This window comes from Paenibacillus sp. 7516 (genome assembly GCF_002272715.1).
Taxonomy (GTDB): Bacteria; Bacillota; Bacilli; order Paenibacillales; family Paenibacillaceae; genus Paenibacillus; species Paenibacillus illinoisensis_A.
This window is the reverse complement of record NZ_NPBI01000012.1, coordinates 57,672-288,357: the sequence shown is the minus strand read 5'-3', so window position 1 is coordinate 288,357 and position 230,686 is coordinate 57,672. Positions and strand designations below refer to the sequence as shown.

Annotated in this window: 194 protein-coding genes, 1 pseudogene and 1 riboswitch (2 of these 196 only partly in view); of the genes and pseudogenes, 68 read left to right on the top strand and 127 right to left on the bottom strand. The window is 48.0% G+C overall.

From position 1 onward, the window contains the following. A protein-coding gene (locus tag CHI14_RS12500; protein ID WP_095288766.1) for a response regulator crosses the window boundary here: on the bottom strand, positions 1 to 831 show its beginning. 894 nt of this gene lie to the left of the window's left edge; 831 of the gene's 1,725 nt are visible here — the first part of the coding sequence; its start codon is at positions 829 to 831; its stop codon lies off the left edge, out of view. Between the two features lie 219 nt (positions 832 to 1,050). Between CHI14_RS12500 and CHI14_RS12495 the strand changes: the two genes are divergently transcribed. Beyond that, positions 1,051 to 1,563 (top strand): hypothetical protein, encoded by a 513-nt coding sequence (locus CHI14_RS12495; RefSeq protein ID WP_095288765.1) that lies wholly within the window; start codon positions 1,051 to 1,053, stop codon positions 1,561 to 1,563. Between the two features lie 145 nt (positions 1,564 to 1,708). Here the strand turns inward: CHI14_RS12495 and CHI14_RS12490 are convergent, their stop codons facing one another. After that, positions 1,709 to 2,578, bottom strand: coding sequence for a tyrosine-type recombinase/integrase (locus tag CHI14_RS12490; protein ID WP_095288764.1), 870 nt, complete (start codon positions 2,576 to 2,578; stop codon positions 1,709 to 1,711). A 169-nt stretch (positions 2,579 to 2,747) separates the two neighbouring features. Between CHI14_RS12490 and CHI14_RS12485 the strand changes: the two genes are divergently transcribed. Next, the gene (locus CHI14_RS12485) at positions 2,748 to 2,948 is read left to right on the top strand and encodes a cold-shock protein (protein WP_095288763.1); all 201 of its coding nucleotides are present in this window, start codon (positions 2,748 to 2,750) and stop codon (positions 2,946 to 2,948) included. Positions 2,949 to 3,286: 338 nt separating this feature from the next. Here CHI14_RS12485 and CHI14_RS12480 read toward each other — a convergent pair whose 3' ends face one another. The 7 genes from CHI14_RS12480 to CHI14_RS12450 form a co-directional block, all read right to left on the bottom strand. Beyond that, positions 3,287 to 4,087 (bottom strand): ABC transporter ATP-binding protein, encoded by an 801-nt coding sequence (locus CHI14_RS12480; protein ID WP_095288762.1) that lies wholly within the window; start codon positions 4,085 to 4,087, stop codon positions 3,287 to 3,289. Between the two features lie 22 nt (positions 4,088 to 4,109). Further along, positions 4,110 to 5,126, bottom strand: a complete 1,017-nt coding sequence (locus tag CHI14_RS12475) for an ABC transporter ATP-binding protein (RefSeq protein ID WP_095288761.1) — start codon at positions 5,124 to 5,126, stop codon at positions 4,110 to 4,112. A gap of 4 nt (positions 5,127 to 5,130) precedes the next feature. Then, positions 5,131 to 5,967: an ABC transporter permease gene (locus tag CHI14_RS12470; RefSeq protein WP_095288760.1), complete on the bottom strand. Its 837-nt coding sequence runs from the start codon at positions 5,965 to 5,967 to the stop codon at positions 5,131 to 5,133. A gap of 1 nt (position 5,968) precedes the next feature. Continuing rightward, on the bottom strand, positions 5,969 to 6,979 hold the full coding sequence (locus CHI14_RS12465; protein ID WP_095288759.1) for an ABC transporter permease: 1,011 nt from the start codon (positions 6,977 to 6,979) through the stop codon (positions 5,969 to 5,971). Between the two features lie 71 nt (positions 6,980 to 7,050). After that, positions 7,051 to 8,862, bottom strand: a complete 1,812-nt coding sequence (locus CHI14_RS12460; RefSeq protein ID WP_095288758.1) for an ABC transporter substrate-binding protein — start codon at positions 8,860 to 8,862, stop codon at positions 7,051 to 7,053. A gap of 214 nt (positions 8,863 to 9,076) precedes the next feature. Beyond that, positions 9,077 to 9,721: a Vat family streptogramin A O-acetyltransferase gene (locus tag CHI14_RS12455; protein WP_095288757.1), complete on the bottom strand. Its 645-nt coding sequence runs from the start codon at positions 9,719 to 9,721 to the stop codon at positions 9,077 to 9,079. A gap of 35 nt (positions 9,722 to 9,756) precedes the next feature. Beyond that, complete coding sequence (locus CHI14_RS12450; protein ID WP_249281084.1) at positions 9,757 to 11,436, bottom strand: methyl-accepting chemotaxis protein; 1,680 nt, start codon at positions 11,434 to 11,436, stop codon at positions 9,757 to 9,759. Positions 11,437 to 11,787: 351 nt separating this feature from the next. On the opposite strand from CHI14_RS12450, the gene CHI14_RS12445 reads away from it, so the two are divergent. Together CHI14_RS12445 and CHI14_RS12440 are read left to right on the top strand one after the other, a co-directional pair. Further along, positions 11,788 to 12,282, top strand: a complete 495-nt coding sequence (locus CHI14_RS12445) for a MarR family winged helix-turn-helix transcriptional regulator (protein ID WP_095288755.1) — start codon at positions 11,788 to 11,790, stop codon at positions 12,280 to 12,282. A gap of 29 nt (positions 12,283 to 12,311) precedes the next feature. Beyond that, complete coding sequence (locus CHI14_RS12440) at positions 12,312 to 13,253, top strand: NADP-dependent oxidoreductase (RefSeq protein ID WP_095288754.1); 942 nt, start codon at positions 12,312 to 12,314, stop codon at positions 13,251 to 13,253. Between the two features lie 147 nt (positions 13,254 to 13,400). On the opposite strand, the gene CHI14_RS12435 is transcribed toward CHI14_RS12440, so the two are convergent. Then, entirely contained in the window at positions 13,401 to 15,410 is a 2,010-nt protein-coding gene (locus CHI14_RS12435) for a CotH kinase family protein (RefSeq protein ID WP_095288753.1), read from the bottom strand. Between the two features lie 123 nt (positions 15,411 to 15,533). Next, a complete protein-coding gene (locus CHI14_RS12430) occupies positions 15,534 to 17,642 on the bottom strand; it encodes an RICIN domain-containing protein (RefSeq protein WP_095288752.1) in 2,109 nt (702 codons plus the stop codon). Between the two features lie 484 nt (positions 17,643 to 18,126). On the opposite strand from CHI14_RS12430, the gene CHI14_RS12425 reads away from it, so the two are divergent. Then, the gene (locus CHI14_RS12425) at positions 18,127 to 18,678 is read left to right on the top strand and encodes a hypothetical protein (RefSeq protein WP_095288751.1); all 552 of its coding nucleotides are present in this window, start codon (positions 18,127 to 18,129) and stop codon (positions 18,676 to 18,678) included. 56 nt (positions 18,679 to 18,734) lie between these two features. Here CHI14_RS12425 and CHI14_RS12420 read toward each other — a convergent pair whose 3' ends face one another. From CHI14_RS12420 to CHI14_RS12410, 3 genes are all read right to left on the bottom strand, one after another. Continuing rightward, entirely contained in the window at positions 18,735 to 19,490 is a 756-nt protein-coding gene (locus CHI14_RS12420; protein WP_095288750.1) for an amino acid ABC transporter ATP-binding protein, read from the bottom strand. Positions 19,491 to 19,523: 33 nt separating this feature from the next. Then, positions 19,524 to 20,183, bottom strand: coding sequence for an amino acid ABC transporter permease (locus CHI14_RS12415; protein ID WP_095288749.1), 660 nt, complete (start codon positions 20,181 to 20,183; stop codon positions 19,524 to 19,526). A 108-nt stretch (positions 20,184 to 20,291) separates the two neighbouring features. Next, a complete protein-coding gene (locus CHI14_RS12410) occupies positions 20,292 to 21,062 on the bottom strand; it encodes an amino acid ABC transporter substrate-binding protein (protein ID WP_095288748.1) in 771 nt (256 codons plus the stop codon). A gap of 125 nt (positions 21,063 to 21,187) precedes the next feature. Between CHI14_RS12410 and CHI14_RS29995 the strand changes: the two genes are divergently transcribed. Beyond that, positions 21,188 to 21,850: a hypothetical protein gene (locus CHI14_RS29995; protein ID WP_095288747.1), complete on the top strand. Its 663-nt coding sequence runs from the start codon at positions 21,188 to 21,190 to the stop codon at positions 21,848 to 21,850. A gap of 143 nt (positions 21,851 to 21,993) precedes the next feature. Here CHI14_RS29995 and melA read toward each other — a convergent pair whose 3' ends face one another. Further along, positions 21,994 to 23,499: an alpha-glucosidase/alpha-galactosidase gene (melA, locus tag CHI14_RS12400; RefSeq protein WP_095288746.1), complete on the bottom strand. Its 1,506-nt coding sequence runs from the start codon at positions 23,497 to 23,499 to the stop codon at positions 21,994 to 21,996. Between the two features lie 189 nt (positions 23,500 to 23,688). Then, a complete protein-coding gene (locus tag CHI14_RS12395) occupies positions 23,689 to 24,699 on the bottom strand; it encodes an AraC family transcriptional regulator (RefSeq protein ID WP_095288745.1) in 1,011 nt (336 codons plus the stop codon). A 179-nt stretch (positions 24,700 to 24,878) separates the two neighbouring features. Here CHI14_RS12395 and CHI14_RS12390 point away from each other — a divergent pair, with 179 nt between their 5' ends. Continuing rightward, entirely contained in the window at positions 24,879 to 25,487 is a 609-nt protein-coding gene (locus tag CHI14_RS12390) for a histidine phosphatase family protein (protein ID WP_095288744.1), read from the top strand. 177 nt (positions 25,488 to 25,664) lie between these two features. On the opposite strand, the gene CHI14_RS12385 is transcribed toward CHI14_RS12390, so the two are convergent. Continuing rightward, complete coding sequence (locus CHI14_RS12385; RefSeq protein ID WP_095289098.1) at positions 25,665 to 28,007, bottom strand: rhamnogalacturonan lyase; 2,343 nt, start codon at positions 28,005 to 28,007, stop codon at positions 25,665 to 25,667. A gap of 580 nt (positions 28,008 to 28,587) precedes the next feature. On the opposite strand from CHI14_RS12385, the gene CHI14_RS12380 reads away from it, so the two are divergent. Beyond that, positions 28,588 to 29,064 (top strand): RNA polymerase sigma factor, encoded by a 477-nt coding sequence (locus CHI14_RS12380; protein ID WP_170948113.1) that lies wholly within the window; start codon positions 28,588 to 28,590, stop codon positions 29,062 to 29,064. Positions 29,065 to 29,287: 223 nt separating this feature from the next. Then, positions 29,288 to 32,074: a chitinase N-terminal domain-containing protein gene (locus CHI14_RS12375; protein WP_095289096.1), complete on the top strand. Its 2,787-nt coding sequence runs from the start codon at positions 29,288 to 29,290 to the stop codon at positions 32,072 to 32,074. A gap of 101 nt (positions 32,075 to 32,175) precedes the next feature. Here the strand turns inward: CHI14_RS12375 and phnE (CHI14_RS12370) are convergent, their stop codons facing one another. The 4 genes from phnE (CHI14_RS12370) to CHI14_RS12355 all read right to left on the bottom strand — a co-directional run bounded on the left by phnE (CHI14_RS12370) (position 32,176) and on the right by CHI14_RS12355 (position 35,791). Then, complete coding sequence (gene phnE / locus CHI14_RS12370) at positions 32,176 to 32,982, bottom strand: phosphonate ABC transporter, permease protein PhnE (protein WP_095288742.1); 807 nt, start codon at positions 32,980 to 32,982, stop codon at positions 32,176 to 32,178. Continuing rightward, entirely contained in the window at positions 32,979 to 33,833 is an 855-nt protein-coding gene (phnE, locus tag CHI14_RS12365; protein WP_249281083.1) for a phosphonate ABC transporter, permease protein PhnE, read from the bottom strand. Before phnE (CHI14_RS12365) ends, phnE (CHI14_RS12370) begins: the two co-directional genes overlap by 4 nt. Continuing rightward, positions 33,830 to 34,627, bottom strand: coding sequence for a phosphonate ABC transporter ATP-binding protein (phnC, locus tag CHI14_RS12360; protein WP_095288741.1), 798 nt, complete (start codon positions 34,625 to 34,627; stop codon positions 33,830 to 33,832). Before phnC ends, phnE (CHI14_RS12365) begins: the two co-directional genes overlap by 4 nt. A gap of 177 nt (positions 34,628 to 34,804) precedes the next feature. Then, positions 34,805 to 35,791: a phosphate/phosphite/phosphonate ABC transporter substrate-binding protein gene (locus tag CHI14_RS12355; protein ID WP_095288740.1), complete on the bottom strand. Its 987-nt coding sequence runs from the start codon at positions 35,789 to 35,791 to the stop codon at positions 34,805 to 34,807. 252 nt (positions 35,792 to 36,043) lie between these two features. Here CHI14_RS12355 and CHI14_RS12350 point away from each other — a divergent pair, with 252 nt between their 5' ends. Further along, positions 36,044 to 37,648, top strand: coding sequence for a bifunctional metallophosphatase/5'-nucleotidase (locus tag CHI14_RS12350; RefSeq protein WP_095288739.1), 1,605 nt, complete (start codon positions 36,044 to 36,046; stop codon positions 37,646 to 37,648). A 52-nt stretch (positions 37,649 to 37,700) separates the two neighbouring features. Here the strand turns inward: CHI14_RS12350 and CHI14_RS12345 are convergent, their stop codons facing one another. From CHI14_RS12345 to CHI14_RS12330, 4 genes are all read right to left on the bottom strand, one after another. Continuing rightward, positions 37,701 to 38,009: a hypothetical protein gene (locus CHI14_RS12345; protein ID WP_095288738.1), complete on the bottom strand. Its 309-nt coding sequence runs from the start codon at positions 38,007 to 38,009 to the stop codon at positions 37,701 to 37,703. An 89-nt stretch (positions 38,010 to 38,098) separates the two neighbouring features. After that, positions 38,099 to 39,142, bottom strand: coding sequence for a Gfo/Idh/MocA family protein (locus tag CHI14_RS12340; RefSeq protein WP_095288737.1), 1,044 nt, complete (start codon positions 39,140 to 39,142; stop codon positions 38,099 to 38,101). Between the two features lie 56 nt (positions 39,143 to 39,198). Next, positions 39,199 to 40,047 (bottom strand): sugar phosphate isomerase/epimerase family protein, encoded by an 849-nt coding sequence (locus CHI14_RS12335; RefSeq protein ID WP_095288736.1) that lies wholly within the window; start codon positions 40,045 to 40,047, stop codon positions 39,199 to 39,201. Between the two features lie 53 nt (positions 40,048 to 40,100). Next, positions 40,101 to 40,745, bottom strand: a complete 645-nt coding sequence (locus CHI14_RS12330) for a carbohydrate-binding family 9-like protein (RefSeq protein ID WP_249281082.1) — start codon at positions 40,743 to 40,745, stop codon at positions 40,101 to 40,103. 186 nt (positions 40,746 to 40,931) lie between these two features. Here CHI14_RS12330 and CHI14_RS12325 point away from each other — a divergent pair, with 186 nt between their 5' ends. Further along, positions 40,932 to 41,837, top strand: coding sequence for a helix-turn-helix domain-containing protein (locus tag CHI14_RS12325; protein ID WP_095288735.1), 906 nt, complete (start codon positions 40,932 to 40,934; stop codon positions 41,835 to 41,837). Positions 41,838 to 41,947: 110 nt separating this feature from the next. On the opposite strand, the gene CHI14_RS12320 is transcribed toward CHI14_RS12325, so the two are convergent. From CHI14_RS12320 to CHI14_RS12300, 5 genes are all read right to left on the bottom strand, one after another. Then, complete coding sequence (locus CHI14_RS12320; RefSeq protein ID WP_249281081.1) at positions 41,948 to 42,988, bottom strand: LacI family DNA-binding transcriptional regulator; 1,041 nt, start codon at positions 42,986 to 42,988, stop codon at positions 41,948 to 41,950. 283 nt (positions 42,989 to 43,271) lie between these two features. After that, positions 43,272 to 44,615, bottom strand: a complete 1,344-nt coding sequence (locus tag CHI14_RS12315) for an ABC transporter substrate-binding protein (RefSeq protein ID WP_095288734.1) — start codon at positions 44,613 to 44,615, stop codon at positions 43,272 to 43,274. A gap of 71 nt (positions 44,616 to 44,686) precedes the next feature. Beyond that, a complete protein-coding gene (locus tag CHI14_RS12310; protein ID WP_095288733.1) occupies positions 44,687 to 45,520 on the bottom strand; it encodes a carbohydrate ABC transporter permease in 834 nt (277 codons plus the stop codon). A gap of 12 nt (positions 45,521 to 45,532) precedes the next feature. Continuing rightward, positions 45,533 to 46,423 (bottom strand): carbohydrate ABC transporter permease, encoded by an 891-nt coding sequence (locus CHI14_RS12305; RefSeq protein WP_095288732.1) that lies wholly within the window; start codon positions 46,421 to 46,423, stop codon positions 45,533 to 45,535. An 11-nt stretch (positions 46,424 to 46,434) separates the two neighbouring features. Continuing rightward, the gene (locus tag CHI14_RS12300; protein ID WP_095288731.1) at positions 46,435 to 47,535 is read right to left on the bottom strand and encodes a Gfo/Idh/MocA family protein; all 1,101 of its coding nucleotides are present in this window, start codon (positions 47,533 to 47,535) and stop codon (positions 46,435 to 46,437) included. Positions 47,536 to 48,194: 659 nt separating this feature from the next. Between CHI14_RS12300 and CHI14_RS12295 the strand changes: the two genes are divergently transcribed. Continuing rightward, positions 48,195 to 50,186: a DUF4832 domain-containing protein gene (locus tag CHI14_RS12295; protein ID WP_095288730.1), complete on the top strand. Its 1,992-nt coding sequence runs from the start codon at positions 48,195 to 48,197 to the stop codon at positions 50,184 to 50,186. 133 nt (positions 50,187 to 50,319) lie between these two features. On the opposite strand, the gene CHI14_RS12290 is transcribed toward CHI14_RS12295, so the two are convergent. From CHI14_RS12290 to CHI14_RS12255, 8 genes are all read right to left on the bottom strand, one after another. Continuing rightward, positions 50,320 to 52,161, bottom strand: a complete 1,842-nt coding sequence (locus CHI14_RS12290; RefSeq protein ID WP_095288729.1) for an ABC transporter ATP-binding protein — start codon at positions 52,159 to 52,161, stop codon at positions 50,320 to 50,322. Next, positions 52,142 to 53,914: an ABC transporter ATP-binding protein gene (locus CHI14_RS12285; protein WP_095288728.1), complete on the bottom strand. Its 1,773-nt coding sequence runs from the start codon at positions 53,912 to 53,914 to the stop codon at positions 52,142 to 52,144. The genes CHI14_RS12290 and CHI14_RS12285 overlap by 20 nt, the downstream gene beginning before the upstream one ends. A 262-nt stretch (positions 53,915 to 54,176) precedes the next feature. After that, positions 54,177 to 55,832: an extracellular solute-binding protein gene (locus tag CHI14_RS12280; protein WP_170948112.1), complete on the bottom strand. Its 1,656-nt coding sequence runs from the start codon at positions 55,830 to 55,832 to the stop codon at positions 54,177 to 54,179. Between the two features lie 68 nt (positions 55,833 to 55,900). After that, positions 55,901 to 56,770 (bottom strand): carbohydrate ABC transporter permease, encoded by an 870-nt coding sequence (locus CHI14_RS12275; protein ID WP_095288726.1) that lies wholly within the window; start codon positions 56,768 to 56,770, stop codon positions 55,901 to 55,903. 14 nt (positions 56,771 to 56,784) lie between these two features. Next, positions 56,785 to 57,759 carry an ABC transporter permease gene (locus CHI14_RS12270; RefSeq protein ID WP_095288725.1) on the bottom strand — a complete coding sequence of 325 codons (975 nt, stop codon included), beginning with the start codon at positions 57,757 to 57,759 and terminating at the stop codon, positions 56,785 to 56,787. Between the two features lie 200 nt (positions 57,760 to 57,959). After that, positions 57,960 to 59,036, bottom strand: a complete 1,077-nt coding sequence (locus CHI14_RS12265) for a response regulator transcription factor (protein WP_095288724.1) — start codon at positions 59,034 to 59,036, stop codon at positions 57,960 to 57,962. Then, the gene (locus tag CHI14_RS12260) at positions 59,033 to 60,808 is read right to left on the bottom strand and encodes a cache domain-containing sensor histidine kinase (protein WP_141236667.1); all 1,776 of its coding nucleotides are present in this window, start codon (positions 60,806 to 60,808) and stop codon (positions 59,033 to 59,035) included. Before CHI14_RS12260 ends, CHI14_RS12265 begins: the two co-directional genes overlap by 4 nt. 195 nt (positions 60,809 to 61,003) lie before the next feature. Next, positions 61,004 to 62,056: a CotH kinase family protein gene (locus CHI14_RS12255; protein WP_249281080.1), complete on the bottom strand. Its 1,053-nt coding sequence runs from the start codon at positions 62,054 to 62,056 to the stop codon at positions 61,004 to 61,006. Positions 62,057 to 62,402: 346 nt separating this feature from the next. On the opposite strand from CHI14_RS12255, the gene CHI14_RS12250 reads away from it, so the two are divergent. From CHI14_RS12250 to CHI14_RS12240, 4 genes are read left to right on the top strand one after another with little or no spacing between them, the layout of a single operon-like run. After that, positions 62,403 to 63,092 (top strand): hypothetical protein, encoded by a 690-nt coding sequence (locus CHI14_RS12250; RefSeq protein ID WP_095288721.1) that lies wholly within the window; start codon positions 62,403 to 62,405, stop codon positions 63,090 to 63,092. Between the two features lie 47 nt (positions 63,093 to 63,139). After that, positions 63,140 to 63,277, top strand: a complete 138-nt coding sequence (locus CHI14_RS29990) for a hypothetical protein (RefSeq protein WP_170948111.1) — start codon at positions 63,140 to 63,142, stop codon at positions 63,275 to 63,277. Further along, positions 63,278 to 64,645: an arsenic transporter gene (locus tag CHI14_RS12245; RefSeq protein ID WP_095288720.1), complete on the top strand. Its 1,368-nt coding sequence runs from the start codon at positions 63,278 to 63,280 to the stop codon at positions 64,643 to 64,645. A 13-nt stretch (positions 64,646 to 64,658) separates the two neighbouring features. Next, positions 64,659 to 65,327, top strand: a complete 669-nt coding sequence (locus CHI14_RS12240; RefSeq protein ID WP_249281079.1) for a DUF2642 domain-containing protein — start codon at positions 64,659 to 64,661, stop codon at positions 65,325 to 65,327. Positions 65,328 to 65,430: 103 nt separating this feature from the next. On the opposite strand, the gene CHI14_RS12235 is transcribed toward CHI14_RS12240, so the two are convergent. From CHI14_RS12235 to CHI14_RS12195, 9 genes are all read right to left on the bottom strand, one after another. Then, positions 65,431 to 66,273: a hypothetical protein gene (locus tag CHI14_RS12235; RefSeq protein ID WP_095288719.1), complete on the bottom strand. Its 843-nt coding sequence runs from the start codon at positions 66,271 to 66,273 to the stop codon at positions 65,431 to 65,433. 275 nt (positions 66,274 to 66,548) lie between these two features. Further along, positions 66,549 to 67,292: a nuclease-related domain-containing protein gene (locus CHI14_RS12230; RefSeq protein ID WP_095288718.1), complete on the bottom strand. Its 744-nt coding sequence runs from the start codon at positions 67,290 to 67,292 to the stop codon at positions 66,549 to 66,551. Between the two features lie 297 nt (positions 67,293 to 67,589). Continuing rightward, positions 67,590 to 68,483, bottom strand: coding sequence for an NAD(P)-dependent oxidoreductase (locus CHI14_RS12225; protein WP_095288717.1), 894 nt, complete (start codon positions 68,481 to 68,483; stop codon positions 67,590 to 67,592). Between the two features lie 108 nt (positions 68,484 to 68,591). Next, positions 68,592 to 70,925, bottom strand: a complete 2,334-nt coding sequence (locus CHI14_RS12220; RefSeq protein ID WP_095288716.1) for a helix-turn-helix domain-containing protein — start codon at positions 70,923 to 70,925, stop codon at positions 68,592 to 68,594. Positions 70,926 to 70,982: 57 nt separating this feature from the next. Then, a complete protein-coding gene (locus tag CHI14_RS12215; RefSeq protein ID WP_095288715.1) occupies positions 70,983 to 73,064 on the bottom strand; it encodes an alpha-amylase family protein in 2,082 nt (693 codons plus the stop codon). An 18-nt stretch (positions 73,065 to 73,082) separates the two neighbouring features. Further along, entirely contained in the window at positions 73,083 to 74,615 is a 1,533-nt protein-coding gene (locus CHI14_RS12210) for an extracellular solute-binding protein (RefSeq protein WP_095288714.1), read from the bottom strand. A 78-nt stretch (positions 74,616 to 74,693) separates the two neighbouring features. Next, positions 74,694 to 75,575, bottom strand: coding sequence for a carbohydrate ABC transporter permease (locus tag CHI14_RS12205; protein WP_095288713.1), 882 nt, complete (start codon positions 75,573 to 75,575; stop codon positions 74,694 to 74,696). Positions 75,576 to 75,615: 40 nt separating this feature from the next. Continuing rightward, a complete protein-coding gene (locus CHI14_RS12200) occupies positions 75,616 to 76,569 on the bottom strand; it encodes an ABC transporter permease (RefSeq protein WP_095288712.1) in 954 nt (317 codons plus the stop codon). Then, positions 76,566 to 78,590, bottom strand: coding sequence for a family 10 glycosylhydrolase (locus tag CHI14_RS12195; RefSeq protein ID WP_170948110.1), 2,025 nt, complete (start codon positions 78,588 to 78,590; stop codon positions 76,566 to 76,568). Before CHI14_RS12195 ends, CHI14_RS12200 begins: the two co-directional genes overlap by 4 nt. Positions 78,591 to 78,867: 277 nt before the next feature. Between CHI14_RS12195 and CHI14_RS12185 the strand changes: the two genes are divergently transcribed. The 3 genes from CHI14_RS12185 to CHI14_RS12175 are packed head-to-tail and all read left to right on the top strand — an operon-like array spanning position 78,868 to position 82,623. After that, positions 78,868 to 79,986, top strand: a complete 1,119-nt coding sequence (locus tag CHI14_RS12185; protein WP_095288709.1) for an endospore germination permease — start codon at positions 78,868 to 78,870, stop codon at positions 79,984 to 79,986. Next, positions 79,961 to 81,463 (top strand): spore germination protein, encoded by a 1,503-nt coding sequence (locus tag CHI14_RS12180; protein ID WP_095288708.1) that lies wholly within the window; start codon positions 79,961 to 79,963, stop codon positions 81,461 to 81,463. The genes CHI14_RS12185 and CHI14_RS12180 overlap by 26 nt, the downstream gene beginning before the upstream one ends. After that, entirely contained in the window at positions 81,460 to 82,623 is a 1,164-nt protein-coding gene (locus tag CHI14_RS12175) for a Ger(x)C family spore germination protein (RefSeq protein WP_095288707.1), read from the top strand. The genes CHI14_RS12180 and CHI14_RS12175 overlap by 4 nt, the downstream gene beginning before the upstream one ends. Before the next feature lie 106 nt (positions 82,624 to 82,729). Here CHI14_RS12175 and CHI14_RS12170 read toward each other — a convergent pair whose 3' ends face one another. From CHI14_RS12170 to CHI14_RS12160, 3 genes are read right to left on the bottom strand one after another with little or no spacing between them, the layout of a single operon-like run. Continuing rightward, entirely contained in the window at positions 82,730 to 83,230 is a 501-nt protein-coding gene (locus CHI14_RS12170; protein ID WP_095288706.1) for a hypothetical protein, read from the bottom strand. Between the two features lie 10 nt (positions 83,231 to 83,240). Continuing rightward, a complete protein-coding gene (locus CHI14_RS12165; RefSeq protein WP_095288705.1) occupies positions 83,241 to 83,816 on the bottom strand; it encodes a hypothetical protein in 576 nt (191 codons plus the stop codon). A gap of 44 nt (positions 83,817 to 83,860) precedes the next feature. Further along, entirely contained in the window at positions 83,861 to 84,223 is a 363-nt protein-coding gene (locus tag CHI14_RS12160) for a hypothetical protein (protein ID WP_095288704.1), read from the bottom strand. Between the two features lie 151 nt (positions 84,224 to 84,374). On the opposite strand from CHI14_RS12160, the gene CHI14_RS12155 reads away from it, so the two are divergent. The 3 genes from CHI14_RS12155 (at position 84,375) to CHI14_RS12145 (ending at position 86,094) form a co-directional block, all read left to right on the top strand. Further along, on the top strand, positions 84,375 to 84,653 hold the full coding sequence (locus tag CHI14_RS12155) for a hypothetical protein (protein ID WP_249281078.1): 279 nt from the start codon (positions 84,375 to 84,377) through the stop codon (positions 84,651 to 84,653). Between the two features lie 345 nt (positions 84,654 to 84,998). Then, positions 84,999 to 85,541 carry a hypothetical protein gene (locus CHI14_RS12150; protein WP_095288702.1) on the top strand — a complete coding sequence of 181 codons (543 nt, stop codon included), beginning with the start codon at positions 84,999 to 85,001 and terminating at the stop codon, positions 85,539 to 85,541. A 301-nt stretch (positions 85,542 to 85,842) separates the two neighbouring features. Continuing rightward, complete coding sequence (locus CHI14_RS12145) at positions 85,843 to 86,094, top strand: hypothetical protein (RefSeq protein ID WP_141236666.1); 252 nt, start codon at positions 85,843 to 85,845, stop codon at positions 86,092 to 86,094. Between the two features lie 54 nt (positions 86,095 to 86,148). Here CHI14_RS12145 and CHI14_RS12140 read toward each other — a convergent pair whose 3' ends face one another. From CHI14_RS12140 to CHI14_RS12125, 4 genes are all read right to left on the bottom strand, one after another. Then, positions 86,149 to 86,370, bottom strand: a complete 222-nt coding sequence (locus CHI14_RS12140) for a hypothetical protein (protein WP_095288700.1) — start codon at positions 86,368 to 86,370, stop codon at positions 86,149 to 86,151. Between the two features lie 45 nt (positions 86,371 to 86,415). Further along, positions 86,416 to 86,700, bottom strand: coding sequence for a hypothetical protein (locus CHI14_RS12135; protein ID WP_095288699.1), 285 nt, complete (start codon positions 86,698 to 86,700; stop codon positions 86,416 to 86,418). A gap of 281 nt (positions 86,701 to 86,981) precedes the next feature. Beyond that, positions 86,982 to 88,271, bottom strand: coding sequence for a galactokinase (locus tag CHI14_RS12130; RefSeq protein WP_095288698.1), 1,290 nt, complete (start codon positions 88,269 to 88,271; stop codon positions 86,982 to 86,984). A gap of 178 nt (positions 88,272 to 88,449) precedes the next feature. Then, on the bottom strand, positions 88,450 to 89,223 hold the full coding sequence (locus tag CHI14_RS12125; RefSeq protein ID WP_095288697.1) for a hypothetical protein: 774 nt from the start codon (positions 89,221 to 89,223) through the stop codon (positions 88,450 to 88,452). Positions 89,224 to 89,474: 251 nt separating this feature from the next. On the opposite strand from CHI14_RS12125, the gene CHI14_RS12120 reads away from it, so the two are divergent. Both CHI14_RS12120 and CHI14_RS12115 read left to right on the top strand, forming a co-directional pair. Next, on the top strand, positions 89,475 to 90,401 hold the full coding sequence (locus CHI14_RS12120) for a DUF2268 domain-containing putative Zn-dependent protease (RefSeq protein ID WP_095288696.1): 927 nt from the start codon (positions 89,475 to 89,477) through the stop codon (positions 90,399 to 90,401). Beyond that, entirely contained in the window at positions 90,376 to 91,143 is a 768-nt protein-coding gene (locus CHI14_RS12115; protein ID WP_095288695.1) for a MerR family transcriptional regulator, read from the top strand. Before CHI14_RS12120 ends, CHI14_RS12115 begins: the two co-directional genes overlap by 26 nt. A gap of 179 nt (positions 91,144 to 91,322) precedes the next feature. Here CHI14_RS12115 and CHI14_RS12110 read toward each other — a convergent pair whose 3' ends face one another. Both CHI14_RS12110 and CHI14_RS12105 read right to left on the bottom strand, forming a co-directional pair. After that, positions 91,323 to 91,595, bottom strand: coding sequence for a hypothetical protein (locus CHI14_RS12110; protein ID WP_095288694.1), 273 nt, complete (start codon positions 91,593 to 91,595; stop codon positions 91,323 to 91,325). A gap of 15 nt (positions 91,596 to 91,610) precedes the next feature. Then, on the bottom strand, positions 91,611 to 92,975 hold the full coding sequence (locus tag CHI14_RS12105; protein ID WP_095288693.1) for a Tle-like phospholipase domain-containing protein: 1,365 nt from the start codon (positions 92,973 to 92,975) through the stop codon (positions 91,611 to 91,613). A gap of 72 nt (positions 92,976 to 93,047) precedes the next feature. On the opposite strand from CHI14_RS12105, the gene CHI14_RS12100 reads away from it, so the two are divergent. Next, positions 93,048 to 93,395: a hypothetical protein gene (locus CHI14_RS12100; protein ID WP_095288692.1), complete on the top strand. Its 348-nt coding sequence runs from the start codon at positions 93,048 to 93,050 to the stop codon at positions 93,393 to 93,395. Between the two features lie 343 nt (positions 93,396 to 93,738). Here CHI14_RS12100 and CHI14_RS30305 read toward each other — a convergent pair whose 3' ends face one another. The 10 genes from CHI14_RS30305 to CHI14_RS12045 form a co-directional block, all read right to left on the bottom strand. Continuing rightward, a complete protein-coding gene (locus CHI14_RS30305) occupies positions 93,739 to 93,885 on the bottom strand; it encodes a phospholipase D-like domain-containing protein (protein ID WP_212676992.1) in 147 nt (48 codons plus the stop codon). A gap of 139 nt (positions 93,886 to 94,024) precedes the next feature. Beyond that, positions 94,025 to 94,351: a nucleoside triphosphate pyrophosphohydrolase gene (locus CHI14_RS12090; protein WP_095288691.1), complete on the bottom strand. Its 327-nt coding sequence runs from the start codon at positions 94,349 to 94,351 to the stop codon at positions 94,025 to 94,027. Between the two features lie 191 nt (positions 94,352 to 94,542). After that, positions 94,543 to 95,028 (bottom strand): hypothetical protein, encoded by a 486-nt coding sequence (locus CHI14_RS12085; RefSeq protein WP_095288690.1) that lies wholly within the window; start codon positions 95,026 to 95,028, stop codon positions 94,543 to 94,545. After that, a complete protein-coding gene (locus CHI14_RS12080; RefSeq protein ID WP_095288689.1) occupies positions 95,028 to 95,321 on the bottom strand; it encodes a hypothetical protein in 294 nt (97 codons plus the stop codon). Before CHI14_RS12080 ends, CHI14_RS12085 begins: the two co-directional genes overlap by 1 nt. 247 nt (positions 95,322 to 95,568) lie before the next feature. Next, positions 95,569 to 96,387 carry a hypothetical protein gene (locus CHI14_RS12075; RefSeq protein ID WP_095288688.1) on the bottom strand — a complete coding sequence of 273 codons (819 nt, stop codon included), beginning with the start codon at positions 96,385 to 96,387 and terminating at the stop codon, positions 95,569 to 95,571. 2 nt (positions 96,388 to 96,389) lie between these two features. Further along, the gene (locus CHI14_RS12070; RefSeq protein ID WP_095288687.1) at positions 96,390 to 97,613 is read right to left on the bottom strand and encodes a WXG100 family type VII secretion target; all 1,224 of its coding nucleotides are present in this window, start codon (positions 97,611 to 97,613) and stop codon (positions 96,390 to 96,392) included. Between the two features lie 325 nt (positions 97,614 to 97,938). Continuing rightward, a complete protein-coding gene (locus CHI14_RS12065; RefSeq protein ID WP_095288686.1) occupies positions 97,939 to 98,484 on the bottom strand; it encodes a hypothetical protein in 546 nt (181 codons plus the stop codon). 66 nt (positions 98,485 to 98,550) lie between these two features. After that, positions 98,551 to 98,754, bottom strand: a complete 204-nt coding sequence (locus CHI14_RS12060; RefSeq protein ID WP_170948109.1) for a hypothetical protein — start codon at positions 98,752 to 98,754, stop codon at positions 98,551 to 98,553. A gap of 153 nt (positions 98,755 to 98,907) precedes the next feature. Beyond that, entirely contained in the window at positions 98,908 to 99,387 is a 480-nt protein-coding gene (locus CHI14_RS12055) for a hypothetical protein (protein ID WP_095288684.1), read from the bottom strand. 374 nt (positions 99,388 to 99,761) lie between these two features. After that, positions 99,762 to 100,232, bottom strand: a complete 471-nt coding sequence (locus CHI14_RS12045) for a DinB family protein (RefSeq protein ID WP_095288682.1) — start codon at positions 100,230 to 100,232, stop codon at positions 99,762 to 99,764. A 175-nt stretch (positions 100,233 to 100,407) separates the two neighbouring features. Between CHI14_RS12045 and CHI14_RS12040 the strand changes: the two genes are divergently transcribed. Beyond that, positions 100,408 to 101,949 carry a stalk domain-containing protein gene (locus tag CHI14_RS12040; protein WP_095288681.1) on the top strand — a complete coding sequence of 514 codons (1,542 nt, stop codon included), beginning with the start codon at positions 100,408 to 100,410 and terminating at the stop codon, positions 101,947 to 101,949. A 38-nt stretch (positions 101,950 to 101,987) separates the two neighbouring features. Next, a complete protein-coding gene (locus tag CHI14_RS12035) occupies positions 101,988 to 102,437 on the top strand; it encodes a hypothetical protein (RefSeq protein ID WP_095288680.1) in 450 nt (149 codons plus the stop codon). A gap of 149 nt (positions 102,438 to 102,586) precedes the next feature. On the opposite strand, the gene CHI14_RS12030 is transcribed toward CHI14_RS12035, so the two are convergent. Further along, positions 102,587 to 106,045, bottom strand: a complete 3,459-nt coding sequence (locus tag CHI14_RS12030; RefSeq protein WP_095288679.1) for a glycoside hydrolase family 2 TIM barrel-domain containing protein — start codon at positions 106,043 to 106,045, stop codon at positions 102,587 to 102,589. A gap of 411 nt (positions 106,046 to 106,456) precedes the next feature. On the opposite strand from CHI14_RS12030, the gene CHI14_RS12025 reads away from it, so the two are divergent. Both CHI14_RS12025 and CHI14_RS12020 read left to right on the top strand, forming a co-directional pair. After that, complete coding sequence (locus CHI14_RS12025; RefSeq protein ID WP_095288678.1) at positions 106,457 to 107,035, top strand: hypothetical protein; 579 nt, start codon at positions 106,457 to 106,459, stop codon at positions 107,033 to 107,035. 245 nt (positions 107,036 to 107,280) lie between these two features. Next, positions 107,281 to 109,053, top strand: coding sequence for an alpha-glycosidase (locus CHI14_RS12020; RefSeq protein WP_095288677.1), 1,773 nt, complete (start codon positions 107,281 to 107,283; stop codon positions 109,051 to 109,053). A gap of 299 nt (positions 109,054 to 109,352) precedes the next feature. On the opposite strand, the gene CHI14_RS12015 is transcribed toward CHI14_RS12020, so the two are convergent. The 3 genes from CHI14_RS12015 to CHI14_RS12005 are packed head-to-tail and all read right to left on the bottom strand — an operon-like array spanning position 109,353 to position 113,559. After that, a complete protein-coding gene (locus tag CHI14_RS12015; protein WP_095288676.1) occupies positions 109,353 to 110,768 on the bottom strand; it encodes a class I adenylate-forming enzyme family protein in 1,416 nt (471 codons plus the stop codon). Then, complete coding sequence (locus CHI14_RS12010) at positions 110,765 to 112,180, bottom strand: cysteine peptidase family C39 domain-containing protein (RefSeq protein ID WP_095288675.1); 1,416 nt, start codon at positions 112,178 to 112,180, stop codon at positions 110,765 to 110,767. The genes CHI14_RS12015 and CHI14_RS12010 overlap by 4 nt, the downstream gene beginning before the upstream one ends. 2 nt (positions 112,181 to 112,182) lie before the next feature. Beyond that, on the bottom strand, positions 112,183 to 113,559 hold the full coding sequence (locus CHI14_RS12005) for an alpha/beta hydrolase (RefSeq protein ID WP_095288674.1): 1,377 nt from the start codon (positions 113,557 to 113,559) through the stop codon (positions 112,183 to 112,185). Between the two features lie 500 nt (positions 113,560 to 114,059). On the opposite strand from CHI14_RS12005, the gene CHI14_RS12000 reads away from it, so the two are divergent. Beyond that, positions 114,060 to 116,216 carry an alpha-amylase family glycosyl hydrolase gene (locus CHI14_RS12000; RefSeq protein WP_481856404.1) on the top strand — a complete coding sequence of 719 codons (2,157 nt, stop codon included), beginning with the start codon at positions 114,060 to 114,062 and terminating at the stop codon, positions 116,214 to 116,216. An 82-nt stretch (positions 116,217 to 116,298) separates the two neighbouring features. Here the strand turns inward: CHI14_RS12000 and CHI14_RS11995 are convergent, their stop codons facing one another. From CHI14_RS11995 to CHI14_RS29985, 5 genes are all read right to left on the bottom strand, one after another. Then, positions 116,299 to 117,588, bottom strand: coding sequence for an MFS transporter (locus CHI14_RS11995; RefSeq protein ID WP_095288673.1), 1,290 nt, complete (start codon positions 117,586 to 117,588; stop codon positions 116,299 to 116,301). Between the two features lie 150 nt (positions 117,589 to 117,738). Further along, positions 117,739 to 118,575: a sugar ABC transporter permease gene (locus CHI14_RS11990; RefSeq protein ID WP_095288672.1), complete on the bottom strand. Its 837-nt coding sequence runs from the start codon at positions 118,573 to 118,575 to the stop codon at positions 117,739 to 117,741. Continuing rightward, positions 118,572 to 119,927: a sugar ABC transporter permease gene (locus CHI14_RS11985; RefSeq protein WP_095288671.1), complete on the bottom strand. Its 1,356-nt coding sequence runs from the start codon at positions 119,925 to 119,927 to the stop codon at positions 118,572 to 118,574. The genes CHI14_RS11990 and CHI14_RS11985 overlap by 4 nt, the downstream gene beginning before the upstream one ends. 45 nt (positions 119,928 to 119,972) lie before the next feature. Next, the gene (locus tag CHI14_RS11980) at positions 119,973 to 121,262 is read right to left on the bottom strand and encodes a sugar ABC transporter substrate-binding protein (protein WP_095288670.1); all 1,290 of its coding nucleotides are present in this window, start codon (positions 121,260 to 121,262) and stop codon (positions 119,973 to 119,975) included. 183 nt (positions 121,263 to 121,445) lie between these two features. Beyond that, positions 121,446 to 121,622, bottom strand: a complete 177-nt coding sequence (locus CHI14_RS29985; RefSeq protein WP_170948108.1) for a hypothetical protein — start codon at positions 121,620 to 121,622, stop codon at positions 121,446 to 121,448. Between the two features lie 83 nt (positions 121,623 to 121,705). Between CHI14_RS29985 and CHI14_RS11975 the strand changes: the two genes are divergently transcribed. After that, complete coding sequence (locus CHI14_RS11975; protein WP_095288669.1) at positions 121,706 to 122,740, top strand: LacI family DNA-binding transcriptional regulator; 1,035 nt, start codon at positions 121,706 to 121,708, stop codon at positions 122,738 to 122,740. A gap of 150 nt (positions 122,741 to 122,890) precedes the next feature. Here CHI14_RS11975 and CHI14_RS11970 read toward each other — a convergent pair whose 3' ends face one another. Next, positions 122,891 to 123,649, bottom strand: coding sequence for an SDR family oxidoreductase (locus tag CHI14_RS11970; RefSeq protein ID WP_095288668.1), 759 nt, complete (start codon positions 123,647 to 123,649; stop codon positions 122,891 to 122,893). A gap of 192 nt (positions 123,650 to 123,841) precedes the next feature. Here CHI14_RS11970 and CHI14_RS11965 point away from each other — a divergent pair, with 192 nt between their 5' ends. Beyond that, on the top strand, positions 123,842 to 124,435 hold the full coding sequence (locus CHI14_RS11965) for a TetR/AcrR family transcriptional regulator (RefSeq protein WP_095288667.1): 594 nt from the start codon (positions 123,842 to 123,844) through the stop codon (positions 124,433 to 124,435). A 161-nt stretch (positions 124,436 to 124,596) separates the two neighbouring features. After that, positions 124,597 to 125,130 carry a hypothetical protein gene (locus CHI14_RS11960; RefSeq protein ID WP_095288666.1) on the top strand — a complete coding sequence of 178 codons (534 nt, stop codon included), beginning with the start codon at positions 124,597 to 124,599 and terminating at the stop codon, positions 125,128 to 125,130. Positions 125,131 to 125,250: 120 nt separating this feature from the next. On the opposite strand, the gene CHI14_RS11955 is transcribed toward CHI14_RS11960, so the two are convergent. The 4 genes from CHI14_RS11955 to CHI14_RS11940 all read right to left on the bottom strand — a co-directional run bounded on the left by CHI14_RS11955 (position 125,251) and on the right by CHI14_RS11940 (position 131,743). Next, on the bottom strand, positions 125,251 to 126,390 hold the full coding sequence (locus CHI14_RS11955; RefSeq protein WP_095288665.1) for a toxic anion resistance protein: 1,140 nt from the start codon (positions 126,388 to 126,390) through the stop codon (positions 125,251 to 125,253). 138 nt (positions 126,391 to 126,528) lie between these two features. Then, positions 126,529 to 128,217, bottom strand: a complete 1,689-nt coding sequence (locus CHI14_RS11950) for a vWA domain-containing protein (RefSeq protein WP_095288664.1) — start codon at positions 128,215 to 128,217, stop codon at positions 126,529 to 126,531. Between the two features lie 12 nt (positions 128,218 to 128,229). Beyond that, on the bottom strand, positions 128,230 to 128,967 hold the full coding sequence (locus tag CHI14_RS11945) for a hypothetical protein (protein WP_095288663.1): 738 nt from the start codon (positions 128,965 to 128,967) through the stop codon (positions 128,230 to 128,232). A gap of 454 nt (positions 128,968 to 129,421) precedes the next feature. After that, the gene (locus CHI14_RS11940; RefSeq protein WP_095288662.1) at positions 129,422 to 131,743 is read right to left on the bottom strand and encodes a glycoside hydrolase family 127 protein; all 2,322 of its coding nucleotides are present in this window, start codon (positions 131,741 to 131,743) and stop codon (positions 129,422 to 129,424) included. Positions 131,744 to 131,944: 201 nt separating this feature from the next. Between CHI14_RS11940 and CHI14_RS11935 the strand changes: the two genes are divergently transcribed. Both CHI14_RS11935 and CHI14_RS11930 read left to right on the top strand, forming a co-directional pair. After that, on the top strand, positions 131,945 to 132,712 hold the full coding sequence (locus CHI14_RS11935; protein ID WP_095288661.1) for a helix-turn-helix transcriptional regulator: 768 nt from the start codon (positions 131,945 to 131,947) through the stop codon (positions 132,710 to 132,712). A gap of 159 nt (positions 132,713 to 132,871) precedes the next feature. Then, entirely contained in the window at positions 132,872 to 133,384 is a 513-nt protein-coding gene (locus CHI14_RS11930; RefSeq protein ID WP_095288660.1) for a GNAT family N-acetyltransferase, read from the top strand. Between the two features lie 131 nt (positions 133,385 to 133,515). Here CHI14_RS11930 and CHI14_RS11925 read toward each other — a convergent pair whose 3' ends face one another. Then, entirely contained in the window at positions 133,516 to 134,559 is a 1,044-nt protein-coding gene (locus CHI14_RS11925; RefSeq protein ID WP_095288659.1) for a 2,3-butanediol dehydrogenase, read from the bottom strand. Between the two features lie 132 nt (positions 134,560 to 134,691). Here CHI14_RS11925 and CHI14_RS11920 point away from each other — a divergent pair, with 132 nt between their 5' ends. Continuing rightward, the gene (locus CHI14_RS11920) at positions 134,692 to 135,603 is read left to right on the top strand and encodes a LysR family transcriptional regulator (protein ID WP_095288658.1); all 912 of its coding nucleotides are present in this window, start codon (positions 134,692 to 134,694) and stop codon (positions 135,601 to 135,603) included. A gap of 129 nt (positions 135,604 to 135,732) precedes the next feature. Here CHI14_RS11920 and CHI14_RS11915 read toward each other — a convergent pair whose 3' ends face one another. The 7 genes from CHI14_RS11915 to CHI14_RS11885 all read right to left on the bottom strand — a co-directional run bounded on the left by CHI14_RS11915 (position 135,733) and on the right by CHI14_RS11885 (position 144,446). Beyond that, complete coding sequence (locus tag CHI14_RS11915) at positions 135,733 to 137,457, bottom strand: methyl-accepting chemotaxis protein (RefSeq protein WP_249281077.1); 1,725 nt, start codon at positions 137,455 to 137,457, stop codon at positions 135,733 to 135,735. A 289-nt stretch (positions 137,458 to 137,746) separates the two neighbouring features. Next, positions 137,747 to 138,496, bottom strand: a complete 750-nt coding sequence (locus CHI14_RS11910) for an endonuclease V (protein WP_170948107.1) — start codon at positions 138,494 to 138,496, stop codon at positions 137,747 to 137,749. 69 nt (positions 138,497 to 138,565) lie between these two features. Further along, entirely contained in the window at positions 138,566 to 139,429 is an 864-nt protein-coding gene (locus CHI14_RS11905) for a prohibitin family protein (RefSeq protein WP_095288655.1), read from the bottom strand. A 983-nt stretch (positions 139,430 to 140,412) separates the two neighbouring features. Next, positions 140,413 to 140,703 carry a hypothetical protein gene (locus CHI14_RS11900; RefSeq protein ID WP_095288654.1) on the bottom strand — a complete coding sequence of 97 codons (291 nt, stop codon included), beginning with the start codon at positions 140,701 to 140,703 and terminating at the stop codon, positions 140,413 to 140,415. A 13-nt stretch (positions 140,704 to 140,716) separates the two neighbouring features. After that, a complete protein-coding gene (locus tag CHI14_RS11895) occupies positions 140,717 to 142,105 on the bottom strand; it encodes a WXG100 family type VII secretion target (protein ID WP_095288653.1) in 1,389 nt (462 codons plus the stop codon). A gap of 307 nt (positions 142,106 to 142,412) precedes the next feature. Then, positions 142,413 to 143,765, bottom strand: coding sequence for an amino acid permease (locus tag CHI14_RS11890; protein ID WP_141236665.1), 1,353 nt, complete (start codon positions 143,763 to 143,765; stop codon positions 142,413 to 142,415). A gap of 213 nt (positions 143,766 to 143,978) precedes the next feature. After that, entirely contained in the window at positions 143,979 to 144,446 is a 468-nt protein-coding gene (locus tag CHI14_RS11885) for a GNAT family N-acetyltransferase (protein WP_095288652.1), read from the bottom strand. A 257-nt stretch (positions 144,447 to 144,703) separates the two neighbouring features. Between CHI14_RS11885 and CHI14_RS11880 the strand changes: the two genes are divergently transcribed. Then, entirely contained in the window at positions 144,704 to 145,276 is a 573-nt protein-coding gene (locus tag CHI14_RS11880; protein ID WP_170948106.1) for a GNAT family N-acetyltransferase, read from the top strand. A 5-nt stretch (positions 145,277 to 145,281) separates the two neighbouring features. Beyond that, positions 145,282 to 145,624: pseudogene (locus CHI14_RS11875) on the top strand (DUF1801 domain-containing protein). A gap of 298 nt (positions 145,625 to 145,922) precedes the next feature. On the opposite strand, the gene CHI14_RS11870 reads toward CHI14_RS11875, so the two are convergent. From CHI14_RS11870 to CHI14_RS11845, 6 genes are all read right to left on the bottom strand, one after another. After that, positions 145,923 to 146,321, bottom strand: coding sequence for a hypothetical protein (locus CHI14_RS11870; RefSeq protein WP_170948105.1), 399 nt, complete (start codon positions 146,319 to 146,321; stop codon positions 145,923 to 145,925). Positions 146,322 to 146,492: 171 nt separating this feature from the next. Then, positions 146,493 to 147,797, bottom strand: a complete 1,305-nt coding sequence (locus CHI14_RS11865; protein ID WP_095288650.1) for a DUF1963 domain-containing protein — start codon at positions 147,795 to 147,797, stop codon at positions 146,493 to 146,495. A gap of 173 nt (positions 147,798 to 147,970) precedes the next feature. Next, positions 147,971 to 149,149 carry an alanyl-tRNA editing protein gene (locus CHI14_RS11860; protein WP_095288649.1) on the bottom strand — a complete coding sequence of 393 codons (1,179 nt, stop codon included), beginning with the start codon at positions 149,147 to 149,149 and terminating at the stop codon, positions 147,971 to 147,973. A gap of 226 nt (positions 149,150 to 149,375) precedes the next feature. Then, the gene (locus CHI14_RS11855; protein ID WP_249281076.1) at positions 149,376 to 151,502 is read right to left on the bottom strand and encodes an alpha/beta hydrolase family protein; all 2,127 of its coding nucleotides are present in this window, start codon (positions 151,500 to 151,502) and stop codon (positions 149,376 to 149,378) included. Positions 151,503 to 151,764: 262 nt separating this feature from the next. Next, entirely contained in the window at positions 151,765 to 153,534 is a 1,770-nt protein-coding gene (dhaK, locus tag CHI14_RS11850) for a dihydroxyacetone kinase subunit DhaK (RefSeq protein WP_095288647.1), read from the bottom strand. Continuing rightward, complete coding sequence (locus CHI14_RS11845; protein WP_095288646.1) at positions 153,534 to 154,673, bottom strand: glycerol dehydrogenase; 1,140 nt, start codon at positions 154,671 to 154,673, stop codon at positions 153,534 to 153,536. The genes dhaK and CHI14_RS11845 overlap by 1 nt, the downstream gene beginning before the upstream one ends. 307 nt (positions 154,674 to 154,980) lie before the next feature. On the opposite strand from CHI14_RS11845, the gene CHI14_RS11840 reads away from it, so the two are divergent. After that, the gene (locus tag CHI14_RS11840) at positions 154,981 to 156,021 is read left to right on the top strand and encodes a PocR ligand-binding domain-containing protein (protein ID WP_095288645.1); all 1,041 of its coding nucleotides are present in this window, start codon (positions 154,981 to 154,983) and stop codon (positions 156,019 to 156,021) included. A 5-nt stretch (positions 156,022 to 156,026) separates the two neighbouring features. On the opposite strand, the gene CHI14_RS11835 is transcribed toward CHI14_RS11840, so the two are convergent. The 3 genes from CHI14_RS11835 to CHI14_RS11825 all read right to left on the bottom strand — a co-directional run bounded on the left by CHI14_RS11835 (position 156,027) and on the right by CHI14_RS11825 (position 158,249). Beyond that, entirely contained in the window at positions 156,027 to 156,500 is a 474-nt protein-coding gene (locus CHI14_RS11835) for an SMI1/KNR4 family protein (RefSeq protein WP_095288644.1), read from the bottom strand. A 66-nt stretch (positions 156,501 to 156,566) separates the two neighbouring features. Continuing rightward, positions 156,567 to 157,250 carry a hypothetical protein gene (locus CHI14_RS11830; RefSeq protein ID WP_095288643.1) on the bottom strand — a complete coding sequence of 228 codons (684 nt, stop codon included), beginning with the start codon at positions 157,248 to 157,250 and terminating at the stop codon, positions 156,567 to 156,569. Positions 157,251 to 157,334: 84 nt separating this feature from the next. Next, entirely contained in the window at positions 157,335 to 158,249 is a 915-nt protein-coding gene (locus tag CHI14_RS11825; protein WP_249281075.1) for a LysR family transcriptional regulator, read from the bottom strand. A 90-nt stretch (positions 158,250 to 158,339) separates the two neighbouring features. Between CHI14_RS11825 and CHI14_RS11820 the strand changes: the two genes are divergently transcribed. From CHI14_RS11820 to CHI14_RS11800, 5 genes are all read left to right on the top strand, one after another. Further along, a complete protein-coding gene (locus tag CHI14_RS11820) occupies positions 158,340 to 159,329 on the top strand; it encodes a quinone oxidoreductase family protein (protein WP_095288641.1) in 990 nt (329 codons plus the stop codon). Positions 159,330 to 159,364: 35 nt separating this feature from the next. Then, complete coding sequence (locus CHI14_RS11815) at positions 159,365 to 159,583, top strand: hypothetical protein (RefSeq protein ID WP_249281074.1); 219 nt, start codon at positions 159,365 to 159,367, stop codon at positions 159,581 to 159,583. Positions 159,584 to 159,612: 29 nt separating this feature from the next. Then, positions 159,613 to 160,128 carry a hypothetical protein gene (locus tag CHI14_RS11810; RefSeq protein ID WP_095288639.1) on the top strand — a complete coding sequence of 172 codons (516 nt, stop codon included), beginning with the start codon at positions 159,613 to 159,615 and terminating at the stop codon, positions 160,126 to 160,128. Next, complete coding sequence (locus CHI14_RS11805) at positions 160,125 to 160,535, top strand: hypothetical protein (RefSeq protein ID WP_095288638.1); 411 nt, start codon at positions 160,125 to 160,127, stop codon at positions 160,533 to 160,535. The genes CHI14_RS11810 and CHI14_RS11805 overlap by 4 nt, the downstream gene beginning before the upstream one ends. A 141-nt stretch (positions 160,536 to 160,676) precedes the next feature. After that, positions 160,677 to 161,465, top strand: coding sequence for a formate/nitrite transporter family protein (locus tag CHI14_RS11800; RefSeq protein WP_095288637.1), 789 nt, complete (start codon positions 160,677 to 160,679; stop codon positions 161,463 to 161,465). A gap of 55 nt (positions 161,466 to 161,520) precedes the next feature. Here the strand turns inward: CHI14_RS11800 and CHI14_RS11795 are convergent, their stop codons facing one another. From CHI14_RS11795 to nirB, 7 genes are all read right to left on the bottom strand, one after another. Beyond that, on the bottom strand, positions 161,521 to 161,955 hold the full coding sequence (locus CHI14_RS11795; RefSeq protein WP_095288636.1) for an acetyltransferase: 435 nt from the start codon (positions 161,953 to 161,955) through the stop codon (positions 161,521 to 161,523). 118 nt (positions 161,956 to 162,073) lie between these two features. Continuing rightward, complete coding sequence (locus tag CHI14_RS11790) at positions 162,074 to 163,624, bottom strand: glycoside hydrolase family 30 protein (RefSeq protein WP_249281073.1); 1,551 nt, start codon at positions 163,622 to 163,624, stop codon at positions 162,074 to 162,076. A 68-nt stretch (positions 163,625 to 163,692) separates the two neighbouring features. After that, positions 163,693 to 166,404 (bottom strand): beta-glucosidase, encoded by a 2,712-nt coding sequence (locus CHI14_RS11785; RefSeq protein ID WP_095288635.1) that lies wholly within the window; start codon positions 166,402 to 166,404, stop codon positions 163,693 to 163,695. 646 nt (positions 166,405 to 167,050) lie between these two features. Then, on the bottom strand, positions 167,051 to 172,021 hold the full coding sequence (locus CHI14_RS11780) for a DUF4132 domain-containing protein (RefSeq protein ID WP_095288634.1): 4,971 nt from the start codon (positions 172,019 to 172,021) through the stop codon (positions 167,051 to 167,053). Positions 172,022 to 172,043: 22 nt separating this feature from the next. Next, the gene (locus CHI14_RS11775) at positions 172,044 to 172,463 is read right to left on the bottom strand and encodes a hypothetical protein (protein ID WP_095288633.1); all 420 of its coding nucleotides are present in this window, start codon (positions 172,461 to 172,463) and stop codon (positions 172,044 to 172,046) included. A 282-nt stretch (positions 172,464 to 172,745) separates the two neighbouring features. Further along, complete coding sequence (gene nasC, locus CHI14_RS11770) at positions 172,746 to 174,884, bottom strand: assimilatory nitrate reductase catalytic subunit NasC (protein WP_481856411.1); 2,139 nt, start codon at positions 174,882 to 174,884, stop codon at positions 172,746 to 172,748. A gap of 26 nt (positions 174,885 to 174,910) precedes the next feature. Then, entirely contained in the window at positions 174,911 to 177,094 is a 2,184-nt protein-coding gene (nirB, locus tag CHI14_RS11765) for a nitrite reductase large subunit NirB (RefSeq protein ID WP_095288632.1), read from the bottom strand. A 430-nt stretch (positions 177,095 to 177,524) separates the two neighbouring features. Between nirB and CHI14_RS11760 the strand changes: the two genes are divergently transcribed. After that, positions 177,525 to 178,754, top strand: a complete 1,230-nt coding sequence (locus CHI14_RS11760) for a nitrate/nitrite transporter (protein WP_095289082.1) — start codon at positions 177,525 to 177,527, stop codon at positions 178,752 to 178,754. Positions 178,755 to 178,825: 71 nt separating this feature from the next. Here the strand turns inward: CHI14_RS11760 and fabF are convergent, their stop codons facing one another. Continuing rightward, a complete protein-coding gene (gene fabF, locus CHI14_RS11755; RefSeq protein WP_095288631.1) occupies positions 178,826 to 180,070 on the bottom strand; it encodes a beta-ketoacyl-ACP synthase II in 1,245 nt (414 codons plus the stop codon). Between the two features lie 140 nt (positions 180,071 to 180,210). Here fabF and CHI14_RS11750 point away from each other — a divergent pair, with 140 nt between their 5' ends. Then, positions 180,211 to 181,077, top strand: a complete 867-nt coding sequence (locus tag CHI14_RS11750) for a helix-turn-helix transcriptional regulator (protein WP_095288630.1) — start codon at positions 180,211 to 180,213, stop codon at positions 181,075 to 181,077. Between the two features lie 123 nt (positions 181,078 to 181,200). Here the strand turns inward: CHI14_RS11750 and CHI14_RS11745 are convergent, their stop codons facing one another. The 7 genes from CHI14_RS11745 to CHI14_RS11715 all read right to left on the bottom strand — a co-directional run bounded on the left by CHI14_RS11745 (position 181,201) and on the right by CHI14_RS11715 (position 188,969). Beyond that, the gene (locus CHI14_RS11745) at positions 181,201 to 182,040 is read right to left on the bottom strand and encodes a MetQ/NlpA family ABC transporter substrate-binding protein (RefSeq protein WP_095288629.1); all 840 of its coding nucleotides are present in this window, start codon (positions 182,038 to 182,040) and stop codon (positions 181,201 to 181,203) included. A gap of 74 nt (positions 182,041 to 182,114) precedes the next feature. After that, the gene (locus CHI14_RS11740) at positions 182,115 to 182,783 is read right to left on the bottom strand and encodes a methionine ABC transporter permease (RefSeq protein WP_095288628.1); all 669 of its coding nucleotides are present in this window, start codon (positions 182,781 to 182,783) and stop codon (positions 182,115 to 182,117) included. Next, on the bottom strand, positions 182,780 to 183,568 hold the full coding sequence (locus CHI14_RS11735; protein WP_095288627.1) for a methionine ABC transporter ATP-binding protein: 789 nt from the start codon (positions 183,566 to 183,568) through the stop codon (positions 182,780 to 182,782). Before CHI14_RS11735 ends, CHI14_RS11740 begins: the two co-directional genes overlap by 4 nt. Positions 183,569 to 183,698: 130 nt before the next feature. Beyond that, positions 183,699 to 185,984: an outer membrane protein assembly factor BamB family protein gene (locus CHI14_RS11730; RefSeq protein WP_095288626.1), complete on the bottom strand. Its 2,286-nt coding sequence runs from the start codon at positions 185,982 to 185,984 to the stop codon at positions 183,699 to 183,701. A 98-nt stretch (positions 185,985 to 186,082) separates the two neighbouring features. Continuing rightward, positions 186,083 to 186,877: an energy-coupling factor transporter transmembrane component T family protein gene (locus tag CHI14_RS11725; RefSeq protein ID WP_095288625.1), complete on the bottom strand. Its 795-nt coding sequence runs from the start codon at positions 186,875 to 186,877 to the stop codon at positions 186,083 to 186,085. After that, entirely contained in the window at positions 186,852 to 188,375 is a 1,524-nt protein-coding gene (locus CHI14_RS11720) for an ABC transporter ATP-binding protein (protein ID WP_095288624.1), read from the bottom strand. Before CHI14_RS11720 ends, CHI14_RS11725 begins: the two co-directional genes overlap by 26 nt. Beyond that, a complete protein-coding gene (locus tag CHI14_RS11715; protein ID WP_095288623.1) occupies positions 188,376 to 188,969 on the bottom strand; it encodes an ECF transporter S component in 594 nt (197 codons plus the stop codon). 429 nt (positions 188,970 to 189,398) lie between these two features. Between CHI14_RS11715 and CHI14_RS11710 the strand changes: the two genes are divergently transcribed. Next, positions 189,399 to 190,406: a copper amine oxidase N-terminal domain-containing protein gene (locus CHI14_RS11710; protein ID WP_095288622.1), complete on the top strand. Its 1,008-nt coding sequence runs from the start codon at positions 189,399 to 189,401 to the stop codon at positions 190,404 to 190,406. Positions 190,407 to 190,574: 168 nt separating this feature from the next. Here the strand turns inward: CHI14_RS11710 and CHI14_RS11705 are convergent, their stop codons facing one another. The 3 genes from CHI14_RS11705 to CHI14_RS11695 all read right to left on the bottom strand — a co-directional run bounded on the left by CHI14_RS11705 (position 190,575) and on the right by CHI14_RS11695 (position 195,540). After that, entirely contained in the window at positions 190,575 to 191,243 is a 669-nt protein-coding gene (locus tag CHI14_RS11705) for a pectate lyase (RefSeq protein WP_095288621.1), read from the bottom strand. A 331-nt stretch (positions 191,244 to 191,574) separates the two neighbouring features. Then, positions 191,575 to 194,397 (bottom strand): S-layer homology domain-containing protein, encoded by a 2,823-nt coding sequence (locus CHI14_RS11700; protein ID WP_095288620.1) that lies wholly within the window; start codon positions 194,395 to 194,397, stop codon positions 191,575 to 191,577. Between the two features lie 267 nt (positions 194,398 to 194,664). Continuing rightward, entirely contained in the window at positions 194,665 to 195,540 is an 876-nt protein-coding gene (locus CHI14_RS11695; RefSeq protein WP_095288619.1) for a radical SAM/SPASM domain-containing protein, read from the bottom strand. 295 nt (positions 195,541 to 195,835) lie between these two features. On the opposite strand from CHI14_RS11695, the gene CHI14_RS11690 reads away from it, so the two are divergent. From CHI14_RS11690 to CHI14_RS11635, 12 genes are all read left to right on the top strand, one after another. Further along, positions 195,836 to 196,978 carry an iron-containing alcohol dehydrogenase family protein gene (locus CHI14_RS11690; protein ID WP_095288618.1) on the top strand — a complete coding sequence of 381 codons (1,143 nt, stop codon included), beginning with the start codon at positions 195,836 to 195,838 and terminating at the stop codon, positions 196,976 to 196,978. Further along, complete coding sequence (locus tag CHI14_RS11685; RefSeq protein ID WP_095288617.1) at positions 196,975 to 198,030, top strand: ABC transporter substrate-binding protein; 1,056 nt, start codon at positions 196,975 to 196,977, stop codon at positions 198,028 to 198,030. Before CHI14_RS11690 ends, CHI14_RS11685 begins: the two co-directional genes overlap by 4 nt. A gap of 27 nt (positions 198,031 to 198,057) precedes the next feature. Next, on the top strand, positions 198,058 to 198,843 hold the full coding sequence (locus tag CHI14_RS11680) for an ABC transporter permease subunit (RefSeq protein WP_095288616.1): 786 nt from the start codon (positions 198,058 to 198,060) through the stop codon (positions 198,841 to 198,843). A 24-nt stretch (positions 198,844 to 198,867) separates the two neighbouring features. Then, the gene (locus tag CHI14_RS11675) at positions 198,868 to 199,638 is read left to right on the top strand and encodes an ATP-binding cassette domain-containing protein (RefSeq protein ID WP_095288615.1); all 771 of its coding nucleotides are present in this window, start codon (positions 198,868 to 198,870) and stop codon (positions 199,636 to 199,638) included. A gap of 18 nt (positions 199,639 to 199,656) precedes the next feature. Then, complete coding sequence (gene hisC, locus CHI14_RS11670) at positions 199,657 to 200,784, top strand: histidinol-phosphate transaminase (RefSeq protein ID WP_212676991.1); 1,128 nt, start codon at positions 199,657 to 199,659, stop codon at positions 200,782 to 200,784. A gap of 105 nt (positions 200,785 to 200,889) precedes the next feature. Further along, a riboswitch (TPP riboswitch) is annotated at positions 200,890 to 200,992 on the top strand. Between the two features lie 170 nt (positions 200,993 to 201,162). Continuing rightward, complete coding sequence (locus CHI14_RS11665) at positions 201,163 to 201,924, top strand: ABC transporter ATP-binding protein (protein ID WP_095288613.1); 762 nt, start codon at positions 201,163 to 201,165, stop codon at positions 201,922 to 201,924. Continuing rightward, positions 201,911 to 202,723: an ABC transporter permease gene (locus tag CHI14_RS11660; RefSeq protein WP_095288612.1), complete on the top strand. Its 813-nt coding sequence runs from the start codon at positions 201,911 to 201,913 to the stop codon at positions 202,721 to 202,723. The genes CHI14_RS11665 and CHI14_RS11660 overlap by 14 nt, the downstream gene beginning before the upstream one ends. 92 nt (positions 202,724 to 202,815) lie before the next feature. Beyond that, entirely contained in the window at positions 202,816 to 203,883 is a 1,068-nt protein-coding gene (locus CHI14_RS11655; RefSeq protein WP_095289080.1) for an ABC transporter substrate-binding protein, read from the top strand. A 51-nt stretch (positions 203,884 to 203,934) separates the two neighbouring features. Then, positions 203,935 to 204,747, top strand: a complete 813-nt coding sequence (thiM, locus tag CHI14_RS11650; RefSeq protein WP_095288611.1) for a hydroxyethylthiazole kinase — start codon at positions 203,935 to 203,937, stop codon at positions 204,745 to 204,747. Continuing rightward, positions 204,744 to 205,556, top strand: a complete 813-nt coding sequence (gene thiD / locus CHI14_RS11645) for a bifunctional hydroxymethylpyrimidine kinase/phosphomethylpyrimidine kinase (RefSeq protein ID WP_095288610.1) — start codon at positions 204,744 to 204,746, stop codon at positions 205,554 to 205,556. The genes thiM and thiD overlap by 4 nt, the downstream gene beginning before the upstream one ends. After that, entirely contained in the window at positions 205,556 to 206,221 is a 666-nt protein-coding gene (thiE, locus tag CHI14_RS11640; protein WP_095288609.1) for a thiamine phosphate synthase, read from the top strand. Before thiD ends, thiE begins: the two co-directional genes overlap by 1 nt. Positions 206,222 to 206,417: 196 nt before the next feature. Next, complete coding sequence (locus tag CHI14_RS11635) at positions 206,418 to 207,161, top strand: MerR family transcriptional regulator (RefSeq protein WP_095288608.1); 744 nt, start codon at positions 206,418 to 206,420, stop codon at positions 207,159 to 207,161. Between the two features lie 199 nt (positions 207,162 to 207,360). On the opposite strand, the gene CHI14_RS11630 is transcribed toward CHI14_RS11635, so the two are convergent. The 3 genes from CHI14_RS11630 to CHI14_RS11620 all read right to left on the bottom strand — a co-directional run bounded on the left by CHI14_RS11630 (position 207,361) and on the right by CHI14_RS11620 (position 209,356). After that, positions 207,361 to 207,843: a hypothetical protein gene (locus CHI14_RS11630; protein ID WP_095288607.1), complete on the bottom strand. Its 483-nt coding sequence runs from the start codon at positions 207,841 to 207,843 to the stop codon at positions 207,361 to 207,363. Positions 207,844 to 208,079: 236 nt separating this feature from the next. Then, a complete protein-coding gene (locus CHI14_RS11625; protein ID WP_095288606.1) occupies positions 208,080 to 208,736 on the bottom strand; it encodes a deoxynucleoside kinase in 657 nt (218 codons plus the stop codon). After that, positions 208,733 to 209,356 carry a deoxynucleoside kinase gene (locus tag CHI14_RS11620; protein WP_095288605.1) on the bottom strand — a complete coding sequence of 208 codons (624 nt, stop codon included), beginning with the start codon at positions 209,354 to 209,356 and terminating at the stop codon, positions 208,733 to 208,735. The genes CHI14_RS11625 and CHI14_RS11620 overlap by 4 nt, the downstream gene beginning before the upstream one ends. A 428-nt stretch (positions 209,357 to 209,784) precedes the next feature. Here CHI14_RS11620 and CHI14_RS11615 point away from each other — a divergent pair, with 428 nt between their 5' ends. Beyond that, entirely contained in the window at positions 209,785 to 211,524 is a 1,740-nt protein-coding gene (locus CHI14_RS11615; protein ID WP_095289079.1) for a methyl-accepting chemotaxis protein, read from the top strand. A gap of 85 nt (positions 211,525 to 211,609) precedes the next feature. On the opposite strand, the gene CHI14_RS11610 is transcribed toward CHI14_RS11615, so the two are convergent. After that, positions 211,610 to 211,777 carry a DUF3934 family protein gene (locus CHI14_RS11610; RefSeq protein ID WP_095288604.1) on the bottom strand — a complete coding sequence of 56 codons (168 nt, stop codon included), beginning with the start codon at positions 211,775 to 211,777 and terminating at the stop codon, positions 211,610 to 211,612. 309 nt (positions 211,778 to 212,086) lie between these two features. Between CHI14_RS11610 and licT the strand changes: the two genes are divergently transcribed. From licT to CHI14_RS11595, 3 genes are all read left to right on the top strand, one after another. Continuing rightward, on the top strand, positions 212,087 to 212,947 hold the full coding sequence (gene licT, locus CHI14_RS11605) for a BglG family transcription antiterminator LicT (protein ID WP_095288603.1): 861 nt from the start codon (positions 212,087 to 212,089) through the stop codon (positions 212,945 to 212,947). A gap of 184 nt (positions 212,948 to 213,131) precedes the next feature. Continuing rightward, positions 213,132 to 215,039: a beta-glucoside-specific PTS transporter subunit IIABC gene (locus CHI14_RS11600; RefSeq protein ID WP_095288602.1), complete on the top strand. Its 1,908-nt coding sequence runs from the start codon at positions 213,132 to 213,134 to the stop codon at positions 215,037 to 215,039. Between the two features lie 40 nt (positions 215,040 to 215,079). After that, the gene (locus CHI14_RS11595) at positions 215,080 to 216,489 is read left to right on the top strand and encodes a glycoside hydrolase family 1 protein (protein WP_095288601.1); all 1,410 of its coding nucleotides are present in this window, start codon (positions 215,080 to 215,082) and stop codon (positions 216,487 to 216,489) included. 101 nt (positions 216,490 to 216,590) lie between these two features. On the opposite strand, the gene CHI14_RS11590 is transcribed toward CHI14_RS11595, so the two are convergent. From CHI14_RS11590 to pbp4, 8 genes are all read right to left on the bottom strand, one after another. Beyond that, a complete protein-coding gene (locus tag CHI14_RS11590; protein ID WP_095288600.1) occupies positions 216,591 to 217,811 on the bottom strand; it encodes an MFS transporter in 1,221 nt (406 codons plus the stop codon). 93 nt (positions 217,812 to 217,904) lie between these two features. Continuing rightward, entirely contained in the window at positions 217,905 to 218,504 is a 600-nt protein-coding gene (locus CHI14_RS11585; protein WP_095288599.1) for a TetR/AcrR family transcriptional regulator, read from the bottom strand. A 113-nt stretch (positions 218,505 to 218,617) separates the two neighbouring features. Next, positions 218,618 to 219,766 carry a trypsin-like peptidase domain-containing protein gene (locus CHI14_RS11580; RefSeq protein WP_095288598.1) on the bottom strand — a complete coding sequence of 383 codons (1,149 nt, stop codon included), beginning with the start codon at positions 219,764 to 219,766 and terminating at the stop codon, positions 218,618 to 218,620. 14 nt (positions 219,767 to 219,780) lie between these two features. Then, on the bottom strand, positions 219,781 to 221,025 hold the full coding sequence (locus CHI14_RS11575) for an FxLYD domain-containing protein (protein ID WP_095288597.1): 1,245 nt from the start codon (positions 221,023 to 221,025) through the stop codon (positions 219,781 to 219,783). Between the two features lie 173 nt (positions 221,026 to 221,198). Then, positions 221,199 to 221,375, bottom strand: coding sequence for a hypothetical protein (locus tag CHI14_RS29980; protein ID WP_170948103.1), 177 nt, complete (start codon positions 221,373 to 221,375; stop codon positions 221,199 to 221,201). An 80-nt stretch (positions 221,376 to 221,455) separates the two neighbouring features. Further along, the gene (locus CHI14_RS29975; protein WP_164764254.1) at positions 221,456 to 221,632 is read right to left on the bottom strand and encodes a hypothetical protein; all 177 of its coding nucleotides are present in this window, start codon (positions 221,630 to 221,632) and stop codon (positions 221,456 to 221,458) included. 152 nt (positions 221,633 to 221,784) lie between these two features. Further along, the gene (locus CHI14_RS11570; RefSeq protein ID WP_095288596.1) at positions 221,785 to 222,204 is read right to left on the bottom strand and encodes a VOC family protein; all 420 of its coding nucleotides are present in this window, start codon (positions 222,202 to 222,204) and stop codon (positions 221,785 to 221,787) included. Positions 222,205 to 222,281: 77 nt separating this feature from the next. Then, positions 222,282 to 224,399, bottom strand: coding sequence for a penicillin-binding protein PBP4(5) (gene pbp4, locus CHI14_RS11565; protein WP_095288595.1), 2,118 nt, complete (start codon positions 224,397 to 224,399; stop codon positions 222,282 to 222,284). Positions 224,400 to 224,547: 148 nt separating this feature from the next. Between pbp4 and CHI14_RS11560 the strand changes: the two genes are divergently transcribed. The 5 genes from CHI14_RS11560 to CHI14_RS11540 all read left to right on the top strand — a co-directional run. After that, positions 224,548 to 224,952: a CBS domain-containing protein gene (locus tag CHI14_RS11560; RefSeq protein WP_095288594.1), complete on the top strand. Its 405-nt coding sequence runs from the start codon at positions 224,548 to 224,550 to the stop codon at positions 224,950 to 224,952. A 359-nt stretch (positions 224,953 to 225,311) separates the two neighbouring features. Further along, on the top strand, positions 225,312 to 227,588 hold the full coding sequence (locus CHI14_RS11555; protein ID WP_095288593.1) for a glycosyltransferase: 2,277 nt from the start codon (positions 225,312 to 225,314) through the stop codon (positions 227,586 to 227,588). 19 nt (positions 227,589 to 227,607) lie between these two features. Continuing rightward, complete coding sequence (locus CHI14_RS11550; protein ID WP_095288592.1) at positions 227,608 to 228,765, top strand: hypothetical protein; 1,158 nt, start codon at positions 227,608 to 227,610, stop codon at positions 228,763 to 228,765. Positions 228,766 to 228,869: 104 nt separating this feature from the next. Further along, a complete protein-coding gene (locus tag CHI14_RS11545; protein ID WP_095288591.1) occupies positions 228,870 to 230,291 on the top strand; it encodes an MBOAT family O-acyltransferase in 1,422 nt (473 codons plus the stop codon). 16 nt (positions 230,292 to 230,307) lie between these two features. After that, positions 230,308 to 230,686, top strand: the 5' portion of a protein-coding gene (locus tag CHI14_RS11540) for an alginate O-acetyltransferase AlgX-related protein (protein ID WP_095288590.1). 833 nt of this gene lie beyond the right edge of the window; only the first 379 of its 1,212 coding nucleotides appear in the window; the start codon lies at positions 230,308 to 230,310; its stop codon lies off the right edge, out of view.

The window sequence follows — 230,686 nt, the reverse complement described above, 5'->3', positions numbered from 1 at the left end:
CTCCCCTTCGCCCTGACCCCAGCGATCAATAAAAAGCAGAACAATGGCTTCCTGGTGCATAAAAGCATGTCCTGCCCCGTGTTCCTTCCATACCTCTTCGGCAATGTTAAGTGCAGCGAACTGCTTCAGTTCCGCATCCTCGGAGTGACGCAGTGATCCCCCGGAATCCCGGTTACCCTTATTCTCCGATACATTGTCTGCCCTGACCGATTCCTGAGCATTCGCTCCCACTTGATGGCCATTCTTCTTCCCGTCACCCTCCATGTGCAGCGTCAGAACGGATACCCCATACCGCTCACCGTTTAGGTCCAGACCGCACTGTTTGGCTTTGTCATGAATGTACGCCGGCGATTTCTGCCGATGCAGCAGCGTAGCCATCAGATCGGCCTGCACCAGCGGCAAGCTTGTATAATAATGATCCCGCAGCTGCTGAACGTCTTCGCGTTCTGCCACCTCAGATGCCATCTGCGCTCGCAGACGTGTAAGCAGTTCGGTCAGATGCCCGGCTGAGAACGGCTTCAACAAATATTCATCCACACTCAGCGAGACAGCCTGCCTGGCATAATCAAACTCATCATATCCTGTCAAAATGACAACCTTCACGAGCGGGTTGCGTTCCCGCAGCCTTCGCGCAAGTTCCAGTCCATCCATAAACGGCATGCTGATGTCGGTTACCACGATATCGGGCTCAACCCTCTCGGCCATCTCCAGCGCTTCACGGCCATTCTCTGCCAAACCGACGATTCGCAGGTCCAGGGCCTCCCAATCTACCTCTATGACTAATCCTTCGCGTACGTCCTCTTCATCATCCACCAGCAATACCCGGTACACGTCCGAATTCCTCCCCCAGCTCTTTGAATAATGCAAGATGCCTCATGTATATGTCGTTTCGATCCAAGGTTGCCATCATACTATACAATATTATTTCATTCGTGTAACCGCTTACTTTATGGAGGAGAAAGAATTATATTTATATCACATCCTTTTTGAATTTATGGTAAATTATAGTTAAATTATTTTGAAAAATTCGAGAAAGGAATATGATCTTAAATGAACAGATTACAAGCCGGATTGTTAACCACTGGGATCGGCGCCGTATTGCTTTGTAGCGGAGCCATTACCGAAGCCATTCGATCTGATCAGCTTCATCCCCATAGGGAAACATTAATGTGGGAAGATTATTCTCAGGACTTAAGGAATAAATTAATGCGTTCGTGGAGCGAGGGATTAGAGGCAATCCATAAGGTTATGGGTCAGGATGATGATAAGGAAAACCTAAGCAAGTGGAAGCTGTATTATGATTTGGAGCATGCCAAACACCAGATTCCCCGCAAAGAGCACTCCTCTTTCATTCACGTCTATTACGGTGAAGCCCGAAGATCCTTGCTTGAAAATGGAGATTTCATGCCTGCCCTGCTTCTGGATTCTGATCATTCGAAAGCCATTCAGTTCTGGGAAAAGCATGATGGAACGTATGCAATCATAACAATGGAGAAACGATTAGATGAGGACGGAAAGCGCAGATGGCTTGAAAGTGGTGCACAGATCATCAATAAGCCCTGACCCGCATATCAGCGGTTCAGGGCTATCATTCGTATGAAGTCTAGTAGGATCAATGCAATTTTAATTACAATTGCATAGACTCCTTTATATCTTTTTATCTAATCCAAATGGTGAGATTCCTTCTCCTGCTCTACGGGACTGGCATTTAACTCTTTACATATATCATCGATCGGTCTGGATTCGTATGTCCCATCATTTCAGCCAGACGATGGAGTGGAACACGCTCAGCCATGGCATAGCCAAACCGATGACGCAGATCATGTGAACTTAATCCTTCCAATCCGGCTACGGTCATTACTTTTTTAATCAAATGGCGAAGCGCCCTCTCGGTCAAACGATCATTAGTCTTCTCCGAAGGGAACAGGTAAGGGCTACCTGGACTCAAACCTTCCATATACTTTCTCAACATCGTAACACACACCATATTCAACGGAATTCTTCGTTGTCCGTTTCGTTTATCGGCCCGCACCGTGAGCTGCCCGCTTCGCCTGCCCAGTTCAATATCGCCTGGCTCCAGATTGCATACCTCCATCGTCCGCAGCCCCGTATGAAACATCAAGATCAAAATGGTCTGATCCCGCAGGGAATTCCCCTGTTCAATCGCAGAGAGAAAAGCTTCTTCTTCTCTGGGTGTCATGCGGCGAGGACTCACCTTGTCTTCGGGAATGAACTTTAAAGGTTTGGAAGGATCACTGCTAATGATGGACTCTGCTGCAGCCCATTTGAATAAGCGCTTCAATGTAATCAGTCTGCGGTTAATCGTAGCTGGCTTCAGCTGCAAAACGTTCTGCGAATAATCACGGTAGCTCATTAACGTGGATGTATTTATGTTTTCAATTCTGGTATCCTTTTCTCCAAATGCTGTACTTCCTTTGCACCATTCAAGAAAATGCTTCAGATCACTCGCATATTCCCTTAATGTTTTGGGAGTCAATTTAGCCTGAATGGTAAGCATATGTATGAATTCCTGAACAACCATTTCCCCATGCACCGGCATACCAGATACCTTATCCATTAGAAAAAACCTCCAAATCTTGACTTATATTAGCGGACATGGTATTATCATATTAATCGATACATTAGCGGACATCAAGTCTGTGGTTTAAATGCACCTGATAAGCAGTAATTTCTCATTAACTCTTATCAAAATGGTCGTTTAAAAACTTATTTTTTGGAGGAATCACATGCAAACAGGTACAGTGAAATGGTTCAACGCGGACAAAGGGTTCGGTTTTATCGAAATTGAAGAAGGAAATGACGTTTTCGTTCATTTCAGCGCAATCCAAAGCGACGGTTTCAAAACATTGGATGAAGGACAACGCGTTCAATTCGAAGTAACCCAAGGTAACCGGGGACCACAAGCTGAGAACGTTACAGTCATCTAATAATATCCAAGCTGCCTTTACAGGCAGCTTTTTGTTTGCATTCTCTTCCTTCGCTTATTCATTTAAGCAGCATACAACAGTACCGGAAAGAAGGTTTTTATTAAAACGAACAACAATAATTATAATGCAAATGCAACATTTTCTACGGTTGATGACATTCTTAACTATTATTCCGACAAGAAGACCAACCAGGATAACGCAAAGGATCACACCCATTCAACAGCCCCTTCGGCAGAGTCTGAACATACTCCATCATCACCCACTCGCTAACGAACAATTTCAGATTGGACAACAAAAGCCCTGCTCCGCTTATAAACGGTCCAGGGCTTGATTTATGTTTAATCCAACACCCAGGGAGAGTGTATCTTGGGGACATCATTAATCAACTGCCTTGTATAGGGATGCTCCGCTTGGTGAATGACTTCCTCAGCTTTTCCTGCCTCCACCATCCGTCCGTGTTCCATGATGCAGATCGTGTCGCTCACATAATAAGCGAGACCTACGTCATGGGTAATAAACACAATGGTCATCCGGTTCTCATCACGCAGCTTGAGCAGCATATCGAGAATCGTGGAACGCGAACAGGCATCCACCATGGAGGTGGGCTCATCGGCGATCAGCACTTTCGGGTGCAGCATGAAAATTCTCGCAATCATTAACCGCTGCATCTGTCCACCGGACAGCTCGAACGGATATTTGTTGTACAACTCCTCAAACTTCAGGTTCACGAAGGAACAAGCTTCCTTCATTTTGATGTACGCCTCATCCTGGCTGAGCTTCAAACCTTGCAATTTAATGCAATCCACGAGCAGCTTCTCTACCCGGTGAAAAACATTAAACGAAGAGAACGGATCCTGGAAAATGGCCTGGATATCCTTCCAATAGGATTTGCGTTCACGGTATCGTCCAAGCTGTCTCGGCTTCCCGTTATATTCGATGGTGCCACTCGTTTCTTTCAGCAGGCCCATAATCATCTTCGCAAGCGTGGTCTTGCCACTGCCGCTCTCTCCAACAATCGAAATAATCTCGCCTTCGTGAAAATCAAAGCTGACATCGTCTACCGCCGCCTTTTTACGGCTGCCTGTACCGTATACCTTCGTCAGATGACGGCCGCTGATCAGCACCTTGCCCATCGCCATGCGGGTTCACTCCTTCCGGGAGTCATGAATCAAGCTGCTCCTCTTTCCTGATCTGCTCCAGGATTTCCGGTGTCAGCAGGCAGCGATAGATCCGTTCTTGCACCTGGATATTCTCAATCTTGCCCTGACGACATTCATCCGTAACCAGCGTGCAGCGCTCTGCGAATCGGCAGCCTTCAGGCACATGCTTCAGATTGGGCGGAGCGCCAGGTATCGCTGCAAGCTTATGTTCCTTCATCCCTTCTTCCGGCACAATGATGGACCCCATCAGCTTACGGGTATATGGATGCAGTGGATTGAAGATCATCTGGTCCGCCGTTCCCCGTTCCACAATTTCGCCGGCATACATGACCATAATCTCATCCGTGACGTGATACAGAAGCGGCAGCTCATGGGTGATAAACACCAGCGACTTGATCACTTCGCGTTTCAGCAAATCCTTCAGTAGACGGATGACCGCCTTCTGTGAAGTCACATCCAGAGCGGATGTCGGTTCATCCGCAATGAGCACTTTGGGATTCAAAATGGTTGAGATGGCAATGACGGTTCGCTGCTTCATGCCACCGGACAATTCATTCGGATACATATCCAGCACATCCGGGGACAGATTCAGCGATTGGAAACGCTCGGCTGCCATCCTCCGCACTTCCTGACGCTTCATCTCCGGACGATGTTCCTTCATAATATCCTCGATGAAACGGATAATCCGCAGCGTTGGATTAAGTGCATTCATCGCAGCCTGCGGAATATAGGCAATTTCCTTTCCGAGAATGCGGGAGCGCAGCTGCTCCTTGTTCAGCTGCATAATGTCCGTGCCATTGATCCGGATTGAACCACTGCCATAATGCAGGGGCGGGAAATAGAAGCCCATCAGGCTGAGTGCCAGTGTTGACTTGCCGCAGCCGGACTCCCCTGCAATGCCCAGCGTCTGCCCTTCTTTCAGTCCAAACTCCACCCCGTCAACCGCATAAACATTTTCTTTGAGCCGGGTACGGTAATAGGTTTTGAGGCCGCTGACCTGAAGTATAGGTTGGTCCATGGTCTTAGCTCCTTATTTTCGGATTAAAGATTTCGTCCATGCCCGTATTCATCAGATAGAGCGAGAACGTAATGACGGCAATGGCCATGGCCGCAGGAATGAATGCCCACCATGCTCCTGCTACCGGAGCTTCAAATACCAGGGCCCAGTTCATCAGAATGCCGAGTGATATCGTGTTATACGGACCGAGCCCCAGCATCGAGATTGAGGCTTCGGACAGAATGCCCGAAGCGGTCTGGAGCACAAAGGCCATGACAACATATGACGCGATATACGGCAGAATCTCATGGATAATAATACGCGGCGTGCTGTGTCCCGAAATTTTCGCAATATGCACATGATCCCGGCTTCGCAGGGATGTTGTCTGTGCACGTACCGCCCTGGCTGTCCACGGCCAGCTCGTGATGCCAATAATGATGGCCGTTACGAGCGAACTGCGGGAATCGATACTGACCGAGATCAGAATCAAAATAATAAACGAGGGAATCACGATAAAAATATTCGTAACCGCTGTCAGGAAATTGTCCAGCATGCCTCCGATATATCCGGATACCAAGCCCATAATCAGACCTATGACCGTTGCAAAAACGCCCGCGATCAGCCCCACCCGTATGGATGTCTGGATGCCATACATCAATTCCAGAAAGATATCACGCCCAAAGTTGTCTGATCCGAGGAGCAATCCATCCCCCGGAGGCTGGAAGGCCATTGCAATCATCTCCAGCGGATCACTGCGATTTATGAGCGGATAGATGGTAACAAGCAGCAGCATGCCTACAAAAGTCACTGCACCGATCATAAACTTGGGCGACTTCAGCAAAATAGAGATCGAATGCTTCATGTCATTGTTCCTCCATTTGAGCAGCCTTAATGCGCGGATCAATGAAGCCATAGATTACATCAATCGTAAAATTGGCCAGCAGCACGGCAACAGCAATCAGCAGTGTACATCCTGAAATGAGCGGATAATCGAGCTGACGTATGGCCGTGAAGAGCCAGGTGCCAATGCCCGGATAACTGAACACAATTTCACAGATCAGTGATCCGCCAACCATGGTGCCAATGGAGAGCGCCAGTCCCGTGATCTGCGGCAGCATGGCATTGCGGAACACATAGCGGGCAATGCGGCCGTCCCGAATGCCAAGCAGTTTGCTGTACAGCACATAGTCCGAATTCAGCTCATAGATGGACATCTCCCGCATGCCAATTGCCTGACCGCCAATGGTCACGAGCACAATGGACAGGAACGGCAAGGTATGGTGGCGTATGACCGACATGATAAAGTCGAAGCTTAGCTGGGGCACCATCTGGAAGTCGTATCCACCGGACAGCGGAAACCATTTCAGTGTTAAAGCAAAGACATACAGCATAATAATAGCCAGAGTGAAAAAAGGAATGGAATTGATAAACAGCGCTACAGGAAACAGCACTTTATCAAAAACACCTTTCCGGTACGCCGCGATGGCACCGAGCAAATTGCCGATCAACCAGCCCACCAGGATAGCTGGAAGTTGAAGCCCCACCGTCCAAGGGACGGCGGAGGCCAGAATGTCCGTTACAGGCTTCGGATATAATCCGAAGGACGTGCCAAGATTGCCTGTGAAGAGATTTTTCAGATAAATGCCAAACTGGGTCCACAGGGGCTGATCAATACCAAATTCAACGGTAAATGTCTCATACACCCGCTTGATGGAATCCGAATCAGTCATGCCTGCAGTCATTTTGGAAGCGATCATGCTCACCGGGTTGCCTTCAATCAGTCTTGGCAGAATAAAATTTAATCCGACGGCGATGATCAGCGTCAGGCCATACCAGAACACTTTTTTCGCTACATATCTGGCGTAGGCATTCATTGGATCCAGCACCCCCCGAATTTTACGGATAAGGCCATATTTGTACTAAGGTGAGAACCTTTTGTCATCTCCTAATTATGAATTTGGTAAAGTGCCTTGATGCCTGCGCCATCCATGGAAATCTGCGGCGGAATGTTGGTACCGTCCCCTTCGGACGGGAAGCCTTTCCAGACGGACTCATTCACGGTATCAAACACCCACGGTCTGTACATTAGTGGAATGGACGGGATGTCTTTGAGCCAAATCGTATTCAGTTCAGTGTAAAGGGATTTCAGTTTCGCCTCATCGGATACGGAAGGAATCTCTTCAATGATTGCGTCTGCACGGTCATTCTGGTAACGGCCCCAGTTCCAGAATGCCATCTCACCGAGTGGAGCAACGCCTTTCGAATACATGATGGTCATGGCACGGTTCCACGGCTGGCTCGGACTCACACCGCCCGCAGGCGTGTTCATGATAATATCGAATTTGCCGGTCTGCAGATCATTGGTCCATACCGGGGATTCCGGGAATTTGGTTCGAATCTCAATGCCGATGGCTTTGGCGCTCTGCGCGACGATCTCCAGGGCCGCATTCCAGTCAGACCAGCCGTACGGACACTCAATTTCAAACGGTCCGAGACGGGTACCATTCAGTACACGAATGCCATCTTTGCCTTTGACAGCCCCAATCGAATCAAGCAGCGCATTGGCCCCTTCCACATCGGTGGTCCATTGCAGAGACTTGATTGCATTCTGATCAATATACTTGGACTCGGCATCTGAGTCCAAGGTCAGCGAAGGCTGCATCGGTGCAGAATAACCGCTCATTGCCAGTTCGGAGATCTTGTCATAGTTGATGCTCATGGCAATGGCCCGGCGGACATCTGCGTTATCCAGTCCGGCTTTGGAGAGATTGAAGAATATGCTCGGCATGGAACCCGGGAGATAATAAGGAGCATCTTTCAGATAGGTTTTGACCGGAGCGCCGCCTTCCCACATTTTCCACACCTGCGGGATAAACTGTTGGGAGACGTCCACTTGCCCACTCTTGAACGCCAGATCCCCTGCCGCATTATCCTTGTAGATCACATGGGTGATATACTTCGGTGCCGGCAGCTTGCCGAACAGCTTTTGTCCCCAGTAGTTGTCGTCGCGAATAATGGTAATTTTCTGATCATTGTAGAAGTGCAGCTTGTAAGCTCCGGTGCCGACCGGATTATCGTTGATTTCCTTGCGGATCGCTGTCAGATCATTATTATTTTTCTTCTCGATCTCTTCCCAGATATGCTTCGGCAGCATCGGGATTAATTCAATGCTATCCAGTACGGTCAGTTTGTTGGAATTATCGGGGTTCAGCTTGATTTCCACGGATTGAGCTCCATCAGCTTTCACTTCCTGAATATAGGTCCAGAAACTGCTCCAGTTAATGTCGTATTTCTTGCCCAGTTCATAGGTGTACACCACATCATCTGCGGTAAAAGCCGTTCCGTCACTCCACTTCGCATCCGCGTTCAGCTCAATCCGCAGTGTTGTGTCATCCGTCCATTCGTATGACTTGCCGAGCAGCGGCTCAAGTGCTCCATCCAGCTGGTTCACCATAAATAAGGTCTCGTACAGGAGTTCTCTGGAGTTTCCGTAATTCACAGGGAAGGCGGGATTGCCGCTGAGCAGATTGAAATTGGTGGGGGGACCCCATTGAAGTCCATTGACATACAGCGTCTCGTTGCGCGGAGTCTCCTTATTGGTTTGTGAGGCCGGTTCATTTTGGGTCGTTGCAGCAGGTGGATCTACCGTTCCTTGCGGTTCACTTACCGACGGTGGCTGAACACTTTGGCATCCGGCCAATAAAGCAGCCGACAATAACAGGGCGATGAGCGGTTTTGCAGCACTCTTGACTCGCATCCTGAACCCCTCCGTGAATTCATATTGGTATTTGGAAGCGCTTACTTAACGATATTCTATGAGATATATCACATGAAACATTCCATCTCTTTCCTCAATGTCGAGACATTATTTTTTTGCAGCTAGGCCAAAGGGTGTAGGCATATGGTGACCAAATAAAAACAGCTGGCTCCGTCAGGAACCAGCTGTTGCTTCGTTTTTTTGAAAACCAATTCTATCTGCTATTCAAAAGTTTCTTCAATGTCTGCAGGTCATATGTGGAAACCAATTGTTCCAAATGGGTATCCAGCCACTCTTCATCCTGATCCCACCATTTCAGTTCCAGCAGCAGCTCAATCGTTTTGTCGTCAAAGCGCTTTTTGATCGGCTTGGCTGGGTTGCCACCAACAATAACATAAGGCTCGATGTTCCGTGTTACCGTCGAATTGGACGCCACGATGGCACCGTCTCCGATTGTGACGCCAGGCATGATCGTAACATTTTGCCCAAGCCATACGTCGTTACCAAGTACGGTATCGCCCTTAAATGGCAGCTGATCCAGAGTGGGCGTCACTCTCTCCCATCCTCCACCGAAAATATTGAAAGGATAGGTTGTCATGCCCTCCATCCGGTGGTTTGCACCATTCATAATGAAGGTCACACCTTCTGCAATCGCACAAAACTTGCCGATCACCAGGCGATCCCCAAGAAAATCATAATGATGCAGAATTCGGTCATAGAAATGTTCAGGCGGATTACTATTGTCGCTATAGTAGGTATAGTCACCGATGTCCACATTGGGGCGATGCGGCAAATTCGAAATATAACAAACAGTGCGAATATTCTCGTTGGGGAAAAGTTTTGTTTTATCGGGAGCCATACTTATTCCTCCTTTTTCCACCATTGTAACAGATATTAGATCTTAAACGGGCTGAGCGATGCCTGAAGCTCTGAGGAAACATCGGACAGCACCGCTGCAGACGCCTTAATCTGTTCCACCGACTTGAGCTGTTCATGAACCGAACCGGCGGCCTGCTGTGAATTGGCACTGGCCGTCTGCGCATGGCGTGCAATCTCGTGCACGGAAGCAACGATCTGTTCCACGCCGGCAGACATCTCCTCACTTGTCGCTGCCATGTCCTCAATTTCCGTTGCGATCCTCAAGTTTGTGTCCCGGATCAGGCTGAAGTTTTGTTCCGTTTCACGGGTCAAGCGCAGCCCTTCCTGCACTTCATCCTTCACTCGAGACATGGCTGATAGGGACAGCAGCATGTCCTGCTCCATGGCTTTGACCAGTTCCTCAATGCGGCTCGAAGAGTCCCCGGCCTGTTCAGCCAATTTGCGAACCTCGGTAGACACAACGGCAAAGCCTCTGCCATGCTCCCCTGCTCTGGCCGCTTCAATGGATGCATTAAGAGCGAGCAGGTTGGTTTGATTCGCAATCTCATGAATGGTAGTAACCATCTGGCTAATCTGTGCAGACTTCACTTCCAGCGTACGAATGACTTCATCCGTTGTTGTAACGGAAGATTCGATCGTCGACATTTGCTGAACCGTCAGCTGCACTGCTTCCCCTCCGGTTTCCGCCTGCCTGCGGGAGTAGAGGGCAGATTCCGAGATGCTGGAGGCCTTGTCTGCCATCCGCTGCACTCCAATGGCCACCTCTTCCATGGCCTGCAGGTTCTCTTCGGTACTGATGGTCTGGCTCTCTGCTCCTCTCGCGACCTGTTCCACCGACGAAGCAATCTGTTCCGATTCGCGTGCCGTCCGTTCCGCAATGGTCAAGAGTATTCCGGTCGAATGCTTAGCCTTCTCCCCCGCTTGAAGACCACCCTGAATAATCAGTTGCAAGCTGCTTCTCATCTCGTTATACCCGGCACCCAGCATGCCAATCTCATCTTGGACGTGATCAACAACTGGTTGCGTGAAGTCCCCCGTGCCTGCACGTTTGATCGCCATAGACACCCGTTCGATTCTTAATTTCACTCTGCGGACATACAGAATAATGGCTGTAATGGCTACCCCCATCGCAAGCAGGAATACAATCAGAAAAGTCTTCAGAAATGAAGAGATAATGACATCAATCAGTGATTGAGATGCCCCTACATAGAGAATTCCGATGATTTCCCCGGTTGCATCCTTGATCGGTTGATATGCCGTCTGTACATTCTGTCCAACGACAACGGCCTCACCGTAGAATTTCTCTCCCTGCTGCAAAACAGCCTGAGCGACCTGTTCCGATACTTTCGTCCCGACTGCACGCTCTCCATCCATCATTACATTGGTTGCCACGCGCTCTTCCCCGCGAAAAATGGTTACGGTATCTCCCGATGCCTCACCGATCTCATCCACAAGTTCGAAGTTGCCCTCCATTGCGGTCTCACCTTTGTAAAGTTCGCCATCCTTGATGGCCCAGTCGCCGGGGTGTTTGTATGTAATGATTCGATCCGCCATCTCCAAATCCCGCTTCGCCTTTTCCGTTGCAAATGTCGTAATTCCCTGTCTCATTTCCAGAATTACACTTACCGCTACGGCTGAGGAAAACACGATAAATATGCTGATAACGATCAAACTGATTTTGGTACCGATGCTCATGCTTCGCATGTGTTGAGCCACCCATTTCCCTTTGTAATTAGGTGATACCGAAGCGAATTTCGAATCGATTTCGATAATCACATATAGAGTTATCGGTAGGCACATTCACATTATTTATAAGTTTTCAGTGATATTTATCACAATTTTTCAATGAAAAAACCAAAACATTTCCGTGTTTTCCGTAATCGTGGGCGAATGCCCTTCCAGTTGGAAATTCTGATACTCCGTAAGTCCAACAAGATATGTCTGAATTCGTATAAGGAAAAAAAACCAAATAATATGTTGCCAGCCACATGAATCGGTGATATATTTATGTTGCCGACAACATAAATGAGAAAGTTGAGGTATACCATGACATCTACAGATGCTTCGAAAAAAGATCACCCTTCCCTTAGTTCAGCTAATGATGAATTCAGTGCTGAGCATTATCCGGTCAGCTTTGGCATTTTTGCTCTAGCACGCTCGCATAAGGGGCTGGCTGCTCAATTGATTCGGGATACGGGATTGTTTCCTGGTCAGGAAATCATGCTGATGCAGCTGTTCGCACAGGACCATCAATCCCAGAATTCGCTGGGTCGGACACTTCGTCTGGATCATTCAACGGTAGCCAAGTCGGTTCGCCGCCTGGAAAGTGCAGGTTTCGTTACTCGCAGTCGCTCCAAAGAAGATGGAAGGGTCACCATTGTCTCACTGACGGAAGCAGGTCGCGCTCTGGAGGATCAAGTGAACTCCGCCTGGAGCCGGGTAGAGCAGATCACTACGGCTGTCCTCTCAGATGAAGAAAAGAACTTGCTGCTGTCTCTATCACAGAAAATTGCTTCACATATTGATTCATCCTTATCCTAATAAATTCCCTAAACGATTGGAGCGAATATATGTCTACATTCAAAATGAAAGCGATCCAAGTTCATCAATACGGTGGTCCGGAAACCTTACAATTTGAACAGGAAGTAACTCGGCCCGAACCTGCGACCGGAGAAGTACTGGTACGTATTCAATTTGCCGGAGCCATTCCGCTGGATTGGAAAATTCGTAATGGCTGGCTGCAGGACGTGTTTGTCAAAAGTCTGCCGTATACACCGGGAACAGCCATGGCAGGCATTGTTGAATCCGTAGGTGAGGGTGTCCAGGATTTCCAGCCAGGAGATCGTGTGTTTGGCAATGTGAAGGGAAGCTACGCAGAATTCGGCATTGCTCCGGCTCAAGATCTGGTACATATGCCGGACGGACTGAGTTTCGAGGAAGCAGCAACCATTAAAGGTGGAGCCGAGGCTGCATGGAAGGCTTTGTTCACGGAAGGAGAGCTGGAAGCCGGGCAAACCGTTCTGATCCATGCTGCTGCGGGCGGTGTCGGACAATATGCAGTACAGCTCGCCAAATGGAAAGGTGCCCATGTTATTGCTACGGCTTCTGGAAACAATGTGAATTTTGTATCCTCCTTGGGTGCAGATCAGGTCATCGATTACAAAACAGCCGCATTTGAAGAGCTGGTCCGCAACGTGGATCTCGTTGTAGAAACGGTTGGTGGAAATAATGAAGATCGTTCTTGGGGTGTACTGAAACGAGGAGGCAAGCTGGTTTCTCTGACTCAACTCCCCTCCCGCGACAAAGCAGAACAATACGGAGTAACAGCCAAGTTCAATTCGAAATTCCCTACTTCAGAGGATTTGACGATCATTGCCAAGCTTATGGCGGACGGTACCCTTCGTTCAGAAGTTGACTCCATTTTCCCACTGCGTGACGCGGATCAGGCCCATGCCAAAAGTGAAGCCAGACGTGGCCGAGGCCGCATTTTGCTGGATGTCCGCTCCGTGTGATCATTGCTGATTGGAGTTATATACCTATTCCCATTCCGTATGTGAACCGGTTAATCCCAAAATAAAACAAAGAGGGATTCGATGTTATGCATCGAACCCCTCTTTTTGTTCTTCATGGACTAACCGTCTATATAAAGAAAATACTTTTTATTTGGATGTAAGACTTACTTGTGCTGCCGTTTGGTCCCAATCGACAGTCAGTCCCAATCCTTCAGAGATGAAGCGTACAGGAACCAGTGTACGGCTGTTTAGGATAATGGCTGGTGCATCGATATCAAGCGTCTCCCCATTAACCGTTGCCGTGCTGCTTCCAATCTGGAGTACGAGTGTCTGGTCGTTCAGAACAGCGGTTACCGTCTTCGCTGTTTTGTCCCAAGTCACTTCTGCACCCAGTGCTTCAAGAATGGCATTGACAGGTACCATCACCCGACCGCTCTGCTCGAGCGGATCCTGATCCGGGAACGAAATCGCTTGGCCATCCAAAGTAACGGCAATGGTTGGGTCTGTTGTTCCCGTTTCAGAGGAAGTTTCCGAGCCACCATCTTCCGTAGTCTCAGGCAGCGGTGTCACTTCACGTCCGAGCTGCTCTTGCAAGTTCGCGAGTCGGTTCAGGGCAAACGTCGTCAGCGATCCTGCTGCCATGGAGCCCATACCTCCGCCACCGCCGAAGTTACCACCTGGACGTGTCTGCGTGTTTCCTGTGCTCCCTGCCGCATCTGTTGATTCTGTTCCGCTGGTGCCATCCGGCTGCGAAGGTGGGGTCGTTCCATCTGGAGGCGTCATTCCTTCAAAGCCTTCCGGTGGTGTCATTCCCTCCATGCCCTCTGGAGGCGTCATGCCTTCGAACCCTTCCAGAGGCGTTCCACCCATACCACCTCCTGCATCTGCGTTAGCGGAGTAAGCGATATTGGATTCGAACTGTTCGGTTGTGTAGAATTTGGTTGGATCTGCTTCTACATAAGGACGGATGACATCAGCAAGTTCTGTAATACGGTCTTGGATGCCTTCCAGGTAATCCGTCAACTCGTTGACGTAGCTCAAGTATTTTTCCTTATACTCCGGCACGGCAAGCAGGTTGTTAATCATCGGTACATTTTCCATGCTTATGCCAAGTACAGGCTCGTCCACGGATACGTTCGTTGCATTGGTGTTGGTCGTAGTTGATCCGGTTGTCGTTGTTCCACGTCCGCCTCCACCCGAATATCCATTGAAGGACATGTTGAAGTCCCAAGGCACAACCGTGAACTTGCCATCAGCATCGCTGTAGAGCATGTAGTTATGCCCTTTGTCACCGTTATAGCTGTCATAGTTGCCGAAAACCATGTTTCCCGCGATATACTGAAGTGCGGAGTCAACGTCGAGCACGCTCTCAATATCGCCTTTTTCTCCTTCAGGCATGTCATTCAGCGTTTTGATGAAGTTTTTGAGTTTGGTTTTATTCTCGTCCATACCCAAATCTTCCGTGAGTGTGCTGTAGTCGCTGCCCTCTTCATATTGAAGATAACTTCTCTCGTCAGTATCATAGAGAACACCGCCTTCGTAATCTTCACCGTAGTTCCGCTCCAGGTAACTGTCATCCACCGCTTCAACACCTGTATAGAAACCTACCAATTCGCCGTTGACATACAGGTTGACGTAGTTCGTCATCGGTACATCCATACCAATGCTGCGCAGCGCTTCATAGTGAAGAACTTCACGCATGTACGATGGATCCGCGTAGTTGTTGTTCAATACCATTTTATCGAGGCCAAGCAGGGTTTGTGTTTTATCGTATTTATCAAACTTCAGCCTGAAGCTGTAACGGTCCGAATCTTCCATGGATGCCACGGACTTCAGTGTCAGATTGCCTTTGGTGGAGAAACCGACATTATCCAGCTTGTTGCCATCCACTTCCACGCTGACCTTCTTATAATCCTTATCCAGCGGACTTTCAAGCATGCTCTCCCAGTCTGCATCATCAATTGTAACGTTGATATCAATAACATTATCTGTCTGGAATAATGATTCGTAAGCTTGCGTAATGCCTGTGCTGGTCGTTGTAGCCGCTGTATCCTCTGCGGCATACGCTGCGTTAGGGCTAGCGATCAGACCGAACGACGACGTTACCATCGTCACGGACAGTGCCGTTACTGCAAATTTTTGTAGTAAATTATTCAAATGATAAATCCTCCTTCTTGGTTTCTGTTAAGCACCCGAGGCTTATAGGAACCATGGTAGAGGACAAACCTTTAATGAATCTTAAATGTGTCCGATGTTATATCGTCTAATGGGCGGGTGATCCTATTTGGACCCCCAGATCGATTGATTGTTGGAACCGATCAACGAGAAGGTCATGACTTCATTATGACTGGCCGACTCATTTTTCTGTTTGAAGAATATGCCCTTGTAGGTCACCCCGTTAATCACCATCGTGCAGTAATACGTACCGGCAGTATTGGACCACGTACCGGTTACTGCACCGGTTATCGTACCATTCGAATTCAGCGTCACGCTTTGGGTAGGCAGCATGCCCACACCGCTGATGGAAGCATCTAATCCCATGTTGACGAACTGATACGTTCCCGCCATGTCGCTTGCGCTATAACCTGTGGACGAGATACTGCTTCCCAAAAATTCGTATACGGCCGTCACCGGCCATTTGTCAGCGTTCAGGAACTGCTGATGCGCACGAACCTCATGATACTCTGTTCCATTATTAAACCGGGTGTGGTAGATCAAATACCTTGCACCATCTGTATCTAGAAAAGCGGAGTTATGCCCGCCTGATTTGTAACCGAGCGGTACGCCGGAGAATGCATAGTTACCAAACAGCTTGATGCCACGAGTCGACTGGTCGACTGAAGCAGAGGCATATACGGCCTGATTGCCCGCAGCGTCGGTATAAGTTCCGTCAATTGTCGTAGAACGGTACAAGCGAATATGGTAACCACCTTCATTAGCCAGCCCGCCGTAGGTTACATACAGGTAGTAATACCCTGCATCCTTGTCATAAACGATATAGGGAGCTTCTCCTGTTTTGCCGTAACCTCCGGCTATGCGCTTGCCAAAATAACGGTCGGTATTGCCGTTATCCGATCCCGGATAGATGGGCTGTCCGGTATCCGGATTAATTTGCAGAATATAGATCCCTCCTGACCAAGACCCGTAGCTCATCCACAGCTTTCCGGAGCTGTCGTAAGTTAAGGTAGGATCGATGGCATTCGGGAACAGGGTATTGTTAAAACCTCCATTGCTTAAGAACCAGCCGCTCCGCGTGCCGGACAAACTGCCTTTGTCGATCAGCTCAGGAATGTTGGTATGCTGATACCATGTGTTTACCGTTTTGGTTCCAAGTGAGGACGTTGTCGTAATTGGATTGCTTCCACTTGTGAATCCAGAGTAGATAATCGTATCGATGTATTCATATGGCCCCTTCACGGATTTGGATACGCCGAATCCAATAGCTGAGCGGATATATGTGGAAGAAGTGGAGTAATACAGCATATAGGCTCCCTTGGAACCGTCCGCCCATGTGTATGACGCATTGTAGACCGGCGAAGCAGGCGCCCATACCGCATGACCACCAGAGCTGTCTTGGTCATTATATCCAGCCCACGCATAGGAGACAGCCAAGGCGGACGTCAATGCAGCTCCCGAGCTGCGGGATGCATTTCCGGTACCGCCTGCCTTGACCAGCTCCCATTTCTGCATCTCTCCGCCCCAGTAGTTCCACTGCTGTATATTGGCGCCAGCCGTCGTGCTGCCACCTGCCACATCCAGTGCACTAGTATATCCGGAAGCCTTGGTCAGGAAAGCAACGGAGCCATCTGCATTTTGCTGAATCCGGAACAACTGCATCGTACCGCCCCAATAGGTCCACTGCTCAATGAGAGCTCCATCTGCAGCCGAGCCACCATTTACGTCGATGGCACTTTTATAGGCCGAGTTGGCGGTAAGGAGATAGTAGTCCCCGTTGCCGTAATGCATAATTCTGAACTTCTGTGCGTCGGAACCATTATAGGACCACTGCCGAATGCCTGTCCCATCGGCAGATGAGCCATCGGTAACATCCAGGTAGAGGTTGCTGTTTTTATTTTTGATGTAATAATAACCTTCGAAGGTAGAGGGTGCGTACAAGGTACTGTTGGCATACCCCTGCGTTCCCTCGTAAGACCAGTTTCGGAGATCCGTGCTGCTGGCCTGAGCCAGATGCGAGCCATAAATGTAGTACCTGTTCGTGGACGAGTCATAATAAATGGAAGGGTCATGTACAGACACCCGGGTTGTATTCGAAGTTGTTGATGAACTTGCTGCCCCTAGTGCATTTCCACTGCCCATGCTGACAGCCAAAAGCACAAATACGAGCATCATCGTACTCAGCTTATTCCATAACTTGTATACTCGTTGCATGATTGGATCAATCTCCCTTCATAGTAGGTTGCTTATATTGCGAGTTAACAATGATGTTTCTCTATACACCACTAATTAAGCGCTTTCATATTTATGATAAAAAAACATTCTCTCTCTTTTACAATACTTCTTTGATGGAACATACTTTTGTTACTTTATGAATGAATATGTTAACCTCCTCTCATATTGATAAACCGTATAGCAATTCTGGTTTCGAACACTATACTATAGCCCATAATAAATGCATTTCCTTGTCGAAGTAAGGGGATTCATGTCGTTATGGAAAATAAATATATTTATTAATATATTTGTAATTATGTAACCTTCGATTACCCTCATACCAATGAAAAGCTCTACTCTTGAACTGCTCGTCGGCACGTTACTTAGCTGAAAAATAGATATGGCCGCTACTGATATCTGGAGTCCATTGCATCCTGTAATTACAGAGAATATATGTTACTATTTTCCAACAAGGAGGGTTAGCATGTATAAAACAATCGTTTTACTTGTATCCGCCGCTTTCCTATTAACAAGCTGCAGTGAAGCCGGTGCACCTGCCGAGAACACTCAATTGAGCAAGCAGAATGCCGAAATGACCCAAACCATCAAGGAACTCAGAGAAGAGAACTCTCGCCTACAGGAGCAAATTACTCTTCTACAGGAAAGCGTAAATGACGAGGAATCCAGGACAAACCTGAGAGAAACCCTGAATATGACGTTTAAACTCATGGCTGCCATGGAATCAGAAGATACCGCGTATATCAAGTCCATATCTTCTCCCAACGTGAAGATTGCCGCTAGCAGAAATGCATTGGTAGTTCAGCATGGAGATTCTTCTTATGAAGCAAATTTCATCAAGAGTATACTTTGGGATGAGTTCGAGTTCAGAGGTTATGATCAAAAGGATTCAGACCACTTCATGCTTTTTGTTGCCAAAACTATGACGACAAAAGGTTCTGAGGGAATGATCGAGTACGAGTTTTCCTTCATACGTTCACCCGAAGGGGAGTGGTTGTTCGACGGGTACATCTCTTAAAATAAACTCAAAAAAAAGTGGTGCTCCATGTTTAATGGAGCACCACTTCTTTCAATTTAAGAATCGACCTCCACCCGCTGAAGAAAGGTGCGGGTGCGATTTAGCTTGGGGTTGCCGAAGATTTGCTCTGGCGGGCCCTCTTCGGCGATTTCACCGTTATCCATGAAGAAAACCCGGTCCGCAACATCACGGGCGAAGCTCATCTCGTGGGTAACGATCATCATCGTCATATTCTCCTGTGCGAGATCCTTGATCACTCGCAGCACTTCTCCAGTCAACTCGGGATCGAGTGCTGACGTCGGCTCATCAAACAGCAGAATGTCTGGCTGCATCATCAGTGCACGAGCAATCGCTACGCGCTGTTTCTGTCCACCGGACAGATTGCCCGGGTAGGCGTTCGCCTTGTCCGACAGCCCTACTTTTCCGAGGAGTTCCAAGCTTCGCTGGCGGATGATGGCTGTGCTTTCTTTTTTCAACGTCTTCGGTGCCAGTTCCAGATTGGCTTGTACAGTCAGATGCGGAAACAGATTAAAGTGCTGAAATACCATACCCATCCGATCTGTGATTTTGCGGATTTCCGCAGTCCCTGCATAACGGCCATTGTCAACAAGCGTCTGATCCTGAATGCGAATCGTTCCACCGGAGATATCCTCCAGATGAATCAGGCTGCGCAGCATCGTACTCTTGCCCGAGCCCGATGGGCCAATCACGGCAATGACTTCACCCGGTGTCACATTAAAGGTTACCTGCTTCAGTACATCAAGTGTGCCGAATGATTTTCTTAACTGATTCACTTCTATAATATGTGTCATATGCAGACAGTCCTTTGATTAATCAGATTTAATTTATTCAAATGAAAACCGCTTCTCCAGCGCTTTGAACAGTAGTGTGAGCACCAATGTCATGAGCAGATACATGATCGCTGCAACGAAAAATGGGATGAGCTGCAGATCCCGGTTGACCGCGGCTTGGGCGTAATACAGCAATTCAGGAACCGCAACCGCATAGAGCAGAGCCGTATCCTTAATCAAAGTAATGGACTCATTCGCTGTTGCAGGCAGTACAACCCGAATCATCTGTGGAATGATGACTTTGGTCATCGTCTGCCACTTGGTTAAGCCGAGAACCTGCGCAGCTTCATGCTGCCCTTTGTCGATGGAGAGCAACCCGCCTCTGAAAATTTCGGCAAAGTACGCCGCATAGTTCAAAATGAATGCAATCGCCGCAGCAACGAAACGATCAAACACCAGGTAATCGCCAATGACAGGAAGCAGCGGAAGACCGAAGCAGAAGAATAATACCTGCAGAAGCAGTGGTGTTCCCCGCATGACATAGACGTACGTATGTGCAATCCATGCCAATGGTTTAATTTGGCTTCTCATCGCCAGAGTGACCACGAATCCAAGCGGTATGGACAGTACGATGGCGAGCAGGAACATAAAGATCGTTGTCTGGGCTCCCTCAAGCATAGGTTTCAGTATAGTAGATATATAATCCCAACTCATGATTTTTTGTCTCCTCTAATCTGTTAACCCCGCACTCCAATGGAGTCGCTGCTCCAAGAGGAATACGGGGTCTATTGGTTTCTGATCGTATGTCAGGCGCTAACCTGTCTATTTCAACACCTTGTCTTCACCCAACCACTTGGTTGAGATCTGGGCAGCCGTTCCGTCTGCATTCAGTTCATCCAGTGCTTTTTGCAGCTGATTGAGCAGTTCCTCGTTGCCTTTTTTGATACCAATACCATATTGCTCCGGTGCAAGGGATTCATCCAGCAATTTGAAAGTTTCCTCTTCCTTCGACATGTAATATCTCGCCACCACTTCATCAATGATAACCGCATCCAGACGTTTCGTCTTCAGATCCGTCAATGCAAGAACGTTATCCTTGAATTCGGAAGCTTTCACTTTGTCCTTCAGGGGACTGGCTGCGAGTGCATCTGCCGCTGAAGACAGAGCCTGCAATCCCACATTTTTGCCATCCAGCTCATCCAGCTTCGTAATTGGGGAATCGGCCAGTGTAATCGCAACCTGACTGTTTTCCAAATACGGCTTCGTGAACAGCACTTTCTCCTTGCGCTCGTCCGTAATCGTGTATCCGTTCCAGATCATGTCTATCCGGCCGCTGTTCAGCTCTGATTCTTTGGAAGACCAGTCGATCGGCTGAAAGGTAACTTCTTTACCCATTTTCTCCGCTGCAGCTCTGGCGTAATCAATATCGAAGCCGACAATTTCATTTTGTTCATCCCGGAATCCCATTGGAGCGAATTTGTCATCAATCCCCACAATAATGGAGTTGTCGTCCTTGCTTCCCGAGCTGGAACAACCTGCCACAACGATCATGCATATGCTGATGAATAATAGTAATATCGCTTTTTTTCTCATCTCTTGAACCCCTCCATGTCTGTAACCAAAACCCAAACGCTTTAGTTCGTTACCACGTTATCAGAGACTTATAATAACATAGCATGGGAGAAGAGTCGAGTGTCTTGCCTATTTCCTACGTTTTCATGCAGCTCAATTGTCAACAATTTGTGAAAACGCCTCTTGGACTTTTGCTGGTTTCTCCAGCTTCGACCGTACCACGGAATCCCATTGGACAGGGTCCTGAAGTGCCTTCAACTCCGTGCCCACCCATTGCCGAGCAACATTCCTCGGCTGCTTTTCGTATGGAATATATTGGGGAGGTGTTTGAGATTAACTTCATACATTCAGTGAGAGCCTGGACTACCCTTATGCTGCTTGGATCTGTGTTCCTATTGTCCGGATGCAATACTAACGAATACAACATGAACAACGTAGAAAATCCCCCTCCAGGAACGAGCCAGCGTAATAACTTGCCAACGGAACTTCCTAAACCCATCATCCAATCAGTCAGCGGCAGCCCCATCCCTGCTGTACAGGGAAGTTATTGCTGGGAGGGCTTGTGTATCGACTACGCAGGAGACCTGGAGCTGCTGGAGGGAAGAACACCTGTTACTCTACTTGTGGGAGAGGATGTATCCATTGATATGGGTACTGACGTTGCCCCGGATGAAATTTACTCTAGTCGAATATGTGGATGGAAAAGCTCATCGCGTGTCATTTACAGCGGGATCATTCCAGCTGGCACAGGAAACGGGCATTCACTATTATGGAGCATTTGCAAGCTGGTCCTCTCCCAGAGATTCTAATGTTTCGTTGGGGGATACTTCATTTGCTTTTGCCGTTCATCTCGTGGAGAAAAAATAAAAAAAACAAGGCCCCTCCAACACATTGGAGTGGGCCTTGTCGTGGTTCCCGTTCAACTTATCTTCTGTTCAGTTGAATCTTACGATTATTGCTGCACTTTCTCGCGGTCTTTTCCCTTATCGGACTCACCCGCATTTTTGTTCGCTGCATCACGATCCTGCTGCATCTCTTCGATGGTTTTCACCTTGAGACGTGCTGCCCCTTCATATTCCTTCGTAGGAATAAGATTACCGGCAGCAAGTCTGGCTTCTGCGGCTGCAATGGCTTCACCATATTGCGGCAGCCACTTCGCCTGAGCAACCAGCATTTCGTCAACCATCTGCCAAATTTCTTTGGGATTACATACGGCACCGACAAGCGGGTCCATCATGAATGCTTGACGAAGCAGCTTGTCGTCTCCGTGTACAGCCGCTTCAACCGCAAGCCGTTGCACCGAAATACTCACATTACATACCGCAGCCGGACCCAGTGGCAGATCACCGACATGCGGCATCGAGATGCCGTTGCGATCCACATATCCTGGTGCTTCAATAATTGCATCATTCGGCAGATTGGAGATCACGCCGTTATTAATGGTATTAAAGTGTCCGCGATATACGCGTCCCGTTTCCAGACTTTCTATAATGTAAGAACCATGTTCTCCGCCACGTTTTTCCGGAACAAATTGCATCGGTTCATCCTTCATCCAATTGGGAAAATCAGTCTCGAACCAATTTCTGCCCTCTGTACACACGCGTAAATACCCGCCCGTCTCTCCGTTGATCCAGTTGCCCAGATCAATCCAGTCCTGAATCTCTTCTGGACGTTTGCGGTACCATGGCACATATTCGCTAAGATGCCCGTTCGATTCCGTGCTGTAGTAGCCGAAGCGGCGCAGCATATCGATTCGAACCTTTTCGGTACGGCTGTACTCGGGATGTTTTTCAAAAGCTTCAAGCAAATCACCTGTAAGGTCTTTGCCTTCGTGAGATGCCTTGATGTACCAGGTCTGATGGTTGATACCCGCGCACACAATATCCACTTCATTCATCTTCAATCCAAATGCTTCCGCAATCTGGTGATGTCCATGCTGCACACCGTGACACAACCCGATGGTGCGTACGCCACCATACTTATTACAAGCCCATGTTAGCATAGCCATCGGGTTCGAATAATTTAAGAGCAGCACGTCTGGTGCACTCTGTTCGCGAATATCTTTACAGATGTCCAGCATTTCGGCAATTCCGCGCTGCCCATACATAATGCCTCCTGCACACAACGTATCACCGACACATTGATCCACCCCGTATTTAAGTGGAATGTCCACATCGGTTGCAAATGCCTCCAGCCCTCCAACACGAATTGTACACAGTACATACTTCGCGTCCTTAAGCGCCTCTTTTCGGTCTGTCGTAGGCTGAATCTGAATATTCAGTCCATTCTCGCGAATATCCCGCTGGCACAGCTCTGTCACCATGTCCAGATTGTGCTGATTAATATCGCAGAACGCAATCTCTATGTTGTTAAACTCCGGTACCGTCAACAAATCCCGCAGCAAACCTCTTGTAAAACCAATACTCCCTGCCCCGATAAATGCCACTTTAAACGACATTCGCATGTCCTCCCGTAATCCGAAATGATTCGTTTCGGTTAATGACCTCACTTCATGGAATCATTGTATCAACGGAAAATGAGGAAGCGTTATCAAAATCATGACCAGTTCCAGATGAGGTTGTCAAAAATCCTAACTTTTATTATCAAATGGAATACTTCTCCCTTGGCTAAAAGTAACACACTCCACTCAGTCCTCTGGTGGGTACTGGCTGACATGTCTCTCCATCATGGATCGATATTCAACCGGAGTCCGGCCTGTATATTTTTTGAATAACATGTGGAAATACTGACGACTGCCCACGCCCACATACTCCGAAATTTCCGAGATCGGAATATTGGTCTGCTGCAGCAGCATCTTGGCCTTCTCCATTCGAAGCATGGTAAGATAGTCCGTTGGGGTCCGCCGGGTGTGCTGACGAAAAATGCGATGCAGATAGCCGGGATGCAAATTGACCGCTGCCGCAATATCCTTCATCTGAATGCTGCGATCCATATTGTGATGCATGAACTCAATCGTTCGTTTAACATATAACTCCGACTGATCCGGTGCACTCCGGCTCATCTCCCCACGCAGCCGCGCAACCCGGACCAGCAGCTGGATAAACAGTGTACGCACCAGCGTACCCTGTTCCGGTGACTTGAGATTCCTGGCTTCGCGATGGTGGGATCGTTCATCAGAAGGAATGATTCGCATCGGGATAGCAGACCCGCCGTGATCCATGAGGCCGCGTTGATCCAGCTCCAGTACGAGGCTTTTCATAATGTGATATACCTCTTCCGGGTCAGGCAGTACCATGTAAGGCGAAGCGTGCGTTAAGAAGGTCTCGACTTCCTCCTCTTCCTGAGCGAGCTGGCGAATGGAAGGCTGTCCAGGCGCGGAGCGGGCAAAGCCAAACTCCACATTTAACATCCGGCAAGGAACACCATCCTCGACCAGCAAACGGTGCGGCACATTGGCATCCAGCAGAATGAACTGTCCCTTTTTCAACACAGCCTGCTCCGAACCTCCATCCGGCATCAGTACATCCACCCTGCACATCCCCGAGATGATATACATGATTTCAGTCGAATCATGATTGTGGTAGGCCATGCTGTAATTGTCCCATTGCTTATAATAGTACGCGTAGAATCGCGGCCCGCAGTCCTCCGTTTGCAGCTCCTCCTGAAACAGGCTTCCCGTAAAACGTTTCGTGCTCATGTGCATACCTCCATTGATGCAGCGATCCTCACTTTTCTCCATTGTAGCAATTCTACAAGGTGGTTTTAAACTCCATTGCTTCAACTAGACTTGCTTATTAAAATTAGATAATTGTATAATTAGTTAAATATCTAATCCATTACGCACCTATTATCCATCCTATAAGGAGGTCGAGTATGATGAGTACCATCTTCCATCTCGTGAGACACGGTTTAAAAGAAAGGCGCAGCGGTGATGTCTCCCTTACTCCTGAAGGGGCCCTGCAGGCCGAATCAACAGCAAGGCATTTGGCCCAGGGTGCCTTTCCCATTTCCAAAATCGTTACCAGTCCCCTTCAAAGAGCAAAAGAAACTGCCGAAAGGATTGCCTTTTATACTCGTTGTCCTGTAACCGAAGATTCTCGCTTGCGAGAACGTGCCAATTGGGGCGATTGCCCTGATCAGACCTTTGAACAATTTATTGCGATGTGGGACCAATGCACGTCTGATCCGGATTACATTCCGCCTGTGGGCGATTCAGCCAAAAAAGCGGGTCAGCGTCTGGCATTCCTACTGGACGAATTGCACAATGAAGAACCGGCAAACCGTAACATCATCGTGGTTACCCATGGCGGACTTATTACCGATTTCCTGGTTCAGGCGTTCACCGAGCGAGAGCTGAACGTCTGGCATCCTGATTTTAAAACCTTACAAAACCATCTTATTCCCGAATGTTCCATAACCAAGCTAATTTATGATAAAGGAAACCGCACAATTGAAGCATTCGCGTCCATAGAACATTTGATATGAAGATAAGGATATAGCTCTGATATAGTGCCCTCGATTGGATGAGGTTTTGATCCAGTTCTCCTTCTTCTTCCGTTCCTACGAGAAAAAGCTCTGGAACCCCTCATGTGCCGAGACACACCGGGATATTCCAGAGCCAGGTTTTATTTTAGAAACCTTTTTTCATTAACCTGAGCCTAATCATTTTCCACCCTTACCTGATTGGGGAGTGGAGAACTTGGGCAGTGTTACCTTCGACCAGTCGATATCCGATGCCATGTAGAAGGACGGATAGGAAGGCTGGTTGTAACCGCTGTTCTGTCCGGCGATACCCACGCGGTACATGGCGTCATGCATCAGCGTGTACAGCTTCCGGTCCGTCTTCTCCGTACTCAGATAGATGCGGATCGCCGAGCTGTCCTCGGTTCTCACCAGCATCTCTTCCCGCCAATCCCCGAAAATATCGGCCACCAGAGAAGGCGTGCCCTTGGTGTGATTGTTGGTTAATGTGCCTGTGGCGGTCAGCAGCGTACCGCGATTCCAATCCTTGATGGTCGGGGTAACATCAATCGCGCCGTCTACAATCTGAGTGGTCATATCTGCTGCCCAGCGAATATTCATATTTGTGCCAGGCGCCTGATCACTTATTTTCTCACCACTGGCTGTCCACAATCCTACAGCCCATGTCTCCAAGCCTCGGCGAGTAGGATCTACATCCCCAACCATCCCGCGCCCGGTATCTTTCCCTGTATAGCCACCATAGATGACTTCTCCCGTCTTGGCATCCCGCAAGGAATATCCATATGGAGCCCACGGACCGCCTTCATGTACCATGAAGATTTCAAGTCCCGGACGATCCGGATCAATATCTGCCACATGCAGTGCATCCCCATGACCCAGGCGGGCAATCGTTCCCGGTGCAGCACTTTCCGCAGGCATCAGGTCGGTTGAGCTGTACAGCACACTGCCGTCATGATCAATCGTGGCCGAACCATAGATAATCTCCTGCTTACCATCTCCATCGACATCCGCCACACTGAAATAATGAGCGCCCTGGGTTGTAATGGAGCCATACTCCGGATCAGTGCCATCTACACCATGTGGTCCGTCGTTGAATGGATTTTTCATCGGTGTCCAGCCACTGTCCACTTTCCATTCGCGTTTGAGCTTTTTGCCGTCCCAGTTATAAGCAACCATCGTCGAGCGTGTATAGTACCCGCGTGCAAAGACAGCAGATGGCTTCTTGCCATCCAGATACGCCACGCCTGCCAGGAAACGATCCACCCGGTTACCCGGCTCGATCCGTGCCATGGCATAATCGCCCCACATCAGACCGTCATCATGGCGCTCCGGCTCGTAAGGAGTGGTCTCCAGCTCTTTGCCGGATTCCCCTTCAAACACGGTCACATACTCAGGTCCATTTACGATAAAACCTTCGAATTTGCGCAGCTCATTCTTGTCACTGCGGCTTGGCGCATAGACATCGATGAAGTAATCTGCCAGACTCTCGGCATCCTGCTGGGACAATGGATAGGCATACTTCTTCTCTATGCCAAAAGCCTCCTCCAGCGTAGCTGGCCAGTTCCCCTTCACAACTTCCTCGTGTTTGTGCCAGTTTTTGAACATGTCGACCACATGATCATAATAACCGTCAGCACTTAAACGATAGTCATCTTCGTTGGAGTACCCTGCTTTGCGGTCTTCTTTCGGCAGCGTTATATACTTCTCAGACGTCACTTTTCCTTTTTTGTTATATTTGATAATCTTGGTTCCCGGAGCAGTCTTGAACATCAATTCTACCTTGCCATCTCCATCAAAATCATAAACCAGCATCTGTGTATAGTGAGCGCCCGCACGGATGTTGACCCCGAGATCAATCCGGTACAACAACTGGCCGTCCAAGGTGTAACAATCGACATACGTTTTACCGGTGTAGCCTTTTTGAGATACATCCTTGGCGTTGGAAGGGTCCCATTTGACGAAAAACTCATATTGGCCGTCTCCGTCCACATCACCTACGCTCATGTCATTCGCGGAGTACGTATAGGCTTCGCCAGCAGGTGTAACCCCATCAGCGGGTTTCTGCAGTGGAATATCCATATAGCCATTCGCCCAAGGCTTGACGGAGCTGCTGCGCTTGCTTTCCTTTCCCTTGCTGTTAACAGCGGCCACTTCATAGCGGGAAGACGATTTTCCTGCGGGATCGATATAGTTCGTACTGTCCGTAACGGTAGCAATCTTTTTGCCATCGCGGTATACGTTGAAGTTCGTGCCTGTCAGCCCTTTGTCGCTATACCCCGTTGCCTCATCCCCAAGTAACCTCCAGCTTAGAAAAACACCTTCGGACGTGGATGCTGCCACCAGCCCCCGATCCAAATATTCGAGCTGAATCTCTTTCAACGAACCGCCCCCCTTGTGTGATTGAAGGCTAGCCTCTGCTGCACTACTGCCATTCGAAGCCGCTGCTCCGCTTGTCCCCGCGGTTCCCGCAATAAGCAAGGCTACGCTGAGTGCCGAGGATAATACCTTGGCCGCAAGCGGCATACGCACCTTCCGGCGATTAGTCTGTACACGGGGAAACTCTTCCTTATGTACCCTTACTGTTGTTTTGGAATTCATCAACCTTCACTCTCCTTAAGACAGAATAGGTGATGCTTATCTTATTTTTGAACAGAACAGGTCGCCACAACATAATGATTGCGCTTACAAAGGTGGAGTCGATCAATCACTTAATCGACTTCCAGAGCACTGTCCCCCTTCCATTCCCCATTCAATTCTAAGCAGGCATTCTCGCCCGACGGGTACTATTATAGACATCCTTTACGCTGCGACATAGGCAAATATCCGTTCAAAACGATCAATATTCAGTGTTTTATTGAGACTCATTTCAAAAAAGTCCAGAATCGACTTCGTCTCCTCCACTACCTTTCATATGTCCACCGAAGTCTCATTTTAAGATTGGTAGTCTCAATCTTGATGAGGGTAGTAAAAGTCGCTAGGCTCCAATTGTTACAAGTTAGATACAAGTTTAACGTGTTTGGAAACATCCTCTCGCTATACTGACAATCGAATCGTACCAACCGAAACGGATATGCAGACGGTAATCAAAGGAGACTCACATCACATGAACAGCACAACTATTAACAACGCTTATGTTAACTATAAATCGGAAATCACACGGTACTTATCCCATATCGTCAGGCAGCCTCAAGATGCGGAGGATCTGACGCAGGAATGCTTCATTCGGCTCATGAACGTTCACGCAGACATCCCTGAAGATCGACTGCTCTACTATCTCAAAAAGATTGCTTACAACCTCGCTCTGGACACCTTCCGCAAACGAACGCGAATCATGAAGCGGGATAGCAGGCTTGACGTGCCAACGTACCACTGTGACCTATCCGAACTGGAGATCACCGAGAGTGTTAACGATCTCTTCTCTGTCGTCAGTAATCCAGAACATCGCAAAATCCTGGAGCTGCGCGTCATTCATGGATACAGCATCAGGGAAACCGCAGAGCTCGTCAATCGCAGTGAAGGTATGATCAAATCTTCGGTATTCCATGCCGTGAAGCGCATACGTGCCAAAGTCATCTCCTAAGAGATGGCTTTTTCAGATTAGGCAAGAGCAAAAATATACAGGGGAATGTAAGCTTTTATCGCATATTCTCATTTTGACGTATGACTATTGGCCCAATTTTACAAAACTCGAGGAATTTTTTACAAATTGTTATGACTATGTGAGATTTTGGTGTGATAAAATATGGACGAACTTACGAATCGACTAATATTTGGGAGGGATTTGGTTGGGTAAATTGACAAGCATGCGCGGAGTATGGTTAAAATCACTCCTTGCATTATCCATGGCTTTACCGCTTCAGGTCGGCTTATGGAATGGGAACGCTGCTGTTCACGCAGAGGGACCAGCGGATCCTGCACCGTTCATCCAGGCGAAAGTGGTGAATGAAAATGCCGGCAAAAAGATATTGTTCGACAATACGCATGCACAGACGGCTGGTGCGGCAGACTGGGTTATCGATGGCGGCTTCTCGGACTTCGGTAATGCACTTGCAAATGACGGGTATTATGTAAAAGAACTGCGCAAGACCACCCCTTTTACCTACGACGATCTCAAGGAGTATAACGTATTTGTTATCGCTGAGCCTAACGTTCCGTTCAAAACGTCAGAGCAGGCAGCGATGAAAGAATATGTGGAAAATGGCGGCAGCATCTTCTTCATCGGGGATCACTACAATGCTGACAGAAACAAAAACCGCTGGGACGGTTCGGAAGCATTCAACGGCTATCGCCGCGGTGCATTTGAAGATCCAGCCAAAGGCATGAGCACAGAGGAACGTAACTCCGCAGCCATGCAAAATGTAACCAGTACGGACTGGTTGTCCGAAAACTTTGGCGTACGATTCCGCTATAACGCACTTGGCGATATCGATGCCAACATCATTGTACCAGCAGATCAAGCCTTCGGGATCACGGAAGGAGTATCGGCTGTAGCCATGCATGCCGGTTCAACTCTTGCCATTACCGATCCGGAAAAAGCAAAAGGAATCGTCTACCTGCCAAAAACCAATGCAAAATGGAATAATGCGGTGGATCAAGGTGTATACAACGGCGGCGGGATCGAAGAAGGTCCATACGTAGCCGTATCCAAACTGGGTGCAGGTAAAGCAGCCTTCATCGGAGACTCCTCCCCAGTAGAAGATGCATCACCTAAATATTTGCGTGAAGAGACAGGTGCACGCAAAACAACCTATGATGGTTTCAAAGAAGCTGACGATGCTGCGTTGCTCGTTAACACAGTAAACTGGCTTGCTACGCAAGAAAACTACACTGATTTTACCCAGGTAAACGGTTTGGAACTGGATAGTCCAACTGCATTGCTCGCATTCGAAGAACCAGCAGCTTCTACCGAGCCACAGGCTGAACCTTGGGCTGCACCAGCTGCAGGCTACAAATGGTATGATAGCTCCACCTTCAAACCAGGTTCCTATGGCGGACCTGCTTCCAGCGCCAATGCTTCCTACAGCTTCGTGAAACAGGATACACTGCCTAACGCAGAGGACTTCCAGATTCGCGTTGTCGTGGAAAACATGCCTGCCAATACAACTGTATCCGGGTACAGTGCAGGAATTTATCTGACTGGTGGAACTCAAGTAGCGATGATTCAGAATGAGAGCGGCACTTGGCCGACTTCATATGGCTACAGCTCCACATTCAGCGTAACTTCCGACAGCAAAGGCCGGGCGATCAAGGATCTGAACGTTCGCATCAAGCCAGGAACTTCCGGTGCCGCGAACTTGCGTCTTCGCCTAAACGGCAGCAACCTGATCACGAATGCTGTCACGATCAGCAATGTTCCAGCCGAGCAGCTTCCGGAAGAGGAAGGACCGATTCCTGCAACCATCACCATTGCTGAAGCACGTGCCAAAACAGCCGGAACAACGGTAACCGTTGAGGGCGTTGTAACTACCGAACCAGGCGCTTTTGGCGGACAATCCTTCTACTTGCAGGATGAAACCGGGGGACTGTACGTCTTCCAGAGCGCAAGCGGTTTCCATGCCGGAGACAAGGTTAAAGTTACAGCAGCTACGGCGCTGTACAACTCCGAGTTCGAACTGACTGATATTGTTGCCATCGAGAAAACAGGAACAGCTGATATCCCGGCTCCTGTTGAAGCAACGACAGTAACGGATAACAATCAGGGACAATTGATCCAACTGAAAGACGTAACCGTTGAAAACATGGTCAGTGCAACACCTGTTGGATCGTTTGAATTCGACGCAGTTGCAGCAGACGGGACAAGCACTCATGTACGTGTTGATACACGCACAGGGGTAACTGAATCGAGCTTCCCTTACGCAGCAGGCGACAAAATCAATGTTACCGGTGTGGCTGCCATCTTCAAGGATGTATATCAATTGAAACCAAGAAACCTGAATGATTTTGCTGCTGCCGAGGAAGAAGGCGGCGGTGAAGAGCCTTCGATTCCTTCGGCGGGTGCACCGGGTAAACCCGTGCTTTCCTCCAATAATGGCCATACCAATGGTCTCCTTGAAGGATCCTATACCGTTAGCATGAACCTCTGGTGGGGTGAAAACGCAACAAGCTACAAATTGTACGAAGACGGTGTGTTGATCGATTCGCAAACGTTGACCAGTGCTTCTCCGCAAGCACAATCCGCTAAAACGACGATTACAGGCAAAGCCAACGGTACCTATACGTATGTGGCCGAGTTGACGAACTCCAGCGGTTCCACTCGCAGTGAAGTGCTGACAGTTCAAGTTGCCAATGCTGCTCCAGGCAAAGCAGTCCTCTCCCAGGACAACTGGGATGGAGATGGCAACTACAAAGTAACGATGAACCTCTGGTGGGGTACAAATGCAACCGAGTATCGCCTCTATGAGAATGATGTATTGATTGATACTCAAACCTTGAAAGCTGCAACCCCATCTGCTCAAAGCGCGGCAACAGACCTGTCCGGTCATGCCAACGGAACGTACACGTACCGTGCTGAGCTGGTGAATTCAGCTGGTGTGACAAGCACCGAAACGATTACGGTTCAAGTTACCAAAGCACTGCCTTTGGCTAGCTAAGAGATTACAAAAAAACCGAAACCAACCGCTGCCTCAATGCCGGGCAACATGGTTTCGGTTTTTTACGTGATAGCCTATCGTTAATCCAAGAACGCTATAACTTACACCAGCTTCTTCCGAATATACCCCGAGATCAGGTCAATGATCGTGATCATTACGATGATCCCCAGCAGGATAATCCCTACTCGCGGCCAGTTCCGCGTGCTGAGTGCAAAGATCAGCGGTGTACCAATTCCCCCTGCCCCAATAACACCCAGAATGGTTGCAGAACGTACGTTAATCTCGAAGCGATACAACGTGTAGTTGAGGAATCCAGGCAATACTTGCGGCAGCACGGCAAACCAGAGCTGCTGCATACGAGTCGCTCCCGAAGCGAGCAACGCTTCTGAAGGACCATAATCGATATTTTCCACTTCATCCGCAAACAGTTTACCCAGCATCCCGATGGAATGCAGTCCAAGTGCAAGTACACCCGCAAAGGAACCCGGCCCTACAGCCTTGATAAACAGCAAAGCCATAATGATCTCGGGGAAGGTACGGATGAAGCTCAGCACCATTTTCCCTGCACCCGATATGCCGCGGAAACGGCTCATGTTTCTGGCAGACCAGAAAGCAAACGGAATACACAGCACAGCCGAAATAACGGTTCCCAGGATCGAGATCGCCAGGGTGTCCAGCAATCCTCGCAGCAAATCTTCACCTTCCGGCAAATAGACAAAGTTCCAGTCCGGCGAGAAAATCCCGGCAATAATCGCCTTCATAATCTGTCCGGCTGTTTCCTTGAAGCCCGTAAACGGTACACCTGCCAGTGCCCAGGCATATACCAGGATGAGCAGCAACACAATGACCCAGCGAAGCGGGTTCTTCCGAGGTTTGCGCCGGATGACGCTCGTTTCATTTTTCATCATAACAATTTCTCCCGCAGCTTAGTACTTACATAATCAATGATCAGAACAATAACAAGGGTAAAGAGAATGATCACGCTCGTTTTGTCATACTCCAGGAATCCAAGTGTTGCTTCATAGTACAGTCCAATACCGCCTGCACCTACCAATCCAAGGATGGCTGCTGCACGCACATTGATCTCAAAGGCATACAGGACATAGGACGTAAACTGGGCGGCCAGTTGAGGCACTACCCCATAGACGATCAGTTGTATCCGGTTCATGCCAACAGCCGTCATCGCTTCCAGCGGTCCCTGATCAATCGTTTCCAGCGTTTCATAGGTCAGCTTGGCAATCAGTCCGACGGAGAATACGGCAAGTGCCAGAATACCCGGGATTGGGCCCAGACCGAATACAGCAACAAACAGTGCAGCGAGTAGCAGATCGGGCACGGTACGAATCAGGTTCAGTACAAACCGGGCCGGATAGTAAATCCAGCGGCTTGGCATCAGGTTACCTGCACAGATAATCGAAACCGGAATGGCAATAATTGCGCCGATGGTGGTGCCAATCAAAGCCATACGAATGGTCTCCAGCATGCCCTGAACAATGTTATCGAAATAGGTCCATCTCGGTGGAAACATGTCCTTCAGCAGATCCCACATGTTAGGGAATCCTTCGATCAGCTCGCTGAAGCTCGCATCCGTCTGTTTGGCACTGGCCCACAGCAGCAGTAAGATGATAACTAGCGTGAGCAGATGTTTAGTGCGGCCGGGTGGTTTGGGACGATTGACGACCTGTCCAGGTCCAGAACCGGGATCCTTCCCCGCTCCCGTCAGTGGTGTATGAAGTGAAGCGCCAGACTGCCCCTTCATACCAGTACTTCTCCCTGCTCGGTTACAGCCTGTTTGTCCAACAATTCATCTGCGAGAATCGGTCTGCCATAGATCTCCGCAAAACGCTCATCTGTCGCCTCTTCCACTGGACCGTCAAACACCACTTCACCTGCACGCAAACCGACAATACGTGTCGCATACTCCCTTGCCAGATCAATAAAGTGAAGGTTAACGATGGTCGTAATGCCGAGATCCTGATTAATGCGTTTCAAGTCATCCATCACTTGCTTCGTGGTGAGCGGGTCTAGGGAGGCAACCGGTTCATCTGCCAAAATGATTTTCGCTTCCTGTGCAAGTACGCGGGCGATTGCCACCCGCTGCTGCTGTCCGCCGGACAGCTGATCTGCACGGGAATAAGCCTTCTCAGCAATGTTTACGCGTTCGAGCGCTTCGAATGCAAGTTCCGTATCTTCTTTTGGAAAACGGCCCAAAATGGTACGCATCGTGGAATGGTAACCGACGCGGCCCGCCAGAACGTTACGAAGGACACTCGAGCGTTTAACCAGGTTAAAGCTCTGGAAGATCATCCCGATATCCCGGCGAATCATTCGCAGTCTCTTGCCCTGCGCCTTCGTGATGGAACTGCCGTTGATCACGATTTCGCCTTCACTGATATCATGGAGACGATTAATAGAACGCAGCAGCGTGGATTTACCCGCACCGGACAAGCCTACTACCGCAATGAATTCACCTTGCTTAAAGGTAAGATTGATATTATTCAGGCCTTTGGTGCCATTGGCGTACGTTTTGGTTACGTTGCGAAGCTCAATCATGACATTAATCCTTCTTTCATTAATAGAGTTCTATTTCGTTGCCTGGCAGTAACGGGACAAGCCAGCGCAGCGTATATCACGCTGAACTGGCCTGTCCGCACTGCGAATACATCTGTTCCATTCATTGGAAACGAATGACACCATCTACATATTTCAAATGTCTACTTGTAACAAAGACTACTCCGTTTTTACTTTTTCGCCGTATTGACGAACGATTTCAAACTTACTGTCATCGGACTCTACATAACCTTCATGCGTATAGATTTCTTTGATGATTTCATGGCCTTCCGGATCTGTACCGATGTCGATGAACGCCTGTTTGATTTTGGTTGTCCAGTCCGCATTCATGTCTGTACGTACAGCGATCGTGTCGTTAGGAATCGGCTCTGTGAACGCCAGTACACGTGTATCTTCGAATACCGTTGGGTAGTCTTTGGAAACCGTGTTACGTGCATCTTGGAAAATGGCAGCTGCATCAACGTCACCGTTCAGTACAGCAATAACACCTTGGTCATGACCTTTTACCGTTACAGGAGTTACGTCTTTCAATGGATCAATGCCTCTGTCCAGCAACAGACCTGCCGGCCATACATAACCTGCGGAAGAAGTTACGTTTTGATAGGCGATCTTTTTGCCTTTCAGTTCTTCAATGGATTGGATCGGCGAATCTTTTTTCACGATAAACATGGATTTATAGGAATCAGCCAGTTCTTCCGTAGGAGCACCTGTCTCATCATTTACGCCAAAACGTTGTGCCTGCAGAATAACCTGCGCTGCACCTTTTTCTTTTGCCAGTACATAAGCCGTTGGTGGCAGGAAGCCCACGTCTACTTTATTGGAAGCCATCGCTTCGATGATTGTGTTGTAGTCAGTGGATACGCTGACTTTTACCGGAATACCCAGTTTGTCGCCCAGCAATTTCTCAAGCGGTTTTGCTTTGGCTTCAAGCGTGTCTGCATTCTGGGATGGAACGAATTGTACAGTCAACTCAGTTGGTACATAGCCTTCGGCTTCTTTGTCTGTTTCTGCCGTTTCGGTAGATGCACCGGAAGCATTGGAGCTCGAATTCGTCTCGTTAGCCGAACCCGTTGTACTGCCTGACCCACAAGCACTTAGAAACAGAACCAAAATCAACAATGGTAAAAATAAAGCGGACTTCTTCAAGCGAACACCCTCCAAAGAGTTTCTAATTTTCAATACTTGTCTACTATAATTGGCAAATATTTGCGCGATGTGAAACGAAATTTGGAGTTTTGTAAAGTTTCCTGTCAGGCTGTCAGACGAAGTTTCATCTGTTAGAATAGGCTCATTATGGTTGAAGATATAGGTACAGAGGCTGATCTTCACTCGTTAATCATTGGCAAAACAGCCTGTGATTCCATATATTCATATTTATATATTAGAGGAGATTGTAAAATGACATCCGTAACCCCTACGTCTAATTTCGACATCTTGTTCACCAGTGATCTTCACGGGGCCATCCGTCCCATCCATTACAATACCAATGCGTACCGTCCAGCAGGACTGGCCCTACTCGCTTCGCTGATTCGCAAGGAGCGTGAACGATCACCCGAACTCATGCTGGTGGATAACGGCGATTTGCTGCAAGGCTCTCCTTTGGCGTCCTATGCTGCTTCCTTAAATGCGGGTATCCATGTTCATCCCTTCATCACGGTTCTGAATGAACTGGGCTATGATGCTGCTGTGATGGGCAATCATGAGTTTAACTATGGTCAGGAATTACTGCGCGGAGCCGTTGAAGCCTCCACATTCCCATGGTTATCCGCCAATATTGTAAGCAGCGAACAGCCGGATGTACCCGCGTATGGCCCTCCTTACCTCATCAAGACATTAGCTTCTGGTGTTAAAGTTGCCCTGCTTGGTGCAACCACTCACTATATCCCCAATTGGGAGCATCCGAAAAATATCGAAGGTTTACAATTCCTTGACGCATTGGATACCATTCGAAAATGGGTCGATTACATTCGTGAGCATGAACGGCCGGATGTGATGGTAGTCAGTTATCATGGCGGATTTGAGTGTGATCTGGAGAGCGGCGAGCCTGCCGAACGGTTAACCGGAGAAAACCAGGCCTATGCCATCTGCCGTGACATTGAAGGCATTGATGTACTCCTCACGGGGCATCAGCATCGCCAGCTTACCGCCGACATTCATGGCGTGACTGTCATACAACCAGGCTTCAGCGGAAATGGTGCAGGACATGTATCCGTTCAGTTAGCGCAGCATTCAGACGGAACGTGGAAGATTACAGGAAAAGAAGCACGTTTGCTGCTTCTGGATGAGAACAGCCATGTACAGCCGGATGCTGTGGTCATGGACCTTACAGAAGATTTGGAAGCCGCAGCTCAGGCATGGCTCGATCAGCCGATTGGCGAAGTAGCCGGGAACTTGTCGATCAACGATGTCACCGCCCTGCGGCTCTCGTCTCACCCCTTCATTGCTTTTGTACATCAGGTACAGATGGAAGCAACCGGAGCTGAACTTTCCAATACAGCACTGCTCAGTGAAGAAGCCCGCGGCTTCGGACGCCTCATTACGGTGAGGGATGTGTTATCCAATTTTATATACCCCAACACATTGACTGTATTGGAGTTAAGCGGTCAGGACATTCGGGATGCGTTGGAGCAAACAGCACGCTATTTTGAATTGAACGCTTCCGGTGAAGTGGTGGTCAATCCGGCCTATATGACCCCGAAACCGCAGCATTACAACTATGATATGTGGGCTGGTCTCGAATACGAGCTGGATATATCGAAGCCTGTGGGGAGCCGAGTGGTCAGACTGGAACGTGAAGGTAAACCGCTTGAAATGGAGGATATGTACTCTGTCGTCATGAACAGTTATCGTGCGGCAGGTGGTGGAGATTACGCCATGTATCCTGGCAAAAAGGTGCTGCATGAAGGTGCTACCGATATGGCAGCACTGGTGGAGGATTATATTCGCAGGCATCAGCCTTTGAAGGTGGAGCAGGCGAATAATTGGAGAGTTGTAGGCAGATAGCCAAAAGAGCAGAACCTTCGTATAGGAGGGTCCTGCTCTTTTTCTCATTAGTCTAGACCAGGGTAGAGGCAAGTGAGGCAAGCAAAAGAATGGCCACCCAAATCAGTATCAAATTTGCCATGACCAGCGCAGTCTTGAACTTGTAATTCTTATAGAACGCCCAGCAAGTGAATGATGCAAGGACGGGAACCGGATACGTAGCCAGTACCCCTGCGGCAATGTACTCCAGTATGTAATCATCTGTATTGCTGCTGGCAAACATATAGAAACTGATGATTAACATATAAGGATAGGCTACCAGAGTAAACAAATTGATTGCATTGATCAATAAAAGCCAATACGCCACCGTACGATTTTTCAAGACAAGGGACCTCCCGGAAAAACAATCTCATTCCAGTATATCCACTTGATTACAGACCGTCATGGATTAATTCCAATTTCCACGATGGACTATGCCTCCGCTGTCAGGCTGCCAGCCTTCTCCCCGAGCGATACGAGTGCACCCCGTTCATCCGCAGAACGCATCTCCGCCTCAATGATTTCAAGACTGCCAACCGCACTCTCCGGTGTGCATACCGTTACAGGCTTCCCTTCTGCTACCGACCGGATAAAATAACGGATCTGGTGATAATATCCCGAGTCCGGGGAAAGATCAGCAACAAAGCCTGGAGCGTCATTCGGATTCACTTTGAGCACACCGTTTTCAAAAACGAGGTTTCCCTTCTCAAAATTCACACGGTATGTCATTGAGAAACCATAATCCCCCTCCAGCGTCCAATCCGCCTGTGCATTCAGCACCTTGCCGTCAGGGTATACATAATGGGTCGATACCGTATCATACCCGCTTCCCGGAATCACATTACGAGCAAGTGTGGAAACCTGATCCGGCTTGCCGAACAGCCAGTGGATGATGTCCACATCATGAATATGCATATCCAAGATGCAGCCACCGCTTTTGTCTCCATCCAGAAACCATGGTTGAGGCAAACCTGAACCACGGAAGAAATACCCTGCCTTTACCGCTCCATAACGACCGTCTTCCACCACGGATTTCAGATAGTCATACGCAGGCCAGAAGCGCAAGCACTGACCGATCATCAGTGTTTTCCCAGTCTGTTTAGCGGCATGTGCCATCTTCCACCCATCCGCTGCATTGCGTGCAACCGGCTTCTCACACAGCACATGGATGCCCTTTTCCAACATGGCACATGTTAGCTCCGCGTGCAGCGGCGTAGGCAATGTAATATCAATGATATCCAGTTCCTCCTGCTCCATCATCACAGCGATATCATCATACAGCCGATAAGGTGTAAGGTCATAGATCTCCTGCTCTGTCGCCATATTTCCGGCTGCTTTCCCATGCTTCAGTTCCTCTATTTTCAAATCACAGATGGCGACGAGTTCTACAGGCTCCCCCTCCGAAGCGAGACGTACATAGTTATCAAAATGCATACGTCCCATAAATCCGAAACCAACCAAACCCACTTTTAACATGTGTTTGCCTCCTAATATCAAAATAGTAGAGTTCTATATATCGTTGTTATATGATTTTATTGAATGGATCTCTCCAAAATGGCATCCATCGCCCTCGATGTGTTATAGACAATCTGTTGCGAATGATGGGTGTATGGGGGAATCATCTCCGCCGTGACGTAATTGTCGTAACCGATGGCCTGCAACGCTTCCATAACTGCAGGATAATTCACATCCCCAGCCAGCAGGTCCACAAAACCATACAGTCCGCCCGCTTGCCGGCGATAGTCCTTAAAGTGTACCTTTTTGATTCGGTCTCCGAGAATACGAACCCACTGTTCCGGATAACCATTGTGCACCACATTGCCTACGTCAAAATAGGAACCTACATACTCGGACTGGAATGAATCGATGAACGTACGAAGTTCAAGCGGCGACACCAGAAATTTGTTCCATACGTTTTCAATGCCAATCGACACTCCGGCCCTTTCGGCATACGGCAGCAGATGAGCAATAGCTTCCTGGGCCCGCTCATAGGCCACTTCGTAATCGGTCACTTCGCTGTCAGGGATAAAATCAACCCCTACGGCACCGGGAATAACCAGGATCGTATCCACGCCAAATGCCGAAGCAAGTTCCAACTGTCTTTTGCACACCTCCAGTGCTTTAGTACGGATCTCCGGATTGGCACTCGTCATCGGATAATCCCAGTATAATCCGGTTGCCAGGCCTGCAATTTCCAGCCCAGCCTCTTCAAGCTGTCCCTGAATATCGCGGACTTCCTGATCTGTGGCAGACAGGCTTAGCTCACCTTCCCCATTCAGCGAAAGCTCAATTCCATCGAAGCCAGCCTCCTTGGCTGTCTTAATACAATCTGCAATGGCCCAGTCCCCTGGAAACGACCAGATGTTAATCCCTTTTTTCATCTCAAACCCCTCCTCATCATATGCATTCGGGTGTTATCGTTTGGCATGGCGATCTATACCAGCTGAAACAGACCAAACTTGGCAGGTATATGAAAGTTAATGGCACCGGTTGGCTGCCAAGCCTGGTACTCCCGTTCTCCCTGCTCATTCTCGTCTATGCGATACATGTTCACTTTCCAGCACAATCCCGAAGTCAGAGGTGACTTGAAATTACAAGACGGAATGTGGATAAAGTAAACCCGGTTGCCTTGATCATCCGATTCTACCTTCGTTCGGAGCCCATTCATCTGCCAAGTGACGTCTGCCTTCAGATTCAAACCAGCTCCGTCGTCATTATGAATAAAGGCATCGAATACAACATTGTGCGGACTGACCTCAAGCTCCATATACTTCCGGCCATCGCCTTCTTCGTCGATAAAAACCTCAACAACGTCCTGTTCATACAAAGGCTGATCTCGTTCCGTGAAGTCGGATACGACATAGGGGTCCTGGCATACATAACGGATATGGAGATAGTCCTCACTCCAGCCCAAGCGCACTTCTGTCGCTTGCAGAGGAGGCAGGCCCGTCAATGTATCAACCAAATTCAGCGGCACACACTTCTCCCAATCATCAGGAGCAGGAAACTCCCCCGCTGCCATTAACGTGAATGCATTACAGCGATACCTGGGGCTTCGCTCCGCGGAAAGAGTGTTCATTCCACTTCAGCTCCTTTTTGACTTAATCCGTGATGTTGTAACTATGGATTTAACATGTAATAATACTTGTATTATAGATGAATTATTCCGAGTTTTATTTAGAAGATCAAGAGATTATTTGTACAATTCCGTTTTGTTTTTTTAAATGATCATGTCATTGAATCACACAAGAGAGGAGCTGAGCCCGTGTCCCTCCCGCAAACGGATTATCCAATAAAAAGAATCGCCAGTTACAGGGAATGGTCTCCCACTGTTCACTACGCGCAGTTCCAGACTCTCCCTCCGGGTAAGCTGCCAAGGCGGCGATTGTATGATTTTGAATTGTTATACGTCTGTGAGGGCGAAGCAGCAACCTACATGTACGATACGCGCTATACATTGAAGGCGGGACAGCTCATTATGCTGCCATCCGGGGTCTATCATCAGAATGAAGCCGTATCCTCTCCGAAGACACGTTTCATCGGCATTCACTTTGACTTTTTTAATGAATTGACCATACAGACCGAGGCGGATATGGTTGTAAACGAAGAGCATGTTCAGCCCCATAAATTTGCCGCCGAAGCCTGCGCAGAAGGGATGACACCCTTATCCAAAAATTCAGTCTATACACCATCCTCCGCTGCAGTTCAGCTAATGGAGCAGCTGGTTCATGAATTTACGACACGTCCGCCAGGATATGAACTGATCTGCAAAGCCTTGATGCTGCAACTGCTTACCCATCTGCTGCGTTCTCCGTACCTGAGCTCGTCTCGCCATGTTTCAGTTCACGGAGACAAGCTTCGCGAGCTCATGAAACGGATCGAAACCGCTCCTTCAGAGCCTTGGACCAATTCGGGCATAGCTAAACAATTGAATCTGAGCGTGGATCACATGGCCAAATTGTTCAAACAGATGGTCGGCATGCCCCCAAACGAATACATTCAATCCATCCGTCTGAGTGAAGCACGCAAATTGTTGCGGGAAACGGACTGTTCCATCGAGGTCGTTGGCATACGAAGCGGTTACCCGGACATTCATTATTTCAGCCGTACTTTCCGCAAACATGAAGGGATATCCCCTCGGGAGTACCGGAAATTATCCCGAATGCTGTAAAAAAGAGTTCCTTCATCCAGTCTTGGATGAGGGAACTCTTGGGTTAACACTTTTGAATCAAATGATCTTCTCGCTATGTAACGGGATTACCAACAAAAATGGGCCTAAGATTAGACCAAATCACTTTCCCGCTTGCTATTGGAAGACTGACGAAATATACAGCGGTACGGAATGATGACTTTGACAGCCACTTCATGCTGATGATCCAGATAATCCAGCAGCTGCTTGACCGCGAACATCCCCATCTCCAGTTTAGGTACATGGATGGTCGACAGCGGTGGAGAAGTGAATTCCGATATTTCAATATTATCTACACCAAAAAAGGCGATGTCCTCCGGTACTCGTAGACCTTGCTCGGTTGCTGCCCGCATCGCAGCAATGGCCATCATGTCACTTGCTGCAAAAATGGCAGTAGGTCTGCTCTCATTGTTGGCAAATGCCTTCCGGGTCAGTTCATAACTCAGCGATACATCCCACTTCACATCAATAACCCAGTCGTCGTCAATCGGAAGCCCCGCCTCATTCATCGCCCGCTGGTAACCAAGGAAACGTTTTTCCGCACGAAAATCATTTTTGTATTCTGCACCTCCAACATAGGCAATCAGGTGATGACCCTGGGCGATCAGATGATTCGTCGCCTCTCTCGCAGCCGCTTCCCGGTCATAACCCACCACAGGAATGTCGGGGTCCGTGATATCCACCCCAACAACGGAGCGCACATTGGCCTTGAGCCAGCGATACGCTTCCGGGTCAATTCGCTCCACCACAATCATGCCATCAATCCGGTGTTCCTTCACCAGGGACTGCAGCTGCACGGTATCCCCATCGTTCTCAATACTATACACAAACTCCAGGCGCATGCCGGATTCAGCCAACTGCTTCTCGATGCCTTCCATAATGACCGAAAAATAAGGACTGTTGTATTTGTTCTGCGGAATGGCCACAACGCAGCCGATCGCATACGACGTCTTGGGTTCCATTTTCTTTTTCTTCACAGGACGCTGTGAACGATACCCCAGTTCCTCTGCCGTATCCCATATTTTCTTGCGGGTCTCCTCACTCACGGAGCGGTTGACATCATTTTTCATTACACGTGAAACGGTCGAGATGGATACCCCTACGCGTTCTGCAATATCCTTCAATTTAGCCAATATGAAGCCCCACCTTTCCTCCAGCCTTCTATTCAAACCCAATGGATATTGGGGCAATTTCATTCTTGCAAACACAAATTTGCGGCAAATATAATTCTATATTTCTCCTTGCAAGAAGTCAATTCGCTCTAAGGTTTAGGGTCTCTGACATCAGGCTTCACATGAACTCCCTATGCAAAAAAATGAAAAATGAACAACGGCAGCCTTGGGCTGTTTCTTTCCCATGACTGCCGCCGGATACTACTTTTATATTCCGCAAAGCTACAACGAAAACTCTCTCGATTTATTGCATCTTGGACGCGAGATCCTGAAGCGCTGCCTTGAGATCCCCATCTCCTGCAAGCGGAAGTTTAAGGGATTGCTCACCATACGTCCATACCAGATCGGTTTTCTTCGTCGTAAACGGTGAAACAATGCCGTACTGCTGCGCGTCCAGGAAGATTTTATTATCCTCGCCAACAGTGGAAATGTAGGCATCTGCCGCTGCCTTATTGGCCGGAATGGAGTATCCTTGCTTCGCCAGTTCGGTCTGACCCTCCGGTCCGGCGAGCCAAGCCAGCAGCTTGTAGGCCGCTTCTTCGTGTTTGGTATTGGAGCTGATCGCAAGTCCGGCAGGCTGAACTACGGTCTGGTTGGTTTTGAATTTGGGCAGATACGAAATGCCATATTCCACGCCAGCCTCCTGGTAGTTGGTTGTATTCCAGCTGCCACCCGGGTTCATCACTACCTTCGACGTAGTGATTGCGAGGTTAACCTGCCCCCCCAATCCTTCAATCTGAGCAGGGGTGGTGTTAATTTTTTTATTTTTGGTCAAATTGATAAAATAGTTCAGCACTTCCATTGCTTCTGGTGTTTCGAGCGCAAGCGAGCCATCGTCATTCACAAGCTTGGCGCCGTTGGACCAGAGCGCTGGCTCCAGGAACCAATCCATTGTGGATCCCGGGGAAACCGACATGCCCCACTGTACGATATTGCCGGCATCAAATCCCGCCTCATCTGCACTCTTCCCATTTTTGTCGAGTGTCATCTTCGTTGCTATGTCAGTGATTTCATCCCACGTCGGTTCAAGCGATGGAACCGGAGCGTTGTGAGGATTCGTTGCGGCGTTCTCAAATATGGCTTTGTTATAATACCAGACGATGACATTGGCATCGATGGGCAGGGATACTTGTTTTCCCTGATATTGGTGTAGACCGAGCAGACTTGGATCCACGTTGTTCAGATCAAACTGGTTATCAGCAAGCAAGCCGTCCAGTTCCTTAAAAATGCCGAGTTCGGCGTACTTCTCCACATAGGCATAGCTGGTTTTGAATACGTCAGGAAGCGTGCCGCCCGCTGCATTGGCGGTCAATCCATCCCAATAACTGCTCCAATCCTTGCCCTCCAGCTTAACCTTAATATCAGAGTTCTCCTTCATAAACTGATCCAATAATTCCTGCGTCCGATGAAGCTCTTCTGCCGTCCCCCACTGGGAGTATGTGATGGTTACAGGCTCTCCCCCACTGCTTCCGGAACCGCTGGAGCTGGCCACTTCTGATGATTCACCATTTCCACATCCACTAATGACAATCATCGTGGCAAGTACAAATGCCCACACATTGAACAGTCGTTTACTTTTTCCTCTCATCTACAGCTCCCCTTTGCATCATATCGAATAGTCATCTCACTCTGAAAACCGGAAAGCAGGCAGCCCTCCATCTATCCTTTGGTGCCCGTGAGCACCACCCCCTCAACGATGTAGCGTTGAGCGAACAAGTACAGCAAGCCAATGGGAACAATGCTGATGAATGCTCCTGCGGCAAGTGCCGGCAAATCCTGGCTTGTCTGACCAATCAGCAGCTGCAGTCCCACACTCAGCGTGAACATCTCGGCGTTTTTGATATACAGGAACGGCCCCAGAAAATCGAGCCAGGAGTTCACAAAGGCAAAAATGATGGTCGTCATAATAATGGGTTTGGAGAGCGGCATAATGACTCTTGCATACACCGTCCAGCGATTGCCGCCGTCGAGATATGTAGCTTCATCCAGCTCCTGAGGAATGGTCATGAAAAACTGCCGAAACAGGAAGATGTAATAAGCACCTCCAAGCCAGGATGGAACAATTAAAGGCAGCCAGGTGTCGATCCAGTTCAATTTGGAAAAAAGGACATACGAGGGAATCATCATTATGGAAGGAGGGATCATCAATGTAACCAGGACAACAGGAAACAGGATATCCCGGTATTTGGTTGCAAAACGGGAGAAACCGTAAGCGACAAGCGAGCTGGATACAACCGCTCCTGCCGCCACAAAAAAGGAAATGATAAATGAGTTCTGTATCCATTGCCACATCATGGGCTGCACAGTAAACAATCGTTCAAATGCTTCCAGACTGAATTGTTCAGGCAGGATTGTCGGAGGCACCTTGTATGTCTCCGCCTTGGTTTTCAGCATGGTTGAGAGCATCCATACAAGAGGCCCTGCAAACAGCATCAACGCCGCGACCAGCAATGTATATTGGCACGCTTTTACCCCTATTTTTCGGGTATTCATGCAGCATTCCTCCTATCGTTCTCCCTCGTAATACACAAAGCGGTTGGAAACTTTCATCAGAATCAGGGTGACCAGCGAGATCACGGCGAACAGGAAAATCGACTGCGTCATCGCCATGCTAAACTTCAAATCGGTAAATGCGGACTTGTAAATATTGTAGACAAACGTATAAGCAGAATAATTCGGCCCACCCTTGGACAGCAGCAATGCTTCCGTAAACATCTGAAAGTTATACATCGTCTGAATAATGATGACAAACAGAATGGAAGGACTAATCATCGGCAAGGTGATGCGGAAAAATCGCCGGATGCCGCTTGCCCCGTCGATTGCCGCAGCTTCGTACAGATGCCTGGGGACATTCTTGAGGGCGGCCAGGAATATCAGCACCCCGCTGCCGGAGATCCAGACCTGAAGCAGGATGATGACAGGCTTAATGGTATGCTCTCCGCCGATCCAGTCAATCTTGCTCAGACCGAGAGCACCAAGTCCGGCATTCAATATGCCGAATTCCGAATTGAATACCAGCCGCCAGATAATGACCGTTGCTACGATAGGCACCAGCGTCGGGAGATAGAAGAAAGTTCGGAACAGCGCGATCCCTTTGACATTAAAATTAAGCAGCATCGCCAGACCAAGCATGCCGGCCGTGACGATGGGAACACCGAATACAACAAAATACATCGTGTTCAGCAAACTTTTTAAAAAGATCGGATCATCCATCATGTGCGTAAAATTATCAAAACCGACAAAGTTGAAATTGGTTGCTCCAGGAAGTCTGGCATCCGTAAATGCGTAAAATACGGACGTCCCAAAAGGAAACAGGAAAAAGGTGATAAAGCCTATAATCCAAGGCAAAATGAAGAGAAAGAACAGCAGTGTGTCATATTTTCTCAATCTGTTCATGATGACACCCCTCAGCCTGTAATTTCCTCTAAATAAACATACCGTTCTTCCACGATGGATTTCTCTGCCGCGAGGGCAATCAACAATGCGTTACGGCCAACCTGCGCACTAGCAAAAGGCGATTTGCCTTCCTGCACACATTTCAGAAAATCAATCCGCTGGGTCTGTCCCCCTGTGTGTCCGCCCATGATGGAATCGGAAGTCACATCAATGTCCAGGTGATCTCGGGTCCAGTCCTGACCGCCGACGATATCAATGGTCTTGTCATTGCGGGCAACCATTTGGCCGCCATTCTCTCCGATCAGACCAATCTCAAGTCCCTCCCCCATTAGATTTCGGGGTTTCAGATACATGCACAGGCCCAAATTGGCCTTGCTGCCGTTATCATAATCAATGGTGATAAACGCATGGTCCACAATTGAGGTATCGGAAATCTGTTTGGCCGGATAATGACTGTAGGAGTTCTGAATCCGGTTAGGCTCGCCCTGCTTCATGACATGCTGTCCACCCGAGGCAAAAACACGGACAGGGTTCGCCTGGATCATCCAGTTGAAAATATCAAAGTGATGGCAATCCTTTTCTACGATGGCTCCGCCAGACTTGGATTTGTCATAGAACCAATCCGCCGGTGGAAACGGATCACGGAATTCCTTACACCACATCATCTTCACATCGCCAAGACGCCCGCTCTCCAGCTCTCTCGCCATCCGGCGGTACAGATTGGAATACCGATACACAAGTCCGATCTGCAAAACACGTCCAGCATTTTCGGCTGCCTGGATAATGGCATCACAATCCTCAATGGTATGAGCAACCGGCTTCTCAAGGAATACATGCTTGCCAGCTTCCAAAAAGGCAACTGCCACTTCACGGTGCAAGTAGTTGGGTACACTGATGACCACCGCGTCCAAATCCTCTTTATGCAGCAATTCACGATAATCTTTCAATACATCAGGGTTGCTGTTCTTAAGTTCAACCAGGGTCCGCGCCACATTGGCCTCATTCATATCACAGATATAGCGAACCTCACATTCCTCAAGCAGATCAAAACCGATACAATGATGCGACCCCATATCCCCCACACCGATAAACGCCATTTTTACCTTCCCCATGCTCACACACTCCGTTGCTCTTAAATTTGCGGCAAATGCCATTATGCAATTTCGATGTAAAGAAACCTTACAGAATTGTGAATATGTAACGATAGTAAAATAGTTTTCAGTTGTTGTCAATTTATTTTGGCTAAATTTTTTATTTTATTTGCGGCAATACAAATCAATAAACGACTTAAGCACTTATAAAGACAAATTGTTTGTAAAATAAGTTATAAAGCGTTTACATATTGGAGTTATTATTTTATAATCGATTAACATCACTAAAAATTGCGGCAAAAAAATAAATTCAGTCTAGTGGACTTTCACAATAAATACTACGAATTTTCCTTGCAATAGATACAAAAAAACAGATAAATTATGGAAAATTTCCTGTTGTAACTCGCCACTCCATCCCCTATAATGCAATTTATACGCGGAAAACAACGAAGAGAACCACACTTTTAATTTGCCGCAAAAATTCATCACAACTCGGAAAATACATTCTCCAACAATAGCTACCATGACATTTACATAAGGCGTCATTATCTCGCAATATTTGCGAACAGGAAGGAGATGAACAGAAGAAGTAACCCACCCTCATCGTGAATGATCCATTGAGGAGAAACAACGATCTTAGTACCCGTATTTTAATAATTTCATTATTCAGGAGGGATTCGATGACAAGATTGTTGGATAGAAGCAAACTGACTTTTGGACTCTTTTTGACTTTTGTTCTCTTAATCACCTTAATACTGCCTGCTGGGGCGATGCCCAAGGCTGTCGCTGCTGCCATTACCATTGATGGCAACGTCAGTGATTGGAGCACTGTTGAAACGCTTGCTTCCAATAGCGGCACAGCTCAAACGCTCAAACTGACGAATGATGGAACGAACCTCTACCTGCTCATTCAAGGCACGGGGCTGAGTACATCGATGGGGAACTTCTGGATTAATACGGATAACAATACCACAACAGGTTACCAGGCTTCTGGCTGGGGAACGACAGGTGTCGAATGGCTGCTCGAAAATACAAGCTTATATGCCTACACTGGCAGCGGAAGCGATTGGAGCTGGAATTTTAGCAGCACACTCACCAGTGCACAATTCTATCGCAGTTCTTCAGTGATTGAAGTGGCTATTCCTCTGGCTACATTGCAGATCAATGCTGGCAGCACGGTCCGGGTCGGTTTTATCGACAACAGTTCCGATACATCCAGGCTGCCTGCCGCGGGACAGACGCTGCCCGCTTACCTGCTTACCTCAGGTGGTTCCGATGGCGGTTCGGGTAACCACACGGTTGTAAATCCGGTAGAGCTTGACAGCCCACTCAATAACCCATTCAAAGGCTGGGCACCTTCCGCCAAGAGCACCACTTATGAACAGCCGCACAGGCTCGTGTATGCCGGGGTAACCTGGAAGGAACTTGAGCCTACCAAAGGCACCTATGATTTTAGTGCAATTGAAGCAACCAACAACTTTGCGTATTGGAAAAGCAAGGGCGTCAAAGTGGTGCTGCGCTTCATACTCGACAGTCCTACAGGCCAGGCTCATCGGGATATTCCCGATTGGCTATACAATGACATGGTAAGCCAAGGCATTTCTCCCGGAACGCCATATAACGATACGACCGGGGGCATGGGGGCAGGCAACAACATGGGCTTCTCCCCCAACTACAGTTCTACCTATTTGCAGGAACGGCATAAACTAGCCATAGAGGCCATCGCCGCCAGGTATAACACCAATGATCGGCCGGTTGCTTTTATCCAGATTGGTTCCCTTGGACACTGGGGCGAGTTCCATACTTGGCCTTATGTCGGTCCAAATGGTGAAACCAACTACACAGGCGCTTTCCCTACCAATGATATCTCCAACAAGTATGTTCAGCATTACATTGATGCCTTCGCTGGCAAAGAGGACAAAATGCAGGTTCTGATTCGTCGCAGCATCGCTCTTGCCAAAACCAACAATAAAGGCATGGTTATGGGCATGTTCAATGATGTCTTTGGTCACAAGGACAGCTTCGATGCCGATTGGGGCTGGTATACCGGCACACAGAACGGCTACTGGGATGATATCGGTCAGCAGCAGCCAGGACATCCGAACTTTTGGGAAACCCGAATCTCCGGTGGTGAATTCTATGGTGGTGCCCCCGGGATGCTTGCATCCTTAACGAGCGGCAGTGGATTCACGGAAACCCTGCGTCAGACCGAACTTAGCAAACCGAGCTGGCTTGGTCCGAACTCTCCCGCATCACTCCCGCTGAATCATGCACTGCAGGCCAATATCGATGCACTCAAGAAAAGAATGGGTTATCACTTCGTTGTGAAGGAAATTTCCCACCCTTCCACCATTAGCGGAACCACCTTTACGGCAACAATCCAAGTGGAAAACAAAGGCGTTCAGCATTTCCCTTTTGCCTGGCCTGTTGAAATTCAGCTGCGCAGCGGCAATACAGTCGTTGCCAAGAAAACAACTACCGTCAATCTGACCACTTGGAAAACGGGTACCTACACCCTGACCGATTCCATTTCGGTCTCAGCCCTTGCTGCCGGAACCTATGATATCGCGATTGCGATCATTAATCCGGAAACCAACAAGCCTGGTGTGGATTTTGCCAATACAAACCGGCTGACAGATGGCGCATACAAACTGAGCAGTGTGACGAAATAAACGCGAATGAATTCTCCCATTCTAGAAATAAACAAAGAGCAGGAATGAAGGGCAAGTATGCCCCCACTCCTGCTCTTCTTTTGTGTGTAACGATAAATAATCAAAGCTATATAATCCCCTGACTCACAGACTACTATTGCGCTTTCTTGCGCAGCTGGCTGTAATACAGTTCACTGTAGAAGCCGCCTTGCTCCAGCAGCACATCATGCGAGCCTTGTTCCAGCAGCTGCCCATCCTTCAGCACCAGAATCCGGTCTGCCTGCCGAATGGTGTTCAGCCTGTGGGCAATGACGAAGCTGGTACGCCCCTGCATCAGCCGCTGTAAACCCTCCTGAATTTTGATCTCCGTAACGGTATCAATGCTGCTGGTCGCCTCATCCAATACCAGGATGGATGGATCAGCCAAAATTGCCCGGGCAATGGCAAGCAGCTGCTTCTGCCCCTGACTAATGCCGCTCCCGTCAGCCTGCAGCACTTTGTCATACCCATCCTTCATGCGCATTATGAATGAGTGAGCATTGGCCAGTCTCGAAGCCTCTTCCACTTCTTCATCTGTAGCATCCAGACGACCAAATCGGATATTTTCCCGTATTGTCCCTTGGAACAAAAATGAATCCTGAAGAACAAAAGCCATGTGGGAACGCAAGTTTTCACGCCGAATGGTCGTAATGTCCCGTCCATCCACGGTCAACATTCCCGCTGTCGGATCATAGAAGCGGGACAATAGCTGAATCAAGGTTGTTTTCCCAGCTCCCGTCGGCCCCACTAGGGCAATCATCTCACCCGGTTTCGCCTCGAAGCTGATCTCATGCAAAATGTTGCGCCCTTCATCATATCCGAAGGAAACCCGATCGAAGCGCACGGCTCCCTCCACCTTGTTCAGAGAAACTGCAGCTCCTTCATCCTTCGCTTCTTCATCCTCGTCCAACACTTCAAACACCCGCTCCGCCCCTGCAATCGCGGACAATAGCGTATTCCACTGGTTCGCCAGGTCGTTCAGCGGACGAGTGAACTGACGAGCATACTCCACGAAGATGATAATGACCCCAACGGTAACCGTACCCTGGATGGCCAAAATACCTCCGATCCCTGCAACGATAGCAAAGCTCAGGTTGTTCAATCCATTCATCAGTTTGGGGATAAAACCGGAAATGGTCTGCGCCCAAAAACCGGATACCCGGATTCGGGTATTCCGCTCTTCGAATCCGCGAACCACCCGCTCCTCCTGGGAGAAGGCCTTGATGATTCGTTGTCCGGACAAGGTCTCCTCAATATACCCATTAAGTTCACCGAGATTACGCTGACGTTCTTTGAAGAGCGGTCCGGTTCGACGTGTAATCCAGCGCATGCCAATCGCCATCAGCGGTACGACGATAAATGTCAGCAAGGTCAGCAATGGACTTAACCAGAGCATCACACCAAACGTCCCAAGAAGTGTCAACACACTGGAGAAAATCTGAATGGCCGAGCTGTTCAGCGTACCGCTGACATTCTCGATGTCATTCGTAACCCGGCTCATGATCTCACCCTGCTGGCGTTTGCCGAAGAATGGAATCGGCAGCTTGTGCAGATGGGAGAACAGATCGTAACGCATCCGGAAAATAGTCTCCTGCGCGATCTCAATCATCCATATATTTTGCAGCCAGGACGTGAGTGAGAACAGCACATATACTGCTGCGAGTCCCAACAAAAACGTCATCCAGCTGGAGCTTGTCGCTTCTCCATCCATATAATTGTCCACAGCCACGCCGACCATGTAAGGACCAAGCAGCGCCAGTGCAGAACTGGCAAATACCATTAGCAGTACCAGCGTCAGCTTCACTTTGCGGCGGGCCAAGTAAGTCCAGATCCGGCCCAATGTACCAGACCAGTTCTTCGCCCGTGCCTTCGGCTTGCGACCTCCACCTGCTTTTAGCGTTTCGGGATCCAGTGGCGGTGGTGGCTGACGGAAAGGTTCAATGAACGCTTTGAACATGCGGTGTACCCTCCCCGTATTGAGATCCGTAGATTCGGCGATACAGCTCGGACGAATCCATCAGGTCTTCATGTTTTCCCTGCCCAATCAGCCGTCCATCGTCCAGCAGCAGAATCAGATCCGCAGAGGTCGTTGAGCTGATCTTCTGGGTGATTATAAAGGTTGTACAAGATAGCTCTTCCAGCGCATCCAGCAGCCTCGCTTCCGTTGCCACATCGAGTGCACTGGTGCTGTCATCCAAAATCAGAATGCTCGGACGTCTGATCAATGCGCGTGCTATGGACAGGCGCTGCTTCTGGCCACCGGACAAGTTAACCCCGCGCTGACCCAGCTGAGTATCATATCCATTCGGGAGCTTCTCAATCGTGTCATGAATCTGGGCGCGCTTCGCAGCTTCCTTGATCTCTTCCAGCGTTGCGTCCTCCCGTCCCCAGGCAATGTTATCCCGTACGGAACCCGTGAAGAGAACCACCTCCTGCGGCACGTAACCGATTGCACCCCGCAATGTAGGTATTGGCAGGTGGTCTGCATTTGCACCATCAATGAACACTTTCCCCTGATCCTCGGTATACAACCTTGGAATCAGCTGCACGAGTGAGGATTTACCTGCTCCTGTCGCACCCATAATGGCGATGCGCTCGCCTCGCTTGGCCGAGAACGTAATATCCTCCAGGACCGTAATATCACTGTTCGGATAGCTGAATCCTACATTTCGGAATTCAACTGCACCTTGAACAGCGTTAGCTCGCTTAACCTGCTTTCCAGTTCCAGGGTCTTGAACTACAGCTGAATTCTGAGCAGCCTCCGATGGATCCTCTGTATCAAAAACTTCGTTGATTCGCTGCGCTGAAGCACTGGCTCTGGAGAAGGTCACCAGAATCCAGGACAAGGCAGACATGGCTCCAATGGTGCGGAGCAGATAATTGATGACCGCGACCACTTCACCGACGCTTGCACTGCCGGTCAAGATGTCACGCCGTCCAAACCAGAGCACGGCGATGATGCAGCCATTCATCATGAGCAGCATGAATGGCATCGTGGTCTCTGTCAGGCGCAGCGCGGAGATCGTACCCTTCATCAGCTTGCCGCTGAATCCGGCAAAGCGCTCAATCTCATGGCCCATTCGGACGAAGACACGGATCAGCCGAATGCCTGTCAGATTTTCCTGGATGACACCGTTGACGGCATCCAGTCTGCGCTGCACATTGCGGAACAGCAGCGCGGCCTTTTTGATCATCCAGATAACAAATACGAGCAGCACAGGCACCATCACCACAAGCAGCAATCCCAGCCTTGGATTCACGACAACGGCCATAATCATGCTTCCGATAACCACTAGTGGTACACGTGTCATGAACCGCAGACTCATGAATACCGTATCCTGTACCTGGGTCACATCCCCGGTTAATCGGGTAATCAGCGAGGACGTGGCAAAACGGTTAAACACGGCGTAAGAGAACGCTTGCACTTTGTCATACAGCTTCTCCCGCAGATCATATCCGAACCCGAGACTCGCGTGTGATGCAAAAAATGAACTGGCAATTCCGGCAGCAAATGCCACGACAGCACTGCCTACAAGCACGCCGCCCCACAACCAAACCACAGACAGATCTCCTTGCTGTATCCCGTTGTCAATGATTTTGGAGATCAGGTAAGGTTGAGCAAGTTCCACCGCGAGCTCAATCAGCATCATGACCAGTGCAGCGATCGCGGCAACCCGATACTTCTTCAAGTAGTACAACAGCTTGATCATTATCATTCCTCCGGCACCGGAGGGCTAGATTACCGTGACTCATTTTTTTGGTCTACGCAGCCAGCTCCGTTAGTCTCTTTCGTTAACTCTATGTAAAATTTCACGTACCCAATACGATTATTATATCTCATTTTACAGGTTGAAATCGTTAATATCTTCTTTCCTTCTCATTATTAACCTGAAATGGACAAGAGAATATCCATTAAGGAAAAAAACCTGGGCGATAGGCCCAGGCTGAATCATTAACTATATAAGAATCTGTTCACTCCGACTTCTTAAAATCGGCCTGCTGCTGTTCATAGATTTCATAGAAATCGTCCCATACCAGCACATTATCCTTTTCCTTGCTCCACCAGTCTTTGTACCACGTTTCGATCTCTGGCCCTCCGCCTTGCTCCCACTTCTGCTGGGCTTCCGCCGCAGCCTGTTCAACCGTATATTTGCTGCCGCCAATGATGGACCGTGTGAAAATATCGTTGATGGCTGTCGTTACATTGGTCAGCTTCACCTGAAGCTCCTTCGGCAGCTGCGGCATGTGTTCCGAGTGGGTCACGCCCTCTCCGACCGGAAGATCCGTCATGTATACTTCCCGTGCTTCCTTGAAGAGTCGCAGCCCTTCCTTCTGGGAGGGAATCTCCTCGCTGAACAGCATTTCGGTATACCCGCATTTGCCTTCCTCCAGGCGGCTGTACATCATGGCATAGTCTCCTGCCCAGCTGATTTCCTGCTTGTATTTCTCCTGATCGGAAATACGCGGGCAACCTTGATCGTTCAGGGTGTAATGCGTGCCTTCAAATCCATTTTTGAAGGTTCGACCGGACTCTGTTTTGGTTAAGAAATCAATATACTTTATGACCGCTTCGGGATTTTTGGCACGTGCATTCACGACCGCCGTCATCTGCACCGGGTTGTTCCATACCATCGTGTATTGTCCGACCGAAGTGGTTGGCAGAGCGATGACTTTTAGTTTAGCTTCCGGAACATTCTGCATCAGCGTATCCAGTTCTTTCGCCGCAAAACCCGTATAATCTGAAGTCATGGCAGCATACATGCCGATTTTGCCATTCAGGAAATCCTGCTTCGCCTTGGCACCGTCCTTATCGGTCAAAAAGTCCTTATCCACCACGCCTGCTTCAAACAAGGCACGTTTAAACGCGGTCGCTTCCTTCATGTGGTTGGGACCCACAACGATTTCACCATTCTCTACATTGACCCAGTTGGCGTTGAACATATAGCGGAACAGACCTGCTGTATCCCCGAATTGAAACCCGCCGATGCCATATGTATCATTCGCGCCGTTTCCATCCGGATCATTTTCCGTGAAGGCTTTGGCGACAGCCAGCATCTCTTCCTCGTTCGTCGGCACCTCCAGATTCAGCTTCTCCAACCAGTCTTCCCGGATGAAAAAGCTCGTCAGCGGAAATACCTCATTCATGCGTCCGACTTCGTACAACTTGCCATCGCTTTTGATGCCTGCCTTCTTCAGCTGAGGATATTTCTCCATGAGTGCTTTGTATTCCACGCTGGAGTTCTCGATCAATTCATCCAGCGGCATAAGCTGTTTCTGATTAAACAGGGTATTTCGGATGGGCGTACCGAATTCAAAAATGACATCCGGCGCGCTGCCTGAAGCAAATAATACGTTTAACTTGGACTGGGATTCCCAGCGGGGAACTGCCGTATATTTGACATTTGCCGGACCGTTCTCGTTAATCCACTTGGACCACATATTATCTTCAATCGTGCCCATACCGCTCGGAACCGCACCCCGATCATAGATCGTTGATGTGATGTTGCCTCTGCTGCCTTCACCTTCTGCCTGTTCACTGCCAGCCCCACCTGTGCAGCCTGCCAGCAAACCGCCGATCAAGCCCAGAACGAGACCCGACTTCACCCATGCCTTCATCGTTAACGCCATAGATAAGACCCTCTTTCTATCCTGTAATATGACACCACGCAATATGACCGACATCCCGCTTGCCTGTCTTACCCTTTGATCGAACCAAGCATAACCCCTTTGACAAAGTACTTCTGCAGGAACGGATATACCACCAAAATGGGAATGACCATCACAATCACGGCTGCTGCCCGGATACCTTCCGGTGTCAGATTCGAAATCATGGTTGGATCGGTAAAGTCCTGTACATTCAGATTGGACATAATCATATTCTGGACCAGTACAGTCATGTTGTATTTGGACGTATCGTTGATGTAGATCATCACGCTCATGAACGAATTCCAGTACCCCACGCCGTAAAAGAGAGCAATGGTCGCCAGCAAAGGCTTGGATAGCGGAAGCACAATACGAAACAACAGTCCCAGCTCACCACAACCGTCAATCCGGGCCGCCTCGTCTACTTCCCCGGGCAGATTTTCAAAATAGGAGCGCATGATCAGCATGTTATACGTGCTCACCAGGCCAGGCAGCCAGAGTGCACCGTAACTGTTCACCAGCCCCAGGTTTTGCACCACCAGGTAAGTCGGAATGAGTCCACCGTTAAAAATCATTGTGAACACCATTGCCATCGTAAAAAATCGCCGGTGATAGAAGTGCCTCCGTGACAGTGGATATGCCGCCATAATGGTCACGGCCATGCTGAGCCCTGTGCCGATTAACGTAATCTCCACACTGTTCCAGAACGCATTCAGAATCGGTGTCCCCGTAATCAGGCTGTGATAGGAGAACCAGGTGAAATCGACTGGCCATAACCCCACGTTACCGGATACGACGGCTCTTGCATCACTGAATGACAGAGCAATGATATTCAGAAGGGGCAGGATGCAGCTGATGGCAACCAATGATAACAATACATAATTGATCAGATAAAAGACTTTTTCTCCTCTGGTTTTTCTCATGCTGTTCTCCCTCCCTACCACAGACCTTCGTTGAATCGGCGTGCAATGTAGTTCGCACAAAAGATGAGAATAAAGGCCACCAGGGATTCGAACAATCCCATCGCCGTCGTCAGGCTGAACTGTGCTCCCTGAAGACCCGTGCGATAAATATACGTACTGATGACATCAGCAACCTCGTTGACATTGGAATTTTGGAGCATATAGACCTGGTCGAAGCCAACCTCCATCACCCGTCCCATCGACAGAATGAGCAAGAGGATAATTGTCGAACGTATGCCCGGAAGGGTCACATGCCAGATCTGCCGCAGTTTGCTCGCCCCATCCATCTGTGCAGCCTCGTACTGGCTCGGATCAATGGTCGTTAGTGCCGCCAAAAAAATGATGGCATTGAAGCCCATGTCCTTCCAGATCCCTGATCCAACGAACACCGCAATCCAAGAGCCCTTGTTGTACATAAACGGGTAAGGTTCACCTGTCCAAGCTTCGACCCAGCGGTTTACGATCCCGTTCTCCAAAGAGAATACCGTCATGATCATCATCGCAATAATGACCCAGGAGAAGAAGTGCGGCATGTAGACCACGGTCTGCACTGTCCGCTTGAAGGCCATGTTTCGCACTTCATTGAGCATAATGGCCAGGATAATCGGAATGGGAAATCCTACGATGATGCTTAACAGACTGAGAAACAAAGTGTTCCGGATAATCTCCACCGTACGCGGATCGCTGAACAGCGTCTCGAAATGTTGGAAGCCAACCCACGGACTATGCCAGAGCCCATCATAGAAGTTATAGTCCTTGAAGGCCATGACCAGTCCTCCAATGGGTGCATAACGAAAGGTCAGGTAAAACAGGATTACCGGAATAAACATCAAGATTAACGGAATATTGGTCTTGAACCGTCTCAGCCGCTGCTGCCTGATTCGATGCTTCATTTCATTATCCGGCGGTTGTACTCCGGACGGCGTTCCAGCTGCCAGCTCCCCCTTCATATTTCATCACTCCTCTCTGCTGCTGATGTGCTATAGCTGTATTTTAGATAAAAATGTAAGCGTAAACATTTGTTATTTAACGATGCTTTTTAAAATTTCTACGCAAAATAACCCCACATGGTGGGGTTGTCCTTGGAAACGGGGGTGTATGGATACAGATTCCTTATGATCTGATCTTCAGAACACATAAAGAACATGTGCTACTCGTTGTGATCTCCAGCTCCCTGCTTACGATATTCGCGAGGAGACAATCCTGTCGCCTGTTTGAATACGGTTGTGAAATAGCTTGAGTTATCAAAGCCGGTCTGTTCTGCTATATCCGCCATGCTCTGCCGGGTGCTGTGCAGCAGCAGTTTCGCTTTCTCAATCCGGCGTTTGCTGACATACTGGCTGAAGCCCTGTCCGGTCTCCTTTTTGAACAAATGGCTCAAGTAGTTTGGCGTCACATGCACATGAACAGCAGCTGCCTGCAGCGTGCAGCTTCCGGCGTAATTCATCTCAATATACCGAATGACACGTGTGATCACATGATCCTGCTGTTCCCGGGTCAGGCGCATTATCATATCCATCCACTCTTCACTCTTCGAGCGAGCCCATGCAATGACTTCGGGCACGGTATGAATCCACAGCAGCGGATCTGGACCGAATGTGTCCAGTCCACCGGACTCCTGTGGCTGAAGCTGCTGTGCGAGCATATCCGTCAAGACTTTCATGAGCAGATGGATCTCGGATTTGCATTGTGGCAGTGGCATCCTGGCGGCCTCTTCCAGTTGGTCCTCAACCCAAATGACCATCTCCTCAAATTGCTGATGGAGCAGCATTGCAGCCAGTTCTTCGCGCCATCTCTCGGAACGGTCCACCTGGATGTATTGTTCCCTGATTCGCATGTCTGACTGCTTCCGGCGATACCGTTCATGTGCCCTGCGCAGCACCTTACATGCTTCATCGAGGGAGAACGGCTTGAGCAAAAATTCAATGGCACCGTAGCGGATGGCACGCTGTGCATATTCAAATTCACGATACCCTGTCAAAATGATAATCATGATATCCCGCCCGCTCTCATGTATGCGTTCAGCCAAGTCCAGACCATCCATTACAGGCATGTTAATATCCGTAATAATCAGATCAGGCGTACAGCTGTGCACCGCCTGAATCGCTTCTTCTCCATCAGCAGCTTCCCCCACAACTTCCCATCCGAGAGGGTTGTTCCGAACCAGATGAATCAGCCCCTGACGGAATAACGCTTCATCATCGACCACAAGCATACGTCCATTCACAGCCACTGCTCCTCTCTATCATCCGAATTCCCCGGCATCATTCCTAGTCCGGTCTGATATGGTAAACGAAGGCGTACAAGCGTCCCCTCTCCCACAGCAGACTCGATCTGTACGCCATAAGGCTCCCCGTGAATCAGCTCGATTCTACGGAGTACACTTCGGATGCCAATATGCTGACGTTCCTCCTCCGCATGCGGAACTGGCTTCATCATTCGTTCAATGACCAGTGCATCCATGCCGCAGCCGTTATCTACGATTTCAATAATGAGCATGTCTGTCTCCGTCTTCGTCTCATGCCCTAGTTGCAGTAAACCACGAATCTGCAAACGGCGATTGTCCCTCTTGTCTGAGAAGGCATGTACAAACACATTCTCGACGATAGGCTGGAGCAGCAATCGGATCACCTGACAGCGAAGTAACTCCGCAGGTATTGAAATATCAATGGATAATGCTTCCTGATATCTGGCCTGTTGGATTTGCAAATAATGATCAATTTGCGTCATCTCATCCTGGAGAGTCGTTAACCGCTGCACGGGCTCCAGTGTATATTGCAGCATTTCAGACAGGGCTGTAACGAGACGAGCGGATTTCTCATCGCCCAGCATATAAAACTTCCAGAAAAACATGCTTAGTGTGTTATATAGAAAATGAGGGTTCAACTGCGCCTGAATGGCTTTGAGCTCGGCTTCCTTTTCACTGAGTTCTCGCTCGTACACCTCATGAATGAGCGTATCGATCCGGGAAGCCATCGCATTGAACCGTTCCCCGATGAAGCCCAGCTCGTCCCGCGTCTCTATTCGGACCCTTGTATCGAACTGGCCATCCCGCACTCTTTTCATCGCATTGACCAGACTGGCCAGTGGACGAAGCAATCTGCCGCTAATGATAGTGATGATGAACCAGGAGCATAGTACGCTGGCTGCGGCAGAGAACACGGCGACTTGCAGGATGAGCTTCCCCTTGTTCTGAATCTGTGCGAGCGATACCTTGCTCACCAGTGTGAAGCGTGCCTTATCCGAGGTTTGTTTGGTATACAAGTGAGTTGATCCCTGCTCGTCCCTGATCTCGGTTGCCCCCAGGTTTAGCTGTGTAAGCGGCGGCGGGTCTGTATCCTGATTATGAAACGCATACAGCAGCTGCCCTTCCGCATCAAACAGATCAACGGAAACTTCCTCGTTCAATCGCAGGTCCTTGAGATACGACTCAAACAGCGAGGTGTTAAACAGGATCAACATCACTCCGTACGTTTCCAGATCAACCGAGCGCATTAATCGTCCAGCCAAAATCCAATTGGACTGCTCTTCCTGCAGGAAAGCATCCGGACCCAGACGATTCCATACGTATTCGCCGCCCGTCCCTTCCAGCTTATGAACCATCTCGTCCAAATAGGAAGGATTCATCTGCTGAAACGAGCCGGCAAAGGCGCCCAAGTTAAATATATTTCCCTTCAGATCATAAATGCGAAGTCCCATGATCTCCGGTGCATCCAGCCTTACCTGATACAACTGGTCATCCAGTTCATCCTCAAGCTTCATCTGATCATAGGAAGAGATGCCTGAAGCTTGTGCCTTAATGGCATTTTTCACGGAAGGATTCAGTGTGATGTAATCCGTGACTTTGTACATGTCGTTGACCCGCGAATCCAGCCGTGCCAGAACCTGTTCTGCGGTAAGACTATACTGACGACTGACTTCTTCATTAAATAGGGCAATATGGATGCGATATGTGATCAGCCCTGTCATTCCCGAGATGAATACCGTTGCTGCCGACAAAAACAAGATTAGTTTCGTTCTGAATTTAAAGCGTTTACAAAAGTTATCCCACCATATCCTGTACACGCACCTCACCCTTATCCCGTCCCCGTCTTATGCTTAAAAACATATCACACCCCTGTTCAAAAAAACAGAAAAACCCTGACCCCTGTCTGCAGTGGCCAAAGTTATTCGCCTCGTCTTTATCCTGTTCATCTACATTCGATGTATTTCCTTCTGCAGATACCCCCGGCGCTCTGCCACATAGGTACGAATCTTCTCGGGTTCACCATAAAAAACATTCATCGGCCATTTCATGTAGGGATCCTGCTCCACAGCTTCACGGATCTGACCGTGTAATCGATATACTACCGGCATAATCCGTTTCTCGGTGAACACGTTCATCAGATGCTGCTTCATCATTCTCTTGTACTGCTGACGGAAAAGGCGGAAGGCAAGCAGCCGTCCAGTCAGTTTGTTATATCCCTGAATCCGTACGAGGTTCGGATCTACTCTCGCACCATAACAGTTTCTTCCCCAAGTCCCCTCATAATCCCAGGGAAGGATACCATACCTCCGGGTCTTGATCTTCTCATACCATGTGTAATTCTGATGGAATCCATCGAAGTTGCCTGTAAGTACAGCTCCACTCAGCCAGCGCAAATAATTATCCGTATCCATTCTCGCCTGCAAAAAGCGAAGCAGATCCTGCCTTGACTTCGTATTCAGCTGTTGGATAAAGGTACGGAGCCTCGTGCGATCCTCATCCTTGCCGCGTATCAGTGTGTATCCGGATAGTAGATCCGTGTTTGTTTCGGTAGAATCCGAATTCAGCGCAAATCCCGCATGATCGTTCACCGCATAGAAGATGCTTCGAACAGGCATTTTTCGCTGCCGAAAAAAGAACGATTTAACTCCCTCAATACGCAAATAGACACCCTTCAGCTGTCCGTTTAAATACAGTATGCAGTGCTGCGTTGACGGAGCCGGAACACGAAGGGATTCGAAAATATGGAACGAGAGTGCATTGCGCAGCAATGAGGGATCATCATACTCGGCATTAAAATGGAACGTTCTGCTGGACGTTCGAATTTCAAAAGACTTTTTGACATAGCCACGTGTGTGCCCTCCCCGGTATCGAATACGGATTGGAAGCTGCCTGCTGTCCATCTGCATCGTTCCGTTCACAAACGTATCTGACCAGATATTTGATGTTAACTGTTGATACTCGTTATCGGACACCGAGATATGGTAGACAGGTAGAGCCATTTCCATCCGCCTTTCATTGAAGACCCCTGAGATTGCCCGTAGGCTGTTACATCATCCTATGCAGGAGCACAGCAAGCCGTAAGGGCAGATACACAGTTCCATTCATAGCACCTACAAGCTAACCTTACGGGATGCGGAATAATCGTGCCATTAATCTATGATTATCATCCTCTTCTCATAGATTATAGCCAAAATAGTATAGAAATGGTTGACTGGCTAGTCCCTCTCAAAAGCATGTTTCATATGATTAAACTACAGACAGACACGAATGACGAATGCAATGGATCAACAAAACATCCGCCATTTATGTCCATCTGAACTTATATCACGGAAGGGGCGCAACACTATGTCTATGAACGGTCAAGGTTTGAGAGGTTTGCTCGGAAGAGAGATCAAGATTAACCGGGGTGGCCCAGATTCCGTAACGGGCACGCTGATGGACGTACGGTGGGACTATATGGCGATGAGCTGCAAGGAAGGAATTGTCTATGTCAATGAGACTCATGTCAAAAGCATCACAGAGACAGGCCGTTCCGGTGGAAACAGAGCTGCAGCCTTAGGGAACCCAATTCCGTCCAATACGTTTCTCGGGGTTATGCAGGCACTCCGCTTCCGTCGTGTTCAGATCAACCGGGGAGGACCTGAAAAAGTCGAAGGCATCCTGGCCGATGCCAATCAGAACCAACTGGTTATGGCTTTGAAAAATCAGGAGATTGTTCGTATTCCCATGCAGCATGTGAAATCGGTATCCCTTGTACGTGGCAGCAACAACAATAATAGTAACAATAATAACAACAACACTAACAACAATGGTAACAACACGAGCCAAGGCAACCAAGCGGCTCAAGGCAACCGGTCCCAAGGGAATCAGGCTGCTCAAGGGAACCAATCTCGAGGGAATCGCTCTCAAGGTGCCCAACAAGGCGCTCAAGGTAACCGTTCGCGCGGCAACCAAGGCAACCAATCCAAAGGAAACAAATCTGGCGGGAATAAATCCGGTGGCAACAAGTCTGGCGGCAAAAAGAGATCTTGTTAATCACGTGACAGCTTAGGTTATCAACCAGTTTAAAGGGGGGAATACTCATGTTGATCTTCGTTGCTGTTGTCTTAATTGGTGTGCCTTTCTACTGGATCGTTGTACCTGGAAGGCCCACTCCAACCCACGAACATTCGATTCAATCTCCACCAGGACTTCTCCCCCTGGGAGGTGAATCACAGTAAATGCCTGATTACCAGTTGTGGTTAACCTTCGGGGTGTTTATTATTACTGTCATTTTCCTGATGTGGCGACCTGGCGGATTAAATGAATCCATCCCTACTTCGCTTGGCGCCCTTCTTCTTGTTATTACTGGTGTGAGCAGCTTTGCTCATATTGTTGGCATCTTCGGGATTGTTTCCGGCGCTGCTGTAACCATTCTCTCGACCATTGTCATGTCCATCATTCTCGAGAGCATCGGTTTTTTCCGCTGGATCGCCATCAATATGATAGAAAAGGCACGAGGCTCTGGCTTCCGACTATTCTGGCTGATTCTATTACTCTGTTTTCTCATGACCATCTTCTTCAACAACGACGGCAGTATACTGATTACAACTCCAATCATTCTCCGAATCTGTTCCATCCTTCGCCTGAAAGTGCATCAGCAATTACCTTACCTGATCTCAGGTGCACTCATCGCTACAGCTTCCAGTGCCCCGATCGGACTTAGTAATCTCGCTAATCTCATCGCCTTGCAAATGGTCGGATTAAACCTGAACACCTACACCCAGATGATGTTTGTGCCATCGATGCTGGGGATCATGGTGATGACCATACTGCTGTTCTATTATTTTCGCAAAAGTATTCCCAAGGTTATTCATCACTACCCTATGTCCATGCAACCCACATCCGGTTCAGGGTATCATCCGCTGCAAACAGGAAATCAGGATATACCACGAGCGGATAGTGGAAAGAGCGTAGACTGGTGGTTGTTCCGTGTCTGTATCGGGATTGTTGTATTCATTCGGGCAGGATACTTTCTCGCTGAGCAGTGGGGAATTCCTATGGAGATTGTCGCAATCACCGGTGTTGTTCTGATGCTGGCTGTGCGTTGGTATCGCACCCGGACTGGTCTTAAGGATGTAGTTACACAAACGCCTTGGCACATTCTGCTCTTCGCCTTCAGCATTTATATTATCGTGGATAGTCTTCACCGGGCTGGAATGACAGCTGTTATCGTTCAGTGGATGAAGCCCATGGTAGAAGGTGGTGACGCCAGTCTCATTGCCGTATCGGGTCTAATGCTCACTCTATTATCCAATCTGCTCAATAACCTGCCTTCCGTCATGATTGGCACATTTGCAGTAACCGATCTTCAATTAGGTGATACCCAGCTGCATCTGGCTTACCTCGCCAACATTCTGGGTAGTGATATTGGAGCCTTGCTGACACCGATAGGTACTCTAGCAACGTTGATCTGGATGTTTATTTTGAAGACCCACCATGTTCGAGTCTCTTGGAAACAGTATATGAAAGTAACCTTCATAGTGATACCAATTAGTCTAATTGTCAGCCTATTTTCCCTATATATTTGGACGTCTATTCTATATTGAGAGGAGGTATACTGTGAAATTCCCAACAATGTGGCTTGGAAAATCCATCGAATTGGAACTATCCGGCTGTAAACTTCCAATTCAGGGTGAGATCATTGATATGGGTCAGGACCTAATTGTTGTTTACGGAGATCAACGATTCACCTATGTACCTCTTCATCACCTTCAATCCATGCACATAACCAAAGGGGGCGATGCCAGTTCCACCTCCAGCGTGCCTGCGCCTGATCCCGAGATGGATCACAACAATATATCGTATCGCAAAATATTAATGAATGCTCGTGGCAGATTCAGTGAAGTTTCGATAGGCGGACGTACGCTGCACGGTTATATTACGAACATTATGAACGACTACTTCATCTTCTTCTCTCCGCTGCATCATTCGGTCTACGTCTCCATCAATCATCTGAAATATATCATTCCTTCTCCAACAAACAGCACGCCTTATTCCCTAAGCCAGCAGCATTTCCCCATTCAGCCTGCGTCCATGCCTCTTTCCCGGACAATGGACCAACAGCTTCAGAAAATGGTTGGTGAACTTGTTATCCTGAATCTTGGTGACAAGCCATATCGGGCTGGATTGCTGAAGAGCGCAGACAATAAGCTGATTGAACTGGTAGAGGCAGAAGGTCAGACCTTGATTATGCATACCGATCATATTCAAACCATTCATCTGCCTTGAATATAGGAAATGACCGAAAAAGGTCCATCCGCTTATCGGATGGACCTTTCATTTATGTTGGTAAGTTGTTGGGGCCCATCCATGAATGGGACAAGCCGCGCTTCTACTTTCCGTATGTCTGCTCCATACGCTCTTCCTCATTCGTAGACAGCAATATATTAAGCAGCCCCATCGCATTATTGGCATCGGTTCTCGCCGTTTGGTACTTCTCGGCAAACGCTGCCTCATCCTGCTCGGGGTCCATTGCTGCCAGCTCCCCCCATGACTTGCGGGCCTTGTCGTAGAGTTCGCTTAACGTAATGTCATATGGATGCTGTGCCACCGGAGCCATGGATTCGAATTTGGCGGTGACTCTGAAGAAATCCATGGAATCCTGAAACGATTGGCTGCTGTAATCCTTGTTATTCATCGCATCTTCTGTAATCAGCAGACCTTCACGAGAAATAAACAGTGTCTTGACCATGGCCCGTTCCAGGTTCGTAGCTTCATCCCAAGTGATATAGGACACGTCAGGAGCCTGTACAGTTGTAAAGAAAGGAAAGGCGTCATCGATTAAACGCTGTGTATTGGCATGAATCGGAACCTCTGCGTTCATATCCACGACAGTATCGCTGTAGTTGGCAACGTTAATATTCTTGGACCCTTCCTCACTAACCCGGCGAACCGGATGGTCGTCTAGCGGAATGCGGATATAGCCCAGCTTGTCAGCGTATTGATCCTGCAGTTCTTTCAACGTCTCCGTAGCATCCGAGGCTGGTTCCGCCGCGTTACTCTCACTATTCTCTTTTGCCGTATCGGCACTGGACGGCTCTGCTGCGGTCGCTTCAGCTGCCTCTTGGGCAGGCTCGGGGCTGGCAGCTTCCTTGGCCCCGCCACCGCATGCAGATAAAACTGCAGCCAAGCTGAATATCAAGGTAAACACACGAATCGGTTGTATCCATCTCATGGTATAATCTTCCCCTTATCTTATGTATGCATCTAATCTACATTAACCATGGCATGTACGATTGAACTCCTATTATCCTTATGATCTATCTTCGGATAACATGCCGTATTCACAGGTAAGTATTGGTCTACATTCTAACATAAGTTAAATTCTGGGTGTATACGACGATGTACCTGTCTCCTTGAACTGTCATGACTGGATGCCCCCGACAAAAGTACAAAAAAACACTGTCATCCCGAAGGACAACAGTGTCTGCAAGAAAACCTATCTATAAGCTATTTAATCCCCTTAGCCTTCTCGATATGTTCCGCCCGGGTCTGAGGCTCTGTGCAATTGGCTGACGACAGCAGGGAATAGATAGCCTGAATATCCTGCTCCTTAAACAACGTCTCAGGCACTTCTGCTTCGAGTCTTTCCGTTTTGCGCAGAATGGTTTCAACCAATTCGTGATCATATATCACCAGTTCATCGGAATTCACATACCGCACCGCAGGATCGACACTGATCCGGCAGCGATTGGTGAAGGTCACCATGGAAATCATGCGGATCCGCTTATAATCTCCGAGGTGTGCATGAACCGCCTCCACATGACCCCGATGCTGCATCAGAGGATTATACATCTTAATGCGACTGGTACTGACCGTCCAGTTGGCTTCTCTGCGCCCACCCCGAATCTCGCCTGTTGTCAGGTTACGGGTCTCGATGACGAAGATCCCCCGCGGACCAATAACAACATGATCAATCTGAGAATAGCCAGAACGGGACTTGGGATTGGCCACGAGCAGATCACTCAAAACTTTGTATTGTCCCGGGAGACTGTACAGTCGTTCTGCTGTAGTCGGTTCTTCCGGCTCGCTGATCCAGGCGGCTTCATGTTTGGATTTGGATTTGGGTTTGCGTCTGCTCCGCGTCATTCGGGCAGGTGCGGGGCCCGTATCCGGCATCGCGGGGGCCGAAGCCGTAATTGAACTCGCAAGCTCTGGCTGTGTCTTGAACAGAGACAGGATTTTTTTGAACATGGGCAAGCTCCGTTCTAAAATTTAGTGTGAGTTACAGGTGATCGGTTACGACAATTGAACACATAACAACATCTTTGGACTTCCATTATGTAAACTTCTATTACTTATGTCGGATGAAGACGGGTAAAAATAAAGGTCATCAGGCCTAATTTCCTTGCACAAACCAAAGTATACGAAAATATTTAACCAATATTGTGACTTTAGACACATGCGATCCATTGGGAATAATTCTAAAAAAACAGCGCATCCCTTTCCATTTAAGAAAAAGAACACGCTGCCGCTTACCACTAACACTATTTATGCTTGAAGATAGTACGTATAGAGCACCTGCGTGCCCTTCTCATCCAGACCGTTTCTGGATATTTCCTGATACAGGGATTCAGCCAGTGCCAGTCCTGGCGTCTTCATGCCCATGGCTTTGGCCGATTCGAGGGCAATTCCCATGTCTTTGATAAAATGTTTCACATAAAATCCAGGCTCGAAATCGCCTGCGATCATGCGCGGACCGAGATTGCTCAGCGACCAGCTTCCGGCTGCCCCGGTAGCAATGCTCTTCAGCACGTTCTCCGCGTCAAGCCCCGAACTCTTGGCATAGGCGAGCGCTTCGCATACGCCCATCATGCCTGATGCGATGGCAATCTGGTTGCACATTTTGGTGTGCTGACCGGAACCCGCCTTGCCCTGCAATACAATGTTGGTGCCCATACACTCAAACAGCGGTCGTACCGCTTCGAATGCTTCCGCGGTGCCACCAACCATGATGGACAGCTTGCCATCGCGTGCGCCAATATCTCCACCCGATACGGGTGCATCCAAGGCATGCAGCCCCTTGGCTTCTGCTGCCTCGAAGATGCGAGCAGCCAGCATGGGACTGGATGTCGTCATATCAATCAGGAATGAACCTGGTTTAGCATTGGCCACAAGACCGTCCTCGCCAAGATAAATCTCCTCTACATCCTTCGGATATCCTACCATGGTGATGATGACATCACACTCAGCCGCAAGTTTGCCTGGTGTATCGTGCCAAACGGCCCCTTCATTCACCAACGCCTCCGCTTTGGCAGCTGTGCGGGTATACACATGCAGCGGGTAGCCCGCTTTCTGGATGTGACCTGCCATGCTTTTCCCCATAACGCCTGTACCGATAAAGCCAACTTTCGTCTCTCCAGGTGCCTTCGTCGTATTTGTCATCGTAGGTTTCCTCCTTGTATCTCTATGGTTTGGTGAGGTGCTTGTCTTGGATTGCTATATCTGTATGTTATAGCTTTCGCACGCCGCCGTCTATCATTTACATGAAATCTAGCGGACCGACATTCGATATTGATTGGGCGACATCTGAACAAACCGCTGAAAGGCCCTGTTCAGGTTGCGTTCCGAATATCCCACCTGTTCGGCAATTTCCGTAATGGTGCAATCGGTATCCTTCAACAATTGCTTCGCTTTTTGCACCTTCAGATTCATCATGTATTCGATAAAGGACACCCCCATTTCCTTCTTGAAGAGCCTGCTTAGATAGGAAGGACTGACATTCACGAGTTCTGCACAATCCGATAGCGACTGCATTCCTTCGGGATGGCTGCTCAGATGCTCGCAGACCCGCTGAACAATCAGGCGGGATGAATTGGTGCGAAGATCCTGACTGGCCTCAATGCATAATGGAAACAGCACACCGATAAACCAGTCGTGCATCTCCTTCGATGTCTGATTCTCCTGCAGCTGATCGAACAGATTGCTGCCCAGTCGTTCAAGCATGCCGGGACCCTTCGTCTCCATGAATTGAATAATGGCCGACAGCAGCATGTGGTATCCCTGAATCATGATCGTATAGGATTCGGAAGCACGCACTTTCTTGGAAAACCGATGCAGCGCATCCTCCGCATGCGTAAGCGTTCCGTTCCATAGGGATTCAAGAATTTCCTCTTCGATCTCCCGGGGATACATGAAGACCGGATTACGCTGGGTGGCCAGAATATCTTCATAGAACAGAACGTTCTCGGCATCATCAAATAGCCGATACTGCAGGGCGAGCTGCGCTTCCCGAAAGGACTCTGCAATCCCATGAAGTTGACCCGGACGCCCTACGCCCACCGTTGCCGAGAAAGACAGGTACTGATCCAGTGCATGATGAATCTCCTCTGCATAGCTGCATACCCTCTGCCTCGCTTCACGAGGAGAAATCTCTGAATCGAAATGCAGGATTGCCACCGAATCACTATCATTTTTGTCTACAACATACCCCGTCAGATCCGTATTTTGGCTGAGCAGTTCGTCCATGACGTTTCTCAGGGCAAATACAATGACGGGACCTTCACTGGGTAAAAATCGTTTCTTCTTGACCAGATTTTCCACTTTTACAACCAACACCAAAAATTGTCCCTCTGTCCGGAACTCATGTCTGGCACATTCTTCTTCCAACCTGCTGCTGGTCCATGAACCGCTAGATTGCAGTAATCTCTGCAAAAAACGATCGCGGAGGTCTGGCTGTATGCCCTCTATATACCGATTCAGGGTTTCGGTCTGTTCATTGAGATAGCTGAGCGAAGACCGGATATATTCAATTTCATTCCCCTGCGGAGCTGTTTCCTGCCCGTTCCTGCGCAAGTGCTCTCCATACCGCAGCAGCTGCTGAATAGGGTTGTAGGCCAGCCGTGAGCTGAACCAGGTGAGCAGCATACCGACCAACACAAAGATGGACACCGAGATCAGGATGAGCACCTTGATCCAATTCAACTGGGCAATCATCTCCTGCTCAGGGAGCTGGGATATATAGGTCCTCCCCATGGATGCCGAAGCATATGCCACAAGCTCATTCCCATGCTCCCCCTTCAGTACCTCATGACCCGAGCGTTCCCTGCCTTCTGCATATGCGATCTGCTGCAGCACTTCGTCCTCCGATGCCCGTTTGCCAATCTCTCCAGGGCCGTCCGTGTGCAAAATAATATGCTGATCTGCATTAAGAATGGCTAGGGATTGATCTTCCAGACTGACGGAATAGCTGCGCAGCAAACTCCGCAGCTCCTGTTCCTTCACTTGGAGAATGACCACTCCGCGCGGTTCCCCCTGTCCCATGACAGGCACTTGCCTCACATAGGAGATATAGCCCGCTTCTCCGGATTGGGGAAGATACCTCCAGCCTGCAGCTGCATGGCCTTCCAGAGCAGCCTCCATGTCCTGCTTTTCCTTGTAGTCTGCCAGCGAGACCAATCCGTAATAATGGGACAGAACCATATCTGTTTTAGCATCATAATAGATCATTTCTTCAATTAGATTATTGGTGTTTTTGTGGAGCTGAAACAGATCGAGCAGATCCAGATGAAGAAAGTAATCGCTCTCATAATGAGCACTGCCTAATGCATTTCGCATCAACGGGCCACTGGCGAGCTGCATCGATTCATGCTCAATATTGGTCAGAATATTCTCCACCCTGTCTTTGAGCAAATTCAATGAGGCCATGTTGTTATCCTGGAATTGCTCGGTCAGTTTGATCATCGAGAAATGATAGTACGCGCTTCCGGCAAGCACCACCGGGATGACCACCGACATGCAGCCCAACCAGATCAGTCTTTTCAGATAACCATTCGTTGCGAACCAGCGGTCAAGCGCTGATTGGATGGTGTGCATTACCCGTCTCATGGAATCACCCCCGTATGCTGCCTTAGGCTCATTTTCGCATGTCTCTGTTCGGGTTCATTATATCAAGAGAGTTACCTGGATACACTCCCAAACGTCCAGCTTGGGGACTCTAATTTTTAGTTTATTTCCAGTACGATCTGTCTTAAGCTTCATTCCTGCGATTAACGCTTCAGCGTCTCCTGCAGAATGATCCTCCCCTGGACAAACTGTAATCTCAATATCATGGATGGGGAGCACGGATGACAGCGGTCTGCGTCCTGCCCCATTCACCAGATGAATCAGCAGGTCGTTATCCTTGCGGAAAACAGTCAGCTGTAAACCGGGTGCTTCCGTGATCGATACCAGAGCTCTATTATTCAGCAACACATGAACGGCATTGGTAAACAACCGGAAATGCTCCTCCAATTTGAATTCCTGTATGAGACCACTAAGCGAAAACGGGAAATATAAGATCTGCCCTGTGCCATAGCTTCGCAACAGTGCCAGCGGAAGATTGGTTTGTTTAACAGCCAGTGAGGCCCGTTCCGGAGGCGCTCCTACACTTTCCAACGGAGAAAACGGAGGAACTAGCGTTGCCAATACCTGCACATCCACATCCTTGGGCTGACAGTACATCACCTTGCCTCGATGCGGTATGAGTTCCGTTTCCTCCAGCTTCCGCTGCAGTGGATTCCCTTCGTTGGCTGTAATAGAGTTCTGTTCAAACCGTAGATAAGATGCAGCCAAATACTCGCTCTCCTGCATTTCCCCGGAAATACCAAATAGGTCCAATAGCATCGAATCGGTCTCATTTCCAACGTTCGGCAGTTCTCCCTCTGCGATAAGGCTGCCTCCCTGACTCACATAATCGCGGAGCAAATCTATAAAATGGGATGAATGTGCGAATCCTTCAGGCAAAATAACGACCGGATAGTGATTCAGGTCCACGCTGGCCACCTGTTCAGGCAGAATCACATCGAATGAAATGTGCTTATGGATGAGCGCCTCCGCCAAGCCTTCTGCTGAACGATTGGCACTCCACATGAGCGCCACCTGGTTCATTGGTTGTGCGCCGTCCATATGGGAAGCAATCTTCGCTGCATCCCTGTTGACCTCTGTCACGGTTCGCAAAATCCGCTTATCCGTAATCGTATCCGGGATTCCGGTTAATGAATGCCAGAGCTGACCGCCATTGGCTGGAATCTGCGAGAGCCAGAAGCGGTATTCGGCAGGCGGAAGCCCGGTATGCCGCCAGTCCATGCCTGGGCAAGAATGTACAATGCCGAAGGGATCAGGGCGACCTGGAACGGAACGCCCCACCTTGATACTGAGCGCAGGATGCCAGAACTCCGGGATACGGGTGTGCCCCAGCGACAACACATCCTGCGGTTCAGTACAGAGCATGTCGGTAATGGACACCCGTTTCTCCAGATTATCCCGATGCAGATTATAGTACAGGATCATCGGCACCTCAGGCCGAACAGCCTTGATCTCCTGATACATCCGGCCCAGATTATCATCGAAGCAGCGGGCTGCAAAATCAGACGCCATCTCTGCTGAAGTACTCGGCAGCTCTGTTCCATACATCCCCTTGTATTTCTTCTGACAATTGGAACATTGGCAAAATACATATCCGGGTGCGTTGAAGAATACACCGTCAATCTCATAACGTTCCAGTGCTTCCCGGATTACAGGAACCGCCAGTTCCTCGTTGCGGTAGCCTCCGTTAATGCAGGTCGACATCAACAGAGGCCAGGCCCCCGGCCTAGTGGCGCCGATAATATCCGGCTGGCCACCTTCCTTGCGGACAAACCACCCGGGCTTCTGCAAATATACGGAGTCCTCTGCCTTGCTGAAATCGAAGCGGGCAATAAAGCGAATCCCGCGCTGATGACAGCTCTGGATCATAGCCCGCAGCAGATCGCTGCCGCGGGGCAAGTATTCATTTTGCACATGAAATGCGACATCGGATCGGTACCAGGCATAGATTCCACCCACATTAAACACCATGGCATTGGCACCCATCTCGAGCAGTTGGTCCGCAAGCCGTTCGGGATCAATCTTCTCGGTGTCCTTCACCTGCATGTTAGGTTGAATGGTGCGCAGCGGCTGCTGCCACCAGGGACGTTGTTCCTTATCGCTCAGTATGGGAGTCTTCATCGCTTCTCCTTTACCTCGTTATTGTTGATTAAACTGCTCATAAGCTTTGGCCATTTCCTGATAAGCCTGCTTGATGTCCGGCTGACTGTTCAACTTGTCTACATAGGCTCTGAACTCTTCGACACTGATCTGTCCAACAATCGTTCGGGTCAACATGGAGCTGTACTCGTCTGCATATTTGGGCCATGTCTCTCTCCAGGCCTCCGAGGTAATCACCCGGTAGAAGTCGATCTTTCCAATTTCGTCGAAATTCTCAACTTCCTTGATTTTGGCGTCATTATAGGCTTTGTCTCCGGAAGCACTAATCACTTTGCCCCATTTGGCATAGGCAAGTACCCCTGCCCCTTTGCTCGTTGTGTTCACTTCCTTAACGCCTTGCTCCGTCAGCACTTTCTGACCATCCTGTTCCGTATAGTGCGTACCCTCAATTCCATAGTAGGCAAAGTCCGTCATTTCCTGGGAAGCGGTCAGATCAAAATACTTCAGGAGCTGCTTCACTTTCTCTTCAGGCACCTTCTTGGAAATGTAGAATCCACCCGCGACTCCGGTCTCCAGACCGACCGCCGCATCTCCATGAGGACCTGTCAGAGACAAGTTCAGAATTTTGGCGTCAGGCTGCCCGGATTTTTTCATGGCCTGCTCCCACTCATGATCCCACCAGATCGGACGTCCGTAAGAAGCCGCCCGGTTGGTCTTGAATAGTTCTTCGGCCTGACTCTCCTTCATGACAGCATATTCCTTGGAGAGCAGCCCATCGGCGTACAGTTCCCGGAACCACTCGACCATCTCCACATATTGCGGTGTTAAACCAGGGCTCATCAGCCCGCCATCGTTATCATAGGTTGGGTTATATGCCCCGAATCCGGCTTGGAACATGGCAGGTGGATTGTTGACGAATAACAGGCCAACCGTGTCCTTCTTGCCGTTGCCATCCATATCACTGTCCACGATTTTCTTCAGGGCTTCTCTATATTCCTCGAACGTCTTGGGAATCGGCAGATTCAGCTGCTTCAGCCAATCTTCCCGAATTTTCAGTCCGCCATCAACCCGGGAACGGGAGCGTGGAACGGCGTAAATGCCTCCATCCACCGACAGGTATTTGAGCGCATCCGGCGCCAGATTCTCCTTCAGGTTCGGATATTCGCTGAGATCTCCAAGGAATGGAGTCAGATCCCAGAACGCACCGTTCTTGATCGCGGTAATCAGCGTGGGGCGAATCTGATTCTGGTAGGCCACTACTTCTGGCAGATCACCGGAAGCGAGCAGCAAATCCAGCTTCGTATCCAGATCGCCTGAAGGCACCCATTCAATATCGAGTTTGGCGTTGGTGCGCTTCTCCCATTCGGTCCAATATTCATTGTTCATATCGGGAATTTCATTGTACAATCCGGCAAACATCTTGATGTCCAGCGGCTGGTCTCCACCGGATTCTCCGCTATTTGTGCTGCCTGCCGTTTCACCTGAACCACTGTTCCCCGTACATGCCGCCAGCATGGTTACTGCCAGAATCATGCAGAGCCATGTCGCCCATCGTTTACTCCCCTTGTTCATTCGCCTTCATCTCCCTTATCGTCAATATTGGTAAGCGTTTGCATTTATACATAAAGCACGATTTAACTTCAGCTGCATTCAACCTTTGACGGAGCCAATCATCACACCTTTGGCAAAATGCTTTTGCAAAAATGGATACACGATCAGGATCGGCACCATGGCGAGTACGATCGACGCCATTCGAATGGTCTCCTGCGGCACGACGCTTTCATCACTTGCTCCTGCCTGAGCTACGGCGACAGAGTTCGAATCGATGACAAGCGTCTTGATGAGCAGCTGCAGCGTCCATTTGCTTGAATCGGATAAATAGATCAATGCATTGAAATACGCATTCCAGTGTCCTACCGCAAAAAATAATGTAAACGTGGCGATCGCTGGCATGGATAACGGTACAATAATCCGGAAAAAGGCGGTAAGATCACTGCATCCATCGATCTGCGCCGCATCCTCCAGCTCCGAAGGCAGCGATTCCAGAAAGCTTTTGATCACAATCAGGCTCCAGGCATTCGTCAGTCCAGGCAAAATCATGGACCAATAGGAGTTTAGCAGTCCCAGCTCCTTCACAAGCAAGTAATTCGGGATAATCCCCGCACTGAACACCAAGGTGAAAATAACCAATCCCATTATCCACTTATGCCCGGGCAGAGAGCGTTTGGTTAACCCATAAGCCATGGTGAAGGATACGATAATATTCAGTATGGTGCCTACAACCGTAATAAACAACGTGCTTTTGAACGCATTGATAAAACTGTTGGTTGATAAAATATACCGGTAGGATTCCAGCGACCACTTCTCCGGGAACAGATAAAACTTGAGCGGCACATACACCTTCGGATCGGTAAACGAAACGCTGAAGACATATAAGAACGGGAATATACATGCCAGCGAGATCAAAGCAACCAGACTGTAATTGATCCAGTCGAAGAGCGTGAGCCCTTTTTTCTGTACAACAAAGCTCATAACCTATCCTCCTTTCTGACAGACAACCCACCCCAGGGGATTAATAGATGCCTTCATGTCCAAGTCTTCTTACAATTTTGTTGGCCGCCACAATCAGGAACAATCCAACCAGTCCCTTGAACAGCCCGACGGTAACCCCAATGCTGATCTTGCCTTGCAAAATCCCGTACGTATAGGAATATGTGTCAAATACCTCTCCCACCGAACGAACCAACGGATTCATCATCAGCAAAATTTGTTCAAATCCCGTATCGGCCATGCTGCCGAGGCGCAGGATTAGCAAAATGATAATGGTCGGCCTGATGGCAGGCAGTGTAATATGCCAGATTTGCCGGAACCGTCCGGCTCCGTCGACAACAGCAGCCTCATATCGCTGAGGGTCCACTCCCGCCATGGCCGCGAGGAAAATGATCGTTCCCCAGCCGGCTTCCTTCCACATGCTCTGAGCCGTAAGCAGCCCCCAGAAATAATTCGGTTCCGATAGAAACGAGATCGTATCCTTGCCGCTCTGTGCAATCAGCTTGTTCACAATGCCGACGTCCGTCGAGAGCAAGAAAAACGTCATGCTGGCAACGACGACCCATGAGAGAAAGTGCGGTAAGTACACAATCGACTGGTTGATGCGTTTAAACGTCTCATGCCGAATTTCGTTCAACATGAGAGCCAGCAGAATCGGCAGCGGGAAATGGAATACCAGCGCGATCAGATTAATGGCGAGCGTGTTACGCAGCATGATGTAGAAGTTGGAGCTGGCAAACAGCTCATTAAAATGCTTGAATCCCACCCATTCACTTCCCGTAAAACCGAGGAACGGATTGTAATCTTGAAAAGCCAGCAGCAGTCCCCAGAGAGGTACAATCTTGAACAGCAGGAAATACAGCAGCCCCGGCAAAATAAGCAAATAGATCATTCGGTGTTTGTACATTCGTGACAGAAGGCTGCCCGATTGCAGCTTGCCCGTGGCACGATTCACCGTCGTTATCTGGGGTTTCATTCGGTTAATGTCACCTCTTTCTTCGGGACATGTTCCATCTCGATTAGAATGGCTTCATACCGCTTTAGCTCAGGAATGGTTAGTCTGACTTTGTTTCCCTCGGCCTGGATGGGGAGGGTCCCCGTCGAATGTAATGAGTACGCCCGAACAGGTACTCCGATATCGCGAAACTCAATCGTGCGGTTGTATAGCGGTATCGCTTCCATATATGTCGTTCCGTTGAAACCGGACAAGTTCAGGAGCTGGAGAAGCACATCTCCTTGCTCCGTCCGATTCAGAAATAGCTCCGTGCTGGCAGGCAAATCATTCTTTAACATGTTCTCTCCGATCAACCGGGCCAAAATATCCACCACGGCATGTTTGTGATCTTCAAAACCGTGCCTATAATACAGAACACCCGGATTCCAGGTGTAATAGGCTGCTGTACCGCCGGTTGCCGGTGCCGAGATTCCCAGCCCGTAACTGTCCCCCACCCGGTGTCCATACGCCCTTTCAGGCGGACCGAACGATGCAGGTTCAATATACGGCATGCGGCATTCGGTATTCGATGGGTCAAATTTTACATGATCAAAACTACCGCTAACCGTGATCCATTCCCGGTCCTTCAGACTGGGAAAACGCTCTTCATCTCCCACGTGAAGATAGGCAGAGGGAAGCAAGTTGGTATTCCCTGTATGCACAGCACCGAACCAGTCTGATAATGCTTCTGAATCCTCTCTTAAGGCATTTCCCGTAGCAAGCAGCGCTGCGCCTTGGCTGAGCAATTTGCCCAGCGTTTCCTTGGTATCAGTGTGCGGCCTTTGCAAACCAGGCAAGATGATTGCTTTCACTGCGGCCAGCTTATGAGCCATGGCGGTAATCTGGTCTTCTACGATGACCTCGAACAGGACATGGGCTTCTTTTAACATTTTGAACAGACCCAAATATTCAGTCCCTGCCTCTGGCGCCTTTGGTTTAATCAAAATGACTTCAGCCATGGAAGCAAGACTTCCATAGATATGTTCATGTGCTGCATGATACCTGAAAATGTCCCGAGCTGCTTCAAAGTTCTTCCGATCCGGATATCCCTCGAAGGCCCCTATGATACAGAAATCAAGTCCGGAGCCGCTGGCGATGTTCTGATATAACCTTACTTCTGTCTCATAGGGAGACACTCCCGTGAACCGATAGGTCAGATCTATGGCATTGATACTGCAATTGCTGACCATTTTATCGTCCCAGCTGCTCACTACGGAGGCCACATTCTCTGAGGCGGAATACTGCCATAAAGGCAAGCTTCGGGTTAGCGATGTATTCGATTCCTTGCGAATGATGTCAACCCGGTGCGGGTGGTAGGTGCTTATGGCCACATCCGGCCAACGGGATTTTACCCGGTCTGCAATATTCTCCAGGATCGCCCTGGATGTAATCTCCTGAAAATGAAGGTACGCTCGATGCAGTTCATGCTCCGGCCCCGTGTAGTTCAGCAGTTCAGCCCCGCAGATCTTCTGAAAACGACGCCTGCAGTTGTCGCAATAACAAGGTCCATAATGGTTGCCACTGTAATCCCAATGCTGGTATCCGAACATATTGAAGAAAATGCCGTCCACCGGGTACTTCTCAAGTACCTCCGTTATCGTCTCAATCGACTTTTCCTGCTGATACGCCCCATTCAGACACGTATGCACAATGCCGTAATAGTTCACTTCCTGTCCGTTACGGTCACGATAAAACCATTCCGGATGTGCCTCAAAGAGCGATTCGTGCGCCTTGCTGAAATCGAAGCGGGCAATAAACTTCATTCCTTGCTCATGGGTCTTCGATACCGCTTCTTGCAATAAATCGGTCTGAAGATAAGGTGTGACATATTGATGCTCCAGTGCAGAAGGGTAAAAAGCGAAGATTCCTCCCGCATTCATCATCAGCACATTGGCTTGGAACTCCTGCAGCTCCTGGATCAACAGGTCCACATTCATATCCGCATCAATCTCGCGGAGATTATTTTGAATTAGGCGAAGTCGGTTAGAAGACCACCATTTCATTCGCATCATCCTCCTCTTGTCTGCGATGTATCTTAACGGTATACCTTGAGCGGCAGGCACAGTAGGGACATATTTTGCAGATAAGGAGCAGGAAATTTATGTCCGTTCTAACGGAGAACATGTGCAGCATGATGGCAATTACATCGGAAATGGAGACAAAAATTGTCCGACCGTTATGTAATGGAACGTTTTGCTTCAAAAAGCAGATTAGAGGAATCGAATCGCCATATGCTGTACAAGCTAACGGAAACTTCCTCGTACGGAAAGGAGGATTTCCATGAGCCGTGACAAGGGAGAAATCACGATATGGCTGTCCTTTTCCATCATTTTGCTCAGTGCAGGACTGGTATGCCATGTTCTATCCATTCCGGCCATTCTCGATCAGGCCGGTAGAGACGGCTGGCTATCTGTAGTGGCTGCTGCGCCTTTTTTCATGCTTTTTCTATGTATGATGTTCATTATTATCCGAAGGGTGAGGGGACAGCGTCTGACCGACTGGATTACGCGGGAGTTCGGAGCGGTTTTTTCCTGGATCTTTCGTATTTCGGCCTCTCTTTTACTGCTCGCACTTGGCACACATACCTTATATGAGACAACGAACTGGACGGTATCCACGTATCTTCAATTTACACCGCCTTACGTGCTCGCCGGAGGCGGAGCGCTGGTTGCTGCCTGGGCGGCTGCCAAAGGGATTCGTTCCATTGCCATGACTTCGAGCATCCTGCTGCCTTTCGTGGTCCTACTCGGCTATTTTGTCATGTCAGCCAACATGAAATACAAGGACTACGGCCAGTTATTCCCGATCATGGAATATGGTGCAGGACCCGTTATGAATGGCATGATCTATTCGCTTGCAGGACTGATGGAGATCTGGATCTTGATGCTGTTTCAGCACGATGTCAAAGGCAAAATTCGCTGGTGGCATCTTTTACTGCTCGGGCTATTTATGCTTAGCATGGCGATCGGACCTGCTCTCGGAGCCATCGTTGAATTCGGTCCGGAGGAAGCAGCCAAGCAGCGGAATAGCCCTTATGAGCAATGGAAGCTGGTGAACATCGGGAAACTGCTCCAGCACGTGGACTTCCTATCCATTTATCAGTGGCTGAGCGGTTCTTTTGCCAGAGTGGCCATTTCCATCTATCTCATCGTTGATCTGCTGGATGTTCGCAGACCCAAGAAGAGATACATTGCCGTATTGTCCGTCACATTCATCATGTCCTTCCTTGCTATTCAATGGTGGCGGATTGATTATGTCGATTATTATGTGAGACACATTCAGTTTCCCGTGATGCTCATCTATGTATCCATTGTTACCGTCCTATTAACCCTGGCCGCGTTCATACACAAAAAAGACAAGGAGACTCCTGCCCATGCCGATCACAACAAGACCCAGTAAGGGCCCGAAACCGGCTGAAGCTTTTCGGATGAATGAGCATAACCTGACGACTTTTTTTGACGGATCTGATGATGTCATCATCAGCAGCCATATGATCGGGGAGTCTCCCGTACAGATCATCCTTGTGTATTGCAGCGGCATGGTCGATAGCAAATCCATTTACGATATCATTCTGCCTGAATTGACTCGTGCTTACGAGCATACTCACTTTCTGCGCACATCCGATATCGAGAGATCCATCACCCTGCAATGGACACGTATGGATTTGCAGGGTGAACTGGGGACGGAACTGATATCCCTCCGGGTGTTTGAGGGTCATATGCTGGTCTGCATCCCTTCCCTGCAGACCATGTGGAGCATGGATATATCCAATATTCCTACCCGCACACCGGAAGAATCCACAACGGAAGTATCTATCCGCGGTCCGAGGGATGGCTTCATCGAACGAATGTCGGTGAATATCACGTTGATTCGTACACGTCTGCGTACAGCCGATTTAGCCTGCAATATCGAACTAATTGGTTCACGTACGGTGACCAAAGTCGCTCTGATGTACATCAAAAATATTGCCAACCCCGAGTTAATTGACGATGTCAAGGATCGGCTGCGCAAGATTGATACAGAACGCATTATGGCAGCCAACGAGCTGGAGGAATTGTTATCTCCAGCGAAGCTCACATTGTTTCCGTTAACCCACTATACGGGCAGACCCGATTTTGCAGCAGAATGCCTGCTCAATGGTCGCTTCATTCTTATCGTAGATGGCAATCCCAGTGTTATTATTGGTCCGGTGAATCTGTTCCTGCTTCTCAAATCCCCGGAGGATGCAAACTTCCCTTTCCTCCCGGTGAACATGGGCCGCATGCTGCGCTTTATCGGTCTTTTGGTGACCATATTCCTGCCCGGATTTTATATTGCACTCACTTCCTTTCATATGGATCAGCTGCCTTTTCCACTCGTAGCCACGATCTCGGTTGGACGGATGGGTCTGCCAATGGAATCGGGTGTGGAGATGTTTCTCATTATGCTTCTGATGGAGCTATTCCGGGAAGCAGGAGTACGTCTTCCCAGTGCTATTGGTCAAACGCTGACCGTCGTTGGTGGTTTGATTATCGGAGATTCAGCCATTCGTGCGGGTATGGTTTCCCCGCTCATGATTGTCGTCATTGCCGTCACAGTGGTCGCTGGCGCTACGATCGTGAATCAGGTGATGACCAGTTCGGTGCTGATCTTGCGTTTCTTTTGTTTTGTCCTTAGCGCATCCCTGGGTATATACGGCTTCATCCTGTCCATCATCCTGTTCCTGATCTATCTGACCGATCTGAAGTCGTTCGGCATTCCTTACCTGACACCGCTGACGCCACTTAATTTCAAGCAGGCCATGGCATCCCTGTTCAAGCTTCCGAAGGGATGGATGAAGCGCAGACCGGTTTATCTTGAAACTCAAAAGCCACGCAAAGAAGGTAACGATCGATGAAACGGCAGATGCGAAGGTGGTCGTTAGGACTACTTAGCCTTGCGCTATGTCTAGTGACCAGCGGATGCTGGAGTGCCTATGAGATTCAGCAGGTCGATTATGCCAAAGCAATTGGCATAGAATACAAGGACGGTTTGTACCACATGTATGTTCAAACGATGGACTTTGCCAGTGTAGCCAAAAGCGAAAGCTCTGCCAAAACAGCGGATACCCCTCCCGTATGGGTGGGACATGCGGCTGGGAAAACATTGAATCTGGCTGTAAACGAACTGTTCCGAAGTGCTCAGCTTCATATCGCCTGGGGCCATGTCACCGCCATCGTCATGGACGAAAGCGTTCTGACAAGCAATCGCATCAAGGATGTGTTTGATATGCTCGGGCGCTTTCCGGAATCGAGATATACCACCTGGGTGTATGGCACTCGTGAGCCACTGGAGGATATTTTGAGCGCAACATCCATCTACAATATGTCACCGCTGGACAGCATTTTGCATAACCCGCTCCCTACGTTTCTGGAGGAGTCGCTCTTTCCTCCGGTGCTTAGTTTCAAGCTAATTTCCACGCATAATGATGCGTCGACGACCACCTATTTACCGAGTATTTCCCTCAACAAGGATTACTGGAAACAAAATAAAAAGGAGCATGAACTGTTTGTCATCGAGGGTGCCTTTTTCGAACGAACCGGAGATAATTTCGAATTTTTACCTCGCAGTAAGCTTCCGGGTTACCACTGGCTGCTCAAGGATATGCGGCGCGCACCACTGATGATTGAAAATGAGGGAACCATCTATGGGGTCCTCAGTGTAGGCCTACCCAATCTTAAGATCAAGCCGGTTGTTAAGGGGAATGAGGTTCACTTCAATATCGATGCCAAGTACCTGACCGCCTTGTACGAATATCTCACCCCTATTTCCTATGATGAAATGGTCCAATATAGCGAGAAAACGTTACGGGATCAAATCTTGCAAACGTACCGTGAAGGACTGCGGCGCGGGGTGGATGTGTACGGCCTTCAGGAGAAGCTGTACCGCAAAAACCCAGGCCTGTGGCGTAAGCTATCCAATAATGGCTCGAAGATGATCCTGACCGAAGACTCCATTCAGAACCTCAACATCAAGATCACCATCCCCTATACGGGAAAATTCCAGAGAAGAGTATAGAATAGTAGAAGCAGGAAGCCCCCTTGTTTGGTCGAAACCGGACAAGAGGGCTTATTTGAGTGTTAGTTGGGTTATTTCAGGTATGCGAAGGAAGATGGAAAGGAGCTTATGAACTGTTTTTACGTAAACTGCGTTCCATTAGCCAGCCAATGAATATAGACAATGACAGTCCAAACAGCAGGATTGGAGCATTGTAATAAAGAGTATTCGTATATTGATTCAACCAGCCAAAACGGTATACCGCCGAGCTCGGATCATTCGTGAAACCGCCTAGCTGTGCTCGCAGATCCTCAATCATGAGCAGCTGCCAAAAGACAGACAACATGCATAGTAGCACAGCAGCCAGAGGCACCATGACATGCACTTTCTCGCCCCAGCGCTGACGCTGATCATATAACCACCACTTGGACAGTGATACCGTCCAGATACACAAGATCAGAAACGTAAGAAGAGACGGAAACAAGATGAGTATCCCCGGGTTACCATTGCCGGAGACTCCTCTGCCAGCTTCATGTTGAAATGTTAACCCTTGTACAGCAAAGATCATAAGTACGTTCCAGACCAGGAAAATAAAGTAGGATTTGTTTATTCGTTTGATACGATTCACGAGATGCCTCCTAATCTTCGTTCTTGAGCGATAAGTAGATCACTTGGCCTACATGGTCCAATCCCTGTATGTCGAGCTGTATCCCTGTTGTCGGGTGCTGAATTATGGCGTACCATAACATCTCTTGATTCTTATTCGAGGGTTCAAGGATATCTGCTTCCACTTCCTCAGACGATGAATTCAGCTCGTATCGAAGGCTCAGTTTTGTTATCTCCGGATCGTGGACATATCCGTAAGCAACATCGAACGTTTTCCCATCGGACATCTGGTATCCCGATCTATGAGAAGATATCGGCTCATTTGGATTATCCTGAAGGATGTCCTGTGGCAGCGTGACCCGGGATGACCATGGCTCTTGCTCAATCAATCCGGATGCTAAGCCATCAGCAGTAATATTCTGATATAAAACCAGATGAGTTCGTGAATCTATGGGGGTTACAACCATTACCTGGTCTGAATGAATGCCATTCTCGCTTAGCATGGAATTGATGTCCTGTGGAGCGCATGAACGGATCAGAAGCAGGAGTCCTACGAGTACCAAAACATACAACGCGATATATGCTCCCCGATTCTTTTTACGTTCCATATGTACACTCCTTCCTTACGTTGAAACGCGATGTAACTTTCCCATCACTTCTTATAATAATCCATGATCTGCAGACGAGTGGTCAGGATCAGTGCCTGAGGAATGAGGACGAAAACGATATATATAATGACAATTAACCATAAATGTGCCGCAAAATTCTCCGCACCGAAAGACGGCTTTGGACGCTCAATAAAATACCACCAGCACGGGATGGCCACAAACCAGGTCAGGCCAGTCGAGATAAACATCTCCTCAATCCCGCTCCACAGAAAGCAAAATAAAGCAACAAAGATAATGGGACCCGCCCACGATTCCAATACTGGTCCCCAGCTCTGAAAGATAAAAATAATGGCGGGATACAGTAGCGTAAAGGTCCTGCGCCAAATTGGGTTGTTATAGATGTGCATCGCTACCTCCCTTGTCTGACACTAAAATTCCAACTAAACTAAATTTATATTTGTACCTTTTACCAGAAAAGGAGAAATACAGCTAATGAGAATAAAGCTATTTATGGCATTGATTTTGCTCATTCTTACATTTGTAATAGGATGTTCGAGCATGTCCACCGCCGACCAACAAAAAATTGTAGAAACTGCTACACCTATCAGCACCCAGTACATCAAGCAATATTACAATGCTGAATTTGTTGTAACCAGCCATGATGTTGACAATCCTTCAATCCATTCGCGTCTTTACCTGTACGGTTATGTAACTGGACATGAAGATGAACGGATTACAGTTTCGTATAACTACGACACACAGGAAGTTCTCAGTGTCGAAGGAGTGGGTTGGTTTATTGATAGCCGTAATCCAAAAAAGGAAATTTCCTCACCCTAAGGAATCACTGCAATGGAACAGCTGTATTAGCAAAAATCGAACCGGAGAACTCCCGGGTCTCTTTGTGTAACCGTTAGATGTATTTAATTTGTAATATTTACCTCTTATTCAATTAAATTAATTATAAATCAAGAGCCGTACACCGAAAACAAAGGTCAGCAAAAATAAGCTAAAAGTCTGCAATTGATAACATCAAAGTACCATCATTAAAGAATTAATGTAGGCTGTTGTTACCAAAACTTTTGGGGATATGCGTAATTACAGGAAAGAAATTCTGCTTAATAAGCATGATTCGATATATGTTGGCTCATACTACCTTCAGGAAAAAATTGAAGGAGTGACAACATGAGCTTGAAAAGCATCATTGCAGTCGGTGCAATCCTGACCTGTTCATCTTTACTATGGGGATGCGGGAATAACGGGAATAGTGCAAACCAGGCATCACAGCAAAATGAACCTGAGGTTCAAGTTGAAAGCTGGAATGACCCCAAGCGACTTGAGGCTTCTCATCTTGAGGCACTGGAGCGTATGGAGAAAGATCATATTCACCGAATGGTCTCATTGAGTGCACGTACCGATGGGGATCAGGTGATGACCACACTCGAACGATCCAGTCAAAAGCTTGAGGAAATGAGACCACTTGCTGAGATGCTTCAGCATGAAGGGCACCCAGCATTGCTGCAGCGGATTCAGGAAATGTCAGGTGATATCGAAGGATCCAAATCAGCACTGACCGAGATGAAAAAGAACCCTGGAATCGGTAAGATCAAAATCCAGTCATCCAAAACCGATGCTTTGCATCATATCAGCAGTTTCCGTGAATATCACCAGTATATGCAAGGGAAAGTGCAACCTCTCGAACAGAAACACTCGCAAGGGTCACACTAAAATTAAAGTTAACTCAGAGAACTGCAACCATTGGAATGCTCTATTCTGGTGATTTGCGGTTCTCTTTTTTTCACTAATTAATTCCAAATGTAATTGTAATATGTTATATATAAAGGGGTTGCATCGTTGTTAATGGAGAAGAGTTTTTTAGTTTTGATTAGAAAATTAAAGCTTCATTTTAAAAAAATAACAACATCCTCCTCAATTAATAGCAGCAAGGAGTATTGAAGTGAATATGCTCATAAGAAAACACCTTACATTCTCATTTTTTCTCATATGCATTTTTTTGTTTTCCGGATGTATGTCCAACGAGCAAAAGGAAACTTTAGAGAAAGCCCAACAAGTAAGCCTCACCTATTTTAAGGAGAACTATGGTGTGGAGGTAGAGTTCACTGATTATAAATTCCTTCCCGCCGACCTGAGTCACAATATGAGTTTGAACGGCCATGTAAAGAATAATAAAGATACAGAGATCACGATTCTCGTCAATTATGATACTTTTGAAGTGCAGAATGCGATTGTTCCCAAAGAGATTCTTGATCAAAAGAAGTAGAATCAGCTACATCTATACATCCAACCTCACTCGCCGTTACCATAACTTCAACACCTACTCCTCTTCGCTCGCACCCAGATACATAAAATCTTCACCCTGGTCAACAGATTGAAATACAAGTAACAGACACAGCAATATGCAGTACACCACAACCGTTAGTGCACTGATTCTCAGTCTTCTTCCTTCATCCATTCGAAAGATCAGCAGAGCACTGAATAGAATGGCAACAAAAAAACTGCAAATAACATAAGTACCTCCCTTGTCTCTTGATGTCAATCTTTTGCTCCCCTACACAAGGTAATTACCCTCTCTGCTTCAATCTCATTCCACCCACAGCGACACCCATATGAACATGCTAAATAATAGTACGGGCGTAAGTGCCCCCGTCGCTAAAATAACCCAAAGGGTTACTGGTTTTACATTCTGAAAGTAGGTGTCGAACTTATGCATTCGTCCTTTTCGCCATTTGGCAAACTTGAGCTGTCTGATCATTCGATTCAGGACTCTTTGCCGCTGCTCACCATCCTCCACATCTTCCAGTTCACGCCTCAACTCTTCATATAATTGTTCCTCTTCAAGCTCTGCCGCCACTGTGGATGTAGTCATCCTTCATACCCTCCCCTTGTCAAAACGTACTGAAATATTCCTCTGTTTCATGTTAAATACCATCTAAGCAACTGCCGCCGTTTATAACCCTCTACCTAATCAACACGTAAATCATCTTCAAAGTTTGGACTTTAGTCGAAATTAACATAAACCAAAAAGCCCGGGCAGGCCCGGACTTGGTTAAACATTTATTTAGTCTTCTGATTCGTTTGTTCACGTTCTTTTATGTTCGAAGCCTTACATCGATACCCATAAATTTAATGAGAAGAATGACTTTGCGCCTAGCTGATCAATTCATTCAGACACACTGCACCCTGTGCGCGCACGTTCACGACAATAATTGGCGTTTCCAGCATGCCATGCATCCAGGACATATACTCCTCGACTTTGTCGTTTGGAAGGATGGTCAGAATAACCCCTGCGAATCCACCACCGTGTATACGGCAGGCACCATCGCCCAGATTTTGCAGATAGTTTTCAGTCAGGGCCAGCGCGATCCCAATCTCCTGCTCCTTCACAGAACCACTCTGATATACATTCTGGAGCCACTTCCAGGACGAGTTCCCGGATGCTGTAATCAATTTCAGAAATTCCGCAAAACGTCCATCCCGCAATGCCTTCACCTGGCCATCTACCCGGTTATTTTCCTCCAGGAAATGAAGTGCACGCAGCATCGCACGATCTCCGGCAGCTTCACGTACCTGCTTGAGGTTCGCGTAGATGTTCTCGGCTGTAATCTCCCGAACATACTCCTGGCCCAGCGCCTGAGCAACCGCTCTCATCTCAAACGGCACGGCAGCGTAATCTTCGGTCAGATCGGCGTGGTTTCCGCCTGTATTTACAATCACCAGGGAGTAGCCATTCTGTTGGAAATCCCATTGCACAGGTTCAATGACAGGCTCAGCCGGGTTCGCAAAATCAATTGCAATCAGACCACCATAAGCACAAGCCATCTGATCCAGCAAACCGGAAGGTTTATTCCAATATTGATTTTCCGCATACTGACCGATCTTGGACATCACCACAACATCCAGCGTTCCTTCGTTGTAGAAATGATTCAGAATCGTACAGATCAGCATCTCGAAGGAAGCCGACGAGCTTAGACCCGATGCCGAGAACACGTTACTGGAGATGTACGCCTGGAAGCCGCCCACCTTGTATCCAAACTCTCCGAATCCCGCAGCCATACCGCGAATCAATGCCGTCGTACCGTCGTCTTCTGCCTTTGGCGTCAGATCTGTGAGATCGATTACATATTTCTTGTCATAACCTTCCGAATAGAAGGTAATCACGGATTCCGCGGTTGGTGCCGCCACTGCAATCGTATCCAGCGTAATGCTGCCTGCCAGTACCTTGCCATGATTATGGTCCGTATGGTTACCACCAATCTCACTGCGTCCTGCGGCGCTAAACAATTTGCTGCCCTCTTGTACACCAAAGTACTCTTCAAAAGAAGCGTTCAGCTTCGTGTAACGTGCAGTCTGTTCCTCGACCTGCTGCTGTCCATACATTTGAGCAAGCAATGCTTGGCCTTCTGCGGACTGGATCAGTTGTAATGGTTGTGTCGTCATCTCTACTCCTCCTATGGGTATGTAGCGTTTATTTATGCTGTGGGTGAAGACTGTTTTGCCTTTGGTTTCTTAGCCATATTCCTCTCCCATTATCTCAGCTTCGCTCCTGAAAAGGTAGGGCAGAATTGAAAGTTTGTAAACGTTTTATAAAATGTATTGGATGTGCCCTGCAATAGGGTTAAGCTTTTCCATTTTCAACTGGTTCGACTTCAATCTGATCAACGATGAACTCGTTCTTGGCCTCGTCATATGTGTAGGTCACATTAAAATCACATACATATGTGGGAGATATCCCAACAGATCCGGGAAGATTTAATTTAATTTTCTGATTCTCCAGCCTGTAGATTGTTACACCGCCAAAACCAAGCTCATCTTGCTCGTAATCTGGAGCGGGATCGAAATCATAATCGAAATTATATTCTTGTCCTTGTGCTTCTACTGCAATCGCTAACGTGCCATCCCCGTTCTTCTTAACATGCGATTCAATGTAATTCGCTACAATGTCTTCGTAACTCTGTACTCTAATTTCGGAGAAGTCATCGGCGTTCACGACATGGATATCGTAATTATTTAAGCCTGTCCCTCTCCCAGTCTGGATGATTACTACAGCTTCTTCCTTACCGTCCCCCGTAAGATCCGTATAATGTACCTGCGGGTCGGTTCCCATATCCCCAAGATAGTACCAATCAAAGTCTTTGATATTTCCATTTATCTCTAGAGTGAATATATGGGGTGAATCTTTTGCTTCCCGATTATCATAGAGTTTTACTTGTTCACCCTCCGACGATCCGAGCCAATGTAATGTTGGATTCGTTTCTTGCTTTGGCTCTATTGTTACCTGACGGCTCGGCGATTCTGATTGCTCTGGCGGATTAGATCCTGTAGAGTCGGCCTCACATCCTGCAACCAAAAAAGCACCCATCAGTAACCATACTGCTATTCCCTTATTCACCGATTAAATCTCCTTTCATCTTTTGACACAAGATTCCGTACCAAGGCCAAATGGATTATACTACAAAGATATCCATTTTTGGTTTCGAATCGGTATCCATATTGTCATAAAAAGAGATTGTCATTTCTTTAGCTAAGCAACTGATTTTTGAAGCAGCTAATTGGAATACAACTTTCTTCTTCTAGCTCCTTGACTGTTACGTAAGGTGATACTTGATAATCAAATCAAGCTTACAAGAAGGAGAGATTACAATGAAGATTACCGCGTTACGTTCAGATAAAATTTACGAGAAGATCATTCATACGTCACCCGATCAGAAATTGGAGTTATACCGGCAGGAGATGATGGGGCCTTTTATGCCGAAGTGGAACATTCAACAGATCCCCTTTCGATCCAGTGATCCTCATGGCTTTGACGTTATCACGATGAATAATTTGATGAATATTTCACCTGCAAGCATTACGCCCGAAATTAACGAACCGCTCGCAGCTATTTCATCTGAAACATTTTGGCAGCAATGCGATGAAGCTGTTAGGGCAAGCCTAACCACATTTACGAACAATGGCATCGATCTTCCGGTATCGGAATATCTATACACCGTTTTATTAGGAGATCAGAACAGTCAGGCAATGCAAATGAATGAAGGAATCTGCGGAGATGGTGGAATCCCCGGCTATATTATCGCGAACCTGATCCCGAATGCATATACTTTACCTCGCATCCAATCCGTATTAGCCCATGAGTGCAATCATAACGTGAGATATCAATTTATTCAGTGGGATCCGTATGTTACGCTAGGAGAAATGATTGTTAGTGAGGGACTCGCAGAAAGCTTCGCAACATCTCTGTATGGTGAAGAGTTATTAGGACCCTGGGTGGCCAAAACGAATATGGAAACCCTAAATACAATTATTAAACCGAAAATGAAGGACCAACTGCATGTCACAGGCTTCGAGCAGATTAATCCCTATCTATACGGGGACGATCTTGCTAGAACGCAGAACTTTACTCCTGTAGGGATGCCCTATGCTGCTGGCTATGCCTGCGGCTATCACTTAATTCAATACTATTTGAACAAAACAGGCAGACATATCACCGAAGCAACCATCACTCCGGCAAGTGAGATCCTTGCTGAAACAAAGGACTTTTGGAATGAAGACACCCTATTTCACCGTTAAAGATATCATTCAGATCACTGGTATTACCAAACGCGCATTACATTATTACGATAAAACAGATCTCTTAAAACCGAGCAAAGTCGCGGACAATAGCTATCGGTTCTATGATCAGGAAGCACTGGGGAATCTGCAGATGATTCTGTTGTTCAAGGAAATGAATTTCTCATTGAAGGATATTGCAGACATGATGAAGCTCTCCAAGGATGAACAGAAAGAGATCTTAAGAGAGCACCGCAGTACACTTGTGCAACGAAAGCAAAAGCTCGAAACCATCATCAGCCAGTTGGACGAGTATGTAGATGGGACGGATATCGTTCATCTCAATATGTTTGACGACTCCCCCATCCTGTCCATTCAAGAGCAATACGACTCCGAGGCGAAGCTCGTCTATGGAGATACGGAAAAGTACCAGGAGTTTGAGAAAAATGTGAACCGCCTGTCTTCCGAGGAGCAACAACAAGCCTACCAGCAGTTTTCGTTAAACATGGAGAAGGTATTTCGTAAGCTGGCTCAACACCAAGATCAGTCTCCCGCTTCTGTTGAGGTGCAAAAGTACATTCGGGAATGGAAAAGCTGCCTCGAAACATTTATGGTGTGTGATGCTGAGATTTTGACATGCATTGCAGATGTCTATGTAACAGATCGCCGATATGCTAGTTATTTCGCTCAGTTTGGCGATGAGGACTTTTTGAGGTTTTTGTATGAGGCTATTAGGATTTTTGTTAAAGATGGGGAATTATAAAGCTCTCGAGCTTGAGATGTGGAGGAAAGGAGTAGCCTTCCTCAATCTAGTGTCAAAAATGAGTCAACCTACTAATCCCGGATGTGCTCTACATCCGGGTAATCAGTTCTTACACTAAGTATGGAATGAGAGGAGAAACCTACTTTAGCCAGTGAAAGATAAAAAACAAATGGATATTCTTACCCTTCACGGTCCGCTTGTTCCATACGATAGGTGTATCTTGCTAGATCCATTTGTTGGTGCTCGAATTCGGCAATCCTTCTTGTCAACACCGTCAGAAAATGATCCATTTTGCTTCTCAGTTCTTCTGCCGCTTGACCTCTCCAGTCTCCTACACTATCCCCGATTGATTGGACATGGGCCTTGTTCGCTTTTAACAGATTCATTAAATGAGTCAAATCTTTTTCGGCTTGCATCAGATCATGTAACTCTACTAAAATCCTTCCCGACATCTCTAATCCTCCTTGTTATCCCTCGTCGGCCAGCCTGAAGTCTTCTGCCTTTTTATTAATGTATTCAGCTATAACATGGGCTTCTTCTGCATACCAGCGGCTAAACTGATGTAAATCATATGTCAGTCGATCTGTGATCGGTTCTAATGACCGGCTCCGACTCGTTTCAACCAAACGTAGAATGGAATTAATTGTTGTTGGAAGATTCGCCTGAAATTCCTGCACATGCTGTTCCATCTTCTTTCCAGCTAACTTCAAATTTTCAACAGAAAGTTGTATGGTCACTCCTGTTGCTGCTGCTGCATATTGTCCATACGAGCCCATTTTAGAGCCATATTGATGTAAAAGCTGCCCAATTACTTTTTCCATATTATCTTGGGCAACAATAGAATTTAAGTATGCATCAAAGCGCAGATTCCCTGTTACGGGTTGTCCATCTGATGTTGAGAACAATTTATTACGAATAAATCCATGCTCATCAAATTGAAAATAACTCAAATCATGGGTTTTTTCATTTCCAAATGAATTCATGAATTTACTTATAGGATCTTGATGCAAAAATGGAATACTAATCGGTATATAGTACTTCTCTTTCATACCCAAGAAACTCTTCATGAAATTATATTCACTGTTCTTACTAGATTTAGGAATAGGTATATAGATTCTTCTATTTGCCTCATTATATGTTTTGTCAATAAAGACCCCTGTACCCACTGTTTTCCTAGGACTCATAATCCCCGAGCTAACAATATCACCAGGATGTGATATGGAATAAATCTTATCCTTGAATTCTCCATTATCAATCCGCTTAATAATGTCATCAGATAATACCGGCAATATATTAGCAGGGTCATAGGTTACAGCGGATAGATCATTTCTCACTGCTACATACTCAGCTAATCCACCGCCCAGTGAATGTCCAGTCGTTGTTATGTCAGCAGTGGGATAATCTTTCTGTACTGTTCTAAATAATTCCTCTGCTTGGTAAAATTGTGTATCCTTGTAACCCTCATTAATTACATTCTGGTCGTACTTGCTGGGGAGTCGTTCTACTCCACTTTGAGATTGATTGTAGGTATTCTCAAGTTGCTTGGCTCTTCCCAAAACGACATCCAGTGCATCCGTTTCTAGATCGGGGAATTTATCCTTAAAAGGACGATCTCCCGGCTCAGTACCTCTATAGCCAATAATAATCTGGTTAGTATTCTCATTATGGAATACTTCAGCGTCAAACCCTGTTTTTTTATCGTGTAATGTGGTTTGAGGTTTAACTATCTTCCAACCTGGGATCTCCCTAGGTTGTTCCCCTGCTTCTAAACCTGGAGTGTAGACCATTTCGGAGATGAAATGATAAGTTTTATCTGTAATGTAATTTTTCATTTATGTATCCTTCTTTTTGAAGTATAGTATACCTTAGTATTTATTTTTTTCCAATAAAGGGTGTGAATCCAATTGCTTACTTATATCCGTAACGGCTTGATTTTTATTGTTTTAGTCACTCTTCTAACTGCTTGTGGGGGACTGTCTGATAAAGAAGAAAAGGAGTATTATCAAAAAGCAATCCCTATCGGTCAAGACTACTTTAGAAAATATTACGACGCTGAAGTTGAATTCACTGAATTTTATATCAATGTACCGATGTCCTCAACTATGGTCTTAAAAGGTCACCTTAAACAGGATCCTTATACTAAAGTTTCACTATATTACTACTTCCCATCTCTCGAAATTAAGTCAGAAAGTGGACCTGAAGATTTCATAAAGAAACGAAAAAGTGAGGCAGAGGTTATTAACTCGCAGTGAATTTTCTAATTCGTACATATTTATGATAAAAAAGCTGCTTTTAAAATTCAGTCCATCTGATTTCAAAAGCAGCTTTCTTATATTAATGTACCTTCCAATGCTTTAAGTGCATCAAGCTGCGTAAAACGCAGCTGTATCGGTACAAGCGACAACTTGTGGGCTTCTTCCTCTGTTTCCTCTGGCGGCCCCGTCTCAAACTCCGCTTCTTTGTAATATGCTGGATCATCTCTGGATTCTTCTGGTGATATTACAAGTACTCCTCTTCATGCTGCGCAATTGAATCCGCGTTTACCGGTAATGTGGTCTCATGATAGAAGCTCTGCATGAACTTGTCCAAAGCGATCTAAAACGTATATGGTTCTGCCTCTGCATTCATTGCGAGATTCCATTCATAACCGGTTTTCAGCGCCGTAAATGAAGGGTTCGACGAGCCGACGATCAGCAGTCCTTTCCCGTTATCATGATAGAATAGATAGCACCTCAGCTCCACATTCTGCGGCTCACTTTAAATGCGTTGCCAGCAACTTCACCCCGGATTGCATAATAAAGGACTTCATAATAGAAATCCCGGATGCATACTGCATCCGGGTAATGAGTTCATCTGCCAGATTGTCTGTAATGAAGTCACATTAAGCTTCGTCGACATCGATTAGATATACCCGCTCCCCAAATCCTCCGCGGGCCTCAGACTTAGCTGCACACAAATTATCGAGTTGTACTGGATCCGCACCATGCCCCTCTGCCAGCCCCCGAATCACTTCCAGCATGTCAGCCAGTTCTTCCAATGCTTCCTGATCACTTACTGCACTTAAATACTCATACAACTCTTCTTGCAGCTTCGTTCTTAATTCTTGCTTATACTCATCCGGGTTCAGAATTCGTGTCCGGCATTCCTTACCGCTTGACCTGATGATATGCGGAATCTTGTCCCGTACCAATTTGTTATATGTAGGCATATCGTAAAGCATCCTTTCTACTGTGGGAGCCTTTCAACGTATTTCCAGAATACCCCTTTTGCCATTATATCATTTGCCATGGGAAGAGATGGTCTGATTATGCAAGGTAGTGGATCAGTTAGAAAAAATAGAGAAAGCCCAAACTACTCGAATAGAAGTTGCAATAGGCTTATTCAGAGATTTTGTATTACTTATAAAGTATTCGGATTCACATAACACCAATCAGATTGATTTGAAGTTTTCAGAGCTTTCTCCAGGTCAGATAATGTATAGACCCACTCTTCCTCCATCCATACCACCATCTGTGGGTACCTCATCAGAAAATGATACAGAAAGGTTAGTACGACCTCTTCATGTTGGTTAACTTCATCGATAATGAGCGTGTTAAAATATATCTGCCCAGTACCTCTCCATTCTAATTCTCTGTACTGATGTGGAGTTGGTTCATCATATACATCGACTCTGATCTTATTATGTATCTCACCATGATCTAACACTTGTTGGTCTGGGAGTGAAATGCCTAAGGCACAATGTTTCATGTTCTGTTCTGAATCTATATCTTGAATCCCAAAAACTAGATTTAAATTTGCTTCCAAACAAGTTTGTTGTATGTCTCGAACCAATCGGTCTATGGGAATATTACTGTTCTCTTCTACCAACACAAAAGCAGATGCCATTACTTCAGTACCTCCCTTAATTCATCCAACGAGTTAACCACTTTGACGCCTTTGCTCCTGATATAATCAATTTTCTCAGATGCAATTCGACCCGTATTTTCTAGCGGTGCATCAATATATAAAACAACTTCCTTCTTATTATAATTAAAAAATTCTTTATTATTTGTATCTACTAGTCTATCGATTTGGTCTGTTTTCACTGCTCCCGCTGACTTATTCACTTCAATAACTTGCGAGTTCGTAACATCCAAATCCGTAACTCTTAATTTATTATCTATATTTTTAACTTCCACTCCAAACCCAGTTACTCCGAATGGAGATCTACTAATTCACCAACTTTCCCTGTGTCTCAGCTATTTTTCCATCGCCCAGAAATAGTTTTCCTTGTGTGTTAACCACGCATTCTCATATTTGATATTAATTTCTCCTCAAATGAAGAAATGCCCTTGATAAGAATTATCTCTTAACAAGGGCTACAGTAGGTTTTATTTAAATCATTAATGAAATTATCAACATTCAAACTTCTCATTTCGTTTGGTTCTACACGTCCATATTCTGGCCTTGGTAAATAACAGCCCCCTCTTTAATAGATACTTTAAGAGACCCTGTAATAACTTTATCCAGATGCCACCACCAGCTGTTTATCGGCATGTCTCTTTTATCATTCCCAGCATTAATCAATAAATTGTTATCATCGATTTCCATCAATTTCAAAATCAGCTCATCAACAGCTTGTAGCTTTTCTCTAAACAGTGCTGATCTAGTCGTTGGTTGCTGCTTCAAACTCTCTCTCATCTCAAGAAGAGTCTTGAATAAATCTAAATACTGTAATTCTTCTCCGTCCCATCCACCATCTTCTTCAATACATTCTATTCCACCTGCAAACTCATCGTGCAGACATTGAATCATACTTTCAATTATTTCATCACCAATTAACCTAGAGTCATAAAACTGCTGAGTGTTTTTAAATTTCAGATTCTCTATTTCATCATTAACAAATAGCCCACTATCACCATGATATAAATAAACATCCTTGCTTTTATCAAGGATAGAATACATCTCTTTGCAAAATGACAATGCGAAAAAAACAGCATTTCTATCCCTGCTTGGTTGTATAAATAAAGCTGTTTTAACCCTACTATTTTTTAAATTTTGCGCATCCTTAGAAATATCAAACCAAATATCCCTTATCTCATCATGATTCTCAAGTATATAAAAATTAACCCAAATCCAGCTATTAAATCGTTCCATTGCCCAAGAAGAAACTTGGTCTTTTGCATCAAATTTAGATAGTATATTGTTTATTTTTTCATTACTTAGTTCTTCTTCCATGTAAATTACTAAATTGGTCTGTGACATTATTATTTGTCTCCTTTTAGAGTAGATATTAATTCCTCTGGAGATGTTATGATTTTAACACCTATCGAACTTATATTATTTGCCTTTACAGTATCTATACCATTGGGAGCATAAAGAATGACTTCCTTACGATCAGGATTAATATAAGGCTGTTTAACATCACCTTCAAAGTACTTGTAAAAATCACTTATTGATTTTGATTTACCACCAGTAGCGTTAAAGCACTCAATGATATATTTTGGTGTACTTAGGTCAATCTCCCCTATTCTCCCACCTAATTCTTTAGCATTATAAGTCATGCCTGCTTCTGATATTTTTATTTTATTTTCAAGTAAAAGCTTAGCCGTCTCGGCCTCAAGCTTAAAACCTTCTTTACCGGGCTTCGAACCTTCTTTCAGATTCTTAAGAATCTTTCTTAATGTATCCTCATTAGCTAGACCCGAACTGACAATCTCATCCGAATTGATCCCAATATATTCTGTGATTTTCTTTTGTTGATTCTCATTGAGATTTAGATTCTTGTTATATACAAAAGCCTTCCCAGCTTCAGGCTTACCTCCTCCTGCTCCACCCACATCACTATGCTTATTCTCAACAGAATGAAGTGCTCTGCCAAATAAAGCATAGGCCAGCACTTGGCCCGCCATAGAGCCGCTGTAATAACCAAGTCCATCCTGGTCGATCTGTTTTTTCTGCTCTTCTACAAATTGCTCCACATCAGATCTTGCCGTTCCCGTTCCCCAATATGCATCCCAAGCGAACTTAATGCCTCGCCCTGCATCAACCGCCCTACCTAGAGTGAAGGCATAAGCCAGACTTCCCGCCGTACTTAACGGACTATAGATAAAAGCTTCCAGCGTCTGCCCAAATCCTGTTACCGTTTCTCCAACTGAACCATCCGCAAGCCCCTTAGCAAAAGTTGGTTTAAGCTCCTCAGGAATATAAAGGGCAACCTCACCTGAGCCATCTGTTGTCCTGAAATTTTTGGCTACAAAGGTAAACTCATTCTGGATTTTATCCAAGATTCCCAATGTCGTAGGGAAAACTTCTTTTACTTGCATGAAGTCCCAAAAGAATCGTTCTCCTGTTACACCTGACCAATCAGATTGTAAGAGATAGATCGACTCTTCAAGTTCCCAGACCATCCGCTCCAGTTCCTGTTTCTTTTGCTGGACGAACCTGGCCTTTTCATCTAATACATCAGGGTGAACCTCAATTCGTTGCATTCATCTTCACCGCCAACCTGACCGTAGTATATATACCTAAATTTTAACAAGTCAGAAGGAGGATTGGAATCAAACGAGGGATTCATTTTCTCTAAGGTTATACAGTAGTTGAGCAACAACATTCTATAAAATGTAATTTTCGCATTAATGCACACATGCTTCAGTACTGCTATCTAATCTTGTTGCTTGAAGCATCACCACAACAACAATTTTTAAGAATGTCTCTTATACATAGCAATCAAATCTTTATATTGAGTTCTATCTGTCTTTACGCTGGCCGGTATGCTTCAGACAATCATTTATTAAATTTTAGTGAGATGTTAATTTATAAAATTCCTCGAATTGAAATGATCTTGGACGAATCCATTGTGGGAACAAAGGCGACAGCCCCATCACGGTCTTCACCTGATATTATCATACCAATGACCACCATCTCTTGAGTTGATATTTTTATCCAAGATAACAACTCCTGTTCTTGTCCCACGTAAATATTCCCTGGTATCCACATCGATGTTGTTATCTCGTCGTACGTTTGGTTCATATCTTCCTTATGTATGACAGAAAAAGAATACTCTCGCACTGTAGGCAACTCCTCCTCCCTCACAAACAACTCGGAGGCATGGCAATGAACTACTTCCTCACTCAATGTAGCAGGGATCAAATTTCCAAGTTTGTACGCATATTTAGCTTCAGGTGCAGCCTGAATCACCCCTCCATAGTTAATCAGATTAACTTGAATTCTACTTCTGAAGCCCACATAGTCTCCTAAAATGAGACCATCCTTGTTATGAACCGTTATTGTTGACGGGATCACTCGGTTTCCACGCAATCGAACAGGCTTATCTTCTCTTTCAATTAATATAAATGACACGTTCCTTCTCCATTTCTCTTGTAGATATCTTCTTTCTGAGCACAACCCTGCAATCGCTCACCGATACTATTTTTCCTTGCTATTTAAACCTAGTCTATCTAGCAGATTTCCACTGGTAATATTTATTTTCAGACGATAGTCACCATTGGGGCAAATCACTGCCGGAGGTAGTCCCTGCTCTACTGTTTGATAAGCTAATATTTCTCCACAAAGAGGACAACGCACTACCCCTCCTTTAATTACTCGATTTAATATCTCTACATCTTTCATCTTACTATCCAAAGTCTTCCCTCCCTTCCTAACGATGCGTATCTAATAAAGCGTTACATCATAAATATTTACACGTACTTCATATGATGAATCTTATCTTTCAATTGTGTTAATTCACGCACAGTGTTAGAATTTTTCAAATTCCAACTATAATTACAATCCAATTAGAGTGATTGACTTACCTTGAATAAACAGGGAGAGAGTATCGCTTGTTTTTTCAGTGCGAAGATCGACGTTTGTTATTATTTCCTCCTTTTCAAATGTAACAAAGGAGATTATATCAACATAAATCCTCACTTGTTTAATATTTAGGCTCTCATTATCAACCTCTATCTCAATCCTTTTTATGTCTTCGTCAGAACGCAAAATCTCTCTTAAACTATAGACATTTTTATTTTCTTGAACTTCCTTATCCATTTTCCTACCTAATAGGCTTAAGAGTACTTGATAATTCGGTTCGCCGCCTTTAAATATATTAATCAACTTAATAATTAGATCACTTAGAGAAATGCTTCTTAATTCCTGTTCCATCCTATCTCTTGAATCATCTAGAAACCAAGACTCCAACTCCACTACAGTATCATCTATAATCCCAGAAACATATGGCTTGGTATAAAGGAATTCTTTATTCATTTTTCAACCAACCTTCTTGAAATTTCCCATACCTTCTTATCAATTAAAACCCTCCAAACTTATAAATTGGTTAATCTTATATTATAATTCCAAAAAGTTAAAAATATCTTTACCAGAAAGGAGCCTGTCCACTTGAACAAAAGAAATATCACCATTGCTATACTCATTGGCCTTATTGTGCTCATTCTCCCCTTCATACTGTACTTTGCAGTTGAAGTGTCTGACGAATCAGCACCTCCGGAACAGCACTCGCTCTCCATATACACTGGAACTGAAAAAGAGTTAATTCATGATCACCATGAGTTAACTCTTTCTTATTGTCTATTCCAAGGCTTTTCCCATCTACAATTTTAATATATGTAGACCTCAACCCGCTAAGATACACTCAGACATCTACGAATAGATTGAATGTATCCCAGATGGTACCACTCATGATAGAGCGTACGCGGTATCACTTCGCCGATTGTACTCATGCCTAACTCGCTCTCTCGAAGCAGTGGCTCTTCCAGACGACCTGTGAATTTGTTTTTCAATTGGTCTGGTTGTGCCCTTAGACGCTCCATCAATTCGGTCCAGGATGGGGGTGCGGCATCCCACGTTGCCGGGCTTGTCCCATAACCGAAAAACTTCGCGTAGTCCGCAGGCACTTCCGAGTCATCAGCAATAAGATAATGAAACCACATATCCTGGTCCAGAATGATGTGTCCCACATTCCACAGAATGGAGTTATTGAATCCCTTCGGTACATCATGAACCTGTCCTTCATCCACAGAGTCGCACACGTCCAGCGTAAATTGCCTCACATCCTGCAGTTGATTCCATAGTACATCTTCACTAAACTTCATGGTTCATCCTCCTGTTCTCCCTTACCTGAATGGTCCATCGATTCACATAGCTAGATCTAAACATTTTCAATATATAGGAATTTTATCATTTCTCTGTAACTTCATCACTTCTGAGAACGTTTAGAAATATAGAAAAACCTTAGTCCACTAACCCACTCGAAAAAGAGGCGATTTCATGAGCTGGCCGGAGCCATCTGATCATAGAACTAACCCGGAACAAACTTCCTTCATGTCACCCGATCCCCCTGTAAAAGGTAAACCAGCTCGTAGATGGCGCCTGGCGGTCGCTTCTACTTGGTTGACCACAACCCTATTAACGGGGCTGGGCCATGGCTCCATATCATACGCAGCAACAACTCCGCTGCCTCCCAGCGGTACATCTACGGTCCATTCCACCGCAGCAACCACAGAAAACAGACTTACATATACCGCTGTGGAAGCGGCTCATTATTATACGATCGCACTGCGAAGTGACGGTTCCGTCTGGGCTTGGGGTCGCAATATGTTCGGAGAGCTTGGTGTCAGTGAAGACATCCGCTACCGCCATACGTCCAGTCCCGTTCGCATTCCGGGAATTTCGAATGTCATAGCTATTTCAGCCGCAGGAAGTGGAATTAACGCAGCGGTTCAGGCGGATGGAACCGTGTGGGAATGGGGCGCTGGTACACTCCCCTACCAAGTCGAAGGCATCTCTTCGGCGAAGGATGTGGTGACTGGTTCTTTCAATATCGCCCTTCTCCGGAACGGTACAGTTATTTCATGGCTACGGCCAGGAACTGAAGAAAACCATTCTGAGGTACATCGTCCACACGCAATAAGCGGATTGAAAGACATCATTCAGGTAGGATCATCCGGCCAACAAGGCTATGCCTTGAAGAAGGATGGCTCCCTGTGGACATGGAATGAACCAAACCAAGCAGATAAAACCCCTTCCAAACCAGCCAAGTTAAAGGGTCTGTCCAACATATCATCGATCACAAGCACAGATACGTCCCTGCTTGTACTGGACCAGAACGGGAAAGTGTGGGGCCTGGGGGAAAAGGGTAAACCAGTTCTTCTGCATGACGACCTCAAGGTGAAGCAGATGGACGGTAATTCGCAATATATCCTGCTGTTAACCACATCTGGTGAGGTGTACAGCTACGGAAGGACAGTTACAGGCAAAGAAGGCAGAGTTAAGCATCTGTCGGGTATTACCGATATTTCGGCAGGTTATCACCACAGTCTTGCCTTATCCTCCAATGGAACCGTCTGGGGTTGGGGAAGCGACAAGTATCAGGAGGCTGGAGCATCTGCAACATCGTCTGGGGGCATGGTTTACCAACCCGTTCAGGCCAAGCTGGGCATCGATGTGTATATCAACGATGAGCTGCTCCAGTCCACGTATTCGGCAGTCCAAACCCAATATACCGTCCAACTTCCCGTCAGAGCCGTATCCGAAGCAATTGGGGCAACATTTGAGAGGAACCAGGTAAACGGAATAGCCAAAGCTTATTCCTTGCAATATGAAGATCGTACCGTCACAATCCGCCCTAACGAGACGGAGGCCATGGTGAAATCCACCTCTTCCTCTACAGCTCAATCCATTTCATTACCAGAACCAATTGGTAATTACTCAGGTGCGACCACTGTTCCCTTTGAAGTATTCGAGGCCTTGGGACTTACTGTGAACTGGGATGAAGAGACAAGCAAGCTGACGATCCAAAGTGATACGTAGCAACGAGAACATTCATTATGTACAGGAGGATTACTATAATGTGGTTAAAAAAGATCATGGGTGCAGGTATCGTTTTCTCTGTCCTGCTCATGCCCGTTAGTACATTGGATGCGGAATGGAAATCCCCCACTCAACCGTCGTCATCTAAGGCAGTCAATTCTGCAGAAGAATCAGTAAAGCCGGATCCGAACGCTCTGCTCATTGGTCAAACTCATCATCAAGGCCGTGCAGCATACACCGGCAGCTTCACGATGGTTGCTGACAATGGAACACTTGCCGACATTATCATTGAAAATCATAGTAATCATCCCATGTATATGAACCTGTATGTCGACGACTACAGTGAACCTATGGAGACCACGATCAGCAAAAACAGTGAAAAGACCGTGAATCTCCTTGCCTTACAGGACACTGATGTCAAAGTATACATCTACAGCAGAATAGGGCATGACATGGATCTCTCTATACGTGCGGAACAATACCGTTAGACATTCGCGCTCAAATAGGTTACATACCAAAATCCCCTTCACGCATGCGGTTTAGGTTCATTTGAACTTAAATCACACAGCTTGAAGGGGATTTTATTTTTTAAAAATTAATTTACTTTACTATAAGGCCGTGTATCTCTTAAAACCACTTACTTCTCAAACCGGAACCATCCGAAGTCAAACTGACTACCCGGCAGGAAGATAAAGGTCACCTTCTGCACGCCTGATACTTGTTCAAGCTCAAATACCCGTTCCTCATACCCTTCCGAGTGCGTAAACTCGACCAGCTGATTGCTCTGTCCATCTTCGCCTGCGAGGCGGATATGAATCGTGTTTTTGTCAATCGGCGAACGGCCATAGATGACGAGCTTCGACGTGCCTTCTGCCGTAAAGTCCATGTTTTCAAACTCCAGTGATACGTTGTTACCGATCCCCTCTACATACTCATCCTGAATCGAGAACGTGTCGCCGTAAAGATGGTCGCATGAAGCGGCTGTGTTTTGCTCAAATGCACGACTCTGACGCTCGAACGAGAAGCCCTTGATATGAATCTTCTGCTTCAATACAAAACAGATCGACGTAATGCCGCTCAGCCGCTTGGACAGCTGGTACGTCTCTTCCTGATACACATTCCATCTGGATTCCTTCTGGTAGACCACGTCAGCCAGCAGCGTGCTGCCCTCTTCATCCGGCATACCCTCCCAGATCTGCAGGAAATAATCCTCGCTCGACAGTGCAAAGATCGGAATCGTAATGGTATCGGAGCCGTAAGGTCCGAAGTCGATATTGCGGAAGCCGACATGCGTCTCCCCATCACGACTTGTCGCTACACCGCGTTCGTTGCCGTTACCGACATCGCCTTTGCTGTAATCGTACAATCCACCAGTAATGAAGCCGTACGGATCTTTGTAGGCTGTGCCCAGACCCGTTGCTTTGAATTCAAGCTGCGAGATCAGCTTGGTTTTGTCCGTACCATTGCTGCTCGTTGCACGAAGGCGGAATTCGCCATCGCCCAGCGCTGACACGCGTACTTCCAGACCGTTCGCTTCGACCTTTGCAATGTTGGACTCAATACCGGCATCGTTAACCACAGCCCAATCAATGTCACGGTACGATGTGTTCTCTGGATACAGCTTGGCGGTAACCACCATCTCCTGGATCGACGGATCGAAGGCTTGCCCGGCTTCACTGATAATCTCAATTTTCCGCAAAGGAATCTCCTGCGCGAGCCCGGTGAGGACCGGACGTTCTTCGTTCTTGGTTAACACGGTTTGTCCCTGAGTTGCAACGGATGCGGACGTACTCATGACTTCGCCATCCACTGCCTTCGATTCGAACTCGGCTGCTGCACCGTGGAGTCCTTCGGAGGTCACTTCGATCCGGATGCTGCCCGGTTCATGTGTTGCCCCGATGATTGCCATCAGCTTGCCGCTGAACAATCTTCTGCTCAGACCTTTGTACGGATCATAGTCCGTGCTGTCCCCGTTATCCAAACCAAGCAGGCGTCCTGCACCTGTCACCTTAACTTGTACACGGTTGTTTGCATTTTGCACGGGATTGCCCGCTTCATCTTCCACTTGAATCTCCACGAAAATAAGATCATTTCCATTCGCTTGCAGCTGCTCTTTATCCGCTTGCAGACGAACCTTTTGTGCGTCCGTATAGGATCGCTGTACATCCGTTGCGATAATCTCCCCGTTCTCATCATAAGCGATCGCTTTCAGCTCGCCCTCTTCGTAAGGCACTTTCCACCAGCCGACCAGCTGGGTTCCGTTCGCATGATCAATATCATATGTCCCGATTGTCTTGCCGTTCAGCTGCAATTCGATCTTCGGCGCATTACTGCACACGCGTACATCAATCAGCTGACCAGGGCTGAAATCCCAGTAAGGGAACAGGTGCACCATCGGGCTTGTTTTGTAATCGGTCCAGGCTGCTTGATAAATATAGTAGGAGTCCTTCGGGAACGTCGCCGTGTCCAGCTGTCCAAAATATGAATTCTTCGTATGATATGGGGTCGGTTCTCCGATATAATCAAACCCGGTCCAAAGGAATTGCCCCAGTGAATACGGCCGATCCCGTTCGGCCAAAATGCAGTATTCTGCAGACTTCGCACCCCAGCTTGTCGTACTGTTGCCCAGTGCGGAGCACTGCTCGTCATCATCTGCCAGGATGGATTGCTCGAACGGGAAGTGATAAATTCCACGGCTCTGAACCACAGACGATGTTTCACTACCATAGATGATCCAGTCCGGGTGCTCCTCATGGTGCTTGTCGTAATATTTCTCCGCATAGTTGTAGCCTGCCAGCTTCACGATATCCGCGCATTTTTGCGCATTTTCCCAAGGCATGTAGTTGGAACCGATGGTTATACCTGCATTGCCTTTTGGATCGAATTCCAGTACATACTCCATCAGCATTCGCGTTACTTCCTGACCCCGCTCATCCGCATGGGTATCATAGATTTCATTCCCGATACTCCACATGACCAGACTTGGATGGTTGCGGTCCCGCTTCACCCAGCTCTTCACGTCCGTATGTGCCCATTCCGGGAAAAATCTCGCGTAGTCATAAGGCGTCTTAGATCTTTCCCACATGTCGAAGGCTTCCGAGACGATCAGCATGCCCATCTCATCTGCGAGCTCCATGAACTCCTTGGCAGGCATATTGTGCGCGGTCCGGATCGCATTGACGCCCATCTCCCGCAGCAGATTGAACCTTCTGCGAAGTGCCGTCAGGTTGAAAGCCGCCCCCAGTGCGCCCAGGTCATGGTGTTCACACACGCCGTTCATTTTCATCTTGACCCCGTTCAGATGGAAGCCTTCGTTCGGATCGAGCTGGATGTCCCTGAAGCCAATTCGCTGCGATACCGACTCAAGCGTCTGTGCATGCTGGTCCGCATCCACCACTTGCAGTTCCGTAACCAGTTCATACAGATTCGGTTCATCCGTGCTCCACAGCTTCGGGTTCTCCACTACGATCTGCTGACGATCCGTTACTGCCGTATCTCCGCTTGCAGCCGCCGTAACCGCCGCTGTATTAGTCGCAATAATCTGACCCGAATATCGGATCGTATGCACAAGCTGTGCGTTCTGATCGATATTCAGCTCCGTGTCCAGTTCAACCTGCCAGCCCTCTGGCTGCTGCTTGATGGATACGTAGATGCCATCGGTTACGATATGATTGCGATCTCTCGTTTTGAGCCATACATTGCGGTAAATTCCGGCCCCGGAATACCATCTGCTGTTCGGGCTCTGATGCACCACTTTTACGATAATTTCATTATCGCCTTCCACCAAAGCATCCGTGATCTCATGTTCAAACGCGGAATAGCCATATTTCCACTCCCCGACCAGCTGGCCGTTCACATATACGGAAGAGTTCATGTAAACGCCATCAAAACAAAGCAGAAGCTGCTGATCATCCTTCGTGTACGGGAAAGTCTTGCGGTACCACCCAATGCTGTCTTCGTACAGGTCGAGTGTATTATAGATCAGCCAGTCATGAGGAAGCTCCACAGGCTCGAATGCCAGTCCCGCAGGTTCTGTAACATCCAGTTTGGTTTTCGCAAATTGCCATCCATCATTAAAAAGCTTTTTCTGATTCATCGCTATTCTCACTTTCTGTGTGATTTATGATTGCGGTTACATAAAATGACGACTTTCGCCGATAACCTTTTCGAAAAACGGTTCGGCAGGACATGAATACTCCAACCGATTATATCATCTGACAGTTTCTATGTACGTTAATTTCATGCATATTTTGGTGAGATTATATGAACAATCCACTTTACTAATTCTATGGGGGCCTGATGACCTCTACTTATGTTCAGCCGAGCGTTCATATTTGAACAAATGGATATTCCTTTATACCTATATTAAGTATCAGTCTAACGATTCAAATTTAGGAAACAACGTCGATCTCCAAATATTTGTAAAACTATTCCTGTAATTTCTTGTGGGTCTATGTTAGATTATCCCTTGGAATAAAATCACATCTAAAGATAGGGGACATGTAACGTGAAAAAGAGGTCTTGGGTATTATCCATTATTATGAGTTTTGTATTGCTGGGCGGGGTATTCGCTCCTGCTGGCTCCTATGCGGCTGCAGCGGAAGACACCACCACTACATATTCGGAAGATAACTACACGGAAGTGGATACTTCGGAACAAGAGCCGATTCCTAGCGCTGATGAGGAAGATTTCCTGAACTACCTGGATGCACTTGATCTGACAACTGTTTATGAAAAGAAAGCCCTGGATTCCATTGGCAGCACGTATGTTACATCCGCCAACCGCAAATCCATCTTCCTGAAATTGAACAATACTGCGGTTCCCAATTACACCAAGTATGTGTCCATGCTGAAGCAGATCAAGCCAGAGAACGCGGAGCTGAAAAAAATCCATAATAAACTGATCAGAGGAAGCTATGCACAGCTTGAAGGCTATCTGCTGTTCAAGAAATCCGTATCCAAAACCAAAGTAAACAGCGCCCTCCTGAAACAAGGCAATGCCAAAATTGACACAGGCATTAAAATTCTGGAGCAATACAAAAAAGAAATCCAAGCCTACGCCCAAGAACTGGGCTACGATTTTTAATAAAGCAAACTTTAGACGAACAGCCCGAGCGGAGGCATGACATCCACCTGCCTTCCCATTTAAATAAAATGAGAGTTCAGGAAAAAAAAGTGTTTTCTTTTGCCGGGATAATTCGTATAATAGCCGTATAATCAAAAGGCTATGCTGCCGAAAGGTACAACCTCGTGAACAATGGAGGTTGTGCCTTTTTTGCGTTTTCATGGCCGAATATCATCTGAATTTCATCGTATAAGGAGTGATTCAACATGATTCTTGAAGCCATTTACCATCGTCCCAAATTAAACTGGTCCTATGCCTACGACCGGTCCACCATGCACCTGCGGCTGCGTTCCAAACGCGGAGACCTGGATGCCGTTATTGCCATTACCGGGGATAAGTATGCCTGGGAGCAGACCATCACCCACACACCCATGCGAATTTTTGCCCGGGATGAGCTGTTCGATTATTGGGAAGTCGAAACCCAGCCTCCCTACCGGAGACTGCGTTACGGCTTCCAGCTGGTCGAGGGCGAGAAAAATGTCTGGATGACCGAACGTGGATTCGAGGAAGCTCTGCCGGAACATCCGCTGGAATTTTTCGATTTTCCATTTATGAATCCGGTCGACATTTTTGAACCGCCTGCCTGGGTCAAGGACGCTGTATTTTATCAGATTTTCCCTGAACGCTATGCGAATGGTGACCCGTCCATTAGTCCGAAGAACGCCGAGCCTTGGGGTGGGGAGCCTACACCGGTTAATTTCTTCGGGGGTGATCTACAGGGCGTGCTTGATCATCTGGATCATCTGAGTCAGCTTGGCGTGAATGCAATCTACTTCTGCCCGCTGTTCGAGGCTACAACCAATCACAAATACAATACGGCCGACTATATGAAGGTGGACCCTCATTTCGGGACCAATGAACAACTGAAAGAGCTGGTGGATGCCTGTCATCAGCGCGGCATTCGGGTTGTGCTTGATGCGGTCTTCAACCATTCGGGCAGAGAGTTCCCGCCTTTTGCTGACGTGTTGGCGAACGGGGCAGCTTCCCCCTATGCGGACTGGTTCTACATCAGGGATTGGCCGCCACGCATTGAAGATGGCATACCGACCTACGATACCTTTGCCTTCGAACCGCTTATGCCCAAGCTGAATACGGAGCATCCCGAGGTTAAGGCCTATCTGCTGGAGGTGGCGCGGTACTGGATTGAGGAAATGGACATCGATGGATGGAGACTGGACGTTGCCAACGAGGTGGATCATCAGTTCTGGCGTGAATTCCGTCAAACGGTAAAAGCCATCAAGCCTGACGCCTATTTGCTCGGCGAGATCTGGCATGATTCGCTGATGTGGCTGCAGGGAGATCAGTTCGATGCGGTGATGAACTACCCATTCACCAACTCGGTGCTGGACTATGCAGTTCACGGCAAGCTGGATGGACTCGGCTTCGCGAATGAGATCGGCAAGCTGCTCGCAGCCTACTCCCAGCCTGTGACCGAAGCTGCCTTCAACCTGCTGGGCAGCCATGATACACCCAGACTGCTCACCCTGTGCGACGGGGATATCCGCAAGATGAAGCTTGCCGTTACCTTGCTTCTCACGTACCCAGGTGCACCCTGCATCTATTACGGAGACGAAGTGGGCCTGGATGGCGGATATGATCCTGGCTGCCGCAAATGTATGGAGTGGGATGAAACCAAGCAGAATCTTGAGCTTCTCGACTTCTTTAAGCAGACGATTGCCCTCCGCAAAGAGCACCCTGCACTGCGCAGTACCGAGTTGAAGATTCTCCATGCCGAAGCTGGAGATCCGGTTATTGCCATGGAACGAGTGGATTCAGCCACAGGGGAACGTTTCCTCATCGTGCTGAACGCTGGTGACGAAGCTTGCAGTGTAGACTTGCCGCTGACGGATCGAAGCGTCTGGCGAGACCTGTTTACGACCACTTCTATAGAAGCGAAACAAAACAGACTGTCTCTGAAACTGGAAGCTTACGGCTTCTCCCTGCTGCAGCTCGAAGTGAAACAACCTGCAGAAGCCTGATCACCTGACCATCCTTATGGCAGCAGTCTAAGAATCAGACATTTCACCATCTGTGCACCTTATTTCTTGATAAACGAGTGAACAAAACGACATGCCATTATCGCAATATATCAATTCAATATATCAATTCATTAAAATTCATTGAAATTCATTAATCCCCTTCTCCTTCCGGGCAAAAAAAGGGCTGAACGTTGAATAACGTCCAGCCCTTCTCTCTTAAGCGTCCCCATTAAACGTTTCAATAGTCTAATGAATAATGATATATCTAACATCCCTCTTCTTAGTATATAAGCTTAAGACTATTCCAGGTCCAGATCTGCTGAAGTCTCTTCCCTCGCTGCCGCAGCTTCGTCCATGGCTGAAGCAGCTGCTGCAGGTGTTCTGACTTTCTTCATTCTCGAGCTCACAAGCCCCTCTTCCGTAATGACAATTTTCTGCGGAGTCTTGTATGGAGGCAGCTTGTCCTGGCAGTACGACCAGATCGATCGCCGCAGCTCGGCAAGCGTGCAGTCTGTCGCGAGTTTAACGGTGGCCTTCACCTTCTGCCCTGTGATGCTGCTTGGTTCTCCTGTAACCACTGCTGCCTGGATGCAGTCCATCTGTTCCAGAATGCTCTCCACTTCGGCCGGATACACCTTACGCCCGCCTACATTAATGATCTCGGAACGTCGGCCCAGGATGCGGATGTAACCCTGTTCCAGCACCGCTTCATCCCCTGTGCGCAGCCATCCGTCGTCGGTAAATGGCGACGGGGCGTTCAGATAACCGATCATGGCTGTTTCTGTCCGGATCTGAAGTTCCCCTTCAACTACCCTGAACTTGACGTGATCATCATGAATGGCAAACAGCAGCGATCCTGGTTTCTTGGAACGTGTCGGCAGGATGCCGAGTTCAGACATGCCATAAGCCTGTATCGTTCGTATCCCAGGGAACCGTCGATTCCAGGCTGCCAGTACCGTTTCGGGCATGACCTCTGACCCGTAGGATACAACTTCAAGACTCGATAGATCGTATGCCTCATCATTTCGGCCGAGCAGCAGAAGATTCATGAATGTTGGAGAAACCGGGAGAGCCTGAACTCGATGCTTCTCAATCGTCCGGCATACTTCCTCGGGGGAACGATCGGCAATAATGCACAAGCAGCCTCCACTGGACAGCGATTGCAGCATCGTATTTACCCCGCCGATATGATCAAACATCATGAACGGAATCGTCCGTAATGGCCGCACCTGCCGCCGGAAACGCTGTAACAGCCGATCTGCACGATGAACCGTGGCCTTGCTCACACCTGTCGATCCGGATGAGAAGAGCACGAGTCCACCCACACCTTCCTGCTCAAGCGCAGCCAGTAAAGCAGGACGCGAACTGGCATTAGACTTATCCCGAATTGATAACCTGCCATTTTCAATGCCAAGACGCCACTTCACTTGTGCCAGTTGAATATATTCCTGCCGTTTGGCTTCAACCAGATGAAGGTCCATGGGCAGCACAATGCATCCCTTTCCAAGAAGCGCGATGAACGCTGCGGCCGCATAGGGAGAGTAGTCCTCCTCCAGCGTCACGAGCTGTCCACGCAGTCCTTCTGCCTTAATCCATTCCTCCATCATCATGATCTGATCAAGCAGCCATGCGTAGCTATACTCCCGATCTTCCCAGATGAATGCGGGACGTTCTCCCTGTTCTGCGAATCGCTCCAGCAGGAATTGAATGCTCATCCCGCATCCTCCTCCTGATCAGGCAGCCACTGTCGTTCAAGATAGTCCACCAGCGAACCAACCGTTTGATACGGACTCTCCGGCAATGAAGCTGCGGCCATCTCGGAAAGTGCGGCTCCTGCTCCCGTTCCCCATTCGTCTTCAAGCCCCTGTTCGACGACAGCAAGCAAGGACACCAGCTCCAGTGAATCCAGTTGTCCATCCCGGCCATATAGCGGTGCGTTCCCACCCTTGTCGAGGGGTATGGTGGTATTATGGTACGCATTCAATTCCCGGCAGCTATCCAGCACAATGCGGAGCAGGGCATCCCTGTAGCCTTCTCCGGATCGCGGGGCCATCTGCCGATTGAAGCAAGCCTCCTGCGGCACAGCACGTCGGAGAGCTTCGTACCAGCGCCATTCATCCGCTATCAATTGATGCATTACGCTTGTTAGCTGCACCCGCCAATCCGCCCGCTGCTTGATCCGACTGACCTGAAGCCATTGGTATGCTTTCTCCCAACGTTCAATGATTGCATCATACGCTACAGAATGTTGATCCAGTGGAGAACCGAGCCATAGCGCAGCCTCTTGAAGCAGATCCCGGAGAAAATAGCGGCTCCAGCGCATATCAAACAGCTGATTCGATACCAGCGTGTCATTGGCTTGCTTTCCTTCGTTCTCTTCCTGCAGTGCCTTCATCAAATGAAGGGACACGCCCTGTCCAAAATGATAACTGCACTCCCCTTGGGTAATGGTCCTGCCCGTCATAAATTCGCTGATCTGTGTCCCCAGCGCCTGCGTTAACATCTCACGATAACCGGAGGAATCAAGCTTTCCGGTAGCACGCACGTCCATGGTGCCATAGGTACGCAGCTTCTCCTTACGCTTGGCAGGAGCTAGCTCGGGTATGCTTTGGTTTCCTTTCCAGAATTCATGAAAAGCTTCTTGGGAGATCTTTCCCTTATATTTCGAGGGAACCGGATCATAGACGTGAATATGCTCATCATCGATGCCATACACTGCAATCCAGTGATCTACCAGATGCAGACGAGAGTCTGGTTTGACATGTTTGCGGATGTACTCTTGGTTCTGATAATCTTCGCAATAAGGCAGGTGATAACTGGTACCCGTAGCAAGAAAGAGTCCCCCTTCGCTTATATGCTGCCGCATATGCACCTTCCCCTCCTCGAAGCTGCCCAGCTCCCGCTGGCCATACATCTCCCAGATCGGTTCCTCATAGTCCAGCTTGTGAAAATAAGGCTTCACCAGTCCGTTATCCGCGCACGAAGGGAGGCAGTACAATCGGCTTGCGGCGAGCAGAGCCAGGCTGCTGATCGAACCTTGCCGCAGAAGCACCTCATGAATCAGAGGAAAGTTGCAGGGATAGTAATACGGGATGTCCATTACTGGAGCGAACGATTGGATCATCATGATCATTGACCTCCTGTTCCCGCTTTGGCAGTTGAACTGCCCCAAGACTGGATGCGGTAATGTACTGACATGTTATCTGTTGCCCGAATGACCCGATTGGCTACTGGCATGCCATTTTTATCCGTCTCAAAACGCCGAAAACCACGTGTGAACCGGAAGGAAAAACCGCTGTCGCGCGGAACAAGGTAACAGCCTTCATAACGCCCCATTCCCGTACGAACCAACTTCATGCCCATCCCTCCGTATATGGATTCAGCTGGTTCCTCTTCATTTTCTACTTTGGCACAGATACATACCTCAACGCGAGCAGAGAGTTCGGGAATAACGGTATACTGGCGAGTCGTTGATAAGTCTCCTACGGTCAGGGTGATGAGCGCACTGCCTGGGCCGACAGGCACCAATTCACCATTCGGCCGTACTTGAAGCACATGCGGGTGGCTAGACGTATAGCTCCCTTCGAGCAGGCTCTGCACCCAGCCGCTATCATAGTGAAGCCGTGCATTAATGCAGCTGTTCATTCCACCAGATAAACCGATGATCTCTCTGCCTTGCATTTCCAATGCCACAGGTCGGCCTACTTCGCCGAACATGTACAGTAACGGAAGGTAGACGCGTGCGCCCCAATCGGATTCCTGATGGCAGGCCTCCGGTTGCTCCAGAAAAGCCATGCTATCCCGAGTTCTTGTCCCTCTCTCAAGTAATTCATGAGCAACCTTTCTTACTTGAGAGGGGAGGAAGAGTCCTTCTGCATCCCCGATGTCCATCCACATGTGCACGTCTGGCACCTCATTCGGCAAGCGATACATGGCTTCTTCCAACAGACCGCTGTCCGACCATTCATCCAGCTGCACATCTACCAAAAACGGCGACATCATTACCAGTTTTCCGAATATCTCCGGATTCCGCATGCCCATATGAAGTGTACATAGTGCCGCTGCTGATGAACCAAGCAGCCCTGTATTGGACTTGTCCGGAAGCGTACGGTATCGATGGTCGATCAGGGGCTTCAATTCATGAATGATGAAATGCTCGTATGCGATCCCTGAACAACCCACACTTATCGCTTCCCTCTCGGGTGCAATGAAGTGATAGAACTCGTTGTGTGTAACCGGTCGGACATGCGCAATACCAACCATAATTAGTGGCTCGATCCGCCCGGAGACAATCAGCTCGTCCACCGCTCGATCCATATGCCACGTTTCATTGCCGGGTCCGGATGGACCAAAAGCCCGCTGCCCAGCATGAACATACAGAACAGGATAATGGTGATCCGTCTGTTCCTGATAACCTGGCGGGAGGTACACATAAATGTTGCGGACATTGCCCAGCTGTGACGCACGAATACTTTCCAGACATTCTATGACCGAATGCGTGCTCAATGGATCATCAACCGCCTCTCATCTCCGAATTGCTCTGAATCATACATGATTCAGGTACCCTACGTTCCCCTCATTCCATCCCCGCCATGGCTGCATGCACAAACAACCCCGCCTCAGTAGAGACGGGGTTGTTTCAAGACACATCAATGTCCTAAAATACATGGCCCTCATATTGGTGGATCTGCGAATAGTTTAAGTCCCGGATCGTCATTTGTAAATATACAAATAGAAAAAAAATTCTCTCGAGAAAGTTATTGACATAATTGTAATTTTTTCTTACGATAACGATGTGATCATAACTCGAGGGCCATGCTTTTAAACCCAAGCGGTTTAGGACAACCCCGGTAACTCCCCAGGAGATACCGGGGTTGTTGGCATGTCGAAGGAGGGAAGTCTGTAAGCCACTGAATGTCTCCTCGTACATTTGTAAGCGCTATTATTCAAGAGCCAGGTTAGTTGTTTCTGTTGAAAACTACTACATTCATGAAGGGTGGATTACCATGTTTCAAATGGCCAAACGCGTTCTCCTCAGTACCACGCTAACGTTCAGCCTGCTTGCCGGCAGTGCATTGCCTTTCCTGCCTGCTTCCGCGATTTATGCCGATGCGGATACGGCTGTCACCAACAAGCAGAATTTCAGTACCGATGTCATCTATCAAGTTTTTACGGACCGGTTTCTGGATGGTAACCCATCCAACAACCCTACCGGGGCTGCCTTTGATGGCACATGCAGCAACCTGAAGCTGTACTGCGGTGGCGACTGGCAGGGATTGATTAACAAAATCAATGACAACTATTTCAGTGACTTGGGTGTCACGGCCCTCTGGATCTCCCAGCCTGTCGAAAATATCTTCGCTACCATCAACTACAGCGGTGTAACCAATACAGCCTATCACGGCTATTGGGCACGGGATTTCAAGAAGACCAATCCGTATTTCGGAACCATGACCGATTTTCAGAATCTGGTAACCACTGCCCATGCTAAAGGCATCAAAATCATTATTGATTTCGCGCCAAACCATACATCCCCTGCCATGGAAACCGATACCTCCTTCGCTGAGAACGGCAAACTGTACGATAACGGCAACCTGGTTGGCGGGTACACCAATGATACGAACGGATATTTCCACCACAATGGCGGCTCCGATTTCTCCACTCTTGAGAATGGCATTTACAAAAACCTCTACGATCTGGCTGATCTGAATCACAATAACAGCACGATCGATACATATTTTAAAGACGCCATCAAGCTGTGGCTGGATATGGGCGTGGACGGCATCCGTGTTGATGCGGTGAAGCACATGCCTCAGGGCTGGCAGAAGAACTGGATGTCATCCATCTATGCACACAAGCCGGTATTTACCTTCGGCGAATGGTTCCTGGGATCGGCTGCACCCGATGCAGATAACACGGAATTTGCCAACGAATCCGGCATGAGTCTGCTTGATTTCCGCTTCAACTCGGCTGTCCGCAACGTGTTCCGGGATAACACATCCAACATGTACGCGCTGGATTCCATGCTTACAGCTACGGCGGCAGATTACAATCAGGTGAGTGACCAAGTCACTTTCATTGATAACCATGACATGGACCGTTTCAAAACGAGTGCGGTGAACAACCGCCGTCTGGAACAGGCTCTGGCCTTCACGCTGACCTCACGCGGCGTACCTGCCATCTACTATGGTACCGAGCAGTATCTGACCGGGAACGGCGACCCGGATAACCGGGGCAAAATGCCTTCCTTCTCCAAATCGACCACAGCGTTCAGCGTGATCAGCAAGCTGGCACCTCTGCGCAAATCCAACCCGGCGATTGCCTACGGTTCCACACAGCAGCGCTGGATCAACAATGATGTATATATCTATGAGCGCAAGTTTGGCAAAAGCGTTGCCGTCGTTGCCGTTAACCGCAATTTAACGACGCCAACCAATATCACTAACCTGAATACGTCGCTTCCATCCGGAACCTATACCGATGTGCTGGGCGGCGTGCTAAACGGAAACAACATCACGTCCAGTGGAGGCAATATTTCTTCCTTCACGCTCGCAGCAGGAGCTACCGCTGTGTGGCAGTATACGGCAAGTGAAACGACGCCAACCATAGGTCACGTTGGCCCTGTAATGGGTAAACCAGGTAACGTCGTTACCATCGATGGACGCGGGTTCGGTTCCACCAAAGGTACCGTCTACTTCGGTACAACAGCCGTTACGGGCTCAGCCATTACTTCATGGGAAGACACTCAGATCAAAGTCACCATTCCACAAGTAGCAGGTGGTGACTATGCAGTGAAAGTAGCTGCCAATGGTGTGAACAGCAACGCCTATAACGATTTCACCATCCTTAGCGGCGATCAGGTCTCAGTTCGGTTCGTCATCAATAATGCCACAACTGCGCTGGGTGAGAATATCTACCTGACGGGCAACGTGTCCGAACTCGGTAACTGGACCACAGGTGCAGCTTCTATTGGACCGGCTTTCAATCAGGTCATTCATGCCTACCCGACTTGGTATTATGACGTAAGTGTTCCAGCCGGGAAACAGCTAGAATTCAAGTTCTTCAAGAAAAACGGCGCTACCATTACGTGGGAGGGTGGATCCAATCACACCTTTACAACACCGACCAGTGGTACTGCCACTGTAACGGTAAACTGGCAATAACTAGCCATAATCCATTAAGGAAGCCCGGAGCAGCGCTTATGCAGCGCATGCTCCGGGTTTTGACTTTTAATCTGTTTCTGGTTTAACGGTAAGTTCGAATGGACTTCAATGTGGTTGCCGCGAGGATTCCGGTTGTGAGCAGCAGCATGCCGAGTCCCTCCAGCACCGCCGCTGCCCCCCACTGATCAGCCATCACAGAGACAACTGTCAATCCCAGGATGGGCGCCGTGCTTGTAATTGTACCGACAACACCGTAGATTCTCCCCTGCAGCTCATCGGGTACCGCTGTTCTCAGCACGATCTGGGTGAGCATCGTGCAGCAGGCAAACATCGCTCCCCCGCCCATGATGAGCGGAAGTGCCATCATGGGCGAAGTTACCTGGGACAGGAGAATATAGAGCGGCCCCAGTACCAGCAGACCGATGAATATCCATCGCCCTCTTCGCTTCATTCTCTTCCCCGATGCGATCAACACGCCCGATCCAATCATATAACCAAGCGGAATACACGTTTCAATCAGCCCAAACTGCACGGGGTCTGCCTCCCATACCTTGACTGCCATCACCTGAACTAGCATCATGGCCGACATGAAAAATAAAATCAGCAGTGGATTAAGCAATACAATCGACCGAATTAGAGGACTGCGGTAGATATAGGAGAATGATCCCCGCCATTCCTGAACGAAAGTGGCATGCCTATCGACCGATCGCTTTACCTCCGGGAAACGGCCGGCCATCAGCACACATACCGCCGACAGAAGAAAGGTGGCTCCTGTAATCAGTATGGCGACAAACCCGCCAAAGGCGGCAACGGCGATTCCGGCTGCCGCGAGTCCGCTAATTCGGGCCAGGTTATCCACCAGATGAATGGCCCCCGTAGCTTGCTGAATATGCTCCCTACCCACCATGCTTGCCACAGATGCGTGGAATGCAGGCGCCTGAAACAGGCTGGAGAACATGGAAAGCGAGAGCATCAGCAGCAGCACAGGAAATGGTGCATGCAGCCCAAACAAACTAACCGCGATGAATATGGCCATCACGCCCCGAAATACATCCGAGGTCAGCATCAGCTTCCGGCGATCCAACCGATCAGCAACGGTACCTGCGAGTGATCCAAATAAAAAACTGACCGCCATGTTGCAGATCTGTACGGCAGCCATGCTCTTGGCACTTCCAGTCGTCTGGAGCACCCATAGACTGATGGCAATACCGTTGAAACAGTCTCCGAACACGGAGATGCCGTAACCATATAAAATCCTGCGGAAGGTGACATGCTGCCAGAGCTTTGGCGGAACCTTGTTTTCTTCGCTCAGCACGGCTTGTCCATCTTGATATCCAATCGCCTCGGGCTCAGTGGACGGTATTATTCCCATACATTCCTTTCCTCCCCTAATTATGATGGAGCCCTATGCAAAATCAGGCACTTCCGTTGTCATGTCCGTCGAAAAGAGACATGACATGGCGGAAGTGCCTGAATGTACGGCCGCGTAGAGGCGGCCATCTATGCTGTTACTGGCACGGCATTATCCTTTGGAAGCCCCTGTTGTGAGCCCCTGAACCAGGAAGCGCTGGAGGAACACGAACAGCAGCGTAATTGGAATCGCAATCAGCACGGCCCCTGCAGCAAACATGGTGAAGTTACTGTCCTGGTACCGGTTGACCAGATCCCACATGCCTACGGCAAGCGTCCAGTTTTCCTTCGTCCGCAGAACCAGGCGGGCGAAGATGAAATCCATCCATGCGCCAGTGAAACTGGTTAGCGCCACATAGGTCAACATCGGTTTGGATAACGGCAGGATGATGCTGGTAAACACCCTCAGATGACTCGCACCATCAATACGTGCTGCCTCATCCAGACTGCGCGGAATCGTATCGAAGAATCCTTTGACGATAAATCCGCCGAGCACCGCTCCGGAAGAATAAACCAGAATTAACGCGGCATGCGTATCGAGCAGTTTGATCTGCAGCAAAATGATATAGATCGCAATCATGCTCATAAAGCTCGGGAACATGCCGAGAATCAGCATGGTGGAGAGAATCGTCTGCCTCCCGCGAAACCGGAAACGGGATAGGGCATACATCCCAAGCGTCACCATGAGCGTGGAGAAGATCATGGTGAAAAAGGCAATTTTCAGCGTGTTCAGATACCACCTGCCATACATAAAGGACGGATTGTTGAACAATTCACCATAGTGGGATAAGGTAAAGGCTTCAGGCCATAAGCGCTCGCTGTACAGTGCCGCCCCAGGTCGCAGAGAAGAGAGAAAAATCCACAACACCGGATAGACGGAGACCACGGCAATGATGATCAGCAGCACATAACTAAGCGTTAGCCGCAGCGGATTATTGCGTTTCTTCATTGAATCATGTCCTCCTCCTTAAACGATTTGGAGCGACGGAAATTCCAGATGGAAAACGACGCGATAATAATGAAGATGATGATGCCCACCGCTGAAGCCATGTTGTATTTGTTGTTGTCCAGCGTAAGCTTGTAGAGCCAGGTCACCAGCAGGTCTGTTGCTCCCGCATACTGGTAGTCGCCGCGTAACGGATTACCGTTGGTCAGCAGGAATATGACATTGAAATTGTTGAAGTTTCCGGCAAATTGCATGATAAGCACCGGAGTTGTTGCAAAAAGGATGAATGGCATGGTGATGATCCGGAATTTCTGGAATGCGGATGCTCCATCCACTTCGGCGGCCTCATACAGATCACGTGGAATCGCTGTCAGAACGCCAAGGATCAGCACCATGCTGACCGGAATACCGATCCACATGTTAACAACAATGACCGTGACCTTGGCCCAGAACGGATCGGTCAGCCAGGGCAGCCCCTCCAGACCAAAAGCTCTCATATACGTATTGATTGGACCGAATTGACCATTAAACAGGTTCCGCATGAGCAGCAAGGAAATGATCTGTGGTATGGCATAAGGGAGAATGAAGATCGTCCGCCACAGCTTTTTGAACCGGATGCCCCGCTGCTCAATCAGCAGCGCTACAAGTACCCCGCCAAAATAAGTGGTTACTGTGGCTAATACCGCCCATATAACCGTCCACGTTAATACGCCATAAAAGGTGTGACTCCATGACTTGAGCTGAATCAGGTCGCTAAATGTCTTGAACCCTACCCAATCCACGAGCTTGGCAGGCGGAATATGATCCGGTGCCGAGTAGTTGGTAAACGCCAGGGTGATTGTAAACAGGATCGGCATGATCGTGAAGAACAGTACCCCCAGAGCCGGAATGGACAAAAACAGATACGGGAAATTTTTGTCCACCATGTTACGAAGTGAAGCTGCCGCTCCCAGTGTTTTCTTTCCTTCCTCCCTTGCCAGTCCCGTCAGGTACGCATCACGGATGTTCAGGATGTAGACCACGATAAACACAAAAAACACGAGCAGCACAATAATTCCCTCTAAAAGTAAAAAGATGGAATGGTCGCCCCGCTGAAGCACCGTAGACCCATTCACTTTGACAAAACGCTGCGTATTTTCCCCCAGTGTCCATATTCCCCATACGGCCTGCGACAGGCGGGGAAGCAGGTAAGCAAGACCTGCCCCCTCCAGTAACAGTAGGCAAATTCCCTTGATCCATTGCCGGTTGTACAGCTGTCCTAGACCCTGCAGTATGATGGATAATATGGCCGCTGTCATCCGGTGCTGCTTTTCCCTGTTGGCCGGAGCAGACACCGGGACATGCTGCTGTTTCATTCGCTCTCTCCTCTCCACCTTCTCCTTACCAGGTGCTCCGTCCGATTATTGAACCGTTGCCAGACTCTCCTGAATCTGCTTCACGGCGTTATCCAGCGACGCCTTCACATCCTTGCCACCATCCCAGATATCGGTCATGGCTGAAGTGATCGGGCCCCAGACGCTATCCATCGCGGGAAGCGAAGGCATCGGCGTTGAATTGTTGAACTGCTCAAGGAACGCCTTGTTGATTGGATCCTCCTGTACCTTCGGATCGGCTGCCACGTTGGCGTTGGCAGGAAGCGTGCCGTTCATCTCAAAGTTGGTCATCTGGGCCTCTTCGTTTGAGAGGAAAGCCGCAAAGAGTTTGGCTGCATTCGGATATTGCGTAAATGCATTGACGTAATAGGCTTTCACGCCAGAAAAGGATGTCATTGGCTTGCCATCGATCGCAGGGAGCGGTGCAACACCGAAATCAATACCTGCATTGCGATAGTCGGCAATCGTCCAAGGACCGTTAATGTCCATAGCCAGTTTGCCGCTCGAGAACAATCCTTTTTTGATATCATAGTTCACGTCACCCATCTTGAGCGGCAGCACTTCCGACTTCAGTGTCTTCAGGAACTCCCCGCCCTTCTGGGCTCCTTCGTTATTCAGGCCAAGATCTTCGCTGTTCATTCCGTTATCCCCGAAAATATAGCCGCCTTGGGAAGCTAGGAAGGCATAATTGTAATAGAACTGCTGCAGTTCCCACATGAGGGTATATTGGTTGGATTTCACATCATTAAAGGTTTTGGCAAAGCTGACAATCTCCTCAAAATTTTTCGGTGCTTCCGGATAAAGTGCCTTGTTATAGAAGAGAGCGTACGTTTCCACGCTGTACGGATATCCATATAAAATGTCCTTGAACGTGACGGCCTTCAGCGCATTTTCACTGGTGTTCGCTACCGTCTCCGCCTCAAATATATCGTTTGGCAAAATGAGACCCGCCTCTGAAGCGCTTCCAATCTTGTCATGCGGGAATACAACAACATCTGCTGCGAGTCCTGCCGGACCGTCCGTTGTCAGCTTGGTTACCTGATCGGTAGGAGGCAGCTCCTCCATCTTCACGGTTACACCATACTTTTCCTCAAACAGCCTGGCTCTCTCCTCTACAAAACTCTGTTGGTTCTTATCTTCCCAGATGACCAATGTTGCGCCTTCTTCCGGCTGAAGATTCTCTGCCGTCAGCTCCACAACTTCCTCCGTATTCCCGGTTCCCCCTGTTTCCGGAGAGGTCGTTCCACCTCCAGCCGAGCATGCGGCCAATGTAAAGGCCATGATGACGGACAATGTTGCCCCTTGCCATTTTCTCATATAAATGTCCCCTTCCCTCTGTTTGGTACAACCAGTCTCGCGCTTTCCACCCTTGATTGGTACGAATGATGCGGTTTTGCAATCCATGTTCGCTTTTGCACAAACGTTTGCTCAAATGGAAGACAAGGGTACTTCTAAGTATGTATTCAGGGAGAAATATTCTAAGATGCAGGCTAAATCCACTTATGTAAGCGCTACAACAACAATCAAATCATACAATATCAGGCTTTCTTTGCACAAACGTTTGCACAAGCCATATTTGTTCAATTTCATCCATATTTCTTGTTCTAACGCCAGTAATTTCCTGTTTGCTTGATCTGTCTTCTTCTTCCTTATTTTTACTTCTTCTGTATCCTGCATGCTGCAGTTTGCAATTGATTTATCGAATCTGTTGCATTACCATAGGAGAATGTTGAAATGATGGATCAGAAGGGATTTTTTACATGATTACGATCAAAGATATTGCCAAAATGGCGGGTGTTTCCCCTTCTACAGTTTCACGGGTGATTTCCAACCATCCCAGAATCAGCACCGAGACGTCTCTCAAAGTAAAGCAAATTATGAAAGAACTGAATTACCATCCCAATATCATGGCGAAGAGCCTTGTATCCAAGACGACCCAAACCCTTGGCATCATGCTTCCGCGTCCTGCAGAGGAATTGTTTCAGAACTACTTTTTTGGAGAACTGCTGCGAGGAATTATTACGCATGCCACCCGCATGAATTATGAACTGCTGCTAACCACCGAAACGTCATCAGACAATGAATTGCACGCGATTTCCCGCCTGGTTCATGGACGAAGAGTGGATGGAATTCTGCTGCTAGGCTCCAAACGGGATGATCCAATCATCTCCTTTTTGGAGGAGGAGAAGTTTCCTTTCGTACTGATCGGACGCAGCGAAGCTCACCCGGACGCACCCATGGTTGATAACGACAACGTACAGACCGCTTATGACGCGACCCAGCATATAATCGCCCAAGGGCATACACGGATTGGATTCGTCAGCGGCCCGCCGGACATTACGTTATCGCATGACCGCATGCAAGGATACCAAAAGGCACTTGCCGAAGCGGGACTTCATACCAATAATGACTGGATTGTGGAAGGCGAATTCCTACAAGAGAGTGGATTCCGAGCCATGTCATTGTTCATGGCCCTGCCGGACAGACCTACCGCCATCGTTGTAATTGATGACAATGTTGCTTTTGGTGTACTGAGAGCTCTTGCCGAACTTGGTTACCGTGTGCCTGAGGATATCAGTGTCGTCAGTTTTAACAACATCGCCTTATCCGAACTGGCTTCTCCGCCTTTAAGCTCCATCGATATTGGAACCTACCAGCTTGGTTATACTGCTGTTCAAGTGTTGTTGAAAATTCTGAACAGGGAAACGCTGCCTCAGAATCCGGTCATTATTCCGCATCGTTTAATTGTGCGCGAATCTTCGCTTTTTTCGAAGTCTAAACCGGCCTCTATTTGAACGATTCTTGAGATTCTTTCCAGCAATGCAAACGTTTGTCCTATGACTTGAAATAATCATCCATTGCAGTGATGGATGGCAGCAAAAAAAGAAGCCGCGGCATGCGGCTTCTCGTTTACATATCCATATTCGAGTTATACTATGGACGGATTAATAGGAATTCCAGCCTGAGTCCGCTTCAATCACAGTTCCGTTCACGAAGCTGGACTCGTCCGAGCCGAGGAACAGGGCTACCTTGGCAATCTCTTCACTTGTTCCTATGCGCGGGTTAATCGCCATGCCCAGTTGTTGTCTCGACGCACCGAATTGGCTGATCCCTGCCATGGAGGAACCGATATTCGTTGCTACCCCACCCGGAGCGATAGCGTTGCAGCGAATGCCCTGTCCTGCATACATAAACCCTGTATTTTTAGTAAAACCGACCACAGCATGTTTGGATGCCGTATACGCCGCTCCCGCACGTCCTCCATGCAAGCCGCCTGCCGATGCAACGTTAACAATGACACCGTTTTGCTTCTCCAGGAAGATGGGCAGAACTTTGCGCGTTGTACGCATTACACTGGTGGTGTTCACCGCAAAGAGTCGCTCCCACTTCTCATCCGTTACCTCTGCAGCCGGCTCCATGCCATCCATAATTCCTGCATTGTTCACCAGGATGTCTACGGTTCCGTACGTGCTGACCGCCTGATCTATCAGGTTTTGCACATCTTCCTCTTTGGCCACATTGGCCAGAACCACGATCGCTTCTCCGCCTTGCGCTTTGATCTCACTTACAACCGCCTGTGCAGATTCCTCATTGATGTCCGATACAACCACTTTGGCACCCTCTTGCGCATATAGCGAGGCAATAGCCTTTCCCATACCGGAACCTGCTCCTGTAACAACAGCTACTTTATCTTGAAGTTTCATCCCAAGTATCCTCCTTTGTGTATTCGTTTACAATAAGTTAACAAACAAATGTTCATTAACTCTTATCCTTAGTATAATAAGTCATAGCATTCTGGTTCAATCAGTAAAAGCCTGCCCGATTGTACGTTAATGAACACTCTAGAACGTTAATGTACGTTTACTTCAATTCGACCCTGTTCAGGAGGATTACACATGTCCGACATTTCCAGTTCAACAGATAGAAGAATCAAAAAATCAAAAGCATCGTTGAAGGATGCCCTTCTTCAATTAATGCAAACACGCTCATTCAAAGAAATTTCCATCACGGATATTGTGCAGCTTGCAGATCTGAACAGGGGCACCTTCTACCGACATTATCAATACAAGGAAGACCTGTTTGATGAAATTATTGATGATGTGATACAGGATCTGGTGACTTCTTTTCGCAAACCCTATCAAGGTATGAAAAAGTTCGAGGTTGGTCTGATGCCCTCTTCGGCAATCACCATATTTGAGCATGTGCACCAGCACGCACAATTCTACACGCTGGTTGTGAAATCCGAGGCTTCTTCCAACTTTCAGCGCATGATCTGTGATGTTCTTCGAGATCTCTCCTTAAAGGATCTGTATCAGATCTTCCCGCAACACATCAACCCTGAACTGCTGGCAAGCTACCAGTCCCATGCGATATTCGGCATGATCTTGGAATGGATCAGACAGGATTTCAAGCACTCCCCTGCTTACATGGCCGAGGAGTTGTTCAAGATCATTCATTACCGGCCTGACAATGTCGTGTTGAAAGAGTGAATGAAACTTAATATCGCTATACTTGCCCATAGTATGGGGATCGAGAAGAATTCGGAGAATGCTTTTTCCACCGAAAATATGTAAATGCATTCCTGTAATTTCTGGTATTTATATGTTAGGTTATCCAATGGAATACAAACAAAAGGAGGATGACATTAAATTTGAAGAAGTCGTGGATTATATCATTAATTACCAGCTTTGTTTTGCTTGTCGGAGTGTTTCTCTCTCCAGCCACTTCTGCCAATGCAGCCAAAGAAGCAACATCTACATATTCAGATCAGAGTTATGAAGAATTTAAAGAGTACACTACTCAGTTATTTGCTCTTGAAACTTATGAGGCCAAAGCCTTTACTGCTTTGGAAAGCATCGACACCCAGGTAACTTCAACGAATCGCAAGTCCATGTATCTTAAACTTACAAATACGGTGATCCCCAATTATACGAAATTGGTATCCAAGGCAAAACAAATCAAGCCTACCAATCCACAACTCAAGAAAATCCACGCCACATTTATCAAGGCAAGCTACACTCAGCTTGAAGGGTACCTATTGTACCAAAAGGCAGTATCCAAGAAAAAAGTAAACTACACGTTACTAAAACAGGGTAATGCCAAAGTAAACACCGCTGATTTTCTAATGGACCAATGCGAAGAGCAGTTATACGCTTATGCAAGAAGTTTGGGCTATGGCAGCTAGTAACGATCTTCATAGAAATCAAGAAAAGCGACCATTCCCCATACTTAATGGAGAACGGTCGCCTTTTAATAATTATAAATAAAGATAACAATCTAATACGTTTTTATTTCTCTCTTTTGATCACAACCCCAGCTTCTGCCCTTTCTCCAAGCGCTGAATCTGCTGCTCACCGGTATCCGCGAGTTCACGGAACTGATTAATCGTCTCCCGCATCCGCGGTAATGCCTCCTGCTTATATACACTGATGGAATCCAGTGCGGACAGGACATCCGTGAAGGCCTGCTTCATCGTATCGACGGAAATGCTGGCATCATACGCTTGCTTCTGAATGGCGATACCCTGATCCTTCAACATCTTGGACGTGCCTGCGATCAGGTCGTTGGTCGTCTGATTCAGCAGCTCGATCTTCTGCAAAACAATCTTCTGATTGTACAGCGCACTGGCAACGGTGACGGCAATTTTCAATGCCGAGATCGTCACATTCTTGGCCCGGTCGACTCCGCGGATCAATTCCTTGTTGTTGCGGATGACCACCTCAATCGCCATGATGCCCTGCTGGTTCACGACCAGCATCTGCTGCAGATCCATGACCCGCTGACGCAGCGGGAATAACACTTCTTCCGTAATAAACCGGACTTTCTCCGGGTCCTCATTCCGGACCTTCGCGGCTTCAATCTGTCCGTCGATCGACTCATCCATGAGCACGCCGAGCTGGATTTCCTTTTGCAATCGTTTGGTCAGTTCCCTAAGCGTATGCTGCTCGATCTCCAGTGTTGTATTATCATTGCGCAATGTTGCCCTGCCTTTGTCCAGCGAGGTCACAATATCGGCGATGACTGCATCGGCCTTCTGGTATTTGAGAAAATAGGCCCGCAGCGGATTGAACAATTTGCCGAGGAATCCGGTTTTGGCGAAATCGACCACGCTGGGGTCGAGATCCTTCAATTGCATGTGCAGCTCGGTCAAGCCTTTGGCGACCTGACCGCCTTCGTCTCCCGTCTTGGACAGATGTCCAACAGAGACTTGAAGCAGCGCGTTTTTCTCCGAAGAGGATCTCATCGTGTTCATGCCAAAGCCTTCAATGGATTGCAAAATTTCCTTGCGCTTATCCAGTGATTCCAGATCCAGTGACATGATCATCTCCACGTTGGCGTTCGCCACCTGCTGCAGCTCCGCCACCTCGGCCGGAACGGGCTTCACCTCTTCCTCAATAACCTTCTGAATCTCCTTCTGGCTGGGTATTTCCATCGAAAACGACATCCGAACTCCCCCTTAAATTACGAGCTATATAAATGAACTAACGATCAGTACACTCGGCCAATACGAATGCAGTACCATCTTCCGATCGCTGTTATCCCCAGATTTCTTGATCTCCCTTTTTCAGGGTGGATTACTTGCTTACATCTGAACGTTAAACAGGTTTCCGATCTTGTACACGACATCGTCGGTATCGGCATTGATGCTGGCGGCTTCGTTAATGCTGGAGATGCTCTCCAAGGCTTTGATGTCGGCGTTGTATCCGATCGTATAGATCGGCACTTGGTAGGTCTCGACCAATTCACGTATATCTTTCAGTGTATGTCCTTCATTGGTCTCTCCATCACTCAGGACAAAAATCAGCGGTTTCACGTTCGGATCAGCTGCCATATAGTCCTCCAGCATCTTCATGGCTACCACGATACCGTCAAAAGTCGCTGTACCGCCGCCTGCTTGCAAGCTATCCACAGACCCGACGAACATGGACTGCTGGTTGGTATCATACTTGGCAATCGGCAGATTCACCGTAACGCTGCTGGAATAAGAAACGAGGCCAATACTATTGTCGGTACCGAGATATTTCTGACCTTTGCGAAGGGATTCCTTCAACCGGTTCAGCGGTTCTCCATCCATGCTTCCGGATACGTCCGTTACGAATACGGCAGCAATCGGTTTACTTCCGTTCTTTTTCTCTTTCCATACCTTCTGCGCAGATAATAGAGTCCCCCCATCGACGGTTGCCAGCTCGGACTTGTAATCCTGCAAACCGTTAAATCCGAACTCTTCTGCCGACTTCTGGTACTTATCCTGAGTGACGAATTCAGCGAATTTCTCGATGATTTCCTGTTTGTTCTGCGGCAGCTGCCCCAGGGCATACAGCGGACTGTCATGTCTTACACCAAATGGGGTAAAAACATATCCACTCTTCAGGTCTGCGGTGTTGACGTATGTCTGGTATTCAAGCACAAAGGCATCCAATCGGCCCGACTTCGCGGCTTCACGCATCTGGATGGTTGTGGAAGCCGTAAATGGCACATTGGCCTGGAACTTCTCGAAGCCTTCAATCGCTTTCTCCCCCAGCGGATTGGAGCTATCGTACGTGTTCAATGCCGTTACAAGAAAGTTAAGTCCTGTGGAGCTGGCAAACGGGTCGGTATACCCCATTGCGAGTTCATTGTTGGCAATCGCTTCGGTGACCGTTTTGACGTTGACGGAGCCGTACGTGTCAACAAGCGAATCATATTTGGCTTTGGAGATTACGATTCCGGGGACGTTGCCCACGAGTCTGTCGGACACCTTTTCGGTCTTCACACCGCTTGCGGCTACCATCTCGCCCCACAGTTCGTTGGAAGGCGTGTATGCATCAGGCACGTATTTGCCAGACTTGATGTAATCGGCTGCCGTACCGGAAGCAATATTCCGGATTTTTACCGATACCGGCTGACCGCCTACCGTAATGTTAGCCTTGTTGAATTCTTCACTAACCTCGGTTAACCAGCCGTCTGCTCCGGTGCCCGACTTCTCAATGGAAGAGAAAATCTCGACATACTCGTTCGTCGTATTCTCAACGGTAATCGGGAACTTCGAGATGTCCGGGAGGGAATCTGCCACATCAACCGGATCCAGATCAATCTGTCCCTTCACGGGTTCAGCCGTTGCTGGCGCAATGTCCGCATACAACTTGCCTAATTCTTTGCCTGCATTCTCTGTTGTCACCTGTGTACTGGATTTGCCGAAATTCGATGTTAATGTAATTCCTGCATAGACCAATCCGAACACGAGCACCAGCATCACAATCGATATGAGAAAAAACTTCCCCTTCTTCGCCATAAATGCAACCCCTCACTGTCTGTATAATTTGGTGTGCTTGATTAACTGATCAATGTCCTGCATACAGGGCATCTGTTCAATATCCCCGGCTTCAAAGCTGTCCAGGCGTGATATTTCCAGCAGCAGCTGGTCAAGTTTGAGCAAGATTTCTTCATTCGTATGGAGCGAGTCTTTTACATAGGATAAATAGTCGTTATACACTTTGGTTTTTTCCTGGACTAATTTGGGTGGAATCTTAGAGGATTTGGATTTCATTAGGGTGGCGTATTCGGCTTCATCGAACACATGGAGTCTGTTCAGCACGCTTCGAATGTTGAGATACAGCAGCTTCTCCACTTCAAGCGTGACGGAGGCAAATTTCTTATAACTCAGCTCCCCCGGATCGAACCGCTGGTTCAGTACGTTCAGGAGCGTCTCTTTCTTTTTCTTCATCCGGCTCAATTGGGACAATCCCAGCGTAATATCTTCTTCAAGCACTTTAATTCGTCTGTAAAAGGATAAAGCTTCCACGTAATCTTCATGCGTCTCGATCTGCTTAACCGGCAAGACTACAGGCTGTTTGAACAGCAGGGTGTAACTTCCGTAAAACAGGGCCATCACACTTCCGAACAGCAGGGTAACGGACAGAGCAGTGGAGAAGGCTCCACCACCGAAGCCAAGACCGATGAAGCCTGGTGAAAATAACAGAATATTGAGGACAACAACGCCGAAGATCAGGCCCAGCCATTTTATGTATTTGGTCATTGTAATCCGCTGACCTCCTTTCTCGCTATATGATGGTCCAATTGTCGATATTTCCCACTAGCGTATATCACTTATTGTACATGATGTGGCCCTGATTCGGTCGATGAATATGGATATTCCTAATATACGTGACGCAAGCTCATCCCATTTCATCGATATAGGGACATGTGGACGGATTTTTGACAGGCTCACTATTAAACCGATTTACGACGGAGGAGGCAAACGAAAATATCCGTTAACGGAAAAAGAAAGATTTACAGGTAATACGTGGAATCTGGAGGTTACGTGTCATTTTTTATATAGGACGAGCCGAAAAAGCAACCAAAAATACTCCGGGCACAGGGCTCCGGAGTATCTTAAATTTAATTCTATTTCAGTCTGAACAGCTGATGAAAGGGTACAACTTTGTCCTCATTATCCCATTGTGTTTTGTGTTAGCTGCCTTCCATGCTCTGCCCGTTTATGAGATCGCAAAGTTTGGCTTGCTTCGGGTTGTCCGCACCTCTACGACTTTTCCTGCGCATCCATGATCACCCATGGCCTGAAACGTAACTGTCACACTCTCCTTACCGGAGGTAACAGCCTGAGGAATATCATAGGTCGAATAGAACACTTCACCAATCTTGTTCAGATGAATTCGCTGCTCGCCAACTACAGTTCCATCCACCACCAGGTTGAATACTCTGTCATACCTCGTCCCTTCCCGTTCAAATGGTGAATGATCCCCTCCCCAGTAGCCGACGCACAAAACATTGGTACCGGAACCATCCACCGCCAGCCGGTAACTGAAATAGGCTCCGCTGACACCAAAGGCTTCCCGCCACATATGCAGCCTGTTACGGCTATCCGTGTAGGAACCATTGTGTTGTTCTGCACGGCAGTTGCTATCCAGATGGTGCCCAATCTCGTCCTGCTGACCGTCTGGCTGCACCCTGTCGATCGTAATTGCATTCAGTTCCTTCTCCAGTGCATCGCCTTCATCGTTGAACGGCCAATAGACCGTATAAAACTCGTGATGCACATCGTAGAACGGAATCAGCTTCACGGCTTCACCCGTAGACGTCACATCCTTGCTTAGCTCAAAGGTTAACGTCCCTTTATCCACCACCTTAATCCATTCCCGGACATCTTCCTGCTCCGTCCAAATCACAGGCACGGGTGCTGTCTTCGGATTTAGCGCAGTCTCATCCACAATGGTATCCTCCGGCAGCCCTTCGCTTCCCAGTGCGCCCGCGAGCACAATGGGGCCATACAGGAAGGCCACTTTGTGGGTATCATCCCTGGACGTGTATCTGCTCAGTGACATTGGCAGGGTGATGGTCACGACATCCCCGGCGGACCATGTGCGCTGGATGGAGAGATAGCCGGCTTCCATACATGTATACGGATGAGCCGTATCCCCATTGACGGTTGCCGTCATTGGCTCCTGCAGCCAGGAGGGCACGCGTAGTCTTAGATTGGCCGGGGCATGGCCTCCGGTAATCGTCAGGGTTACCTTTTCCGAATAAGGAAAGTCGGTTTCAAGCTTCAGGGATAGCCCTTGTGACGTCCAGTCCAGCCCGGATGCGATATAGAGGTTCACATACAGGTCCTGTTCATCTTCGAAATAGATGGCCTCGGCATATTTCCCGGGGTTCTCCATACCTGAGCCTGTGCAGCACCACCATGCGGTATCGTGTGTACCGTAGATTTTGTAATGGCCCTGAAGGGTTGAGGCAAAATACGTTTTGTTCCCTGTATCGGGGTCCTGTGTGCCCAGGATGTGATTGTAGATAGCGTTCTCATAATAGTCCATGTAGGCACTGTCCGGGTTCCAGGCAAACAGCTGCTTCGTTAGATGCATCATATTGTGGGTACAGCAGCTCTCCCCGGTTTTGATGCCAAGACTCTCCATGCCCTTCGCTTCATAATGTTCTGATATGCTCGTAGCACCAAACACATAGGAGCGGTGATGAATCGTTGTGTCCCAGAAGAACTCCGCCGCTGTCCGATAGCTCTCATGGGAATGATCCTGATTGTAAATCTCGGCTGCACCGATCACTTTCGGAATTTGGGTATTTGCATGTTTGCCCTGAAGGTCATCGCGCTCCTGCTCCAACGGCTCAAGGATCATCTGGTGGGTAAAACGGTTGGCCGTATCGAGATATACTCGGTTACCCGTGATGCCATACAATTGAGCAAATACCTCATTCATGCCGCCATGCTCACACTGGAGCATCGTCTGTACCTGTTCCTCTGTCATGCCACTCATGCCTGTGACAGCCCAATCAGCGAACCGGATAACGACATCCAGGGCGAGCTGATTGCCTGTGAGCTTGTAAGCATCAAGAAGACCACGATAAATTTTGTGCACACTGTACCACGGAACCCAGAATCCGTTGATATCAAAACTGCCAATGCGTTCGGCCCGAAATGCCGCGTCGAAGGCCTCCTCGGTTAATCCCCCGATATATCCGCTGCCTGTTGCCTGTTGAATTCCCGCAAGCTCGGTGACCGCATAATCCAATGTTTGTTTGAGTGTCTCATTACCTGTTGCCTGATAAGTCACAGCCAGAGCCGACAGATAGTGCCCCAGGGAATGTCCACTGATCGTCCGTGCTTCCCAGCCAGCATACCGCTCCTTCTTCGCTGTTAACCCGTGGGCCTCGTAACATGGAGCCAGAAACCGATCAATATCCAGCGATAACAGGTAACGTTTCCCGACCTCCTGAGACGTTTGGAAAACCCCGTTTAATAGCTGCACGTGCTCCGGACCCAAAAATCCCCGTTTCGTTTCGATCATGACCAATGCTCCTCCTTATTATGTAAAGAATGTTATGATTCCTGATATCTTTCCGGCACCATACAGAGGGTAAAATCCGTTCTACCCACCAGCTGCTTCATAACCCCCAATTCATACAAACCCTTGAATATCCACATATTATCAAATAAAATACAACTACATCAGACTCATAATCCAAGAAAAGGTGGATAAATCCGTCTTATGCAGAAGCCACTCGAATTTTATCTGTGCGGCAAGTTCATCACGGAAGGCAATTGGACACATATGAAACGGATCATGCCTGTGCATGAGATCATTTTGATGCTGGAGGGAGAAATGTACATTGCGGAGGAGGAGCGGCATTACGTGGTTCGCGCCAATGATTTGCTGTTTCTGAGAGCCGGCCATACCCATTACGGATATCAAGTCAGCGATGCTCCTGTCAGCTTTTACTGGGTTCACTATGACACCTTGGCAGAAGGGTTCGATCGTTATCCCACACATGCGACCATCCCGGTACCCTCCACGGCTAATCAGCTGTTCAAGCAGCTGCTGCATGTCTCATCCTTCTCCACCGAAGAGGCCAATGCCGCACTTCTCCTGCTGTTAAAGGAATTGGAACGCAACACAGAGGCTGGTTATCGCCCTCATAATGCGGTTGTTGACCATATCTGCAAGTGGGTTGGTATTCATCTTCATACCGATATTACAGTAGGGAAGATTGCGGAGCATTTTAATTTTAACAAGGATTATATCTCCAAAATGGTAAAACGCGAGAAAGGCATCGGGCTGAAAACCTACATCCTTACCGAGCGAATCAACCGGGCCAAACAGCTGCTGCTCAATACCAATGCCAGTGTTAAGGAAATAGCCGGACAATGCGGATTCTCGGATTACAAACTGTTCCTACGCATGTTCAAGCAATACGAAGGCAGCACACCAACCGAATATCGGAATAACCTGTATTCCACTCAGCTCAATCGTTTATAATCGATGGATTAGTATGAGAACATAAGATTATCGCATAGACTGACTCATAGAAATTCATGCGTATTCTATAGAATATTTTGATTATTCCGATAAATTTAGTTGTGTTAAAATGTGAAATAACTCTAATTCATCCACCCCATTTAAGAAGGAGAAATTGGAATGACGACAACGGCAGTCACGATTCAACCCGCTTCAGAAGCTGATCATAAAGGGATCGTAGATATCCTCATTGCAAGTTACGCAGAATACAAGGACACCTTTCAGGATCAACAACGGTGGGAAGCCTATGTGAAAGACATCGAGGAATCACTGGATAATCCCTACCTCACGCAATTGTGGGTCGCCAAAGTGGACGATCATATTGTGGGGACCGTGCAATTGTTCGAAACCGCACACAATGCCTATCCCAATTTTGAACTTCCGATTGATTATCCGTTTATTCGCCTGCTTGGCGTGGATCCTGCGTGGCGGGGTCACGGTATTGCCCGGGAGCTCCTTCGTCAGTGTGTTGCATCCGCCAAGGACATGGGCAAAAATACGGTGTACCTGTTCACGGGCGGGCAGATGATGAATGCCATCCGTTTATATGAACGCTTTGGCTTTGTGGAGGATGAAGAATTCAGTACACGCAGCAGCGGCGGTAATGCCATTTGTTATCGTTACGATGCCTGATTCATATGAGAACACATACTATTGAGCGCAAGCTATAAACTTCAGTTCATATGATGTGATAAAGATGACAAAAAGGCCACTCATCCGAGTGGCCTTTACTATTGGAACATGCAGCAATGTAATACTGCTTATTAACCGCCGATCTCCACCAAAATTTTCGCATGGCTCTTGTCGCTCATCAGCAGTTCCAGTCCTTCTTCCACGATGTTATCCAGTTTGATTTTCTTCGTAATGACCTGTTTCACATCGAGTGCTCCTTCAGCAATGAGGGAGATCACTTCAGGGAAAATGTGACGATATGCCAGTGTAGCCGTCAGGTTCGCTTCCTTCACCAGAAGATCGAAGAAGTTCACCTGCAGTGGGTTAGGGATGGCTGCAATGACAACCACTTCTCCGCCTTTTTTGACTACTGCTACAGCGCTATCCATCGTAGGTTGTACACCTGCTGCTTCATAGGCGACATCAATTCCTCCAGATTGTTCCAGAATCACTTCCGTTGCATTCACTTTGGCACTGTTCACCGGAATGGCTCCCAGTTTAGCTGCCAGATTCAGGCGTTCCTCGAACACGTCAACCGCATAGATCGTGGAAGCTCCTGCCGCTTTTGCAGATAGAATGGTCAGTAGTCCAATTGGACCTGCACCATACACGGCTACCTTCTGTCCCACTTTCAGCTTGCTGTGGCGAACGGCATGGAAGGCTACCGCTGTAGGCTCAACAAGTGCTCCTTCTTCAAAAGAAACATGGTCTGGCAATGAGTGTACCATATAGGCCTCAACAACAACATACTCCGCAAAACCTCCATCACCATTCAAACCTACGAAACCAAATTCGGTACACTGATTATAGCGTCCCTGGATGCAGTATTCGCATTTGCCGCAATGATACAATGGCTCCACCACAACACGGTCACCTACGCTGATACCGCTTACATCACTTCCCAATTCACTGACCGTTCCGGCGAACTCATGTCCCAATGTCAAGGGTGCCTTCTGACCGGAGAGCGGATGATTTTCACCTTCCTGAATCCCTACACCATGGTGATAAGCATGCAAATCACTGCCACAGATCCCCGCATATTCCACTTTAATTTTGACTTGTCCGGATCCAGCAACCGGAACTTCACGTTCTTCCACTCGAACATCTTTATGGCCGTACCATACTGCTGCTTTCATGTAAATCCATCCCCTTTTTATTGAGCTTATACATAGCTTGTCTATATATTATATCGCCGTTCACTTATTATTCATATTTATAGATACTAATGTTAATATTAGTAGCAGTAATGTTAAAACGGAGATGAGCCCATGAATCTGGAACAGCTTGAATATGTCGTTGAAATTGCCAAAACCCAATCGTTCTCCGCCGCTTCGGAACACCTTCATGTTACCCAATCGGCCATCAGTCAGTCCATCCATCGTCTGGAAAAGGAGCTTGGCTTGATCCTGTTCGAACGTTCCCGTCAGGGGACGCATCCTACACCGGAAGGCAAACAGTTCATTGCCAAGGCCCTGGACATTTTGCAGCGGGTTGATGAATTGAAATCGCTGAATGTGGAAGCGTCCTGCCTCACAGGCGACCTGCATGTAGCGACTTTCCCCAGTGTCATGCACTATCTTGTCCAGACCACTGCCGATATGAAACGGGAGCATCCTCTACTGAACATTTCCATTGAAGAGAAAGGTTCCATGGAGATTATTGAAGATATCCGGAACAACAAGGCACACCTTGGCTTCATCGCCATCTACACGAAACAGCTGCGTGAATTCGACGGACTGCATTTCAGCCCAATGTATTCCGGCAAACTGGTTGTAGGCACCCATCACCAGTCTGATCTGGCCAAGCTCAGTCGGGTGACGCCGGATCAACTGAAGGAGCATTCCCTTGCGCTGTACCGCGATGGCTTCATAGAAGATTTCATTAAGGATTTCACATACGATTATGGGGCATTATCCATCCTCTTCAAGACCAACAATTCGGAAGCGATCAACACGGTGCTTAGAAACAACATAGCAGCCAGCATCGGTCACGACTTCTCTTTTTACCAGAATACATTATGGAAAGAAGGTCTTGTGAAGATGATCGAGATTGCCTCCATCGACCAGCCCAAGATGCAAATCGGCTTCGTACAGACCGAATCCAAGGAGGTTGCCGTAGCCGCAGAACGATTTGCCCAGAAGTTCAGACAGGCGATCGAGCTGGATTATTTGAAAAGTTAAGTTTTTTTAATTTCACTAAGAATTCGCATCATTAATCAGGGTCCAAACCAAACAAAAAGGTACACCACACGCTGGGGATGATCTGCTTCAACTCCTCCAGTAGCATGGGTACCTTCTCTTATGTGATGCCTACACTTTTACTTTTCTCACAGCTTCGCTCATCTCATTGGTTTGCTGCTCCAGCAAAACGGATGTCCGGGCCACTTCCTGGAACAGGATCTTCTGCTCTTGCATCAGGCAGTAGATGTCATCGGAATGATCCGAAACCCCGGAAGATATCTGCGAAATGGTATTCACTGAAGCTGCAGCTTCTTCCGAGCCTGCCGAAATCTCTTCTGCTGCTGCTGATACTTCCTGAATACGGCTGGTCACCAGTTGGAAAGCTTCAACCACATGGGAGAAGGCAAGCTCCGCCTCCGCTGTGATCGTAACTCCTTGCCCAATCTCCTTGGAGGCCACTCCCATCTGTGAACCGATCTGCTGGGACTCCTGCTGGATACGAAGCAGCAAATCCGAAATGAGCTGCATGGATGTGCTCGAGGCTTCGGCCAGCTTGCGGACCTCTTCCGCAACAACGGCAAAACCTCTGCCATGTTCCCCTGCATGAGCTGCCTCAATGGAAGCATTCAGTGCAAGAAGCTTTGTCTGGCTCGCAAAGTCATTTACCGTATGCAGCGCACCGCCAATCTCTTGGGAGTAATTATTCAGCACATGTACCAATGCCACCACTTCATCCGAAACGGCTGAAATACTCTGCATCTGCTCCTTCATTCGGGACATGCTCAGCTTACCGGTTTGCGCCGTGGTCAGTGCACTGGTTGCCGCATCGGATACAGCCATGGACGACTCTGATATGTCGGTGATGCCTTTAGCGATCTCCTCCATGGCATGGGCGCTGTCGCTTGCCCCCTGTTTTTGCGTGTGAGCTCCTTGGCGAATCTGTTCAACGGATTGATCAACCGTCTGACTCATCCCCACCATCTCATCGGTGCTTTGGTTAAACTGCTTGGTCGATTGGGCGAGCATATTGGTGGTAGCGGATACACCTGCGACCATATCACTAACGATTTTATTCAGATGACCCGACATATGAGTCATCGCCTGATATGTCGTGCCAATCTCGTCTTCGCTGCGCGGGCGATATGACGTCAATATGCGGCTGGCTTCTGCAAGCTCCCCCTGTGCCATCTGTTCCACACTTGCCTTCAAAGGCCGCAGCGGACGCAGCCCTCTTACAATGAACCAAAGGACCACACCAATGCCTGCAAGGGTAATGAATAACAAAAGCCCGTAGAACGGTATACTCGACTTCAGGATATCTACCTCGATGCTGCCAATAACGGATACAGCCGTGTCAATTCCGAGCGCACCAATCATATCGCCATTCTGATCCAGAATCGGAGCATAGGACGAGATATATTCGCCGTACTCCTCGTTGTTAATGATCGGTGAGCTAGCCGTATGCCCTTGCAGCAGCCGCTGGACAGCATCGCTTGGAATATCGGTGACTTCATTAATCGGAGAAGCCTTGTCGGCATCTTTCATGCCATCCACCATAATAAGCGGCGTGCCTTGATCATCTATTTTGACAAAGTACACATACATGGCCCCAATGCTTACGCGAAAATCGTCCAGTTCATCACGAATCTTCAGGAACAACTCATCTTCCTTGGGCTCTTGGGCAAACTCGGCATAGGGTGCAGTATCCATCTGCTGAACATAGCTCTGAGCAATCTGGATATTGTAACTTGAAATGGCCTCCTGCGCGGCTAACTTCATATTGGCCAACTGAAGCAGCATGCTCCCCGTGTAGATCACCAACATGACCAGTGTAACAACTGCAACAATTCGCACAACCAAACGCTTTCTGAAAAACCTGACCATCCGTTCCTCTTCCTCTCCCCTGAAACCCAAGCCTCTATCACCGGTCCTACCCAAAAGTCATAGGCTTGAAGCACTAAGTATGGGAAAATAGTATATGAATATGTCGAATTAAGCAAGAAAATATTGGATATATTTAAAACGCTATCATCACTGTGTCAGCTTCGATTAGACGGAACTTTGTCGCTGCCTGCTTGAGATAAAATGGTTACGCTATAATGCAAATAAAAAAACTCCAACGTAGTCGTTAGAGTTTTCCGTATTATTCGTCGCATGATTGGCCCTTATCGCCTATATTACCGTCTGCTTGTTTCAGTGCAGCCCGGTGCTTTTTCGTTTCCAAATCTGCTTGCCTTACAGGGATGGGTAATCGACTTTCTTTGTTAATTAACGCCAGGGTCACTTCGGTAGAGGTATCGATATCGATCCCATTGCCACAGGAGACAAAGATCGGTTTGACTTCTGCATGCGTTCGCAGTGCGCGCCCATAAATCTCACCGTTAATCACAATATCCGTGAATGCACCCGATTCACTCGCTGGCATCTCATAGTCCGTGTCTTGAATTCGGAGATAACTCTTGGCGATGCCGATGGTAGGCTTGTTGAGGTAAAACGAAGCATGTGTGGCGATCCCCATATGCCGAGGATGCAGATAGCCGTTTCCGTCAAACATGACAAGATCCGGATCATTCTCCAGTAGTTTGAATGTATCCAGAATGAGCGGCAGCTCCCGGAAGGATAGATATCCTGCGATGTAGGGCACCTTGATCTCATCCTGCAAGGACTTCGTTTCCACTATCTCATGGGTAATGTAATTCACTACACAAATGCAGCACACCGCAAATGTCCGGTCTCCATCCTCCCAGTACGCCAGATCCACTCCTGCCACCAGATGGACATCCTCCATGTTGAAGCTGTTCTGCAAGTGTATTCTTGTCACCAGCTCGCGCTGGATCTGATCAAAGGTTTCTTCGTTAAATGATTCAGGGGGTATAATGTTAAGTAGATTCAATGGGCACCTCTCCGCTGGATTTTTTAAGGAATATCTGTACCTCAGTAGGGGAGACAAACTCCCCTTCATTTATTTTACCTCTTCTGTCTTTGCAGCTGCAGTTGGTAACTGAATCATTGGTGTATTGGATCCACTGACATATGGCAGCACACCGTCCCACTTCTTAATTGTTTCGTATTGCACAAGTTGGCTTGTAAGTGATTGTTGAAGCTCTTTATTTGCTTTGGCTTGACCTTCTGCTTCAATCAATAGTTTGTCTGCGTTACCTTGTGCTTCCACACGTTTCCGTTCTGCCTCTTTCTTCGCAATTTCAAGCTCAGTCGTTTTACGTTCCAGCTCTTGAGATGCCTCAACGCGTTTATCTATGGCTTCTTGGGTTTTTGCATCTGGTTGAGGAACACCAACGGTGACATTGGAAACAATGAATCCTAGTTCTTTGACATCGTCTGCGAAACGTTGTTGAACGTCTACGCCAGCCTCAGATGATTTTTCTCCATATACATCAATTACAGTAAATTTAGAAATACCTTTCCGGGCAGCATCACGAAAACGTGTTTTCAGATATGTATCTTCAATTTCTTGAATGCTAATGGGTCCAAAGGTATTAAAGATCGAAGACACTTGGCTTGGTTCTACTTGATAGTTGTAAGCAAAATCGATTGTGATGTTTTTTCCGTCAGACGTAGCAATCTGAATATCTTTGTATTCAACGGTTTGAATTCTAATTGGATATTTGGTTACCTTATCAAAAGCACCAACTAACTTCCATCCCTGACTCAGCGTATTATCTTTTACCCCCCCATTTGGTGAATAGACAACGCCAACATAACCGTTAGGAATTCGTGTCACAAAAAAGCTTATCAATACTACTCCTACAATGATCACTAATGCTACTGAGATTGCTCCCACCTTAAACGTCTTTAGATTCTTCATTTACATTCTCCTCTTGTTTGAATTTGTTGTATCTTTTCAACACTCTCCTACCTACCATATTGAATAGCGGGAACATTAATGACCATAGAATAAACGCTAAGATAAAGATTAAAATCATTCCTCCAATGAATGGCATACTCGTCCTCCCTCTCTATGGCTGTATCCAAACACAAATTTCATCATCACGTAGCAACTCGCACACTTAGAATTACACTTTGCTTAAACTCTCCCCCTGCTAGTCCTTCGTAACCAAACTTTATTAAAAATGTTATTACATCCGTCTCTCCCTTCTCCTAATCGTTAACTAAAATATTTAATTCTTCTAAATATATACTTCTATTTTCATATCTGGTTTCAATGATCTCTAAATGCTTCTTGCTGGCCAAGGATCTCCGCCTCCCTTTTCAACATAGAAAAGCACATGAAAGAGCAAGCCCACGTTGCCGCCTAATCTAGACTCTCTGAGCTCATTCCTTTGCACATAAAAAAAAAAATCCCGGCATACATGCCGAGATGTTGGGTCCAGTGCAGCTCGATGACCAACTCCCGTTGGATCTGACAAAATTTCTTCGTTAAATAATTCACGGTTTATAACTACATAGGCATAATTATCGACCAGTTCCCCAGATGAAACCTCCCTAAGATTAAGAACAATTGATCGACTCTTGATCTTAGATTAGATTCTAACAATTCGTGAGTATAGACTTTTCTATCAGCTAATTCTGATATCGTTTCTAAAACGTCTATGCTGTCCAAATCATCGGTGTTTTCAATTAAATCCAAGTAAGCATTAAAGTACTTATTTAATGTTTCCTTCGACATTACATCAGGTAAGTTTTTAAAGTCCTAAAGTTTCATACTTACCCTTGCAAGCTATAATTAAAATATCCTCAATCGAACTAGTCAGACTAAACCTCCTTTATTCAATATTTTCATCTTTCTTTGTGTAAGGCAACCATCATCTAATCATGACATTAAATTCATTAAGATTTGTCTGTATACACTTCTGAGTTAAGGGGAATTTCAGATTGGTTGATTGATCTACCAACACAGATACCAATGCTTTTCTTATTCATTAATGAACTTGAGATTTGTATTGAAACCACTTCTATTGAAAATTCTTTTTTATCAGGTGTTCTAATAACAATACGATTATCGATGCGATTTTTAATTTGATCATGGCTGAGATCATCAAGTTCAGGATTGATCCCCACTAAAATAGTGCCATATTCCAATGATTCAAAAACATCTCCAACATTCATCAATTTATACATACTAATCTCCTTTCTATCTATGTTGAATATAAAGTTCATTCTTGACATCTCGTACACGGAGATTTGCATTTTTCAATCTAGTAATTGCATCTCTTAATAGTGTTATTCTCTCTACAGAAGTTAACTCGGGAGCAAATCTCGCTGCTCTTATGCTGGCTTGAGCTTCGTCTAAAGCAAAATTCCGTGTATACGTATTATCATCAAGATTATATAGTTCAAAGGCTCTTCCGCTTTTAAACGCTTCATAATGTCCAATAATTTCATGAGCTACAGTAGCTCTACCCGAAACACGTGCGTTGGCACTCAATGTGCCAATTCCATGGGACTCTGCAGGTAGAACGTCTGTATTGATATACAGTCTGTCATACATCATTCCGGTATTCCAATGTTCCCGAAACACTATATTCTCTTCTGGGAAACCTAATCTTTTAGAGTAATTAACCAGTTCGGTTTTCTGGGCATCTGTTAGTTCTAGTTCGTTCCTCAAACCGTCTGAAGATATCTGACGATGATCCCCTTTTCCTATTTCCTTTTCCTTCTCCAGAAACTCGGAAAATCCAGATGATTCTCTCGCCTTTTTACTCTCGGCAATATTGTCCAATACTCGAATGCGGGGATCCTGAAAGCCATTAAATCCACCCGTCATTTGTCCTGTACCCGATGGACGTGTGAACGAATTTATTTTCGCGCCCCCTCCTGAAGATGTCAGTAGATTATGCGGTTTGATCATAGAAGAGGCATATCCGGTACCAACCATCAGCCCTCCCATACCAATCATATTCGCCCAGTGTTCGCTGGACCAGGCATTGGTTGGCATAGTAGCCTCCCTAATCGTGCCGTGAATACCGAATGTAAGCCAGTTTGCTGTATCATTGGGGGAGTTAAATGCTTTATCCGCCCGGTCTACATATCCCTGAACCAGTCCACTCGGAATACCAAACGTCCAGTAATCCAGGAATCCCCCTACACTATCATAACGTTTTTGATATCGATCGTCCGCAGATTGCATAAATGCACGACCCAACTCGGCCAAGCTGTCAGCTGATTTTTGGAATGCATTACGGTTGTCCGTTGCCGGACCCCTACATTCATCCGGCGGTGGGGGTGCACACCTCGAATCATAAGATTGCACTGCTTGCTGATCTGCAAGTCTAAATTTTTCTGCATGTCCTTCGAGTTCTTTCGAAATCGACTGAGATAATGAAACAAAGTTATCCATTATCTTTTGGGCAACCACAAAATCAACGTAAAACTTTTCCTTTGTGCTTCCATCCCACTGTCTTTCGATCTCGAATAAATGTTGTTTCAGGATACTATTCATCTGAAAAACCTGGCTCTGTGCGACTGCAAATTGTTTAGAAACAGATGATAATTGTTCAGGTGTTACCTTTATCGTTGTCATATGATACCTCGTTCGAAATATGTATTACGTTGTTATAAGAATACGGCAGGCACGAAATATTGAATTGATTCAAATATATACACTTGGCCTTCTATTATAAAATGGAACAAAATTATTTCGTAGCGACTGCTGGTTTATTTACATAGTTCGTATTACCCCCAATATCTCCCAAATGTAACAGATCATATCTTCCCTTATACTCTAAGCTCATTCCTTTGCACATAAAAAACATCCCGGCATACATGCCGAGATGTTTGGTCCATTTCGAGGTACATACCTCTGCTCTTCAATTTTACTTCTGCAAACCTTAAACTTCCTGTCCACTTAACTTCCTAAACCGGATCAGGGACCAGATAATCAATACGGCAAGGACACCGAGGCAGATACTGATACTGAATCGATTGCCCTCATCGAATATGAACATCACCGCAATCACGCTAAGGGCCAGTACGGCCAGTCCAGTTACGTAAGGAAATCCCCACACTTTGAATGTCGGTGTGACAGGGTATCTCTTCCGCAATTTTAACTGGGAAGTGGCGATGCAGATCCATACAAGCATCACGACGAACCCAGGCACTGCGAGCAATACGCGGAACAATTGATCCTGAGCGAACAGTCCAAGCATGGAGCCTCCGAGCAAAATAACGGAACAGACCAAGAGTGTATTTACCGGACTGCCGCTCCGATTGGTTTTGGACAGTGCTTTGGGAGCCTCACCACCCACCGCCATGGAGTGAAGCATCCGGGATGCGCCGTAGATGCCGGAATTGGCAGCCGATAGCACTGCGGTCACCAAAATAAAGTTCATAATATGCGCTGCACCAGGCAGACCTGTGGAAGCCAGTACTTGTACGAACGGACTGCTGTCTGGTCCGAGCTCATTCCATGGAATCAGACCACAGATGATGAGAATCGGCAGCGTGAAGAACAAAATAATCCGGAGCATGAAATTGCCCACAATTTTCGGCATGACCTTGTCCGCATTTTCCGTCTCCGTCAGCGTCAGACCAATGAGTTCCGAACCTCCATACGAGAACATGACCACCAGCAGCGCGGAGAAGATCGATGACCATCCATTCGGAAGGAAACCTCCGGCTTGCGAATAATTTTGCAGATAAGGCGTGTTATCACTTGGAATAATGCCAAAGATCAATGCAGCACCCAGCATAATAAATATAATGATCATGGCAATCTTGATGCCTGCCAGCCAAAACTCAAACTCCCCGAACACCCCAACACTCAGCAGATTGACGAGCATAATAAATGCCGCGCATGCCAGACTCAGCATCCATAGCGGCACTTCCGTGAACCAATATTGCAAGAAGCTCCCCGCAGCAATTACCTCAATGACACATACGGATAACCATAGGAAGCAGTACATCCACCCCATAACGAAGGAAACCCTGCTACCGAATGCTTCCTGCACGAAGTCCTTCATGTTTTTGTTTTTATAGACGGTAGCCATCTCCGCCATCGCTGCCATTACAACGAGCAGTAACAGTCCTGCAAAGATGTACGTTAGAATAACGCCCGGACCTGCGAGTCCGATCGTTTCGGCACTGCCTTTGAAAATTCCGGTTCCAATGACACCGCCCATGGCCATGAAGCTGATGTGTCTTGGTTTAAGCTTTTTCTGTAATGTTCCTTCTGTCTGAGCCAATTCAAGTCCTCCTGATGTCAACAACGTCTGTAATCTTCTCTCAAGCTTTTATAACATAATTTCCAGTATACCCTATTGTTCATGCCTCAGCACAGAGATTCGTTATGGCAAATTCATTCAATTCATCGGCCACGCCAAAAAAACCAGAACCCGACGTAGGCAGAATCCTGGTTGATTACCCTTTTGTAAATGAAATTGAAACAACGAGGAGAACTATTCGAGCGGTGATAACTCCTTCGTCATAAATGCACTATTCGGGTCCAATACATAATCGGCAAAAGGCTCGCAGTATTCGAATCCAAAGTCTTCATACATCCGGCGTGCCGGGATAAACGAATCCATCGACCCGGTCTCCAGACTAATGCGCTTGTACCCCCGACTTCTGGCAACCTCAATGATGTGAGTCAGGATTTGTCTCGCTACGCCTTTTCGGAGATGAGCCTTGGCTGTACGCATCGATTTCAGTTCGGCATGCTCGGCGCTCAATTCCTTCATGGCTCCACATCCCAGCAATTCTTCACCTTCCCATGCGCACCAGAATGTAATCTCGGGTTTCTTCAACCCATCCAAATCCAGTGCATGTATGCTTTCTGGCGGTGAATCCTCGGCCATGCCCAGCAAATGTTCTGCGATTAACCCCTTAACCTGATCCCCACTCAAATCATCCACTCTGATCTCCATAACAACCACTCCTGCCAACAATTTTGGTGTATTCCATTGCTGTTTTTAAACTTTATGATTTCATCTTACTACCGTGGCAGGTTTACTGACAAGAGATTAAGAAAACCCACTGAAATGCATATTGTGATCCCCTAAAATTTCCAGTATGATGGGGCTATCTGATTTTTCCAAAGGGGCGAAGATATCGAGCAGCAACCATACAGTTCATTTTCGTACTGAGGTGAAGCGAGCTTCATTTATCTTCAAAGGAGACCAACATGACACTGACAACGGACAACCTGTTCTATAGCAAACGATTGAAAATGACACCTCCACGTGAGGGAGACGTGCAGACAATGCTGCAATGGAATGAAGATCCGGAGTATCTTCGTAATGTGGATACCGATATCGCCATTCCCTACTCGGAGAAGCAATTGGAGGATGAGGGGGAAACGAAAAACAAAGAAGTATACTTCAGGCTTCGAACACACGAAGAGGATACATTGATCGGTTTTGTCGTCATTCACAGCATTGAATGGAATAATCGCTGCGGGCAGCTGGCCATCGGCATTGGACTCGCCGAACATCGCAACAAAGGGTATGGAACAGAAGCGTTGCATCTGATTTTGCGATATGCCTTCCATGAGATGAACCTCGATCGTGTGGGGCTGGACGTCATTTCCTATAATGCAAAAGGGATTCGTGCCTATGAGAAGGCCGGTTTTCAGTTGGAGGGACGAGCACGCTCTGCGGTATACCGGGACGGACGGCGTTATGACCGCCTGATGATGGGCATTCTGAAGCCGGAGTGGGAAGCACTTAATCCAATACAAATGGAGGATGAACAATAATGACCTTGAATACAGAAGTCACGGAGTTTATCGAACAGATCTCAATCCCCTGGCAAATCGCCGTAGCAGGACAATTACGCCAGCTCGTGCACGATTCCATTCCGGACGCGCAGGAGCGCATACAATACAAGAAGCCTCACTTCCTGAAGAACGGCAAATATGCCGCGGTCATCTCTCCTTCCAAGCAGGCGGTATCCTTCACCATCTTTAATGCGGCTGCTCTTTGATCTGCCCGATGGAGTATTTGAAGGACCAGCAGAACGCAAAACGATTAAAATCAAGGAAAAGGATACGCCGGATTATGAATGGCTAGCTGGTCTCCTGACGCAGGCATCTGCAGAATTGTAGAAGGATATACAATTGGGGGCTGTAATTGATCAGATCTAGTGAGCGGGCGAGATCTTATTCCTGCACGTGAGCGTCAGCTTGATTGTTACTTTAATTGAATCATATTTATGATTCTTATTATCTAATTCCCACTGACGTTCACGGCCAATATGGGAGATCCCGTTAGAATTCGAAGATAACAAAAAAACAGGTTAATCATGAGGGAATCTCACCCTAATCAACCTGTTGATGTACCCGATTAGTTATTTGGAAGATTAAAGCAAATGTATAGATGTAGAATAATTAAGTCGCACAGAAATTAATCAGCTTTCAAACTTAAGATATATTCTACTCTTGATTTAGCAGAATCGCTTGTTTCCCTGATTGTATATTCCCCTTTATTATCAATTAACTTTTTACAATTTTGAATGTCTTGCATCAGCATTTCAATTTCATTTTTATCAATATGCTCTTCAAATTTAGTATTTTCCAGGTAACTATCTAGTCTAGAATATATAAAATCAGCAATTTCTTTATACTTCAAACTTTCTATTGCAATTGAAATAAAATATAACGTTTTAGTAAACAAACTATCGTTTACTCTTCTCCATTCCTCCTCTAAAATTTTCGCTGAAGTCTGTGCTACATTTAAACCTTCCTCTTCTGTATATTCCTCAAAACCGAATACTACTGCATCCTTTATTCTTTCATAGCCCATCACGTTCATAATATCACACCCTCATCTCATATTTAGAAGAACAACTTTGACAGGGGTGGATTGGGACAAGCCTTTAGTCAATCTACAGATGATCGGTATCAAAAGTGTTACTTTAGTTGTAGGTAGTTTTTTGGATGGAGAAGCAATATAGATTCATCATTCGGCATCTAGTTAAGATTGCTGATACGTCACCGCAGTCATCTGACACGGCTCACATAGAAACATATAATACATACCCTCGCCATACTCCTCGATCTGCGCCCAGTCTACCTGCCCAACCGCCTTCATGGTTGTGGAGCAGCAGGGACAGACCGGATACGCTGCATCCTGAACCCATCCGGGATGACCGCCAATCTGGGATAGTGATGGTTCCATGGCCCACTCACTGCCATGGAAGGCCTGACGGGGCTCTGTCGCAATGTAGAATGAATCACCAGCATCCGGGGCAGGTTCAAACGAGTTTTCCGGATCGATGTCATCCATTCCTACTGGCATGACATTGTGGGAACTCCAGAAGGGCTCCCCTGCTGATCTTGTCTCCATATAGACCACACCGTAGCAGCTGCAGTTAACACAAGTTCGAATCTGTAGCTTTTCGGCTTGCCAGGAAACATTTTGCAAGGCCGGATGTCCGACATCCAGAGCAACCAAAGTGGTTAAAGCGGTTCCACACCATGGACAACTGTCGGTACTTGTTTGAAGCATTTGAATGGGTACGCCGCTTGAAGCCGCAATCGTTCCATCCTCATCCTTACTTTTATATAATGAATAACTTGGGCTGATGAACAATTCTCTCCGATTCCCGTCCTTGGTGAGTTCCCACCCAGCTTCTAAGGTGTATTGTTCTGGTCTCACATATAACTGATCTGCCCAGGCCGGCGGAGACTGCTTCCACTGCCAGAACTGCTCCACGATTACCTCATCGCCGATATAGGCTAACATAATCAGGATATGGTTACGATTCTCGTCATCGTTGTGCACCTGCTGCAGGAGCTGATCCCGCACTTTCGCTGAAGCACTTTTATACAGGATGGCAGGATAGTAGATCTCCTGCTCCAACAGCTCGGGAATCTGTGCAGCGAGCGAGATATCATGGTAACAGACCAGATACAGCAGAATGTCTTTGCCGGTATCGATATCATCTGTACGAATCAACTCCATTGCATAGTCTGTCATCGCTTCCTGCTGCTCGGCAGAAAGTGACAGGTAGACTTGCTCTTGAGAGCCTTCATAAGGCAAATATTGAATTAATGGATCGCGTACATGAGGTGTATGCATGATTTTCAGAATCTCCACCGGGTCATGCACTCCCTCATACAAATTCACGTCCCGTCGATTCGCTTCAATGTATTTCCGTCGTTCCTCCCGCTCCATCTCCTGCTTGCAGGGCATGCAGTACCCACCTGTCTTGGCCGCGGTTGCCGGTAAAATCGTATTGGTGCATCCTTCACGGATACATGGAATGCGTTCTGTCATTCCTTTGTGCCTCCTCTGCCGTCTGATCGATATACCCCCGAGTATATCACAGGAAAATCATGGGTTCTAATAGACCCTAATGCTCAGAGTATCCCCCATGTGAAAAAGCACGCCACAATTTGTGGCGTGCCGCTTATTACTGATATCGCTTCGTCCCGAAACCACAATTCACCTTAGTGATGTCCCAGCTGGTCCTTGGTAAATTCATAAAAGGCTACGGCATCTTCACTGCTGGCAAAGCCTGCCTGAGCCATTCTGTCACTGCCCCCGCCTTTGCCCTGGTAGGCTCCGAGATTGCCCTTGAAGAATGGACCACAAGACCACTCCGGCGGCTGCCCGTTCTGAGCCAGAACAACCTTGGCCTCCGAGATGCTGGCAAAGAGCACGATGCCCTCATGTTCTTCCGTCAGCTTGGTCGCCAGGCTCTGCATGTCCTTGAGGGATTTGTCCTCGAATACCTGGGCAATAACCAAACCTTCCCGTGCAGATAGGAGTTCCTGCGCATAATACGCATCATTGGTCGATTTGACTGTACTCAGCTCGGACAGAAGCTGTTTTTGGTCTGTTTCCATTTTATCGATACGGTCAAGCAGCTCTTCCCTGCTGGTTTTTAATTTCACCGAAATCCCGTTTAACACCTGCTGTGCTGCCGTGAATTCGTTTAATGCTCTGAATCCACATTTGAAATAGATGCGTGTGCCACCTTTAACCTTCTCCGTTTTCAGCAGCTTAAGGATGCCGATCTCGCCTGTTGCCGCCACATGTGTGCCGCCACAAGCGTTGTATTCCACACCCTCCATCTCGACAATACGAATGTCCTCTGTCACAGAAGGCTGCTTCACGAGCGGCAGACGCGCTGCTTCCTCTGCAGTGACCCAGGAGCTGCTAATGCGGGCATTGCGGTAAATCTGGCGGTTCACTTCTTGCTCAATGGCTGTCAATTGATCCGCTCGAAGTTCTGTAGCGGCTACATCAATCGTTGCATAATCGGTCCCCAGATGGAAACTGAGCGTCATCGCATCAGCCAGCTTCAACGTGATGGCTGACAACAGATGCTGCCCTGTGTGGTGCTGCATATGATCGAATCTGCGCTCCCAGTCAATCTCGCAGTGAACCTCCTTCTGCTCAGGCGCCTGCTCGACTTTATGCCATACCTCGCCATCTTCGATGTTTACATCAAGAACAGCGACACCTCCGATTCGGCCCAGGTCACAGGGTTGTCCACCCCCATGCGGATAAAATGCCGTCTCCGCGAGTGTAATATATGTACCGTCTTCCTTGTCCAATCTGCCGGTAATTTGTGTATGCCAATTCCGCGTATATGCGGAGTCGTAATATAACTTTTGTGTCATTAACTGATCCTGATCCCTTCTCGTTCAATTTGAGTGCTGATCCATTCACATTCCTTACGTATCTGTTCTACAGATTACACTATTTGGTATTAAGACACCAAATTTCTGCCCTGCCGCTATAGCTTCTTAAACAAAAAGACCACTCTGTAACCAAGCTACAGAGTGGTCTTTCTTACTTACATTTAACAAAATTTTGGATATAAATCCAAACCTTCATTCGATTGAATTAAACCAGATTCCAGAAAAGAGCTGTATTGGCTACCGTAATCATCGTAAACAGAAGCGTATTTACCAGAGCAGCAACCCACACATTATTGGTTTTTTCAAACAATTTGCGTGCGTACACGGCTGCAATCACCAGGCACGGAATCAGCGCAAACAGCAGAATGGCATTCAACGCTTGCCCAGGGTACATGGCTACACCCGTGGTGAAATCCAAACCATATTGAAGAGCCATCCAGAGGACCAGTCCCCCAACGTTCAAGACGATGGACAGGAACATGCCTCCTCGTTTGCCGCGTGTATTGGCATTGAGCGCTACTGTACTTACGAAGAAGTATACAAGGAAAAACGGTGCATAGCGCAAAGCTGTAATGAAATGCTCGCTCTCGAACGTCCGTACTGCAAACGTCCAGATCCGGAAATCCGTTCCAAAGATCGCCTGCACTGCAAACAGTAGTGCATAACCAATCACGACCGCAAGAACCGCAGTGACTAGACTGGCAATAATCGTGACCACATTCAGGCTAATGCCATAATCGCTGAAACGGGTTCCTGCATCCTTTTTGGAGAAATAATGGAAGGCAAACGTCACTACAATCATAATTAGCGCGGATACCAGAGCCCAGTAAACAATCTGGTTCGTTGTCGGTTCATTGAAATACGTGCTTGTAACCACAATCTGATCGGCGTAATTGAATACAAGCCACATGACAAGAGATACAATGGCGAGAAGCACGCTGCCTACAGCGATATTCTTCATTCGGCTGCTGGCCTGATAGTCGGTTTTCTTGCTGCTCGCCAGGATGAATCCAATCACTGCCCCCAGCACGCTTGCAATCAACAGGACCAGGGCAATGATGCGGAGCACATTCAATCCGTTTGCTTCTTTGTCCATCAGAGTCGGGAACAGAATTGCCGGAATTAGAGTACTGAAAACAATTGCAATCCAATAGATTGTCTTCTGCACGCCCCCAACTGCAGCCGATACTGTTGCAATCTCACCGCTGATCGCATTACGCAGGAATGGCAGTCTGAGCAGCAGCGTTACCAGCGGAACAATCATCAGGAAGAAACCGATCAGGGCTACAAAGTTGAAGGCTTCCTTCGCCCACCAGATCTGATTGCCGGAATCCAGATCGACATGGGTTTGATTCGGTGAAGTTACACCTTCGAATGCATGCGCATAGAAGTCGATCAAATGTCCGGTTGTCGTTCCCGAGAAATGATTCCATGGGTGGGTCTGATTCGGTGTAAACATGATATGTTCACCTGTTTGGGATGGACGTACGACTGTACCTTCTACAGTCAAATCACCCGACTCCACCGGGATAAACTTGCCTGTCTCTCCTCTTGCAGCATCAGGCGCGAGTCCCAGGAAGGCTTTACCAGAAGCTGTTGCCGCGAAGTCCTTGCGTGTGACTGTGCCTTGAACTTCTTTTTCCTCAGCCGTTTTCTCTTCATCCGATTTGTTGAAGAAAAACTCGTCATATTGTCCGGCAATCATGCCCACTGTCCGGCTGCCGTAAGCAGCTTGGAGCTGATCCTGTGGTGCGACCGCTGCTGCATAAGAATAGTCAGAACCAACCGAGATTCCGGCATGAATCATCCGGTAACCTGTTTGCAATGCATTCATCTCATCCATATACATGGATAACAAAGTAGAGAAACCACCCATGGAATGGCCGCTGACAGATACATAGGCGTTGCCTTGATCATCTTTTTTGGTGAAATCCTGTTCATAGATATACTTTGCTGCGTCATACTGGGAATAGATCCAGAAGGTACTGAACAGATCCTTGACCGGAATATCTCCGCTCCAACGTGAATCCCCATGATCGTACATGTCCAGTGCGAGCACAATATAACCGCGTCTCGACATTTCAATTGCAGGGGCGTCCTGCATTTCCTTGGTATTCAGATACCCATGAGTCGTGATAATGACAGGCCGTTTGTCATCCGCACCCGCGCCTTTTGGCATGTATAGCAGGCCCGACAAGGTACCGTGATCTGCTTCGAATTTGATTTCTTTGACTTTAACGGAATAAAAGGATGTGTTGAACATCCCGGCAAACAAGCTGCCGAAAATGACCAAAACTAGTGATAAAACCAGCAACCCCTGCGGTTTTTTCAAGAATGATGTGACTGCTCTCATAATAACTCCTTTATCGCTATGAAATGTTAATCCTATGAATGTATGAACGGACTTACTCTTGTGATGCTTGGATAATGTAACAATACACATGTAAAAATAGACTTAAGTATGGTTGAAAAAGGCACACATAAAGACGCCGGACGTCCGGCGCCGTTACCTGTGTCGCTTGCTGCTTATTCTTGCTTAACATTAGCTTCCACATCTTTTTTTGCTATAAACGATCTGATTTAACCGACTCTCTCTATTTCATTGACTCGGACAGCTCTGTGAAAATAACTCCCAGTGCGTATGCACCGGCATCCGGATACCCCAGACTGCGATCTCCAACCGTACCTGCACGGCCCATGCGTGCCACGATGTCTTCGGTTTTCTTCGCACCTTCAACTGCCGCTTGTGCCCCTTTGGCAAATGCGGTTTTGAAGTCATCACCGGCATTTGCACTTTGTGTCCAGGAATCGGCACAAGGCACGAGTGCATCAATCAGCGTCTTGTCGCCTACGACTGCGCCGCGTCCGAAGGAACGCTCACCCGTGGATTGAATGCCTTGCACGGCTGCTTGCATCATTTCGGCAAATTCGGATATCGTCAGCTGCTGTTTATCTCCTACAGCCTTGCCCGCTGCGCGGAATGCCGAACCCCAGATTGGGCCGGATGCCCCGCCGCAATATTCCATAATGACAAGAGAACATGCATCCAGGAACGAACCGATATCCTTCTTCTCTTCACTGATAATATGATTCCATTCGCGTTTCAGCTGACGGAATCCCTTCGCCACGCTCATCCCGAAGTCGCCATCTCCCGCATGAGAATCGAGCTCACAGAACGGTACCTCGTTCTTGATGATGATCTCACCCATCTTATCGATCAGGTACACGATGTTGTCCAGGGAGAATTGGTTGTTGTTAATAACTGCAGCCGATGTAGGTGTCTCCACTTCATAGGAAACCGGAGCGTCTTCACCTACAACTGCTTCAAGTGCTTCAGAGTAGGCTGCTTGTGCAGCCGGAGGACCGGAAACCTTGAATGCAGGTGTGTCACTTTCCTTAAATAACAACGACTTGAGTTCATCATCCAGCTTCAGGATCGTCAGCGATGCGCCAGCCATATCGATGCTGGTCATGTAATTGCCAACAAAGGTGGTGGCTACTTGCAGCCCCGAACGGCCTGCCAGCTCGCGCTGAACGGAATTGTTAAGCAAGTATAGTTCCTGCAGCGGTGTTGCACCAAATCCGTTCACGAGGACGGCAATCTCTGCGGATGTGTCGCCACCCAGCTTCATGTCTGCCAGCAGGGCTTCAACCATCCGCCCGGCCAGCTCATCGGCAGAAACGATTTTCTCGCGGCGAATTCCCGGTTCACCATGGATTCCTACACCGAACTCCATTTCATCGTCCGCAATTTCGAACGTTGGTGTTCCTTTGGCAGGTACGGTGCAGGACGTGAATCCAAAACCAATACTGCGTACGTTCTGGGCTGCCTTCTCGGCAACCAGCTTCACTTCTGCCAGACTGCGCCCTTCTTCAGCCGCAGCACCGGCAATTTTATGCACCAGAACCGTTCCGGCTACACCGCGGCGTCCTACGGTGTAGAGACTGTCCTGCACAGCAATGTCATCTTCAACACGCACATACTGTACATCGATACCATCTTCCTCCGCCAGATGTGCAGCATTCTTGAAATTCATCATGTCACCGCTATAGTTCTTGATGATTAAGAGAGTGCCCTTGCTGCTGGCCGTTGCCTTAATTGCCTGGTACACCTGAATCTGGGAGGGAGATGCGAATACATCTCCACATACCGCAGCATCCAGCATGCCTTTCCCCACATAGCCAGCGTGAGCCGGTTCATGGCCACTGCCGCCGCCGCTGATGAGACTGACTTTGTCCGCATTAATCTCTCTGCGTTTAATGACCTTATACTTTTTCAAAAATTCAAGCTCCGGGTGCGCCAGCGCAATCCCGTTGCACATTTCCATCACGACATTTTCAGCCTGATTGATAATTTTCTTCATTACATTGCCTCCCAGCGAGCTTTGTATTCCCGTCCCATACGGTCAGCCGCTGCAATGGCAGCAGCCACTTCAGGAACGGTGATCGGGAACGGCATAGCGTGAATGGATTCTTCCGGAATACATGCGATTTCTGCCACTTTCAGCAGCTCTTCTTGAGTAATGGTATCTACACCGATATCCGCCAAGCTTACAGGCAGTCCTACGGCGAGGCAGAAGTCCATGACTTCATGCAGCTCTTCGGTTGGAGCATTTTCAAGGACGAGCTGTGCAATCGTACCGAAGGATACTTTTTCACCATGGAAGAAGTGATGTGTTCCCTCCAGAACCGTCAATCCGTTGTGGATGGCATGTGCTGCGGCCAGACCGCCACTTTCAAATCCAAGACCTGACAACAGAATGTTGGTCTCAACGATATTTTCCAGTGCTTGAGTTACAACGTTGCTGTCGCTGGCTACTTTAGCTTTTGCTCCGTCCGTCAGCAGCATTTCATAACACAATTTTGCCAGCGCCAGTGCTGCATTCGTACCTACAGCAGACGGAGTATACCCTTCGCGGGATCCCATTGGCAGACTTGCGTTTACACGGGAATACGATTTCGCTGTTGCTCTTGCTTCGAAGTACGTAGAAAGCGCGTCTCCCATACCGGATACCAGGAAGCGTGTTGGTGCGTTAGCGATTACGGTTGTATCCACCAGCACTACACTTGGGCTTTGTTTGAAATATGCATAGTCATCAAAAGATCCTTCTGGTGTATACAATACCGCCGAGTGACTTGTTGGCGCATCAGTAGCAGCAATGGTTGGGCAAATGATCAACGCTTCGCCTTCCGCCACGCATTTGGCTGCATCAATGGCTTTACCGCCTCCAAGACCGATGGTGCAGGTGCATCCTTTTTCCTTCGCAATTTCCTGCAGACGAGCCACTTCCTGACGGGAGCACTCCCCTCTAAAACCGCTTTCAACAAAAGTAATATTGAACTTTTCTGCTGTTGCATCAAGCTTCGCCTTTACACGCTGTACATCATCCGGATGTGCGATCAACAAAGCGGAATCTCCGAAGGATTTTACAAAGTAACCAAGGTTCAACAGTTCATCTTCGCCTTGCACATATTTGGTTGGGCTGATAAATGCTTTTCTCATAATGATATGCCTCCTAAAGATAGTTAATAGGGTGGTCGAGTCAATGCATCAAATTTGAATGGTTCACAATTAATCTAAATATATCTCATGAATGCGAGAGACACATTGGACTTTGATAACAAATTATTATAACTTCCAATCGTAATTTTTTGCTTTTTTCTGAAATCATGGTATGTTATTGTCATTGGATGGTTGAATGTTGACATCATCTTACATTACCCGTTTGCATCCTATTCTAATATGTACAACTTGCTAACTTTTTAGCGCTTAAGGGTCATTCATCAGGTTAGCTATGGAGGTTCACACAATGATTAAAGAATACTTGCACATTAATAAAATCCTCGACCTAAATAAATGGAAGCGCCTACAGGATTCACTGGCGAATGTAACCAAACTGGCCATCCTGACCGTCGACTACAAAGGCATTCCGGTGACCAGTCACAGCAGCTGCCAAGCGTTCTGCCAAAATGTACGCAAAGATCCCGAGCTTCTTCCCTACTGCCAAAAGTGCGATTCGCGTGGCGGGCTGGAAGCGGTTCGGTTGAATGAACCTTATGTATACTTGTGTCATTTTAATATTATCGATATCGCCATTCCTATCACCATCGATGGAAAATACATCGGAGCCGTAATGGCAGGGCAAGTTAAACTTGCAGATCCGGACAAAGGCACCGATCTGGAACAGATCGTCTCTTCGAAAAACGTGCCCATGCATGAATCGAAGCTGCAGGAACTTCAGGATGATTATGATCAACTACCTGTAATGACCTATGAAGAGATTGTAAAAATCTCCAACATGCTGTCCCTGCTGTGCAACTATATTGTAGAGGAAGCTCTCAATAAAAATTTGCTAGTGGAGATGTTCGAGAAGGCTTCCGGCTCCCAGGAATCCGTTAATCTGTCCACGATTTTGCCCGGGTACTCCATTCGCAATATTGAATCCATTAAAAAGGAAATGACCAATGCGATTGCGGATGCCTATCTCAAAAACAGTCCAAGCGATAATGCATGTACCAGCCCTGCGTTACAGCCTGCTTTTGAATATATCCACAGTCACAAGAGTGAACAGGTGACATTGAAACATATGGCAGATCTATGCCACCTTAGTCCAAGCTATTTCAGCAGACTGTTTGCCAAGGAAACCGGTGAGAATTTCACAACCTATCTGGCCAAGCTCAAAATCAAATGGGCCAAGCAATTACTGGAGGTTACCGACATGCCGATCTCACAGATCAGTGATGAGCTGGGGTTCAACGAATCCGGGTATTTTATTAAAATCTTCAAAAAATTCGAAGAGATTACACCGGCCCTATATCGCAAATACATTCAAGAGCAATCTGTTACCTAGTCTGACTATTTCATCTGTTCCTGAACCCAGATCGCAGACTCAGCCAGCATCTCCATCAATCCGTTAAAGTGAGGGGCCACCTCCTGAAATGGATGGTCCCCTGCATAGTCGTGGATAAGCATCAGAACTTTACCTGAATTCTGTTCCAGAACAGCAATGCTTCCTTCCCCAAAACCGCCAATCGGGAACGGATTCAGGTCTTCAGGCAGGTCGTACTCTTTCTTATACTCATGATACGCTTCCACAAAAGCAGGGTATGCCCAGTCCAATTCCTGTACGGAATAGAGCGCAGGATCACCGAAGTGGCAGGCACCATAGTACAGCAGAAGGTCCCGATAAGGCTCGGGAAGAATAACGTTGTGCTTTTGCTCAAAATCAACAATCGTCTGCTCCGATTCCGGCGTACAGCTCTTCCCCATCACGGTCTGATATGCCTGATCCAAAAGAGTCCGAATCGGTTCTAGTGCCTTTGATTCCACGAAACATCCTCCTTTATTAGTAAGATAAAGACCTCCAAATGGCCTCGATATGAGCATAGTTACTGACTAGAGGTCCTCAATATAACTGACTTCTGAGGGAAGCAATTCACCATTGTACTCCCTGTATTCAACTTCAATCGTACCTGTATATGTACCCGGAGAAACTTGCACCGGCATTTCGGCAATCAGCTTGTTTTCCTGAACCCTGTACCTGAGAATACGACCAATGCTTGCCTCATCAAACCACATTTCCGCATCTTCAAAAGGATAAGAATAGACATACTCTTTACCTGCAATGTTCACCGTGTATTCAACCGTTGCCTCGTGATCCTTGTACGTTGAAGACAACGAATTCTGAGCTTTCACGATCGGGTCCCCGACGGGGATTTCGGTCCAATCTTCTTGTAACACATGAATGGCTGAGCCCCGCGCCCCAGTACCTTTTCCAGTCGTAAGTATAATGATGGCTTCATCCTGACCTTTGTCATCTATATTGGTGATAATCACTTCCGGGTAAAAAGCTGGTTCGCTAATGCTTTCCCATGGAAATATTTTTGTTCGGTTGTTCCACGTAAATGCAATTCCGCAGTACATCCCTGGAACAGATTTGGTTGTTGCGCTTAATGTAATGTCTTGTTGATTTTCTTTGATCTCTGCCAATACAGTTTGTTCTTGATTCGGAACAGGAAGATAACTCGGTAAAGCAATGATTGCTGCACAGATTAGTTTGGGTATGAACCCCATGCTCATCATCAAACCTCACTTTGCTATTCATAGTTTTGTCTTTCACTATTACTAACAGTGCTTGGTCCCGTTTAGTTTTGTGAAGTAAAATTAATTTCCTTCGTTATTCCTGGTTGTTATCATCTCCAGCAAGCCACGTAATGCTGCCGATAGATGTTCACTTTGGGCATGTACAAGTCCCACTTCCAACCTGCAGTATGGCTCTGGCAAAGATATCACTGAAACCTCCCCTCTTGATTCGGATTGAACAACCGAAGATCGTGGCAGTAAAGATACCCCTATTCCGGCAGATACACCACTTAGGATCATGTTCAGTGTTCCAAATTCCATTACATTGAGCGTATGGACACCACGGCTATGCAGAAAAGCTTCAGCCTGAATTCTGTGCGTACACCCAATCTCAAAGAACAACATCGGTTTACCTAATACTTCGGCCATCTGATGCAAGCCGGGTTCCGCAATCAGAACCAGTTCTTCATCAAACACCTTGATATAGTTCAGTTCAGGATGATCGACTGGCCCATAGACTAAAGCACCTTGCAGATCATGCTGCATGACCCTCTGATTCAGCTCATGGGTCCCTCCTGTGACAAGTGAAGCCTGTACCTCTGGATAACAGGAATGGTATTTAGCCAGGAATGGAGCAAGGAAGCTGGAGGCCGCTGTCTCAATGGAACCTAAACGAAGCTTTCCTGCAGGTTTACTTCCTGTTTGAGTCGACAATTCTGCTTCATGCAGCAAATCCAGTATTTTATCTGCATACCCGAGCAAATGATCTCCAGCAGGTGTGAGTACCATTCCCCGGTTCGTGCGATGAAAAAGTGGAACTTGAAGTTGACTTTCCAACTGTCTAATCCGCGTTGTAACATTGGACTGCACATAATTCAGTGCCAATGCTGCTTTACTAATACTTCCCTCTCGAGCGACTGTCCGAAATATTTTCAGATCTCCTGCATCCATGATAATCACCTGCTTGCTAGCTATTGTTTTTATTGATACCCACATTCAATTCTGTTCATTTTACGTGAAACCACCCCAACTGTACAATGAGGTTCAATCATGACCTTTAATTACATCAACGGGAGGAATAACATTATGAAAGCTATTATACATTCAGGCCGAAGTGGCCTCAGGGGACTCCAATATACATCATTCACAAGTCGAGCACCGGGGTTCGGCGAAGTCAAAATCCAGTTAAAATCCGCCGGTCTTAACCATCGCGATCTCTTCATTATGGCAGGTCGCACAACCCATGACGCTCCGCTCATTCCAGGCTCCGATGGGGCTGGTATAATAGTAGAAACTGGCGAAGGAGTTGTACACCCTTCTGTAGGTGAAGAAGTCATTATTCATCCAACTCTCGGTTGGAAGTGTGCAGCAGATGTTCCGATTGTACCTGAGATCGTAGGTGGACCAACGGATGGAACACTTGCACAGTATATTACCGTCCCTGCCGAAAATGCTTTACCGAAACCATCTCATCTAACTTGGGAGGAAGCAGGAGTGTTATCCCTATCGGCATTAACAGCCTATCGTGCGTTATTCACCCGTGGCGGTCTTCAGCAGGGAGAACATGTTCTGATTCCCGGCATTGGAGGTGGTGTAGCCACCTATGCTCTTCTCATGGCGGTATCAGCCGGAGCCAAGGTAACCGTAACTTCAAGGAGCGAATTCAAGCGAAATGATGCCATTCGATTGGGAGCTGAACAAGCCTACAGCAGTCATGAGGATTGGAGTCAGCATAACGAACTTAACCCTGTGGATCTGATTTTGGATAGCATCGGACAAGCCCTTTTCCCCCGATATTTCGATATTATCCGACCCGGTGGCCGAATCGTTATGTATGGCGCAAGCTCCGGAGATGATCTGACTCTTCCGATCCGATCCATCTTCTTCCCTCAAGTAAGCCTGATCGGTACTTCCATGGGAAGCCATGAAGAGTTTGTCCGGATGCTGCAATGGGTGGAACATCATAATATACATCCTGTAGTCGATAGAGTGTATGCGCTACAGGACACAGCTAAGGCGTTCGAACGGATGGAAAAGGGTGAGCAGTTTGGCAATCTTGCTATACGGATTGAGTAATAACTTATACTATGAATTATTCAGGAGGTTTTGTTATGTCCGACCATGCACAATTGGTAGAACAGGTTCGCAAGCTGATGAATGCCGAAGGAACCGAAGCGGAACTGGATGATATGCTGACTGAGCTGGAGAAGCAGCTGCCCTATGCGGAGATCAGCAATCTGATTTTCTGGGATGATCGAGACCTGACCCCCGAACAGATCGTGGAAGAGGCACTGGCAGCCCGTCCTATTCAGCTTCCGCCCCAATCCTAGCTTCTCATTCAGGAGGTGAATGATCTACTATGTCTGATGTGAATTATAGTAACTTTGAACAACTAGATTTCGACGCACTCAGTGGAGAAGAAAAGCTGCAGGCTCTTCGTGATTTGACTGAGCTAACGGATAAGCACCTTACGCAGCAAGTTCTTGCTATCGGAATGAATTCTCAAGAAGATGATCTGGTGCGCATCGAAGCCTGGCGTGCCCTTGGTATGGCAAGCCCCTCTGGACTTCTAAATGAAGTCCTGCATGCTGCCGCGCAGCTTGTTCGTGATTCCGACGAAGATGAAGATGTACAAAACTACGCCTTGCAGACTCTAGCCATATTGCCCATCACTGAAGCCGAGATTCAATTGGCTCTTGAGGTTTTGCAGGGCAAGGCCTACATCCTGGTCAAGGGAGCTGCCTTTGCCGTTCTTGCTGCACATCAACACGTTTCCGGTGCTCGAGCTTCGCTAGAATCACTTCAATCCAATCCCGATTTCGGCTCTTCCGCGAAGCGGGTACTACAATCGAACCAAGGAAGTGATAACCCATGAACAAACATGACCCATCTTCCTCTCATGAACATGAAGCGTATAAAAATATGGATCAGACCAAAGCAGCATCGGGAGAACATGCCGTGAAGCCTGTCTACCTGACCCAGGGTGAGATCAATGCTTTGCAGAAAGCGATCATGTTCCTGAAGTTTGAATGCGAGGAAACCGACTCCCTGCTCTACGCGGGCAGTCCTCTGCTGAACAGTGTGCTGGAAAAGGTACGGGATGCGCATGACTATGCCGAGTACACCAAAGACTTTCACTCCCGTCCCAATGAATATGCCGAACGTTTTATGAGAGCCAAACTGGAGCGTTCCTACGCAGAAGAGTTGGCCCCGCGTGAACGAACAGCAGAACAACTGGCTGAAATTCTAGGCGCCTGCATGTACCCTTTTCCAGTGAAATAGTATTCATTATGTCTGAATATCTGCATGATTGGATAGTGATTGTTTAACTGAACTGCTGCTGTGGTAGTTTAAACTCATACCACACTTCTTCCAAATTTTCGTTATAATGTAAGCATTACACCGAGAAACGGGAGGCGAATTATGGAAACCGAAGGTTTACGCAATGTTGAACAGCTAGCCTTGAAGAAGCACAAGATTTACAAACAAAGTTTAATCAGGTACCTCTCACGTTCCATGTTAGCCAGTATGTTTATCGGATTTGGTGTGATCGTGGCGTTTAAGACTGGTAATTTCTTTTATATGGAGCAGTCCCCATTTACATACCCCATGGCAGCACTTACGTTTGGAGCGGCTATTATTCTGATTGCGTATGGCGGGGGTGACCTGTTTACCGGAAATACGTTTTATTACACGTATGCTGCACTCAGGAAGAAGCTGCGCTGGCTCGAAGTCGTGAAGCTGTGGATTGCCAGTTACAGCGGGAATCTGATGGGCGCGGCCGTCTTTGCTCTATTAATCTATCTGACGGGATTATTCGATTCATCTCAGGTCAATGGATTTCTGCTAAGTGTGGTGGAGCACAAGATGGAGGCACCGGCGATGCAGCTCTTTTTCCGGGGAATTCTATGTAACTGGCTCGTGTGCCTGGCGTTCTTCGTGCCGATGTTCATGAAGGAGAACGGCGCCAAAATGTTCGCCATGATGCTGTTTGTCTTCTGTTTTTTCATCTCGGGCTATGAACACAGCGTAGCCAATATGTGCACGTTTGCCATCGCGCTGGTACTGAATCATCCGGGAACGATCTCGTTTGGCGGGGTCATCCATAACCTCGTTCCGGTAACCCTTGGCAATCTGGTGGGGGGCGTGCTGCTGATGGGCTTCATGTATTATGCGGTGAACAAACCTTTTCTCGATGATGAAACTCACTAACGTATGAAAAATCCCCCGCGACCATTCATCTCAAGATGTTGGTTACGGGGGACTTCTATTTTAATTCCAGATGTAACAGAGGAAAAGGATTACCTGAGCCATCCAGCTCCGATCTGCCTGTCTGCACAAATCCCATTCGGGTATAAAACCGGGCAGCTCCCTCGTTTTGTTCATTCACATCCACTTTGAGATCGTTACCCTTGAGGTCAATGGCATGCGCAACAAGCATCCGTCCAACCCCTTGCCCATGCTGCTCCACATCCACGAATAACATCTCAATGTGCTTGCCATCCAGCCCCATAAAACCAACGGGTTCTCCCGCCGAGTCCACCGCTTCCCATACTTCCATGCCTGACAGAGCTTCACTCACCACACTTTTATAGAAGACAATATCCTCTTCGGCCAGAAATGTATGAGTAGCCCGTACAGCTCGTTCCCAAATGGCAACCAGCTTGGCATGATCCAGTGCCCGGTATGATGTAACCATCATTTTTAATTCCTCCCCTCCGATGTAGTGATTATTATATTGCATAACTCCAAGGAGTGGGCAAATCAAATGATGCTTTGCTGACATAAAAGTTGATGTAATGATCGGTCTTATCTACGTTTCATCCCGACTCCGCTATTCGAGTATCCTCCGGCTTCCAGCGAAACGTGACAGCGGATTGAGATGGCAGTGTATATTGAAACGACTCTTCCTCCATGACGACACGGAAAACAGTATCTTCGTTACCTGTGTTAGCTGCAACCAGTACCATGGTTCCATCCGGGTTGCGGAAGGCCACATTCTTCAATTCGTCCCGTTCCTCCGTAGATTGCACTCTTACAGCTCCTGCACGAACGTAACGGCTAAGATGTGCAAGTGCATAATATTCGACATTGCGTGTCACTTCACCCGTTTCCGGATCAATGGTCACTACCCCCCGGCAGTTCGCACAGCCGCCATTGGTCGGTCCACCTTGCGGATCCAGTGCAATATTCCAGAGCAGTACGCTTTGAGCCCAGTTTCGCGGAGCACCGATCATTAGATTGGACATCTGCCAGCCTAAATTTTCGCCAAAATCAGGACTCCAATCCCCCCCGCTGCACTCGGTAAAATAGATATGTTTATCCGGGAAGCGATCATGTACCTCCGTCATGGAGGACGGGTCCCCTTCATAACAATGGAATGCCGAACCATCAATATATGTCGCAGCCGCTTCGTCCCCAAGCACACGGCCCGTGTATTCTACCGCCTGATCCCAGTTGTGGTCATACGTGATGATTCGTGTGTGCAGTCCTGCATCCTGCATGGCAGGCCCAAGGTAATCCCGAATGAACATGGCCTGTTCTTCGGCTCCCATACTCATGCTCGGATAATTAGCTGTAGTGAACTCCGGTTCATTTTGCAAGGTCATTCCATAGATCGGTATCCCCTGTGCCTGATAAGCCTGGATGTATTTTACGAAATAACGTGCATACGCTTCATAAACTTGAGGATTGTTGTAATCGAGATACCAGCCATTCGTTGTCTTCTCGCCATATTTCATCCAGGCCGGGGCGGTCCAGGGTGTGCCCAACACTTTGATGTCCGGTTTCAGCACAGCGATCTGTCTCAACATATTTACCACTTCCTGGTCCTTGTCGATCGAGAAGTGATCCATATTATAATCCATGCCGGACTCGATATCATTATACGTATAACTTGATGGTTCACCAGATGCATTCACCGAATAATCAGAAGCACCAATCGTGTGACGCACCATATCCAGATTCAATCCTTCACTTGTAAACAGCTCCTTGAGTAATCGTTCACGCTGTTCCTGCGGAAGCTGATGAAGTAAATAGGCGGTTGCGCCTGTCATGGCAGCACCAAATCCATCCATCGTTTGATACATCTGGGATGGATCAATGGTGATGGTATGATCTGCTTCGGTATGGTTCGATTCCGTTGCCGTGGTTGTCCAGGGAATCGGCTGCTGCGGTTCCAGAAGATGCTGCTGATCTCCGGTTGTCAGCCATGCTTCAACTGTTGCTGGGCTTTTCCCTATAGGTGGTGGCGGGATGGCATCTTCTTCGCTGCGGTTTGCCATCCACCATGCGCCGAAACCAGCCAGAATACATACCGCGAGCAGCAGGATCATCCATCCTGTTTTCTTCTCGTTCCATCGCGCGTTCATCTCGTCCCCCCTCTCCAAGTGTGGAAAAAAGCCGCGGCCATTCGGCCACGACTCTTAGCTTCTTCCTTTTATTTACCGGATGGACTTCCGATATTCACGCTGCCTGTCAGACGGATATCATCTGACGCACTGCCGACATAAACAGATACTTTACCCTTAGGCATTACCCACTTATGCGACTTCTCATCCCAATAGGACAGTGCACTGCGATCCAGTTTGATTTTAACGCGCTGCTGTTTGCCTGCCTTCAGATCGACTTTGGCCCAGCCAGCAAGTTGTTTTTCAGGTGTTTCCACACTCGTTGGCAGATTGCCTACATAGACTTGTACAACTTCTGCACCAGAAACTTTACCGGTGTTTCGTAGGTTCAGAGACACTTCTACGGTAGCATCGTCCCCTTTACCTGTGTTTTTCACATGCAGGTTGCGGTAGTCAAAGTCAGTATAAGACAATCCGTGTCCAAATGCGAACGCTGGTGTCATGCCTTCTTTGTCATACCCTTTATAGCCTACAAAGATGCCTTCAGAGTATGTGCCTACGCCATTCACACCCGGGAATTGTTCCGCGGTGGAGATCGGCGTTTGCGAATCGTCTGATGGGAACGTCACTGGCAATTTACCAGAAGGGTTCACATCACCGAACAGAACGCGAGCTACCGCGTTACCTTGTTCCTGACCTGCGTACCAGGCTTGAACAATGGATGGAACTTCTTTTTGCCAGGAATCCATTTCCACAGCACGGCCGCTCATTTGTACAACAATCGTCTTCGGATTTGCTGCTGCAACCTTGCGAATCAATTGCTCCTGGTTATTTGGCAGTTCCAGATCGGAACGGTCCACATAACCTTCGCTGTCATACGTACGTGTCACGACAACGGCAACATCAGATTTTTTGGCCAGATCCACTGCTTTTTGCATTTTGACATCCACGGCATCTTCAGGTGCTTCCCAGCCGAAACGCATTTGGGCACCCATGTCATGGCTTGTCTGTACCGGGAAGTCGGTACGGTATTCAATCTTAATGTTGTGGGATTCGCCTTCTTTTAACGTAATTGCTTTCTTCGTTGTGCTCAGCGTTTCACCCTGATTTTCTACGAGCAGCTGATCATCCACGTACAATTTCGCAGATCCCAGGCTGGTCAGAGACAATTTGTAATCACCCGTTTTGGGTGCTGTAATGGAACCTGTCCAACGTGCGGACATTTTACTGTTGAATTCCGTTGGTGTAACCGGAAGCTTGGATGACTGGGCGTTGAACCCTTCATAGTTATAAAATCCAAGATTCATGTTGACCTGATTGTCTGTACGAACCAATGAAGGGTCACCTTCCATGTTCGTGTTGGTCCAGTATTCGGCATGAAGACCATATTCGGCTTTGTCTGTACCAACATTCTGCTCGCTCTTCTCGGCATCTGCCGGAGACAACAGTGTGGATGGTACTGCGGAAGGACCGTTAAATGCATCCCCGGCGGAGATAGGATCCGTTCCGGCTGCATATTTCACTTCCACGCCATTGCCTGCACGGTTACGAATACCTTCAAGCGGACTCACGGTATATGTCGGGTTAACGAGGCTGCTGCCTCCACCTGCTGCAGAAGCCGTGTCTGCATCCGGTCCAATTACTGCAATGGAATTCAGTTCTTTCTTCGAAAGTGGCAGCACGTCATTGTTATTTTGCAACAACACCATGCTCTGCTCAGCGATTTCCCGTGCTTGCTTACCGTCTGCCTTCGCATTAATTTGCGTATTGGTTACAGGGTTGTCGAACAGCCCTTTCTCGAACATTTGGAGCAAAATGCGGCGAACCTTCTCATCAATGGTCTGCTCGCTGACTTCACCTTTTTTCACGGCTTCCAGCAGCTGTGTTCCCCATTTGCCATAAGGCTCCCCTGGTGTCTCCAGATCCAGACCCGCGTTAGCCGATTTGGCTGTACTGAAATTGGCACCGTAGTCACTCATGATGAACCCTTCGAAGCCAAACTGGTCCTTGAGCAGATCAGTCAGCATCTCCTTGTTCTCACAAGCATATGTACCGTTCACCTGGTTAAATGAACACATGGCGGAACCGAGATCCGCTTTTTCAACCATAGCTTGGAATGGACGTGCATAGACTTCCTGGATGGCACGCTCGCTCGCTGTTGCATTCGTTGTGAAACGCTCCGTTTCCTGATTGTTCAGGATGTAGTGCTTCGCCGTTGCAATCACCGGGTTGCTCTGAATTCCGTTGACATACGCTGCACCCATGCCGGAAGCCAGCAGTGGATCCTCACCCAGGGATTCGAAGTTGCGTGATCCCCATGGTGTACGTGCAATGTCCAGACCAGGACCAAGAACAACGTTATGTGTTGTATCATGGGCTTCCTGTCCGATCAGATCACCATATTGTTTGGCAAGATCGGTGTCCCAGGATGCTGCCAGGGCGATCGGCGCAGGCAGTGCCGTGGACTTTTTGCCCTGCACATCCGGATTGGCAACCCGTACCCCTGCTGGTCCATCCGCCATCTGTAGGGCCGGTATGCCAAGACGCTCCAATCCATCATTATAGAAACCATAATAGTTATTTACTTTACCGGTAACGAATCCGACTTTCTCCTCCAGCGTCATCGCTTTGAGCAGCAGCTCGGTGCGTTCCTTCGCAGATAAGGATTTGTTCATCCAAGGGCGATCAGCCCCGGAATCCGCTTCTGCGGCAAAGGCGTGTAACGGCATGGCCGCAACCGCCACGATGATTAACAGCATAAACCATCGTTTAAGGAAAATCAGGTTGAGTCTTCTGTTCATGTTTGTAAGCTCTCCTTCTCTCTTGATCATTTTTCTTGCACACATTGTTTGGATACATGTATACAAGGGAATGCAAACTGGCTTGTCCCAGCCCTTCAAGCATTCAGGCAGCCTTGCACATCGCTACGAAAAGTGCAGCTCGACAAGCGAGCGAGCAATTTCGCTTTCTTACGATAGCCGACCTGTAAACTAATTGCATCCCCTTAAATATGGAAATAGAGCCGGAAGGGGTGAATTAGTTCTCAGGTATGATGTCAGGAATAATTCGTATAACAACACATGAAAACGAGTTAATTACATTTTTGTAACTTTAATCATACAAAATATTTACTTTTAAAAACAGTCGTTATGACCCACTTTTGATTTAACAATTAATTCAATTAATTATCATATTTAGGAATTTCGATTGAACACCTGGGCCCAAAGTCTGTTTGAAAACGAATGCAATAAAATCCTTCGTTCTACATGAAAAATAAAAAGCAACCGAAGTCCCGTTTAACAGGTACCCCGGCTGCTATTTCTTGATTAATCACTTCTAACTAGTGTCGCATTTCTCCACTCGAACTTACTTAATCTTACATCTATTCTGACTAACCGTGTCACCTACTCTGTCCTAATCTTGCCTGCGATCTCAAGAGAGTTCCTACTAGCTCTTCAGCTGCGCTAGGATTTGTGGATCCTTGATCTTCTTATCTTCCGCAAGCAGCATGATTTTGGATAAAATCTCCGCTGTTCTTGGGTCTTCATCCAGGAATGGCAGGAAGATTCTCCCCCGATGCTGACTATGCACAGGTACGATATATAGCGCACCAGTTGCCTGTTTAAACACATTGGCACTGCCAAGATGAACGGCATATTCGCCGAGTTCACCTTCGATCCGTGCATAATTGCCATCGAGTCGTACATTGTCTATCTTGAGTAAACGCAGGGATTCATTCACGATAACATGACGCATTTCAATGGTTGTCAGACTGGCTTCCGGATCCACACCGCCCACATGCGCAACACTGACCACCAAATCAACATCACGCATGACCTCCGAGAAGAAGACCTTCGGTACATCTTGCAAGGCTACAGGCTTATACGTTTTGCGGTCATAAAATTGTACTGTCTCCAGCGTAGGTGCTTCCGTATCTGCCGGAGAGAACCAGTCTGCCATGGCATACAGATTAGCAATCAGGTCATGCTCATAGCTGACTTTCTGCAAGCCTTCTTCATAACTGACGGTCCACTGGTGACCCTTGAGCAGGGCAACCGTCTTTTTCGGTTGGATCTGATACCCGGCGTACCGGCGGGAGACGATTCCATTCGCAAGCTCATCCTCATTTGGAAGATACAGCTCACGGAAGACCTGTTTGAACGGCTGACGTTCCTGACGGGTGAACAGATCCCGCTGGAATTCGCTCCATGTCCCGCTGCGGAACAATTGCAGCGGATGGGCAATCACCAGTGTATCCTGTTCCTGCAATACATGTGTGGTACTATGTTCCTCAGGTACAATCAGGCAGGCAGATTCCGCATCAAAATACCCCAAACGGTCACCTGACTGGAACACCAACGTGCGAATCAGCGGACGAATGACCGGATTTTGCATGAGGCTGGCCACTTCCTGGACGGTAAAGGCAGTCTCTGCCGTCATGGAACGCTCTAGCTCCTGTTTTGCCCGGCGATACTGCTGTACCAGTTCCCCTTTTAATTCCTTCAGTTCCGTAATGTATCCGTCTTTCTTGAATCGTGCAGGTACCGATTTGAGTGTCTTCCCTTTACTTACAAGAACCAGCTCGGACTGACCATCCTCATCAATGACCAATTGTGCTGTCGTTGTCTCATCCAGAGCCTTCGGTTCAAAGTAGGATTTCATCTCATCCAGCTTGCTCGCTTCCATGTTCCAGATCAGCCGGGTGACATCCGTATACCCTGCATTACGGGCAAGGTTGCCAAGAGCAATCTGCGCGGCTGCACCTTCGCTGGCACGACGCTGGGCTCCAAATTGCTTGCTCTCCAGCAGGAATTTCTGAATAAAATCATAACGTTCCCGCAGATCCTGTTCCTGCTCAGCCTGAAATGGAATCAAACTGTATGTGAGCAGATGGTCCTTATTGCGCTTCTCCTGTACAGATTGACGCATGTCCTCCAGACGAAGCTTCCCTAACGCTGCATCGGCGAACAACTGGGATCTGCGGTGGTTTGCTCCACCGGAAATGTATTTGGCACAATCATATAACAGATTGAACCGTTCCTCGCCGACAGCAGCATAAGCTTCCTCGAACCAGGCAATATCAAATGCTCCTTCGTTGAATTCCTGCGGCGATATCGGTGAATAGTGAGCGACGATGGTTTCTTTTTCAGCCGTAAATCGTTCATTAATGTGGGCATGGAAATACCATGCCGCACTTCGAAGTCCTTCCCATCCCAGATGCTTCGATACAATCTCCATCCACTGCGGTGCGTACATGGCCGCTTCCAACAGCTTTTTCTCTTGAATCGGATATTGCTTAAGTAATTGACCCAGGAGAGTATCATCCTCACCCTCACGTGGATGGCAAACTTGAATCAGGTGACTGAACGTCTCCTTGCGTGTTGTGTGATCTCCGTAGCTGTAGATGTAGCCTCGTACAAACGTATCCTTATCCATGGCTGAGACCAGATGCACCCAATGTTCCATGCCTTCAATGCGTTCAAACTTCATGGCCAGTGTGCTGACTTCCGTGGAAAGCTCACCTCGTGTCAGTTCGATCTCCAGAATTCGTTCAACGACGGTATTCCGCAGCTCTATCAGTTCCGGATCATCCATGATGCCTTCGGTGCGTGTCGATGTCAGCTCACGAATGAATGCAAAACGATCCCCGCCCGTCAGCAACTGACGATACATGGTCTGATCATCAATCAAACGCAATTTGAATGCCCGCACGTAATCTTCTAATGATAACAGGGAGAAACGCTGTGTCTTTCCCACAAGGTTGATGAACTGATAAGCCGTTTGGAAGAATCGTTGGAAACTGGCATCATCATATATTCTGCTTCTTACCAGGTAGTTCCACCGTTCCGTCAGGATATGAAGCATGCCAGCTTCCTTCTCCAGTTGATCGTCCGGCATACTGGCGATAATGGCAGCCCATGTCTTCTCCGCGATCTCAAATGTATCTGCAGGGTTGCTGTCCCTGAACGCTGCTGCAATCAATTCAGCAACCTGATCCTTATAGGTCAGCGAAGCCGCCATCTGTTTCATTTCTTCCATATAGGAAAGAGGATAGGTCTGTTCGGCAAAAGACTTGCGCCAGCCTTCCAATAATGGGATTTTGCTTAATTCGTTATAATCATATTGGTCGTGATAATAGCTGTAATGTTCATCCAAGTTGCCGCTCAGTGTGCTGAATTGCAAAATAAAATAAAGCTGCATGAGTTCCTGGCTGTTCAGATTACTCTGCGCAATGTACGCCTCCCAAACATCGTGGAGAGGATATTGCTCCATCTGTTTCATCTGACTTCGTTCCGCATAGGAGACCATGGAGCGCAAGCTCACTCCAATCAAAAGCGTCTCTCGGTATCCCGCATAATATTCCACTTCATACTCATGATCCCTGTGTTGGTGAACCAGTGCATCTAATCCTTCCATAAACCGTTTGGCCTTCTCCAGCGAAAGCGTAAAAATCTCCTTGGGATTAAAATCACCAAGATCACGCTTCTCCTGCAGCAGCGGCTCCACCCGGGATGGGTCGAACAATCCAAAACCATTCGAAGAAGTATACCGGCTGCCCTCTTTCGTTAACTTGTCCAGCAGATTTTGCTCCTTCGCGGTAGGCTTCTGGATCAGTCCGGCTAACGGCTGTAATTGCTCATGCTGATCTGCACGTTCCGGATCCGCCGAAATTTCGGTCAACAGCTCAAGTGCACCAAGACGCTGCAATTCATTCTTCGCTTTTAGCAAACGTTCCAGTGAAACCGCCAGTTGATCCACAGGTTGCAGCAAAAGAACCTGAATGACCTTCTGCCGAAGTGAACCCGTCTTGAGTTTGAGCAAGGCCTCCATCTGTTTCATCTCGTCAGTAGTCAGCTCAAGCTTCCTCACTTTGACTAGGGCAATCTCCCGGTTGGTCATGCTCTTGTCGGACAGGCTCTCAAACACAAACTGTCTTTGCACCTCGTTATCGGGCTGCTGAACGAACTGGGATAACAGCTCGCCTCGAAGTTCCGGGCTCAGCATGTCCTTGATTGCAATGACTTCTCCGATCCAATCAGGGTCCATATCATACGCAGCCAGATAGAGCATTTTTTTGACCACATCATTCCGTTCAATCCGGTAATGGACATATTCAAGAACGCCAGATGGGCCACCTTCCCCTCCCAGAGGAATGCGGTCCAGCAGCTGCTTCAACTGATCGAAGTCCTGACGCCGAATTTCCTTGTCTTCAAAGATGGGCAGGGGCGAAATATGAATGCTGCGCAGATTCTCTCCATCCTCGAAGTGCCAGTTATGCATGTACATGGCATCATAGTTTTGGATTATCCAGTGCATCAGCTCCAGATCCTGTACGTCCAAATATCGACGTGCAATGCTTAGTCGCAGGTCACGATTCTGACTGTTGGCAAGCACATATTGCGCAACGATTTTCTGATACAGTTGGCCGTGATCCATAATACGGATCAATTTGTCATTGAGACGGTCCTCTTCAATAACAGCCGTCGCCCACAGACTGATAAATATCTTATTGGCATTTGTATCCTGCTCCCAATCCTCACGAACAGCTGCATCGGTCAGCGCTTCATAGGCTTGCTCAATCAACTGTGATGCAACGCGCGAATTGGCCGCTTCAATTCCGAGCCCTGTCCATATGGCTAACGCTCTAACCACTGAACTGAAACGAATCAGATTGTGATCGATGATTACTTTTAATATGTATATAAATGCTTCAATGGTTCCTTCATCCATCCGTTCAACGATACTCTGGCGCAGTCCTTCCTGCAGCCTTGCTGCCACAAGCAGCTCACCCACCATATGGTACGCCTCTGACTGGTCACTCATGAATATACCTTTGATCATCTCACCCGTAAGCAACGCTGACTGATTATCGCCATATATGATCTCGTGTAATGCCAGCTTCATATCTCCGTTGTCATGGTCCAGTTCATATGCGATGCAATCCGGAAGTACGGATCGAACCTCAAACAAATGATCAAACTTGTATTCACGAACCGATACATACTCGTCCAGGGAGAACTGGCGAATCTCCATGCGCAGCAATCCAATGAGTTTGCGGATTACCTGTCCAAAATGCTGCTCAGGATTGGCAGTTCGATAAGGACGGCGTTCGTACATGACACTGTATGGAAAATTGGTAGCGCGGTCAGCAATATAACGGAATCGTTCGACCAACCATTCATTCGTCAGCTGCTCAAGCACGTTCAGCAAGGGTTCGAATATGGGCTTTCCCGTTTCGGCTGCCTGCTTTTGAAGAAATTCCTCTGTATTCAGATATACTTTTTCATCTCCACGCAAATACGTGGAACCAGCCATCTCCACCACATATCCTGCAAGCTCCTGCCAGGCCCCGTTCAATGATTCTGCCTTCTCTTGCATTCCGTTGATATACACCTGTTCATTATCTTTCTGATTCATCCAATCTCCTCCTTATCGTTTATTACCACAAGCGGCCGGCAAGCATGGTAAACCGGATAAACACCAATTCGTCACCTTCCTGCAACTCCAGTGGTGCATCCAGCTCGGGCAATTCCTCATCATTGAGGAACACTTTGTATAATCCATCTTCATAAGCCATCATAGCCGTTTGAACCGCATGCTCCAGGTCTTGAATCTCCTCATTGTACACTTCATCAAAACCGACTTTTCCCGTTGATCCCTTACGTTGAATCTCCTCAGGCATAAGATAGGTGAGTAACGCTGCACTGTTTCTCTTCTCCTGAAGAGCGTTCACCTGCACGTGAACCATATGTTTGATTAGCTCTCGTAACGTTCCGGTTGTTTCCGGAAGTGCTGTGGCTTGCTTGGCAAGTGCAGGCTTGCGTTTGCCCAGGCTTTTGACCGTGACCCATACGTTCACAACGCCCCCTCCTTCTTCTATATGAACTGACTAGTTACGTCTCACCAGTCTAGTAAAAACACTAAAAATACGTACACATGTACCCCTTATTAGCATCATAACCAATATTTCCGCCACAATCATGAGCCATTCCTCACGTTTACCTGAAACCTGCGAACTACTGCACCCCCAACGTACTTACGCAAAAAAAAGCCGGGTTGTTCCAATAACCTTGGAACTCCCAGCCACATCAATATTTATGCAGACCTGAATTGTGTTATGAGAAAATGAACAGCATTGGATTCATCTGGCCAATCGCATGGGGCGAATCGTCACAGCCGCCGTTTTGAAGCCTGGCATACGGCAATAAGGGTCCAGATCGGGCCTTGTCGCCCGATTGACGTTCTGAATGCCACCCCAATGCATCGGTACAAACAGCGTGTCTTCGCGAATATGTTCCTTAATACGGGCACGTACCGTGAAGCTCCCATGCACAGATTGAATCTCGACCCACTCTCCATCCATAATTCGATTACGCGCAGCTGTACCCGGATGAAGTTCAACAAAATTCTCCAGTTCACGGGCTTCCAGTGTTGGGCTCCGATGCGTCTGTACGCCAGTCAGATAGTGAGGAAGTACGCGGCCATTGGTCAGAATCAGAGGGAATTCCCGCGAGACATCTTGCCAACCAGCACTTAATTCACTTGTAAATGTAGCCCTGCCGTCCTCATGGGCAAACCGCTCACTGAACAGCAATCCTTCACCCGCATCCTCCAGAGAAGCGCATGGCCAATAGATGCCTTTCTCCCTCCGCAGACGCTCGTAGGTCATTCCGTAGTAATCTGCAACTCCGCCCCGGCTGGCCAGTCTGAGTTCATTGAAGATATCCTCGGCACATGCATATTGAAAATAAGACGCTTTGCCGAGTCCGCTGGCAATGGAGCATAGAATATCCCAATCGTGGCGGGTCCCCCCCGGTGCCGGTCTGCCCTGTTCACGTAACAGCACCCGGCCTTCCAGATTGGTCAGCGTACCTTCATTCTCCAGATAAGCCGTGACCGGAAGCACCACATCAGCCATCTTCGCTGTCTCGGACAGAAACATATCTGCCACGACCAGAAAATCCAGCTTGCGAAGACCTTCTTCCACCAGGCGCACATTGGGATTGGATACAACCGGGTTGGAGCCCATCACAAGCAATGCACGGATCTCCTGCTCATGAACCCGTTCCATCATTTCGTAGGCAGATACACCTTTTCCTGGCAAGGTTTCAGGCGCAACTCCCCAGACGGATGCTACATGTGCGCGGTCCTGTGCATTTTCTATGGAACGATATCCCGGCAGCTGATCGGCCTTCTGCCCATGCTCTCTTCCGCCCTGTCCGTTTCCCTGTCCAGTGATCGCACCGTAACCACAACCTGGTCTGCCGATTTTTCCAGTCGCCAGTACCAAGTTAAGAAAATGACGGACCGCAAGATGTCCATCCGTTTGCTGTTCCACTCCACGCGCAGTCATGATCATGCCTGTCTCGGCCTGACCATAGGCCATTGCAGCCTGACGGATCAGGGTCAAGTCCACCCCGCATTGTACTGCCGATTCTTCCAGGTCTATCTCGCTCAGTGCATTCTGCAGACTCTCATACCCTTGGGTTCTTGCATCAATAAAATGCTCGTTCACAAGCCCAGCTTCCATAATGATCTTCAGCATGATGTTCGCAAGCAGTGCATCCATACCCGGTTTGATCTGCAAATGAAGGTCGGCAATGGCTGCAGTAGCTGTCCTGCGCGGATCAATAACGATGATATAGGCCCCATTCTCCTTCGCCTTGTTGAAATAAGGCAGCAGGGTCGGCTGGCACTCTGCAACGTTGGTCCCTGCAAGTAGAATGCACTCGGCCCGGGGGATGTCGGACAAGCGGAATGTCAGCCCCCGGTCCATGCCAAACACCTTAGTTCCTGCAGAGGCAGCAGCAGACATACAGAAACGACCGTTATAATCAATATATCGTGTCCCAAGAGCAACCCTTGCGAATTTTCCTAGCAAATAGGCTGTTTCATTGGTGAGGGAGCCCCCTCCATATACACCGATTACATCGGCACCGTATTGATTCTGAAGACTGGTAAAACGCCCTGCGATATATGCAGTGACTTCAGGCCATGAAGAAGGTATCAGTTCACCATCCCGGCGGATGAGAGGCTGCAGAAGTCGCTGTCCACTCAGTGCATGCTGATGTGCATTCATGCCTTTGACACACAATCTTCCCTGTGAAGCTTCATTCGGCACGCCTTCAACGGTATACGTGGCACGGCGCTCACCAGCAATGGGCCCAGCAACTTCCTCGACGGTCATTTTGCACTGTACGCTGCAATAGGGGCATTGAGTCTCCCGTACATGCAGTTTTGAAACAAACGAACTGTGTTCCATTGATGTCTTCATTCCCATCTTCACTCCCTTCCCTACCTTTTTGATCAAGTAAGAGTCAATTCGCTTACCGTTCTGCCCGCCAGCTCGTTCTGAAATTGTTGATCCAGCAGATTTTCGCGGATTGATATGAATCCCAATCGCTCTACCCATGCCCAGAGGGGTTCATCGTACCAGGCGGTTCGGCGATACCACTCCAGGCATGCCGAGATCAGCCGCACTGCATCTTTCTCCGTCTCGGCAAGTCCGAGGAGTCCCCCTTCTTTTACCGGATGGGCCGCATGACCACCCGCGTAAACTTCCCAGCCGGCGGGAGATTCCTGCAAACCGATATCCTGCACAATCGGGCTTACCCATGAGCTTGCTCCACCCGACAATACGACCCTCACGGGAGTAGGCATATCTGCATTAACCCACCTGAATTGAAGGTCCTCTGCCATGGCTTCGAACGTCAGATCACCTGCATGGACCTCGATACCCACAACCGTACCCCGCAGGATATCGTTCCGGTTCCCAGCCTGATCAGGCTGCTGTACACTTATCCACTTTCCGGTTATCTTCAAATAGTAACGAAGTGCAGGTTGGCAGATATCGCAGCCTTCTTCTGTTCTCCAGTCCAGCTGCTGCATGATTCTTCTCATTCCATCTCCCTCTTGAATTCCATACAGATGGTGATGGTCTGCTGAAGCTGCAAGCTCAGAGGGATCTCCATCCGACAACCGATTGAGCCCTTCTTTCAACGAGGCATGGCCCAGATCCGTACAACTGCAAACGGGCCACTCTGTCGTTTTCGCCGCAGCTGCTGCTTCGCTTGCATTACCGCCATTTTTCTGGAGATGCAGGGTGTGCTTCACCAGGGCGGTAACCATTGGACGACATCCGCCGCAGGAACCGGAGGCTTTGGTATGCTCCTTAACCTGTTCAGCAGTCTGCAGCCCTTTATCCTGTATGGCCCTCATGATCATCACCTTGCTCACATTGTTACAGGCGCACACCGTCTCATGATCAGGCAATGCTGCTGCCGCCTTCTCGACTGGATTCGTCCCTTCCTCGCGCGGAGCGAGTTCTTCGATGCCAGCCCCACGCTGTACGAGCCCCAATAGGCTGGCACTCTCCGTCGTATCCCCGAACAGGATCGCTCCACTTATGTGCCCTTCCTTCATCAATACTTTCTTATACGTACCGCGAATACCATCAAACATCTGTACAGCCGTCCGCATTTCTTCCCCGCTAATGTTTCCGGCCGAGAACACGTCAACGCCAGAGACCTTCAGTTGGGAATATGGAATAGAACCCTTATACTCTCTTGTCTCCTGCCCACATAAAAAACGTGCGAGTACCTTACCCTGCTCATACAAGGGGGCTACCAGACCGTAACTGATTCCCCGATGTTCGGCACATTCACCGACAGCATACACATCAGGTACACTGGTACGCATGTAATCGTCGACCACAATCGCCCGATGGGTCCTGATTCCGCTCCGCCTGGCCACATCAACATTGGGGCGAATGCCCACGGCCACAACGACAACCTGTGCTTCAAGCTTGGTTCCATCTGTAAATTGAAGCCCCTGAGCCTGGGACCGACCCACAATTTTTTGTGTGTTTTTGTTTAACAGGAAAGACATCCCCTGAGCTTCCAGCTCATGCTGCAGCATGGTCGCTGCCTGCAGATCCAACTGCCGATTCATAATGTAAGGTGCGTTATGCACCACAACGGCTTCCATTCCCAAATGCAGCAGTCCGCGGGCAGCTTCAAGCCCAAGCAATCCGCCACCAATAACGGCCGCCTTACGATGTACTTTGGAATACGCGGACATACGTGTGCAGTCATCTATGGTGCGGAAAGACATCACTCTCTCTTTATCCACACCAGGAATGGGCGGAATAAACGGAGCTGACCCTGTCGCAAGGATTAGAATATCGTAGGACTCCCTCATCCCAGTTAACGTTTCGATCGTTTTGGACGGAGTATCAATCTTGTGGACCGTCTCTCCCGCACACAGCCGGATGCCATGATCCTCATACCAGCTCCAGTCGTTAATGATAATGTCCTGCAGATCGTGCTCACCCTGCAGCACTTTGGATAACATGATCCGATTGTAGTTGGGACGTGGTTCACTTCCGTAGATGACAATCTCATATGTATCCGGAGATACGGCTACAATCTCTTCCACACACCTAACACCTGCCATCCCGTTTCCGATAACGACCAGTTTCTTCTTGCTCATGGGCTGCCCCCTGTCTCTGTGACATGTTGAGTTAAAAATAAACAGAAAAATCCCTTCTCCATGGATCGGAAAAGGGCACCGTTGCCTCCGGAATTCACACGCCATTGTGTGATTTCATATAAGATTCAGATTACGGCAAACCATATTATATGTCAACAAAATTAACACATAATTCTGGATTAACTTTCAAAATGATTTATTTAAAAATTCAATGTTATTTTTCTTGACATACATAAATTCTCTTTTTATAATTTGAATCAAAATCACCGTGCTGTGATCAAATCAGGTGCAGGAACACAATGACGTGTCCTGCCTGCCGGCAATGAGGCCGCAAATCGTTCATCATCTGGACGAATTGCGGCCTTTTTCTGCCTGAACTGCACAAAGACAGGGTAAGATTATTCAATTGGATGAGGAGCGATGCTGAATGGTGGAGAGCAAAAGTTTTTGGAAGAGCGGGCATAAGCCCAGCCTCTTCGGGGCATTTCTGTATTTTGATATCAGTTTTATGATTTGGGGCATGCTTGGCCCCCTCGCGGTCGTTATTGCCATGGACTACCCGATGACCCCTCTGGAAAAAGCCAACCTGGTAGCACTACCCATCCTTGGCGGCTCCATTCTTAGACTTGTGCTTGGCTTTATGTCCGATTATATTGGTCCAAAACTTACGGCCCAGATCGGAATGTCGATTACGCTAATTCCGTTATTGCTAGGCTGGTTGTGGGTAGACTCGTTAAGCCAGCTGTACGTTGTTGCCCTCCTGCTTGGCGTTGCAGGTGCCTCATTTGCCGCCGCCCTTCCACTCGCTGGACAATGGTATCCCAAGGAGCACCAGGGACTTGCCATGGGAATTGCCGGAGCAGGGAATAGCGGGACGGTGCTCGCTACCCTTTTTGCCAATCGACTAGCTACTCATTTCGGCAGCTGGGAAGTTGTTTTCGGACTCGCCATCATTCCAATCGTGGTCGTTTTCATCCTTTTTTCTATCTTCGCCCGTAACAGTCCCAACCGACCAGCACCGAAGAAGCTCTCTGAGTACGGCACCTTGCTGAGACAAAGGGATGCCTGGGTATTCTGTGCATTTTATTGTGTTACCTTTGGCGGTTTCGTGGGATTGTGTAACTATCTGACCATCTTCTTCAACACCCAATATGGCTTGTCTCCTGTCCGAGCCGCTGATATCACAACCTTTTGCGTTATTGCCGGAAGCTTCTTCAGACCTGTTGGCGGTTACTTGGCTGACAAGATCGGTGGTACGCGAATGCTGACATTCCTATACACTGGTGCCTGTGTCATGCTTGTAGGTGTATCCTTCCTCCCTCCACTTCCTGTGGTCGTCGTCATGTTATTCCTGGGCATGATGTGCCTTGGGGCTGGTAATGGTTCCGTGTTCCAGTTGGTTCCACAACGTTTCGGCAATGAAATCGGCCTGATGACAGGCATTGTCGGCGCGGCAGGTGGCTTGGGCGGATACGCACTCCCTCTGATTCTTGGTCAACTGTACAGTTCCTATCAGTCCTATACGCCGGGATTCGTCATCCTTAGTCTGATTGCAGCCGCATCCATGCTGCTCGTACTGGTTATGCAGTCCAAATGGCGCGGCCAATGGCTGAAGAAATCTTTTACGAGCAAAACGGAATCAACATCCCTTTCTTCATAAAGAATACAGGTGACTAATCACACCTAAAAAGAGAACAGCACAGCCCTTCGGCTGCTGCTGTTCTCTTTTTGTCAGGATGGATATTTGCGAAAAACAACGACGGCATTATGCCCGCCAAAACCAAACGAATTGGACATTCCGATCTGCATCTCTGCCTCTCTGGCTTCATTAGGTACATAATCCAGATCACACTCCGAATCTTGCTGCTCCAGATTCATGGTCGGTGGAATGATGCCATGCTGCAAGGTTTGAATCAGTGAAATGGCTTCCGCTCCACCGGCGGCTCCCAACATGTGCCCCGTCATCGATTTATTGGCCGTCACGGGAATACGATAGGCAGCTTCACCGAAGAGCTGTTTAATCGCTCGGGTCTCCGAGAGATCTCCCGCTTCGGTACTTGTTGCGTGGGCGTTAATCACATGCACGTCATCCGGCTGAAGCTTCGCGTCAGCAAGCGCAGCTCTCATGGCCAGGAATGCTCCGCGGCCTTCCGGATGGGTTGCTACCATATGATATGCGTCTGAACTGGCACCATATCCAACAATTTCAGCCAGGATATTTGCGTTTCTAGCCAGAGCGTGTGATAGAGACTCTACCACCACAATCCCCGCACCTTCTGCCATCACAAACCCATCTCTTCCAGCGTCAAAGGGGCGACTCGCCGTTGCGTAGGCTTCGTTTCTTGTTGATAACGCGGTAGCATTACCGAAGCTGGCCAGCGAAACTTCCGTGATGGCTGCTTCAGTTCCCCCGGCAATAATGACATCTGCACCTCCGTCACGAATCAGCCGGAAGGCCTCACCTATGGCTGTATTTCCGATGGAACAGGCAGTCACAGGTGAAAGAGTCGGTCCCCAACATCCGAATTTCATGCTCACCATGGCAGCTGCCATATTGGAAATCATCATTGGCACAAGGGTCGGACTAACTCGGCCGGGACCACGTTCGGACAAGAGCTTTCCTTGCTCCATCAGTGTTTGAATGCCGCCGATGCCGGAACCAATGTATACACCAACCCGTTCCCTGTCCACTTTCTCCATATCCAGTCCCGAATGCACAAGAGCATCGTCAGCTGCCGCTACAGCAAATTGGCAAAATCGATCCATACGGCGGGCTTCCTTGCGTCCGAAGCGACCCTCTACGTCAAAATCTCGGACAACACCAGCCATTTTGGTTTTATATGAAGTGGTATCGAAGCTTTCAATTAATGATATTCCTGACTGCCCTTTCACAAGTCCATTCCAAAATGTATCTACATCATTGCCCAGCGGCGAGACAATTCCCATGCCGGTAATCACAACACGTTCGCGTTCCATATCTAACTCATCCTCCCTAGCCATTCAGGCTATCCGACTGAACTTCTGCATTTATATTGGCACGTGCAGTATCCTATTACAAGTTGTGAATTATAATAGTATAATGACTACCATGATAAATGAGGTTGGGGTGGAAAGAGATGAACCAGGATGTCAGACTTCAGGCTTTATCCGTATTTTTGAAGACTCAACGTGCCAAAATAGCTCCCGCAGCGGTCGGTTTGCCGGAAGGCACCCGGCGCAGAACACCGGGACTAAGAAGAGAAGAGGTCGCTCAATTGGCGGGCGTAAGCACGACTTGGTACACCTGGCTGGAACAAGGAAGGGATATTCAGGTATCCCATTCAGTGCTGGATAATATTGCTTCCGCACTCAAACTGACCCCGGATGAACGCAAGTACTTGTTCTCCCTTGCCATGGAGCATTACTCCGAACTGCATATCCGTGAGGAAGAACCCTATCAGCTCCATCCTTCCCTGCAAAAAATACTGCAGGAGCTCCAGAATTGTCCCACCATTATTTCCGATCGCCGCTGCTACATTGTTGGCTGGAATGAAGCAGCCAGCCATGTCTTCATTGATTTTGAGCAGATTCCTGCCGAACAGCGAAACATGATTAGCCTATTATTTGAACGAAAGGAATTTCGGAGACTGGCAGTCAATTGGGAGGATTTTGTCCTCGGATACCTTGCGATCTTCCGTGCCTATTATGGCCAATATGTCGATGATGAATGGTACAATCTGTTTCTGAATGAAATGATGGATCGATATCCGGAGTTCCAGTCCTTGTGGAAGCAAAGCAGCGTGAGCAGTGCACCAGACGTACTGATTGAATTCAGACATTCCAGAGCCGGCAAAATGTTGTTCAATCTGACCTCGTTACAGGTTCAGGGGAATACCGATCTGCGTTGCAGTATATACACTCCTGCACAGGATACGGCCACCGAGCGGAAATTGGTGCGCCTTATGGAACGTGAGAAGGAACGTCAAGCCAGACCTAACGTTTAAACGGCGGCATTCCAATGCAACCAAACGAAAAAAAAGATCCGAGCGGTTTCGCTCGGATCTTTTTGGTGATCATCCAACCCTTTTCATCGGATATGGATCAGATCACTCTATGCATAGCAGATGTTATTCGAACGCCGGAATGGCGATGTCTGCATACTTCTCTTGGAAGAAAGCCTTCACTTCAGGGCCTGCCATGCGTTTGGCCAGCTTCTGAATGGCTTCGGAATCCTTGTTGTCCTCACGTGCAACCAAAGTGATGGCAAAATGGGAGTCATCCTTTTCCGTGAACAGTGCATCCTTCTTCGGTGTAAGTCCCAGCGGGCTTGCATACGCCGGTGTCATGGCAACCAGATCTGCATCATCCAGCATGCGGGCCAGCATGAGCAGGTCTACTTCCTGGAACTTGAAGTTCTTCGGATTCTCGATAATATCCGCCTGTGTTGCGTTGAATCCTACGCCTTCTTTCAGCTTGATCAGACCGTTTTGTTCCATCATCACGAGTGAACGTCCGATGTTGGAAGGGTCATTGGCAATAGCGACCGTTGCCCCCTCAGGCAGTTCTTCAGTGGTTTTGTACTTTTTGGAGTACGCACCGTAGATCGCGTTGTAGATCGGCTGTACAGCTACCAGGTTCGCATTATTGGCTTCGTTGAATTGGTTCATGTAAGGCACATGCTGGAAGAAGTTAGCGTCTACTTCCTTGTCTTTCAATGCCGTATTCGGTTGAACGTTATCGGACAGGACGACAACTTCCAAATTCACGCCATCTTCCTTGAGCAGCGGCTTCACAATATCCAGTACATCGGTCATTGGTGGAATCAATGTAGCCACTTTCAACGTCACTTCCTGAGTCGCTTGGCTGCCTTCATTATTACCCTCCGCAGCAGGTGTCTCTTCTTTTTTGCCGCACGCGGATACAACCAGCATAACTGCAAGCAGCATAAGGATCATTTTTGATTTCATTTTCATTCTAACCCCTTCATCGTGTAATCTGTAATGTCATCCTAAATTCTTCTCGCCCTTTAACCTTGTTTGCCTCATGATCTGCGATCAAGCCAGCGGGATAATCTGCTTCCGGTAAACTGGATCATCTGCACCAGAATGATCATAATGATGATCGTAAATACCATGATCTCCGTCTCGAACCGCTGATATCCGTAACGAATGGCAAAATCGCCAACACCTCCACCGCCGACAATGCCCATCACCGTGGAATAGGAGATAAAACTGATCGTTGCAGTCGTCAGTCCGAGTACAAGGCCTGAACGTGCTTCAACATACAAAAATTTCAGCACAAGCTGCATGGTTGATGCACCCATCGAGGATGCCGCCTCAACCACACCTTTAGGCACATCGAGCAGTGCCTGCTCTACTAGTCGGGCATAGTAGGCAATCGCGATAACGGAAAGCGGCACTGCCGCTGCCAATGTCCCCATCGCCGTTCCCACAATCATCCGCGTGAACGGAATCATGAATACGACCAGCAGCAGAAACGGGAACGAACGAATAATATTGACCAGGCTGCCCAGAATCGTGAACAGCGGCCTGTTCTCATATCGTTGTCCTCTTCGGAACAGATACAGCAGCGTGCCGAGTGGAAGCCCGATCAGGACAGCTGCTCCAATCGAAATGCCAACCATGACAAAGGTCTCTCCGATCGCCTTCCATATCTCATCCTGGTACTTCAATATGGATTCAGGTATCATTGTTCCTCGTCCTCCGTTTCCCATGGCGCCGCCTCTTCACCTGTAAGCAAGGAGGTTAGCAAATCCGGCTGTGGTGCGGGAATACTGCGCACTTCCGCTTCCGTTAGCGTTCGGACAATGCGCCCTTCCTGCATCACGGAAATTTGGTGGCAGAGTCTGCGCGCAACCTCCATCTCATGCGTAACCAGCACGATGGTCACACCCAGTGTTTCATTCACATGGCGCAGCACATCCAGAATACCGTTCGTAGTCTGAGGATCGAGCGAGGACGTTGGTTCATCGCAGAGCAATACATCAGGCCGGCTCGCAAGAGCCCTCGCAATGGCCACGCGCTGCTTCTGTCCTCCGCTTAACTGGGCGGGATATTGTTTCGCCTTATCCTCGAGACCCACGAATCTCAACACCTCAAGTCCGCGTTCTTCCCGTTCTCTCCGGGAAACACCCGCCAGTTCAAGAGGCATGCATACATTGCCAATCACCGTTCGGTTGCTCACCAGATTAAAGTGCTGAAAAATCATGCCGATGGAACGACGCGCCTGACGTAGGGCTCTTTCGCTCATTCGGGTCAGCTGCTGTCCGCCAACAGTTACTTCACCTGAGTCCGGCTTTTCAAGCCCGTTCAGCATGCGGAGAAGCGTTGATTTGCCTGCACCACTGGAGCCAATGATACCGTGAATCTCCCCCTGCCCCACTTCAAGCGAGACAGAGCTTAACGCCTCGAATCCCTGATCAGCCCGGGACCCGCGTTCGTTATAACGCTTGCTTACGCCGTATAATGAAATCATGGAGATTCCTCCTGCGATTAATCATGCATGGTCCTTCGAGAACACATGAAGAAAGCCCGCACAGCCGATAACCGGAGCGCGAGCAATCCTGTTCATTTATAATAAAGCAACATTCCGTGTGAGACAAGCCTTAACGAGAGATATCTGTTTTTAAATCGTTTACATGATACAAGCTGAATCTGCCGTTCGAAGAACCGATGTAGATTTCATCTCCTACCCGATTTATTGTGCCATTTTTGGCATCCCGATCCCGATGTTCCGGCGATCCCATGACCACGTCATGCACTCGGCCGACCAGTGTACCATCCTCTTTGTTCATGATCAGAAGATCCTCACCCATGGGTAACAGGAGTTGATCATCGATAACCAGGTAACTTCCCTGGTTGGTAGGGTATCTCAAGGAAGAAATCGTATATTGTGCGTCCCAGCGCGTTTTTCCCGTATGATAATCCAGTGCGGCCGGATAGCCGTTCTTGATTACATATATCCGATCGTCTGCCACAAGCCCTCGCTCAACCTTGTCGTTTAACGACCATCGTTTTTTATCGTTCTTGGCATCATACAGTGTCGTTGTAAAATCGGAATAATCCCCGTAATGCTCACCTTGCTTATTTTCGCGGATCAACAGCATGCCATCATTCAGCACTTCGAAGCGCTGTCCGTTCCGGGCTTGAAAGTGAGCCAGTTTCTTGCCTGAATTCAGATCGATTAACACCCACTGATCCCCTAGCAGCATCCAACGTTCAGGCTTTGCCTCCGCAAATGGATCAAGACGGGTGATTCCGTCGAAGTACGGATCATTCTCGATATGATCCACAGTAGGCTTACCGGTTTTGATCCTCCATACCGTACGACCTGATAGCGGGTCAGCTGCAACTAGTTGATTTTTCTCCCAATACATCACATACGGGTCAGCTGCCGTCTGGTTGAACAATTGATATCCGGCACTTAGCTTCTTAGTCCAGAGGGTTTTGCCATTAGAACTGTTCAGCACGGTGATCCGTCCCTGACTGGAGCCTTCCGCAACCGGGCTATCCACCACCACAACATTCTTCGCAGCTGTAATACCACGAAGTGAAAGCTTGGAGCCGGCTTTGTACTCCCACTGCACTTTCCCATCCGATAGTTTGATGTGACGTACGCGATCCTTGTACTCCTTATCTCCCGGAGCATAAGACGTAAAGAGCGTTACGCCCTCGCGTTTCGCATCCAATTGCGCTTGGAGTGCACCGAAGCCTGCATGGATCTCCCACACATTTTCCCCGGTATGTCGATCAAGGGCGTACACGGATTTGTCATAATGCATGCCGCTAAATCCACCGTCGTCTCCTTTCATCAGAAGCACATCCGCTGTTGCGGCTTGCAGAAAGGGATAATTCAGCTTGCCCTGATTGGTCCATGTGGATTTCCACGGTAACGTTGCAGGGAGTGTTTGGCCAAGAATTTTGGTTGTGAACTGATAGTCGTCCGAACGACTGAAATGCCAATCCGAAGGGACCACATTATTACGATCATCCACCGGGATGTTCCAGCGTGTCTGCACCAGCTTTCCTGTCTTGCCAAACGTTACCAGAAACTGTGCGTCTTCCCGCTCATATCGCCAGGTCTGTCCAATGCTCATGGAAACATTGGTTTCATTCAAATTCTGGGAATGCTCTTTCCAATCCGGCTCGCCGAGCCACTGGGCAACTTGTTTTGAAGTAGTGCTATTATTTAATAAGATATCCGTCAGATGACGCACATCCGTTGTAGACATGGAGGCCTGCTTCCCGAACCAGCCGTCCGTTACATTCACGCGCTGCTGTACATCCTTCGCCCTAACCCAGATTATGGCTGGACGGTATACGTTCGACTCTTTGTTCCAGGTCCGCGGAGGAACGGAGACACCATACCAATCCTTCGTCGCTGCAACAATTAGCGCATGATCCGTTATTGAACCGGCAGAAGGCCAGCTTGTCTGGCTTCCAGGATACAGATACAGTTTACTTCCCGCCCGGAGTGTAAAGTTCTGCGGAGTGGACCTTTTCATCGTCTGGCTTTCCTTGGATGCGTACCATCCCGGTACCCAGAAACTCGCGAACTCGCTATGATTCAATCGGATCCATTCTCCGCGAACAACCTGTACTTTCATCTTATCCCCGCCGGAGGTATATGTAGATATTCTCATCAGATCAATGGGAACCTTGTGATCAACAGCTTGGTCATACATAGGCAGGCCTTTTCCCAAAGTTACGGTTTCTCCAGCCTTATAGGTTATGGATGCCGATAGGGCTTGTGTAACTGATTCTGAGGCTTGGCCTTCACGGGCAGCCACATTCAGATCCAGCAGCATGTATCCTGTAACGATCACAGCAGCTACTCCGGTAATGGTGATCCACCTGTAACCCTTTTTTCGCCAGTTCCCGCCTGTCTTCACGTTGGTTCACTCCATCCATTTGAAGTTATTTCCATTAAAGACGTTTTGAACAAGAAAAAGTTACTGTACTGCCAAAATAAAATGTCCGTCCCTTCTCTTCATCTGACATCCAGCATCGCCGGGTAATAAGGGAATTGCCAGCCTAGTGTGTAAGCCATAGTAAGGGTTGTTATAAAATAAAACACAAAATACAGATCCGCCCGGGAATACCCGGTCTGGATGTAATACGTCCGACTCACGCCATCTGCGAATCCTTTGGCCTCCATGGCGATGGCCATACGCTCTGCCCGCCGGATGCTCTGCGCAAGCAGGGGAATGGCATACCGCTTCAATGTCCCATATACGTTCCAGTGTGAGACACGCTGCTGCGTACCGCGAATGCGGATGGCATAACGCAGCGTCTGGAATTCGTCCAGCAGAATGGGAATCATGCGCATGGCAGCCAAAAAGCTATAGGCATACTTGGGCGGCAGACGCCATTGCTGCATGAGCGAGTAGAATAGACGAACCGGACGTGTGGTCAGGCCAAACAACAATCCTGCAGCCGCCATGCTAAGAGAACGGAACCCCAGGTGCAACCCGCGATAGAAGCTCTCCTCCGTGATATGTATCAGTCCATATTTGTACCACGTCGTTTCTCCTTTACCAAACATCATCATGCCTGTGGAGGTGGAGATAAATATCAATATAAAAGGCGACGCATAGAGCAGCAGCCGATGCCAAGGATGACCCGTCCAGCATAGTAACAGGAGCATTACAATCGCTACATTGATCATGACGTTCAGATTGTGAATAAGAATAACGAATACAAACATCAGCGTCAGAAAAATAACCTTAAGGCCCGGATTCACGGCGTGCAGCCAGGTTTCACGATGGGGAAACGACAGCTGCATGCGTAACCCTCCCCTCTTCTACAGTCCACACTTTCGTACAATATCTGTTCACGATCTCCTGATCATGTGTCACCATGACAACGGCCGTCCCCTCACGACGCAGGCGCTCCAGTTGTCCCAGCATGGCAAATGTATTTCGTGCATCCTGTCCGAATGTGGGCTCATCCAGCAGCAATATCCGCTGTCTGCGAACCATAGCCGAAGCTACACTCAGACGGCGTTTCTGTCCCATCGACAATTGATAGGGATGCCTCCCAGACAGCTCCCTGAGTCCAAATTGCTCCAGCATTTCAATGCTTCTGGCCCGTCGCTCTTCCGCAGCAAGTTCTCCGCCGAGTAAGGAAAATTCCACCTCATCCAGAACCGAATTCGTAACGAATTGAAATTCCGGATTCTGAAACACGAATGCAATGCGGTCAGCCAGCTCTCTGGTCCTGCCGGGCCGTTGTCCTTCAACACGATAATGACCCGTCGTTTTCAGGATATTCATTAGGGAAAGCAATAATGAACTTTTTCCAGCGCCATTTGCTCCAACGATTCCTACCCAATCCCCGTGAAATACGTCAGCGTGATCGATCTGTACAACCGGATTCTTCCCTCGCCACCCTGTGAATTGCCTCAATTCGAGTGCTGGATGGTATAAACCTGATTCCCTGGAATCATCTTCTTCGACTTCTGCGCGACTGCCGGATCCGGACGTCACATGCTTAAAGGCATCTTGTGAATCCTGTCGCTTCGCTTCAACCTTCCGGGCACCACGTTCCTCCCATACTCCCGGATACCAGATGCCATACTCCTTAAGCATATCCCTCTCGTTCGCAAAAACCTGATCCGCCTGGCCGTCAGCCACAATCTCCCCTTCGGGTGATAGCACGATGATTCGGTCAACCACGTCCACAACCTCATTAATTTTGTGTTCCACGATAATGAGTGTCTTCTCTTGTGCGACCTGCTTCACCGTATCCCACACCTGCGTGGTTCCCTCATTATCCAGCAGTGCTGTTGGTTCATCCAGAAACAGAACATCCGGCTCCATGGCAAGAATGGAGGCAATCGCAAGGCGCTGCTTCATCCCCTGGGACATCGATTGAATCCACGCACGATTATGTTCAAAAGAAAGGCCAACAAGCTCCATATAATGTTGAATCATCTCAGGCATCCGGTCCCTTGGGATATTCCGATTTTCAAGCACAAACGCAATCTCTTCATCCGTATAGGACATGCAAAATTGGGTATCCGGGTCCTGGAATACAATGCCCGGCTGCATCGGCACCTGAATCTCGTCGCATTTCATCGGAATCTCCACGGACCGTGGAATAAGACCGCTCAATATTTGCAGCAGCGTGGACTTGCCTGAACCACTTGGACCGAGCAGCAGCACTTTTTCCCCTTTACGCACGGAGAGAGACAAGCCCTGGAATACCAGGTCCTGCTCTCCCGGGAACTTGCATCTTAGATTGGTAACGCCTACCGCCTGCGAATTCCCTTCTCCGTTCATCTAGTCCAGTGCCTCATAATCCTGCTTGGAGACCGGTCTCAATGACCGGGTGACGCCTGTCAGTTCAAGGGCTTTCGCAAGATAATACGCAAATACACCTGCAATCAGAATGCTTCCAATGAAGCGGAAACCGATAAACAATGTGTAATTCCACGCCGATAACGAGTCAATGTAACCATACTGGTAATCAAGCAAAAGTGAAGCTGCTGCTGCACCAATAGCTGCAAGACAGGTGACGAACAGATTCGTTTTGCGGTACAAAAACGCGGCGAAGAAGATCTCTGCGCCCAGCCCCTGTAACAGACCGTAAACCAAGGTGGACATCCCCCATTCACTCCCGAGAAAAGCACTGACGGTTGAGGCTGCAACTTCAGCCAGAATGGCCACCCCCGGCTTGCGAATGATGACATAAGCGAACGTGCCCGCCATAAACCACATGCCATAGATCATCTGTTCCGCATGCACGCCGAAAGGCTTCATCAGATCATACGTCGGTCCCCATATCTTGTAGATGACCCCGAATACAACCGCGATCACGATCGTCACCAAAATATCGGTTAACTTCAATTTGTTGCTGCGCACTGTTGTTGACATGTTCTCGACTTCCTTTCTCTGCTCCCCATAAGGTTATGAAATGAAAATAAAAAAAGCCTCCCCGGTTCCGGGAAAGCCTTATGCACAGTGTCACATACCATGATTGAAGTAACTCAGAATAAAATGGAATCGGGTTCAATTCACGAGGCAAGCCTGTTTCCGCTCGCATTCCGAGATCGATCTTTCCCATTTTCGTCCACCTAGTTACTTATCATGAATTCATGTTCTCTACGCTGGCATTACCCAGATCAGATATACGGTCAGCGGCATAAGGCCCCAATCTCAGCCCAACTTCATTGAGCTCCCGGTTCACTTTATTTCATTGCTACTAATGTACACCACATGGGTATTTGTGGCAATAACCTATAAGTCGGACAAGGTTTCACACTGGTTAATTCCGTTTATAGAAAGGATGCGAATTCCATTAATATGAAACATTTAGGAGATATTGGCCGTCTATATACGGGAAAGGGGATTGATGATATGAATACAACCAACACAACCTGGCAGCAAAAAAAGTGGAAATGGATCCTTGCCGCTTCGATCGTTACCGCAGGAACGGCACCTGCACTGATGTCATCCAATGTGGTGAAAGCGGCAGCGATACACCAGCCTACAGCCTATATTAACAATGTTCCTGCTGAATATGATGTGGTTATTCGCCAGGGAGTTACGTATGTGGCGCTCACTGAACTGAAATTTCTGGGTGACTATACTTTTGGGTACAACAACAAAACAAAACAAATTAGCATTAGTACAGGAAGCGACAAGTATGTACTCACCCCTAACAGTAAAACTATCAAGAAAAACGGCCAGGCTGCAACACTGTCCTCCGCTCCAATTCTGGTAAAAGGCAAAGCCATGCTGCCGCTTCGTGCAATCGGTGAAACCTTCGGTGCAGAAGTTCGATGGAATCAGGCCGCCAAGGAAGCTTATATTTATGCGCCAGATGCATCGATTATTAAGGAATACAACAGTTCTGACCTGACGATTGCACGTGAAGCTGCACTCCGTCTTCCACGTTTTTCGGATTTAAAGCAGGCACGCCTGGACATCCGTAATCCACTGGGTCCTGTCGACTCATCGATGACTTACATTTTTGAAAAAGGACAGAAGGATCGCTTTTTCGTCAACGAGGATAATGATCTCATCAGTTACTACGAAATCAAAAATGGAACTGCCCTGCTGAAATGGCAGGCCAACGTGAGCAGTGCAGCCGGAACAATCGGAGATCTGTTCTTCATCAAAACCAAAGCTGTAGCAGAAGCAGGGAAGCGACCATCGGTAGCAGGCCAAACTCTTGTATCATTTAAATACTCTCAGATGCTGGAAGAAACTTCCTATGAGGTCATGAACAAGTCCGGCTCCATTGATTCGGGTTCCACTGCCCCGGAAAAAGACAAAATCATCGTTACCGTTCCAGAAGAAAACGAATGACTACTGAGAAATATAAGAGACATGCAGCATTTTTAAAAATCTCTTCATCTAGTTTTATGGTAAACGCAAAAAGGCATCCTTGAGGGTGCCTTTTTGCGTAATATAAATTTAAGAGGGTCTGAACAATGCAATTGTCCCCGCTCTATCTTTTCGTTGACATGTCTATCCTTAATATTGCGTATTCCCCGATTGACTTGTTTTACCCGATGCGAATCCCTTGAACAGGGTAGGCACTTTGGAATAACGGGTATTCGTTATTTTGCCGACCGTAGAGCTGCTGTCTGTGCGCAGAATGGAATCCTTCACATTGGAAATGTTGGAGCTGTCCACGTTCATGGTAACCGCGTAAGAGGTTCCTCCATTTTGACGTACCAGCTTACCGATATTATCAGCTCTGAAGTTTTTAATGTTAATTGTCCCCGAAGCGTTCATCTGGAACACCTTATCATATGCCTTGTATGCGGCACCGCCCGTAATATTAACCGTACCTGCGGATTTAAGCGTGAGTGCATCTTCACCGACATCATTCCAGGTTACATTTTGAATATTGCAGTTGCCGTAACAATGGACGCCATCAGCTGCCGGGGCCTCGATCACTACATTTTTCAGTGTAGCTCCTGCCTCAAGACGAAAAATGGGCTTCTGGTTCTCGGCCTGACTGCCATCTCCCAGTGTGTTCGGATCTGCGGCTAAGCTTTTCCCTTTGCCATCATAAGTCTCACCTGCTTTGACAATGATCGTTGTCTTCACAATTTCGGGAGCAGCAGACACGGGTAATGCACCAAATACTGAAGCGACCAGACCTGCGGAGAGCAGCAGCGATAACATTTTTCTCATGCGTAAATCCTCCCTATACGGATATATTGGTGTTGAAGCCAGCTTGTCTTCCCGGATCCCTTAAGAGGTGCACCTCTTTCCTGGACCCTACCCTGATCCTACCAAAACAGGAGTGTAATGATAATAATCATTAGATTAGGTATCCAATTGTCGGCATAATACCTGCATTCTTCGCATTATTTGTCGATCCATTCCGCATGGAATGTGCTGATCTTAACTTTCGGTATGCTTCATTTACAGTCTGTAAAAACCGTAGAATAAAAAAAGAAACCCTTCGTCTATGAAAGACAGGGTTTCTATAGATACTACAGTGTCCAAATGCTAATTATATTTACAATTCTTCCTCACTATTTCCAACGGATGGTTGAAGCGAATAGAGGGGGTTATTATCCGTAAATTCATTCACAGATTCAAATGTTACTGAACCGTTATCCGATACGATCATTTTGAAAACAACCCAGTATCTCTCGTTGCCGCTTCCTTCCTCTACTGTAAACGAGGCACTTGGTGCAGCGACAGCTCCGTGGAACACTTCAATTTTGGCTCCAGAACTCTTGATCGTACTCACTCCTGAAAAATGATGCACATAGAACGTATATGTTCCAGGAAGCAGGTGACGTATTGTAGTCGTTTCAGGTCCATAGGACGTGACATCATCCAAGTCCAGATCTACCATAAGTTCGTCATTATTATAGTATTGCTTATCCGCGAAGAACGTATGGAACACGCCGTTGTCACCTGCAGGACCTACAAGGTGTGAGTCCAAATCGGCTGGGTCTTTCCCCCATGTCATAACAATACGTGTTTCATCTTGCGTAGGTATTTCAATAGCTGTTTGATTTTCATTACTATTTTCCATATTTACTGCCGAAACACCAATCAGATACGTTTTAATATATTTCGTATCTCCCCCTCCCAGTTCACCTGTATAGATGCCTGGTGGAAGATAAATGCGATAGTTACCATAAGTATCCGTTGTTACAGTACCCACAACTTCACCTGTTTTGTTATCCAGACCTTTTCTAAATGCAATTTGCAAATTAGCAACTGCTTCTCCAGCAACATCCTTGATGTGACCGCCGAATCCGGTCAGCTTAATTGCACCACTTTGGCTTCCTGCAAAGTGTGTTTTATTCTCATCAGACTCTACAGTGATATACAATGTGGCTCCGTAACGGTTAACAGGTTCAAATGTAAACTCCCCATTACGGTACTGTAAATTATTCAATTGTTGTTCTGTGCCATTCAAATAGGCATGAACTACAAAATCATCTGCTGTTAGTTCAGAGATCTCAAACCCTTCAGTAAATACCAATTTGGCACTTCCATTGGTAACTTGAATCCCTGTGAGTGTTGGATAGGCTGCTCCTTCGTTATAAACTGCAACGGTTACTGGAACATGAATCTTGAAATCTCCGTATTCTGCTTGTACAACAGTCGTACCGTTACCTTTGGCCTGAATTTTGCCTGAGTTAACGACGGCGATGTTGCTATCTTCGACTTTCCATGTTGCAAAGGAAGTAATATCTTTGAATGCTGAGCCAGCATTCCCCGTGAGCACGATCTGACGTGTCGAGTCAATTGCTGAAAACTCTGCTGCTTCCGGTGAATAAACGACACTCGTCACCGTAGGATCTGCTTCAATGGTTGGGGGCTGATTAAGTTGACTGAAATCAATACCTTCTACATTAACCAGAGCCGAAGTTAATGCTCCCTCTCCAGAAAATTGTACGATTGCATTCAATATCGCCCGATTCACTAAAGCACCATGGTTAATTTTAAACACGGTGTTCAATGCTTGTTCGAATACTTCGAGATTGCCAATGGTGGAGTTATCTCCAAATTCCACTGAAACTTGCTCCGCATGAACCATTACGGAGTCGAAGCTTCCGCTCAGCGCTACCGAAGCATTATGCGGAACCGACTCTGCAATATCGATTGGTCCGACCTGACCCGTGGAAACATTCTGTACGATCGCACCAGATCTAATTTCAATCTGCTGAACATCACTTCCACCTTCAAGGACCAGACGGATACTGCCATCTGCTTTGTCAACGATCACTGTTGCTAGAACGGAGTTCACCGCATGAATACTGTTAGGGCCTCCGCCATAAATCTCAGTGGTTCCCGTAACATTAACATTATCAAGAGTCACGTCACCGTTTTCTACAGACTCAAGTATTTTCAAATTACCATTTATTTTGGTGTTTTTTAGAGTGACACCTTGCGAGCTAATAGTTACATTTCCAGTTACATCCCCAAGCGTATATTCACCTGGAGCGGTAAGATTTTTACTAGGAGCTTGTTCCCCGCCTCCATTATTTCCACCATTGTTACTACCGTTCCCTTTATCTCCAGAACTGCTACCACTACTTCCTTTACTACTTCCTTCAGAAGGTTTAGTCGTTTCTGGTTTGGCTTCATTAGAATCTTCAGTTTCATCCCCTGTCTTGGCAGGAGTCATGTAACTATCATATGTAGACTTATTCATTACAAACTCATATGCAAGTCTCGCTAATGCTTGGCGATCTGCAATTCCCGAAGGATTAAATTTTACTGTTCCATCTTTTTGAACTAATCCTTTGATGAAACCAGATTGGTAGGCCAGTGACACAGAATCTTTTGCCCAATTCGATACTTGATCCAAATCAAAAAGTTGAGGTTTGGATGACTGGTTCGGTACGTCTTGCTGTGTCCAACCAAAAGCTCTAACGAAAAATACAGCTAATTCTTCTCGTGTTACGTTCTTATTAGGTGAAAAGCTATCTTTCGAAGTACCTTGAGCAATACCAGATTTGACAAGTGCGCCTACATACCCGGCATACCACTTATCTTCCTTAACATCCTTGAATTGGCTTGCCTCAGCAGTATCCGGATTTAAATGAAGCGCACCAACCATGATTTTTGCCAGTTGAGCTCTTGTTACGGAATCAGAAGGCTTAAAGGTCCCATCAGAAAAACCTGTAAGTATTCCTTGTTCCACCAATTTGGTTATTTCAGTTTTGGCGTACGATTTATCAATATCAGTAAAAGAATTCTTAGAAGTAGCTACTTCTGCCGATACGGATAAATTAAGAGATAACATGGAGACAACCAGCGACGTAGAAAGCATTAATGATAGTTTGCGATTAAACTTTTTCCATTTTGAATTCAAAACTAAAACACACTCCTCAGTAGGCTTCTAGTAGGTAAAAAACAATAATATGTGAATCTATGGAACTATATCACCTCCTGATCAATAGGATAATAATACCATGCAAACTCATAAAAACAAGATTATTAAACTATGATTTTACAAAAAAGTTTTTATCCTGGATTGATTTCAATTTTTATCATCTAAACTATTCTGCAATAAAAATAGAAAAGCGCACCACCCGAAATAAACATTCGAATGGCGCGCTCTAAACACATTTTTATTTGACTAGGCTCCGAACCGCTGACGATATCCGCATTTCCGGCATAGTTCCTCCACAGCTTCCCGCTTGGAAAAACCATAAACCAGATTGTTCGCCCGCTCGCCTTCAACAATCTCCGAGAATGACTTCTCATGGACGTTACCAAGATTAATGACACCTTCGCCATCAAGGCAGCACGGAACAACCGTGCCATCCACAAGAACGGCCGCCTGACTGCGCAGTGCATGGCAGAAGCCCTTACCATCATCCTCTGGTGCATCCAGACTTGGCCACTGGAACTCATGGTCCTGATTGAGATAGACATTCGGCGCAATTTTGACGCCGCTGCCTGGAACCACCTTTTCCTCAATGCGGAAATCCAGGTTGAACTCGCGCTCCAGTACCTCCAGTGTTTCCCGGTTCCGATTCATCTGGGCATTTGTGAAGTTATCCTGCGTCAGGTTCCAGAGCCGGAACGAGATGATCACGTTATGTTTCACAGCTTCCCGGGCAAAAGATAGAATGTTGCTGAGGTATCCCTCACGGTCCGTCGATCCCTCGTGCCCATCGAAGCTGTGCAGCGAGAAGTTCATTTGCCGTAATGCCGGTTTGCCAAGCAGTTTATGCTGGGTCTTGGGCAGCAGCGTTCCGTTCGTTGTTATGTTTACCTTGAATCCCTTCTCGTGTGCGGAATCCAGTAACAAATCAATTTTGGGGTGAAGTAACGGTTCCCCTTTGACATGCAAATAAATGTGTTTGGTATGTGGCTTAATCTGATCCAATATATTGTTGAAGACTTCAGGGTCAATGAATCCTTTGGCACGCTTGGTCTGCGGACAGAAGCTGCATGCCAGGTTACATATGCTTGTAATTTCAATATATACTTTCTTGAACGTTTTCAACTCGGGGTCCCCATTCTGCTTAGGAGGGAGAACAGTCCCACCCTCATTTGTAATCCGGCCATATGTGCCATCACCATTATATCGGGTTCGGGAGCCGAGGTAAATCGACCAGACTGTTAATTCCCTTTTTCTCCTCGAATCTATTAATTACGTTCACTTATAGATTCTTTCAATCGAAGTATAGGATGTATTGATTGTCCGGGTTATTGTGGTTGCCGAAACGCAATGCTAGAATCTAAACAATTTAAAACCAAGTTAAAACGTAAGAATAATAAGCTATGAGGAGAGTGTATTGATGATTACTGTTAAGGCACCTGCAGTATATGTACACGAAGCTAACATTCTTGAGCAAAGTGGTCCACGGATTGCTCAGCTTGGGCAGCATGTTCTGATCATCGCCGGTGAGTCTGCATTAAAAGCAGTAAAACCTTATCTTCTTCCTTCACTGGAAGAGCATAAGATCAAGTTCCATGTGCAATTGTTTTACGGTGAGGTTACGACAGGACAGATTGGTACTTTTACGCAGCAAGCTTTCGATCTGGATGTTGATCTGATTATCGGCGTCGGTGGTGGTAAAGTGCTCGATCTGTCCAAAGCGGTGGCCGAGCAAGCCCAATTGCCCATTGTAACGGTCCCAACGATTGCCGCAACCTGCGCTGCCTGGTCCGCCTTAACCGTGCTCTATGATGAACAGGGCCAATCTGCAGGATATCGTCCGCTGTGCCGTTCGCCTCATCTTGTTCTGGCTGATCCTCATATTCTGGCGAGTGCACCAAGGCGGTATTTGGCCGCTGGGATCGGTGACACACTCGTAAAATGGCATGAGTTCGCCGTTAATCTAAGTGGCAACGCCACCAGCCTCACTCTCCGAAACAGTGTCAGCACTGCCAAGCTTGCACTCGATATTCTCGAAGCGCACGCCATCGATGTCTATGAATCCACGGATACAACCGGTAGTACACCTCAATTCCGTGATGTTGCCGATGCCATTATTGTGCTCGCAGGCCTTGTAGGCAGCATTAGCGATGGATCACTTCATGCCGCAATTGCTCATGGGCTACATGATAGCCTCACCAAATTACCCGAAACACACGCTTCACTGCATGGAGAAAAGGTAGCCTTTGGACTTTTCACCCAGTGGATCCTTGAAGGCAAAGCAGGGGATGAGCTTCAGAAGCTGACCACTCTGTTACATAAGCTGAATCTGCCTATCACTCTTGCCCAACTCGGCATACAACAACAGCCTCAGGAAGCTGCTGCGCGCATTGCAGCAGGACTACAGCTGCGGGAAGGCAGTGCAGCACATCTCTCCTTCGGAGTTAGCACGGCGCAGGTAACCGAAGCCATCCTTCAGGCAGACCGCATCGGCCAAACATTCATAGAATCTAGTCAGTCCAGTGAAAGCAGTACATACACCAAGGAGGTTTCCTCCCTATGATTCGTCCAAACCGCCAGTACACTCTTCCCTTAACTGCCTTTCTGAGCGCGCTTCTGTTGTTGCTGATTTCCGGCTGCTCTGCCGGAACTGACAATCAGGCCGCGGGTACAGGCACAACACCGACAGTAGCATCAGCTGCTTCGAATAAAGACGTTACTATTCGTGTTGGTCAGACCGGATGGGGAAATCTCGAATTGGGGCTAAAAGCCGCCGGACTCGATGACACCCCCTATAAAGTCACTTATAACGTATTTCAGGGAGGTAACCTGATCCTCGAAGCGATGGCTGCAAATCAATTGGACTTTGGTGTGACCAGTGAAATTCCACCCATTTTTGCATCTCAGGCTGCCAATGGTGGAAACTTCAAAATTATTGCGGTACAACAAGGCAGCACCTTAAATCAGGAGGTCGTTGTTCCCAAAGGTTCTTCTATCAAATCAGTTGCTGACCTGAAAGGCAAGAAAGTTGCTTTCGTAAAAAATACAACGGCCCACTATTTCCTGCTCAAAATGCTGGAGGAAGCCGGACTAACCTGGAGTGACATCAGTCCGGTCGAACTTTCAACAGCTGACGGACTCAGCGCCCTGATTAGCGGGAAAGTGGATGCCCTTGCCAGTTACGGCAATGCCATCATCTCCGCACATCAGAATGAAGCAACAACGCTCGCCAGCGCCAAAGATATCCTGTCAGGCAGCTTCCTTGTAGCCGCCTCCGATCAGGCTATTGCAAATGCGGAACAGAAAGAGGCCTTAGCCGATTATTTGGAGCGAATCAACAAATTCAATGATTGGGCTCGTGCCAATAAGGATGCGTGGGCTCAAATTACAGCAGACAATACCCACCAGCCGGTGGAACAAGCCCTTAAAACCTACACGGATGGAGAAGCACAACGCCCATCACGTATTGTTGCCATTTCTGATGAGGCCATCAAGTCCGAACAGGACGTAGCAGATACGTTTCAGCAAGCGGGAATTTTTGGGCAGGCAGTCGATGTGAGCACATTCTGGAGTGATGCACTTCAAGATCAACTTCCAGCTCCAGGTAGTCAATAACGAAGGAAGCAAGGAGGTAGGCATAACGTGCGGTCTAAAACCTTTAACCGGGCATGGTTTAACCAGTTCATTCCTTTTGTTGTACCACTACTCATTCTGGCTCTGTGGCAATGGCTGACTGCATCCGGAATTGTTGCAGCCAATATTTTGCCCCGTCCCGCTCAAGTACTGGAGGCCTTCATTCGTCTGCTTGGTAACGGTGAACTACTGAACAATATCAGTATTAGTGCCAGACGAGCTTTGGGAGGATTCCTCATTGGTGGGGGTCTGGGTTTTCTGCTGGGAGTGCTGAACGGCATCTCCTCCCTTGCGGAAAAGATCGCCGACTCCTCGGTACAGATGATCCGTAACATTCCGCATCTGTCCTTGATCCCCCTCGTTATTGTGTGGTTCGGGATCGGTGAAGAAGCAAAATTATTTCTCGTTTCCCTGGGTGTATTCTTTCCGGTATATCTGAATACGTTCCACGGCATACGATCGGTCGATCCCGGTCTGATTGAAATGGGCAAAGTATATGGCCTCAGCCGTTGGTCCCTTTATAAAGACATTATCCTACCTGGTGCACTGCCTTCCATTCTCGTGGGTATTCGTTATGCACTTGGCATTATGTGGCTGACCCTTATCGTAGCCGAGACGGTTGCGGCGGATGCGGGGATAGGTTACATGGCGATGAATGCGCGGGAATTCATGCAGATGGATGTAATCGTCTTAAGCATTCTGCTATATGCCCTGCTGGGCAAGCTGTCCGATACCATCGCCAAATGGCTGGAACGGCGCTGGCTGCGCTGGAACCCGGCTCTATCCCGCAAGTAAAGCCAAAGGAGCGTGAATTGATCCATGAGCACAAGTCAGATCAGTCCTTTTCTTCAAGTAGATAGGGTTCAGAAATCGTATGATCAGCGGACAATTCTATCCGACATCAATGTCAATGTAAGACAAGGGGAATTTATAGCCATCGTTGGACGAAGTGGTTGTGGCAAAAGCACTTTGCTGCGTCTGATCGCCGGGCTGGAATCCCCCTCTTCCGGAAGCGTTATGCTGGGCAACAGAAAGCTTGGCAGTACAGCACCAGAGACACGGTTTCTGTTTCAGGAAGCCCGACTGCTGCCTTGGAAATCCGTGCTGGACAATGTACGGCTGGGAATCCCCGACAAGAACGATGCACGCCAGTCACTTCGCAATGTAGGACTTGGAGAGCGTGAAGGTGACTGGCCGGGGGTATTATCTGGCGGACAAAAACAACGTGTTGCCTTGGCACGGGCACTCGCAAGTCATCCGCGTTTACTGCTGCTGGATGAACCGCTGGGTGCATTGGATGCATTGACCCGAATTGAGATGCAGCAATTAATCGAACGCTTGTGGGTAGAAGAAGATCTGACTGTCATTCTGGTCACTCATGATGTCAGTGAGGCGGTTGCGCTGGCTGACAGGGTGCTGTTAATCGAGGATGGTCATATAACGATGGATACCCGAATTACGCTGGAACGTCCACGTGTTCGGGACAGCGGGTTTGCTCATTTTGAAAATCTTATTCTAAATCGCTTGTTGACTCCTTCACAAGAGACACCACAGCAGATAGCCCAGAAACAGATATCATTCTCGATCTAATTCCATTGGAAAGAAGGTATGACTATGCAATCCCTCTCAACCGTTCCCTCTCCTCCTGTTAAAGATCTGTTAAATCAAATTCCGGCTTATACACCTGCCAAATCCATGGAACAGATCCGGCGGGAATTGGGACTGGAAAGTGTAGATCGACTTGCAGCGAACGAGAATCCGTTTGGCTCTCCTCCCCTGGCAGCGGAAGCAGTCAGATCGCTGAGCTCCGATCTTCTGGCTCAATACCCCGACGGTTCCAGCCAACTGCTGCGTGACAAACTTGCGGAACGTCTGGGTGTGCGTACCTCCCAACTGGTATTTGGCAGTGGATCATTCGAGCTCCTAACCCTTACCGCTCAAGCCTATCTTAATCCCGGCGAGGAATCACTCATTCCGGTCCCCTCCTTTAACTGGTATAAGGGCGCTACGCTGCTTGCAGGCGGGGCTATTCATGAAGTGCCTTTGGTCAACCATTCACTGGACCTGGAGCAATTCCGGCAGCGGATCAATGCTTCTACCCGAATCATCTGGCTGTGCAATCCGAATAATCCAACCGGAACCATTTTCACGGCAGATGCCCTGCTTGGTTTACTCGAATATGTGCCCTCCCATGTCGTGGTTGTCCTGGACGAAGCGTATTATGAATTCGCGGAAAGTGAGGATTACCCTGATACGGTTAAGCTGCTGGAGCAGTATAATAATCTGATTATTCTGCGGACCTTCTCCAAAATATATGGACTGGCCGGCCTGCGAATTGGATATGGCATCGCGAATGAAAGCATCATTGAAGGCATTAACCGGGTCAAGCTGCCCATCAGTCTGACAGCCGCATCCCAAGCCGCTGCTTCGGCCAGCCTGGATGATCATGAATTTGTTTCTCATTGCCTGCACTACAATCGTCAGGGACGGGAAACGTTAACGCAATCCTTTGATCAGTGGAAATTACCCTACATCCCTTCCGAAACCAATTTCATCATGGTGGATCTGTTGCAGGATAGCGGCCCGATTACCAAAGAATTGTTGAACAGAGGCATCTCTGTCCGCGGCGGTGCCGAATTCGGTATGCCTACCTGGCTTCGGATTACGATTGGCACACCTGAGCAGATTGCCCGTCTGATCGGTGAGCTTGATTCACTGTTACATTCAAACAATTAGAATAGGTTACTTTCCTAACTTCTTTACGCACACTTCTTTTAAGCCGCCCTCTTTACATCTCGCGTGAATGTGATATATGCTGTGTACACAACTGCATATCTTGAACGATTGCACTAGGGGAGCCTTGCGGCTGAGACGAATGAATGTATTCGGACCCTTTGAACCTGATCTGGATCATACCAGCGGAGGGAAGTGGAGCGGACTTTCAGTTAACGGATTTTTTTCATATTCATATGAACATGAATGTCGGTTGAACTTAACAGGCCCACTCATTTCTCCGGAAATGGGCGGGCTTTTTCGCGTTTACTTAAATACAGATCGCAAACAACGTGCATTTCCGTTCAGGCAGTTTTTATTCCAAGGGGGTCAAGGAACCAGATGAGCAACGATGTACAGATTAACAACATGACCTTCACTTTTCCGGATCAGAGACATTCCCCCGTGCTCTCCAAGGTGTCGATGTGTGTAAAAAAGGGAGAATTCGTCTCGCTGATCGGCTCCAGCGGATCGGGCAAGAGCACGCTCTTCAAGCTGCTGGCAGGTTTGCTTGAACCGACAGATGGCACGATCGAAATTGCTGGGGTGCCGTCAGGACAACGACTCGGGCGGGTTGCCTACATGCCGCAGAAGGATTTGCTGTTATCCTGGCGGACGGTTATGGAGAACTGCCTGCTTCCCTCGGAGCTTGCTCCGAGGAAGCAGGACAAGATGAAGCTGCGCACTGACATTATGGCCGGACTCGACAGATTCGGCTTATCCGGCTATGAGAATGCCTACCCGGACGCACTGTCCGGCGGCATGAAGCAGCGGGTCGCCCTGCTGCGCACCTTGCTGACGGGAGGACAGCTGATGCTGCTGGACGAGCCCTTCGGCGCGCTTGACGCCATGACCAAGCGGGAGATGCATCGCTGGCTGCTTGAATTGTGGGAAGGCCTCGGCAAAACGGTGCTGTTCATCACGCATGATATTGAAGAAGCCCTTTTATTAAGTGACCGGATTATCCTACTAACTCCTGGCGGTCGGCAGCTGCTGGACATGACGGTGCCTCTGCCCCGTCCGAGACATTCGGGCATGGTCTATGATCCGGATCTTATACAGATGCGACAACGGTTGGAGGAACAACTACATGCGAAGCTTTAATGTCAGCAGATGGTTTGCCCGCTATGGCCTGTTCGCTGCGCTTCTCCTCCTGATGCTTGCCAGCTGGGAATGCATCGTTCGATTAGGCTGGGTTCCATCTTTCATTATCCCTGCACCTACATCGATAGTAAGTTCTCTAGTTGAGTATCGGCGTCTGCTCCTCGGAACCCATCTACCTGCCACATTGATGGAGGTAGCAGTTGGCTTCGGCTTGTCCATCGTGGCCGGAAGCGCTCTGGCAGCGGGCATGCACCTCAGCCCTTCGATTGAAAAGGCGCTGTACCCTTTCATCGTAATCAGCCAGACGATTCCACTGATTGCCCTGTCTCCTGTATTCATTCTGTGGTTTGGCTACACACTCTGGAGCAAAGTCGCTGTGGTGTTTCTGATCGCATTCTTCCCGATTGTGGTCAGCACCTATGATGGTCTCCGTCAAGGCGACCCGGAACAGCGCGAACTGCTGATGACCATGGGAGCAAGCAAGTGGGATCTGTTCCGCAAGCTTCAGGTACCTCTTGCGCTCCCCTCTTTCTTTTCAGGATTGAAGATGTCAGTGGTGTACTGCGTGGTCGGCGCAACCATTGGCGAATGGCTCGGAGGCAGCAAAGGTCTTGGTTATTTCAGCCGCAGAATGTCAAGCAACATGAATACGGATGCGATGTTTGCCTCCATTCTGCTGTTATCCTTGCTGGGCATCGGTCTGTTCGTGCTTATTGCCTGGCTGGAGCGAACCCTCGGATTGAAGCGGAATGCAGACCATGCACGCAGAGGAACGTCGATGAAAAGGCAATCGCAATGAGATAACAAGTGCTGCTCCTTCCTGTCGATCTCTTTGGAACATATCAGCAATTGGAACCAAACAAAAATGAACGAAACGAGGCTCATTTATCCATGAGAAAAAAGAAAATCATTCACATCCTGCTTCCTGCCCTCATCTGTTTATTGCTGATCGTCAGCGGTTGTGGCAATACAGGTGCCAAGCCCTCATCGTCCGATCCCGATCCCCAGATACAGGGCACAGATTCAACAACAACCGGATCGTCGTCTGGTGACCATGATTCATTGTCCATCATGCTTGACTGGTATCCGAACGCAGTCCATTCCTTTATATATGCAGCACAGGAAAAGGGATATTTTGCAGACCAAGGTCTCGATGTGGACATTCAGATGCCTGCCGATACGAATGATGCGCTCAAGCTTGTAGCTGCTGGCAAAGTGGATCTGGCGCTGAGCTATCAGCCGCAAATTATGCTAGCCCGTGGAGAAGGCATTCCCGTTCGATCCATTGCCGCTGTCGTTCGGCATCCACTCGTTCATCTGCTGACGGAAACGGACGGGAAGGTTAACTCACCCAAAGATCTTGAAGGAATGACGGTAGGGTATTCCTCCGTTCCCCTATATGAAGCCATGGTACGTACGATGATGAGTCAGGATGGCGGTGATCCGGACCGCATGAATTTGGTGGATGTCGGTTTTGATCTGATCCCTTCGCTGGCCTCCGGTCAGGCCGATGCGATCATGGGTGGATTTATCAATCATGAGCAGTTGATTCTCGAGAAAGAAGGTCATGCCGTCAAATCGATTAATCCCGTCGATTACGGCGTGCCGGATTATTACGAACTCGTTCTCACGGCAAGCGACGAGGGAATTGAGGCGAAGAAGGAACAGCTCACCCGCTTCGTCAAAGCGATCCAGGAAGGTCAGAACTATGTGACTGAGCATCCGGAAGAAGCATTGAACATCCTGCTCGCACACGAAAATGAGACGTCCCCGCTGGATCGGGATATTGAAACAAAGAGCCTGGACATTCTGCTGCCGCTCATGACCGAAGAAGGTACCTCGTTTGGCTGGCAGGAGACCTCCTCCTGGGAAAACGTGCGGAAGTGGCTGGTACAACGTGAGTTGGTTCCGGAGTCGGTTCAAGCCGAGGATGCGTTTATCAACTTGCAGGAGAAGTAAAACGTTCAGTTGCTGCTATAAAAATAATGGCTTATCAGGAGGGAATTTCATATGTCATATCTGGCACGTGTTCGTACTCATAATCCACTGGTTCACAATATTACCAACCTCGTGGTTGCTCCCTTTACGGCCAACGGTCTGCTCGCTCTGGGCGCCTCTCCCTTCATGGCATATGCGCATGAAGAGGTAGCCGATGTTGCCAAAATGGCCGGAGCGGTCGTGCTCAACATCGGCACACTCGATGACCAGGTCGTTCAGGCCATACGCATCGCCGGACAATCGGCCAATGCCCATCATGTGCCAGTTGTACTCGACCCGGTGGGAGCTGGCGCTACGGCCTATCGCACGGATACGGTTCAGATGCTCGTGCGTGAGCTTCGACTTACCGTACTGCGGGGCAACGTAGCCGAAGTCGCCAATGTCATAGGCGAGAACTGGAGCATCAAGGGTGTCGATGCAGGCCAGGGCGAAGGGGACCGCATCGGGATCGCCGAGCGGGCAGCGCAGAAGCTTGGCTGTGTTGTCGTTATCACTGGACGCGAGGATGTCATTACGGATGGACAGACCACGTTCCTTACGCAAAATGGACATGCCCTGCTCACCCAGGTCACTGGTGCAGGATGTTTGCTCAGCTCCATCATAGGTGCCTTTGCTGCGGTTGCACCGTCAGGAGAAGAATTGCTAAGCAGTGTTGTTGAAGCACTTGCCTTCTATGGCGTTGCAGCCGAGATCGCGGCAGCGCGCACGGCCAATCTCGGGCCAGGTAGTTTCCAGATCGAGCTGCTAAACCAGCTTGCGCTGGTAACCCCGGACGTGGTCGCTCAGCAGGCTCAGGTTCGACAGCTTGGCGGTGATACCCAATGAGTATGGCGCAGGCACTCACGATTGCCGGGTCGGATAATGGCGGCGGGGCCGGCATTCAGGCGGATTTGAAAACCTTTCAGGAGCTGGGCGCTTACGGCTTGTCTGTTATTACTGCCGTTACCGCACAGAATACACTGGGCGTTCAGGGAGTCTATCCGGTTCCCTTGGAAGGCATTGCTCGGCAGCTGGATTCTACAGGTGAAGATTTCCAGCCCGGAGCGGTAAAAACAGGCATGCTCTTCAGTGCAGAAACCATTCGCCTGGTTTCCGAGAAGTGGCGGCAATTCGGCTGGACCAATCTGGTCATTGATCCGGTCATGGTAGCGAAAGGTGGTGCCCCGTTACTCCAGCAGGAGGCGGTGCACGCCCTGGTCACGGATCTGCTTCCACATGCATTAATCACAACACCGAATATTCCGGAAGCCGAATTGATCACCGGAATGACCATCCGCAATCTGGCGGATCGTGAAGAAGCTGCCAGACGAATCGTGCATATGGGCTCTGCGTATGCTCTGGTCAAAGGCGGACATGCTGAAGGTAACGGGATGATTGTTGATGTGCTCTATGACGGCACGTCCTTTCACTATCTAGAGAACGTACGCATTGTGACACGCCACACCCATGGAACCGGATGTACGTACTCTGCCGCCATTACGGCCGAACTGGCCAAGGGCTCGTCTGTCCTGGCTGCCGTAACAACCGCGCGAGCGTTCATTCAGGCGGCCATTGAGGACGAACTGGGGATTGGGGCCGGACACGGGCCAACGAATCATTTTGCGTATCAGCGCAGACAGCGGGGTGAGCAGTAATGCGCAGATGGGATGCAGAGGCGGTACGTCAGGCCATGCAGGTGTACCTGGTGATGGGCAGCGTGAATACCACGCTGGACCCTGTGGATGTGCTGCGCCAAGCCATCGCCGGCGGCATCACGCTGTTCCAGTTCCGCGAGAAGGGAACTGGCGCCCTTGCTGGCGAAGCCCGCATCTCGCTTGCGATGCGACTTCGCGAGGTGTGCAGCCAGCACGGGATTCCGTTCATCGTGAACGATGATGTGGAGCTGGCTGTGGCAGTGGAGGCCGACGGCATGCATGTCGGCCAGGACGATGCGGACGCGGCGCTGGTACGCGCCCGCATCGGAGCCGGGCGGATGCTAGGCGTATCCGCCCACTCCGTGGCTGAGGCGCGCCGTGCCGTGCAGGCGGGCGCCGACTACCTTGGCGTCGGGCCCATGTACCCGACGCGGTCCAAGGCGGATGCCCACGCTGTGCTGGGCCCCGCCGGGGTGGCGGAACTGCGCGCCGCAGGCATCGCAGTTCCGGTGGTGGGTATCGGCGGCATTACGCCCGATACCACGGCCGCCGTGATGGCGGCAGGAGCGGACGGCGTAGCCGTCATCTCCGCCATCGCGGGCGCGGCCGATGTGCGCGCAGCGGCTGCGCAGTTCGCTACGGCGGTGCGTGGGATGCAGGCATAGCCGTGCCTCCCTGCACCGCCTCCCCTCCCCACACGCTGGGGCAGGCTGCCCCTACCAGCATGACTGCCTCACCGTTTACCCAACATTATTGTTCCATGCTGTTCCGGATGCGGCCTCCTGGCTCGCATCTTTTTTTGCCTGTTGACTCTCACGTTACGTGACGCTATACAATCGGTGGTGTAAGGAGGTGTTGATCATGGCCATGAAAGTCAAAGAAGTTGCCGAGCTTGCCTCGATCAGTGTGCGCACACTGCATCATTATGATGAGATCGGATTATTGACCCCGGACGAAGTCACTTCAGCCGGATATCGGCTGTACTCGGATGCCAATCTGGAAACACTGCAGCAGATTTTATTTTTCAGAGAGCTTGATTTCTCCCTGAAAGAGATCAAAAGCATTATCACGAATCCTTCCTTTGACCGGGAAGGAGCACTGCAGATGCACCGCCGTATTTTGCTAGAAAAGCGTCAGCGACTTGATCAAATGATCGCCACCATTGATCGAAGCGTTTTGCATATGAGAGGAGAGATACACATGACAACGAAAGAACAGTTCGAAGGATTCGACTTCAGCAAAAATCCGTATGAACAGGAAGCCAGAGAGCGTTGGGGAGACGAAGCTGTAGAAAAAGCAAACCAGAAACTTCAGGGCAAATCTGCCCAAGAACAGAAAGCCCTGTCTGATGAAATGAATGAAATTTATACACGACTGGCTGAACTACGTCACAACGATCCTGCCTCGAACGAGGCTCAGGCAGGAATCGCCGAATGGTATGCCTACCTGAACACTATGGGGAACTATTCCGCGGAGGCTTTCAGAGGACTCGGACAGATGTATGTGGAAGACGAACGCTTCACGCGTAATATCGATCAATTTGGCGAAGGCTTGGCCCTGTTCATGAGGGATGCGATGGCGGTCTTTGCTGACCGTAAGAGCTAATGCTATATGCTTTTCTCATGACATCCGATCTACTCCAAGTATAAAAAAGGGACGTACGCCAGTAGGCGTTACGTCCCTTTCCCTGTATCTCAGCCGCAATGTAAGGGACCCCTTCCGGCCCTTCACTCTGAGTACTTTTTACATGATATAACCAGTGACTACATTGCACCGTTCTGATTACCGAGGTAGCGTTCTCCTATTAAGCTCTGGGCGCTTGATCGGATGACGAAGCCGTCGATGCCAGGCTGGTCTTCGCCATGCGTGCCGGAATCCGCCATGCGGATAAAATAGCCAGCACGATGAATAACAGATCAATCGGCTCACTGAAGTAATCGGTAATGGTTGCGAAGAACTCGCGGATGATCTCAACATCAAACGCCAGTTCCATCATTCCGATATCTCCGAACAACTGGGATGTAAAATAAACCACGGTAAGATACTTACCCAGCAAAATGCCGAGAAGTGCGAAAATAACCGCAATGATTTTATGTACCGTTGCAATCCGTTTGTTGGAGAACAACACAACCGCATACCCCGTAAGTGCCCCAATCAAGATAGCGATAAGCCCCACCTCATATTCCGTTGATGCTGCAATTGCTGCCCACACGGCTCCCCCAACAATCGCTGCAATCAACCCACCGATGATCGGCAAGCCAATTCGGATTCCTTGTTTCTCTTCCACGTGCTTTTCCCTCCTGAGTCATGCTTATGCTTATTTTCCAGAATTCACCTTTCTTATGAAACCACAAAATGTGCCTTCTTTCAACAAATTTCTATTCTTTTCTGAAAATTATAAGAAAGAAAGCACGGCGATTCGCATTATATATTACAGCAACGCAAAGATCCCTTCTGCCAGCCTTAAGCTGAAGAAGGGATCTTTAACTCCGGATCATTTATAATCCAAACTCTGCTGACATCTTATGCTTGCGCTTCTTTGGACGGCTGAATGACCGCAGCAATCTGTGCCAGAATCGCATCAACGGAAGCCGGATCATGTACATCATAATGATCAATGTTCAGACGCAGTACCGGACAAGCGGTGAACTGATCAATCCATACCGAATAACGTTCATGCATATGTTCCCAATATGAGCGGTCAGTTTGAATTTCCATTTCACGTCCGCGTTCCGTGATCCGGTTCAAGATGGACGGCAGGCTGCCTTCCAGATAGATCAACACATCGGGATGAGGGAAATACGGTGTCATCACCATCGCTTCAAACAAACTGCTGTACGTTTCGAAATCTGTGGCTGACATCGTGCCCTGATCCGCATGCATTTGTGCAAAAATTCCCGTATCTTCATAGATGGAGCGATCCTGCACGAACCCCCCGCCAAGCTCGAAGATCTTCTTCTGTTCCTTGAAACGCTCCGCCAGGAAGTAAATTTGCAAGTGGAAGCTCCAACGCTCAAAATCATGATAGAACTTCTCCAGATACGGATTATGATCGACCTGCTCCAGAGATGTCTTGAAATTCAAACGCTGCGCAAGTGCTGCCGTTAACGTGGACTTGCCCACGCCAACCGTACCTGCTACCGTAATTAATGCATTCGCCGGAATGCCATAGTTATTCATTTGATATACTCCTTTACCTGATTAACAATCTGCTTGAAATGTTCAGGATGCTCCACAAAATCCAGCTGCTCCGCATTTACTTTAATAATGGTTGGCGGGTTCGTACCATCTGCCAGGTAGGCCATGCCTGTTTTGTAATCCGCGATCAATTGTTCCATATATGCCGGGTCCATGTCCTGTTCAAAGGAACGTCCACGTTTGTTAATGCGATACATCAATGTGTCCAGCTCGGCTTCGATGTATAACACCAGATTGGGTTTAGGCAGATCGTCGGTTAACAAGTGATAGATTTGACGATACTTGTCCCGTTTGGTCCCTTTCAGGGTACGTTCGGCAAAGATCATATTTTTGTAGATATGATAATCCGATATGACGGGAGTATTTTGTGCAATGTAGTGCAGACCTGTGTCTTCCAATTGCTTGAACCGGTTGCATAGAAAAAACATTTCAAGCTGGAAGCTCCACTCATCAATATTTTGATAGAAAGAAGCCAGAAAGGGATTCTCTTCTACTATTTCCTTCACCAGCGGAAGGTTTAATTCCTTGGAAAGCATCGTTGCCAGCGTGGTTTTCCCTGCTCCAATCGCACCTTCCACCGCAATAAACGGGGCTGATTTCATCGTGTTCCTGCTCCTCCTCGACCTCATGCGTGTTTCCGTTTCTGTATAGACCTCACCTATTGTATCACAGCCCGTAGAGTCGAAGGCCAGTATTTTATGTAAAGTTATTCTCTACTAAATAGCCCTCCCGCGAATGGCCTGATTACACCATACGATGAAGAGGACTGCTTGCATAATGAATCATTTTCTTGCTCCGATCCTTCTCCACCTTTGATGAAAAACGCGAAAAAGACGCTGAAAGCTTTAGTGCTAAAGCATCATTTTATTTTCATTACTAACATTCATATGACTTTATTACGATATATTCCATGAATACGATATGTCTGGAGGTCCTAGAAGAGTCTGGAACGATTCACATATACGAATAGAACAATTTAACCAGAAAAAAGGAGAGAAGCAAGTTGTTAGCTAAGATTCGATGGAGCACCATGCCTTTCTTTGCCAAAAACCTCGTTATATCTTTCGGTAGTATTATGTTGATTGGAATCATCCTGATTACAGCTGGATATCAGCTGCAGAAAAACGTACTCAGCCAGCAGCTCTATGATCAGGCCAAAGTGACCACCCAGAAGTGGTCGGACGATCTGGACACAGCCAAAGTGCTTGAAGCCATTAATGAAAAAAGCTATGACGGTCCGGTGCAAAAAGAACTGCGGGACTATCTGGATTCCATCCATGAACTGTATCCCAACATTGCCCAGACCTATATTTTTGGAACCGAGCTGGCGGAAGGCAACCAAACGTCCATCATCGCCGTTCCGACCAACCTGGTTCAGCCTTTCGAAGAATTGAATCTGGCTGTAGGCTCCATGTACCCACTCCCACAAGAAAACGTGAAAGCACTGGAAGGTATGAAGAAGGACGGGCAACCTGCACTAAGCAGCTTTTATACGGACGAATATGGAACCTGGACTACCATTATGTATCCGATCAAGAATGCTGCAGGTGAAACGTACGCCGCCATTTACTTCGATGTCGATGCCAATGCAATCCCGAGTGGTCTTCATAAACTGATTACATACAGCAGCATGTTCCTTATAGGTTTTCTGCTTCTGTTCATGATCCTGCAATATGTCTTGTTGAAGAAAACGTTAACTCCGATCCGTAACCTGATGAAGGGCATTGATGTTGCCAGCTCGGGGAATCTGGATGTATCCATCCAGACAGGCCGAGATGATCTGGGGATCATTAATCAGAAATTCAATACAATGATTGAACGTTTCAACGATACGATGTCCAAAGTCCAGTTGACTTCACATCACCTGTCCAACTCCTCCAAGAAATTGTTGGAGATCTCGGAAAATAACAATGGTAATATTCAAATGATCAGTACGAATATTCGGGATATCTCCCTTGGCCTTCGCTCTCAGGACCAGGCCTCTGTAGAAAATGCACGTGCCATGACGGAAATGTCCACTGTTATCCAAACCATCGCGAGCAGCTCTTCGGAGGTAGCCGATGAAGCGCAGAGCATGGAACAGCGGTCCCATTCGGGCCATGAGATTATGCAGCAAGTCATTGAGCAAATGGATCTGATCTCGGGAGCCGTACAACACACATCCGAGTCCATCCGGTCTTTGGAAAACCGTTCCAATGAGATTAGCGGTATTGTCAATCTCATTACTGACATTGCAGGACAAACCAATTTGCTCGCCCTGAATGCTTCCATCGAAGCAGCGCGTGTGGGTGAAGAAGGAAAAGGATTTGCCGTCGTGGCAGGAGAAGTACGCAAACTGGCAGAACAATCGCAGCAATCAGCCGATCAGATCCGCTCGTTAATCGACGAGATTCAGCGGGATATCGCGCAGTCCGCTGAAGCTATGCAGCTTGGTTCACGTGAAGTAGAGAAAGGTTCTCAGGTTACCCGGGAGACAGGTGAATTCTTCGGCGATATCCTGACAGCCACCAACAAAGTTGCGAATCAGATCCAGGATATCTCCAGTTCTACGGAGGAAATCTCCGCCAGTACACAAGAGATGTCTGCAACAGCAGATGAGCTGTCCGCAAGTGTTAGCAAGGCAGCTAACAGCAGCAAGCAGATTGAACAGTCGATCGCTGAACAGGAAGCTTCCATGGCATCCATTGTCAGTGCTTCGGATGAACTCTCTGCCGTGTCCAAGCAGCTGCAGGAGCTGATATCATTCTTCAAAGTTAAGCAAGCAAATTAATCGAATATACGATGCCATTCACAAAAAAAAAGAGATCTTCCGATTTTCACGGAAGATCTCTTTTTCTATCTTATCTTGTGCCCATTCACTGGGACTTGTCACTTGAAGTTTCGGCATCGTCTTTCTTCTTCGTACCTTTGCTTTTATAAGGCTTTGGGGCACTTTTCGCCCGATTGGCACTGGCTTGCCAGCGATTCCAGCCTTTTTTGCCGGTACCACGGCCCGTGCCGCCTTTACCCTTTGCTTTGCTCATGTTATCACTCCAATAATCCTGTATATGCTTAAAAATGACCGTCCTCGGTACCTTTTATCGTAACCCAGCCCATCGTATTCACTTCCAGCATTTCTTATTATAACAAAAATAAACATCTTTACGTTCATTTCCAAAAATGATTCTATTGTTATTCTGTTATGAAAGCGGTATAGTGTACATAATTGAAAGAAGAAGCCGCGTCTTCTTCGGGATTGTTACTGGTAAGCAGGCGATACCCAAATAAAGGCTGTGTGATAAGCCTTTGTTTGGGTTTTTTGTTATTAATAACGGCAATAGAGGTGAACAACGATGATCATTCGACAGATTTTCAACAATAACGTCATCCGGGCAGAGAACCAGGTGGGTCATGAATTTGTTGTCATTGGAAATGGTCTGGGCTTCAAGAAGAAAAATGGGCAGCCTGTTGATGAGGATAAGATCGAGAAAACCTTTGTTCTCAAATCGGATAAGATCCCCCAGAAACTGATCGACCTGATGGGCGAAACCTCCGTGGAGTATCTAACATTGGCTGACAAGATTGTAGGCTATGCCAAACGGGAAATGGGCGATATTTTTAGTGACAATATTTATATTTCCCTCATTGACCATATCCAATTTGCCATCTCACGGTACAGGAAGTCCGTCGGGCTGAAGAACTCGCTGTTATGGCAGATCAAAAAGTTTTATAAAAAGGAATTCATGATCGGCATGAATGCGCTGGAGTTGATCGATTCACAATTCGGCATTCAGATGGACGAACATGAAGCCAGTTTTATCGCCATGCATTTTGTCAACGCCAGACAGGATGGTCAGGGCATGCAGCAAACGGTTGAAATTACCGAAGTGATCGATGACATATTCAACATCGTGACCAATCAATATGGCATTACCCTGGATGAAAATTCGTTTAATTACTCCAGGTTTATTACCCATTTGCAATATTTCGTCCAGCGCATGGTGAGCAATGAACAGGAACAGACGGCGTCTGGTGATAACTTTCTGTATGATCAGGTCAAAGACAAATACGGCAAGGCTTTTCAGTGTACCCAATTGATCAACCATTACCTTGAGGACAAGTTCGAAAGTGCGATGTCCATTGATGAAAAGGTGTATTTGACGATCCATATTCACCGCGTTACTTCCCGAAATGAAATGCAGGACACGAAATAAAAAAAGCTTGCAAACGATTTCGCTGTCATTTATAGTAGGTCTCACAACTTAACGACAAGGATTGTTACTGGTCAAGCAGGCGATACCTAAACGATTGGCACCCCATCCATTTTGGATGGCCATTGCCCTCCGTTTAGGTATTTTTTTGTTTTCAGGGGCAGTTCGACCACAAAGGAGAATGAACATGGATCATAAAAAAATGGGAGATGACATCGTACGCCTCGTCGGCGGTGAAGCCAATATCAACGGACTTGTCCACTGTGCGACCCGGCTGAGGTTTAACCTCAAGGATTCCAAAAAAGCCGAGCGCGAAACGCTTGAAAAACATGATGGCGTAATTACCGTTGTGGAAAGTGGTGGACAATTTCAAGTTGTGATCGGGAGTCATGTTGCTCATGTATATGCAGAGATTATGAAGAATCGGGATTTTGGAGGAGAATCCTCCTCCACCGCAGAGACAACAGGTGAAAAAACCTCGGTCTTATCTAAAGTTTTTGAAATTATCTCGGGAAGCTTCTCTCCGTTAATTCCAGCCATGGCGGGATCAGGCATGTTGAAAGCTCTGCTGACCGTTCTAACCATGCTTGGCTGGATGTCAGACACCAGTGATACCTATCTTATTTTATCCGCAGCCGGCAATGCCGTATTTTACTTTCTGCCTATCTTCCTCGGCATTACGCTGGGCATGAAGCTGAAAGCCAATCCTTATGTCGCCGGAGTCATCGGTGCCGCCCTGCTAGAACCGAACTTTACCGGATTGATGGACAAGGGTTCCGATGTATCGTTCCTGGGCATACCTGTCGTCATGATGAACTACTCAGCCAGTGTATTTCCGATATTCATATCCATCAGCATCTATGCCCTTCTCGATAGGCTGCTGAAGAAAATCATTCTGAAGGATCTGCAATTGTTCCTGGTTCCAATGATTGCCCTCATGATTATGGTTCCTCTGTCTGCGATGGCCTTTGGTCCATTTGGCACCAACGTAGGAGACTGGATTTCCTCTGGTGTAACGTGGCTCATTGACGTCAGCGGGATATTATCAGGGATTGTCCTGGGCGGATTCATGACCTTCATGGTCATCTTCGGTCTCCATTGGGGATTCACTCCGATCACGATCCAAAATATCGGGGTTGGCGGAGATCCAATCGAAGCGATGGCTGCTGCAGCCGTATTTGCCCAAATCGGTGTTGCATTCGGTATTTTCCTGAAAGCCAAAAAAGATAAAACGCTCCGCACACTTGCAGGCTCAACGAGCCTTACGGGATTGCTCGCAGGTGTGACGGAACCTATCGTTTACGGATTGGTTCTACGTTATAAACGCGTCATTCCAATCGTTGTCATCGCAGGTGCAATCGGTGGTGCCATTAATGGTCATTTTGGCGTTAAAATGACGGCATATGTGTTCCATAATATTTTTGCTATACCGGTATACACACCAACCGTAGTTTACGTCATTGCAATTGTTTGTTCCTTCGCCATTGCCGCGGTATTAACCGTCATGTTCGGGTACGAAAGCAAAACCAAGGCCACCGTTGCAGAAGTCAAGGAGGACAATGATACGAACACAGGTGCAATGTCCGAAAGTAAAACGAAAGAAGTTTCTGCTGCTCCAGAGGTAAAAACTGCCGAGGTCAAAAAAGAGCAAATTCATAGCCCACTTACGGGCAAAGCTGTTGCTTTGAGTACGATCAACGATCCTGCCTTTTCCACTGGTGCTATGGGCAAGGGACTAGCTATCGTACCCGAGATTGGCGAAGTTGTTTCTCCCGTGGATGGCGTAGTCACTTCACTCTTCCCAACGGGGCATGCCATCGGGTTAACAACAGGCGCGGGCACCGAGATTCTGATTCACATCGGGATTAATACCGTTGCGCTAAAAGGCAAACATTTCACTCCTGTCGTGCAGGAAGGTGACATCGTCAGACAGGGCGATCTGCTCATTCAATTTGACATTGAACAAATTAAGCAGGCCGGGTACGAAACTGTCACTCCAGTCATTGTTACCCTCACACAACACGAGGTGGATGTATTCGAAACATCCCAGGAACATGTACTGAAAAATGATGTCCTGCTCACTCTTGTTGTCTGATCAGCTTACTTATTCAAAACTCAACTAGGAGGAACGAACAATGAAACATACTCAACTCAAACCATTTCCCAAAGACTTCTTCTGGGGAGGTTCAACGTCAGCCTATCAAATCGAAGGAGCCTGGAATGAAGATGGCAAAGGTCCTTCCGTTATTGACATGGGAAACCATGTGGAAGGTGTAACCGACTTCAAGGTGACCAGCAATCACTATCATATGTATAAGGATGATGTGGCCCTGCTTGCAGAGATGGGTTTCAAAGCCTATCGCTTCTCCATCGCCTGGACGCGGATCTATCCGCAAGGCGCAGGCGAGGTTAATCCCAAAGGACTTGCCTTCTATGACTCACTAATTAATGAACTGATCAAACACGGTATTGAACCAATTGTGACCATGTATCACTTTGATCTTCCTTATGCGCTGGAAGAGCAAGGCGGCTGGTCCAATCGGGCAACAATCGATGCCTTTGAGCAATACGCCAAAACCCTGTACGAGAACTACGGGGACCGGGTCAAGTATTGGCTGACCATTAATGAACAAAATATGCTCATCCTGCATCCTGGCTCTTTGGGCACACTGGATGCCACGATGATTGATCCGCAAAAAACACTGTATCAGCAAAATCATCACATGCTCGTCGCGCAAGCCAAAGCAATGGTCCTATGCCATGAGATGCTTCCAGGTGCGAAGATCGGTCCGGCTCCCAATATTGGCGTGATCTATCCGGCAAGCTCCAGACCGGAAGATACCCTCGCGGCCGATAACTATGCAGCAATCCGCAACTGGCTCTATCTCGATATGGCCGTATACGGTCGCTACAATCATATTGCCTGGAGTTATCTTGAAGAGAAAGGGTATACTCCGGTCATTGAGGATGGCGACATGGATATTCTGGCTCAGGGAAACCCTGATTTTATTGCTTTTAATTACTACACTTCGCAGACCGTCGGCGAAAGTCTGAATGATGGTAATGATTTCTCCCACACAGGAGATCAGCATGAAATTGTGGGTGAACCTGGTGCATACCGAGGATCTGTGAATCCAAATCTGCAGAAGACCGAGTTTGGATGGGAGATTGATCCGGTGGGCTTCCGCTCCACTCTTCGTCAGATTTATTCCCGCTATAACCTGCCATTGATCGTTACAGAGAATGGTCTCGGCGCTTTTGACAAGCTGGAAGAAGGCGACGTGGTCAACGACCCTTACCGCATTGAATTTTTCAATAAACATATTGAACAGATTCAACTGGCCATCACGGATGGTGTGGATGTATTTGGTTTCTGTCCTTGGTCTGCGATCGATCTGGTGAGTACACATCAGGGGTCCAGCAAACGATATGGATTTATCTATGTGGACCGCGAGGAATTTGATATTAAGGAGTTAAGACGTATCCGTAAACAAAGCTTCTATTGGTATCAAAAATTGATTGAGACCAACGGTGAAGTCCGTTAATCATAGCATCCAAAATAAAACCAGTCGATTACACAAAGTATCATGTGTAACCGACTGGTTTTTTAAAGCTCTTCATCCCAGTTATTAATAACGGATTGCAACTACATTTCCGTCTTCGCTTGCCCTGCGGGTCTAACCCCTCTGAGAACCCGGAGGGATAACAGGAAACAGATCGCCAGAACAGCAGCAGCTGAAACATATGGATAGTTGATATTTACATCGAACAAGGCACCAGCCACAATCGGACCTGCGATATTACCCAAGCTTGTGTAGGCGGAGTTCAATCCAGCCACGAAACCTTGCTGTTCCTCTGCCAGTTTGGACATCTGCGTGCTGATGGCAGGACGCAAAATATCCATCCCCAGGAATACAATAAAGGTGACCACCAGGATGAGCCAGTACGTGTGCACAAACAGGGTTAGCAGTACAAATACCGCCACAAAGAACAGACATACCGAAATCACTTTCTTCTCCCCAAACTTGTTCAGCAGCCACCCGATCAGGGATACCTGTACTACAGCACCCGCGATCGAGCCGAATGTAATGATAAATGCAATATCCTTGGTCGTGAAGCCGAATTTGTGATCCACAAACAGAGAGAATACTGTCTCATAGTTAGCCAGGCCAAACGCCATGACAAATACGATAATCAGACTGAAGAAGTAAGGTTCCCGGTAGGAATTCAGCAGCTGGGATACCATGCCCGGCGTTTTGGCTTTTGCTGCACCAGGGGCGGGTTTACTTGCTTCTCCAGTGCTTCTTGTCGATTCCGGCAGGATAATCAGGGTAATAATCGCTGCCAGCAATCCGGCAACCCCTGCCGCATAAAATGGAATCCGAATACCGAAATCCGCGATATATCCACCGATACCCGGCCCAATAATGAATCCGGTCGTAATGGCTGCATTAATCAATCCCATCCCCTTGCCGCGCTCTTCTTCCGTCGTAATATCTGCGGTGTAGGCCATAATGGAAGGGAAAATCATCGCTGCACCAACCCCGCCGAGCATTCGGGCTGCGAAGAGCAGTACGGGGGCATTGACCGCACCAAACATGAATTCCGATACGGCAAAAATCAGCATACCACCGACAATGATCTTTTTACGGCCGAATGAATCGGACCACCTGCCCGCTACTGGAGAAAATAGAAACTGGGTAAAGGAAAATGCCGCGACCAGCAAACCAACTGTGAACCCCGTGATATGCAGCAGATCCATGTACGCAGGCATGATTGGTACGACCAAGCCAATACCTGTAAATACGAGAAAAATATTAAACATCAACAGCAGGAGTGCGCCCCTGTTTCTTGTCAGTAATGCCATGATTGTATCCTCCGTAAATTGTCAAAATGTTGCTGTTTATATAGATGAGCAAACGTATTGTTTCATGGGTGTCGTGAGTGTGTTCAAACCATCTTAATCCTTGCTTATGGAGATTCCATGTAAGAATACATTTGCTGCTTGGCGATATAAGGCCACGGCCTCTTCCGACTTCATCCCGCGGGACAATTGGCTAAGTCCAATAATGGCACTTTCCAGAATCAGCGCCAGATGATCGACATTGTCTTCCTTAAACTCACCGTTCTCAATGCCCTGCTGAACCAATTGTCTGTTGAACTGGATATGCCGCTCGAACATCAAGGCAATGCGTTCCTCAATATCGTTCTCCTTCTTTTCCCCCGTGAAAAACTCATCGGCTGCCTTCGTCAGCGGGTGATTCATGTCATCCAGAACAAGCTGCTCCATCAGTCCATGGATTTTCTCCGTAGATGTCTTATAGAGATGTTCCTTGGAAGCCCAGTTCTCTTCCCATTCCCGATCCCACTCATCAATCAGATAGAGAAACAGGCCTTCTTTACTCTTAAAATGGTAATAAATATTTCCTTTGCTGCTGCCAGTCGCAGCCACAATATCTTCAATGGACGTCGCTTTATAGCCTTTTTGTACAAAAAGAGCTCTTGAGGCATCCGCAAGTTTTTTCTTGGTCTGCTCGGTTTGAAGTTGCTTTTTGTTCATCCCATCACTCTCTCTCTTACATACTGAACATTCGTTCTGTATTTTAACAGATCGCTGGAATTTTAGCAATACAAAAGGAGAATGGCCCGGATGCCGATTCTCCTGTGATTTAATTATTTAATCTTTTTTCCCTGACCATGCAATATTTTCAACTGACCATTCTCGTAACCGAGCTGATACGTTACCTTGTACTTCGAGGTCACATATTCGCCGTCCCTGCGTTCATCTGCCGTAATGGTAGCCGTAACTTCCATCTCATCATTCCCATTAGTGGAGGAAGAAATTCCGCTAATCGTTACATAGCTTGTATTCAGGTATCCTTCACGGAACTTGGCATAACTCGTACCGCTCTGCCATTCACTGCCCAGCAGTGCATATGCGGTAACATAATCACTCTCGTTCAGACTCAGATAGAAGCTGGTCACCAATCCCTCTGCTTCAGCAGAGGTTCCGGATGCTGCCTTGTTACCTCCACCATTCGTTTGTACCACCGTTGTCGCGTTGGGCTTCTCGGACCAGGCCTGAACCTGCTTCAATACACTGGTGATTGGAATGCTGAAACCAATGCCGCCCTCCTGCTCCACAACAGCCGAATTAATGCCGAGTACTTCACCTGTCTCTGCGTGGATCAACGGTCCCCCGCTGTTACCATGGGTAATGGGAGCCGAGATCTGATACAGGTTACTGTAAATGTAAGGCGGAATCTCGAAGCTCCGGCCCACACCGCTAATAATACCTGTGGTCACCGTATTTTCGAGCCCTAACGGACTCCCCAATGCCAATACCTCGTCCCCGGTCTCGGCTTTGGATTTGGCGATGGTTAGCGGCGTAAGCTTTTGTAAACCTGGCACTCGGATGACAGCGACATCCGTCTCTTCCCCGATTCCAATCACCGTTCCTTGATATTCTTCATGGTTAAGTGTGCGGACCGTTACCTCTTTGGAGCCTTCCACCACATGCGCGTTGGTTATCACATCGCCTTTGTCATTGTAGAGAAATCCCGAACCCAGCCCGCTGCCGCTCTCAATCGTGACCACCTTCTTCTGGCTATCTTCAATGATCTGTTTGCGTGTCTTCTTCACATTGGAATCGGAAGCCGTCTTGGCTGTCGTCGTTTCTGCTTCCTGCGCTGCGACGACAGCCAGTCTGGGGCCACCCTGCAGCTGATTCTCCGAATGCTGATGTATCCAGAACACGCCTCCTGCTCCGGCACCAATAATGATGGCACAGGATATGATCGTACTCCATGTTCGTTTGGCCATTCCAACCTGTCCTCCTATTCCAGATACCACGTTGCATTCACAACAGAGACTTGTGCTTCCTCGTACACACCATAATAGTAGGTTTCGAAGAAACCTTCTTCGCCCACTTCCAGCCAGCTTGGATACACATCGACATAGGTCTGACCCAGATAGGTGCCATCTGTTCCATAGATATCAACCATAATCGTAACGGAGGAGATCGGTCTCGTCGCATTGTTTACGATTGAACCGCTAATGTACAGGTCTCCATAGTTATCCAGTGCCGCATCCACGTTTACGACGCTTACGGCAGCCGTCCGATTTTTCAAATCCTCTTCGGCAGCCTGCTGCTCAGCCAACTGAATCCGTTCCGCTTCCGCTTTCTCAAACGCCTTTTTCTCACTCAGCACCCGCTCCCGGTATGCGGTAAGTTTGTCATCCTCCGGTGCGTAGGACAGTCCTTGATCCACGGTCTGCAGAGCAGCCGTAAAATCCTTCTTCTTCACTTGCTGTTCAGCCTGCTTATAACTAATCCCCGCCAGCTTGTCGATAATTTGTTTCTGCACGGCCTGGGCTTCATTGCCTTTCAGCTTCGACACTGTATCCAGCTTCTCCGCAAGAGCCTCTACAGTGGTCAAACCATCGATTTCCTTCTTCACCTTCAATACGGAAAGTGTAACCTTTCTGTTGTTCAATGCTGCTCGCACCTTGCCAAAAACGGGTTCCTCCCGCTCTTTCAGTTCTTTGGTTACCTCCTGAATGGTTTTATCCCCTGCGGACAGCTTGCCCGTCTTCAAACTCACCGCTGCTTCATCTAACTGATTCATCAGATTGGACGCTTTCGCCGTAATCTGGCGATCCTGAATCAGCGCATTGTAGTTCGGGCGTTTGGCGATGGCCGTATCCAGCAGCTGCAGAGCTTCTGCATATTCCCCGTTCAGCGCAGCCTTTTCCGCTTGTTGATGCAGCGATTGTACCTCTGCATTCACACTGCTCTCCTGGTTGTAATAATACGTCAGCAGGGCTCCCATCACCGCTGCCAGCAGCAATGGGATAATCCAGCTGAATGCGCGCCCCGGACCTCTATCGTTCTGCTTGGGTGCAGGCTGCTGTTGTCTCGATAACGAATGATCGGTGTCTCCCGTTCCGGTCTCCAGACCCACTGCCGTTTCGGCCCAAATCTGTTCCTCTGTAGAGCTTGGATCTAATAATTTCGTTCTACACTTTCTGCACGTGCTATCCCCCGGACTGCTTTTGGTCCCACATACGTGACAATACACCCTGATCCCTCCATCAAAAAGAACGTATGTATGTTTGCTGTTTTTACATGAATCGACACTTATCATATAGCAAAAAGGTAAAATACACCATATGTTATTCCAATGTAAATGGTGCCTTGCCATGGACATAAAAAAAGAGATACCGCCTGACGGTATCCCTTTGCAATTCACCCCTATTGTCCTGCACGTACCCGAATGTTGCCCAGTTCATTCGCATTGATGGCAAATGCATTTCCGCCCTGTCCAACAGAAGCTTTGGCAGACTGACGAGCCTGGAATTTTAAACGGCTTTTGTCCACCTCTACCCGGTTAACCTGTTTCGCATGCTTCTGTCTCTTTCGTGTGCTCATCGTACCATCCCCCTAAGATGATATATTCCGTAAAGTTACGTTGCTCCAGATCTGCTCATCAATCCCCCCGAGCGACCCGTTTATCTTTTGCTCGAAGAACGACGGCCCTTCTGCTTCTTGATCTGTATATTTACGGCGTTACTTGCGAGCACATTGCCTGTCTCGGCATACCCTTTGGCGGTTTGGTGGATCTGTATGACAATATACTGCCTTTTCCCCACACGGTAACGATAACTTTTCACGTTTGAACGAGTCATGGCCATCTCCCTGTCAATCAGTTTTGAAACCTGCGTTATCCTATTCATGTCCATATCGATCTGGATGTGTGAATGTGTAGTTTTATAGAAATAGACAAAAAACCTCCCTACTATATCGTAGGGAGGCGTGATCTATCCATGTATGTTCTACTCTACTCTTGTGTTGGAAATGCACTGAGGTCCATATAGGTAACTTCCCAGAGGTGATCATCCGGATCCTGAAAGCTCCATCCGTACATGAAGCCATGATCCTGGGGATCATTATATGGCTTGCCGCCAGCATCCAGAGCAGCTTGGACGATGGTATCCACCTCTTCGCGACTATCCACCGATAAGGCTACAATGACTTCTGCCGTACTCGCCGCATTCGAGATGTCTTTCGAAATAAAGGATTGGAACCGTTCCTCCACCAGCAGCATGGCATAAATATTGTCTCCAATGATCATGCAGGTAGCAGATTCATCTGTAAAATTCGCATCAAACTCAAATCCTACGTTGGTAAAAAACTCAACCGATCTCTTCAAATCCTTGACAGGTAAATTGACAAAAATCTGCTTGGCGCGAACAGCCACCATCGACCACCTCAATCCAATAGAGTAGATTCTACCATAAAATAACATCCCGAATATGACCTGTCAACGCCAAGGTTTTACGGAGTCAATTCCAGCTTCTCCAGGAAAGGCTTGAGCTTATCCACCACATAGTGGCTGCCGCCCCGGCCGTTCACGCCTTCAATGACCGCCGAGATCAGGAAGCTGGGGGATTGCGTGTCAAACACAACAACGAATCCATTCTCCAGGCCATTTTCGCCCTTTTTCGCCTTCAGCTCGGCCGTGCCGGTCTTGGCCGCCAGCTCTCCTGAAAGCGAGTTCAGCGCATGAGCCGTTCCTCCCGAACGAGACACCACCTGAACCAAAGCATCCTTGACCGTGTTCGCAGCCTCAGGGGTAATAATCACCTCGGGTTCAGAGGTTTCTTTCCCTTCAATCAGAACAGGCTTTACCATTTTTCCTTCATTAATAAAAGGAGTGAAGGACGACGCCAAATGAATCGGCGACATCAGCATTTCGCCCTGTCCATAGGACGTGTCGGCAAGCAATACCTCAGAGGCCAGATCCAGATTCGCTTCATTCGCGTATTGGCTCGGCTTCAAATATAGTTCATCCAGGCCGAAGTTATCTCCAAAACCAAATTTCTGGATTCCTTCTATAAACCGTTCGCTGCCCATCTCCAGCGCCTCTTGAGCAAAGTAGATATTATCCGAATAGACCAGTGCATCAACCATATTTACCGGAGTTAAACTTTTCACCCGCTTGACATAATATCCGCCCCAGCTCTCATCCTTGCGCCATTGCAGACCGGAGATCTCATGGGTTTTATCCGCCGTTGTGACCTTTTCCATTAGTCCCGCTGCTGCCGTAATTGCTTTGAAGGTTGAACCTGGTGCATACCGATTGGTGAATCGATTGATAAAAGGAAGCCGTTCATCTGCTGAATACGCGTCCCACTCCGCCTGAGTGAGTCCTGTGACCATTTTGTTCGGATTGTAGGCGGGTGCACTGGCCAGGGCGAGCAGGTGCCCATCGGCCGGATTCATAAGCACGGCCGCTCCGGCATCTCCTTCACTCGCTAACGCCTTGTACAGTTCCGACTGCGTTTCCGCGCTGATGGTCAACTGCACCTTTTGTCCGTTTACTGCGTCCTTGCGAATGAGCTCCGAGAGGACTTTGCCGGCTTCGTCCGTGATTTCGATTACGCCCCCGCGTTCGCCCCGGAGCTGCTTCTCCATTGACTGCTCCAGACCGGCTCTTCCGATCCAATCCTCGGCACGGTAATATCCTTCCGTATCCTTCTCCAGATCTTCCTGAGTAACCTTGCGCACATAACCAATCAGATGTGCAGCCGATGCACCAAGCGGATAATAGCGGATTTCCTTGGACTGTAGCTTTACTCCACTTAATTGTTCAGGAATATTGTAATCCTCAGTTGAACCGATGGGGACAAAATACTCCGGCTTCACCCACTTTTGGGACAAGGCGTTGTTAATCACATCTTCTGACACCTTATAATGTTTCGCAATTCGGGCAATCATTGCATCCGGGTTGTCACCCAGCTTCTCCGGCACGATGCCCCACTCGTTCATCGTTCCCTTGGTAGCCAGAGGCAAACCGTCCCGGTCCACGATATCACCGCGTTCCGGCAGGAGTGTCCTCACCCTGACTTTGCTTCCTTTAATCATGTCGCTCAGGATCATGGAAGGCTGCCAGTTAATCCGCCACACTTTCGTGCCGTCCTCGGTCTCCTGCCGGACAAGCTTGAGCGTCTGTGTCTCGTTTACCTCCCCAAGGAAGGTTGTTAGCTGCAAGTGATAATCCACTTCATAGGCATCCGGATTCTGATCCGATTTGCCCGTGTTCTGCTCCCCTTTGTCCTTATTCTCTGATGTACTGCCACTTTCCGCCGTATCCGTTACCTTGGGCTTCACTTCCGCCTTCACGGCTGAGACCTCCATTCCCGAATAGATGGCACTGTACTTTTCTACAAACTGTTCCCGGTTCATCCCGGACTCATCCAGCGACGCTGGCGTCATTAATGTATATAGCTGATCAAATTCCTGCTTCTGCAGATGCTGTATGTATTGGTCTACGGTTGCCTCTGGTTTCGCTTCCTCTGCCTTGCTGCTTTGCATGTATAAATACGCTCCTATTCCGCCAGCAAACAGAAGGGGGAGCAAGCCATATATGATTTTTCGTTTTGATTTTTTCATAGTCAGATCACCTCTACTATATACTATAGATTTCCAGAGCCCCTGAAACAATGGAACAAATCTGACGAATTTATCATTAAAAATAGCCGAATGCTCACATAATATGTTTAAATAAGGAGAGTGAAACTACAGGCAAAGGAGCCCGATGATGGAAATCAGCTATTTTTTACTCCCCAAAGACGAAGTGGCTTATATCAAGTCCTCCGCTTCCATGAAGGAAGCACTCGAACAGCTTGAAGCACAGCATTATACCGCCATTCCCGTGATTGATCAGGACGGAAAATATGTTGCGACCCTGTCCGAAGGCGATTTGTTATGGAAAATGCGGAGCACCCCCGGACTGACGTTTGATAACATGGATCAGGTTCAGGTGCATGAGATCAGCAACCGGGTATATAATGAATGCGTCTTCATCAAGGCTGAAATGGAGGATATGCTGACGCTGGCAGCGGACCAGAATTTCGTGCCTGTAGTAGACGTGGACCGCGTCTTCCTTGGCATTATCCGGCGCAAGGATATTATTGAGTATTACACGCGCAATATTTCTGATTAATGTAATGAATGAATGCCACCTGCGGTTTTCCCTGCAGACAGATGTAAAAAGGCGAGCGCCTCTGCTCGCTTTTTTTGTTGCCCGAATTATTCCTATTACTTCCTCATCATCTCTTCTGTCACTTCGTTCTCAAGCTATTTTAGTATCAGAAAACAACAAACATATTGCGCATTATTCGACAAATAACTACAATAATTATCACTATACGGCATATCCGAGGAGATAAATCGCGTTATTTTAACATTACACTGCGAGGGTCCTACTGTTTTTTTCAGAATTTGTTCAGAATGCTTTAGTACAATAAGCTCGTCCTTTTTCAGTGCGGCTCCAATTCAGAAACATCAGAGAGAGGTATTCCATTGAATTATTTAAGTACACGCAACAAGATTCTGGTCACAGCTACAGTGATCATGTCTTGTATTTACGTCATTTGGCGTACATTCTTCACCATTCCTTTCGGCCATGGCCCTCTCGCCGTGACCGCTGGTCTTGCCCTCCTTATTGTTGAACTCATCGGCATGTTCGAACTGGCCGTCCACTTTTACAATATGACCCGGCTTGAATACCCTGAGCTTCCCGTAGTAGACGAGTCGTTATATCCGGATGTGGATGTCTTTATTGCGACCTACAATGAACCCACTTCCCTTCTCTTCAAAACGATTAACGGCTGTCTCAATATGGATTATCCCGACCGTTCCAAAGTACATATCCATCTGTGTGATGATTCCAATCGTCCCGAGATGCGGAAGCTTGCCGACCATCTGGGCATTAACTACCTGACCCGGACAGAGCACAAACACGCCAAGGCAGGTAATCTCAACAACGCCATGAAACATACTTCTTCCCCCCTGATCGTCACCTTTGATGCCGACATGATTCCGAAGCATGATTTTCTGACGTCCTGTGTACCGTATTTTCTGACAGGAGAAAAGATCGGTTTCGTGCAGACACCGCAAAGCTTCTACAATCCCGATCAATTCCAGTACAATCTGTACTCCGAGAACCGGATTCCGAATGAGCAGGATTATTTCTACCGTGACGTGCAGGTTGGACGCAACAAATCCAATTCCGTGATCTACGGAGGAACCAATACCGTGCTCTCCAGACAGGCATTGGAAGACGTAGGCGGCTTCTACACAGGTTCCATTACGGAGGATTTTGCAACAGGCATCGAGATGCAGAGCAAAGGGTATCGCTGCTTCGCAACCAACAAGGTACTGGCATCCGGGCTTGCCCCTGGCGACTTGAAGAGCTTAATCAAGCAGCGTCAGCGCTGGGCACGCGGTTGTATTCAGACAGGCAAGAAGATGAATCTGCTGTTTAAGAGAGGTTTGAGTTTTGCCCAAAAATTAAATTATATCTCTTCCATAACCTATTGGTATTCCGGGCTGAAGAGATTGCTGTATATCATGTCGCCGATTCTGTTTGCCGTCTTCGGCATTCTTGTTGTGAAATGCACAATACTTGAAATTTTGGTATTTTGGCTGCCGATGTATCTCCTGACCAATACCTGTCTACGCATGCTGTCGGGCAATATTCGAACAACCAAATGGACCAATGTCTATGAAACCATCCTGTTCCCGTCCCTGCTGCCTGCTGTCATTCTGGAGACGCTTGGCATTACGATGAACAAATTCGTCGTTACCCGAAAGGACGGTGCGCAAAATGATGATCGGAACTATCAGATTAAACAAATGATTCCCCATCTGATTCTGGCTGTCCTATCCATCATTGGTATCGTGAACTGCATTCACTGGACGTTCAATCAGGGTACCATCGGTTTCCTGGTCGTGCTCTACTGGCTGCTGATCAACTTCTATAACATTATGATGTCCATCTTCTTCCTGGCCGGACGTAAAGTGTTCCGAAACCACGAGCGTACACTCGCTTCTGTGGACTGCACGATTACGACCGAAGGCGAGACGATCTCCTGTTTGACTCATGATCTCTCCGAAGGTGGAATATCCGTGATGCTCGAAACACCGAAATATATTCCGAGTGATATGGAGGTCGGCATCAAGCTGGTTAACGATCGATATGCAAGTGAATTTACAGGCAGGGTCGCTCACGTTGCATCCATCGGCGATCGCTGGAAATATGCTTTTATCATCAAGGAAATTACAGAAGAGCAGCAGCGGCAGCTGCTGCACATGATCTATGACCGCGAGCCTACGCTTCCTCAGAAGCTGGACAAGGATATCAGTACGTTCGAGGACATTCGCCTGAACTTTGTGCGCCGGGGGCAGAGTGAGTTTATGTCCAACCGGAAGCTGGCACGTATTGCAGTCAACCGTACAGTGGACACGCCAACGCATGGAGCTGTTACCCTGCTTGATTTCAACTATGAATATGTTCTGCTGGAGACATCACGCCAAGAATTGAGCTATGAGATCGATCTGCCCATTGGCGACGACCTGACACTGGAGTGTGTATGGGTACAATCCCTGCGGAACAAACGAGGTAACCTGTACCGGGTGACCAACATCCAGGACATTGCCCGTAATCAGCAGATGCATACCCTCGAGGCTTTGTTTACGCAGTGGAACAGGGAGCAACGGCAGACAGGTCGGCCAAATGTCATAACCAAAGACAAAAACGTCTCGAATGATGAACTCAACGAGATGGCTTATTTATAGAGCGGGAGGCAGAGTACACATGATCAAGAAGTGGAAACAACTTATACTTGCCGCCAGTTTCGCTGCATTATGGAGCCTGCTTCCAGTCCAGGCTGTTCAAGCAGAACAGCTTAAGCTGAGCGGAAGTACGCTTCATGAATGGAATAACGGGACCCAAGTAGATACCCATATGGATAAGAACGGCAGTGTACAGATTCAAACCTCTACCGAGGGACTCAAAAAAGGCTACTATTCCGCTTACATCTATGAACTGCGGAACAGAGACTGGTCAAGCTACGGTGCATTGACCTTCTCCATTCGCAATGAATCGGAGATGACATTGCCGTTCAATGTCGTTATCACACGGGCAGATCAGAGCTCCCTTACCTTAGCGGATAACCGAAATGTGATCGTCGTTCCGAAGGCAACCAAGAAAGCCACATTGGTTCACCCTTCAGCAGGTCTGATTGAACTGGAGCCAGGCTTTGTCGGGCAGATCCGCATCCCCTTCTCCAGTCTGATGGTTCAGGACAAGGCTAAGACGGCAGGTCAGGTCAAGCTGGGCAAAATCACCGGCTGGGGCATTACGACGACCACCACCGAGAATGCCAAGCTAAACTTACGGGTCGGAAACATCAAACCGGTATCCCAGAAGCAAGCCGCTGCAGAGAATGAGCTAACCACGCTGCAGATCACGGGCGAAGAGCGAATGGTGAAGCCGGAGGCTGGTGAATCGATTGCACAATATGAAGTTCGCTCTTCTTCCAGCAAAGGGATTTCAAAGGCATCCTTTCAACTGGATAGTCCTGTGCAAGGGGCATCCATTACACCGGATGGCTTACTTACACTCCAGCCTGCCGTTCAACCTGAAAGTCTCACCATACGCGCACTCGTGAACGGAAAATGGAACCTGACCTACACCGTGACGGTGGAGCGCTCGACAGCCATGAATGTACAGGAGAAGGATGGGACGAAGCGTGCCATTCCGTCTCCTGATCAGGTCACAAAGGTGGTAAACCCCACCGATCCGCTGATGAAGCCGTGGATGCAGTGGCTTATCCGCATCATCCTGTCGGCAGCCGGCATTCTCACGCTTGTTGCCTACGGACTCTGGCGAAAAGGCAGGATCTCGCCTCGCGCCCAAAAAAGGCGTTCCCGCCGGGAGCAGCGCCGGGCAAGACGTCCATTCAGCATGTAGCTAACGAAGGCAGACTATGCCATATCCCTGGATGCGGCATAGTCTGTCTCTACTTTGCGTGAACGCATGCTGCATTCTTATATGATCCTCAAGGAGGAAAGGCAGTGCTCTTTTCCAGTGTCGTTTTTTTATTTTATTTTCTGCCGCTTGTACTGGGGCTCTATTACGTACTGAGATTCTCGGTCACGCTCAAAAATATGCTGCTGCTTGTCGCGAGTTTATTCTTCTATGCTTGGGGTGAACCCTGGTTCGTCCTGATCATGCTTGCCTCCATCTGTTTCAACTATGTCTTCGCTCTGCTCGTGGACAAGTTCAGAGAAAAGCGCAATGCAGCCTATACCATCATTACGATGATGCTGATCGTCAACCTCGGCATGCTGTTTGTGTTCAAATATCTGGCTTTTGCCCTGCGCATTGTGAACGAAAATACGAGCTTCGGACTCAGCATTCCGAACATCGCACTGCCGCTGGGTATCTCATTCTTCACCTTCCACGGCATCTCTTACGTCATTGATGTCTATCGTGGACACGGCGCTGTGCAGAAAAATCTCTTTTACGTCGCACTGTACATCTCCTTCTTCCCACAGCTCGTTGCCGGACCGATTCTGCGGTACAACACGATTGCAGATCAGATGGTGAACCGTAAAGAGAGCTGGGACAAGTTCGCGGTAGGCTGCTGCAGGTTCGTTGTGGGCTTGGGCAAAAAGGTGCTGTTATCCAACAGCATGGCTATTGTCGCTGATCACATCTTCAGCATGGGAGGCACATCCGAAGTGTCCTCCAGTTTGGCGTGGCTTGGGGCGATTGCCTATACGCTGCAGATTTATTTCGACTTCTCCGGGTACTCCGACATGGCCATTGGTCTGGCATTGATGTTCGGCTTCAAGTTCGAGGAGAACTTCAGATATCCGTACATCTCCAGATCCATCACCGAATTCTGGCGCCGCTGGCATATCTCACTCGGTACCTGGTTCAAGGAATATGTATACTTCCCGCTGGGCGGTTCCCGCGTTACCAATAAAGATAAAATGATTCGCAACCTGCTGATCGTCTGGGGACTTACCGGCGTATGGCATGGTGCGGAGTGGACTTTCGTTGTGTGGGGATTAATTAACTTCGCATTCATCGCGCTGGAGAAAATCTTCAGTTTTGACAAAGGAACACGCTTCATCCCGCTGCGGCATCTCTACGCTATGTTTATCGTTATGATTGGCTGGGTCATCTTCCGGTCGCCGGATCTGCTGCAGGCAGGTCACTATCTGGGCAATATGTTTGGACTATACGGCAATGGATTTTGGAGCGATACAACAGGGATGTTCCTCAAGGAATATGCATTCTTCTTCATTCTGGGTATCCTGTTCTGCATGCCAATTGCCACCCGGATGAACAAACTCATGGTCGATGGCGCCCGTTTCCGCAAACCGCTGGAGCTCGTCTATCCGCTGACGATCATTCTATTATTCCTGGTCTGCGTATCGTATCTGGTTAAGGGTACATACAATCCATTTATCTATTTTAATTTCTGAGAGAAGGCACACAAGCATGCATAACTTTCTTGCCAAAAAGAGAATCACCGCTTTCCTCTTCATTCTCGTGTTGGTGACGCTCTCTGTTCTGAATATCATTCAGTCCTTCGGCCCGATCAAGCAAACACTGGCCTCCGGAGACTACGATATCTCTGAAACCAAAGGACTGATCCACCAGCTGGATGCGGACATCAATGAACATGTCTTCGAGAAGTTTGGTTTCGTGGAGGCCTATGGATATTTGCAATCCCTGATGTGGAAAAACGAGGAGAACAACTTTGAAGTTGTCAAAGACATGGAGGGCAAGCTGCACTATACCTATTTTGCCACCGGGCCAACGTATACGAAGGATCTGTCCGACCGGGTTGCGGCGCTTGGAGCGCATTTGGATCCAC

Excerpts from the sequence above, each read along its gene's own strand:
- CHI14_RS12495 (WP_095288765.1), top strand. The coding sequence starts at position 1,051 with ATGAACAGATTACAAGCCGGATTGTTAACCACTGGGATCGGCGCCGTA.
- CHI14_RS12490 (WP_095288764.1), bottom strand. The coding sequence starts at position 2,578 with ATGGATAAGGTATCTGGTATGCCGGTGCATGGGGAAATGGTTGTTCAG.
- CHI14_RS12485 (WP_095288763.1), top strand. The coding sequence starts at position 2,748 with ATGCAAACAGGTACAGTGAAATGGTTCAACGCGGACAAAGGGTTCGGT.
- CHI14_RS12480 (WP_095288762.1), bottom strand. The coding sequence starts at position 4,087 with ATGGCGATGGGCAAGGTGCTGATCAGCGGCCGTCATCTGACGAAGGTA.
- CHI14_RS12475 (WP_095288761.1), bottom strand. The coding sequence starts at position 5,126 with ATGGACCAACCTATACTTCAGGTCAGCGGCCTCAAAACCTATTACCGT.
- CHI14_RS12470 (WP_095288760.1), bottom strand. The coding sequence starts at position 5,967 with ATGAAGCATTCGATCTCTATTTTGCTGAAGTCGCCCAAGTTTATGATC.
- CHI14_RS12465 (WP_095288759.1), bottom strand. The coding sequence starts at position 6,979 with ATGAATGCCTACGCCAGATATGTAGCGAAAAAAGTGTTCTGGTATGGC.
- CHI14_RS12460 (WP_095288758.1), bottom strand. The coding sequence starts at position 8,862 with ATGCGAGTCAAGAGTGCTGCAAAACCGCTCATCGCCCTGTTATTGTCG.
- CHI14_RS12455 (WP_095288757.1), bottom strand. The coding sequence starts at position 9,721 with ATGGCTCCCGATAAAACAAAACTTTTCCCCAACGAGAATATTCGCACT.
- CHI14_RS12450 (WP_249281084.1), bottom strand. The coding sequence starts at position 11,436 with ATGAGCATCGGTACCAAAATCAGTTTGATCGTTATCAGCATATTTATC.
- CHI14_RS12445 (WP_095288755.1), top strand. The coding sequence starts at position 11,788 with ATGACATCTACAGATGCTTCGAAAAAAGATCACCCTTCCCTTAGTTCA.
- CHI14_RS12440 (WP_095288754.1), top strand. The coding sequence starts at position 12,312 with ATGTCTACATTCAAAATGAAAGCGATCCAAGTTCATCAATACGGTGGT.
- CHI14_RS12430 (WP_095288752.1), bottom strand. The coding sequence starts at position 17,642 with ATGCAACGAGTATACAAGTTATGGAATAAGCTGAGTACGATGATGCTC.
- CHI14_RS12425 (WP_095288751.1), top strand. The coding sequence starts at position 18,127 with ATGTATAAAACAATCGTTTTACTTGTATCCGCCGCTTTCCTATTAACA.
- CHI14_RS12420 (WP_095288750.1), bottom strand. The coding sequence starts at position 19,490 with ATGACACATATTATAGAAGTGAATCAGTTAAGAAAATCATTCGGCACA.
- CHI14_RS12415 (WP_095288749.1), bottom strand. The coding sequence starts at position 20,183 with ATGAGTTGGGATTATATATCTACTATACTGAAACCTATGCTTGAGGGA.
- CHI14_RS12410 (WP_095288748.1), bottom strand. The coding sequence starts at position 21,062 with ATGAGAAAAAAAGCGATATTACTATTATTCATCAGCATATGCATGATC.
- CHI14_RS29995 (WP_095288747.1), top strand. The coding sequence starts at position 21,188 with ATGCAGCTCAATTGTCAACAATTTGTGAAAACGCCTCTTGGACTTTTG.
- melA (WP_095288746.1), bottom strand. The coding sequence starts at position 23,499 with ATGTCGTTTAAAGTGGCATTTATCGGGGCAGGGAGTATTGGTTTTACA.
- CHI14_RS12395 (WP_095288745.1), bottom strand. The coding sequence starts at position 24,699 with ATGAGCACGAAACGTTTTACGGGAAGCCTGTTTCAGGAGGAGCTGCAA.
- CHI14_RS12390 (WP_095288744.1), top strand. The coding sequence starts at position 24,879 with ATGAGTACCATCTTCCATCTCGTGAGACACGGTTTAAAAGAAAGGCGC.
- CHI14_RS12385 (WP_095289098.1), bottom strand. The coding sequence starts at position 28,007 with ATGCCGCTTGCGGCCAAGGTATTATCCTCGGCACTCAGCGTAGCCTTG.
- CHI14_RS12380 (WP_170948113.1), top strand. The coding sequence starts at position 28,588 with ATGAACAGCACAACTATTAACAACGCTTATGTTAACTATAAATCGGAA.
- CHI14_RS12375 (WP_095289096.1), top strand. The coding sequence starts at position 29,288 with ATGCGCGGAGTATGGTTAAAATCACTCCTTGCATTATCCATGGCTTTA.
- phnE (WP_095288742.1), bottom strand. The coding sequence starts at position 32,982 with ATGATGAAAAATGAAACGAGCGTCATCCGGCGCAAACCTCGGAAGAAC.
- phnE (WP_249281083.1), bottom strand. The coding sequence starts at position 33,833 with ATGAAGGGGCAGTCTGGCGCTTCACTTCATACACCACTGACGGGAGCG.
- phnC (WP_095288741.1), bottom strand. The coding sequence starts at position 34,627 with ATGATTGAGCTTCGCAACGTAACCAAAACGTACGCCAATGGCACCAAA.
- CHI14_RS12350 (WP_095288739.1), top strand. The coding sequence starts at position 36,044 with ATGACATCCGTAACCCCTACGTCTAATTTCGACATCTTGTTCACCAGT.
- CHI14_RS12340 (WP_095288737.1), bottom strand. The coding sequence starts at position 39,142 with ATGTTAAAAGTGGGTTTGGTTGGTTTCGGATTTATGGGACGTATGCAT.
- CHI14_RS12335 (WP_095288736.1), bottom strand. The coding sequence starts at position 40,047 with ATGAAAAAAGGGATTAACATCTGGTCGTTTCCAGGGGACTGGGCCATT.
- CHI14_RS12330 (WP_249281082.1), bottom strand. The coding sequence starts at position 40,745 with ATGAACACTCTTTCCGCGGAGCGAAGCCCCAGGTATCGCTGTAATGCA.
- CHI14_RS12315 (WP_095288734.1), bottom strand. The coding sequence starts at position 44,615 with ATGAGAGGAAAAAGTAAACGACTGTTCAATGTGTGGGCATTTGTACTT.
- CHI14_RS12310 (WP_095288733.1), bottom strand. The coding sequence starts at position 45,520 with ATGAATACCCGAAAAATAGGGGTAAAAGCGTGCCAATATACATTGCTG.
- CHI14_RS12305 (WP_095288732.1), bottom strand. The coding sequence starts at position 46,423 with ATGAACAGATTGAGAAAATATGACACACTGCTGTTCTTTCTCTTCATT.
- CHI14_RS12300 (WP_095288731.1), bottom strand. The coding sequence starts at position 47,535 with ATGGGGAAGGTAAAAATGGCGTTTATCGGTGTGGGGGATATGGGGTCG.
- CHI14_RS12295 (WP_095288730.1), top strand. The coding sequence starts at position 48,195 with ATGACAAGATTGTTGGATAGAAGCAAACTGACTTTTGGACTCTTTTTG.
- CHI14_RS12290 (WP_095288729.1), bottom strand. The coding sequence starts at position 52,161 with ATGTTCAAAGCGTTCATTGAACCTTTCCGTCAGCCACCACCGCCACTG.
- CHI14_RS12285 (WP_095288728.1), bottom strand. The coding sequence starts at position 53,914 with ATGATCAAGCTGTTGTACTACTTGAAGAAGTATCGGGTTGCCGCGATC.
- CHI14_RS12280 (WP_170948112.1), bottom strand. The coding sequence starts at position 55,832 with ATGGCGTTAACGATGAAGGCATGGGTGAAGTCGGGTCTCGTTCTGGGC.
- CHI14_RS12275 (WP_095288726.1), bottom strand. The coding sequence starts at position 56,770 with ATGAGAAAAACCAGAGGAGAAAAAGTCTTTTATCTGATCAATTATGTA.
- CHI14_RS12270 (WP_095288725.1), bottom strand. The coding sequence starts at position 57,759 with ATGAAGGGGGAGCTGGCAGCTGGAACGCCGTCCGGAGTACAACCGCCG.
- CHI14_RS12255 (WP_249281080.1), bottom strand. The coding sequence starts at position 62,056 with ATGGCTCTACCTGTCTACCATATCTCGGTGTCCGATAACGAGTATCAA.
- CHI14_RS12250 (WP_095288721.1), top strand. The coding sequence starts at position 62,403 with ATGTCTATGAACGGTCAAGGTTTGAGAGGTTTGCTCGGAAGAGAGATC.
- CHI14_RS29990 (WP_170948111.1), top strand. The coding sequence starts at position 63,140 with ATGTTGATCTTCGTTGCTGTTGTCTTAATTGGTGTGCCTTTCTACTGG.
- CHI14_RS12245 (WP_095288720.1), top strand. The coding sequence starts at position 63,278 with ATGCCTGATTACCAGTTGTGGTTAACCTTCGGGGTGTTTATTATTACT.
- CHI14_RS12235 (WP_095288719.1), bottom strand. The coding sequence starts at position 66,273 with ATGAGATGGATACAACCGATTCGTGTGTTTACCTTGATATTCAGCTTG.
- CHI14_RS12230 (WP_095288718.1), bottom strand. The coding sequence starts at position 67,292 with ATGTTCAAAAAAATCCTGTCTCTGTTCAAGACACAGCCAGAGCTTGCG.
- CHI14_RS12225 (WP_095288717.1), bottom strand. The coding sequence starts at position 68,483 with ATGACAAATACGACGAAGGCACCTGGAGAGACGAAAGTTGGCTTTATC.
- CHI14_RS12220 (WP_095288716.1), bottom strand. The coding sequence starts at position 70,925 with ATGAGACGGGTAATGCACACCATCCAATCAGCGCTTGACCGCTGGTTC.
- CHI14_RS12215 (WP_095288715.1), bottom strand. The coding sequence starts at position 73,064 with ATGAAGACTCCCATACTGAGCGATAAGGAACAACGTCCCTGGTGGCAG.
- CHI14_RS12210 (WP_095288714.1), bottom strand. The coding sequence starts at position 74,615 with ATGAACAAGGGGAGTAAACGATGGGCGACATGGCTCTGCATGATTCTG.
- CHI14_RS12205 (WP_095288713.1), bottom strand. The coding sequence starts at position 75,575 with ATGAGCTTTGTTGTACAGAAAAAAGGGCTCACGCTCTTCGACTGGATC.
- CHI14_RS12200 (WP_095288712.1), bottom strand. The coding sequence starts at position 76,569 with ATGAAACCCCAGATAACGACGGTGAATCGTGCCACGGGCAAGCTGCAA.
- CHI14_RS12195 (WP_170948110.1), bottom strand. The coding sequence starts at position 78,590 with ATGAAATGGTGGTCTTCTAACCGACTTCGCCTAATTCAAAATAATCTC.
- CHI14_RS12185 (WP_095288709.1), top strand. The coding sequence starts at position 78,868 with ATGAGCCGTGACAAGGGAGAAATCACGATATGGCTGTCCTTTTCCATC.
- CHI14_RS12180 (WP_095288708.1), top strand. The coding sequence starts at position 79,961 with ATGCCGATCACAACAAGACCCAGTAAGGGCCCGAAACCGGCTGAAGCT.
- CHI14_RS12175 (WP_095288707.1), top strand. The coding sequence starts at position 81,460 with ATGAAACGGCAGATGCGAAGGTGGTCGTTAGGACTACTTAGCCTTGCG.
- CHI14_RS12165 (WP_095288705.1), bottom strand. The coding sequence starts at position 83,816 with ATGGAACGTAAAAAGAATCGGGGAGCATATATCGCGTTGTATGTTTTG.
- CHI14_RS12160 (WP_095288704.1), bottom strand. The coding sequence starts at position 84,223 with ATGCACATCTATAACAACCCAATTTGGCGCAGGACCTTTACGCTACTG.
- CHI14_RS12155 (WP_249281078.1), top strand. The coding sequence starts at position 84,375 with ATGTCCACCGCCGACCAACAAAAAATTGTAGAAACTGCTACACCTATC.
- CHI14_RS12150 (WP_095288702.1), top strand. The coding sequence starts at position 84,999 with ATGAGCTTGAAAAGCATCATTGCAGTCGGTGCAATCCTGACCTGTTCA.
- CHI14_RS12145 (WP_141236666.1), top strand. The coding sequence starts at position 85,843 with ATGTCCAACGAGCAAAAGGAAACTTTAGAGAAAGCCCAACAAGTAAGC.
- CHI14_RS12135 (WP_095288699.1), bottom strand. The coding sequence starts at position 86,700 with ATGACTACATCCACAGTGGCGGCAGAGCTTGAAGAGGAACAATTATAT.
- CHI14_RS12130 (WP_095288698.1), bottom strand. The coding sequence starts at position 88,271 with ATGACGACACAACCATTACAACTGATCCAGTCCGCAGAAGGCCAAGCA.
- CHI14_RS12120 (WP_095288696.1), top strand. The coding sequence starts at position 89,475 with ATGAAGATTACCGCGTTACGTTCAGATAAAATTTACGAGAAGATCATT.
- CHI14_RS12115 (WP_095288695.1), top strand. The coding sequence starts at position 90,376 with ATGAAGACACCCTATTTCACCGTTAAAGATATCATTCAGATCACTGGT.
- CHI14_RS12110 (WP_095288694.1), bottom strand. The coding sequence starts at position 91,595 with ATGTCGGGAAGGATTTTAGTAGAGTTACATGATCTGATGCAAGCCGAA.
- CHI14_RS12105 (WP_095288693.1), bottom strand. The coding sequence starts at position 92,975 with ATGAAAAATTACATTACAGATAAAACTTATCATTTCATCTCCGAAATG.
- CHI14_RS12090 (WP_095288691.1), bottom strand. The coding sequence starts at position 94,351 with ATGCCTACATATAACAAATTGGTACGGGACAAGATTCCGCATATCATC.
- CHI14_RS12085 (WP_095288690.1), bottom strand. The coding sequence starts at position 95,028 with ATGGCATCTGCTTTTGTGTTGGTAGAAGAGAACAGTAATATTCCCATA.
- CHI14_RS12075 (WP_095288688.1), bottom strand. The coding sequence starts at position 96,387 with ATGTCACAGACCAATTTAGTAATTTACATGGAAGAAGAACTAAGTAAT.
- CHI14_RS12070 (WP_095288687.1), bottom strand. The coding sequence starts at position 97,613 with ATGCAACGAATTGAGGTTCACCCTGATGTATTAGATGAAAAGGCCAGG.
- CHI14_RS12060 (WP_170948109.1), bottom strand. The coding sequence starts at position 98,754 with ATGAAAGATGTAGAGATATTAAATCGAGTAATTAAAGGAGGGGTAGTG.
- CHI14_RS12055 (WP_095288684.1), bottom strand. The coding sequence starts at position 99,387 with ATGAATAAAGAATTCCTTTATACCAAGCCATATGTTTCTGGGATTATA.
- CHI14_RS12045 (WP_095288682.1), bottom strand. The coding sequence starts at position 100,232 with ATGAAGTTTAGTGAAGATGTACTATGGAATCAACTGCAGGATGTGAGG.
- CHI14_RS12040 (WP_095288681.1), top strand. The coding sequence starts at position 100,408 with ATGAGCTGGCCGGAGCCATCTGATCATAGAACTAACCCGGAACAAACT.
- CHI14_RS12035 (WP_095288680.1), top strand. The coding sequence starts at position 101,988 with ATGTGGTTAAAAAAGATCATGGGTGCAGGTATCGTTTTCTCTGTCCTG.
- CHI14_RS12030 (WP_095288679.1), bottom strand. The coding sequence starts at position 106,045 with ATGAATCAGAAAAAGCTTTTTAATGATGGATGGCAATTTGCGAAAACC.
- CHI14_RS12020 (WP_095288677.1), top strand. The coding sequence starts at position 107,281 with ATGATTCTTGAAGCCATTTACCATCGTCCCAAATTAAACTGGTCCTAT.
- CHI14_RS12015 (WP_095288676.1), bottom strand. The coding sequence starts at position 110,768 with ATGAGCATTCAATTCCTGCTGGAGCGATTCGCAGAACAGGGAGAACGT.
- CHI14_RS12010 (WP_095288675.1), bottom strand. The coding sequence starts at position 112,180 with ATGATGATCCAATCGTTCGCTCCAGTAATGGACATCCCGTATTACTAT.
- CHI14_RS12000 (WP_481856404.1), top strand. The coding sequence starts at position 114,060 with ATGTTTCAAATGGCCAAACGCGTTCTCCTCAGTACCACGCTAACGTTC.
- CHI14_RS11995 (WP_095288673.1), bottom strand. The coding sequence starts at position 117,588 with ATGGGAATAATACCGTCCACTGAGCCCGAGGCGATTGGATATCAAGAT.
- CHI14_RS11990 (WP_095288672.1), bottom strand. The coding sequence starts at position 118,575 with ATGAAGAAACGCAATAATCCGCTGCGGCTAACGCTTAGTTATGTGCTG.
- CHI14_RS11985 (WP_095288671.1), bottom strand. The coding sequence starts at position 119,927 with ATGAAACAGCAGCATGTCCCGGTGTCTGCTCCGGCCAACAGGGAAAAG.
- CHI14_RS11980 (WP_095288670.1), bottom strand. The coding sequence starts at position 121,262 with ATGAGAAAATGGCAAGGGGCAACATTGTCCGTCATCATGGCCTTTACA.
- CHI14_RS29985 (WP_170948108.1), bottom strand. The coding sequence starts at position 121,622 with ATGCAGGATACAGAAGAAGTAAAAATAAGGAAGAAGAAGACAGATCAA.
- CHI14_RS11975 (WP_095288669.1), top strand. The coding sequence starts at position 121,706 with ATGATTACGATCAAAGATATTGCCAAAATGGCGGGTGTTTCCCCTTCT.
- CHI14_RS11970 (WP_095288668.1), bottom strand. The coding sequence starts at position 123,649 with ATGAAACTTCAAGATAAAGTAGCTGTTGTTACAGGAGCAGGTTCCGGT.
- CHI14_RS11965 (WP_095288667.1), top strand. The coding sequence starts at position 123,842 with ATGTCCGACATTTCCAGTTCAACAGATAGAAGAATCAAAAAATCAAAA.
- CHI14_RS11955 (WP_095288665.1), bottom strand. The coding sequence starts at position 126,390 with ATGTCGTTTTCGATGGAAATACCCAGCCAGAAGGAGATTCAGAAGGTT.
- CHI14_RS11950 (WP_095288664.1), bottom strand. The coding sequence starts at position 128,217 with ATGGCGAAGAAGGGGAAGTTTTTTCTCATATCGATTGTGATGCTGGTG.
- CHI14_RS11940 (WP_095288662.1), bottom strand. The coding sequence starts at position 131,743 with ATGATCGAAACGAAACGGGGATTTTTGGGTCCGGAGCACGTGCAGCTA.
- CHI14_RS11935 (WP_095288661.1), top strand. The coding sequence starts at position 131,945 with ATGCAGAAGCCACTCGAATTTTATCTGTGCGGCAAGTTCATCACGGAA.
- CHI14_RS11930 (WP_095288660.1), top strand. The coding sequence starts at position 132,872 with ATGACGACAACGGCAGTCACGATTCAACCCGCTTCAGAAGCTGATCAT.
- CHI14_RS11925 (WP_095288659.1), bottom strand. The coding sequence starts at position 134,559 with ATGAAAGCAGCAGTATGGTACGGCCATAAAGATGTTCGAGTGGAAGAA.
- CHI14_RS11920 (WP_095288658.1), top strand. The coding sequence starts at position 134,692 with ATGAATCTGGAACAGCTTGAATATGTCGTTGAAATTGCCAAAACCCAA.
- CHI14_RS11905 (WP_095288655.1), bottom strand. The coding sequence starts at position 139,429 with ATGAAGAATCTAAAGACGTTTAAGGTGGGAGCAATCTCAGTAGCATTA.
- CHI14_RS11900 (WP_095288654.1), bottom strand. The coding sequence starts at position 140,703 with ATGTATAAATTGATGAATGTTGGAGATGTTTTTGAATCATTGGAATAT.
- CHI14_RS11895 (WP_095288653.1), bottom strand. The coding sequence starts at position 142,105 with ATGACAACGATAAAGGTAACACCTGAACAATTATCATCTGTTTCTAAA.
- CHI14_RS11885 (WP_095288652.1), bottom strand. The coding sequence starts at position 144,446 with ATGGAGATCAGAGTGGATGATTTGAGTGGGGATCAGGTTAAGGGGTTA.
- CHI14_RS11880 (WP_170948106.1), top strand. The coding sequence starts at position 144,704 with ATGACACTGACAACGGACAACCTGTTCTATAGCAAACGATTGAAAATG.
- CHI14_RS11870 (WP_170948105.1), bottom strand. The coding sequence starts at position 146,321 with ATGGGCTATGAAAGAATAAAGGATGCAGTAGTATTCGGTTTTGAGGAA.
- CHI14_RS11865 (WP_095288650.1), bottom strand. The coding sequence starts at position 147,797 with ATGACAGAACGCATTCCATGTATCCGTGAAGGATGCACCAATACGATT.
- CHI14_RS11860 (WP_095288649.1), bottom strand. The coding sequence starts at position 149,149 with ATGACACAAAAGTTATATTACGACTCCGCATATACGCGGAATTGGCAT.
- dhaK (WP_095288647.1), bottom strand. The coding sequence starts at position 153,534 with ATGAAGAAAATTATCAATCAGGCTGAAAATGTCGTGATGGAAATGTGC.
- CHI14_RS11845 (WP_095288646.1), bottom strand. The coding sequence starts at position 154,673 with ATGAGAAAAGCATTTATCAGCCCAACCAAATATGTGCAAGGCGAAGAT.
- CHI14_RS11840 (WP_095288645.1), top strand. The coding sequence starts at position 154,981 with ATGATTAAAGAATACTTGCACATTAATAAAATCCTCGACCTAAATAAA.
- CHI14_RS11830 (WP_095288643.1), bottom strand. The coding sequence starts at position 157,250 with ATGAGCATGGGGTTCATACCCAAACTAATCTGTGCAGCAATCATTGCT.
- CHI14_RS11825 (WP_249281075.1), bottom strand. The coding sequence starts at position 158,249 with ATGTGGGTATCAATAAAAACAATAGCTAGCAAGCAGGTGATTATCATG.
- CHI14_RS11820 (WP_095288641.1), top strand. The coding sequence starts at position 158,340 with ATGAAAGCTATTATACATTCAGGCCGAAGTGGCCTCAGGGGACTCCAA.
- CHI14_RS11815 (WP_249281074.1), top strand. The coding sequence starts at position 159,365 with ATGTCCGACCATGCACAATTGGTAGAACAGGTTCGCAAGCTGATGAAT.
- CHI14_RS11810 (WP_095288639.1), top strand. The coding sequence starts at position 159,613 with ATGTCTGATGTGAATTATAGTAACTTTGAACAACTAGATTTCGACGCA.
- CHI14_RS11805 (WP_095288638.1), top strand. The coding sequence starts at position 160,125 with ATGAACAAACATGACCCATCTTCCTCTCATGAACATGAAGCGTATAAA.
- CHI14_RS11800 (WP_095288637.1), top strand. The coding sequence starts at position 160,677 with ATGGAAACCGAAGGTTTACGCAATGTTGAACAGCTAGCCTTGAAGAAG.
- CHI14_RS11795 (WP_095288636.1), bottom strand. The coding sequence starts at position 161,955 with ATGATGGTTACATCATACCGGGCACTGGATCATGCCAAGCTGGTTGCC.
- CHI14_RS11790 (WP_249281073.1), bottom strand. The coding sequence starts at position 163,624 with ATGAACGCGCGATGGAACGAGAAGAAAACAGGATGGATGATCCTGCTG.
- CHI14_RS11785 (WP_095288635.1), bottom strand. The coding sequence starts at position 166,404 with ATGAACAGAAGACTCAACCTGATTTTCCTTAAACGATGGTTTATGCTG.
- CHI14_RS11780 (WP_095288634.1), bottom strand. The coding sequence starts at position 172,021 with ATGAATCAGAAAGATAATGAACAGGTGTATATCAACGGAATGCAAGAG.
- nasC (WP_481856411.1), bottom strand. The coding sequence starts at position 174,884 with ATGGGAATGAAGACATCAATGGAACACAGTTCGTTTGTTTCAAAACTG.
- nirB (WP_095288632.1), bottom strand. The coding sequence starts at position 177,094 with ATGAGCAAGAAGAAACTGGTCGTTATCGGAAACGGGATGGCAGGTGTT.
- fabF (WP_095288631.1), bottom strand. The coding sequence starts at position 180,070 with ATGGAACGCGAACGTGTTGTGATTACCGGCATGGGAATTGTCTCGCCG.
- CHI14_RS11750 (WP_095288630.1), top strand. The coding sequence starts at position 180,211 with ATGAACCAGGATGTCAGACTTCAGGCTTTATCCGTATTTTTGAAGACT.
- CHI14_RS11745 (WP_095288629.1), bottom strand. The coding sequence starts at position 182,040 with ATGAAATCAAAAATGATCCTTATGCTGCTTGCAGTTATGCTGGTTGTA.
- CHI14_RS11740 (WP_095288628.1), bottom strand. The coding sequence starts at position 182,783 with ATGATACCTGAATCCATATTGAAGTACCAGGATGAGATATGGAAGGCG.
- CHI14_RS11735 (WP_095288627.1), bottom strand. The coding sequence starts at position 183,568 with ATGATTTCATTATACGGCGTAAGCAAGCGTTATAACGAACGCGGGTCC.
- CHI14_RS11725 (WP_095288625.1), bottom strand. The coding sequence starts at position 186,877 with ATGCAGCTGTCGTTTCCCCATCGTGAAACCTGGCTGCACGCCGTGAAT.
- CHI14_RS11720 (WP_095288624.1), bottom strand. The coding sequence starts at position 188,375 with ATGAACGGAGAAGGGAATTCGCAGGCGGTAGGCGTTACCAATCTAAGA.
- CHI14_RS11715 (WP_095288623.1), bottom strand. The coding sequence starts at position 188,969 with ATGTCAACAACAGTGCGCAGCAACAAATTGAAGTTAACCGATATTTTG.
- CHI14_RS11710 (WP_095288622.1), top strand. The coding sequence starts at position 189,399 with ATGAAACATTTAGGAGATATTGGCCGTCTATATACGGGAAAGGGGATT.
- CHI14_RS11705 (WP_095288621.1), bottom strand. The coding sequence starts at position 191,243 with ATGAGAAAAATGTTATCGCTGCTGCTCTCCGCAGGTCTGGTCGCTTCA.
- CHI14_RS11690 (WP_095288618.1), top strand. The coding sequence starts at position 195,836 with ATGATTACTGTTAAGGCACCTGCAGTATATGTACACGAAGCTAACATT.
- CHI14_RS11685 (WP_095288617.1), top strand. The coding sequence starts at position 196,975 with ATGATTCGTCCAAACCGCCAGTACACTCTTCCCTTAACTGCCTTTCTG.
- CHI14_RS11675 (WP_095288615.1), top strand. The coding sequence starts at position 198,868 with ATGAGCACAAGTCAGATCAGTCCTTTTCTTCAAGTAGATAGGGTTCAG.
- hisC (WP_212676991.1), top strand. The coding sequence starts at position 199,657 with ATGACTATGCAATCCCTCTCAACCGTTCCCTCTCCTCCTGTTAAAGAT.
- CHI14_RS11665 (WP_095288613.1), top strand. The coding sequence starts at position 201,163 with ATGAGCAACGATGTACAGATTAACAACATGACCTTCACTTTTCCGGAT.
- CHI14_RS11660 (WP_095288612.1), top strand. The coding sequence starts at position 201,911 with ATGCGAAGCTTTAATGTCAGCAGATGGTTTGCCCGCTATGGCCTGTTC.
- CHI14_RS11655 (WP_095289080.1), top strand. The coding sequence starts at position 202,816 with ATGAGAAAAAAGAAAATCATTCACATCCTGCTTCCTGCCCTCATCTGT.
- thiM (WP_095288611.1), top strand. The coding sequence starts at position 203,935 with ATGTCATATCTGGCACGTGTTCGTACTCATAATCCACTGGTTCACAAT.
- thiD (WP_095288610.1), top strand. The coding sequence starts at position 204,744 with ATGAGTATGGCGCAGGCACTCACGATTGCCGGGTCGGATAATGGCGGC.
- thiE (WP_095288609.1), top strand. The coding sequence starts at position 205,556 with ATGCGCAGATGGGATGCAGAGGCGGTACGTCAGGCCATGCAGGTGTAC.
- CHI14_RS11635 (WP_095288608.1), top strand. The coding sequence starts at position 206,418 with ATGGCCATGAAAGTCAAAGAAGTTGCCGAGCTTGCCTCGATCAGTGTG.
- CHI14_RS11625 (WP_095288606.1), bottom strand. The coding sequence starts at position 208,736 with ATGAATAACTATGGCATTCCGGCGAATGCATTAATTACGGTAGCAGGT.
- CHI14_RS11620 (WP_095288605.1), bottom strand. The coding sequence starts at position 209,356 with ATGAAATCAGCCCCGTTTATTGCGGTGGAAGGTGCGATTGGAGCAGGG.
- CHI14_RS11615 (WP_095289079.1), top strand. The coding sequence starts at position 209,785 with ATGCCTTTCTTTGCCAAAAACCTCGTTATATCTTTCGGTAGTATTATG.
- CHI14_RS11610 (WP_095288604.1), bottom strand. The coding sequence starts at position 211,777 with ATGAGCAAAGCAAAGGGTAAAGGCGGCACGGGCCGTGGTACCGGCAAA.
- licT (WP_095288603.1), top strand. The coding sequence starts at position 212,087 with ATGATCATTCGACAGATTTTCAACAATAACGTCATCCGGGCAGAGAAC.
- CHI14_RS11600 (WP_095288602.1), top strand. The coding sequence starts at position 213,132 with ATGGATCATAAAAAAATGGGAGATGACATCGTACGCCTCGTCGGCGGT.
- CHI14_RS11595 (WP_095288601.1), top strand. The coding sequence starts at position 215,080 with ATGAAACATACTCAACTCAAACCATTTCCCAAAGACTTCTTCTGGGGA.
- CHI14_RS11590 (WP_095288600.1), bottom strand. The coding sequence starts at position 217,811 with ATGGCATTACTGACAAGAAACAGGGGCGCACTCCTGCTGTTGATGTTT.
- CHI14_RS11585 (WP_095288599.1), bottom strand. The coding sequence starts at position 218,504 with ATGAACAAAAAGCAACTTCAAACCGAGCAGACCAAGAAAAAACTTGCG.
- CHI14_RS11580 (WP_095288598.1), bottom strand. The coding sequence starts at position 219,766 with ATGGCCAAACGAACATGGAGTACGATCATATCCTGTGCCATCATTATT.
- CHI14_RS29980 (WP_170948103.1), bottom strand. The coding sequence starts at position 221,375 with ATGAGCACACGAAAGAGACAGAAGCATGCGAAACAGGTTAACCGGGTA.
- CHI14_RS29975 (WP_164764254.1), bottom strand. The coding sequence starts at position 221,632 with ATGACTCGTTCAAACGTGAAAAGTTATCGTTACCGTGTGGGGAAAAGG.
- pbp4 (WP_095288595.1), bottom strand. The coding sequence starts at position 224,399 with ATGAAAAAATCAAAACGAAAAATCATATATGGCTTGCTCCCCCTTCTG.
- CHI14_RS11560 (WP_095288594.1), top strand. The coding sequence starts at position 224,548 with ATGGAAATCAGCTATTTTTTACTCCCCAAAGACGAAGTGGCTTATATC.
- CHI14_RS11550 (WP_095288592.1), top strand. The coding sequence starts at position 227,608 with ATGATCAAGAAGTGGAAACAACTTATACTTGCCGCCAGTTTCGCTGCA.